This window comes from Cupriavidus sp. YAF13, assembly GCF_052113425.1.
GTDB lineage: Bacteria > Pseudomonadota > Gammaproteobacteria > Burkholderiales > Burkholderiaceae > Cupriavidus.
This window is the reverse complement of the sequence record NZ_JBFRDD010000003.1, coordinates 1-230,686: the sequence shown is the minus strand read 5'-3', so window position 1 is coordinate 230,686 and position 230,686 is coordinate 1. Positions and strand designations below refer to the sequence as shown.

General features: G+C 64.0%; 194 protein-coding genes, 1 tRNA gene, 12 pseudogenes and 1 riboswitch (1 of these 208 cut by a window edge). Of the genes and pseudogenes, 106 read left to right on the top strand and 101 right to left on the bottom strand.

Annotated elements, in window-relative coordinates; translation table 11 throughout:
• From AB4061_RS04485 to AB4061_RS04470, 4 genes are all read right to left on the bottom strand, one after another.
• Positions 1–258: the start of a sensor domain-containing diguanylate cyclase gene (locus AB4061_RS04485; protein WP_441631265.1), read on the bottom strand. It extends 774 nt beyond the left edge of the window; only the first 258 of its 1,032 coding nucleotides appear in the window; the start codon lies at positions 256–258; its stop codon lies off the left edge, out of view.
• Positions 259–330: 72 nt separating this feature from the next.
• A complete protein-coding gene (locus tag AB4061_RS04480) occupies positions 331–708 on the bottom strand; it encodes a hypothetical protein (RefSeq protein WP_441631263.1) in 378 nt (125 codons plus the stop codon).
• Between the two features lie 66 nt (positions 709–774).
• On the bottom strand, positions 775–1,155 hold the full coding sequence (locus tag AB4061_RS04475; protein ID WP_441631261.1) for a hypothetical protein: 381 nt from the start codon (positions 1,153–1,155) through the stop codon (positions 775–777).
• Positions 1,155–2,150 (bottom strand): LysR family transcriptional regulator, encoded by a 996-nt coding sequence (locus AB4061_RS04470; RefSeq protein WP_441631259.1) that lies wholly within the window; start codon positions 2,148–2,150, stop codon positions 1,155–1,157. The genes AB4061_RS04475 and AB4061_RS04470 overlap by 1 nt, the downstream gene beginning before the upstream one ends.
• Positions 2,151–2,275: 125 nt before the next feature.
• On the opposite strand from AB4061_RS04470, the gene AB4061_RS04465 reads away from it, so the two are divergent.
• Together AB4061_RS04465 and AB4061_RS04460 are read left to right on the top strand one after the other, a co-directional pair.
• The gene (locus AB4061_RS04465) at positions 2,276–2,908 is read left to right on the top strand and encodes a hypothetical protein (protein ID WP_441631257.1); all 633 of its coding nucleotides are present in this window, start codon (positions 2,276–2,278) and stop codon (positions 2,906–2,908) included.
• Positions 2,905–4,212 carry an NAD(P)/FAD-dependent oxidoreductase gene (locus tag AB4061_RS04460; protein WP_441631255.1) on the top strand — a complete coding sequence of 436 codons (1,308 nt, stop codon included), beginning with the start codon at positions 2,905–2,907 and terminating at the stop codon, positions 4,210–4,212. The genes AB4061_RS04465 and AB4061_RS04460 overlap by 4 nt, the downstream gene beginning before the upstream one ends.
• A gap of 54 nt (positions 4,213–4,266) precedes the next feature.
• On the opposite strand, the pseudogene AB4061_RS04455 reads toward AB4061_RS04460, so the two are convergent.
• Positions 4,267–4,626: pseudogene (locus AB4061_RS04455) on the bottom strand (RraA family protein); the annotation flags it as partial.
• Between the two features lie 346 nt (positions 4,627–4,972).
• On the opposite strand from AB4061_RS04455, the gene AB4061_RS04450 reads away from it, so the two are divergent.
• The 3 genes from AB4061_RS04450 to AB4061_RS04440 all read left to right on the top strand — a co-directional run bounded on the left by AB4061_RS04450 (position 4,973) and on the right by AB4061_RS04440 (position 7,720).
• Entirely contained in the window at positions 4,973–5,686 is a 714-nt protein-coding gene (locus AB4061_RS04450) for a GntR family transcriptional regulator (RefSeq protein WP_441631253.1), read from the top strand.
• 139 nt (positions 5,687–5,825) lie between these two features.
• A complete protein-coding gene (locus AB4061_RS04445; protein ID WP_441631251.1) occupies positions 5,826–6,686 on the top strand; it encodes an NAD(P)-binding domain-containing protein in 861 nt (286 codons plus the stop codon).
• Between the two features lie 53 nt (positions 6,687–6,739).
• Positions 6,740–7,720: a Bug family tripartite tricarboxylate transporter substrate binding protein gene (locus tag AB4061_RS04440; protein ID WP_441631250.1), complete on the top strand. Its 981-nt coding sequence runs from the start codon at positions 6,740–6,742 to the stop codon at positions 7,718–7,720.
• A gap of 21 nt (positions 7,721–7,741) precedes the next feature.
• Here the strand turns inward: AB4061_RS04440 and AB4061_RS04435 are convergent, their stop codons facing one another.
• Complete coding sequence (locus tag AB4061_RS04435) at positions 7,742–8,656, bottom strand: LysR family transcriptional regulator (protein ID WP_441631248.1); 915 nt, start codon at positions 8,654–8,656, stop codon at positions 7,742–7,744.
• Positions 8,657–8,857: 201 nt separating this feature from the next.
• Between AB4061_RS04435 and AB4061_RS04430 the strand changes: the two genes are divergently transcribed.
• Positions 8,858–9,820, top strand: a complete 963-nt coding sequence (locus tag AB4061_RS04430; protein WP_441631246.1) for a hydroxymethylglutaryl-CoA lyase — start codon at positions 8,858–8,860, stop codon at positions 9,818–9,820.
• 234 nt (positions 9,821–10,054) lie between these two features.
• A complete protein-coding gene (locus AB4061_RS04425) occupies positions 10,055–10,684 on the top strand; it encodes a cysteine hydrolase family protein (protein ID WP_441631244.1) in 630 nt (209 codons plus the stop codon).
• On the opposite strand, the gene pdxR (AB4061_RS04420) is transcribed toward AB4061_RS04425, so the two are convergent.
• Entirely contained in the window at positions 10,603–12,105 is a 1,503-nt protein-coding gene (gene pdxR / locus AB4061_RS04420) for a MocR-like pyridoxine biosynthesis transcription factor PdxR (RefSeq protein ID WP_441631242.1), read from the bottom strand. The genes AB4061_RS04425 and pdxR (AB4061_RS04420) overlap by 82 nt on opposite strands.
• 282 nt (positions 12,106–12,387) lie before the next feature.
• On the opposite strand from pdxR (AB4061_RS04420), the gene AB4061_RS04415 reads away from it, so the two are divergent.
• Positions 12,388–13,260 (top strand): MurR/RpiR family transcriptional regulator, encoded by an 873-nt coding sequence (locus AB4061_RS04415; RefSeq protein WP_441631241.1) that lies wholly within the window; start codon positions 12,388–12,390, stop codon positions 13,258–13,260.
• 29 nt (positions 13,261–13,289) lie between these two features.
• On the top strand, positions 13,290–15,155 hold the full coding sequence (ggt, locus tag AB4061_RS04410; protein WP_441631239.1) for a gamma-glutamyltransferase: 1,866 nt from the start codon (positions 13,290–13,292) through the stop codon (positions 15,153–15,155).
• Positions 15,156–15,263: 108 nt separating this feature from the next.
• Here ggt and AB4061_RS04405 read toward each other — a convergent pair whose 3' ends face one another.
• Together AB4061_RS04405 and pdxR (AB4061_RS04400) are read right to left on the bottom strand one after the other, a co-directional pair.
• Positions 15,264–16,307, bottom strand: a complete 1,044-nt coding sequence (locus AB4061_RS04405; protein WP_441631237.1) for a rod shape-determining protein — start codon at positions 16,305–16,307, stop codon at positions 15,264–15,266.
• A 487-nt stretch (positions 16,308–16,794) separates the two neighbouring features.
• Positions 16,795–18,297, bottom strand: coding sequence for a MocR-like pyridoxine biosynthesis transcription factor PdxR (pdxR, locus tag AB4061_RS04400; protein WP_441631235.1), 1,503 nt, complete (start codon positions 18,295–18,297; stop codon positions 16,795–16,797).
• A 177-nt stretch (positions 18,298–18,474) separates the two neighbouring features.
• Here pdxR (AB4061_RS04400) and AB4061_RS04395 point away from each other — a divergent pair, with 177 nt between their 5' ends.
• The 3 genes from AB4061_RS04395 to AB4061_RS04385 all read left to right on the top strand — a co-directional run bounded on the left by AB4061_RS04395 (position 18,475) and on the right by AB4061_RS04385 (position 21,703).
• Positions 18,475–19,749 (top strand): 4-aminobutyrate--2-oxoglutarate transaminase, encoded by a 1,275-nt coding sequence (locus tag AB4061_RS04395; RefSeq protein WP_441631234.1) that lies wholly within the window; start codon positions 18,475–18,477, stop codon positions 19,747–19,749.
• A gap of 11 nt (positions 19,750–19,760) precedes the next feature.
• Positions 19,761–21,224 carry an NAD-dependent succinate-semialdehyde dehydrogenase gene (locus tag AB4061_RS04390; protein WP_441631232.1) on the top strand — a complete coding sequence of 488 codons (1,464 nt, stop codon included), beginning with the start codon at positions 19,761–19,763 and terminating at the stop codon, positions 21,222–21,224.
• Positions 21,225–21,418: 194 nt separating this feature from the next.
• Positions 21,419–21,703, top strand: a complete 285-nt coding sequence (locus AB4061_RS04385; RefSeq protein WP_441631230.1) for a DUF883 family protein — start codon at positions 21,419–21,421, stop codon at positions 21,701–21,703.
• A gap of 64 nt (positions 21,704–21,767) precedes the next feature.
• On the opposite strand, the gene AB4061_RS04380 is transcribed toward AB4061_RS04385, so the two are convergent.
• Entirely contained in the window at positions 21,768–22,733 is a 966-nt protein-coding gene (locus tag AB4061_RS04380; RefSeq protein ID WP_441631228.1) for a LysR substrate-binding domain-containing protein, read from the bottom strand.
• A 216-nt stretch (positions 22,734–22,949) separates the two neighbouring features.
• Positions 22,950–24,071 carry an asparaginase gene (locus AB4061_RS04375; RefSeq protein WP_441631226.1) on the bottom strand — a complete coding sequence of 374 codons (1,122 nt, stop codon included), beginning with the start codon at positions 24,069–24,071 and terminating at the stop codon, positions 22,950–22,952.
• A 339-nt stretch (positions 24,072–24,410) separates the two neighbouring features.
• On the opposite strand from AB4061_RS04375, the gene aspA reads away from it, so the two are divergent.
• From aspA to AB4061_RS04290, 17 genes are all read left to right on the top strand, one after another.
• Entirely contained in the window at positions 24,411–25,838 is a 1,428-nt protein-coding gene (gene aspA, locus AB4061_RS04370; protein ID WP_441631225.1) for an aspartate ammonia-lyase, read from the top strand.
• 111 nt (positions 25,839–25,949) lie between these two features.
• The gene (locus AB4061_RS04365) at positions 25,950–27,290 is read left to right on the top strand and encodes a dicarboxylate/amino acid:cation symporter (RefSeq protein WP_441631223.1); all 1,341 of its coding nucleotides are present in this window, start codon (positions 25,950–25,952) and stop codon (positions 27,288–27,290) included.
• Between the two features lie 188 nt (positions 27,291–27,478).
• Complete coding sequence (gene aceE, locus AB4061_RS04360; RefSeq protein WP_441631221.1) at positions 27,479–30,172, top strand: pyruvate dehydrogenase (acetyl-transferring), homodimeric type; 2,694 nt, start codon at positions 27,479–27,481, stop codon at positions 30,170–30,172.
• A 20-nt stretch (positions 30,173–30,192) separates the two neighbouring features.
• Positions 30,193–31,788, top strand: coding sequence for a dihydrolipoyllysine-residue acetyltransferase (locus tag AB4061_RS04355; RefSeq protein WP_441631219.1), 1,596 nt, complete (start codon positions 30,193–30,195; stop codon positions 31,786–31,788).
• Between the two features lie 13 nt (positions 31,789–31,801).
• Positions 31,802–33,571: a dihydrolipoyl dehydrogenase gene (lpdA, locus tag AB4061_RS04350; protein ID WP_441631217.1), complete on the top strand. Its 1,770-nt coding sequence runs from the start codon at positions 31,802–31,804 to the stop codon at positions 33,569–33,571.
• A gap of 130 nt (positions 33,572–33,701) precedes the next feature.
• Complete coding sequence (locus tag AB4061_RS04345) at positions 33,702–35,996, top strand: NADP-dependent malic enzyme (protein ID WP_441631215.1); 2,295 nt, start codon at positions 33,702–33,704, stop codon at positions 35,994–35,996.
• 51 nt (positions 35,997–36,047) lie between these two features.
• Positions 36,048–37,400, top strand: coding sequence for a dicarboxylate/amino acid:cation symporter (locus tag AB4061_RS04340; RefSeq protein WP_441631213.1), 1,353 nt, complete (start codon positions 36,048–36,050; stop codon positions 37,398–37,400).
• Between the two features lie 13 nt (positions 37,401–37,413).
• Positions 37,414–38,772: an NAD(P)/FAD-dependent oxidoreductase gene (locus AB4061_RS04335; protein ID WP_441631211.1), complete on the top strand. Its 1,359-nt coding sequence runs from the start codon at positions 37,414–37,416 to the stop codon at positions 38,770–38,772.
• 47 nt (positions 38,773–38,819) lie between these two features.
• Positions 38,820–40,511 (top strand): class I poly(R)-hydroxyalkanoic acid synthase, encoded by a 1,692-nt coding sequence (phaC, locus tag AB4061_RS04330; RefSeq protein ID WP_441631209.1) that lies wholly within the window; start codon positions 38,820–38,822, stop codon positions 40,509–40,511.
• 70 nt (positions 40,512–40,581) lie between these two features.
• The gene (locus AB4061_RS04325; RefSeq protein WP_441631207.1) at positions 40,582–41,757 is read left to right on the top strand and encodes an acetyl-CoA C-acetyltransferase; all 1,176 of its coding nucleotides are present in this window, start codon (positions 40,582–40,584) and stop codon (positions 41,755–41,757) included.
• A gap of 43 nt (positions 41,758–41,800) precedes the next feature.
• Positions 41,801–42,547 carry an acetoacetyl-CoA reductase gene (phbB, locus tag AB4061_RS04320; protein WP_174425371.1) on the top strand — a complete coding sequence of 249 codons (747 nt, stop codon included), beginning with the start codon at positions 41,801–41,803 and terminating at the stop codon, positions 42,545–42,547.
• A 66-nt stretch (positions 42,548–42,613) separates the two neighbouring features.
• On the top strand, positions 42,614–43,273 hold the full coding sequence (locus AB4061_RS04315) for a DUF6781 family protein (RefSeq protein ID WP_441631205.1): 660 nt from the start codon (positions 42,614–42,616) through the stop codon (positions 43,271–43,273).
• Positions 43,274–43,358: 85 nt separating this feature from the next.
• Positions 43,359–44,762: a cytochrome ubiquinol oxidase subunit I gene (locus tag AB4061_RS04310; RefSeq protein ID WP_441631203.1), complete on the top strand. Its 1,404-nt coding sequence runs from the start codon at positions 43,359–43,361 to the stop codon at positions 44,760–44,762.
• Between the two features lie 5 nt (positions 44,763–44,767).
• The gene (locus AB4061_RS04305) at positions 44,768–45,763 is read left to right on the top strand and encodes a cytochrome d ubiquinol oxidase subunit II (RefSeq protein WP_441631473.1); all 996 of its coding nucleotides are present in this window, start codon (positions 44,768–44,770) and stop codon (positions 45,761–45,763) included.
• 196 nt (positions 45,764–45,959) lie between these two features.
• Positions 45,960–47,735, top strand: coding sequence for a sensor histidine kinase (locus tag AB4061_RS04300; protein WP_441631201.1), 1,776 nt, complete (start codon positions 45,960–45,962; stop codon positions 47,733–47,735).
• Positions 47,728–49,086 carry a sigma-54-dependent transcriptional regulator gene (locus tag AB4061_RS04295; RefSeq protein ID WP_441631199.1) on the top strand — a complete coding sequence of 453 codons (1,359 nt, stop codon included), beginning with the start codon at positions 47,728–47,730 and terminating at the stop codon, positions 49,084–49,086. The genes AB4061_RS04300 and AB4061_RS04295 overlap by 8 nt, the downstream gene beginning before the upstream one ends.
• A 135-nt stretch (positions 49,087–49,221) precedes the next feature.
• Positions 49,222–50,463 carry a polyhydroxyalkanoate depolymerase gene (locus AB4061_RS04290; protein ID WP_441631197.1) on the top strand — a complete coding sequence of 414 codons (1,242 nt, stop codon included), beginning with the start codon at positions 49,222–49,224 and terminating at the stop codon, positions 50,461–50,463.
• Positions 50,464–50,562: 99 nt separating this feature from the next.
• Here the strand turns inward: AB4061_RS04290 and AB4061_RS04285 are convergent, their stop codons facing one another.
• The 5 genes from AB4061_RS04285 to AB4061_RS04265 form a co-directional block, all read right to left on the bottom strand.
• Positions 50,563–51,513 carry an amino acid ABC transporter substrate-binding protein gene (locus AB4061_RS04285; RefSeq protein WP_441631195.1) on the bottom strand — a complete coding sequence of 317 codons (951 nt, stop codon included), beginning with the start codon at positions 51,511–51,513 and terminating at the stop codon, positions 50,563–50,565.
• Positions 51,514–51,623: 110 nt separating this feature from the next.
• A complete protein-coding gene (locus tag AB4061_RS04280) occupies positions 51,624–52,937 on the bottom strand; it encodes a dicarboxylate/amino acid:cation symporter (protein ID WP_441631193.1) in 1,314 nt (437 codons plus the stop codon).
• Between the two features lie 196 nt (positions 52,938–53,133).
• Positions 53,134–53,736: a hypothetical protein gene (locus AB4061_RS04275; protein ID WP_441631191.1), complete on the bottom strand. Its 603-nt coding sequence runs from the start codon at positions 53,734–53,736 to the stop codon at positions 53,134–53,136.
• Positions 53,723–54,058 carry a DUF1484 family protein gene (locus AB4061_RS04270; RefSeq protein WP_441631189.1) on the bottom strand — a complete coding sequence of 112 codons (336 nt, stop codon included), beginning with the start codon at positions 54,056–54,058 and terminating at the stop codon, positions 53,723–53,725. The genes AB4061_RS04275 and AB4061_RS04270 overlap by 14 nt, the downstream gene beginning before the upstream one ends.
• 177 nt (positions 54,059–54,235) lie before the next feature.
• Positions 54,236–54,457 (bottom strand): DUF1484 family protein, encoded by a 222-nt coding sequence (locus AB4061_RS04265; protein WP_441631187.1) that lies wholly within the window; start codon positions 54,455–54,457, stop codon positions 54,236–54,238.
• Positions 54,458–54,973: 516 nt separating this feature from the next.
• On the opposite strand from AB4061_RS04265, the gene AB4061_RS04260 reads away from it, so the two are divergent.
• On the top strand, positions 54,974–55,411 hold the full coding sequence (locus tag AB4061_RS04260; RefSeq protein WP_441631185.1) for a hypothetical protein: 438 nt from the start codon (positions 54,974–54,976) through the stop codon (positions 55,409–55,411).
• A 105-nt stretch (positions 55,412–55,516) separates the two neighbouring features.
• On the opposite strand, the gene AB4061_RS04255 is transcribed toward AB4061_RS04260, so the two are convergent.
• The 4 genes from AB4061_RS04255 to AB4061_RS04240 all read right to left on the bottom strand — a co-directional run bounded on the left by AB4061_RS04255 (position 55,517) and on the right by AB4061_RS04240 (position 59,601).
• Positions 55,517–56,320, bottom strand: a complete 804-nt coding sequence (locus tag AB4061_RS04255; protein ID WP_441631183.1) for an ABC transporter permease — start codon at positions 56,318–56,320, stop codon at positions 55,517–55,519.
• 5 nt (positions 56,321–56,325) lie between these two features.
• Positions 56,326–57,162, bottom strand: a complete 837-nt coding sequence (locus AB4061_RS04250) for an ABC transporter permease (protein ID WP_441631471.1) — start codon at positions 57,160–57,162, stop codon at positions 56,326–56,328.
• A gap of 6 nt (positions 57,163–57,168) precedes the next feature.
• Positions 57,169–58,026, bottom strand: coding sequence for an ABC transporter ATP-binding protein (locus tag AB4061_RS04245; RefSeq protein WP_441631181.1), 858 nt, complete (start codon positions 58,024–58,026; stop codon positions 57,169–57,171).
• Between the two features lie 171 nt (positions 58,027–58,197).
• Positions 58,198–59,601 carry an aminotransferase-like domain-containing protein gene (locus AB4061_RS04240; protein ID WP_441631179.1) on the bottom strand — a complete coding sequence of 468 codons (1,404 nt, stop codon included), beginning with the start codon at positions 59,599–59,601 and terminating at the stop codon, positions 58,198–58,200.
• A gap of 192 nt (positions 59,602–59,793) precedes the next feature.
• Here AB4061_RS04240 and cyoA point away from each other — a divergent pair, with 192 nt between their 5' ends.
• The 4 genes from cyoA to cyoD all read left to right on the top strand — a co-directional run bounded on the left by cyoA (position 59,794) and on the right by cyoD (position 63,835).
• Complete coding sequence (gene cyoA, locus AB4061_RS04235) at positions 59,794–60,801, top strand: ubiquinol oxidase subunit II (protein WP_441631177.1); 1,008 nt, start codon at positions 59,794–59,796, stop codon at positions 60,799–60,801.
• Between the two features lie 80 nt (positions 60,802–60,881).
• The gene (gene cyoB, locus AB4061_RS04230) at positions 60,882–62,858 is read left to right on the top strand and encodes a cytochrome o ubiquinol oxidase subunit I (protein ID WP_441631175.1); all 1,977 of its coding nucleotides are present in this window, start codon (positions 60,882–60,884) and stop codon (positions 62,856–62,858) included.
• A 3-nt stretch (positions 62,859–62,861) separates the two neighbouring features.
• Positions 62,862–63,464, top strand: a complete 603-nt coding sequence (gene cyoC / locus AB4061_RS04225) for a cytochrome o ubiquinol oxidase subunit III (RefSeq protein WP_150986766.1) — start codon at positions 62,862–62,864, stop codon at positions 63,462–63,464.
• Complete coding sequence (cyoD, locus tag AB4061_RS04220; protein WP_441631173.1) at positions 63,461–63,835, top strand: cytochrome o ubiquinol oxidase subunit IV; 375 nt, start codon at positions 63,461–63,463, stop codon at positions 63,833–63,835. The genes cyoC and cyoD overlap by 4 nt, the downstream gene beginning before the upstream one ends.
• Before the next feature lie 110 nt (positions 63,836–63,945).
• Here the strand turns inward: cyoD and AB4061_RS04215 are convergent, their stop codons facing one another.
• From AB4061_RS04215 to AB4061_RS04200, 4 genes are all read right to left on the bottom strand, one after another.
• Complete coding sequence (locus AB4061_RS04215; protein WP_441631171.1) at positions 63,946–64,596, bottom strand: hypothetical protein; 651 nt, start codon at positions 64,594–64,596, stop codon at positions 63,946–63,948.
• A 188-nt stretch (positions 64,597–64,784) separates the two neighbouring features.
• Positions 64,785–65,024 carry a DUF2789 domain-containing protein gene (locus AB4061_RS04210; protein WP_441631169.1) on the bottom strand — a complete coding sequence of 80 codons (240 nt, stop codon included), beginning with the start codon at positions 65,022–65,024 and terminating at the stop codon, positions 64,785–64,787.
• Positions 65,025–65,117: 93 nt separating this feature from the next.
• Positions 65,118–66,275: an acyl-CoA dehydrogenase family protein gene (locus AB4061_RS04205; RefSeq protein ID WP_441631167.1), complete on the bottom strand. Its 1,158-nt coding sequence runs from the start codon at positions 66,273–66,275 to the stop codon at positions 65,118–65,120.
• Between the two features lie 124 nt (positions 66,276–66,399).
• Entirely contained in the window at positions 66,400–67,026 is a 627-nt protein-coding gene (locus AB4061_RS04200; RefSeq protein WP_441631469.1) for a response regulator transcription factor, read from the bottom strand.
• 786 nt (positions 67,027–67,812) lie between these two features.
• Between AB4061_RS04200 and AB4061_RS04195 the strand changes: the two genes are divergently transcribed.
• Entirely contained in the window at positions 67,813–68,211 is a 399-nt protein-coding gene (locus AB4061_RS04195; protein WP_441631165.1) for a response regulator transcription factor, read from the top strand.
• Between the two features lie 126 nt (positions 68,212–68,337).
• Here AB4061_RS04195 and AB4061_RS04190 read toward each other — a convergent pair whose 3' ends face one another.
• Both AB4061_RS04190 and AB4061_RS04185 read right to left on the bottom strand, forming a co-directional pair.
• Positions 68,338–69,930 (bottom strand): MFS transporter, encoded by a 1,593-nt coding sequence (locus AB4061_RS04190; RefSeq protein WP_441631163.1) that lies wholly within the window; start codon positions 69,928–69,930, stop codon positions 68,338–68,340.
• A gap of 167 nt (positions 69,931–70,097) precedes the next feature.
• Positions 70,098–71,015, bottom strand: a complete 918-nt coding sequence (locus AB4061_RS04185; protein WP_441631161.1) for a helix-turn-helix domain-containing protein — start codon at positions 71,013–71,015, stop codon at positions 70,098–70,100.
• A 437-nt stretch (positions 71,016–71,452) separates the two neighbouring features.
• Between AB4061_RS04185 and AB4061_RS04180 the strand changes: the two genes are divergently transcribed.
• A complete protein-coding gene (locus AB4061_RS04180) occupies positions 71,453–73,903 on the top strand; it encodes a DUF3772 domain-containing protein (RefSeq protein WP_441631159.1) in 2,451 nt (816 codons plus the stop codon).
• A 25-nt stretch (positions 73,904–73,928) separates the two neighbouring features.
• Here the strand turns inward: AB4061_RS04180 and AB4061_RS04175 are convergent, their stop codons facing one another.
• The 7 genes and pseudogenes from AB4061_RS04175 to AB4061_RS04145 all read right to left on the bottom strand — a co-directional run bounded on the left by AB4061_RS04175 (position 73,929) and on the right by AB4061_RS04145 (position 80,707).
• A complete protein-coding gene (locus tag AB4061_RS04175) occupies positions 73,929–75,197 on the bottom strand; it encodes a D-amino acid dehydrogenase (protein ID WP_441631158.1) in 1,269 nt (422 codons plus the stop codon).
• Between the two features lie 168 nt (positions 75,198–75,365).
• A riboswitch (glycine riboswitch) is annotated at positions 75,366–75,462 on the bottom strand.
• A gap of 106 nt (positions 75,463–75,568) precedes the next feature.
• Positions 75,569–76,012: pseudogene (locus tag AB4061_RS04170) on the bottom strand (isochorismatase family protein); the annotation flags it as partial.
• A gap of 215 nt (positions 76,013–76,227) precedes the next feature.
• Positions 76,228–76,842 (bottom strand): PqiC family protein, encoded by a 615-nt coding sequence (locus AB4061_RS04165; RefSeq protein ID WP_441631156.1) that lies wholly within the window; start codon positions 76,840–76,842, stop codon positions 76,228–76,230.
• On the bottom strand, positions 76,836–78,506 hold the full coding sequence (locus AB4061_RS04160) for a PqiB family protein (RefSeq protein WP_441631154.1): 1,671 nt from the start codon (positions 78,504–78,506) through the stop codon (positions 76,836–76,838). Before AB4061_RS04160 ends, AB4061_RS04165 begins: the two co-directional genes overlap by 7 nt.
• Positions 78,493–79,137, bottom strand: a complete 645-nt coding sequence (locus AB4061_RS04155) for a paraquat-inducible protein A (RefSeq protein ID WP_441631152.1) — start codon at positions 79,135–79,137, stop codon at positions 78,493–78,495. The genes AB4061_RS04160 and AB4061_RS04155 overlap by 14 nt, the downstream gene beginning before the upstream one ends.
• Positions 79,134–79,784 (bottom strand): paraquat-inducible protein A, encoded by a 651-nt coding sequence (locus AB4061_RS04150; protein ID WP_441631467.1) that lies wholly within the window; start codon positions 79,782–79,784, stop codon positions 79,134–79,136. Before AB4061_RS04150 ends, AB4061_RS04155 begins: the two co-directional genes overlap by 4 nt.
• A gap of 257 nt (positions 79,785–80,041) precedes the next feature.
• On the bottom strand, positions 80,042–80,707 hold the full coding sequence (locus AB4061_RS04145) for a DUF3313 domain-containing protein (RefSeq protein WP_441631150.1): 666 nt from the start codon (positions 80,705–80,707) through the stop codon (positions 80,042–80,044).
• A 346-nt stretch (positions 80,708–81,053) separates the two neighbouring features.
• Here AB4061_RS04145 and AB4061_RS04140 point away from each other — a divergent pair, with 346 nt between their 5' ends.
• A complete protein-coding gene (locus tag AB4061_RS04140; RefSeq protein ID WP_441631148.1) occupies positions 81,054–81,344 on the top strand; it encodes a DMT family protein in 291 nt (96 codons plus the stop codon).
• A 24-nt stretch (positions 81,345–81,368) separates the two neighbouring features.
• Positions 81,369–82,602: pseudogene (locus AB4061_RS04135) on the top strand (MFS transporter).
• A gap of 77 nt (positions 82,603–82,679) precedes the next feature.
• Here the strand turns inward: AB4061_RS04135 and AB4061_RS04130 are convergent.
• Positions 82,680–83,222, bottom strand: coding sequence for a LysR substrate-binding domain-containing protein (locus AB4061_RS04130; RefSeq protein WP_441631465.1), 543 nt, complete (start codon positions 83,220–83,222; stop codon positions 82,680–82,682).
• On the opposite strand from AB4061_RS04130, the pseudogene AB4061_RS04125 reads away from it, so the two are divergent.
• Both AB4061_RS04125 and AB4061_RS04120 read left to right on the top strand, forming a co-directional pair.
• Positions 83,111–83,812: pseudogene (locus AB4061_RS04125) on the top strand (GMC family oxidoreductase); the annotation flags it as partial. The gene AB4061_RS04130 and the pseudogene AB4061_RS04125 sit on opposite strands and share 112 nt — an antisense overlap.
• Before the next feature lie 226 nt (positions 83,813–84,038).
• Entirely contained in the window at positions 84,039–85,025 is a 987-nt protein-coding gene (locus AB4061_RS04120) for a Bug family tripartite tricarboxylate transporter substrate binding protein (RefSeq protein WP_441631147.1), read from the top strand.
• A 150-nt stretch (positions 85,026–85,175) separates the two neighbouring features.
• Here the strand turns inward: AB4061_RS04120 and AB4061_RS04115 are convergent, their stop codons facing one another.
• Positions 85,176–86,432: an anion transporter gene (locus AB4061_RS04115; RefSeq protein WP_441631145.1), complete on the bottom strand. Its 1,257-nt coding sequence runs from the start codon at positions 86,430–86,432 to the stop codon at positions 85,176–85,178.
• 72 nt (positions 86,433–86,504) lie between these two features.
• Positions 86,505–87,122 carry a TetR/AcrR family transcriptional regulator gene (locus AB4061_RS04110; RefSeq protein ID WP_441631143.1) on the bottom strand — a complete coding sequence of 206 codons (618 nt, stop codon included), beginning with the start codon at positions 87,120–87,122 and terminating at the stop codon, positions 86,505–86,507.
• A 513-nt stretch (positions 87,123–87,635) separates the two neighbouring features.
• Between AB4061_RS04110 and AB4061_RS04105 the strand changes: the two genes are divergently transcribed.
• Complete coding sequence (locus AB4061_RS04105) at positions 87,636–88,328, top strand: NnrU family protein (RefSeq protein WP_441631141.1); 693 nt, start codon at positions 87,636–87,638, stop codon at positions 88,326–88,328.
• Between the two features lie 23 nt (positions 88,329–88,351).
• Complete coding sequence (locus AB4061_RS04100) at positions 88,352–88,546, top strand: hypothetical protein (protein WP_441631139.1); 195 nt, start codon at positions 88,352–88,354, stop codon at positions 88,544–88,546.
• Between the two features lie 161 nt (positions 88,547–88,707).
• Here AB4061_RS04100 and AB4061_RS04095 read toward each other — a convergent pair.
• The 5 genes and pseudogenes from AB4061_RS04095 to AB4061_RS04075 all read right to left on the bottom strand — a co-directional run.
• Positions 88,708–88,803 (bottom strand): annotated as a pseudogene (locus AB4061_RS04095) (LuxR C-terminal-related transcriptional regulator); the annotation flags it as partial.
• A 172-nt stretch (positions 88,804–88,975) separates the two neighbouring features.
• Positions 88,976–89,977, bottom strand: a complete 1,002-nt coding sequence (locus AB4061_RS04090; RefSeq protein WP_441631137.1) for a Bug family tripartite tricarboxylate transporter substrate binding protein — start codon at positions 89,975–89,977, stop codon at positions 88,976–88,978.
• Between the two features lie 155 nt (positions 89,978–90,132).
• Complete coding sequence (locus AB4061_RS04085; protein WP_441631135.1) at positions 90,133–91,299, bottom strand: acyl-CoA dehydrogenase family protein; 1,167 nt, start codon at positions 91,297–91,299, stop codon at positions 90,133–90,135.
• Positions 91,300–91,330: 31 nt separating this feature from the next.
• Positions 91,331–92,539: a CaiB/BaiF CoA transferase family protein gene (locus AB4061_RS04080; RefSeq protein WP_441631133.1), complete on the bottom strand. Its 1,209-nt coding sequence runs from the start codon at positions 92,537–92,539 to the stop codon at positions 91,331–91,333.
• A 9-nt stretch (positions 92,540–92,548) separates the two neighbouring features.
• The gene (locus tag AB4061_RS04075) at positions 92,549–93,325 is read right to left on the bottom strand and encodes an enoyl-CoA hydratase/isomerase family protein (protein WP_441631131.1); all 777 of its coding nucleotides are present in this window, start codon (positions 93,323–93,325) and stop codon (positions 92,549–92,551) included.
• Positions 93,326–93,457: 132 nt separating this feature from the next.
• On the opposite strand from AB4061_RS04075, the gene AB4061_RS04070 reads away from it, so the two are divergent.
• Positions 93,458–94,342: an IclR family transcriptional regulator gene (locus AB4061_RS04070; RefSeq protein ID WP_441631129.1), complete on the top strand. Its 885-nt coding sequence runs from the start codon at positions 93,458–93,460 to the stop codon at positions 94,340–94,342.
• A gap of 148 nt (positions 94,343–94,490) precedes the next feature.
• Here AB4061_RS04070 and AB4061_RS04065 read toward each other — a convergent pair whose 3' ends face one another.
• Positions 94,491–95,582: a branched-chain amino acid aminotransferase gene (locus tag AB4061_RS04065; protein ID WP_441631128.1), complete on the bottom strand. Its 1,092-nt coding sequence runs from the start codon at positions 95,580–95,582 to the stop codon at positions 94,491–94,493.
• A gap of 591 nt (positions 95,583–96,173) precedes the next feature.
• Between AB4061_RS04065 and AB4061_RS04060 the strand changes: the two are divergent.
• Positions 96,174–97,766: pseudogene (locus AB4061_RS04060) on the top strand (2-isopropylmalate synthase); the annotation flags it as partial.
• A gap of 82 nt (positions 97,767–97,848) precedes the next feature.
• Here AB4061_RS04060 and AB4061_RS04055 read toward each other — a convergent pair.
• On the bottom strand, positions 97,849–98,502 hold the full coding sequence (locus AB4061_RS04055; RefSeq protein ID WP_441631126.1) for an alternative oxidase: 654 nt from the start codon (positions 98,500–98,502) through the stop codon (positions 97,849–97,851).
• Positions 98,503–98,929: 427 nt separating this feature from the next.
• On the opposite strand from AB4061_RS04055, the gene AB4061_RS04050 reads away from it, so the two are divergent.
• Positions 98,930–99,598: a PAS domain S-box protein gene (locus AB4061_RS04050; RefSeq protein WP_441631125.1), complete on the top strand. Its 669-nt coding sequence runs from the start codon at positions 98,930–98,932 to the stop codon at positions 99,596–99,598.
• A gap of 161 nt (positions 99,599–99,759) precedes the next feature.
• Entirely contained in the window at positions 99,760–100,668 is a 909-nt protein-coding gene (locus tag AB4061_RS04045) for a transcriptional regulator (RefSeq protein ID WP_441631123.1), read from the top strand.
• A gap of 301 nt (positions 100,669–100,969) precedes the next feature.
• Here AB4061_RS04045 and AB4061_RS04040 read toward each other — a convergent pair whose 3' ends face one another.
• The 6 genes and pseudogenes from AB4061_RS04040 to AB4061_RS04015 all read right to left on the bottom strand — a co-directional run bounded on the left by AB4061_RS04040 (position 100,970) and on the right by AB4061_RS04015 (position 107,246).
• Entirely contained in the window at positions 100,970–101,764 is a 795-nt protein-coding gene (locus AB4061_RS04040) for a type IV pili methyl-accepting chemotaxis transducer N-terminal domain-containing protein (RefSeq protein ID WP_441631122.1), read from the bottom strand.
• A gap of 13 nt (positions 101,765–101,777) precedes the next feature.
• Entirely contained in the window at positions 101,778–102,464 is a 687-nt protein-coding gene (locus AB4061_RS04035) for a methyl-accepting chemotaxis protein (RefSeq protein ID WP_441631120.1), read from the bottom strand.
• A 347-nt stretch (positions 102,465–102,811) separates the two neighbouring features.
• A pseudogene (locus tag AB4061_RS04030) lies at positions 102,812–102,916 on the bottom strand (IS110 family transposase); the annotation flags it as partial.
• A gap of 377 nt (positions 102,917–103,293) precedes the next feature.
• On the bottom strand, positions 103,294–103,779 hold the full coding sequence (locus AB4061_RS04025; RefSeq protein WP_441631118.1) for a SixA phosphatase family protein: 486 nt from the start codon (positions 103,777–103,779) through the stop codon (positions 103,294–103,296).
• Between the two features lie 313 nt (positions 103,780–104,092).
• Positions 104,093–105,349 carry a group II intron reverse transcriptase/maturase gene (gene ltrA / locus AB4061_RS04020; RefSeq protein ID WP_441631116.1) on the bottom strand — a complete coding sequence of 419 codons (1,257 nt, stop codon included), beginning with the start codon at positions 105,347–105,349 and terminating at the stop codon, positions 104,093–104,095.
• 751 nt (positions 105,350–106,100) lie between these two features.
• Entirely contained in the window at positions 106,101–107,246 is a 1,146-nt protein-coding gene (locus AB4061_RS04015) for a GGDEF domain-containing protein (RefSeq protein ID WP_441631115.1), read from the bottom strand.
• A 274-nt stretch (positions 107,247–107,520) separates the two neighbouring features.
• On the opposite strand from AB4061_RS04015, the gene AB4061_RS04010 reads away from it, so the two are divergent.
• Positions 107,521–108,339 (top strand): hypothetical protein, encoded by an 819-nt coding sequence (locus AB4061_RS04010; protein WP_441631113.1) that lies wholly within the window; start codon positions 107,521–107,523, stop codon positions 108,337–108,339.
• Between the two features lie 202 nt (positions 108,340–108,541).
• On the opposite strand, the gene AB4061_RS04005 is transcribed toward AB4061_RS04010, so the two are convergent.
• Positions 108,542–110,953 (bottom strand): acylase, encoded by a 2,412-nt coding sequence (locus AB4061_RS04005; RefSeq protein WP_441631111.1) that lies wholly within the window; start codon positions 110,951–110,953, stop codon positions 108,542–108,544.
• A gap of 192 nt (positions 110,954–111,145) precedes the next feature.
• Between AB4061_RS04005 and AB4061_RS04000 the strand changes: the two genes are divergently transcribed.
• Positions 111,146–112,165 (top strand): helix-turn-helix domain-containing protein, encoded by a 1,020-nt coding sequence (locus AB4061_RS04000; protein ID WP_441631109.1) that lies wholly within the window; start codon positions 111,146–111,148, stop codon positions 112,163–112,165.
• 46 nt (positions 112,166–112,211) lie between these two features.
• Here the strand turns inward: AB4061_RS04000 and AB4061_RS03995 are convergent, their stop codons facing one another.
• Positions 112,212–113,186, bottom strand: coding sequence for a LysR family transcriptional regulator (locus AB4061_RS03995; RefSeq protein WP_441631107.1), 975 nt, complete (start codon positions 113,184–113,186; stop codon positions 112,212–112,214).
• A gap of 209 nt (positions 113,187–113,395) precedes the next feature.
• Between AB4061_RS03995 and AB4061_RS03990 the strand changes: the two genes are divergently transcribed.
• Together AB4061_RS03990 and AB4061_RS03985 are read left to right on the top strand one after the other, a co-directional pair.
• The gene (locus AB4061_RS03990) at positions 113,396–114,211 is read left to right on the top strand and encodes a (R)-mandelonitrile lyase (protein WP_441631105.1); all 816 of its coding nucleotides are present in this window, start codon (positions 113,396–113,398) and stop codon (positions 114,209–114,211) included.
• A gap of 57 nt (positions 114,212–114,268) precedes the next feature.
• Complete coding sequence (locus AB4061_RS03985) at positions 114,269–115,120, top strand: aldo/keto reductase (RefSeq protein ID WP_441631103.1); 852 nt, start codon at positions 114,269–114,271, stop codon at positions 115,118–115,120.
• A 107-nt stretch (positions 115,121–115,227) separates the two neighbouring features.
• On the opposite strand, the gene AB4061_RS03980 is transcribed toward AB4061_RS03985, so the two are convergent.
• Both AB4061_RS03980 and AB4061_RS03975 read right to left on the bottom strand, forming a co-directional pair.
• Positions 115,228–115,551 (bottom strand): hypothetical protein, encoded by a 324-nt coding sequence (locus tag AB4061_RS03980; protein ID WP_441631101.1) that lies wholly within the window; start codon positions 115,549–115,551, stop codon positions 115,228–115,230.
• Positions 115,552–115,702: 151 nt separating this feature from the next.
• On the bottom strand, positions 115,703–116,575 hold the full coding sequence (locus tag AB4061_RS03975; RefSeq protein WP_441631099.1) for a LysR family transcriptional regulator: 873 nt from the start codon (positions 116,573–116,575) through the stop codon (positions 115,703–115,705).
• 101 nt (positions 116,576–116,676) lie between these two features.
• Between AB4061_RS03975 and AB4061_RS03970 the strand changes: the two genes are divergently transcribed.
• A complete protein-coding gene (locus tag AB4061_RS03970) occupies positions 116,677–117,750 on the top strand; it encodes an alkene reductase (RefSeq protein ID WP_441631097.1) in 1,074 nt (357 codons plus the stop codon).
• Between the two features lie 215 nt (positions 117,751–117,965).
• On the opposite strand, the gene AB4061_RS03965 is transcribed toward AB4061_RS03970, so the two are convergent.
• Entirely contained in the window at positions 117,966–118,484 is a 519-nt protein-coding gene (locus tag AB4061_RS03965; RefSeq protein WP_441631095.1) for a GNAT family N-acetyltransferase, read from the bottom strand.
• Between the two features lie 713 nt (positions 118,485–119,197).
• Between AB4061_RS03965 and AB4061_RS03960 the strand changes: the two genes are divergently transcribed.
• Together AB4061_RS03960 and AB4061_RS03955 are read left to right on the top strand one after the other, a co-directional pair.
• The gene (locus tag AB4061_RS03960; protein WP_441631093.1) at positions 119,198–119,917 is read left to right on the top strand and encodes a tetratricopeptide repeat protein; all 720 of its coding nucleotides are present in this window, start codon (positions 119,198–119,200) and stop codon (positions 119,915–119,917) included.
• A 1,102-nt stretch (positions 119,918–121,019) separates the two neighbouring features.
• Entirely contained in the window at positions 121,020–121,586 is a 567-nt protein-coding gene (locus AB4061_RS03955) for an antibiotic biosynthesis monooxygenase (protein WP_441631091.1), read from the top strand.
• A 139-nt stretch (positions 121,587–121,725) separates the two neighbouring features.
• Here AB4061_RS03955 and AB4061_RS03950 read toward each other — a convergent pair whose 3' ends face one another.
• A complete protein-coding gene (locus AB4061_RS03950) occupies positions 121,726–122,601 on the bottom strand; it encodes a LysR family transcriptional regulator (protein WP_441631089.1) in 876 nt (291 codons plus the stop codon).
• A gap of 97 nt (positions 122,602–122,698) precedes the next feature.
• On the opposite strand from AB4061_RS03950, the gene AB4061_RS03945 reads away from it, so the two are divergent.
• Complete coding sequence (locus tag AB4061_RS03945) at positions 122,699–124,156, top strand: MFS transporter (RefSeq protein ID WP_441631087.1); 1,458 nt, start codon at positions 122,699–122,701, stop codon at positions 124,154–124,156.
• A gap of 34 nt (positions 124,157–124,190) precedes the next feature.
• Here AB4061_RS03945 and AB4061_RS03940 read toward each other — a convergent pair whose 3' ends face one another.
• On the bottom strand, positions 124,191–125,597 hold the full coding sequence (locus tag AB4061_RS03940) for a cation:dicarboxylate symporter family transporter (protein ID WP_441631085.1): 1,407 nt from the start codon (positions 125,595–125,597) through the stop codon (positions 124,191–124,193).
• Between the two features lie 23 nt (positions 125,598–125,620).
• The gene (locus AB4061_RS03935) at positions 125,621–126,991 is read right to left on the bottom strand and encodes a class-II fumarase/aspartase family protein (protein WP_441631083.1); all 1,371 of its coding nucleotides are present in this window, start codon (positions 126,989–126,991) and stop codon (positions 125,621–125,623) included.
• Positions 126,992–127,101: 110 nt separating this feature from the next.
• Here AB4061_RS03935 and AB4061_RS03930 point away from each other — a divergent pair, with 110 nt between their 5' ends.
• Positions 127,102–127,470 carry a UTRA domain-containing protein gene (locus AB4061_RS03930; RefSeq protein ID WP_441631081.1) on the top strand — a complete coding sequence of 123 codons (369 nt, stop codon included), beginning with the start codon at positions 127,102–127,104 and terminating at the stop codon, positions 127,468–127,470.
• Between the two features lie 86 nt (positions 127,471–127,556).
• Here the strand turns inward: AB4061_RS03930 and AB4061_RS03925 are convergent, their stop codons facing one another.
• Positions 127,557–128,441 carry a LysR family transcriptional regulator gene (locus tag AB4061_RS03925; RefSeq protein ID WP_441631079.1) on the bottom strand — a complete coding sequence of 295 codons (885 nt, stop codon included), beginning with the start codon at positions 128,439–128,441 and terminating at the stop codon, positions 127,557–127,559.
• 158 nt (positions 128,442–128,599) lie between these two features.
• Between AB4061_RS03925 and AB4061_RS03920 the strand changes: the two genes are divergently transcribed.
• On the top strand, positions 128,600–129,631 hold the full coding sequence (locus AB4061_RS03920; protein ID WP_441631077.1) for an NAD(P)H-quinone oxidoreductase: 1,032 nt from the start codon (positions 128,600–128,602) through the stop codon (positions 129,629–129,631).
• A gap of 393 nt (positions 129,632–130,024) precedes the next feature.
• Here AB4061_RS03920 and AB4061_RS03915 read toward each other — a convergent pair whose 3' ends face one another.
• Complete coding sequence (locus AB4061_RS03915; protein ID WP_441631075.1) at positions 130,025–130,972, bottom strand: GNAT family N-acetyltransferase; 948 nt, start codon at positions 130,970–130,972, stop codon at positions 130,025–130,027.
• Positions 130,969–131,394: a DUF5990 family protein gene (locus AB4061_RS03910; protein WP_441631073.1), complete on the bottom strand. Its 426-nt coding sequence runs from the start codon at positions 131,392–131,394 to the stop codon at positions 130,969–130,971. Before AB4061_RS03910 ends, AB4061_RS03915 begins: the two co-directional genes overlap by 4 nt.
• A 698-nt stretch (positions 131,395–132,092) precedes the next feature.
• Between AB4061_RS03910 and AB4061_RS03905 the strand changes: the two genes are divergently transcribed.
• A complete protein-coding gene (locus AB4061_RS03905) occupies positions 132,093–132,869 on the top strand; it encodes an enoyl-CoA hydratase (RefSeq protein ID WP_441631071.1) in 777 nt (258 codons plus the stop codon).
• Between the two features lie 44 nt (positions 132,870–132,913).
• Here AB4061_RS03905 and AB4061_RS03900 read toward each other — a convergent pair whose 3' ends face one another.
• The 6 genes from AB4061_RS03900 to AB4061_RS03875 all read right to left on the bottom strand — a co-directional run bounded on the left by AB4061_RS03900 (position 132,914) and on the right by AB4061_RS03875 (position 139,230).
• On the bottom strand, positions 132,914–133,348 hold the full coding sequence (locus tag AB4061_RS03900; RefSeq protein ID WP_441631069.1) for a MarR family winged helix-turn-helix transcriptional regulator: 435 nt from the start codon (positions 133,346–133,348) through the stop codon (positions 132,914–132,916).
• A 262-nt stretch (positions 133,349–133,610) separates the two neighbouring features.
• Entirely contained in the window at positions 133,611–133,967 is a 357-nt protein-coding gene (locus AB4061_RS03895; protein WP_441631068.1) for an STAS/SEC14 domain-containing protein, read from the bottom strand.
• Between the two features lie 658 nt (positions 133,968–134,625).
• Positions 134,626–135,249 (bottom strand): hypothetical protein, encoded by a 624-nt coding sequence (locus AB4061_RS03890; protein ID WP_441631066.1) that lies wholly within the window; start codon positions 135,247–135,249, stop codon positions 134,626–134,628.
• A 445-nt stretch (positions 135,250–135,694) separates the two neighbouring features.
• Positions 135,695–136,405 carry a TetR/AcrR family transcriptional regulator gene (locus AB4061_RS03885; RefSeq protein ID WP_441631064.1) on the bottom strand — a complete coding sequence of 237 codons (711 nt, stop codon included), beginning with the start codon at positions 136,403–136,405 and terminating at the stop codon, positions 135,695–135,697.
• Between the two features lie 145 nt (positions 136,406–136,550).
• On the bottom strand, positions 136,551–137,870 hold the full coding sequence (locus AB4061_RS03880) for an MFS transporter (protein ID WP_441631062.1): 1,320 nt from the start codon (positions 137,868–137,870) through the stop codon (positions 136,551–136,553).
• Between the two features lie 202 nt (positions 137,871–138,072).
• Positions 138,073–139,230 carry a porin gene (locus AB4061_RS03875; RefSeq protein WP_441631060.1) on the bottom strand — a complete coding sequence of 386 codons (1,158 nt, stop codon included), beginning with the start codon at positions 139,228–139,230 and terminating at the stop codon, positions 138,073–138,075.
• Positions 139,231–139,585: 355 nt separating this feature from the next.
• Between AB4061_RS03875 and AB4061_RS03870 the strand changes: the two genes are divergently transcribed.
• The 3 genes from AB4061_RS03870 (at position 139,586) to AB4061_RS03860 (ending at position 144,292) form a co-directional block, all read left to right on the top strand.
• Positions 139,586–141,931 (top strand): arylsulfatase, encoded by a 2,346-nt coding sequence (locus tag AB4061_RS03870; protein WP_441631058.1) that lies wholly within the window; start codon positions 139,586–139,588, stop codon positions 141,929–141,931.
• 11 nt (positions 141,932–141,942) lie between these two features.
• The gene (locus tag AB4061_RS03865; RefSeq protein ID WP_441631056.1) at positions 141,943–143,196 is read left to right on the top strand and encodes an alkyl sulfatase dimerization domain-containing protein; all 1,254 of its coding nucleotides are present in this window, start codon (positions 141,943–141,945) and stop codon (positions 143,194–143,196) included.
• Between the two features lie 112 nt (positions 143,197–143,308).
• Positions 143,309–144,292: a Bug family tripartite tricarboxylate transporter substrate binding protein gene (locus AB4061_RS03860; RefSeq protein WP_441631464.1), complete on the top strand. Its 984-nt coding sequence runs from the start codon at positions 143,309–143,311 to the stop codon at positions 144,290–144,292.
• Positions 144,293–144,482: 190 nt separating this feature from the next.
• On the opposite strand, the gene AB4061_RS03855 is transcribed toward AB4061_RS03860, so the two are convergent.
• The 4 genes from AB4061_RS03855 to AB4061_RS03840 form a co-directional block, all read right to left on the bottom strand.
• Positions 144,483–145,115, bottom strand: coding sequence for an SDR family NAD(P)-dependent oxidoreductase (locus tag AB4061_RS03855; protein ID WP_441631054.1), 633 nt, complete (start codon positions 145,113–145,115; stop codon positions 144,483–144,485).
• A 106-nt stretch (positions 145,116–145,221) separates the two neighbouring features.
• On the bottom strand, positions 145,222–146,217 hold the full coding sequence (locus tag AB4061_RS03850) for a Bug family tripartite tricarboxylate transporter substrate binding protein (RefSeq protein WP_441631052.1): 996 nt from the start codon (positions 146,215–146,217) through the stop codon (positions 145,222–145,224).
• Between the two features lie 168 nt (positions 146,218–146,385).
• Entirely contained in the window at positions 146,386–147,471 is a 1,086-nt protein-coding gene (locus AB4061_RS03845; RefSeq protein ID WP_441631050.1) for an acyl-CoA dehydrogenase family protein, read from the bottom strand.
• Between the two features lie 24 nt (positions 147,472–147,495).
• Positions 147,496–147,987, bottom strand: a complete 492-nt coding sequence (locus tag AB4061_RS03840) for an acyl-CoA dehydrogenase family protein (protein WP_441631462.1) — start codon at positions 147,985–147,987, stop codon at positions 147,496–147,498.
• Between AB4061_RS03840 and AB4061_RS03835 the strand changes: the two genes are divergently transcribed.
• Positions 147,986–148,426, top strand: coding sequence for a CHAD domain-containing protein (locus AB4061_RS03835; protein ID WP_441631460.1), 441 nt, complete (start codon positions 147,986–147,988; stop codon positions 148,424–148,426). The two genes, AB4061_RS03840 and AB4061_RS03835, sit on opposite strands and share 2 nt — an antisense overlap.
• A gap of 120 nt (positions 148,427–148,546) precedes the next feature.
• On the opposite strand, the gene AB4061_RS03830 is transcribed toward AB4061_RS03835, so the two are convergent.
• The 4 genes from AB4061_RS03830 to AB4061_RS03815 are packed head-to-tail and all read right to left on the bottom strand — an operon-like array spanning position 148,547 to position 154,850.
• Positions 148,547–149,281 (bottom strand): MgtC/SapB family protein, encoded by a 735-nt coding sequence (locus AB4061_RS03830; RefSeq protein ID WP_441631048.1) that lies wholly within the window; start codon positions 149,279–149,281, stop codon positions 148,547–148,549.
• A gap of 12 nt (positions 149,282–149,293) precedes the next feature.
• Entirely contained in the window at positions 149,294–150,658 is a 1,365-nt protein-coding gene (locus AB4061_RS03825) for a TolC family outer membrane protein (protein WP_441631046.1), read from the bottom strand.
• A 29-nt stretch (positions 150,659–150,687) separates the two neighbouring features.
• Complete coding sequence (locus tag AB4061_RS03820; RefSeq protein WP_441631044.1) at positions 150,688–153,741, bottom strand: efflux RND transporter permease subunit; 3,054 nt, start codon at positions 153,739–153,741, stop codon at positions 150,688–150,690.
• Entirely contained in the window at positions 153,738–154,850 is a 1,113-nt protein-coding gene (locus tag AB4061_RS03815; RefSeq protein WP_441631043.1) for an efflux RND transporter periplasmic adaptor subunit, read from the bottom strand. The genes AB4061_RS03820 and AB4061_RS03815 overlap by 4 nt, the downstream gene beginning before the upstream one ends.
• Positions 154,851–155,318: 468 nt before the next feature.
• Between AB4061_RS03815 and AB4061_RS03810 the strand changes: the two genes are divergently transcribed.
• Positions 155,319–155,939, top strand: a complete 621-nt coding sequence (locus tag AB4061_RS03810) for a TetR/AcrR family transcriptional regulator (protein WP_441631041.1) — start codon at positions 155,319–155,321, stop codon at positions 155,937–155,939.
• 6 nt (positions 155,940–155,945) lie between these two features.
• Here AB4061_RS03810 and AB4061_RS03805 read toward each other — a convergent pair whose 3' ends face one another.
• Positions 155,946–156,593, bottom strand: coding sequence for a TetR/AcrR family transcriptional regulator (locus tag AB4061_RS03805; protein WP_441631039.1), 648 nt, complete (start codon positions 156,591–156,593; stop codon positions 155,946–155,948).
• Between the two features lie 567 nt (positions 156,594–157,160).
• Here AB4061_RS03805 and AB4061_RS03800 point away from each other — a divergent pair.
• The 15 genes from AB4061_RS03800 to AB4061_RS03730 all read left to right on the top strand — a co-directional run bounded on the left by AB4061_RS03800 (position 157,161) and on the right by AB4061_RS03730 (position 171,567).
• Complete coding sequence (locus tag AB4061_RS03800) at positions 157,161–157,799, top strand: paraquat-inducible protein A (protein ID WP_441631458.1); 639 nt, start codon at positions 157,161–157,163, stop codon at positions 157,797–157,799.
• On the top strand, positions 157,796–158,470 hold the full coding sequence (locus tag AB4061_RS03795) for a paraquat-inducible protein A (RefSeq protein ID WP_441631037.1): 675 nt from the start codon (positions 157,796–157,798) through the stop codon (positions 158,468–158,470). The genes AB4061_RS03800 and AB4061_RS03795 overlap by 4 nt, the downstream gene beginning before the upstream one ends.
• Positions 158,454–160,085 carry a PqiB family protein gene (locus AB4061_RS03790; protein ID WP_441631035.1) on the top strand — a complete coding sequence of 544 codons (1,632 nt, stop codon included), beginning with the start codon at positions 158,454–158,456 and terminating at the stop codon, positions 160,083–160,085. The genes AB4061_RS03795 and AB4061_RS03790 overlap by 17 nt, the downstream gene beginning before the upstream one ends.
• Positions 160,082–160,690: a PqiC family protein gene (locus tag AB4061_RS03785; RefSeq protein ID WP_441631033.1), complete on the top strand. Its 609-nt coding sequence runs from the start codon at positions 160,082–160,084 to the stop codon at positions 160,688–160,690. Before AB4061_RS03790 ends, AB4061_RS03785 begins: the two co-directional genes overlap by 4 nt.
• A gap of 162 nt (positions 160,691–160,852) precedes the next feature.
• Positions 160,853–161,677: a GntR family transcriptional regulator gene (locus AB4061_RS03780; protein ID WP_441631031.1), complete on the top strand. Its 825-nt coding sequence runs from the start codon at positions 160,853–160,855 to the stop codon at positions 161,675–161,677.
• 167 nt (positions 161,678–161,844) lie between these two features.
• Positions 161,845–162,081, top strand: coding sequence for an SDR family oxidoreductase (locus AB4061_RS03775; RefSeq protein WP_441631029.1), 237 nt, complete (start codon positions 161,845–161,847; stop codon positions 162,079–162,081).
• Between the two features lie 92 nt (positions 162,082–162,173).
• Positions 162,174–162,668, top strand: coding sequence for a YbhB/YbcL family Raf kinase inhibitor-like protein (locus tag AB4061_RS03770; RefSeq protein ID WP_441631027.1), 495 nt, complete (start codon positions 162,174–162,176; stop codon positions 162,666–162,668).
• Positions 162,669–163,118: 450 nt separating this feature from the next.
• Positions 163,119–163,667 carry a 2,4'-dihydroxyacetophenone dioxygenase family protein gene (locus tag AB4061_RS03765; protein WP_441631025.1) on the top strand — a complete coding sequence of 183 codons (549 nt, stop codon included), beginning with the start codon at positions 163,119–163,121 and terminating at the stop codon, positions 163,665–163,667.
• A 143-nt stretch (positions 163,668–163,810) separates the two neighbouring features.
• On the top strand, positions 163,811–164,905 hold the full coding sequence (locus AB4061_RS03760; protein ID WP_441631023.1) for an SMP-30/gluconolactonase/LRE family protein: 1,095 nt from the start codon (positions 163,811–163,813) through the stop codon (positions 164,903–164,905).
• 177 nt (positions 164,906–165,082) lie between these two features.
• Entirely contained in the window at positions 165,083–166,336 is a 1,254-nt protein-coding gene (locus tag AB4061_RS03755) for a CaiB/BaiF CoA transferase family protein (RefSeq protein ID WP_441631021.1), read from the top strand.
• A complete protein-coding gene (locus AB4061_RS03750) occupies positions 166,329–167,096 on the top strand; it encodes an enoyl-CoA hydratase/isomerase family protein (RefSeq protein WP_441631019.1) in 768 nt (255 codons plus the stop codon). Before AB4061_RS03755 ends, AB4061_RS03750 begins: the two co-directional genes overlap by 8 nt.
• Before the next feature lie 10 nt (positions 167,097–167,106).
• Entirely contained in the window at positions 167,107–168,897 is a 1,791-nt protein-coding gene (locus AB4061_RS03745) for an acyclic terpene utilization AtuA family protein (protein ID WP_441631017.1), read from the top strand.
• On the top strand, positions 168,894–169,709 hold the full coding sequence (locus AB4061_RS03740; RefSeq protein ID WP_441631015.1) for a GntR family transcriptional regulator: 816 nt from the start codon (positions 168,894–168,896) through the stop codon (positions 169,707–169,709). The genes AB4061_RS03745 and AB4061_RS03740 overlap by 4 nt, the downstream gene beginning before the upstream one ends.
• A gap of 50 nt (positions 169,710–169,759) precedes the next feature.
• On the top strand, positions 169,760–170,521 hold the full coding sequence (locus AB4061_RS03735) for a cupin domain-containing protein (protein ID WP_441631013.1): 762 nt from the start codon (positions 169,760–169,762) through the stop codon (positions 170,519–170,521).
• A gap of 53 nt (positions 170,522–170,574) precedes the next feature.
• Entirely contained in the window at positions 170,575–171,567 is a 993-nt protein-coding gene (locus AB4061_RS03730) for a Bug family tripartite tricarboxylate transporter substrate binding protein (protein ID WP_441631011.1), read from the top strand.
• A 78-nt stretch (positions 171,568–171,645) separates the two neighbouring features.
• Here AB4061_RS03730 and AB4061_RS03725 read toward each other — a convergent pair whose 3' ends face one another.
• A complete protein-coding gene (locus tag AB4061_RS03725; RefSeq protein WP_441631009.1) occupies positions 171,646–175,080 on the bottom strand; it encodes an AAA family ATPase in 3,435 nt (1,144 codons plus the stop codon).
• 797 nt (positions 175,081–175,877) lie between these two features.
• On the opposite strand from AB4061_RS03725, the gene AB4061_RS03720 reads away from it, so the two are divergent.
• The 16 genes from AB4061_RS03720 to AB4061_RS03645 all read left to right on the top strand — a co-directional run bounded on the left by AB4061_RS03720 (position 175,878) and on the right by AB4061_RS03645 (position 193,048).
• Entirely contained in the window at positions 175,878–176,912 is a 1,035-nt protein-coding gene (locus AB4061_RS03720) for a VOC family protein (protein WP_441631007.1), read from the top strand.
• 26 nt (positions 176,913–176,938) lie between these two features.
• Complete coding sequence (locus tag AB4061_RS03715; RefSeq protein ID WP_441631005.1) at positions 176,939–177,895, top strand: fumarylacetoacetate hydrolase family protein; 957 nt, start codon at positions 176,939–176,941, stop codon at positions 177,893–177,895.
• A gap of 122 nt (positions 177,896–178,017) precedes the next feature.
• Positions 178,018–179,880, top strand: a complete 1,863-nt coding sequence (locus tag AB4061_RS03710; RefSeq protein ID WP_441631003.1) for an acyl-CoA synthetase — start codon at positions 178,018–178,020, stop codon at positions 179,878–179,880.
• Positions 179,877–181,526, top strand: coding sequence for a bifunctional 3-(3-hydroxy-phenyl)propionate/3-hydroxycinnamic acid hydroxylase (locus AB4061_RS03705; RefSeq protein ID WP_441631001.1), 1,650 nt, complete (start codon positions 179,877–179,879; stop codon positions 181,524–181,526). The genes AB4061_RS03710 and AB4061_RS03705 overlap by 4 nt, the downstream gene beginning before the upstream one ends.
• A gap of 107 nt (positions 181,527–181,633) precedes the next feature.
• On the top strand, positions 181,634–182,728 hold the full coding sequence (locus AB4061_RS03700) for a transporter (RefSeq protein WP_441630999.1): 1,095 nt from the start codon (positions 181,634–181,636) through the stop codon (positions 182,726–182,728).
• 212 nt (positions 182,729–182,940) lie between these two features.
• Positions 182,941–183,558, top strand: coding sequence for a GbsR/MarR family transcriptional regulator (locus tag AB4061_RS03695; protein WP_441630997.1), 618 nt, complete (start codon positions 182,941–182,943; stop codon positions 183,556–183,558).
• Between the two features lie 4 nt (positions 183,559–183,562).
• Complete coding sequence (locus tag AB4061_RS03690) at positions 183,563–184,942, top strand: cytochrome ubiquinol oxidase subunit I (protein ID WP_441630995.1); 1,380 nt, start codon at positions 183,563–183,565, stop codon at positions 184,940–184,942.
• Positions 184,939–185,961, top strand: coding sequence for a cytochrome d ubiquinol oxidase subunit II (locus tag AB4061_RS03685; protein ID WP_441630993.1), 1,023 nt, complete (start codon positions 184,939–184,941; stop codon positions 185,959–185,961). Before AB4061_RS03690 ends, AB4061_RS03685 begins: the two co-directional genes overlap by 4 nt.
• A 66-nt stretch (positions 185,962–186,027) precedes the next feature.
• Positions 186,028–187,002 carry an oxygenase MpaB family protein gene (locus AB4061_RS03680; protein ID WP_441630991.1) on the top strand — a complete coding sequence of 325 codons (975 nt, stop codon included), beginning with the start codon at positions 186,028–186,030 and terminating at the stop codon, positions 187,000–187,002.
• 53 nt (positions 187,003–187,055) lie between these two features.
• Entirely contained in the window at positions 187,056–187,676 is a 621-nt protein-coding gene (locus AB4061_RS03675) for a 3'-5' exonuclease (RefSeq protein WP_441630989.1), read from the top strand.
• A gap of 37 nt (positions 187,677–187,713) precedes the next feature.
• Positions 187,714–188,328: a hypothetical protein gene (locus AB4061_RS03670; protein ID WP_441630987.1), complete on the top strand. Its 615-nt coding sequence runs from the start codon at positions 187,714–187,716 to the stop codon at positions 188,326–188,328.
• 115 nt (positions 188,329–188,443) lie between these two features.
• Positions 188,444–189,241 (top strand): YdcF family protein, encoded by a 798-nt coding sequence (locus AB4061_RS03665; RefSeq protein ID WP_441630985.1) that lies wholly within the window; start codon positions 188,444–188,446, stop codon positions 189,239–189,241.
• A gap of 185 nt (positions 189,242–189,426) precedes the next feature.
• Entirely contained in the window at positions 189,427–189,672 is a 246-nt protein-coding gene (locus AB4061_RS03660; RefSeq protein ID WP_441630983.1) for a helix-turn-helix domain-containing protein, read from the top strand.
• Between the two features lie 512 nt (positions 189,673–190,184).
• On the top strand, positions 190,185–191,300 hold the full coding sequence (locus tag AB4061_RS03655; protein WP_441630981.1) for an FAD-dependent monooxygenase: 1,116 nt from the start codon (positions 190,185–190,187) through the stop codon (positions 191,298–191,300).
• Positions 191,301–191,348: 48 nt separating this feature from the next.
• Positions 191,349–192,203, top strand: coding sequence for an IclR family transcriptional regulator (locus tag AB4061_RS03650; RefSeq protein ID WP_441630979.1), 855 nt, complete (start codon positions 191,349–191,351; stop codon positions 192,201–192,203).
• Positions 192,204–192,226: 23 nt separating this feature from the next.
• Complete coding sequence (locus AB4061_RS03645) at positions 192,227–193,048, top strand: DODA-type extradiol aromatic ring-opening family dioxygenase (RefSeq protein WP_441630977.1); 822 nt, start codon at positions 192,227–192,229, stop codon at positions 193,046–193,048.
• A 145-nt stretch (positions 193,049–193,193) separates the two neighbouring features.
• On the opposite strand, the gene AB4061_RS03640 is transcribed toward AB4061_RS03645, so the two are convergent.
• Positions 193,194–193,268 (bottom strand) — tRNA-Thr (locus tag AB4061_RS03640).
• 287 nt (positions 193,269–193,555) lie between these two features.
• Between AB4061_RS03640 and AB4061_RS03635 the strand changes: the two genes are divergently transcribed.
• The 4 genes from AB4061_RS03635 to AB4061_RS03620 are packed head-to-tail and all read left to right on the top strand — an operon-like array spanning position 193,556 to position 198,601.
• Entirely contained in the window at positions 193,556–194,299 is a 744-nt protein-coding gene (locus AB4061_RS03635; protein ID WP_441630975.1) for a DUF3348 domain-containing protein, read from the top strand.
• 9 nt (positions 194,300–194,308) lie between these two features.
• Entirely contained in the window at positions 194,309–197,296 is a 2,988-nt protein-coding gene (locus tag AB4061_RS03630) for a DUF802 domain-containing protein (protein ID WP_441630973.1), read from the top strand.
• Positions 197,293–197,940, top strand: a complete 648-nt coding sequence (locus AB4061_RS03625) for an OmpA family protein (RefSeq protein ID WP_043354157.1) — start codon at positions 197,293–197,295, stop codon at positions 197,938–197,940. The genes AB4061_RS03630 and AB4061_RS03625 overlap by 4 nt, the downstream gene beginning before the upstream one ends.
• The gene (locus AB4061_RS03620) at positions 197,936–198,601 is read left to right on the top strand and encodes a DUF2894 domain-containing protein (protein WP_441631456.1); all 666 of its coding nucleotides are present in this window, start codon (positions 197,936–197,938) and stop codon (positions 198,599–198,601) included. The genes AB4061_RS03625 and AB4061_RS03620 overlap by 5 nt, the downstream gene beginning before the upstream one ends.
• A 21-nt stretch (positions 198,602–198,622) precedes the next feature.
• Here AB4061_RS03620 and AB4061_RS03615 read toward each other — a convergent pair whose 3' ends face one another.
• From AB4061_RS03615 to ku, 12 genes and pseudogenes are all read right to left on the bottom strand, one after another.
• Positions 198,623–199,018 carry a hypothetical protein gene (locus AB4061_RS03615; RefSeq protein WP_441630971.1) on the bottom strand — a complete coding sequence of 132 codons (396 nt, stop codon included), beginning with the start codon at positions 199,016–199,018 and terminating at the stop codon, positions 198,623–198,625.
• 28 nt (positions 199,019–199,046) lie between these two features.
• Positions 199,047–200,363: a hypothetical protein gene (locus AB4061_RS03610; protein WP_441630969.1), complete on the bottom strand. Its 1,317-nt coding sequence runs from the start codon at positions 200,361–200,363 to the stop codon at positions 199,047–199,049.
• Positions 200,344–201,069, bottom strand: coding sequence for a hypothetical protein (locus AB4061_RS03605; protein WP_441630967.1), 726 nt, complete (start codon positions 201,067–201,069; stop codon positions 200,344–200,346). The genes AB4061_RS03610 and AB4061_RS03605 overlap by 20 nt, the downstream gene beginning before the upstream one ends.
• A gap of 83 nt (positions 201,070–201,152) precedes the next feature.
• A complete protein-coding gene (locus AB4061_RS03600) occupies positions 201,153–201,464 on the bottom strand; it encodes a hypothetical protein (RefSeq protein WP_441630965.1) in 312 nt (103 codons plus the stop codon).
• A gap of 1 nt (position 201,465) precedes the next feature.
• Positions 201,466–202,362 carry a DUF4261 domain-containing protein gene (locus AB4061_RS03595; protein WP_441630963.1) on the bottom strand — a complete coding sequence of 299 codons (897 nt, stop codon included), beginning with the start codon at positions 202,360–202,362 and terminating at the stop codon, positions 201,466–201,468.
• A gap of 139 nt (positions 202,363–202,501) precedes the next feature.
• Positions 202,502–202,960, bottom strand: a pseudogene (locus AB4061_RS03590) (ATP-dependent Clp protease proteolytic subunit); the annotation flags it as partial.
• Positions 202,961–203,097: 137 nt separating this feature from the next.
• Entirely contained in the window at positions 203,098–203,364 is a 267-nt protein-coding gene (locus AB4061_RS03585; protein WP_441630961.1) for a hypothetical protein, read from the bottom strand.
• Positions 203,365–203,827: 463 nt separating this feature from the next.
• Positions 203,828–204,250 (bottom strand): DUF4279 domain-containing protein, encoded by a 423-nt coding sequence (locus AB4061_RS03580; protein WP_441630959.1) that lies wholly within the window; start codon positions 204,248–204,250, stop codon positions 203,828–203,830.
• A 237-nt stretch (positions 204,251–204,487) separates the two neighbouring features.
• Positions 204,488–205,024 carry a hypothetical protein gene (locus AB4061_RS03575; RefSeq protein WP_441630957.1) on the bottom strand — a complete coding sequence of 179 codons (537 nt, stop codon included), beginning with the start codon at positions 205,022–205,024 and terminating at the stop codon, positions 204,488–204,490.
• 517 nt (positions 205,025–205,541) lie between these two features.
• Positions 205,542–205,646: pseudogene (locus AB4061_RS03570) on the bottom strand (RHS repeat-associated core domain-containing protein); the annotation flags it as partial.
• Positions 205,647–205,737: 91 nt separating this feature from the next.
• Positions 205,738–206,547, bottom strand: coding sequence for a tetratricopeptide repeat protein (locus AB4061_RS03565; RefSeq protein WP_441630955.1), 810 nt, complete (start codon positions 206,545–206,547; stop codon positions 205,738–205,740).
• 7 nt (positions 206,548–206,554) lie between these two features.
• Positions 206,555–207,469 carry a non-homologous end joining protein Ku gene (ku, locus tag AB4061_RS03560; RefSeq protein WP_441630953.1) on the bottom strand — a complete coding sequence of 305 codons (915 nt, stop codon included), beginning with the start codon at positions 207,467–207,469 and terminating at the stop codon, positions 206,555–206,557.
• Positions 207,470–207,722: 253 nt separating this feature from the next.
• On the opposite strand from ku, the gene ligD reads away from it, so the two are divergent.
• On the top strand, positions 207,723–210,284 hold the full coding sequence (ligD, locus tag AB4061_RS03555; protein ID WP_441630951.1) for a DNA ligase D: 2,562 nt from the start codon (positions 207,723–207,725) through the stop codon (positions 210,282–210,284).
• Between the two features lie 327 nt (positions 210,285–210,611).
• On the opposite strand, the gene AB4061_RS03550 is transcribed toward ligD, so the two are convergent.
• From AB4061_RS03550 to AB4061_RS03535, 4 genes are read right to left on the bottom strand one after another with little or no spacing between them, the layout of a single operon-like run.
• Positions 210,612–211,355, bottom strand: a complete 744-nt coding sequence (locus tag AB4061_RS03550) for a VWA domain-containing protein (RefSeq protein ID WP_441630950.1) — start codon at positions 211,353–211,355, stop codon at positions 210,612–210,614.
• Positions 211,343–212,410, bottom strand: a complete 1,068-nt coding sequence (locus AB4061_RS03545) for a hypothetical protein (RefSeq protein WP_441630948.1) — start codon at positions 212,408–212,410, stop codon at positions 211,343–211,345. Before AB4061_RS03545 ends, AB4061_RS03550 begins: the two co-directional genes overlap by 13 nt.
• 24 nt (positions 212,411–212,434) lie before the next feature.
• Positions 212,435–213,073, bottom strand: a complete 639-nt coding sequence (locus AB4061_RS03540) for a hypothetical protein (protein ID WP_441630946.1) — start codon at positions 213,071–213,073, stop codon at positions 212,435–212,437.
• A gap of 17 nt (positions 213,074–213,090) precedes the next feature.
• Positions 213,091–214,263, bottom strand: coding sequence for a hypothetical protein (locus AB4061_RS03535; RefSeq protein WP_441630944.1), 1,173 nt, complete (start codon positions 214,261–214,263; stop codon positions 213,091–213,093).
• 207 nt (positions 214,264–214,470) lie between these two features.
• Between AB4061_RS03535 and AB4061_RS03530 the strand changes: the two genes are divergently transcribed.
• Positions 214,471–215,094, top strand: a complete 624-nt coding sequence (locus tag AB4061_RS03530; protein WP_441630942.1) for a hypothetical protein — start codon at positions 214,471–214,473, stop codon at positions 215,092–215,094.
• Positions 215,095–215,321: 227 nt separating this feature from the next.
• Here AB4061_RS03530 and AB4061_RS03525 read toward each other — a convergent pair whose 3' ends face one another.
• A complete protein-coding gene (locus AB4061_RS03525; protein ID WP_441630940.1) occupies positions 215,322–217,964 on the bottom strand; it encodes a bifunctional diguanylate cyclase/phosphodiesterase in 2,643 nt (880 codons plus the stop codon).
• A 131-nt stretch (positions 217,965–218,095) separates the two neighbouring features.
• Here AB4061_RS03525 and AB4061_RS03520 point away from each other — a divergent pair.
• Together AB4061_RS03520 and dhaL are read left to right on the top strand one after the other, a co-directional pair.
• Positions 218,096–218,218, top strand: a pseudogene (locus AB4061_RS03520) (helix-turn-helix domain-containing protein); the annotation flags it as partial.
• A gap of 188 nt (positions 218,219–218,406) precedes the next feature.
• Entirely contained in the window at positions 218,407–220,119 is a 1,713-nt protein-coding gene (gene dhaL / locus AB4061_RS03515) for a dihydroxyacetone kinase subunit DhaL (RefSeq protein ID WP_441630938.1), read from the top strand.
• 874 nt (positions 220,120–220,993) lie between these two features.
• Here the strand turns inward: dhaL and AB4061_RS03510 are convergent.
• Both AB4061_RS03510 and AB4061_RS03505 read right to left on the bottom strand, forming a co-directional pair.
• The gene (locus AB4061_RS03510) at positions 220,994–221,677 is read right to left on the bottom strand and encodes a DJ-1/PfpI family protein (RefSeq protein ID WP_441630937.1); all 684 of its coding nucleotides are present in this window, start codon (positions 221,675–221,677) and stop codon (positions 220,994–220,996) included.
• A 24-nt stretch (positions 221,678–221,701) separates the two neighbouring features.
• A complete protein-coding gene (locus AB4061_RS03505; protein ID WP_441630935.1) occupies positions 221,702–222,073 on the bottom strand; it encodes a DUF6616 family protein in 372 nt (123 codons plus the stop codon).
• A 150-nt stretch (positions 222,074–222,223) separates the two neighbouring features.
• On the opposite strand from AB4061_RS03505, the gene AB4061_RS03500 reads away from it, so the two are divergent.
• The gene (locus AB4061_RS03500; protein ID WP_441630933.1) at positions 222,224–223,231 is read left to right on the top strand and encodes a GlxA family transcriptional regulator; all 1,008 of its coding nucleotides are present in this window, start codon (positions 222,224–222,226) and stop codon (positions 223,229–223,231) included.
• Positions 223,232–223,279: 48 nt separating this feature from the next.
• Here the strand turns inward: AB4061_RS03500 and AB4061_RS03495 are convergent.
• Positions 223,280–223,480 (bottom strand): annotated as a pseudogene (locus tag AB4061_RS03495) (transposase); the annotation flags it as partial.
• Positions 223,481–223,682: 202 nt separating this feature from the next.
• On the opposite strand from AB4061_RS03495, the gene AB4061_RS03490 reads away from it, so the two are divergent.
• The 4 genes from AB4061_RS03490 (at position 223,683) to AB4061_RS03475 (ending at position 226,327) form a co-directional block, all read left to right on the top strand.
• The gene (locus AB4061_RS03490; RefSeq protein ID WP_441630931.1) at positions 223,683–224,291 is read left to right on the top strand and encodes a glutathione S-transferase family protein; all 609 of its coding nucleotides are present in this window, start codon (positions 223,683–223,685) and stop codon (positions 224,289–224,291) included.
• Between the two features lie 150 nt (positions 224,292–224,441).
• Positions 224,442–225,323 (top strand): NmrA family NAD(P)-binding protein, encoded by an 882-nt coding sequence (locus AB4061_RS03485; RefSeq protein WP_441630929.1) that lies wholly within the window; start codon positions 224,442–224,444, stop codon positions 225,321–225,323.
• Positions 225,324–225,371: 48 nt separating this feature from the next.
• On the top strand, positions 225,372–225,830 hold the full coding sequence (locus AB4061_RS03480; protein ID WP_441630927.1) for a MarR family winged helix-turn-helix transcriptional regulator: 459 nt from the start codon (positions 225,372–225,374) through the stop codon (positions 225,828–225,830).
• Positions 225,831–226,075: 245 nt separating this feature from the next.
• Complete coding sequence (locus tag AB4061_RS03475) at positions 226,076–226,327, top strand: SDR family NAD(P)-dependent oxidoreductase (protein WP_441630925.1); 252 nt, start codon at positions 226,076–226,078, stop codon at positions 226,325–226,327.
• 98 nt (positions 226,328–226,425) lie between these two features.
• Here the strand turns inward: AB4061_RS03475 and AB4061_RS03470 are convergent, their stop codons facing one another.
• The 4 genes and pseudogenes from AB4061_RS03470 to AB4061_RS03455 form a co-directional block, all read right to left on the bottom strand.
• On the bottom strand, positions 226,426–227,634 hold the full coding sequence (locus AB4061_RS03470; protein ID WP_441630923.1) for a benzoate/H(+) symporter BenE family transporter: 1,209 nt from the start codon (positions 227,632–227,634) through the stop codon (positions 226,426–226,428).
• Positions 227,635–227,825: 191 nt separating this feature from the next.
• Positions 227,826–229,319, bottom strand: coding sequence for a MocR-like pyridoxine biosynthesis transcription factor PdxR (gene pdxR / locus AB4061_RS03465; protein WP_441631454.1), 1,494 nt, complete (start codon positions 229,317–229,319; stop codon positions 227,826–227,828).
• A gap of 194 nt (positions 229,320–229,513) precedes the next feature.
• Positions 229,514–229,972 carry a GNAT family N-acetyltransferase gene (locus AB4061_RS03460; RefSeq protein WP_441630921.1) on the bottom strand — a complete coding sequence of 153 codons (459 nt, stop codon included), beginning with the start codon at positions 229,970–229,972 and terminating at the stop codon, positions 229,514–229,516.
• Positions 229,973–230,567: 595 nt separating this feature from the next.
• Positions 230,568–230,686 (bottom strand): annotated as a pseudogene (locus AB4061_RS03455) (IS630-like element ISCARN39 family transposase); the annotation flags it as partial.

Below are 230,686 nucleotides of genomic sequence, written 5' to 3'. Positions count from 1 at the left end.
GCGCGAGATAGGCGAAAGCGGCATGCCCACCGCGGCCCGATAGTGCTGGTGCTCCTCGTCGAGCAGCGTGACCGCCGTCATCGCGGCACCCGTCGCATTTTTCAGGATCGCGGCAGCATGGCGGAAGCATTCGCGGATCACCTGGTCGTCGTGCAGCAGCCAGTCGATGACGGACGGCTCGGCATGCTGCCCGCTGGCGTCGATGTCGGCCGGCTGCAGCCTGCTGGCGGGGCGGTCGTATTCAGTGGCGGGGCGCAAGGTCTACATTCGAAATCAACGGGTGCCCCTCCTAACGGCGGGCCACCCGCAAACTTGAATGCCTTGCGCCAGTCAGTCCGAGCGCCCCGGCAGCATGATGGGGCCATCCTGATCGGAGCTGCCGTCCATCACCACCAGCGCATCGCCAGCCCAGAACACCTCCGCCAACGGCACGCCGGACGCCGATGCCTGGCCGATCTGCTTGCCGTCGGCGGTGTACACCCGCACATAGCCATTCACATAGTAGAGCTTGTCCGAGCCTTGTCCCGGAAAGGCCATGGTCGGCACCCAGCTACGCCAGCTGGCCAGTTTGTATTTCTGATAGTAGAAGGCCCCGTTGGGGCTGTACGCCTTGCCGCCATAGGCCACGCCGTAATAGCAGTAGAGATACGCGGGGTAAGCCAGGATGGCGATTGCCGCGGCGGCAATAAGAAGACGCTTGTTTTTCATTGCTTGTTAAGTGATTGCCCAAACCAGGGGATTGTCCAGACGCCAACGTGCCAACGTGCCAACGCATCAACGTGCGGCCTGCCTCACCGGGACGAAGACCTCCCAGTGCTGGGTCCAACCGCCTGCGGTACGCGGGCAGCGCACCGCTACGCTCTGGCCGGACAGCCCCTGGCTTTTCGGCACCCATTGCACGCGCAAGGCATCGGCGCAGCGGGGCACCAGCACCTTGTTGTTCGGCTCGCCCGCTGCCCAGCGGGTGCCCGCTTGCTGGTTCTGCGCAGCCACGAATGCCGCCGCAGCCTGCTGTATCTGGTCCAGATCCTGAACGGGAGGCGGATTGTACGGCACCTCCGGCCCGCGGGCCTGCGCCGCCGTGCATGCCAGCCCGAGCGCAAGCGCCGCCAAGGCACGGCGCATCGGCATGCCGGCTTTCATCATCATCATCATCACCGCGCCCCTTGCGCAGGCGCCGCCTTGCGCTGGCGCCGGGCGCGCGCGTGCAGGCGGCGCAGTATCACGTCAAAGGACTCCAGCTGCCGGTTGATTTCCGCCTGGCCCTGCTCCACCAGGTAGCCACGGAAGGCCACCGCCACGCGCGGCAGGCGCACGCCCGGCAGGTTCAGTACGTACCAGTCGCGCTCGATGGGATTGCCTTGCAGCGGCAGCAGCCCGATCAGCCCGGCCTGGAATTCCAGTGTGCAGGCGTGCAGGGAGAGAAATGCAAGCCCCAACCCTGCCGACACCATCCGCTTGATCGCCGCGTTGCTGGACAACTCGGACCCCAAGGGCAGCCGCAGGCCGGCCTCCTTGAACAGCCGCTCCACGGTATTGCGCGTGCCCGAGCCGCGCTCGCGCACCAACAGGTTCTCCTCCACCAGGTCCTGCAGCGTGAGATTGCGGCGCGCCATCAAAGGGTGGTCCGGCGCCGCGATGAATGCCATGGGGTGCTTGGCGAACGGCGTCGCCTGCGTGCGGATGTCCGTGGGCGGCCGGCCAATGATGGCAAGGTCGATCTCATGCATGGCCAGCATCCGCACGATCTCCTCGCGGTTGCCCACATGGAGCTTGATCTTGACGTCGGGCTGGTCCGCGGTGAATGCCACCAGCATCGAGGGCAGCAGGTACTCCGCCGTCGTGATGGCGCCGACCCGCAGCGTGCCGGCCAGGTTGCCCTTGAGCGCCGCCACCTCCTCGGTGGCTTCGCGCCACAGCCGCAGGATCTGGCCAGCGTAGCCCGCCATCACCTCACCGGCGGGCGTGAGCTGCGTGCCCCGGCCCGCGCGCTGCAGCAGCGGCGCCCCGATCGCCTCCTCGAGCAGCTTGAGCTGCAGCGACACCGTTGGCTGCGTGATGTGCAATTCCTCCGCCGCGCGGGAAACGCCGCCCAGGCGGGCAATGGCATCGATGGCATTGAGCTGCCGGAAGGTGGTGGTGCGATTCATAGTAGAAAACCTATTGGTCGGTTTTATAAACCAATTTTTCAATATGAAGCGGCTACCTTATAGTGCCCTGACCGGAAACGCAATCGCGTCCGCGTATCGCAACGTAGTGCATAGGGAGACGAGAAATGTCGCTGGAATTGCTGGTGCTTACCCTGGACGATGTACTCATCCGCGCGGACGAACTGCGCAAGTCCGGCTTCGGCGCAGCACCGCGAGAACGCGACGCCCTGCTCCGCTGGCATGAGGACGCTTGCACCGGCGCGCGTGCCGTCAAGCCGGCCGAAATCCGTGCCCAGGCCATGCAGCTCATGCGCAGCGCGGAGCTGGGCGGTGCGCGGCTGGCGCTCGCCGCGCCGGTCGCATCGCGTGCGCTGCGCGTGCTGCTCGACGGCGCCATCGGGCCGGACTGGATGGGCCGCTTTACTGTCGTCGCCACGGCGGACGCGCTGCTGCCCCGCGAAACCGAGATCGAGCTTTACCGGCTGATCCTGCGCACCGCCGACGTGCCCGCGCACCGCGCCTTGCTGGTTGGCGCCACGCCGAGCAGCCTGCGCGCCGCGCAAGCCGTCGGCATGCACACGGCCAGTGTTCAGCCAGCGTATGACGATGCGCCGCGCCAGGCAGGGGGATCCCTCGTGCTGTCAGGATCGCCGGATGCGCCCTGGCCTGACTTCCACGCGCTGGAGTGCATCGTGGATGGCAAGCGGCGGCCGGAGCCGCTCGCAGCAACAAGACCTCAATCACGGAGTTTCCCATGAGCACCATCGTGATCGTCGGCAGCGGCGCCGCCGGACTGCAGGTAGCCACCCGCCTCGCCAGGCGGCTAGGCAAGCCAGGGCTCGCCGAAATCGTGCTGGTCGACCGCAGCCCCACGCACCTGTGGAAGCCGCTGCTGCATGAAGTCGCCGCCGGCAGGCTCGAACCCGTGGTTCACCATACGTCCTTCGCGCTGCAGGCCGAGCGCCATCGCTTCCGCTACGTGCAGGGCGACCTGCAGGCGGTGGATCGCATCAACCGCACCATCTCCGTGGCTATCGCCGGCGCCGGGCATGGCGCGGGCGGACAGACCCAGTCCATCGGCTACGACAAGCTGGTGCTTGCCGTTGGCGGCGTCACGCAGTACTTCGGCGTGCCCGGCGCGCGTGAGCACGCCCTGACGCTGGACAGCGTGAGCAGCGCGGAGCAGGTGCGCGACCGCGTGTTCACCGCCTTGCGCCGCAAGACCGCGCAGGCCGAGGCACAGCCGCAGGCACGCACCGGCACAGTCCGCGTCGCCATCGTCGGCGCGGGCGCCACCGGCGTGCAGCTCGCGGCCCAGTTGCGCCGCACGTCCAGCGTCCTGAACCGTTACGGCATCCACCGGCTCGACCCGGTGAAGGGCGTGGACATCTGCCTGATCGAAGCCTCCCCCGCGGTGCTCCCCGGCCTCGGCGCCCGGATCGCGGATCGCGCCGGCGAGCAGCTCGCGCGGCTGAACATCCGCGTCCAGTGCAACGCCCGCGTGACGTCCGTCAGCGAGAGCGGCCTGACCATGGCCGGCCAGGCACCCATGCAGGCGGATGTCGTGGTGTGGGCGGCCGGCATCGCCGCGCCGGGCATGCTGGCCAGCTTCGGGCTGCCGGTCAATGCCAAAGGGCAGATCCGCGTGTTGCCCACCCTGCAGAGCGTCGAGGACGAACATATCTACGCGATCGGCGACTGCGCCAGTTGCCGGCCGCAGGATCTCGATGCGGAACTCCCGACGCGCGCGCAGGTTGCCTATCAGCAAGCGCTGTATCTTGCGCAAGCGTTGCCACGGCGATTGGCGGGCAAGCACACCGAGGGGTTCCGGTATCGCGACTATGGCTCGCTGGTCTGCCTGGCGGGAAGCAGCGCCATCGCCAACCTCGCCGCGCCGGGCAGGGAGAGCGGCTGGCATATCGAAGGCAGGTTAGCCGCCCTGCTCCACCATGCCGTCTATCGCCGGCACGTGCTCGCCATCCACGGCTGGGGACGCGCGCTGGGCATGACGCTGGCCCAGGGGCTGGAACGTTTGCTGGCGGCGGGCACGCGGCTGCACTGAGGATGGCGCCAGGCGCGGTCGGCCTGGTGGCCGCCATCTGGATCCCTCCCGCCGTTAAACCAGCCCGTAACGCTGCAGCGTATCCCCCAGCCCGAGCAGCTCGACCATCGTCTTGCCCTTCTCCAGCTCTTCGCGGATCTTTGCTTCCTTGAGTTCGCGCTCGGCGCTCCTGGCAATCACGCTGTCTACCTCGCTCGCATCGACCACCACCAGGCCGTCGCGGTCGCCCACGATGATGTCGCCCGGATTCACCACCACGCCGCCAAGGCTCACCGGCACGTTCACGCGGCCTGGCTGATGCTTGTTGGTGCCTTTGATCGACAGCCCCCGGCAGAAGACCGGGAAACCCATCTCGATGATGGCGTTGCCGTCGCGTACCGAACCGTTGACCACCAGCCCCGCCAGGCCCGCCTGCGGCACGCTTGCGATCTCCGGATAATACAAAAAAAGTACAATCAATGGCAAGGAAAGGATTGAACAAGAAAAATACAGCCCAAAAAAAGCAGTGCTCTCTCCGCAGGCAGAAAGGATGGATACAAATTGAATACATAAAACGGCATTAAGTGCACCATACGCCTCACATAGGCGATGGCCATTCCTGCCCGCCTCCGCAAGGGGCGTTTTCCGGCACCGACATGCGGTCTGATACGATTGCCGCCGCGCATGGTGTGCACGCTTGCGCGCAAATTGCATCCCAGTCGCGCCGAGGACATCGCGCGCCGCCCGGCATGGGCACGCCCCGGAAAGAACAAAGCCAGCTATGAAAAAAGGAAGCGAACAGACCTACGAGCAGCTGAAAAAGCGCATCGTGGCAGGCCACTACACGGCGGGCACACAGCTGAAGGAAGAACACATCGCCGAGGAAATGGGCGTCAGCAGGACGCCCGTGCGGGCCGCTCTCAAGCGCCTGATCGACGACGGGCTGGCCGTGGCGCAGACCGGCCGCGGCGTGTTTGTCGCCGGCTGGACGCGCTGGGACATCGAGGAGATGTTCAGCCTGCGCTCGCTGCTGGAGCCCTATGCGGCCAGGCTTGCCGCGGAGCGGGCGGATGCGCAGACCATCGCCGCGCTCAAGGCTTGCAACGCGCGCATGGCCGCCGTGATCGAAGCCGGCGCCAAAGGGGATGACGCCATCGCGGAAATACAGGCGGCAAACAGCGCCTTCCACCGCCTGCTGCTGGAGGCATCCGGCTCCAACCGCCTGAAGTCCATGCTGGAGACGATGATCGACATGCCGGTCATCGTCCGCTCGTTCTTCCTCTATGAACTCGATGACCTCAGGCGCAGCCTGCATCATCACCAGGACATCGTGCTGGCGATGGAACTGCACAACGGCGAGCTGGCCGCGCAGCTGATGTCGGTCCACCTCCATATCTCCAACCAGCGCTTCATGAGCCGCCGCCTGGACTCGGCGCAGGCGGGGCTGCAGCACGATGCCAGCGCCGGCGGCGAAGCAGGCGACAAAACAAACTGAATACAAATTCAGCACAAGCCAGCCGTAAAAATCTAAAATCACGCCCAGAAATTAGAGGTATACCCGTAAGCCAGGCGTTTCCGATTGTTGCTACTGTTTTTTTTATGTACTCTTGGCCGAAATCAGCCAGGAGATCGTCTTGAACATCGCAATCATTGGCCTGGGGGAAGTCGGCCGTTGCTACGCCACCGCCCTGGCAAGCCTGCCGGGCGTGCGGTTCCACCTCTGCGACAGCCACCTCTCCCCCGCGGGCAAGGAACTCGCCACCGCCTGGGGCCTTCCCGTCCATGCGGAAATCGGCCCCTGGCTTGCATCGGCCGACTGGGTCTTGTCCTGCGTATTCGGATCGGCCGCGCTGGCCGTGGCGGGCAACTGCCATGCGCACATGAAAGCGGGCGCAAGCTACGCGGACCTGACGACAGCCAGCCCCGAGGACAAGCGCAAGGCCGCCGCCGCGGCATCCACCGCCGGGCTCGCGTATGTCGATGTGGCCGTGATGGGCGCCATCTCACTGTCGCTGCATCGCACCCCGCTGCTGTGCGCCGGCGCATCCGCCCCTGAATTCTGCAAGCTGGTCAACGCGGCCGGCGGCAAGGCTGAAGCCGTGGAAGGCGGCGTGGCCGGTGATGCAATCTCGCTGAAGATCCTGCGCAGCGTCTTCACCAAGGGCATGGAGGCCCTGTCCGTGGAGCTGCTGATGGCCGCCGAGAAGCAAGGCGTGCGCGACAAGCTCTATGGCGTGCTGCGCGACATCGATGAGGCGCCGCTGGCCGGCTTTATCGACATGCTGGTCCGCACCCACACCATCCACGCCAAGCGCCGCACGCACGAGGTGCTGGAAGCGCAAAAGGAACTCGCGCGCGCCGGGCTTCCCTCACTGGTCCTGCCCGGTGTCGAAGCGCGCTTCAAGGCCACGGCCGCGGCGCTGGATGCCCACCCCATCCAGGACAACCCCACGATCCAGGACGCGCTTGGCTGGCTGCTATCCAACCAGCCATAGCCAGCCTCTCCTCGCTTCGCCCGAATCCGCTTTCAAAATAAAAAGGAGACACCATGCACAAACTCGCCCATGCATTGCTGGCGGCAGCCCTTGTTTTGCCCGCCATCGCGGCCACGCCCGCGCTGGCCTCTGACGCCTATCCCGGCAAGCCGATCCGGATGATCGTGGGCTTCCCGCCCGGGGGCTCGGCCGACATCAACGCGCGCATCGTCGCGCAGGGCCTCGGCAAGCAACTGTCCACGTCCATCGTGCCGGACAACAAGCCCGGCGCCGGCGGCAACATCGCGGCAACCGAGGCCAAGCGCGCCACGCCCGATGGCTACACCATCTTCTACAGCACCTCCGCCGTGGTGCTGGCCCCGGCGCTGTACCAGAACGTGCAATTCGATACGTTCACGGATTTCGTGCCGGTCTCGCTCACCGCCATCGTGCCGCTGGTCCTGGTCACCACGCCAGGCCTGCCGGTGAAGAACGTCCACGAATTGGTGGCCTACGCCAAGGCAAACCCCGGCAAGCTGAACTACGCGTCATCCGGTGCAGGCGCCTTGCTCCATCTCGGTGGCGCGCTCTTTGCCAAGGCAACCGGCATCCAGGTGACCCATGTCGCCTACAAGGGCAGCGCGCCCGCAATCACCGACCTGATCGCCGGCTCCACGCAGTTCATGTTCCTGCCGCTGAGCGACGCCCAGCCCCTGATCAAGGGCGGCAAGCTGAAGGCCCTGGCCATCACCAGCGCCAGGCGCTCGACACTGCTGCCGGAGATCCCGACGATCAAGGAAGCGAGCGGCATGAGCTCGCTGGAAATGGGCGCGTGGCAAGGCATCCTGGTGCCAAAAGGAACGCCGGAGTCCATCGTCAAGCAACTGCGGGAAGCGACTGACAGGACATTGAAAGATGAGGCGGTGCGCGCCAAGCTGATCGCCCAGGGCTCCGACATCCTTGGCGGCACGCCCCAGCAATACACCGCCTACATGAAGAGCGAGGCCACGCGCTGGGGCCAGATCATCAAGGAGTCGGGCGCCAAGGTGGAATAAGCCTGCCGAGTGGGGATCTGGTCAGGGCCCGCCGGCCTGCCGCAGATGCTCCCCGAGAAGCCGCGCGGCGGACGACAAAGGCACGCCCGAGCGCGTTGCCAGCAGCAGCCGCCGGCTGGCCCAATCGTCCGACAAGCCAATCATATGCAGCCCCAGCGCCTTGGCCTGGGCACGGCACACGGCTTGCGGCAGAACGCCTACGCCAAGGTCGGCCGCAATCATCTGGCACATCGCGTCGAAGCTGCGGACCTGGATGCGAAGCCGAAGCGGCCGCCCGGCCTGCTCCGCCGCGCGCGAGGTCAGCTCCAGCAACGCACTGCCGCGATTGAGCCCGACCATGTCGTACTCCAGGCAGCTCGCAAAACCGACGCGCCGCTTGCGCGCGAGGGGATGGCGGCGCGAGCACAGCAGCACCAGCGTGTCGGTCTGGAAGTCGCTGATGTCCAGGCCATCCGTGGGCGTGCCTTCCGAGAACACACCGATATCCGCCAGGCCGTCCACCAGCGCGCGGGCGATATCGCCGCTGAGTTGCTCCTCGAGCTCGACATGCACACCCGGGTGCTGCGACAGGAAGGTGGCGAGCCTGGCGGGCAGGAACTCCGTCAGGGCGGACATATTGGCCCACAGCCGCACATGGCCCAGCAAGCCGCGCGAATGGTCCTGCAGCTCCGCGCTGAAGCGCTCGAAACCCTGGAACAGGCGCATGGCGTGCTGCATGGCCATATGGCCCACGGGCGTGAGCGTCACCCCCTTGGACGTGCGCTCCAGCAACTGCAAGCCCGTGGTTTCCTCGAAATCCGACAAGCGCCGGCTGGCCGCCGACAAGGCCAGGTGGCAGGCGGCCGCGCCTTGCGTGATGCTGCCGGTCTGCACGACCGCGCAAAACAGGCGCAGCGTCACGAAATCTACGCGGGCGGGATTGAGGGGCCAGGTCATTGGCGCATTCTAGCGCGGGTCCTTCGCGTTTTGCGAAGCCGGATTGCGGAGATCGCAATTCCGCCGGCGGCGCCGCGCCCATAGAGTGGCGGGAACGGCCCGGGCCATGACGGCGGCACCATGGCTTGGCGAACACAACCAGGATCACACCGCCGGTGGCTGGCCGGCGCGTGATCCGCAACCCGCAAAAGGAGTGCAAGCATGCATCACGGCCAAGGCATCCGCCTGCAGTTCAATGAAGTGGCGACTCGCGATGGTTTCCAGATGGAGTGCGATTTCATCGAGACGGATGACAAGGTCGCCCTGCTCGACGCGCTGAGCGGCCTGGGCTTCGCCAAGATCGAAGTCACGTCGTTCACGTCGCCCAAAGCCATCCCGGCGCTCAAGGATGCAGAGGCGGTCATGCACCGTATCCGGCGCGCGCCCGGCGTGGTGTACACCGCGCTGGTGCCGAACGTGCGCGGCGCGCAGCGCGCGCTGGAGTCCGCCACCGGCGAGTTCAACCTCGTCATGTCGGTGAGCGCGACCCACAACCTGGCCAACCTGCGCATGACGCAGGAGCAATCGTTGGGCCAGTTGCAGGAGGTGATCGCGCTCGGCACGCAACACGGCGTGCCGCTGAACGTCTCGCTGTCCTGCGTATTCGGCTGCCCGATGGAAGGCGAGATCGCGGCCGAAGCGGTCTTTGGATGGATCGCCCGCTTTGCCGAACTGGGCGTGCACGGCATCACGCTGTGCGACACCACCGGCATGGCGTACCCCAACCAGGTGCAGGCCCTGTGCGAGGCCGTGCAGGCACGCTTTCCCAGGCTCGAATTCACCGCCCATTTCCACAACACGCGCGGCATGGGGCTGGTCAACGCGGTAGCCGCCGTGCAAGCCGGCATCCGCCGCTTCGACACGTCGCTTGGCGGCATCGGCGGCTGCCCCTACGCGCCCGGCGCCACCGGCAACGTCGCCACCGAGGACATGGTGCATCTGTTCGACTGCATGGGCTACGACACCGGCGTGGACCTGCCCGGCTTGCTCGACGCTGCCGCCACCCTGCGCCAGCTCCTCAAGCACGACCTGCCCGCGCAGGTTTCGCAAGCCGGCCCGCGCCTGACGCGGCACGCCCCGCCGGCGGATTTCGAGGACATTCGCCGGCGTGCGCTGGCGCGCTGAAGCCACGCCGGATATTGACGCCCCGCCCGGCCTGCTGCATGATCCGCAAATGCGCTTCCCGGCTCTCAACACCACGACCACTACCACGACCGCCACCACGACCGCTGATGGCGGGTCGTGTGGTCGGACCATGAGCCAGGCATAATCCGCTCAAGTCTTCACCCCAAGGCCCCGCCAGCGATGGACGGGGCCTTTTGGTTTCTCCGCCCGCGCTGGCATCACAGGAGAAACATCATGCCAGGCAGTGCAAGCCCCGGGCGCTCCGCCCTCTTGATCATCGACATGCAGGTCGGCATGTTCAACGGCCCGCACAAGCCCTATGAAGGGCAGCGTGTCCTCGCCACCGTCAACACGCTCATCGCCAAAGCCCGCGAAGCGGGCGCACCCGTCTTTGCCGTGCGCCACACCGGCCCGCTGGGATCTCCGCTGGAGCCCGGCAGCGCGCTGTCGCAACTGCTTCCCGAGCTTGCGGTGGATGCGATGGCGGACACGGTGTTCGATAAAACCCGGCCAAACTGCTTTGCCGGAACCGGGCTGGCAGGCTGGCTGGCGGATGCCGGCGTTGCCGAGCTGGTCATTGTCGGCATGAAGACGGAGTACTGCGTCGACACGACTTGCCGTGCCGCCGCGGAGCTAGGCTTCAGGCCAGTGCTGGTCGCGGACGGACATACCAGCATGGACACGCCGGTGCTGCCGGCGCAGGCCATCATTGCGCATCACAACCGGACGTTGAGCGGGCCGTTCGTGAAACTGGTGAGCGCGGCGGACTGCCTGTTCGCACATCAGGCCCGGCCAACCGACTCGATGGCCACCGCCAGCCGGGCCACCGCCGGGGCGATCTCCTCCTCCCTGACCCCGCCGTAGCCCAGCACCAGGCCGTTCTGCGCGCGCCGGGGATCCGCGTAGTAGGACGACAGCGGGCGCGCCACGATCCCGTGGGCGAGCGCGGCGCGCGATACCAGGTGATCGTCCGCGCGGCGCAGCAGCACGGTCAGATGCAGCCCGGTATCGGTGCCGACGATATCGATCTCGCCGTCAAGCCGGCGCTGCAATGCCTGCGTGAGAAGCGCCTGGCGCTCGCCATAGATCTTGCGCATGCGCCGGATATGGGCGGCATATTGCCCGTCCGCGATAAACAGCGCCAGCGCGGTCTGGATCTGCAACTGCCCACCGCGATACAACTCGGAGTGCGCTACGGCGAAGGCATCCACCAGTGACGGCGGCAGGATCAGGAAGCCGAGCCGCAGGCCGGGGTACAACACCTTGGAAAAGCTGCCCACGTAGATGGTGTTGCGATGGGGATCGAGGCCCTGCAGCGACGGCTGGGGCGCGCCGTGGTAACGGAACTCGCTGTCGTAGTCGTCCTCGATGATCCAGGCGCCGTAGCGATGCGCCAGCTCCGTGAGCAAACGCCGGCGCGCCAGGCTCATTACCACGCCGCTGGGGTATTGGTGCGACGGGGTGACGAAGATGAGCTTGGGCGCGATCTGCGGCGCGATGGGGGGCTGCATGCCCTGCGCGTCAACCGGCACCGCCTCGACCTTCAGGCCGGCGGCGCGAAACACGCTGCGCGCGCCCCAGTAGCCCGGGTCTTCCACCCACACCACGTCGCCCGGATCGGCGAGCAAACGGGCGCACAGATCGATGGCCTGGTGGCTGCCCTGCGTCACCACGATCTGCTCGGGCGAGCAGTCGACGCCGCGCGCGAGCGCGAGGTATTGCGCCAGCGCGTGCTTGAGCGGCGGACAGCCATGCCGCGTGCCATAGCCCAGTTGTTCCTGGCAGGCGGTTTTCCAGACCTGGGTGATCAGGCGCTGCCAGGTTGCGCGCGGAAACTGCCTGACATCCGGAATGCCCAGCACGAACGAGCCCACCTGCCGGTCCGATGCGCCGGCGCCATTGAGCAGCTCGCGGGCTCTGGCGGACAGGCGCGATGCCTCGCGCGGCGGCGCGATCTCGCTCGCCTGGCTCAAGCCGAACACGCGCTCGCGCAGCGCGGGATCGGGCAGTGCCTTGCCGACGTAGGTGCCACTGCCGCCCTGTGTCAGCGTATAGCCTTCTTCGGTGAGGCGCTCATACGCATACAGGACGGTGTTGCGGGCGATGCTCAGGCCTTTGGCGACCTCGCGTGTTGGCGGCAGGCGGGTACCGGCCGACAACTGGCCAGCAAGGATCGCACCGCGGATGTCGTCGAACAACTGCCGGTTCAAGGGGAGGCCCGATCGGTCGGGCTGCGCCCAGTGACTGCGCCCGAGAAGCCAGTCGATCAATGGCGTCTCTTTCAAAGTCTTCGCTCCTCTCTCTCGTTGAGTCCCGACTCTTGGCTACTGACATCATGATGCGTTCGGCACTTTGTAACGTACGCTACAAAAAACTGAGGGCTGAGCCGGGTGCTTCACCGACAAACAATACACGCAGCGTCCGCCAGATGAAACCGAGGGTTTCTACGCGGTTTTTGCCGAGCTACCCAAATGATATTCTCCGCTTTGTTTCACGATCTGTAATGTTTATTACGTCATACTGCCGCACCGCATAGTGGCCCGGCAGTCTCTTTTTCGGAGAGCGGCTTGGCCAGGTTATCAATCAGGGAAATGCTGGCAGACCAGGCCGCCGGCTTCACCACGTCGGAGCTGAAAGTAGTGGAAACGCTGCTCGCCAGCTACCCGAGCGCCGCGCTGACCTCCATCTCGAACCTCGCGGGACAAGCCGGGGTCAGCGATCCCACGGTGTACCGGCTGGTCGTGAAGCTGGGGTTCGACGGCTACCCGTCATTTCAGCGAGCGCTCCTGGCGGAGGTCGACGAGGCAATGAATTCACCGCTCTCGCGGCTCGGCGCGCTGGGCGAACCGGCACTCGGAGAGGATTTTCAAAGGCGTTCGCTGGCAAGCCTGGCGATGTCGGTCGAGCGCGTGGCGCAGCACGCTGCGCCGGAGGACTTCAACACCGCCGTCGAGTTGCTCGGCAATGCGCGGTCCGCCGTGTTCTGCACCGGCGGACGATCGAGCTTGTTCCTGGCCTCGCGGCTCGCGTCGCACCTGACGCATATCCGGCCCAAGGTCCGTCTCGTCGAGCCTGCCCTGGAGCGGGCGAACGAGGTACTGGTCGACATCGGGCCAAACGATGCGCTGGTCGTCTTTGACTACCGCCGCTATCAGAAAAGCGTCATCGACTTTGCCGCCGCGGCGCATCGCCTGGGCGCAAGGATCGTCCTGTTTACCGACGAGTGGAAGTCGCCGATTGCCGGCTTCGCCACGGCCACGTTAAGCAGCTTTGTACAGACCGGCTCGCCGTTCGATACCAAGGTACCCGCGCTGGCGCAATGCGAGACCTTGATCGCCGCGCTTATTGCCCGCTTCCCCGAGGAGGCAAGGCGCCGGCTCGAAGCCATCGAGGCCGTACGCCGCTCTGCCACCCCCGAGGGTGCAAGCATCGATTTCTAGAATGCCTTTCCTTTCAGGAGAATAATGAAATGGCCACTCAGCAGTTTTCATTGATGCGCCGGGCCAGCCCGCTGGCCTTGGCGCTTGCCCTGCTAAGCGCATGCTCGACGCAAACCGGGGTGTCCTCGGCGCCGCCGGCCGCAACCGCGCCCACGGCAACGGCCTTGCCCGCGGCGCCGGAAGTCTCGTCCGGCTACCGGCCGGGCATGACGACCACTTATGCCGACAAGCACATGGCCGCTGCCGCCAATCCTCTGGCCACCGAAGCCGGCCGCAAGATCCTGCGCGCGGGCGGCACGGCCATCGATGCGGCCGTTGCCATGCAGGCTGTGCTGACGCTGGTCGAGCCGCAGGCCACCGGCATCGGCGGCGGTGCCTTCATCATGTACTGGGACGGCAAGCGCGTGCAGGCTTATGACGGCCGCGAGACCGCGCCCGCCGGCGCCGGCGAGAACCTCTTCATGCGCCCCGACGGCAAACCCATGAGCTTCAGCGAAGGGCAGATCGGCGGGCGCTCGGTGGGCACCCCCGGCGTGCTGCGCGCGCTGGAACTGGCGCACCGCCAGCATGGCAAGCTGCCCTGGGCCAAGCTGTTCGAGCCGGCCATCGCGCTGGCGGAGCAGGGCTTCCCGATTTCGCCGCGCCTTTATACGCAGATCGCCGCGGACAAGTTCCTCCCGGCTTCGCCCGAGATGGCAGCCTACTTCCTGACGCCGGACGGCAAGCCCAGGCCGGTCGGCACCATGCTGAAGAATCCGGCGCTGGCCAGGACGCTGCGCGAGATCGCGCACCGCGGGCCGAACGTGCTCTATACCGGCCCGATTGCCAGCGAGATCGTCAAGCAGGTCAACGGCAGCGCCAACCCGGGCTCGCTCTCGCTGGTTGACCTGAAGGATTACCGCGCCAAGGAGCGCGCGCCCATTTGCAGCGACTACAAGCGCTGGAAGATCTGCGGCATGCCGCCACCTTCCTCAGGTGGTATCGCTATCGCGCAGATGCTCGGCTCCTTGCAGGCGCTGGAAGCCAGGAACCCGAAATACGCGCTCGCCGCGCTCAAGCCGAAGCAGGTTGCAACGCCTGCCGGGGTCGAGCCGGGCATCGACGCTGTGCACGCCATTGCCGAGGCCGGGCGCCTGGCCTATGCGGACCGCGGCCTCTACGTGGCGGACTCGGATTTCGTGCCCGTCAACGTGGCGGGGCTACTGAGCCGCGACTACCTGGCAAGCCGCGCGAGCCTGATCGGCGAGGAAAGCATGGACAAGGCGGAGGCCGGCGTGCCACCTGGCGCCACAGTCGCGCTGGCGCCGGACCGCTCGCCGCCGCGCGTGTCCACATCGCAGATCGTCGCGGTGGATGACACCGGCGGCGCGATTTCCATGACCACTACCGTCGAGAGCTATTTCGGCTCGCACCTGATGGTGCGGGGGTTCGTGCTGAACAACCAGCTCACCGACTTCTCCTTCGTGCCGAGCGAGAACGGCAAGCCCGTCGCCAACCGCGTGCAGCCCGGCAAGCGCCCGCGCTCGTCGATGGCGCCCACGCTGGTGTTCGACCGCGACAGCGGCAAGCTGGTCGCAACCGTGGGTTCGCCCGGCGGCTCGCAGATCATCGAGTACGTGTCCAAGACGCTGGTGGGCCTGCTGGACTGGAACATGGACGTGCAGGCGGCCATCAACATGCCCAACTTCGGCAGCCGCAACGGACCGACGGAGCTGGAAGCCGGCCTGGTCAGCCCGGCCCTGGTGCAAGGCCTGAAAGACCGCGGGCATGAGGTCGCGCAGATCGAGATGACCAGCGGCACGCAGGCCATCATGCGCCGCCAGCGCCCCGATGGCACGTGGGCCTGGGCCGGCGGCGCCGACCCGCGCCGCGAGGGAGTGGCATTGGGGGATTAAGCGCGGTTGCGCAATGGCGCTGGCGCTGTCGGTGCTTTCGAAGCGCCGGGACTGCGACGCGCAAGGCCGGCCCGAGGGCCGGCCTTCTTCGTTGCGGCCTGCCAGCCGTTACTCGTAGGAGAAGAAGCTGCCGAGCTTGTCCATGCGTTCGAGCGCCATGCCCGCGCCCCGCACCACGCAGGTCAGCGGGTCATCGGCCACCAGGACCGGCAGGCCGGTTTCCTCGGCCAGCAGGCGATCCAGTTCGCTCAGCAGCGCACCGCCGCCGGTGAGCATCATGCCGCGCTCGGCAATATCGGCGCCGAGTTCCGGCGGAGTCTGCTCCAGCGCGATCTTGACCGCCGACACGATCTGATTGAGCGGTTCGGTCAGCGCTTCCAGGATTTCGTTGGACGATACCGTGAACGCGCGCGGGATGCCTTCGGACAGGTTGCGGCCCTTGACTTCCATTTCGCGGACTTCGGCACCCGGGAACGCCGAGCCGATTGTCTTCTTGATGGCCTCGGCGGTCTGCTCGCCAATCAACATGCCGTAGTTGCGCCGGATGTAGTTGACGATGGCCTCGTCGAACCTGTCCCCGCCCACGCGGATGGAACCCTTGTAGACCATGCCGCCCAGCGAGATCACGCCGACCTCGGTGGTGCCGCCGCCGACGTCCACCACCATCGAGCCGGACGGCTCCGACACCGGCAGCCCCGCGCCGAGCGCGGCCGCCATGGGTTCCTCGATCAGGTAGACCTGGCTGGCGCCGGCGGCCAGCGCGGATTCGCGGATGGCGCGGCGCTCGACCTGGGTCGAGCCGCACGGCACGCAGATGATCATGCGGGGCGACGGCCGCAGCAGCTTGGTGTCGTGCACCATCTTGATGAACTGCTTGAGCATCTGCTCGGTGACCCGGAAGTCGGCGATCACGCCATCTTTCATCGGGCGGATGGCCTCGATGTTTCCAGGTACCTTGCCCAGCATCTGCTTGGCTTCCTTGCCCACCGCCTCGATGGTCTTCCTGGGATTGGGGCCGCCCTGCTGGCGAATCGCGACCACCGAGGGCTCATCGAGGACGATGCCCTTGTCGCGCATGTAGATCAGGGTGTTGGCGGTGCCGAGGTCGATCGCGAGATCGTTGGAGAAGTAGCTACGGAGAAATCCAAACATCGGGGAACTTTCATCTGGTGGTTCGCAAGCATGCGAACCGGCGGGCGCCAGTTCTGGCGACAAGCAGGCTAGGAATAGCGGCGCATGCAGGAAGCCCTCATGCGTCGCGCGTCGAGCGGAGCGGCCTTCGGCGGTGGCCGGCGCTCCGTCACTTTGTATGGGCGGCAAAACCCGGTGGTGGCCACGTCCGTGCCGCTTGGCGGCGAAACCGGCCACCATGCAACCGCTGAACAGGCCATATCGTTGAAACCGCGCCGGGATCACAAAAAAACCCTGGCGAGACTTAACCGAAACATCCTTGGCTCGGGGAGTGGCGTGCGCCGTACTTGCGCCACGCCGGCGCGTGAGCCAGGTGCCAACCAAAGGTTAACCGGGAACGAATGATACCTTGCACAAAGGTCTTCCTGCTCAAAAAATGGCGTCGGCCGGCCAGCGGCGCAAGCCGTGGCGTCAGGGACCGAACCGGGGGCCGCCCTCCCCGTCCTGCTCAGTGCGCCGGCAGCCGCACGTCCCGCAAGCAACCCAGCAGTACCTCGAACGCCGGCCCTATCTGCTCCTCTGGCACGCACGCATACCCGAGCAACAGCCCCCGCTGCACCGCACCTCCCAGAAAATACCGCGACAGTGGCCGTACCAGGATGCCCCGGCGCCCGGCTTGCTCCGCAATGGCCACATCGTCCGCGCTGTCAGGCAGGCAGAGAACAAGGTGCAAGCCGGCGTTGCTGCCGTACCGGTGCAGCGCTTCGGGTCCCAGATAGCGCTCGATCAGCCCTGCCAGGATGGCGCGGCGGCGGCCGTACAGCAGCCGCATGCGGCGGATGTGCGCGGCATAGTCGCCCGCCTGCATGAACTCGGCCACGGTGGCTTGCGTCATCAGGTGGCCGGCGCGGTACAGCTCGGAATGCGCGGTCTGGAAGGCCCCGGCCAGCGCGCGCGGCAGGACCATGTAGCCCATGCGCAGCCCGGGGAACAGCGTCTTGCTGAATGTGCCGATATAGATCACCGGCGCATCCGGTTCCATGCCTTGCAGCGACGGGATTGGCTGGCCGGAGAAACGGAACTCGCTGTCATAGTCGTCCTCGACGATCCAGCTGCCCTGGCGCCGGGCGTATTCGAGCAGCGCGCGCCGCCGCGTCAGGCTCATGACGGCGCCGAGCGGATACTGGTGCGATGGCGTGACAAAGATAAAGCGCGGCGGCTGGCCTGCGTCCTTCCCCGCCGGAATCGTCAGCCCTTCCTCATCGACCGGGACCGGCATCATGTGGATGCCGTTCATCTGCAGCAAGCCGCGAATCCCCCAGTAGCTGGGCTCCTCCACCCAGGCGTGCTCGCCGGACATGCCAAGCATCCGGACCAGCAGGTCGATGCCCTGGTGAATGCCTTCAGTGATCAGCACCTGGGCGGCGTCGCATTGCACCGATCGCGCCACCCGCAAGTGCGCCGCCACGGCTTCGCGCAAGGCGGGCAAGCCACCGCCATGGCAATAGCTGAGCCGCTCGGGTGGTGGATTGCGCCACAGGCGGGCGGAGATCTGCGCATAGCGCTGGTGCGGGAAACGCGTCACATCCGGCACGCCCGGCATGAAGGCGCCCCACTGCGATGGCGACGCCGAGGCATTGGCCAGCAATGCCACGCCGCGCGGCGACAGGCCCGGCATGGCCCGGGCCTGCGCGCCGCTGGGCTGGCTGGCCTTGGCATTGAGATAGGCCTCCGGCGCGGTGGCGGCCACGAAGGTGCCGCTGCCGGTACGGGCGTGCACATAGCCCTCGGCCAGCAACTGCTCGTACGCAAACATCACGGTATTTCTCGACATGCCGAGCTCGGATGCAAGGTCACGCGATGGCGGCAAACGGGTCTGGGGCCCCAGGCTGCCGTCGAGGATGGCGCCGCGGATGCACTCGTAAAGACTGCGGTTCAACGGTTTCGCAAGGGCTGCGGGACCGTCCGGACCCAGGCGCTGAAGCAGCAGGTCGCCGCAGATCGATCTCAATTGGCACCATCAGATATGTGAATGCGGTACTGGATTGTAGTGCCAAAGGAAGTTGAAATGCACTGCATCGCTGCGATCGTGATCGATCGGCAGCCAGCGACAACCTGCGGAAACCCGCGAAAACCGAGCCCGGCCGGCAAGCGCCGCCCAGGCCATATCAAGCACCACGGAGAGCCCATGAAGAACCTCGAACTGAATCAGCGCCGCGCCCTTGCCACCCCCCGCGGCGTCGGCGTGATGTGCGACTTCTATGCAGACCGCGCGGAAAACGCCACGCTCTGGGATGTGGAAGGCCGCCAGTACACCGACTTTGCCTGCGGCATTGCCGTGCTCAATACCGGTCACCGCCATCCGCGCGTGATGCAGGCGGTGAGCGCGCAGCTCGAGCGCTTCACGCACACCGCGTACCAGATCGTGCCCTACGAGAGCTACGTGGCGCTGGCCGAGCGCATCAACGCCCTGGCGCCGATCGATGGCCTGAAGAAAACCGCCCTGTTCACCACCGGCGCGGAGGCCGTGGAAAACGCGGTCAAGATCGCCCGCGCGCATACCGGGCGCCCTGGCGTCATTGCGTTCTCGGGCGGTTTTCACGGCCGCACCCTGCTTGGCATGGCACTGACCGGCAAGGTGGCGCCGTACAAGGTCGGGTTCGGGCCGTTCCCCTCCGACATCTATCACGCGCCGTTCCCGTGCGAGCTGCATGGCGTGAGCACCGAGCAATCCATCCAGGCGCTGGCGTCGCTGTTCAAGACGGATATCGACCCGCAGCGCGTGGCGGCCATCATCATCGAGCCGGTCCAGGGCGAAGGCGGCTTCCACCCGGCGCCGGTGGACTTCATGCAGAAATTGCGCGCGCTGTGCGACAAGCACGGCATCCTGCTGATCGCGGATGAGGTGCAGACCGGTTTCGGCCGCACCGGCAAGCTCTTTGCCATGTCGCACTACCCGGTGGCGCCCGACCTCATCACCATGGCCAAGAGCCTGGCGGGCGGCATGCCGCTGTCGGCCGTCTGCGGCCGCGCCAGCATCATGGACGCGCCGCTGCCTGGCGGCCTGGGTGGCACCTACGCCGGCAACCCGCTGGCGGTGGCCGCCGCCCATGCGGTCATCGAAACCATCGAGGAAGAGCGCCTTTGCGAGCGCGCCACCGCGCTTGGCGAGCAACTCAAGGCCGTACTGCAGGAGGCAAGCCACACCTGCCCGGTTATTGCCGACATTCGCGGAATTGGCTCCATGATCGCTGTGGAGTTCTACGATCCGGCCACCGGGCAGCCCAGCGCTGAACTGGCCAAGCGGGTGCAGCAGCGCGCCATGGAGGCCGGGCTGATCCTGCTGACCTGCGGCACGTACGGCAACACCATCCGCTTCCTCTACCCCCTCACCATCCCGCAAGCCCAGTTCGACGCCGCACTGGCGGTGCTGACGAAGGTGCTGGCCGGCATCGCCGCATAAAGGGAGACACCATGGGAGACACCTTGAAACTGCAACGACCCGAGCTGCTGCGCAGCGCCTGCCTGATCGATGGCGAATGGACCGGCGCCGCCAGCGGCGCCGTATTGGTAGTGCACAACCCGGCCACCCACGATGTGGTCGGCACCGTCCCGGGCTGCGGCGCCGCCGAAGCCCGGCAAGCCGTGGAGGCCGCCGCGCGCGCGCTGCCGGCCTGGCGCGACCTGACCGGCAAGGCCCGCGCCGCGGTGCTGCGCCGCTGGGCCGACCTGATGCTGGCGCACCAGGAAGACCTGGCGCAACTGATGACCGCCGAGCAGGGCAAGCCGCTGGCCGAAGCGCGTGGCGAAGTCGCCTACGCGGCCTCCTTTCTCGAATGGTTCGGCGAAGAAGCCAAGCGGGTGGACGGCGACGTACTGTCCAGCCCGCGCGCCGGCCAGAAGATGCTGGTGCTGCGCCAGCCGGTGGGGGTGTGCGCGGCGATCACGCCGTGGAACTTCCCCGCCGCCATGATCACGCGCAAGGCCGGCCCGGCGCTGGCCGCGGGCTGCACCATGATCGTGAAGCCCGCCGAACAGACCCCGCTGAGCGCGCTGGCGCTGGCCGCGCTGGCCGAAGAAGCCGGCGTGCCCCGTGGCGTGCTGCAGGTCGTCACCGGCGACCCGGTCCAGATCGGCGGCGTTTTGTGCGACAGCCCGGTGGTGCGCAAGCTGAGTTTCACCGGTTCCACCGCCATCGGCAAACTGCTGATGGCCCAATGCGCCGGCACGGTCAAGAAGCTTTCGCTCGAACTCGGCGGCAATGCACCGCTGATCGTGTTCGAGGACSCCGATCTCGACCGCGCGGTGGACGGCATCCTGGCTTCGAAATTCCGCAACAGCGGCCAGACCTGCGTCTGCGCCAACCGCATCTATGTGCACGACGCCGTGTACGACGAGGTGGCCAGCCGGCTGGTGCGCGCGGTAAGCGCCCTGCGCCCCGGGCACGGCATCGACCGCGACGTCACGCAAGGGCCGCTGATCGACGCCGACGCCGTCGCCAAGGTGGAAAGCCACATCGCCGATGCGCTCGCCCATGGCGCGCGCGTGTTGACGGGCGGCAAGCGTCATGCGCTTGGCGGCACCTTCTTCGAGCCCACGGTGGTGGCTGACGCCACCGCTGCCATGCGCGTCGCGCGCGAGGAAACGTTCGGCCCGCTGGCACCGTTGTTCCGCTTCAAGGACGACGAGGAAGTCATCGCCATGGCCAACGACACCGAGTCCGGTCTTGCCGCTTACTTCTTCTCCAAAGATATGGCCCGCGTGTGGCGCGTGGCCGAGGCGCTGGAGTACGGCATGGTCGGCATCAATACGGGGCTGATCTCCAACGAGGTGGCGCCGTTCGGCGGCATCAAGCAATCGGGCCTCGGCCGCGAAGGCTCCAGCTACGGCATCGACGAGTACCTGGAGATGAAATACCTCTGCCTGGAACTCGGCTGATCTGCGGGCGCAAGCAGCGCGCAAGCCTGCGTGGACCGCCGGGAGGCGGTTCCATCAACTAATCCCGATTGGCTCTTATTTACGCGCTGGATGTTCCTTATGCTAGCCAGACACAATGAGCCGGACCTTTTAACGCCATCAGGTCTTTCATTGCGTTAGCCATTGCGTTAGCCATTCAACGAGGAGAAAAAAACATGTCGAATACCGGTAGCGCCCTGCGTGAAGTCGATAGCCTGTTGGTGCCTGCCACCAATGCCACCCATGCCCCCGGCGCGCCGGCCGCGGATGCGCCGGGCAAGGTGCAGGAACGCCTGAAGAAGGCAAAGAAGAAAATCGCCGATGTGCAATACGTCGTCGTGGAAAAGAGCCGCCACACGGCGCGCGTCGCGGACGACTATGTGCATGAAAGCCCGTGGACGGCCATCGGCGTGGCTGCTGCTGTCGGCGTGCTGATCGGCTGGCTGATCGACCGGCGATAAATCCCCGGGCCAATCGCCCACGTATCCGCCCGGGCCGCCAACCACCGCGGCCCGGGACCCCGCCTTACAGCATCCCGCAGTCGCTCGATTCCGCGGTCTTGCCCATCAGCATCAATTGCGGGTCCCGCACGTGGCTGATGAAGGACCACAGCTCATCGACCAGCGGCTTCGGGCTGGCCGCCGAGCGGTACAGGCGGATATCGAGGCTGGTTGCCCACGAGGCCGGCCCCGCCACCACCAGCTTGCCCTCTTTCAGCTCGTCGCTGACGCAGCTCTCCGGCAGCCAGCCCACCCCGTGCCCGGCCACGACCATGGCCTTCAGGGCCTCCGACATATGGGTCTCGAAGCAGCGCTGCAGCCCGTAGGGCTCCGGCGCATTGAGCAGGATCATCTCGACCACGTTGCCAAGGAACGCGCCGGATGAATAGGCCATGAAGGGCAAGGGATTGGCGCTCGTGCCCGGCAGCCGGAAGATCGGCTGCCCTTGCTTGTCCGGCGCCGAGAACGGCAGGATCCGCTCGACGCCCAGCATCAGGAACGGGAAGCCGTTCGGGTCAAGCAGGATCGGCAGCTGCTGATGGTGGTAGCCCAGCAGGATGTCGCAATCGTCATCCACCAGTTGCTGCACGCCCTCTGGCACGTTTACCGCATGCACGCAGGCGCTCAACGAGCCGAAACGCCCGTGCAGGTACTTGAGCCAGGACGGGAAGAAGGTAAAGACCAGGGTGTGCGCCACCGAGAAGCGGATGACCTTGTCGCTCTCGGCAAGGGGCTGGCGGCTGCTCAGCAGCGCGCGTGCGGCATAAGCGTCACGCAGCAGGTCGGCGGCCAGCCGGCGGAACAGCCAGCCTGCCGTGGTCAGGGTTGCCGGATGCACGCTGCGGTCGACCAGGCTGACGCCAAGCCACTCCTCAAGGGCCATGATGCGCCGGCTGAACGCCGACTGGGTGATATGCCGGTCGGCAGCCGCGCGCGAAAAACTGCGCGTTTCAGCCAAGCACAGGAAGTCTTCAAGCCACTTGGTTTCCATATTGGAATGTACTCAACATCAGGGGGAGGGACGCGCTGTCCATGGCAGATCATACGGCAGCGCGGCGCTGCACAAATCGGTGGAAGCCCGATAGCACCATGCAAATTTTGCGCCACATTATTCCGAAATTGCAACATCCCTCCCCGGCCTCGCGCGGACAAGCGCAAGGCGCCGAGTACTCGACTGGTGCTCGCCTAGTACTCGGTTAGTACTCGCTTAGTACTTCCAGAAGATCTTCTGCAGTTCCTTGGTGTCGTTGGTCTTGGTCAGTGCCAGCGCCATCAGGATGCGGGCCTTCTGCGGCAGCTGGTCGTCGGTCACCAGCCAGTCGTACTTGTCGTCCGGCTGCTCGGCGTTGCGGACCACCACGCCGCTGCCGGTGCGCGAGGCACGTACGATCTGCACGCCCTTGGCGCGGGCGGCCTTGAGCGGCTCGACCATGTAGTCGCCCACGCTGCCGTTGCCGGTGGCGGCATAGACGATGGCCTTGGCGCCGTTCTTCACCGCGGCATCGATGCTGGCCGGATTGACGTTGCCGTAGGCGTACACCAGGGCCACTTCAGGCAGCTTGTCGATCTTGTCGATGTCCCATTCGGTCTGCATGGTGTGCGGGCGCGCCGGCAGGCGGTAGTACAGCGTGCGGCCTTCCACCACGTAGCCCAGCGGGCCAAACGGCGAGCGGAAGGTCTCGATCTTGAAGGTGTTGGTCTTGGTGACGTCGCGCCCGGTGTGGATCTCGTCGTTCAGCACCGCCAGCGTGCCCTTGCCTCTGGACTCCGGGCTGGACGCCACCAGCACCGCGTCATACAGGTTAAGCGCGCCGTCCGCGCCCAGCGCCGTGCCCGGACGCATCGATCCCACCACCACGACCGGCTTGTCGCTCTTGAGCGTGAGGTTGAGGAAGTAAGTGGTTTCCTCGATGGTGTCGGTGCCGTGGGTGATCACGATGCCGTCCACGTCCGGCTGCTTGAGCAGTTCCGAGACGCGCTTGCCAAGCTTGAGCAGGCGCTCGTTGTTGAAGCTCTCCGAGCCGATCTGGAAGACCTGCTCGCCCTTGACATTGGCGACCTTGGAGATCTCCGGCACCGAGGCGATGATCTTGTCCACCGGCACCACGGCCGACTGGTAGGCGGCGGTGTTGGTGGCCGCGGCGCCCGCGCCGGCAATGGTGCCGCCGGTGCCGATGATCACGATATTGGCCTTGCGGGCTTCGCTGGCCTGTGTCGGCGCGCCGGCGGCAGGGGCGGAGGGAGCAAGCTGGGCATGGGCAGCGCCGGTGGTCAGGCAGGCGGCAAGCAGCAAGGCGCTGAGGGGTTTAAGACGTGCAAAACGCTTCATGGTGGTCTCCATGCGTTGGATTTCGGGCGCTCGGTAAGTGCCCGCCAGATGGTGATGATAAGTGATGAGCGGGCGATGATACGGCAACCAAAAAGCGCCCGTATCCGTATAAGCCCTGATATGGCGATGCAAAATTCGCGGCGAAGTATGCGGAAAAATCATCACCCGGCGAAGCCCCCGCCTGCCGCGCTCCGGCCGCTCCTGGCGCCTTGCCGATAGCGCGGGTGCCGCATGAGTATTTCGTGCCGCGCCATGACAAATTCGCATCAAGGTCGCTACCTGCCGGCGGATTACCTAGAGTCAACTCCTCCCTGATGTAAATTTGCGAGGAGCAATGCAATGACCGCTGGAACCTTTAGAACCGAACATGACCTCCTGGGCGATCGCGAGGTCCCGGCCGATGTCTACTACGGTGTGCACACCCTGCGCGCGGTAGAGAACTTCCCGATCACCGGCACCCCTATCTCCATCTACCCCGAGCTCATCAAGGCCCTGGCCTACATCAAGCAGGCAGCCGCGCTGGCCAACCACGAACTGGGCCTGCTCGACGAGCCCCGCTGCGACGCCATCGTCGCCGCCTGCGCGGAACTGCTTGGCGGCAAGCTGCACGATCAGTTCGTCGTCGACGTGATCCAGGGCGGCGCCGGCACCTCGACCAACATGAACGCCAACGAGGTCATCGCCAACCGCGCGCTCGAACTGATGGGGCACAACAAGGGCGAGTACCAGTACCTGCACCCGAACGAGCAGGTCAACATTGGCCAGAGCACCAACGACGTCTACCCATCCGCCCTCAAGATCGCCACCTGGTTCGGCATCCAGGGCCTGGTGGATGCCATGGGCGTGCTGCGGGGCGCCTTCGAGCGCAAGGCCGAAGAGTTCAGGCATGTCCTGAAAATGGGCCGCACCCAATTGCAGGACGCCGTGCCCATGACGCTGGGCCAGGAGTTCAGCACCTACGCCGTGATGCTCGGCGAGGACGAGGAGCGGCTGCGCGAGGCCGCCCTGCTGATCTGCGAGATCAACATGGGCGCCACCGCCATCGGCACCGGCATCACCGCGCACCCGGACTACGCGCCGCTGATCCTCAAGCGGCTCAAGGAGATCACCGGCATTCCGCTGATGACCGCGCCGAACCTGATCGAGGCCACGCAGGATTGCGGCGCCTTTGTCCAGCTGTCCGGCGTGCTCAAGCGCGTGGCGGTCAAGCTCTCCAAGACCTGCAACGACCTGCGGCTGCTGTCCAGCGGCCCGCGCGCCGGCCTGGGCGAGATCAACCTGCCGGCCATGCAGGCCGGGTCCAGCATCATGCCCGGCAAGGTGAATCCCGTCATCCCGGAGGTGGTCAACCAGATCGCGTTCGAGGTCATCGGCAACGACATCACGGTCAGCTTCGCGGCCGAAGCCGGCCAGTTGCAGCTCAATGCCTTCGAGCCGATCATCGCGCACAGCCTGTTCAAGAGCGTGAGCCATCTGCGCAACGGCTGCCTGACGCTGGCCGAGCGCTGCGTCAACGGCATCACCGCCAACGAAGAACGCCTGCGGGCCACGGTCGAGAACTCCATCGGTATCGTGACCGCCCTGAACCCGTACATCGGCTATGCCAACGCCACCGCCGTGGCACAGGAGGCCCATGCCACCGGCGGCAGCGTGTACGAGATCGTGCTGCAAAAGGGCTTGCTGACCCGGGAGGAACTGGACCAGATCCTGCGCCCGGAAGTGCTGACGCAGCCAACCCCGCTGAGCCTGGCGCCCCGCGCACGCTGACCCCGGGGGACACGGCGCGTCCGGCGCCAGGCATGGCGCCACCGGCCCCGCCCTGCCCCGATACCGACGGTCAGACCAGGATCTGGCCGCAACCCCTGGAGACAACGCATCATGAAGGCAAACAAGCTCACAACCCGGATCATGATCGCCATGGTCCTGGGCATCGTCACCGGCTATCTCTGCAACCGCCTCGTGCCCGATGYGGCAATGGCCAAGGAGATCGCCGGCTACTTCTCCATCGTCACCGACGTCTTCCTGCGCCTGATCAAGATGATCATCGCGCCGCTGGTGTTCGGCACGCTGGTGGCGGGCATCGCCGGCATGAAAGACGCCAGCGCCGTGGGCCGCATCGGCATCAAGGCGCTCGGCTGGTTCATCACCGCGTCGCTGATATCGCTGCTGCTCGGCATGTTCTTCGTGGACCTGCTGCAGCCCGGGCATGCGCTGAACCTGCCACTGCCCGAAATCGGCACCGCCACCAACCTCAAGACCTCCACGCTGAACCTGAAGGACTTCATCACGCACGTCTTCCCCAAGAGCGTGTTCGAGGCGATGGCGCAGAACGAGATCCTGCAGATCCTGGTGTTCTCGCTGTTCTTCGGCTTTGCCATTGCGTCGTTCAAGGGCAAGGTGGGCCATCACCTGGTGGCGTCGATCGAGGAACTGGTGGCGATCATGCTGCGCGTCACCGATTTTGTGATGCGCTTCGCGCCGCTCGGCGTGTTTGCCGCGGTAGCCGCCGCCATCACGGTGCAGGGCATTGGCGTGCTGTTTACCTACGGCAAGTTCATCGGCGGCTTCTACCTGGGCTTGCTGGTGCTGTGGCTGGTGCTGACCGCGGCGGGCTACCTGTTCCTGGGCGGGCGGGTGTTCACGCTGCTCAAGCTGATCCGCGAGCCGACGATCCTGGCGTTCTCCACCGCCAGCAGCGAGGCGGCCTACCCCAAGACCATGGAGCAGATGGAGAAGTTCGGGGTGCCCAACAAGGTGACCGGCTTCGTGCTGCCGCTGGGCTACTCGTTCAACCTCGACGGCTCGATGATGTACCAGGCATTTGCCGCGCTGTTCATCGCCCAGGCCTACAACATCGAGATGAGCCTGACCCAGCAGATCACCATGCTGCTGGTGCTGATGGTCACCAGCAAAGGCATCGCCGGCGTCCCCCGTGCCTCCATCGTGGTGGTGGCGGCGACCCTGCCGATGTTCAACCTGCCGGAAGCCGGCCTGCTGCTGATCCTGGGCATCGACCAGTTCCTCGACATGGGCCGCACCGCCACCAACGTCATCGGCAACAGCATCGCCACGGCTGTCGTTGCCAAATGGGAAGGCGAGCTTGGCGCCACGCAGGACCCGGATGCCGTGGGGGCCCTGGAGGCCCAGGACATTGCGCAAGCGCCTTCGCAACAACCCCGCGGCGGCCAGGCGCGGGTAATCCCTGACACCCCCGCATGAAATCTCATAACGATCACCCCGCCTGAATATGGATTCCCGACCGGGCAGCCGGCCGGTCACGGCGGGATCCCTTTCCAATCAATCACTTGCGCAACCTGCACAACCGCGCTTGCAGTGGCACACCTCTTGCTGAATAGCTCTGCCACTGCAGCACCCGACACAACCAAAACAGAACACGTGGAGACACTATGAGCGCACGAGAAGCGGGCGATCTCGATCCTATCGAGACCGCGGAATGGCTGGAGTCCTTGCAAGCGGTGACCCAACACCGCGGAGCCGAGCGTGCTAACCAGCTGGTCAATACGCTGGTGGACGAGGCGCGGCGCGATGGCCTCTATGTGCCGCGCTCCCTGACCACGGGCTACCGCAACACCATCGCCCCCAAGGATGAAGCGCAATCGAGCGGCGATCGCGCCATCGAGCATCGCCTGCGCTCGATCATCCGCTGGAACGCCATGGCGATCATCCTGCGCGCCAACAAGGAATCGTCGGAGCTGGGTGGCCACATCGCCAGCTTCCAGTCGGCGGCCACGCTCTACGACATCGGCTTTGGCCACTTCTGGCACGCGCCCACCGACACCCACGGCGGCGACCTGCTCTACATCCAGGGCCACAGCGCGCCGGGCATCTATGCCCGCGCCTTTGTCGAAGGGCGGCTCACCGAGCAGCAGTTGCTGGGCTACCGGCAAGAGACCGGGGGCACCGGGCTGTCCTCCTACCCGCACCCCTGGCTGATGCCGGACTTCTGGCAGTTCCCCACCGTGTCGATGGGCCTGGGGCCGCTGATGTCGATCTACCAGGCGCGCTTCCTCAAGTACCTGCAAGGCCGCGGCCTGGCGGACACGGCAGCGCGCAAGGTGTGGGCCTTCATGGGCGACGGCGAGATGGACGAGCCCGAATCGCTGGGCGCGATCTCGCTGGCCGGCCGCGAGCGGCTGGACAACCTGATCTTCGTCATCAACTGCAACCTGCAGCGGCTGGACGGCCCCGTGCGCGGCAACGGCAAGATCATCCAGGAGCTGGAATCGGTCTTCCGCGGCGCTGGCTGGAACGTGATCAAGGTGGTCTGGGGCGGCGGCTGGGACAAGCTGCTGGCCAAGGACAAGAGCGGCCTGCTGCTAAAGCGCATGGAGGAATGCGTCGACGGCGAGTACCAGGATTTCAAGAGCAAGAGCGGCGCCTACGTGCGCGAGCACTTCTTTGGCAAGTACGAGGCACTCAAGGCGCTGGTCGCCGACATGAACGATGAGGAAATCTGGGGCCTCACGCGCGGCGGCCACGATCCCGAGAAGGTGTTTGCCGCCTACGCGGCGGCCGTGAAGCACACCGGCGAGCCGACGCTGATCCTGGCCAAGACGGTCAAGGGCTATGGCATGGGCGAATCCGGCGAAGGCCAGATGATTGCCCACCAGGCCAAGAAGATGACGCAGGACGCCCTGCGCGGCTTCCGCGACCGCTTCCAGATTCCGGTCAGCGACGAGCAACTGGCCGACGTGCCCTTTATCAAGCCGGCCGAGGACAGCCCGGAGATGCAGTACCTGCGCGCCCGGCGCGCGGCGCTGGGCGGCTACCTGCCGGCACGCCGCAGCAAGTCCACCTCGCTGGAGATTCCGCCGCTGTCCAACTTCCAGCGCCTGCTGGACAGCACCGGCGAGCGCGAGATCTCCACCACCATGGCCTTCGTGCAGATGCTGGGCACGCTGGTCAGGGACAAGGCCATTGGCAAGCACGTGGTGCCCATCGTGCCCGACGAATCGCGCACCTTCGGCATGGAAGGCATGTTCCGCCAGCTGGGCATCTATTCGTCGGTCGGCCAGCTCTACAAGCCGCAGGATGCCGACCAGCTGATGTACTACCGCGAGTCCAAGGACGGCCAGGTGCTGCAGGAAGGGATCAACGAGGGCGGCGCGATGTCCAGCTGGATTGTGGCCGCGACCTCGTACAGCACGAGCAACGTGCCGATGATCCCGTTCTACATCTACTACTCGATGTTCGGGCTGCAGCGGGTGGGCGACCTGGCGTGGCTGGCAGGCGATATCCGCGCGCGCGGCTTCTTGCTGGGCGGCACCGCCGGGCGCACCACGCTCAACGGGGAAGGCTTGCAGCACGAGGACGGCCATAGCCACATCATCGCCGGCACCATCCCGAACTGTGTCTCCTACGACCCCACCTTCGCCTATGAAGTGGTGACCATCGTGCGCGAGGGCATGCGCCGCATGTACGAGCAGCAGGAGGATGTGTATTACTACATCACCCTGATGAACGAGAACTACACGCACCCGGGGCTGGCCGAAGCGAGCGCCGGCGCCAGCACCGAGGAAGGCATTCTCAAGGGCCTGTACCTGCTCAAGGACGGTGGCAAGGCCGGCAAGGGCGGGCTGCGCGTGCAGCTGATGGGCAGCGGCACCATCCTGCGCGAGGTGATCGCGGCGGCCGAGCTGCTGAAGGCGGACTTCAACGTGACCGCCGACATCTGGAGCGCCCCCAGCTACAACGAGCTGCGCCGCGACGGCATGGCCACGGAGCGCTGGAACCTGCTGCATCCCACCGAGCCGCGCCGCAAGAGCTGGGTCGAGGCGAGCCTGGATGGCCATGACGGCCCGGTGATCGCCTCCACCGACTACATGCGCAACTACGCCGACCAGGTGCGCGAATACGTGCACGCCGCCGGGCGCCGCTACGTGGTGCTCGGTACCGATGGCTTTGGCCGCAGCGACTACCGCGCCAAGCTGCGCAGCTTCTTCGAGGTGGACCGCTACCACGTGGCCGTGGCCGCGCTCAAGGCGCTGTGCGATGACGGCGCGATCAAACCCGCGGTGGTAGCCGAGGCCATTGCCAGATATGGGGTGGATAGCGAGCGCGCAGCGCCGTGGACGGTCTGACAGGCGAAGGAATAAAGACAATGAACCAAGCCATTGAAATCAAGGTGCCCGACATCGGGGACTTCAAGGACGTGCCGGTGATCGAGCTGTTCGTCAAGGTGGGAGACCTGGTCAAGGCCGAGGACCCGCTCGTCTCGCTGGAGTCGGACAAGGCCACCATGGACGTGCCCGCGCCGCATGGCGGCGTGGTCAAGCAGATCCACGTCAAGCTGGGCGATGCCGTCAGCGAAGGCAGCGTGCTGATGCAGTTCGAAGGCGCTGGGGCCGGCACTGCCGCCGCCGCGCCGGCGCAAGCCGCCAAGCCCAGCGTGAGCGCGCCGCCCTCCCCGGTCAGCGCGCCCGCCGGGCTGGCCGAAGTGCGCATTCCCGACATCGGCGACTTCAAGGACATCCCGGTGATCGAGATCTTCGTCAAGGTCGGCGATACCGTGAAGGCGGAGGACCCGCTGCTGTCGCTGGAGTCCGACAAGGCCACCATGGACGTGCCGGCCCCGCTGGGCGGCGTGGTGCGGGAGATCCGCGTCAAGGTGGGAGACACCGTCAGCGAAGGCAGCGTCATCATGGCGCTGGCCACCGGCGACGCGCCGGCAGCGACGGCGCCGGGCGCCGTGGCCGCCGCGCTTGCTGCCCCTGCCGCACCCGCCGCCGCCGCTGCCGCTGCCGCATCCGGTGGCGTCGACGAAACCGCTTTTTCCCTTGCCTATGCCAGCCCGGCAGTACGCAAGCTCGCCCGGGAGACCGGCGTGGACCTGGGCAAGGTGCCCGGCAGCGGAGAGCACGGCCGCATCCTGCGCGCCGACGTAGAGGCCTTCGCCCGCCCGGGCGGCGCCGTGGCGCCCGCCACCAGGCCCGCCGCCGCGCCAGCGGCTGGCGGCGCCGGCCTGGACCTGCTGCCGTGGCCCAAGGTCGACTTCGCCAAGTTCGGCCCGGTCGAGCGCAAGGAACTGAGCCGCATCAAGAAGATCTCGGGCGCCAACCTGCACCGCAACTGGGTGGTGATCCCGCACGTCACCACGCACGACGAAGCCGATATCACCGACCTGGAGCCGTTCCGCGTGCAGATGAACAAGGAACTGGAGAAGCGCGGCGTCAAGATCAGCATGCTGCCCTTCATGATGAAGGCGGCCGTGGCCACGCTCAAGGCATTCCCCGAGTTCAACGCGAGCCTGGACGGCGACACCCTGGTGCTCAAGCAGTACTACCACATCGGCTTTGCGGCCGACACGCCCAACGGCCTGATGGTGCCGGTGATCCGCGACGTCGACAAGAAGAGCATCCCCGATATCGCGCGGGAGATGGGCGAGCTGGCCAAGCTGGCGCGCGAGGGCAAGCTCAAGCCCGACCAGATGTCGGGCGGCACCTTCACCATCAGCTCGCTCGGCGGCATTGGCGGCATCAACTTCACCCCCATCATCAACGCGCCCGAGGTCGCGATCATGGGCGTGTGCAAGAGCTTCTGGAAGCAGCACTCCAGCGACGGCAAGAACTGGGCTTCGCGCCTGACGCTGCCGCTGTCGCTGTCATGGGACCACCGTGTCATCGACGGCGCCGCGGCTGCCCGCTTCAATGTCCATTTTGCCAACCTGCTCGCCGATCTGCGGCGTGTGCTGTTCTGAGGGGCGCGCTGCAATGACCCAACGTGTCGAAGTCAAAGTGCCGGATATCGGCGATTTCAAGGATGTCACGGTGATCGAGGTCATGGTCAAGCCCGGCGAGACCATCGCCGTGGATACCAGCCTGATCGCGGTCGAGTCCGACAAGGCCTCGATGGAGATCCCATCCACCCACGCCGGCGTGGTCAAGGAGATCACGGTCAAGGTCAACGACAAGGTGAGCGAGGGATCGGTGATCCTGGTGCTGGAGGCTGCCGAGGCCGCCGCAACCGTTGCCGCGCCCGGCGCGCCGGCGCCGGGGGCCCCATCGGCGCCGCCCAAGCCAGCGCCGGCCCCCGTGCCCGTCCCCAACGCTGCCAGCTACACCGGCAAGGCGGACATGGAATGCGAAATGCTGGTGCTGGGCGCCGGCCCGGGGGGCTATTCCGCCGCGTTCCGCAGCGCCGACCTGGGCATGAAGACCGTCCTGGTGGAGCGCTACGACACGCTTGGCGGAGTCTGCCTCAACGTGGGCTGCATCCCCTCCAAGGCGCTGCTGCACACCGCATCGGTCATGGATGAAGTGGCGACCCTGCCGGACCACGGCATCCGCTACGGCGCGCCCGAGATCGACCTGGACAAGCTGCGCGGCTTCAAGGACAGCGTCATCAAGAAGCTGACCGGCGGCCTGGCCGGCATGGCCAAGGCGCGCAAGGTCGAGGTGGTGACCGGCGTCGGCAGCTTCCTCGATCCGTATCACCTGGAAGTGGTGGCGGCCGACGGCGGCAAGCGCGTGATCAAGTTCGCCAAGGCCATCATCGCGGCGGGCAGCCAGGCGGTAAAGCTGCCCTTCATGCCCGACGACGAGCGCGTGGTCGACTCCACCGGCGCGCTGCTGCTCAAGTCCATCCCCAAGCGCATGCTGGTGGTGGGCGGCGGCATCATCGGGCTGGAAATGGCCACGGTCTACTCCACGCTGGGCACGCGCATCGACGTGGTGGAGATGCTGGATGGCCTGATGCAGGGCGCGGACCGCGACCTGGTCAAGGTCTGGGAAAAGAAGAACGCGCACCGCTTCAACCACGTCATGCTGAAGACCAAGACGGTGGGGGCCAAGGCCACCGCAACCGGCATCGAAGTCAGCTTCGAAGGCAAGGAGGCACCGGCGCCGCAGGTCTATGACCTGGTGCTGGTGGCGGTGGGCCGCAGCCCGAATGGCCGTGCCATCGGCGCGGATAAGGCCGGCGTGGCCGTCACCGAGCGCGGCTTCATCGAGGTCGACAAGCAGATGCGGACCAATGTCGCGCATATCCATGCGATCGGCGACATTGTTGGCCAGCCGATGCTGGCGCACAAAGCGGTACATGAAGCGCATGTGGCCGCCGAGGCCGCGCACGGCGAGCCCGCCTTCTTCGACGCGCGGCAGATCCCGTCGGTTGCCTACACCGATCCCGAGGTGGCCTGGGCCGGCAAGACCGAAGACCAGTGCAAGGCCGAGGGCATCAAGTTCGGCAAGGCCGTGTTCCCGTGGGCCGCTTCGGGCCGGGCCATCGCCAACGGCCGCGACGAAGGCTTCACCAAGCTGCTCGTCGACGAAGCCACCCATCGCGTGATCGGCGGCGGCATCGTCGGCACGCATGCCGGCGACCTGATCAGCGAGATCTGCCTGGCCGTGGAGATGGGCTGCGAGCCCGCGGATATCGGCAAGACCATCCATCCGCACCCGACGCTGGGCGAATCGATCGGGATGGCGGCCGAGGTGTTTGAGGGGCATTGCACCGACCTGCCGCCTGTGAAGAAGAAATAAGAAGAAGCAATAAGCAATAAGCAATACGCGAGAGGCGCACGGCGCGGCWTTTTCGCCGTGCGCCACGCCCAAGAGATCACAAGACTGTCTATCGCCGATCTGGCGCCCCGACCGAGCCACAGAGACAACCATGACCGAAAACCTTCGCGAAGCCGCACTCGACTACCACCGTTACCCCACGCCCGGCAAGATCTCCGTGACGCCGACCAAGGCAATGGCCACGCAGCGCGACCTTGCCCTCGCCTACTCTCCGGGCGTGGCCGACGCCTGCATGGAGATCGTGCGCGATCCGGCCGAGGCAATGAACCTCACGTCGCGCGCCAACCTGGTCGCCGTGATTACCAATGGCACCGCGGTGCTGGGCCTGGGCAATATCGGGCCGCTGGCGGGCAAGCCGGTGATGGAGGGCAAGGGCTGCCTGTTCAAGAAGTTCGCGGGCATCGATGTGTTCGACATCGAACTGGCGGAGGACGACCCGGATGCGCTGATCGACACCATCGCCCGCATGGAACCGACCTTTGGCGGCATCAACCTGGAAGACATCAAGGCGCCCGAGTGCTTCTACATCGAGAAGAAGCTGCGCGAGCGCATGAAGATCCCGGTCTTTCACGACGACCAGCACGGCACCGCCATCGTGGCCGCCGCGGCCATCCTGAATGCGCTCAAGCACGTTGGCAAGGATATCGCCGAAGTCAAGCTGGTGGCATCCGGCGCCGGCGCCGCGGCACTGGCCTGCCTGGACCTGATCGTCAACCTGGGCCTGCCAATCGGCAACGTGTTCGTCTCCGACAGCAACGGCGTGGTCTATCAGGGCCGCAAGGAGGCGATGGACCCGAACAAGGCGCGCTATGCGCAGGACACGTCCGCGCGCACGCTGGCCGACATCATCGGCGGCGCGGACATCTTCCTGGGGCTGTCGGCCGGCGGCGTGCTCAAGCCGGAGATGGTCAAGGTCATGGCGCGCGACCCGATCATCCTGGCCATGGCCAACCCCACCCCGGAGATTGCGCCGGAGGCCGCGCTGGCGGTGCGCCCCGATGCCATCCTGGGCACCGGCCGCTCGGACTATCCGAACCAGGTCAACAACGTCCTGTGCTTTCCGTTCATCTTCCGCGGTGCGCTAGACGTTGGCGCCACCACCATCAACGAGGAGATGAAGCTGGCCGCCGTGCGCGCCATCGCCGAACTGGCGCATGCGGAAATCCCCGAAGTGGTCGCGCAGGCGTACGGCGCGGCGGGCCTGCGCTTCGGCGCCGAATACCTGATTCCCAAGCCGTTCGACCCGCGCCTGATCGAAGCGGTGGCGCCCGCCGTGGCCAAGGCCGCGATGGACAGCGGCGTGGCAACGCGTCCGATCGCCGACATGGAGGCGTATCGCCAGCGCCTTGGCCAGTTCGTCTACCAGTCGCGCAGCGCCATGGGGCCGGTGTTTGCCGCCGCCAAACGCGCGCCCAAGCGGGTGATCTACGCCGAAGGCGAGGACGAGCGCGTGCTGCGCGCCGCCCAGGTGGTGATCGATGAGGGCATCGCGCGCCCGTTGCTTGTCGGCCGCCCCGCTGCCATCGTCCAGCGCATTGCGCAATTCGGCCTGCGCCTGCAGCCCGGCGTGGATTGCGAGTGCGTGGACCCACTGGACCCCGCCGTCTATCGCGACGCGGCCGAGGCGTACTACCAGCTGAGTTGCCGCGACGGCGTCTCGCGGGCGCTGGCACAGACGGAGGTGCGCAGCCGCGGTACGCTGCTGGGCGCCATGCTGGTGCGCCAGGGCCGGGCCGACGCCATGCTGTGCGGCACCGTGGGCCGCTTCCAGGACCACCTTGGCTATGTGCGGGACACCATCGGCCTCAAGCCCGGCAGCGAGACGCTCGCCGTCATGCAGATGCTGATGCTGCCGGGGCGCCAGCTGTTTATCTGCGACACCCACGTCAACCTCGACCCGACGGCGCAGCAGATCGCCGACATTACGCTGCTGGCGGCCGAGGCGGTCCGGCGTTTCGGCATCGCGCCTAGCGTGGCCCTGCTTTCCCACTCCAACTTCGGCGGCTCCACCGCGCCGGCGGCGGTGAAGATGCGCGAAGCGCTGGCGCTGGTGAAGGCGCGCGAGCCGTCGCTGGCCGTCGAAGGCGAGATGCGCGGCGATGCGGCGCTGTCCAAGCCCATCCTGGAACACGAGTTCCCCGAATCCTGCCTGCCCACCGAAGCCAACCTGCTGGTGATGCCCAACGTGGACGCCGCCAACATCTCGTACAACCTGATGCGCATCGCCGCGGGCGGCGGCATCACGGTGGGCGGCATCCTGCTCGGCGCCGCGCGCCCGGTGCACATCCTGACGTCTTCATCGACGGTACGCCGCATCGTCAACATGAGCGCCGTGGCAACGGTCGACGCCGGCGCGCAGCGCGCAACGGCCTGGGCAATCGACTGACCTGCCCCCCGACGACGCCGGCGGCCAAGCAACCCCAACGAGGAGACACCCATGGACAATGACAATCACCCCAAGCCGTTGTACCGATCCCTGTACTTCCAGGTCATCACCGCGATCGTCATCGGTGTGATCCTCGGCCACTTCTATCCGCAGGCCGGCGAGGCGATGAAGCCGTTGGGCGACGGCTTCATCAAGCTGATCAAGATGATCATCGCGCCGATCATCTTCTGCACGGTGGTGGTCGGCATCGCCGGCATGGAGGACATGAAGAAGGTCGGCAAGACCGGCGGGCTGGCGCTGCTGTACTTCGAGGTGGTAAGCGCCATTGCACTGGTGGTGGGTCTCGTGATCATCAACATCGTCAAGCCCGGGGCGGGCATGAACGTCGACGTAAGCACGCTCGATACCAAGAGCATCGCCGCCTATACCGAGCCCGGCAAGATACAGGGCACGGTGGATTTCCTGCTGCATGTGATCCCCAATACCGTGGTGGACGCGTTCGCCAAGGGCGAGATCCTGCAGGTGCTGCTGTTTGCCGTGATGTTTGGCTTCGCGCTGCATAAGTTCGGCGGGCGCGGCACGCTGGTGTTCGACTTCATCGAGAAGTTCTCGCATGTGCTGTTCACCATCGTCGGCTACATCATGAAGGTGGCCCCCATCGGCGCGTTCGGGGCCATGGCGTTTACCATCGGGAAATACGGCGTGGGCTCGCTGCTGCAGCTTGGCCAGCTGATGGCGACGTTCTATGCAACCTGCCTGTTCTTCATCTTTGTCGTGCTTGGCGGCATCGCGCGCGCGCATGGGTTCTCGATCTGGAAGTTCATCAAGTACATCAAGGAGGAACTGCTGATCGTGCTGGGCACGTCGTCGTCCGAATCGGTGCTGCCGCGGATGATGGCCAAGCTGGAGAACCTGGGCGCGCGCAAGTCCGTCGTGGGGCTGGTGATCCCCACCGGCTACTCGTTCAACCTGGATGGCACGTCCATCTACCTGACCATGGCGGCCGTGTTTATCGCCCAGGCCACCAACACCGACATGAGCCTGACGCAGCAGCTCACGCTGCTGGCCGTGCTGCTGCTCACCTCCAAGGGCGCGGCCGGGGTCACCGGCAGCGGCTTCATCGTGCTGGCGGCCACGCTGTCGGCGGTGGGCCATGTGCCGGTGGCGGGCCTGGCCCTGATCCTGGGCATCGACCGCTTCATGTCGGAGGCGCGCGCGCTGACCAACCTGATCGGCAACGGCGTGGCCACGGTGGTGGTGGCGAAATGGACCGGCGACCTGGACGTGGCGCGCATGCACCGCCGGCTGGACAACGAATCGGACGCCGAGGCCGACGAACCGGAGGCCGTGCTCGATCCGATGGTGGCGCGCATGCCGGCCTCCGGCACCACGCTGACCCGGTGACCGGCAGGCCGCGATGAAACCTTCCACCTATCGTCCCGACGCCAGCGTCAAGGCACCGCACCGCATCGTCATCGTCGGCGGCGGCGCCGGCGGCCTTGAGCTGGCCACCCGGCTGGGCAACACCCTTGGCCGGCGCCGGCAAGCCGAAGTCACCCTGATCGAGAAGACCCGCACCCACGTGTGGAAGCCCAAGCTGCACGAGATCGCCGCCGGCAGCATGGACATGAGCGCGCATGAGGTGGGCTATCTCGCGCAATCGCACTGGCACCACTTCCGCTACCGCGTCGGCGAGATGGTGGGCCTGGACCGGGAGCGCCGTGAGGTGCTGGTGGCGCCCTATGTCGACGACGAAGGCACGCAGATCACACCGCCGCGCACCTTTGGCTACGACACGCTGGTCATCGCGGTGGGCAGCCAGAGCAATGACTTCGGCACCCCTGGCGTCTACGAGCACGCCATGCGGCTGGAGTCCGCCGCGGACGCGCTGCGCTTTCACTCGCGCATGGTCAATGCCTGCATCCGCGCGCATGCGCAGACCGCGCCGCTGCTGGCCCAGCAGCTGCACGTTGCTATCATCGGCGCCGGCGCCACCGGGGTGGAACTGGCGGCCGAGCTGCACCGCACCACCCGCGAGGTAGTGGCCTTCGGCCTGGACCGGGTCGACGCCGACAAGGACATCCGCGTTACGCTGATCGAAGCCGCGCCGCGCGTGCTGCCGGCGCTGCCGCCACGCCTCTCAAGCGCCACGGAGAGCCTGCTGCGCAAGCTGGGCGTGGATGTGCTCACCGACGCCAAGGTGGCCGAGGTGCTGCCCGGTGGCGTGCTGCTGGGCGATGGCCGCCTGCTGCCCGCGGAGCTGGTGGTATGGGCGGCGGGCGTGAAAGCGCCTGACTTTCTCAAGGACCTGGCGGGCCTTGAGACCAACCGGATCAACCAGCTGGTCGTGCACCCCACGCTGCAGGCCAGCCGCGACGAGAACATCTTCGCGATCGGCGATTGCGCGGCGTGCGCGTGGCCCGAGGCCAATCAGGGCAAGGGCGGGTTCGTGCCGCCGCGCGCCCAGGCCGCGCACCAGCAGGCCTCCCACATGGTCAGGCAGGTCCGCGCCCGCATGGCGGGCAAGCCGCTGGCCGACTACCGCTACCGCGATTTCGGCTCGCTGGTGTCGCTGGGCGAGTTCAGCACCGTGGGCAACATGATGGGCGGCCTGATCGGCGGCAGCCTGATGGTGGAGGGACTGTTCGCCCGGATGATGTACCTGTCGCTCTACAAGATGCACGAACTGGCCTTGCACGGCTTTGCCAAGGTGGCGCTGGACACGCTGGCGCGCTCCATCGTCCGGCGCACCGAGCCGCATGTGAAGCTGCACTGAGCCCCGTGGCGCCGTCCCGCACACGCAATCGCACTCTTCCGGACCCCATGACCAATCCCACACCCGATCCCTCCCGCTGGATTACCGAGCTCTTGAGCGCGCAACAGACCATGCTGCGCGCGTTCGGCGCCGCTCCCGGCCATGCGCCGCAGGACGACGACGCCACGCCCGCGCCGGTCTCCATGCTGGCGGCGGCGCGCGCGCTTGCCGCCTGGCCGGAACAGGCCCTCAGGCAAATGAGCGCGCTCTGGCCGGCGGGCGAGCCTGCCGGCACCGCGGACCGGCGCTTTGCCGCACAGGCCTGGCGCGACGACCCGCGCTTCGCGCTGGCGGTGCGCCACTACCAGAGCTACGCCACGCTGCTGCAAGGCGCGATCGAGCAGGCGCCGGCCGATGCGCAGACCAAGGGCCAGTGGCAGTTTGCGCTGCGCCAGGTGCTGGATGCGCTCAGCCCTGCCAACTGCCTGGCCACCAACCCCGAGGCGCTGCAGCTGGCCGTGGACTCCGGCGGCGCCAGCCTGGTGGAGGGCATGCGCCTGTTCCTGCAGGATCTGGCCAAGGGGCGCGTCTCCATGACCGATGAGCAGAGCTTCGAGGTTGGCCGCAACGTGGCCACCACGCCGGGCGCCGTGGTGCATGAGAACGCGCTGATGCAGCTCATCCAGTATGCGCCGGGCGAGGGCAAGGTCCATCAGCGCCCCCTGCTGATCGTGCCACCCTGCATCAACAAGTTCTACATCCTCGACCTGCAGCCCGAGAACTCTTTCGTCGCCCATGCGGTGGCGCAAGGGCATACGGTGTTCCTGGTGTCCTGGCGCAACGTGGCGCAGGCGCAGGGGCACCTGACCTGGGACGACTATCTCGAACAGGGCGTGCTGCGCGCCATCGACGTGGCGCAGGACATCACCGGCGCCGATCGCGTCAACACGCTGGGCTTCTGCGTGGGCGGCACGCTGCTGGCATGCGCGCTGGCTGTGGCCGCCGCGCGCGGCGAGGACAAGGTTGCCAGCGTCACGCTGCTCACCACGATGCTGGATTTCCACGACACGGGCGAGATCGGGTTGCTGGTCAATGAAGCCATGGTCGCCATGCGCGAGGCCACGATCGGCCGCGGCGGGCTGCTGCGCGGCCGCGAGCTGGCCCATGTGTTCGCGGCGCTGCGCGCCAACGACCTGATCTGGCCTTATGCCGTCAACAGCTACCTGAAGGGGAGCGCGCCGCCCGCGTTCGACCTGCTGTCCTGGAACTGCGACGACACCAACCTGCCCGGGCCGATGTACTGCTGGTACCTGCGCAACGCCTACCTGGAGAACCGCATGCGGGTGCCCGGCGGCACGGTGCAGTGCGGCGAGCCGGTGGACTTTGCCCGGGTCCAGGTGCCTGCCTTTCTCTATGCCTCGCATGACGACCATATCGTGCCGTGGGGCAGCGCCTATGCCACCACGCGCCTGCTGGGCGGGCCCACGACCTTTGTGCTGGGCGCCAGCGGCCACATCGCCGGCGTGATCAACCCGCCGGCCAAAGGCAAGCGCCACCACTGGACCGGGCCGCTCCAGGGCGATCCGCAATGCTGGCTCGACGGCGCCGAGCGCGCCGAAGGCAGCTGGTGGCCGGCCTGGACCCGCTGGCTGGCGCAACACGCCGGCGCGCGCACCGCTGCGCGCCGGTCGCCCGGCAACGCCGCGTACCCCGTGATCGAGCCCGCACCCGGGCGCTACGTCAAGGCGAAGGCCAGCTAGCTGCCAACCAGCCAGCCGCCCCGTCAATCCGCTATCCACCCTACCCCCAAGATTCACCCAGGAGAGTCACATGGAAGATGTTGTTATCGTCGCCGCGGCCAGAACCGCCGTGGGCAAGTTCGGCGGATCGCTCGCCAAGGTGCCGGCCCCCGAACTGGGCGCCACGGTCATCAAGGCCTTGCTCGAACGCAGCGGCCTGAAACCCGAGATGGTCGACGAAGTGCTGCTGGGCCAGGTGCTGACCGCTGGCAGCGGGCAGAACCCTGCGCGCCAGGCCGCCATCAAGGCCGGCTTGCCCAACACCGTGCCCGCCATGACCATCGGCAAGGTCTGCGGCTCCGGCCTGAAGGCCGTGCACCTGGCGGCCCAGGCCATCAAGTGCGGCGACGCGGATATCGTCATCGCCGGCGGCCAGGAGAACATGAGCGCGTCACCGCACGTGCTGTCAGGCTCGCGCGACGGCCAGCGCATGGGCGACTGGAAGCTGACCGACACCATGATCGTCGACGGCCTGTGGGACGCCTTCAACCAGTACCACATGGGCACCACCGCCGAGAACGTGGCCAAGGCCTACAACATCTCGCGCGAACAGCAGGACGCGTTCGCGGCCGCGTCGCAACAGAAGGCCGAGCTGGCACAGAAGACCGGCCGTTTCAAGGACGAGATCGTGCCGGTCTCGATCGTCTCGAAGAAGGGCACGGTGGTGTTCGATACCGATGAGTTCATCAAGCACGGCACCACGGCCGATGCCCTGGCGGGCCTGCGCCCGGCGTTCGACAAGGCCGGCTCCGTCACCGCCGGCAATGCCTCGGGCCTGAACGACGGCGCGGCGGCGGTGCTGATGATGTCGGCCAGCAAGGCGCGCGAGCTGGGGCTGACGCCGCTGGCCCGCATCGCCTCCTATGCCAGCGCCGGGCTTGACCCCACGATCATGGGCATGGGCCCGGTCCCGGCCTCGCAGCGTTGCCTGCAAAAGGCGGGCTGGAGCATCAACGACCTGGACCTGATGGAAATCAACGAGGCCTTCGCCGCCCAGGCGTGCGCGGTCAACCAGGAAATGGACTGGGACGCCAGCAAGATCAACGTCAATGGCGGCGCCATTGCCATCGGCCATCCCATCGGCGCGTCCGGCTGCCGCATCCTGGTCACCCTGCTCCATGAAATGGCGCGGCGCGATGCCAGGCGCGGCCTGGCGTCGCTGTGCATCGGCGGCGGCATGGGCGTGGCGCTGGCCGTCGAGCGCTAATCGAGTGCCAAGACAACATGCATTCCACAAGGAGAAAACAACGATGAGCAAGCAACGCGTAGTACTGGTCACGGGCGGCATGGGCGGCCTGGGCGAAACCATTTCCACCAAGATGGCCGATGCCGGCTACCGGGTGGCGGTCACCTATTCGCCCGGCAACACCACCCATGGCGAATGGGTTCAGCAGATGAAGGCACGCGGCTACGACATCCTCGCCGTGCCCTGCGATGTGGCGGACATCGATTCGTGCGCGAAGGCGGTGGCGGCCGTGACGGAAGTCGCCGGCCCGGTCGATGTGCTGGTCAACAACGCCGGCATCACGCGCGACATGACGTTCAAGAAGATGGACAAGGTGAACTGGGACATGGTGCTGCGCACCAACCTGGACAGCCTGTTCAACATGACCAAGCAGGTCGCGGACGGCATGGTCGAGCGCGGCTGGGGCCGCGTGGTCAATGTGTCGTCGGTCAACGGCTCCAAGGGCGCGTTCGGCCAGACCAACTACTCGGCCGCCAAGGCCGGCGTGCACGGCTTTACCAAGGCACTGGCCCTGGAGGTCGCCCGGAAAGGCGTGACGGTAAACACCATCTCGCCCGGCTACATCGGCACCAAGATGGTCACCGCCATTCCCGAGGAGATCCTGAATACCAAGATTCTCCCGCAGATCCCGGTAGGCCGCCTGGGCAAGCCGGAGGAAGTGGCGGGCCTGATCATCTACCTGGCCTCGGAGGAAGCCGCCTTCCTGACCGGCGCCAACATCGCCATCAACGGCGGCCAGCACATGCAATGACGCTGGCGCAGCGATGACGGCCATCTGGCAAGACAACAACAAGGCAAGGCAGCAACCGGAGACCATATGAAATCCATGGGCATCGATCACGACGCGCTGATCAAGCAGTTCGCGCAAGCGTCGGAAAAGCAAGGTCAATCCCTGCAACAGGCTGTCCAGCAGGCGACCCTCAAGGCGTTGCAAGGCCGGGAGCTGACCCTGAAGAGCATCAAGGACACGCTGAAGATGGTCACCCAGGCGGCCTCCGCCGGGGCGGCCAGCAGCGGGCTCGCCGGGCCGGGGCTGGAGCCGATGTTGTCCCAGGTCGCGCAGGGAATGGACGCCGCGCTGGTGCAGGCGGTGGAAGCCAATCGCCGGGCGTTGCAGCAGATCGTCGACCAGGGCGCCCAATTGCGCGAGACCCACCTCAAGAAGGCCGTGGCCGACATCGAGAAGATGGAGGACGCGCTGTTGGGCTCGGTCGCCAAATCCATCGGCGAGTTGCCGCAGTCGGTGCAGGGGCCGTGGTCGTCGGTGCTGGACGGCATGAAGCTAAAGGGCACGGCAACCGGCGCCAGTGCCACGGCGGTGGTCGAGCAACTGACCACCCAGGCGCGCGAGCTCGCGCGCGAGGGACGGGCCTTTGCGCAAAGCAGCACCGAAGCCTGGCTCGAGCACTACGCCACGCTGGTCAGCGGCGTGCTGATCGGCATGTCGAATGGCCTGAACGGGGAAGGCAAGCGCTGACCTCGCGGTAGCCGCACCGCCATGCAGCAACCGGGACGCCGCAAGCGCGGCGTCCCATCCACAACCCACGGAGGAGCCCGGACAGATGGATCCCATCCTGCTGGCGCGCATGCAGTTTGCTGCCAACATCACATTCCATATCCTGTTCCCGACCATCAGCATTGGCCTGGGATGGTTGCTGCTGTTCTTCCGCTGGCGCTATCTGAAGGCGGACTCGCCACCGCTGCGCCATGCCTGGCTGAGCGCCTACCGGTTCTGGACCAAGGTGTTCGCGCTGACGTTCGCGCTTGGCGTGGTCAGCGGCATCACCATGAGCTTCCAGTTCGGCACCAACTGGCCAGGCTTCATGGAAACGGTTGGCAATATTGCCGGGCCCCTGCTCGCCTATGAAGTGCTGACCGCCTTCTTTCTCGAAGCCGGCTTTCTTGGCGTGATGCTGTTCGGCCACGGCAAGGTGGGCGAGCGGATACACCTGATGTCGACCTTCTTCGTCGCCTTCGGCACCACGCTCAGCGCCTTCTGGATCCTGGCGCTGAACTCCTGGATGCAGACGCCACAGGGCTACGAGATCATCCATGGCGAGTTCCATGTGCAGAGCTGGCTCGCCGTCATCTTCAACCCGTCCTTCCCCTACCGCTTCTGCCACATGCTGCTGGCCTCGGCGCTGACCTGCGCCTTCCTGCTCGCGGGGCTGAGCGCTTGGCAGTTGCTCAAGGGCACCGGACAGCTATCCGCGCCCAAGGTGCTGCGGGTCGGGCTGACCCTCGCCGCCGTCGCGATCCCGCTGCAGATCGTGGTCGGCGACATGCACGGGCTCAACACGCTTGCGCATCAGCCCCAGAAGATCGCGGCCATGGAGGGCGTGTGGGAAACCGAGCGCGGCGCGCCCTTGCTGCTCTTCGCCATTCCCGATGCCGGCGCGCGCACCAACCGCGCGGCGATCGGCATCCCGCATCTCGCCAGCCTGATCCTGACGCACCGCGCCGACGGCGAGATCCGCGGGCTGAACACGTTCGGCGACGCGCATCCGCCCGTCCTGCCGCTGTTCTTCGCGTTTCGCGTGATGGTGGGCATGGGTGTGCTGATGCTGGCGGCCAGCTGGCTGGGCTGGTGGTGGTACCGCCGCGCCGGCTGGCAGCCGCAGCGGCTGCCGCGCGCGCTGCTGTGGGGATTCGCGGGCATGACCTTCTCCGGCTGGATTGCCACGGTGGCCGGCTGGTACGTCACCGAGATCGGACGCCAGCCCTTTATCGTCTACGGCCTGGTACGCACCGCCGACGTTGCCTCCAACGTGCCGGCGCCCCATATCGCCCTGACGCTGGCGCTGTTTGCGACGGTGTACCTCGCGCTGATCGTCGCCTACGTCAGCGTGCTCAAGTACCTGGCGGAGAAACCGGAAGTGCCGCTCGGGGCCGATCACACCGGACAACCCACACCTGCGCCCGGCGCGATCGCCGCGCACCCCTTGCCTGCCGGGAGCCAACCATGACCTGGATGCGTTTGGACGACGCCCTGCCCGTGATCTTCATGGCGCTGATGGGCGTGGCCATGCTGGTCTACGTGATCAGCGATGGCTATGACCTGGGCGTCGGCATGCTGATGCACCGGGCGGCCCCGGCCGAGAAAGACGTCATGGTGGCGTCGATCGGTCCGTTCTGGGATGCCAACGAAACCTGGCTGGTGCTCGGCATCGGCATCCTCCTCGTGGCTTTCCCTAAGGCGCACGGATTGATATTGACCGAGCTCTACCTGCCTGTCACGCTGATGCTGGTGGGGCTGATCCTGCGCGGCGTGGCGTTCGACTTCCGGGTGAAGGTGAAGAGCGCGCACAAGCCGATGTGGGACAACCTCTTCTTCGCCGGCTCGACGATCGCGTCGGTCTCGCAAGGCTGGATGCTGGGACGTTACATCAGTGGCTTCGGTACCGGTTGGAACTACCCCTTGTTTGCTGCGGCCATCGCCGTGGCGTTGCCGATGGCCTACGTGCTGCTCGGCGCGTGCTGGCTCGTCATGAAGACCGAGGGCGAACTCCAGCAGCGCGCGGTGCACTGGGCCAGGATCGCGTGGGCGCCGATGGTCTGCGGGCTGGCATTGATCTCGATTGCCACGCCGTGGATCAGCCCGGCGGTGCGCGAGCGCTGGTTCGTGCTGCCGCAGATCGTCGCCCTCGTCTCCATCCCGCTGGTGACCGGCGTGGCGCTCGTGGCCGTGCGCATGCTGCTGAACACCCGCGTGGTGCGCGGGCCGGTGAGCTGGCTGCCCTTCGTGCTGCTGATCGGGGTCTTTGTGCTCAGCTTCCTCGGGCTGGCCTACAGCATCTTTCCGTTTGTCGTGATCCACCGCCTGACGATCTGGCAGGCTGCCAGCAGCCCGGAGGCCTTGAAGGTGATCCTGGTGGGCGTGTGCATCTCGGTGCCGGCCATTGCCGGCTACACGGTGTTCTCCTACCGGGTATTCCGTGGCAAGACCGGCGAACTCCGCTATGCCTAGCTGGCCCCGGAACATGCTGCGGCGCGACACAACGCAAGGCCCCGTCGACGGCTTCGCGGGTTTCGCGCAGCCGTGCTCCGGGAGTACACTGCGTTCACCCGACCTGTGCCCGGACGAACACAGGTCTCGCTTCCATCACTGGTATCCGGACGACAAGTCCTCCATCGTTGAGGACCGCGGAGAAAGGGCTCGCGACATGAATCTCGGCCGTATGCGCATGGGCATCTGGTGCGGTATGGCATTGGTAGCGATCGCGCTGGCCACGTGGCTGGCCTATGCCATGGCGTTGCGCGCCGGGCTCGATCAGCTGCGGGTTGCCGCCCAGCATCGCCTCGATGTCGTGTCCGCGCGGCTTGACGGCGAGCTGTCCCGCTTCGATTACCTGCCTTCGTTGCTCGAATCCACCACGGAAGTCTTCGCGTTGCTCAGCCGGCCCGATGACGCGGCGCTCAAGCAGCAGGTCAGCCGTTACCTGCACGGCATCACCGCAACCGCCGGCGCGGACAACCTGTACGTCACCCAGCGCTCCGGCCTGACCCTGGCGGCGGCCGACTGGGACCAGCCGGGTACCCCGGTGGGCGCCGACCTCTCGTTCCGGCCGTATATGCGCGATGCGCTGGAGCACGGCCGGGGCCGCTTCTACGGCGTAGGGTTTACCTCCGGCCGGCCCGGCTATTACCTCGCCTACGCGTTGCAGCAGGGCGGCGCGCAGCGCGGCGTGGCCACGGTCAAGGTCAACCTCGACGCGGTGGAACGCAACTGGGTCCAGATCCCGGGCAAGGTGCTGGTGGTCGACACCCGCGATGTGGTCATCCTGGCGTCGCTTGCGCCGTGGCGGCTGCGCCCGCTGGCGCCGCTGACGCAAGCGATGCTGGCCGAGGCCGGCCTGGCGCGCACCTACGGCAAGTCCGACCTGATGCCGCTGGACTGGCAGGTACGTGCCCGGCTGGACGCGCACAGCATGCGCGTGCGCCTGGATGGCGTGGACTACCTGGCCTCGGAGCGCACGGTCAACCACGGCCTCTGGCGCATCATGCTGCTGGACGACGAACTGCCGGCGCGCAACCTGGCCCGCAACGCCGCCATCGGCGCCCTGCTGGCCTGCATGGTGATCCTGCTGCTGGCGCTGGTGATTGCGCTGCGCCTGCGCGCCGCGCAACAGCAAGCCGCCGCCCAACGCGCGCTGCGCGCCGCGCACGATGGCCTGGAGGCCAAGGTGCTGGAGCGCACGGCCGAGCTGCGCGCGCTGCAAAGCGACCTGGTCCACGCCGGCAAGCTGGCCGCGCTCGGGCAGATGTCCGCCGGCGTGGTGCATGAACTCAACCAGCCGCTGGCGGCCATGCGCACGCTGTCGGACAACGCCGAGGTGCTGCTGGAAAAAGGCCGGCTCAAGGATGTGGCGGGCAACCTCCAGCGCATCGCCAAGCTGATCGATCGCCTTGGCCGGCTGACGCAGCAGCTCAAGGTCTTTGCCTTCAAGTCCCAGGATGCGGTGCAGCCGGTCCTGGTACGCCAGGCGGTGCAGGACGCACTGCTCCTTGTCAGCACCCGGATGCGGGAGCGCGATATCACGGTCAGCGTGGCGATCGACCCCGACGACATCAGCGTCCTGGCTGACGAGATCCGCGTCGAGCAGGTGCTGGTCAACCTGCTGGGCAATGCCGCCGATGCCTTGTCGGGCGCGCCGGTGCGGGAGCTGGAGATCCACGCGGCCCGGCAAGAGCTGTTCTGCATCGTCACCATCCGCGACACCGGCCCCGGCATCCATCCCGACGTGCTGCCGCGCCTGTTCGACCCATTCATTACCACCAAGCCGGCGGGCAAGGGCCTAGGCCTTGGCCTGATGATCTCGGCGCACATCGTGCGCGAATTCGGCGGGCGCCTGTACGCCCGCAACCTTGCGCCTGCCGGTGCCGAGTTCGTGGTCGAGCTGCCGCTGGCGCCGTCGCATGAGAGAAAACCCAATGACTGACACCCATCCCATCCGCGTGGTTTTTGTCGAGGACGAGGAGGATGTGCTGGTTGGCAGCTCGCAGGCCCTCGAGCTGGCGGGCTTCGCTGTGGACGGCTTTGCGTCGGTGGAGCAGGCGCGCAGCAGCATCGGCATCGGCGAGCCGGTGGTGGTGGTCTGCGACGTGAAGCTGCCGGGCATGAACGGCGTGGCCTGGCTCAACGAGATCCGGCACATCGACCCCGACCTGCCCGTGATCCTGATGACCGGCCACGGCGATATCTCCATGGCGGTGCAAGCCATGCGCGAGGGTGCGTACGACTTTATCGAGAAGCCGTGCTCCTCCGAGCGGCTGGTCTCCGTGGTCAGGCGCGCCGCCGACCGGCGCAAGCTCAGCCTGGAAGTGCTGGGCCTGCGCGAGCAGCTGGAAAGCTGGCACGGGATCCAGGCCTGCCTGATCGGACGCTCCGCGCAAATGGAGCGGGTGCGCCGCGCCGTGCGCGCGCTGGCCGATGCGCCGGCGGACGTGGTGATCTATGGCGAGACCGGCACGGGCAAGGACCTGGTGGCGCGCTGCCTGCATGACCATAGCGCGCGCCGCACCGGCAACTTCGTGCCGCTGAACTGCGGCGGCCTGCCCGAAGCCCTGGCCGAGAGCGAGCTGTTCGGCCATGAGGTAGGTTCCTTCACGGGCGCCACGCGGCGGCGCTGCGGCAAGTTCGAGCATGCGCAGGGCGGCACCTTGTTCCTCGACGAGATCGAAAGCATGCCGATGTCGGTGCAGGTCAAGTTCCTGCGCGCGCTGCAGGAGCGCTCCATCGAACGGGTGGGGTCGAACGAGCCCATCGCGGTGGATTGCCGGGTCATTGCTGCCAGCAAGGAAGACCTGAAACTCCTCAGCGAGCAAAAAAAATTCCGTGCCGACCTGTACTACCGCATCGGCGTGGCCTTTATCGASCTGCCGCCACTGCGCGAGCGGCGCGAAGATATCCCGCTGCTGTTCGAGCATCTCATCCTGCAGGCCGCTACCCGCTTCAACCGGCCGGCGCCGGTGCTCGGGAACGCGCAGTTCGAGCTGCTGCTGTCCCATTCATGGCCTGGCAACGTGCGCGAGCTGCGCAATGTGGCCGACCGTTTCGTGCTCGGGCTGCTGTCCGACGATTTCGAGCTGCACGGCAGCCATGCCGAGCACGGCAACAGCCTGCCCGACCAGCTCGAACAGTTTGAACGGGTTGTTGTCATGGAGGAACTCAAGCGGAACAACTGCGATGTGGCGGCAACCGCCAGGGCACTTTCCATCCCCAAGCAAACGCTGTACTCCAAGCTGCGCCGTCTGCAGATCGCTTATGACAAGGTGCAGGCCGAGGAGTAACCCAGGCGTAGTCCACCTGCACAAACAGAGCCACCTGAGCTACCTGAACCAACAGAGCCGACAGAGCCACCATCGCCCCCGGTAGCGCGGGGGACGCCCCCTATTTTCAAGAATCAAGACTGACAGGTATTCCCCATGCTTTACCAATTCCACGAACTCAAGAGYGCCCTGCTGTTGCCGCTCACCGCGCTGGCACAAGCCACGTCGCGCACCTTTACCAATCCGCTCAGCCCGCTGTCCATGATGCCGGGCGCCAACCGGATGGCCGCCGGCTACGAACTGCTCTACCGCCTCGGCAAGGATTACAAGAAGCCGCCCTTCGACATCAAGTCGGTGCAATGCCACGGACGGGACGTTCCCATCGTGGAGCAGACCATCATGGACAAGCCCTTCTGCAGGCTGCTGCGCTTCAAGCGCTATGCCGACGATCCGCAGGTCATCGGGTTGCTGAAGGACGAGCCGGTGGTGCTGGTATGCGCCCCGCTGTCCGGCCACCACGCCACCCTGCTGCGCGATACGGTGCGAACCCTGCTGCAGCATCACAAGGTCTACGTGACCGACTGGATCGATGCCCGCATGGTGCCGGCGCAGGACGGCCCGTTCCACCTGACCGACTACGTGCACTACATTCAGGACTTCATCCGCCACGTCGGCGCGGAAAACCTGCATGTCATCTCCGTGTGCCAGCCGGCCGTGCCTGTGCTTGCCGCCATCTCGCTGCTGGCTTCCGCCGGCGAGGCCACGCCGCGGACCATGACCATGATGGGCGGCCCGATCGATGCGCGCCGCAGCCCCACTGCCGTGAACGCGCTGGCCACCGACAAGTCCTTCGCGTGGTTCGAGAACAACGTGATTCATACCGTGCCGGCCAACTACCCGGGACACGGCCGCAAGGTCTACCCGGGCTTCCTGCAGCACGCCGGCTTTGTGGCGACCAATCCGGATCGCCATCTCTCCTCGCATTACGACTACTACCAGAATCTGGTCGATGGCGACCTGGACGACGCCGAGGCCCACGTGCGCTTCTATGACGAGTACAACGCCGTGCTCGACATGGCCGCTGAGTACTACCTGGATACGATCCGCGATGTGTTCCAGGAATTCCGGCTGGCCAGCGGCACCTGGGAGATCGACGGCAAGCCGGTGCGGCCGCAGGACATCACGGGCGCGGCGCTGCTGACCATCGAGGGCGAACTGGACGACATCACGGGAGCGGGCCAGACCGCGGCGGCGCACGATCTTTGCGCGGGCATTCCCAGCGCGCGCAAGCAGCATGTGACGGCGCAGGGCTGCGGGCACTACGGCATTTTCTCCGGCCGGCGCTGGCGCGAAGAGATCTATCCGCAGCTGCGCGCGTTCATCGCCAGCTATCGCTGAGCCTTGCGGGCGCCTGCGGCCAGGCCGCAGGCGCCGAGGATGAATTCCGCAGACGCCGCCGGCGACGCGCGGCGGCGGCGCAAGCCCGACCGGAGCCCCTTAGTCCGTCGGTCCGTTAATCCGTTCGTCCGACTGGTCGGGGATGGCCCGTATCAGCTCATCGAGCTGCGCGCTCATGGGCAACCCGAGCCGCTCGCCGGTGGGCAGCTTGTTCATGAACCATTGCTTGTACGTGCGATCCAGTTCCCCGGACACGGCCATCTCTCGCACCGCCTTGTCCGCCACAGCGGCGAACTGCGGATCGCCCTTGCGGAACATGATCCCGTAGGGATCGTAGGAGAGGAAATCGCCGACGATCTGGAACCTGCCGCCAGCGCCGCTGCTGCGCAGAAAGCCGTACAGCAGCACATCGTCCCCCGCATAGGCGTCCGCGCCGCCGTGCTGCAAGACCTGGAACGCGTCGGCATGGTCCCGCGCCTTGATGACGTTCAGCTGCAGGCCGAAACGGGCCGAGAGCCGCTCAAGCGCTTCCACATTCGTGGTGCCGCCGGTCGCGACCACGGTCTTCCCCTTCAGGTCCTTGAACGACTTGATCGGCGAGCCCTTCGGCACCATCAGCTTGGTCCCGGCCACGAAGATCACCGGTGAGAACGACACGCGCTTCAGGCGCTCGACGTTCCTGGTGGTCGAGCCACATTCCAGGTCGACCTTGCCGGACGTGACCGCATCGAATCGATTGTCCGAGGTGACCGGTGTCCATTGAATGCTGACCTCGCGCCCCACCTCCTCCGCCGCCGCATCCACAATCGCGCGGCAGATATCGATGGAATAGCCGACCGGCTTGCCGAGCCGGTTCAGGTACGAGAATGGCAAGGACGACTCGCGGTAGCCGATGGTCAAGGTGCCGCTTTCCTTCGCCTTCTTCAGCGTGCCGGCCAGTTCCCCCGCCTGTTGCGCCGACGCCGCGCCGGCGGCCAATGCCGCGCACAGCGCAACGGCCGCCCACGCCACGATTCCCCAGCACCTGCGGCCGCCGCCGCCGCCGCCCACGCGTGCTCCATTTGAACGCATTTGATTTGCTCTCCTGCAGTGATCGTTCGCACAATGCCCGGCACACCACGCGGGAGGCCGCCTGCGAGACGCCCTCCCGCGCTGGCCGCTCAGGCCTGGACCGCGTCCGGCTTGCCGAGCGTGGCGCGCGCGTCAGATGCCGTGCTGTCGCCCTCGCCCTCCAGAGCCGACTCGCCCGCCAACTGGCCCTCCCACTTCGCCACCACGGCAGCGGCAATCGAGTTGCCTACCGCATTGGTCGCCGAACGGCCCATGTCCAGGAACTGGTCGACCCCCATGATCAGCAGCAAGCCGGCTTCCGGAATGCCGAACTGGTTCAGCGTGGCGGCAATCACCACCAGCGATGCGCGCGGCACCCCGGCCATGCCCTTGGACGTCAGCATGAGCAGCAGCAACATGGTGATCTGGGTACCGATCGGCAGGTGAATGTCGTAGGCCTGCGCGATGAACAGCACGGCAAACGTGCAGTACATCATGGTGCCGTCGAGGTTGAAGGAGTAACCCATCGGCAGCACAAAGCTGGAGATCTTGCGGCTGACGCCGAACCGGTCCAGCGCGGTGAGCATCTTCGGATAGGCGGCCTCCGAGCTGGCCGTGGAAAAGGACAGCAGGAAAGGCTCGCGAATCAGCCGGATCAGCGTGAACACCCGCTTGCCCAGGAAGAAGAACCCGGCCGCCACCAGCAGGCCCCACAGCACCAGCAGGCCAAGGTAGAAGCTGCCCATGAACTTCGCGAAGGTGATGAGAATGCCCAGCCCTTGCGTGGTCACGGTGGAAGCGATGGCCGCGAACACCGCCACGGGCGCCATCCACATCACGGCGCCGGTGATCTTGAGCATGGTCTGCGCAAGGTCGTCGATGACGCCGGCCAGCCGCTTGCCCGTCTCCCCCAGGGTCGACAGCGCGGTGCCGAAGAAGATCGAGAACACCACGATCTGCAGGATTTCATTGGTAGCCATGGCCTCCGCCACGGACCTCGGCACCAGGTGCGTAATGAAATCCTTCAGCGTGAAGGCGTTGGTCTTCAGGTTGGTGGCCGCCCCCACGTCCGGCAACGGCAGGCCGATGTTGTGGCCGGGCTGCAGCAGGGTGGCCAGTATCAGGCCCAGCGAGAGCGAGAGAAACGAAGCCACGATAAACCAGCCGAGCGCCTTCACGCCGACGCGGCCAACGGTGCTCGCGTCTCCCATGTGCGCGATGCCAACCACCAGCGTGGAAAACACCAGCGGTGCGATGATCATCTTGATCAGGCGCAGGAAGACATCGGTGAAGATCGATATATAGCCGGCGATCTCCTTGGCGGTACCGGGATCCGGGAAGGCCTTGTTACAGCTATACCCGACGATAACGCCGAGGATCATCGCGATGACGATGTAGGTGGTGATTGGGCGCTTTTTCTTCATGACTGCTCCTTGGATTCTTGTGAGCCTGCTTTTCCGAAGCCGCCACCCCCGGATCTGTTCAGGCGAATTGGGCCCCCGCGATCGCGTTCGGACCGCGTCCTGCTTGCGTTTGCGCGTATTGGATGGTTAGCCTGCGGCCAAAGGCAGCCCGGATTCGCCATGCATGCCCTCCCTCATGACTAAGAGACTAGGAAACTCACTGAAAACTGCCAACATCGTCGAGCATCCACCGGCGCGCCGGTGCCACCGCGTGCGGCAGCGCCGTGCTCTCCACGTCGAACTCGATCATCCGGGCGCCGGGCAGGAAATGACTGCAGGACTGCCTCCAGACGGCATCTGGCCAGACCATTTCGACGTTTTTCGCCAGGATCAGGCGCCCGTTGCCGTCGTAGGCGAAGGTCTCCGCTTGCGGCTCGGCGACCATGCCTTCCTTGTCCCGCAGGCCGGCGCGGCGGCGCGTTAGGCGGCCTGATGCGTCGAAGTCGAACGCCGTCACCAACAGGTTGGCGTCGATGACCTGCACAAGCACCCCGCTGGCCGGCTCGTAGTGGTAGCGGGTTGCCTTGCCGTCGAACCCGGTCTCATGCAGCAGGCGGCCTACCGGCTCGTACTGGAACTCGGTCCGGGCGCCGTTCTCGTTGGTGAGCGCAGCCAGCCGCCCCAGCTTGTCCCACTGATATGAAAATGTTGAATGCAGAATCCGAAAAAACCGATGCCATCCATCGCGGCATCGGCATGCAGATCGAGCAGCGTGAGGACGCCGCCGATGCGCAAGTCCCCGCCGGTTACGGCTCAGCACGCGGCGACGCAGGCGCGGATAGCGGACGAACCCCGCAGGCCCGGGTACAGCGCCGGCACCGGCTCAATGCCTGGTCCAGCTGCTGCTTTAGCGGTATCAGCAAGGCATGGAGGCGGCTATCGCCCGCGTGCAGGTTCAGCAGCGTGATGACGGATTCCAGATGCGCGCTGATGCGCAGCAGTTCGTGGCAGCCTTGGTGGGTCGCCTCGTGGCTCGAATCAGCTGCGTTGTCCGCCAGCAAGGGCTCGGCGATCAGCCTGGCTTCCAAGGCGGCTTCCCGTGCTTCGGCTGCGGTGCGCGGGCGACGTTGGCGGGCGGTCATGGGTACCTCCTGTCTTGTGATCGGATTGCGATCCTGGAAATCAGCGTTTCGATGGGCGGTGTTGACGAGCACCGTCCCGGCGCGAGGCAGAGGTGAGTTCTTGCACGGATAGGCGTGTGCATCCCCACCGCCTGCGGCTTTGCGGGCCGCGGTGCAGGTGTGAGGAACGGATGCGGCTCAGTACAGCGCTTGCACGCGGTTCACTGCCTGGTCCAGTTGCTGCTTTAGCGGCGCCAGCAGGGCATGCAGGCCGTTGTTGGCGGCTTGCTCGTCGGCTTGTAGCGCCAGCAGGAGCAGGAGGGATTCCAGGCCGGCGCTGACGCGCAGGAGGTCATGGCAGGATTGGTGGATGGTTTCGCGTAAGGCTGTGCGGTCAGCCTCGGTTACGTACTCTGACATCAACGACTCCATCAGTGGCGGCGTGTCGGCGGCATGTGAGGCGATGCGCACGAGCACGTCGGCCGATTGTTGGACGGGCGCCTCGCCCGTGAGGACCTGCGTGTCTGATAGACTTTCGCGGCTTGCATCCGGTGCAGAATGCGGCGCGACGATGTAGCCCTATTCGGGCTGGGCATCTGCGCGACTGCGGGTAGCTAGACGACCTGAGAAGGGCCATCTATTGATGTAGAGATGCTGGCATGCCGAACATCGCGTTTTGCGGTTGGGGCTGCGCTGCCGGCACAGCACAAGGTGTCGACCGTCGCAGCGTCCCGGGTGTCTATGGAAATCAATGTTAGCCAGTTTTGGCCATAAAAACAAGCCAAATGTAGCTATACGCATCCACCTCTCTCCATGCATGAGGGAGCGGTCGCTGTACACCTTTGATTTATTTGATTATTTCTAGTGAGCTGAGCCGGCGCTCGACAAGTTCGACCGCCCTCCCCTCATCTTGGAACTCGAGGAAAATGCAAGGACATGTCGCTCGTTGATCGGCTTCGGCAGTGCGCAGAGATAGCTGGAAGTGGCGATGAACTTGCCCGCAGGGCAGCTATCCCGAGGAGGACGCTGGAATACTATCTCGCTGGCGAGTCGGACCCCAAAGCCAAGCGGCTGACAGCGATCGTCGAGGCGACCGGCGTGAACGGGCACTGGCTGCTGACGGGTAGCGGCCCGATGCTGGCAAACGATGCACGGCTGCCATCGAATCGTGCGACGGCGGGGATGGATGCCAGCCGACTTGGTTCGGCGTTAGTCGAGGTGGAGCGGAGTCTTGCGGCCACGCAGCAACATGTGTCGGATGAACGGCGCGCCAAGATCGTGCTCTTGGTGTACGAGCACCTTGAGAGCGGAAAGACGCCCGAGGAGAGCGCCGCGTTTGCGCTGCAACTCATCGAGCTGACTAGTGGGCCGTAACGTTTGCTCTGGCCTATTTCTCGAGTTCCGCGCGTTCGCTACCGGTCAGTTTCATCACGCCTTCCATGGGCATAATGACACTTCCTATTTAGACGTTACGATCCACTAGCTGCCCGTCGAGGCATAGTGGCGCAGCCCGACACGCCACGCGCCGAAGGCCGCCAAGAGAAAAACGAAACCCGCCAGCGGCGATACCAGCCCTGTCCAGGCAGGCGCACCGAGTGGGTCAGGCTTGCCCAATAGGGTCAGCGCAGGGTAGTAGGCGACACAGGCCAGTGGCACGGCAAAGGTCAGCACGTACCGGAACCATTGCGCATACAAAGCCAGCGGATATTGCGTCGCCTGTACGCCGCCGTATGTCAGGACGTTGGCGATTTCGAGGCTCTCGATGGTCCAGAAAGACAACGTGCCCTGCAGTACCAGGATGCCCAGAAACAGCGCCACGCCGCCTGCGACCGCAAACAGGGCGATGGCGATTGACCCCGGTGTCCACGCGATGCCCACCTGCACCGTTGCGAAAGCCAATACCATCAGCCCTTGCAACAAGCGCCCCAGACGGCTGATGCGGACGTCGTGCCCCATCAATTGCAGGGCCAAGGGACGAGGCCGCAATAGCAATCGGTCGAATTCGCCGGTGCGCAGCAACGCCGTGCCCAACACGTCGAAGCCGCGCCCCAGGGCATCGGCGATGGCGAACATGCAGTTCACCAGCCCGTAGAACAGCGCCACCTCGCCAATTCTCCAACCCTGCACGTCGCCGAAGCGGTGGAACAGTGCCCAGACCGCGACCACCTCGACGCCGGTGACGAGGAACTGCCCCACCGTAAGCAGCAGCGCCGAGCCCGGATAGCGCGCCTGGCCGCTCAGCGAAGCCATCACCAGACGGGCGAACAATGCCAGCGATCCCATGCGCCTCAGCCGCCTTGCACGTCGAGCCGGCGCATCGTGCGGCTCATGGCCGCATGGCCAACCGTCACCAGCAGCACGATCCACAGGCATTGCAGGCCCAGCCCGCAGAGCATCTGCGCGCCGCCCAGCTGCCCGAAATAGATGCGCGCCGGAATATCCATCACGCCCGCTAGCGGTTGCACCAGCAACACGGTTTGCCAGGTGTCGGGCAGCAGTGCCAGAGGCAGCAGGTTCCCGGAGAACACGATGACAACCGGTCCCGCCAGCGTATTGATGCCGCGTTCGTTGAGCGCCGCTGCCGCCGCGATGTTGAGCAGCATCACCAGCGATGTGGACAGCAGCAGCGCGAGCAGCACCGAGGCGATGAAGCCCATGCCCGCAGCCAGTCCGGCAGGCGGCCGCCAGGCCCATTCGCCCAGCCCGGCAATTGGCAGCGCGATGCCGGCAAAGGCTAGCATCAGTGCCACACGCGGCAGCGCGCGCGCCGCCGTCCAGCCGGCCGAGCGTGCAAACCACAGCGCATAGGCATTCACCGGCCGCAGCCGGTCGTATGCCACGGCACCGGTGCGCACCGCCTGCGCCACCTCGGGGTCGCCCATCCACGGCAGCAGTGCGAGCAGGCCTTGGGCCAGCCATGTATAGGTGATGGCCTGCGCGAGCGACAGCGGCGCGCTCTGCGCCTGCGCGCCGCGGTAGAACGCCACCAGTACCATGATCTTGATTCCCCCCCACCAGCACTGCGTAACGAAGCCCGCGTATGCCGCCAGCCGGTACTGCAGCATCTGCAGGAACCGGGATCTGAACGCGGCGAGATAGGGACGCACGAGTTCGCGCGGCGCCATCATGGACTAGGCCTCGAGCGCGCCGTGCATCGCGTAGAAATGCGCGATGACGGCCTCGATGGTCATACCCTCGTCTTCCGCGTCCGCTGACAGGCCCTCATCCAGTCGGCGCGCAGCCACCACCTGGGCCCGCAACGCCTCGACCGCGCAGTCGGCCAGCACGCGGCCGTGGCCGATCACGATCACGCGCTTGGCCAGCGCCTCGATGTCATGCATGTCGTGCGTGGTCAGTAGCACGGTGGTGCCGCGCTCGTGGTTGGCGCGCCGCACGAAGTCGCGGACCGCGAGCTTGGTGGGCGCATCGAGCCCGATTGTCGGCTCGTCCAGGAAGAGGATGTCGGGCTCGTGAAGCAACGCCGCCGCGATCTCCGCGCGCATGCGCTGCCCCAGCGACAACTGGCGCACCGGCTGGTCGAGCAGGCGCTCGAGATGCAATAGCGCGACCAGTTCGTCGCGCGTGCGGGCAAAGCGCACCGGGTCGACCCGATAAATGTCGCGCAGCAGCGCGAAGCCGTCGCCCACCGGCAGATCCCACCAAAGTTGCGTGCGCTGCCCGAACACCACGCCGATGCGTGCCACATGCCGCTCGCGGTCCGCGAAAGGGACGCGCCCTTCGATTTCGACGCGGCCGCCGTCGGGCCGCAGGATACCGGCAAGGATCTTGATGGTGGTCGATTTGCCCGCGCCGTTTGGGCCGATGAGCCCCAGCAGTTCGCCGCGCTGCAGTTCGAATGACACCCCCGCCAGCGCATCGACCGTGCGATAGCGCGGCCGAATCAACGCACGCAGCGCCCCGAGCACGCCAGGGTCGCGCTCGTGGATGCGGTAGGTCTTGTGTAGACGGCTAACGATGATCTGAGGCATGGCGGCGCGGCATGGCAGCGCGAAGAGGGCGGAAAAGCTTACATGAAGTGTGATCGGCGGTCCACCCCAACCTTTCCGATCTTGCGGCGACAGTGCTTGCGCCTGGCGTCGTACGACGTATTGAGACCCTCGCTTCGCCACGCGGATCGGCGAGACACAAAAGCACGCCCCCTAAACCACAATCTCCCGAGACATCTGCGGCCTGCGCACCAACAACTCAGCCAGCTTCTTCAACGCGGCAGCAAGATGGGCGCGTGTCTCGACACCCCCCAGCGAGATGCGGATCGCATTGGGCGGCGTGGGGCCGGCATAGAACGCATCGGAAGCGGTGACGCGCAGATCCTCCGCACGCGCGGCCTGCGTCAGCGCCAGCGACGTCCAGTAGCTCGGCAAGTTGTGCCAGACGTGTATGCCGCTGGGTGGTGCCTGGTCCGCGCTGAACAGCAACTGCCGCGCGAGCTCGCGCCGCGCGAAGGCTTCCGTGCGGATCCCGGCCAGCAGCTGCGCGGCGGAGCCTTCGTGTATCCACTGTGTGGCCAGGGCCGTCGACAGCGGCGTGGACATCAGCGCGAAGGAGCGCAGCGCGGCCAGCACGCCCGCCCGGCTGCGCGCTTCGGGTAGCCGGATATAGGCGGTCCGCAGCCCCGGGCTCAGGCATTTCGACAGCGTGGCAACGTAGTAGACCTGGCCCGGCGCAAAGTGGGCCACGGGCGGCGGCGCGTCGCTGCCGAGCAGCCAATAGGGATCATCCTCGATGATCCAGGCGCCGCACTTCTGCGCGGCCAGCGCGACATCGCGGCGCCGGTGCGCGGGCATGGTGCGCGTGGTCGGGTTCTGGATGGTCGGGTTGAGGTAGATCGCGCGTGCGCCATGCTCGCGGCACGCTTGCTCCAGCGCATCGGGCCGCATGCCGTCGTCATCGGTGGCCACCGTCACCACGCGGCGCCCGAGCTGCTCGGCCGCCGCGCGCAGCCCCGGATAGGTCAGCGGCTCCGCGAGGATCGCCTCGCCTGGCTGCGTGAGCGTGAGGATCAGCGCCGCCAGCGCGGCCTGGGCGCCGGGGCAGGCAATCAGCTGCTGCGGGCTGACCGACTCCAGCACGGGCTTTAGCCACATGGCGCCGGCGGCCCGGTCCGCCCTGCTGCCACCACCGAGCTGGTAGGTCATGAGCAGGTGCGCATCGGAGCGCAGCAGCACCTGCGACATACCGCGCTGCAGCAAGTCATGGAAATCCACGCCGGCGGGCGGCGGCGGCACGTTCATGCTCAGGTCGACCATCTGCGCCAGTTCGACCTTTGGCGGGGCGACGAACGTGCCCAGCGCCCCGCGCGCCTCGATCAGGTTGCGCCGCTTGGCCTCGGTGAATGCGCGCGTCACCGTGGTGAGATCCACCCCGAGCTGCCTGGCCAGCGCGCGCTGCGGCGGCAGGCGGTCGCCGGGGTTCAGGCGCCCGTCCCCGACCGCGCGCTCGATGAAGCCAACGATCTGCTGGTAGCGCGCGCCCTCGCCGCGCACAAAGGCGGCGGCCCAGTCGGGACCGGCGTCCTCATCTTGTATGGATTTTCTCTGATGCATTTTGCTTGATGTATGGCCTTTGTCTTACATTATCATGCGCCGCAGCATCACACAAATCCATACATTTAACGCTTTGTATGCGTTTCCCGCCAGTCCGGCGGACTCCCCTCTCTCGCGATGGTTTCCAGCGTGCCGTGGCAGGCAGTCCCGACGCGCGCGCCGGTTATGTGATGCATAACTAAGGTGTGTCTTATGCGTAACTCAATTGCCGGGGCAGGCGCTGCTGTCCGGCGAGCATCCAGCGCTTGGCTGAATGCTTGCAAGGGAGGGCTCCGCCCTGCGGGGCTGTTCCTCGGTGGAGCAGCGATGCTCCTTCTCAGTGGCTGCCAGCTGGAGCTGCTATCCCCGAAGGGCGACATCGGGCATCAGGAAAAGACGCTGATCCTGGTCTCGCTGTTCATCATGCTGCTGGTCGTCGTGCCCGTCATTTTCCTGACGCTGTATTTCGGCTGGCGCTATCGCGCCTCCAACACCAAGGCAACGTATGCGCCCAAGTGGGCGCACTCCACGCGTATCGAGGTGGTCATCTGGACCATCCCGTGCGTGATCGTGGCCGGCCTGGCAGTGCTGATCTGGAACACCACGCACTCGCTGGACCCCTACAAGCCGCTGGAGTCGACCGTCAAGCCCATCCGCGTCGAAGCCGTGGCGCTGAACTGGAAATGGCTGTTCATCTACCCGGACTACGGCATCGCCTCGGTCAACCGGCTGCCGATCCCGGTCGATACGCCAATCAATTTCAGCATCACCGCGGAATCGATGATGAACTCCCTGTTCATCCCGCAGCTCGGCAGCATGGTCTATGCCATGGCCGGCATGCAGACCAAGCTGCACCTGATCGCCGACACGCCCGGCATCTACGCGGGCATGTCCGCGGCCTACAGCGGCCCCGGCTTCTCCGACATGCATTTCGACACCGTGGCCACCTCGCGCGAGGAGTTCGACGCGTGGGTACGGCAGGCCAGGCAGTCGTCGCTGACGCTGGACGATAAAGCCTACAAGACGCTGGAGCTGCCGAGCACCAAGGAGCCGGCGACGGTCTACGCGGGCGTTGCGCCCGGCCTGTTCCAGAACATCGTCAACAAGTACATGCATAGCGATATGCGCGCCAATATGCGTGGCGATGCGCGCGGTGATGCGCGTGGCGGTGCGCTTGGCGACGTATGCACAGCCCAAAGCCCCCCGCTGGCCGCCAACTGATGAAGCCAATGAATCCGAAACACATGCACTGCATGCAACACACGCAACGCCACCGCGCCGCGGCCACGGAGCACTGATCCATGTTCGGCAAATTGAACCTCGAGGCGATTCCGTACCATGAGCCCATCATCATGGGTACGCTGGCCGCCGTCATTCTGGGCGGCATCGCGCTGCTCGGCGCCGTGACCTACTTCGGCAAATGGAAGTACCTGTGGACCGAGTGGATCTGCTCGGTCGACCACAAGCGCATCGGCGTGATGTACATCATCATGGCGCTGGTCATGCTGCTGCGCGGCTTCGCCGACGCCATCATGATGCGCGCGCAGCAGGCGATTGCGGTTGGCGATGCGGCCGGCTACCTGCCTCCACACCACTACGACCAGATCTTCACCGCCCACGGCGTGATCATGATCTTCTTCGTGGCAACGCCGTTCATCCTCGGCTTGATGAACGTCATCGTGCCGCTGCAGATCGGCGCGCGCGACGTAGCCTATCCGTTCGTCAACTCGCTCAGCTTCTGGCTGGCGGCAGCGGGCGCGGTGCTGGTGATGATGTCGATGTTCGTCGGCGACTTTGCCGCCACGGGCTGGGTCGCCTATCCACCGTTGTCCGAGCTGGGATATAGCCCGACGGTGGGGGTGGACTACTACATATGGTCACTACAGATATCGGGCCTGGGAACCACGCTCACCGGGATCAACTTCATCGTCACCATCCTGCGCATGCGTGCCCCGGGCCTGACGCTGATGAAGATGCCGGTGTTCACCTGGACCGCGCTGATCACCAACATCCTGATCGTTGCCGTGTTCCCGGTGCTGACCGCCACGCTTGCGCTGCTCACCGCCGACCGTTACCTGGGCATGCACTTCTTTACCAATGAGCTTGGCGGCAACGCCATGATGTACGTCAACCTGATCTGGGTCTGGGGACACCCCGAGGTCTATATCCTCATCCTGCCGTGCTTCGGGGCCTTCTCGGAGATCATCTCCACGTTCTCCGGCAAGCCGCTGTTCGGCTACAAGTCGATGGTGTACGCCACCTCGTCGATCGGCATCCTGTCGTTCTTCGTCTGGCTGCATCACTTCTTCACGATGGGCTCCGGCGCGAACGTCAATGCCTTCTTCGGGATCATGACGACCATCATCTCGATCCCGACCGGCGTGAAGCTGTTCAACTGGCTGTTCACGATGTATCGCGGCCGCATCCGCTACCACTCGTCCACGCTGTGGACGATCGGCTTCATGGTGACCTTTGCCATCGGCGGCATGACGGGCGTGCTGCTGGCCGTGCCCGGCGCGGACTTCTTGCTGCATAACAGCCTGTTCCTGGTCGCGCACTTCCACAACGTGATCATTGGCGGCGTCATCTTCGGCTGCCTGGCCGCCATGAGCTTCTGGTTCCCCAAGGTGTTCGGCTTCACCCTGAACGAGCGCTGGGGCAAGATCTCGTTCTGGTGCTGGCTGGTGGGCTTCTACCTGGCCTTCATGCCGCTCTACGTGCTCGGCTTCAAGGGCATGACCCGCCGGATGAACCACTACACGCACGCCGACTGGCAGCCCTACCTGATCGTGGCGCTGTGCGGCGCCGTGATCATCGGCGCCGGCATCGTCGCCCTGCTCATCCAGCTGGCCGTGAGCGTGCGCGACCGCAAGCAAAATCCCGACCTCACCGGCGACCCGTGGGATGGCCGCAGCCTGGAGTGGGCCACCGCATCGCCGGCACCCTTCTACAACTTCGCCCATGTGCCGCACATCACGTCGCTGGAACAGCACTGGGATGACAAGGAGGCGGGGCGCGCCTATGTGCGGCCAGGCCACTACGAGGACATCCATATGCCCAGGAACACCAGCGCGGGCGTGATCGTGTCGGCGTTCGGCCTGGTGCTCTGCTTCGCGCTCGTCTGGCACATGTGGGCGATCGCGGGCCTTGGCCTGCTGGGCGTGATCGGCACCTTCATCGCACGGACCTACAACCGCGACGTGGACTACTACGTCCCGGCGGCCGAAGTCGAACGCATCGAAAACGCGCGCTATGCGCAGCTACGCAAGGCGGCTTGACCCATGAGCTACACAGTCATTCACAACACGCACGAGCACGTCGCGCACGACGACGGATCCAAGACCACGCTGGGGTTCTGGATCTACCTGATGAGCGACTGCCTGATCTTCGCCGTGCTGTTCGCCACCTTCGGGGTGCTCGCCGGCAATACGGCAGGCGGCCCGAGCGGCCGGGAGCTGTTCGAGCTGCCGTTCGTGCTCGGTGAAACCATGCTGCTGCTGATCAGCAGCTTCACCTTCGGCGTGGCCATGCTGAACATGCAGCCCGGGCGGGAGCGCCAGGTCATTCAGTGGCTGGGCATCACGTTCGTGCTTGGCGCGGCCTTCATCGCCATGGAGCTGTATGAATTCGCCGAGCTGCTGCATGCCGGCGCGGGGCCGGGCGTCAGCGCGTTCTTGTCTGCCTACTTTTCCCTGGTGGGCACCCACGGCCTGCACGTGAGCTGCGGCCTGCTGTGGATCCTGGTCATGATGCACCAGGTCAAGTCCTTCGGCCTGGATGGCGTGACCCGGCGCCGCCTGGCCTGCCTCAGCCTGTTCTGGCACTTCCTGGACCTGATCTGGATCTGCGTGTTCACCTTTGTCTATCTGCGAGAGTTTGTATGAAGACCGCCCATCTCCACACAGGATCCGCGGCACACGCCGCGCACGGCAGCCTGAAAGGCTATGCAATCGGCTTTGCGCTGTCGCTGGTGCTCACCCTCGCGTCGTTCGGCGCGGTGATGGGCGGGTTCGTGCCGAAGGGCATGGGCCTTGCCGCCATCGTGGTGCTTTGCGTCGCGCAGCTGGTGGTGCAGCTGGTGTTCTTCCTGCATATCGGCACGTCCGCGGACCAGCGCATGAACACGGCGATCTTCGTGTGCACCGGGCTGCTGATCGCCATCATCGTGGCAGGCTCGCTGTGGGTCATGCATAACGCGAACGTCAACATGATGCCGATGGATATGTCGCCGGAACGCGCGCGTCTGCGCGACTAGCACCACGGGCCCGATGGGCACCATGGGCGCCATGGCGTGGCCGCCCCCTCTCCGGGGCCGGCCACGCGCCGCCGTCAGGCGGCGTGCTTGCGAATGCCTGGATAGAATAGCTAGATAAGCAGGCTGCCGGCGACCGCCGTGCGCCTGGCCGCCGGCCAGTGGCGGACATTCTGAAACCGCGAGGTGTGCTCGCCAAGCATGCTGGCGCCCCCTTCCCAATAGACCCAGCTCCGGCCCCTTCTAAGGCGGTCCAGATAGGCGTCCTCAAACCCGGCTGGCAAGCGATTGGCCATGGAGGCCAGCGCGCTTTCGTCAACGCCAAGCGCGCCAGCAAGCCGGAACTTCCCGCCAGACAGGCCATCCGCGATTCTCAAGTCCAGGTACGGCACGAACAGGCCGATGCGGCGCAGCGCCGCCGGCATCGCACTGCCCCATGCCTGAACGGCAGCACGCAACGCACCGAGCGCGAGCAAGAACGCCCGCTCATTCCTGGCCGTCAGCACGCAGCCGCTAAGCACGCCATCCACCAGTTCCTTGCCTGCGGCGGTAAATGCCAGCGGTGCCAGCGGCGCCAGCGAGGCGCATTCGGGATGCCTCTGGCTGAGAAGCGTAAGGCAAGCCGCGAGGCCGCTTGCGCTTTGCTCGCCCATGCTCAAGGCCGGACAACGCGGATCGGATTCGGAAAGCAGAACCAGCACATCGGCAGCATGGCGCGGCGACGCCAGCACGATGCGGTCATAGGCGAGACCGGCGTCTCGCATGCACAGTTCAAGCGCGGTGCAGGCCGGACATCCGGCCAATACAAATAACTGGTACTTCATGGCTGCGGCGGTTTCCCCTGGCGTCGGCAATGACGCGCGTCCAGGGGATGTTGCCGCACCGCAGCAATGCAGAACAGGAGCAGAAGTACGCTATTTGGAGCGGAGCAGAGTCGAATCCCGCCGGGGCACTACCCGGGCACCCGCAGCGCGGCATTCAGCTGGTCAACCACTTCCGCCCAGTCAGCATCTTCCAGGATTTCCTCCCGCAGCAACGCGGCCTRCGCGGGGGTCCAGAAAGCGGCATCCGCAAGCGCGACATCGGGGGCCAGGGGTGAATGCGCGGCCAGGAATTCACGGATCGCCCGATCGTCGGCAGGCAGGCCGAGCTGCGCAAACAACTCGGAAAAATGGTGGAAGGAATTGTCCATGGCGAGCGTACCTCCTACGGTGAAGACGCATCAATGCATCAGTGCATCAGTGCATCAGTGCATTACTGTTCGACCTTGCACGCTGAAAGCGGCTCAGCCCCGCGCTATCCGCTTGGCCATGCTCCAGCGATGCACCTCCGAGGGACCATCGTAGATCCGGAAGGCGCGCATGTCGCGGAAGATGCGCGCGACAATGGTTTCGTCCGTCACCCCGCTGCCGCCAAGCACCTGCACGGAACGATCCACCACCCGCCACAGCGCCTCCGAGCAATACACCTTGGCCAGGCTGGACTCGTCGCGCCCCTTCTCGCCCCGGTCCAGCACCCAGGCGCAGTGCCAGATGGCCAGGCGCGCGGTGTGCATATCCATTTCGTTGTCGGCCAGCATGAATCCCACGCCCTCATGCTCCACCAGGGTCCGGCCAAACGCAAGGCGTTGCCGCGCATAGTCGACCGCAATGTCATGCGCGCGCCGGGCCGCCCCGAGCCAGCGCATGCAGTGCGTCAGCCGCGCCGGGGCCAGGCGCAGCTGCGCGTAGCGAAAACCTTCGCCAAGCTTGCCGAGCACGTCGCTCTCGGGGACGCGCAGGCCATCGAAACGCACCACGGCATGCCCACCCGTGAAGCACGTATCGAGCGCATCCATCTGCCGCTCGATCTCGACGCCGGCCTGGTTCATGTCCGCGAGGAACATGGTGGCGGTGCCGTCTTCCATCCGCGCCATGATGATGGCGAAGGTGGCGCCGGTGGCGCCCGTGATAAACCACTTCCTGCCCGTGATCACGAAATGATTCCCATCGCGCACCGCCGTGGTTTGCAGCATCGACGGATCGGCCCCCGCGCCTGGCGCCGGTTCGGTCATGCAAAAGCACGAGCGCGTGTGCCCAAGGATCAGGGGCTGCAGCCAGCGGGCCTTCTGCTCCGGCGTGGCGACCAGCTCCATCAGGTGGATGTTGCCTTCGTCCGGCGCATGAATGTTCATCGCCACCGGCCCCAGCGGCGAGTAGCCCGCCTCTTCAAAAACAATAGCCTTGTCCCGGTGCGACAGCCCGAGGCCTCCGGCCTCCATGCTGGCGTGGGGTGTCAGCAAGCCCGCCGCCCTTGCCTTTTCCACCAGGTCCGCGCGCAAGTCCTCGGTTGGGCCATGCGGCGTTTGCCGGGGATCGCGCTCCATCGGCATGACGTGGTCCGCGATGAACTGGCGGGTGCGTGCCTGCAGATCCTGTTGAACGGAAGTCAAACTGAAGTCCATTATCTTGCCTCGCCTTGCTTCGTCTTCTGATTGGGCCATTGCGGCCATGCAGAAGAAATTGTAGGCGAGGCAGGTGTCCCGGCGCGAGGCGTGTTGCGATGCAGGCGTGGCTATCCCTGCACGGCTAGCATTCGACTTGGCAGACGCCAAGTTGCTGGGCCATCAGCACGAGATCGGCAAACGTGCGCGCTTTCATCTTGCGCATGGCCTGCCCGCGGTGGATCTTTACCGTCACCTCGCTGATGCCGATGCGGCTGGCAATCTGCTTGTTCATCAGCCCGGATGCGGCCAGAGCCATCACCTCCGACTCCCGCGGCGTCAGCGTCTCGAAACTGCTGCGAAGCCCCTGGGCCCTGCGCATTCCCTCGCGTCGCCGGCGGTCCTTCTCGATCGCTGCCGATACCGCATCGAGCAGGTCCTGATCGCGAAACGGCTTGGCCATGAAATCTTCCGCGCCAGCCTTCATCGCTGCCACGGTCATGGCGATATCGCCGTAGCCCGTCATGAAGATGATCGGGACACAGATGCCCAGTTGCCGCAGGTGCGCCTGCAGGTCCAGTCCGCTCTGGCCGCGCAGCCTGACGTCGAGCACCAGGCAACAAGGTGCTTCCGGCAACCGGTATTCAAGCAATTCCGCGGCCGAGCCGAACAGCGCGGCACGCATGCCGACCGAGCGAAACAGGTTGCCCAGCGCACCGCGCAGCAGCGCATCGTCGTCGACGACCAGCACCAACGCTTCGTCGCAAGTCATTGTCTCGACAGGCTCCAGGCTTTGAGATGTCACGGTCAGTTTCTCCAGTCAGCTTCAAAGACGCCAGCAAGAACGCGGACAACGTCAATCGTTGTGTCGGGCTGTGCGGGGCTGTGTCGCTGTGTGGCTGCCCCGCAGGCACACTATGCTCTTGCCTTGCCGGCGTATTGTCGATTTGTGCCGGCTTTTGTCTACTGTGGCGTATTCATGCGCGCCAATATTCCATATGAATTAATCATCACCCCAGAGGATGGCAGCGCCGGCCCAAGGGGCGTAATAGCCACGGGCATGGCCGGCCGGCGCCGCCCTGGCTACGGTCGCGGCCATGGTTACGGCACCGGCAGGGTAAAGGAGAAGGCCGCGCGACGATACCGGTCAGCGGCTGATTGACCTCGTGCGCAATCGATGCCGCCAGCTCGCCAAGCGTGGCAACCCGGGAGACGTGCGCCAGTTCGGCTTGTACCCGCTGGCATTCCTGGTTCTGGCGCAGCAACTCGGCATACAGCCTGGCGTTTTCCAGCGAGGGTCGTCGCCTCATACTTTGGTGTTACCCCCGGCCACGCCAGACCTGGGCCGCGCGGGTCAGGCCTGGCCTGATAGCACGTCGGGGACGGCGCGGTCTGACCGCTCTCCCCTGCCCGCCTGGGGGGGACCCCTGACCGATGCCGACAATACCACCGTATGATTCCACTGAGCGTGACAGCGCGCTATCCTCAAAGCAAGCGATGGGGGCCTCCGACCGCTTCGTCACCGCTTCACCGCTCATGACAAAAGGGGGAACACCGTGTGATCGCTAACCCGGTGATCGCCATCGTCGACGACGATGCTGCTGTCCGACAAGCCCTGGGAAGCCTGCTCCGCTCCTTCAACATGAGCGTCGAGCTTTATGCGAGCGGGAACGATCTGCTTCAGTCAAACACCATCGAATCCATTTCCTGCCTGATCGCCGACGTGCAGATGCCGGCGATGAACGGCTTCGCACTTTGCGAACACCTCCGCGCGCGCGGGTTGGCCACGCCGGTGATCTTCATGACGGCCTTCCCCGAGGAGCACTGCCGGCAACGCGCCGAGGCGATCGGCGCTGTCTGCTTTCTCAGCAAACCGTTCATGGAAACCGACATCATCCGTTGCATCGGGAATGTGCTGGCGCGAAGCGCCAATTCCGGGCCGCGGCCAGGAGACTGAAGACGATGTCCGAAAGCGTGATGCCCCTGGCGCTCGGCATGCGCCACGAGCGGCTTGCCCTGGGCCCGGGCGGTTTCCTTGCCGCCGCGCCGGGACGCCACCCGCCCAGATCCGGCGCAGGTGCGGTCAGCTGCCGTCGGGTGCGGCCAGGTGGCGCACGACGGGCGGCGCGGCACCGCGGTGAAAGCGATGCACGCGCGTCTGGATCAGTTTGTCGTTCATGGTGTGACGCTCGTGCTGGCGCAGATGCTCCAGCCACGACTCCACCAGGAAGGTCTCGATGAAGCGTCCGGGCGCGGCCAGGTCTTCGTAGGCACCCCAGGACAGCGCACCGCTGCGGCGGCGAATCCGGCGCATCTCCTGCACGGCCTTGGCAAACGCTGCCACATCCTCGCGCGCGACCTCGTATTCCACGCAGATCATCACCGGCCCACGGTCGTGGGCTACGTCCAGCTCGCCCGGGTGCAGAAAACCGGAAGGCGCCAGGTCCAGGTCCGGCGAGATGCCCAGGCGCCACCGCAGCGCAGTGGCGCACGCAAGGGCCAGCCCCGCTGCCGCCAGCATCAGGGCAACAGGGATGCCCAGCAGCGCGGCAGTCTTGCCCCATAGCGCGCTCCCCGCGGTCATGGCGCCGAAGAACACGGTCAGGTAGACCGCCAGCGCGCGTGCCTTGACCCAGCCCGCGGCGCTGCGCTGGGCGGCCACATTGAGCGTGGACAGTACCGCGATCCACGCCAGCCCGGCAAACAGCAGTGCCGCCGCCAGCAGCCAGAAATGCCGCACATAGGCCAGCGCGAGCAAGCTCAGCGCGAACAGCAAGCTAGCCAGCACCACCATGCGATCGGCAGAGACCCGGCCGCGCAGCTTGGGGAGCACAAGGGCGCCACCGACGGCGCCCAGGCCGATGCTGGCCAGCAGCAAGCCATATCCGCCCGGGCCAAGGCCCAGTTCCCGCCGGGCCACCAGCGGGAGCAGCGCCCAGCCGGCACTGCCGAAAAGAAAGAACGCGAGCGCCCTGACCAGCACGACCCGCAGCAGGGGCGCGGCCTCCACGTACCGCAGGCCGGCACGCACCGCCGACACGAAATGCTCGGGCGGCAGGTTCCGCCGGGCGGGCTCGGCCTTCCACCGGTACAGCACCAGCGTCACGCCCAGCACCGACAACGCGTTGAGCAGAAAGACCACCGCGGGCCCGGAGAACGACAGGATCAGGCCGCCCAGCGCAGGGCCGATCGCACGGCTGATATTGATCCCCAGGGAGTTCAGCGCAATGGCCGGCGGCAAGTCCGCCTTGTCGACCAGATCTGGCACGATGGCCTGGAACGGTGGCGAGCTCATCGCCGCGCCGGTGCTCAGCAAAAACGCAGCAATCAGCAGCACATGCGCGTTGACCACGCCGGTGAGCGCAAGCACACCCAGCGTGGCCGCCACGGCCAGCGTCCAAAGCTGCGCGAGGATCAGGTACTTGCGCCGGTCGACGATATCGGCCAGCACCCCGGACGGCAAGGCGAACAGGAACATCGGCAGGCTGCCCGCTGCCTGCACCAGGGCGACCATCAGGGGATCGGGATCGAGCGACGTCATCAGCCAGCTGGCACCCACGTCGTTCATCCAGGTGCCCACGTTGGACGCCACCGTGGCGATCCACAACATCCGGAACGTGCTGTGCCGCAGCGGGCTCCACGGCGAGCCGGCAGCGGCGGCTTGAGAGTCATTCATGGCTTGGTCGCAAGTTGCTCAGGCACTGCCGGCGGCAATGCCAACGGTGGCACAGCCGCATTGTGTGGAGCACAGCGAGCGCCGTCTACCCATACCAAGGGACAGTTGCGTTGTGCCTCGGCACCGGCTAGCATCGGCGCCGACGCAGTGGCCTTGCGCCCAGCGCTTCAGGCGTGAACCCTGCGGCGCCAGTTGCCGGGAGAGACGCCGACCGATTGCGAGAACACGCGGGTGAAATGGCTTTGATCGGAGAAGCCACAAGCCATGGCCACTTCCGCCAGGGAGAGTCCTGATTCGCGCAGGAGGCCGCGCGCGCGTTCCAGGCGCTGGGCCGCCAGCCACTGATAGGGTGTCTGGCCGGTCGTATCCCGGAAGGCACGGGTGAAATGGCTACGCGACAGGTTGCAGGCGTCGGCGACGTCCGCAATGGACAGATCGCCATCGATCTTGGCGATCAGCATTTCCTTGGCCATCGCCACGCTGCGTTGCGACAGCAACCGGTTCGTCTTGGGCGTGGCGACGGATCCATGCCCATAGTGCTCGACGAGATAGGTCCCGATCGTGAAGCCCAGTTGATCGACGAACAGCTTGCTGGCCATCTCGGGGTGGCTCAGTGCCGGCGCCGCCGCCTGGGCGAGATGCGCCAGTACCTGGTCTTGCTCTCCCGCCGCGCTGCGCAGCCCCAGGATGCGCGAGCGGCCTAGTTCCGCGCTGGTGCGCTCGATAAAGGTGCGGGAAATCTCCAGCAGGATGAAATCGAAATAACCATAAAAATCGGCTTTATAGTCTTCAAAGAAATTCCGGATATAGATGGAGTTCTTTTCAAATTCGTGGGTGCTCGCGCGGCGCTCATGAAACACCCGGCGGCGATGTCCCGTGCACAGCGAAACCCCCACCAGAAAGCCACGATTCGACGCCGAAGTGATAACCTGGCTCGCCTTCTCGCCGGGCGAGCTCTTGCGGAAAAACCGGATCTCGCTGCCGGCGAGCTTCTGATCCTTGGAGAGCTTTTCCGCGGCGCACCCGAATGCGTCAAGCGATCCGTGGGATGGGAGCGGGATTGCGGCATTGGCGTTGACGGACATGATTTCACACAAGAATAAACCACCACCATGAAAACCCACGCCGCGGCAGCAGCGGCCAACCAGAATAGCAGAGCTTGGTTGCAGCTCGCGTGGAACTTTGGATGATACAGATCGAGTGACGCAAGCGCCTGTTGCCAGCTGAAAACGAAGGGCGCGCGATGCCTTCTGTATAATTCAGACTCGTTCAAGCCATTCTCCCGTATCAAGCGACGTGCCAATCACGCGGCATCGCCAGTAGTCCGACGGACTATTGAGCACATGCCGGCAAGATCGCCTCCCTGGCGCTCCGATCGACTCCCATCTCGATCGCCGCGCGGTCGTCCAACATCCTGATCGTCGCCCCCCGGTCATCGACCGTCTGACGAGCCATGGCAATCCACGCGAACCTGCGCGATTGCCGGCCCGGCAAGCCGATCAGTAAGGATCTTTCCCTTTCTATGAGCAAACTCCCCAGGTTCGTGCTGAGCCTTGTGCTGGTTGCGCTATTGCACCTGACCCCCAATGCATTCCCGGCCGCAGCCGCCGCTGCAGCCGCAGCAGCCGCCGCCGACACCACCTCGAACGCGGATGCGCCCGCCACCAAGCCCCCATCGCACGCGGATGCCGTTGCCGAGCTGAAACGCCTCCAGACCGAGCAGGACCGCATCAAGCAACTGGCGTCGTCGCCCACCAGCGGCACGCAGCTCGAAGGGCTGGATGACGCCATCCACCAGTTGGCAAGCGACGTCGACAAGCTGAGCGCTGCGCTCACGCCCCAGCGTGCGCAGTTGCAGGCACAGCTCGACGTGCTCGGGCCGCCACCCGCCGCCGGCACCACGCCGGAGGCCGCTGCCGTCGCACAGCAGCGGGCGGACCTGAACGCGCGCAAGGCCCAACTGGACAGCGGACTGAAGCAAGCGGCCGAGGTCAAGGGCAATGTCACCAACCTGACCGAGCAGATCGCCAAGCTGCAGCGCAGCCGCTTGAAGAACCAGCTCGCGCTGCGCTCGCCCAGCATTCTCAGCATGGCATTCTGGGAGCCGTTGTTCGCGCCAAGCCCGGAGGACCAGCAGCGGCTGAACGCGTTCAAAAGACAAGTCACCCCGTTGTGGGACCTGGCCTGGCAGCCCGGGCGGCAAGCCATCACCGCCCTGCTTCTGCTGCTTGCGATCAGCGTCTGGACCATCGGCCGACGGCTGCTCGAGCGGGCGCTGGCATGGTTCTGCCTGACGCGCTTGCCCGAGAGCCGGCTGCGGCGCAGCGCACTCGCGCTTGCAACGGCACTCGCGACGGTCGCGGCGACCGCCATCGCGGTACAGGTTCTGTGTTTTGCTTTCGCCCCGCACTACGAACTGCCTGCTCAGGTGCAAGACCTGATCAGCGAACTCGGCAAGCTGACGCTGACAAGCGCGCTGATCGCGGGCCTGGGACGGGCATTGCTGTGCACGCGCCATCCCTCATGGCGCGTGCCCGCGCTAGCCGACAAGGTCGCGCTGGCGATGCGTCCTTTCCCTAGCGTCCTCGCGGGCCTGCTGCTGATCGCCGGCACACTCGAGCAACTCAACCGGACCGCGGACACAAGCCTGCAGGTGACCTTGCTAGGCCGCGGCCTGGTGTCGCTTGTGGTGGTGCTGACAATCGGCGCAGCGCTGCTGCGCGCCAACCGCGTGCGCACGAAGCTCGCCGCGGCGGGCGAGCGGCCTGAAGCGCGCTCCACCTTTGCCGGCCTGATCCACGCTAGCGTCACGATGACGGTCGTCGCCTCGCTGATGGCGCTGCTGATCGGCTACATCACGTTCGCGCGCTTCCTGACCTACGAGCTTGTCTGGATCGACATCGTCCTGTGCAGCCTGTACTTGCTGACGCAACTGACCCGCGACGTCTGCGAAAGCGTGTTCAGCGCGCACCATCCAAGCGGCAAGGTCATCAAGCAGTTGTTCGGACTCGGGGACAGCCATCTCGCGCAGGCGTCGACGGTGCTGTCGGGGATCGGCACCAGCCTGCTGCTCCTGGTGGCTGTCATCGCGCTGCTGACCGGCGGCTTCGGCACCACGCCGAGCGACCTGCTCAACAGCCTGCTGACGATGCTCGGCGGCGAGCGGCTGCGCAGCCTCAACATCATGCCCGACCGCATCCTGAACGCGGTCATCGCACTCTCGGTCGGCACCTACCTGCTGCGCTCGGTGCGGCGCTGGCTGGACGCGGAACTCTTGCCGAAGCTCTGCATGGAAGCGGGCCTGCGCGCATCGCTCATCACGCTGTTCAGCAACATCGGCTATGTGCTGATCGTATTGCTGACGCTGTCGCTGCTGGGCGTCAGATGGGAAAACCTGGCCTGGATCGTCAGCGCGCTGTCCGTGGGCATTGGCTTCGGCCTGCAGGAGATCGTCAAGAACTTCGTGTCGGGGCTCATCCTGCTGACCGAGCGCCCGGTGAAGGTCGGCGACATGGTAAGCATCGGCGGCGTGGAGGGCGACATCAAGCGCATCAACGTGCGCGCGACGGAGATCCTGCTGGGCGACCGCTCGACCGTGATCGTGCCCAACTCGCAGCTGATCTCGCAGAACCTGCGCAACGTGACGATGAGCAACAGCACGCAAGGCGTCGCGACGCTGCTGCTCACCTTCCCGCTGAACATCGATCCCGAACAGGTGCGCGAACTGCTGCTCGACTCCTATCGGGAAAATGAGGCGATCCTCGACAAGCCCGCGCCATCCGTCACGTTCAGCCAGCTGGCGCCGAACGGAATCACGCTTAGCGTGACGGGCTACGTCGGCAGCCCCCGGATCGCCACCGCGACCAAGAGCGACCTGTTGTTCGAGATACTGAAGCGGCTGCGCGCGGCCGATATCTCGCTGTCGGTCCCGCAGACGTTGCGGGTGGAGAATATGGCCGCGCTTGGCGCGTAACGCGTCCGGCCCCTTACGCGGCCCGTTACGGAGTCACCAGCGCCACCGAGTCCTGCACGCCATGCGCACGCCTGGCGCCCATGGCTTGCTGCACCACATCGCCGATCATGTCCGCAGTGACCGCCGACAGCGTCCATCCCAGGTGGCCGTGGCCGGTGTTGTAGAACACGCAGGGCGCACGGCCCCGGCCCACGCGCGGCAGCATGGTAGGCATCATCGGCCGCAGGCCGGCCCAGGGCACCACGCTGCGCGTGCTGACGCCGGGGAAGCACTGGTTGACCCACTCCACCAGCGGGCGGATGCGATCGGCGCGGATGTCGCGGTTGTAGCCGTTGAACTCCGCCGTGCCCGCCACGCGGAAGCGGTCAACGCCCAGGCGGCTGGTGACCAGCTTGGTCTCGTCGTCGAGCAGGCTCACGACGGGCGCGGCCGCCTGGCTTTGCGCGTCATTCAGGTTGACGGTGATCGAATAGCCCTTGACCGGATAGATGTTGACGCGATCGCCAAGGCTGGCCGCCAGCGCCCGGCTGGCCGTGCCGGCACAGACAACCACGCCGTCGAACACGCGCGATTCGGCCTGCTGGCCATCGCTGCTGACGATGGTGACCTGCCGGCCATCGGTGCTGACCGACTGGACATCCTGGCTGTACAGGCAACGCACGCCCAGGCGGTCGATGGCCGCGGCCATGCCGCTGGTGAACTTGTGGATGTCGCCAGTGGAGTCGCTCTGGGTGAAATAACCACCGTAGTACTGCCCGGCCAGGGTCGGCTCGATGGCGCGCATTTCTTCCGGCGTGACGGCGTGGCGCTCCAGCCCGCCCTCGGCCAGCAGCTTGGACACCCTGCCGGCATGCTCGAAACCCGCCTTGTCGCGATAGATATGGAGGATGCCTTCCTTCTTCAGGTCGAAATCGATGCCTTCGGCCGCCGCCCAGGAGAACAGGTGGTCGCGCGCGGCAATTGCCAGGCGCGTGGTCTCGATGGTGTTCTTGCGGTAATGGGGAATGGCGGCGATGAACTCGGCGAACCAGGACAGCTTGTGCCAGCTCGGGCGCGGGTTGACCAGCAGCGGCGCATCGCTCTTGAGCATCCACTTGATGCCCTTGAGGATGGTGGACCAGTGTGTCCAGACTTCGGCGTTGGAAGCGGAAAGCTGGCCGCCGTTGGCGAACGAGGTTTCCATGGCGGCATAGCGGTGTTTTTCGAGCAGCGTGACCGAGAAACCGCGTTTGGCGAGCGCATAGGCAGTGGTCACGCCGGTGATGCCACCACCGATAACGGCAATTGTTTTCATCTCTATGGTTCCAGGACGTCGGATGGGAGCCTCTTGCGCGGCATGCACAAAAGACGCCCCCTCTGTCCTTGACCTGAGAGATTCACGATACGCCACTTTGGGGGTGGCGAGGATCGCTTGCTCCTTCGGTACCGCCGGCTGACGAGCGCCGGGGTTCTTCAGAGTTCAAACGTGATACCGGTCCTTTTGCCTGAGAGTTTCCGGGGCGGTTGCTCCTTCGGCGCTGCCCGGCGCTTGGCTAGGCAGTCTCTCCCGATATCACTTTGCATGCCGCCGGGTAATACCAGGTGGCATGGCTCGGAACTTTAGCACTAGTCTGACTGCCTGGGGAAGTTCCCTGCGGGTTCAGGCCGCGAATTTCAGCGGGCGGGAGCTTCCTTGCTGGTGCCGCCGGAGGCGTCGGCCACCATGTAGATCTCGTAGTCGCTGTCGTGCATCGCGGACAGCGCGAAGGTGGTGTTGCAAACCTCGGTCCACAGGCCGGCCACGATGATCTTCTTGCGGCCGTTGGCGGCCAGCGCGTCGCGCACCTTCTGGTCGTCCCACGAGTTCATCGAGGTGCGTTCCAGCGTCTGCTGGCCGGGGAATACGTCAAGCAGTTCGGGGTAGGTGTAGCCGGAGAAAGACTCGCTCTCCACCGTGGTGATGGTGGTGGGGATATTGAAGATCCTGGCCGCCTTGGCCAGCCCGACCGCGTTGTTCTTCATCGCCTGGCGGTCCATTGACTGCACGCCGAAGGCCATCTACGGCTGGTGGTCGATGAAGATCAGCTGGCTGTTTTGCGGGGTCAGGACTTCGAGCTTGGCGTTGGTCATGATTTCTCTCTCCTTGGCTACTTGGCTATTTGGCCACTTGGCTACATGGTTGAATTATTTAGAACGTCGTCTTTGGCGCCGATCCGTCCATAGGTTGAACTTTATGGCAGAGCCGGCCGTCGATGTGATGAGTTCGTCGGATAACTTGTTCAATTTTATTGATTGATATTTTGAGGCACCAGGCGATGCGCCACAGAGGCCACGCCGCGCGAGACTCACAGCCGTAGCGAACGCACAGCCGCCGCGATATCGGCAGCAGCGTTGACCACTACCTGCTGATAGCCAGCGACAACGCCGTCCACGCCACCCGGCGCGGCCAACTCCGCCCGTGTGTGGCCCACCGTCACCCTGCCATCGGGCATTCGGCGCACGGTCCAGTTGACGATGGCGCTGACGCGTTCGTCGATCTGGGCATCGATCTGCACCACTTCCGCGCTGACGCGGTAAAGCGGCTCCGCGCCGGACCTGCCATGCTGGTAGGCATCGACCGCGCCCAGGCTCGCCTGCAATCGCTGGGACAGCGCGTCCCGAAACTCATCCGGCAGCGATGCCGACCAGCGATCCTGCGCCAATAGCCTGAGCCTGCCATTGCCGTCGCTCAGGACAAGATTGACCCGGTTGACGCGCTCCGGCACGCGAACGGGTGCCACTTCGATCCACACAGGCGCCGTGGCCTGGCCGGGCGCTGGCGTGGCCGCGGGACGCGCCAGTGCCGGCAGCGACAACGTGTAGTACCGCGCCTGCGGCGAAGCACAGCCGGCCAGCACAGCAGCGGCAAAGGCGATCACCGCACCCGCGGCCAGCCGCAGCGGATTGAAGCGCCTCACCATGGTGCCTCCTGCTCCGTCTTGCCGCGCACCACGGCTTCCGGGTGCCCTTCCAGATAATCGGTCAAGGTGCGCAGCGAGATGGCGGTGCGCGTCAACTCCTGCAGCATGCGGCGCGCGTCTTGCTGCATCGGCGCGTTTGCGTCGAGCGCGCCATTGGCCACCTGCAGTGTCTGGTGCGCATCCCGCAGCACGGTGGCGACTTGCGGCATCACGTCGCCGTTGACCTGGGCCACCAGCTTGTCGGCGTTGCTCAGCATCTTGTCCAGTGACGCCATCGTGGTCCGGAGGTCCTGGCCGATCTGCTCAAACGGCACCTTGTCCAGCTTGGAAACGATGTCCCCCAACTTGGCCTGCAGTTCGTCGAATGCCCCGGGTATGGTGGGGAGCTCGGGCACGGGGGTGTCCAGGCTGAGCTTGACCGGTGGCGCGTTAGCGAAGAAATCAAACGCCACAAAGACCTGGCCCGTCAGCAGGTTGCCGGTGCGCAGCTGCGCCCGGAGGCCGCGCTTGTTCAGCACATCGGCGATGCCCCTGGCGTGGGGCTTATCCGCGAGGTCGCGCGCGGATAAGCCAATGCGGGAAGGATATAGTTCCACGATGACGGGCATGCGGAAGGCCTTCTTGTCGCGCTGGTATTCGATCCCGATGGATCGAACCTGGCCCACCGCGATACCGCGAAAGTCAACCGGAGCGCCGGGAGACAGGCCGCGCACGGACTGGTCGAAGTAGAGCACGGCCAGCGTGGGCGCAAGCTCGTCGGAGGCCTTGAAGGCGTTGGCCTGGTCGCTGGCGAGCATGAACTGGGTGTTTTCTCCTGCCACTGCTGCAGCCTTGGCATCGTCCGGCGCCTGGAAGGCAACGCCACCGAGCAACATCGTGGCAAGCGACTGCGTGTTGAGCTTGAACCCGCCCGAGTCGAGCTTGATATCGACGCCGCTGGCGTGCCAGAAGCGCGTATCCACGGTGACCATCTGGTCATAGGGCTTGTTGATGAACACCCGGACGGACAGGTCACGGCCATCGGGATTGAGCCGATAGGCCACCACCTGCCCGACCTGCACACGCCGGTAGTAGACCGGAGAGCCGATATCGAGCGAGCCAAGGTCCGCGGCGCGCAGCACGAACTGCGTGCCGGAGGCATCGGTGGTGACAACAGGCGGTGCTTCCAGCCCGGTGAAGGCGCGTCTGCGCACCGCCCACCTGCCGGCGTCCACGCCGATATAGGAGCCGGACACCAGCGTCTCCAGGCCCGAGATGCCAGAGACGGCGATCCTCGGGCGCACCACCCAGAAGCGGGTGTCCTGGCTCGAGAAACTCTCGGCGTCGCTAGTCAGCTCGATCGTCGCGACGACATGCGAGCGGTCCGGCGCCAGCCGCAGTGACTTGACGAGGCCGATATCCACGGCCTTATAGCGCACCGGGGTCTTGCCGGGGATGAGTCCGTCGGCCGAGCGGAAGCTCACCGTGACCGTTGGGCCGCGCTCGGCCAAGGTGTGGATCAGCAACCACAGCGAGATCACGGCAGCGGCAATGGGGACCAGCCAGACGAGCGAGGGTATCCAGCGCCCCCGCTGCCGGCGTTCCGGCCCGGGCATCGGCGGCTGTGGTGGCGGCAGCAAGGTGGAAGAAGGCAGAAGCGGCACGGATGCCTCAGGATCGGACATGACTTGCATCCAGCGAATCCCACAGCAGGCGTGGGTCGAAACTTAGTGAAGCCATCATCGTGAGCACTACCACGGAGCCGAAGGCAATCGCCCCGCCGCCCGGAACAATGGTCGCCAGCGTGCCGGCCCGTACCAGCGAAGCCAATAGCGCGACCACGAAGATGTCGAGCATCGACCAGCGTCCAATCAGCTCAACCAGGCCATGGAGGCGGGTCTGCTGGTGGATGCGCCAGCCTGAGCCCAATTGCACGGTGATCAGCAACAGGGTAAGGATCGCCAGCTTCAAGAGCGGCACGACGATGCTCGCAATCAGTACGATGATGGCGAGCAGCCTGGCGCCCGACATCCACAGATAGATGACGCCGGAGAAGATGGTGTCGCGCTGCGTGCCGAAGATGGATTGCGTCACCATCACCGGCAGCAGGTTGGCAGGGATATAGAGCATGTAGGCCGCCAGCAGGAAGGCCCAGGCGCGGGTCAGGCTCTGCGGCTTGCGATGGTGCAAGATGGCGCCGCAGCGCGGGCAGGGTTCGCCCGCCAGATCGCGCGGGCTGAGCGCGGCGCAGGCGTGGCAGGACAGCAGGCCCAGCGAGGCCGCGGTCGTAGCGGTCGTAGCGGTCGTGATTGTCATCGTGGCGTTTGCTCCCCCGGGTACCGCCAGAGGTCGCGCGGGTCGAAACAGAGCATCACGGCGAGCACGATCATCAGCCCAGCGAGCGACCACAGCGCAACGCCCGGCAGCACCTGGGCAATGGTCGAGAGCTTCGCCAGTGTGACCAGCACGCCGATCATGAAGACTTCGAGCATGCCCCACGGCCTGGCCTGCTGGATGGCGCGGACGAGACGACCGAATCCCGGCGGCACCCGGCGCCGGGCCATCGGGGCCAGCAGGTAGAGCAGCATCAGCATCTCGGCCAAAGGAAACAGGATGGTGGTAGCGAACACCAGGATCGCCACCGGCACCATCTGGCCGGTCGAGAGGGCCTGTATCGCGCCCCACAGCGAGGTCTGCGAGCGCACGCCCTTGAGATCCATCTCGACGATGGGACAGGCGCCCGAGAGAATGAAAAGAACCAGTGCGGTCACCACCAGCGGCAGCTGGCGGTGATAGGCGCGCTGACTCTGGCGATACAACAGACCGCCGCAACGTCGGCACAGTGCGCGTTCGCCCTCGGCGAGACCAGCTCGCTGATGGACAGCGTCACAGTATTTGCAGGCGACCAGGTGCGCGAGGCTCGCTGGGCGAGCCGACACGTCTTGCTTTGTAAACGGGGGCATTGCAGTAGCTCGCAGGCGCAAGGCAGACTCGCGCATGGCAAAGAGAAGCGGCATGTGTTGTGCTCAACTACGCGGATCACGGCATTGCCAGCCACTGCGCCATCCGGCCAGCTATCCAGCCGCAGCCAATGCAAAGCGCCACCCATGCGACGACAATGGCGGCACAACTCCTGAGGTCCATGACTCAGCTCCGGCGGATGCCGCTTGCTGCCCGGCTTAAAGCCAGCCGGCAAGCGTGACGCGTGGCGGCGACGTGGTCACCGGAGTTGTTCCACGAGCGCGTCCGCGCCTTTGTCGATGCCGGTCTTGGACGCAGTCAATGCGCCGAAATTGGCGACAACGTTCATGGCATTCGGGTATTGCTTGGTGATGTACGCCTTGAGAAGCCGATTGCTCTGCGCATCGAAGATCTCGACGGCGTAGATGACATAGCCCGTCATCGCGCCCTCTCGCCCCCGGATTGCCTGCACCCCGTTGTAGAGCCCGCCAGCAATGTCGAAGCGCAACAACGGCCCGAGGACTGGGGTAGTGGCGCTCGCACCGGTCAATGTCAGCTTCAGGCGCAACGTGTCCCGGGCCGGGCTGTTCACGATCGCGAAGCGCGTTTTCAGTTTCTCGGAAAATTGCGATTGCATGTAGCTCGCGAGCGCGGCTTTATCGTCAGCAGACATATCGTCGAACTGATGGTCGCGGCCTTTGTAGATTTCAACCGGGTCAACGATGACCGACGTGTATTTCCGCCAGTCCACCGCCGTCGCATAGCTATACGGCATGCGCTCGGCTTCCTCTTTGGCGTTGGTTGTCAGCACGGTTGACGATGAAATGCCGGAATAGGCCACGGGCTTTGTGCTCGCGCAACCCGTCATGACCACGGCAAATAGTGCGATCAGCAGGAGTCGGTTCGTTGTATTGGAGGCGAGCATTTGAAATCCCTTCATTGATTTGCCGACGGACCACGTTCGCTATGGAATGCGAGGTCAGAGGCCATTTAGTGGATGCGCCATGCTTGTGAATCCAAGCGATGGTCGACTCTGGTTCTGTTTCCTGAACTGTGAAGCAGCCCCTCCCCGCTGCAGACAGGCGCACGCATCCACAGCGCCAGAAAGCGCCGGTGTTTAGCGTGATCCACGGAAGTGCAGGACTGTGACGTAGCGAGAGCTGCCTTGCGACGCAGTATAGCGTCTCGCAATCAATTTGCAAACAATACAGTCGGTTTGTTTTTTTGGAGCCAACAGGTGACCGAAGACAAGCCAGGGAGGGAGGTCGGGGATGGCCTGGTATGGCCACCTCAAGTTCGGCGACCGCCCGCTTTACCTGGTGGTGCTGGTGAGTTGGCTAATCGCCCTGGCCGAGTACTGCTTCGCGGTTCCCGCCAACAGGATCGGTCACGCCATCTACAGCGCTGCAGAACTCAAGACGATGCAAGAGGTCATTACGCTGGTTGTCTTTGCCGTCTTTTCCGTGGTCTATCTCGGCGAGCGGCTCACACTCAACCATCTGCTGGGCTTTGGCTTCATCTGCTTGGGTGCCTTCTTCGTTTTCAAAGGCCCATTGCACTAGGAAACGATGATGGCAATGCTTTTCATGCCCTCGACGCACGCCAGCTCGCGGAGGTGGCTTTCTGGCCTGAACCTCTTCCTGGCCGACGTCCGTGACGGACTGGGGCCGTTCCTCGGCGTGCTTCTGGCCGGCCGCGGCTGGCGAGCCGATGACATCGGCTACGTCATGGCTGCGGGCGGCATTGCAGGCGTGCTGGCGACCACGCCAATGGGTGCATGGGTCGATGCGTCACGCCACAAGCGACTGCTTCTGGCGGGCAGCACCATCGTGCTCATTCTCGCCACGATGGTCTTGTGGAAGGTACCTTCGTTCGGCATTGCTGTCGCTTCGCAAATCGTCACGGCCGTTGCTGGTGCATTGATGGGTACCGCCGTCATGGCATGACCCTGGGCATCGTCGGCCAGAAAGACGTGCCCCGGCAGTTGGGCATCAACGAGGCCTGGAACCATGCCGGCAATGTGGCCGCGGCAGCAGTGGCCGGGCTCGCGGGCTACCGCTGGGGGCTCTCCGCCGTGCTCGTTCTGATGATGCTGATGGCGTGCGCGGCACTCGCCTGTCTGTGGAAGATTCGACCGCAGGATATCGACCACGAACTGGCCCGTGGCGGTGAGTCCGGTCCAAACTCTTCTGCGCGAGACAACGTTCCGCCCCCCCTTTGCTACGGGCCCTGCTGGATTCGCGCGACTTGCGCCTGCTTGCAGTCACGATGCTGTTGTTCCACTTGGGCAATGCTGCGATGCTGCCTTTGTTCGCGCAAGCGGCCGTCGCTCGCGGACTGGCCGACCCGAGCGTCTTTACGGCAACGACCATCGTCGTGGCCCAACTGGTCATGATTCCCGTGGCGCTATTGGCTGGGCGGTATGCCAACCGTCACGGATATTGGTCGCTGATCATGGCAGCTATGCTGGCTCTGCCGCTGCGCGGCCTGATTGCCGCAGGTTGGGAATCACCCTGGGCACTGATTCCAGTGCAAGTCCTCGATGGGATCGGGGCGGGCCTGCTGGGCGTCGCGTTGCCAGGACTCGTGGCTCGTATCCTGCAATGCACTGGGCACGTCAATGCAGGCCTTGGCGCCGTGATGGCGATCCAGGGGCTGGGCGCAGCAATGAGTTCCGCGCTCGCTGGTTGGGTCGCGCATCATTTTGGCTATAGCGCCGCTTTTGTCGCTCTGAGCATCATCGCTGCCATTGGACTCGTCGTTTACCGCTTCAGCATGTCATCGCGGCTGTGCCGAAATGGTCTCGGGATCGCGCCCTGATCACGCGTCCGATCGGACGATAGCTTCCGGCTTCGAAACGATCAAGCTGGACGTGGATCAGGTTGAGGTACGGCAAGCTACAACGACCAAGCACGTGCAAGAGCGCTTCGCGAAGCCTCAACGACAGAATCCTCACGGCGACTGTGCAAGCAAATGAATGTGAGTACACAGTCGAGTTTCGCTTGATCGGCAACGACTAGTCCGTGCTCCTGTTGTTCACGCATGGCAATCGAGTCACGCATGAGTGACAACCCGATACCGGACTTGACCAAGTCAATCATGGACGCCTCCTGATCGACCATGGCGACCCGCGCAGGCTCTACGCCGGTCATGGAACCCGGGCCGAAGACCGATGCGAGCAAGCGATGATGGACTGATTGTGGCGGCGTCTTCAGCCACGGAAGGCCAGCTAGTCCGCGCCAGTCCTGGCCATGTATCTTGGCTGCCCAGTTACGCGGTCCTACGACGAGATAGGAAAACTGCAACAAGGGTTGCTGCCAGACATGGCTACAAAATCGAAGGCGCCAAGACGCTGAATCATCTGACTGCCAGTCTTTGGGGCAAAGCGAAGATCGGGCTGGAATATGTGGCGCGGCGTAGTGGCCCCATGAGCATGGCACCTTCACAGCTAGGCGTATTCACCTCGAGCTCGCCAGACCAAATCTGGCCCAACATTCAGTTCCACGTACAGCCGCTCTCTCTGGAAGCATTCGGTGAACCGCTGCATGCGTTCCCTGCGTTCACAGCAAGCGTTTGCAATCTCAATCCGACAAGCCGGGGAACCGTGAAGCTCAAGAGCCCCGACTTCAAGGTGGCACCGGCGATTTCGCCAAACTATCTCACAACAGAGACCGACAGGAAGGTTGCAGCCGACTCTATCAGGGTCGCAAGGAACATCGCCTCTCAGGACGCACTGCGGCGGTACTCCCCTATAGAGTGGAAACCTGGAAGCCAATTCCAGACGGACGACGACCTCGCCCGCCTGGCCGGCGACATAGCAACGACGATCTTCCATCCCGTCGGGACGACCAAGATGGGCGATGACAAGGACCGAATGGCGGTTCTCGATTCACGGATGCGGGTCCGCGGAGTGGAAGGCCTAAGAGTCGTGGATGCTGGCGCAATGCCAACGATCACCAGCGGCAATACGAATAGCCCAACCTTGATGATGGCAGAAAGAGCTGCTGGATGGATTCGTGACGCAGCCTAGCGCCTAAAACGGTTTCCCCGTTGTCGATTTGCATCCAAACCTGACCCAGGCAAGGCTGGTTTTTGCATCGAATGTCGACCCACGTATGGAACACTGTTCTGCCCGGGAACGGGCGGGCGTTCGGAGTGATCGGCGTGGCCATACCAAGAGCGGCGCTTGATCATTTCAAGGCGCTCGCCTGAATTGAACCGTATTTCCGAACCGTAGGCAGGGAGTTGATCCACCGATGACAAAAATTTCTCTGAAGCCCCTTTTTGTAGGCACCGGCCTGACGGTGATGCTGGCCACGGCGCCGGTCGCTGCGCAGGCGCAGTCCTATCCCGACCGTCCGATCAAGCTGGTCGTGCCGTTTGCCGCCGGCGGCGCCACAGACGTGCTGGGCCGACTGCTTGCGGCGGGCCTCTCGCAAAAGCTTGGCCAGGCCGTCGTGGTCGAGAACAAGCCCGGTGCCAGCACGGCGATCGGCGCCACCCAGGTGGCTAAGGCTGCGCCAGACGGCTACACGCTGCTGCTTGGCTCGAGCACCACGCTCACACTGAACCCGACGATTCGTCAAAACCTGAACTACGACCCGGCCAAGAGCTTCACGCCGCTTGGGATGATCGCCGACTTGAGCCTGGTGCTGCTGGTCAACGCCGAGATTCCGGTGACCTCGCTCAAGGACTTGGTGATCCAGACCAAGGCTCAGCCTGACAAGTTCTACTATGGCTCGTTCGGTACCGGCTCCTCAGTGCATTTCGGCGGCGAGATGCTCAAGTCGGCCACCGGCGTTCATATGGTTCACGTACCGTTTAACGGAAGCGCGCAAAGCCTGACCGCGCTGGCCGGCGGTCAGGTTCAGGTTGCGGTCGATAGCGTGGTCGCCAGCCTGCCACTGATCAAGGATCACAAGATCAAGCCGGTAGCGGTGCTGTCAGCGCAGCGGCAGCCCGCGCTGCCCCAGGTACCCACAGTGGCCGAGAGCGGCTATCCGTGCTTCCAGATGGGGTCGTGGTTCGCGCTGCTGGCGCCCGCCGGACTTGCGGCACCGGTGCAGGAGAAGCTAGAGAAGGCCCTGGCGGAAGTTGCGACGGCGCCCGCGATCAAAAGCCGGATGCTTGAACTCGGCCTGACGCCCGCCTACGGCAACGGCGTGGCGGTCAAGGCGCGCGCCGAGAAGGAACTTCCTGAGATGCGGGCGCTGGCGGCACGGGCCAATATTCGCGCCGAGTAAAGGGGGGAGCCGCAACGGGGATTTATCGCGCTGCAGATGGGCGAGCCCGCGCCGACGCCTGCGAAGCTTTCGGCAGGGGCACGTCCGACGATCAAGGCGCATAGGGGACGCATCCGGCCACGCAAATGAACATGGCAGCAGGGTCTACCGCTATCCCCCCGAAGCACCGAAATGCACGCGAAGGGCCAGGTAGCCAGCGGATATCGCCAGGGTCACGAGTGTGACCGGGACACCCACTGTCGCATGGCGACGCCAATCGATTCGGATGTTGCGCCTGGCCGCGGCATCCACGACGATGATGTTCGCGATGCTACCGACAATGAACAGGTTGCCGGACAGCGAACTGACCAAGGCAAGGAGCGGTCCAGACATCTCGTGATGCGCCAGCGGCAGTAGCAGCATCACGGCCGGCACATTCGATACGAGGTTCGACAGAACAAAGGTGGCCCCGAATAGCGGCGCAAGCTGGTCGAGGTGAAGACCGGCAGCGGCGAGGTCGGCGATGACGGCGGCGGTGACGCCGGATTGCTGTAGCGCATGATTGACGACGAAGAGCGCCATGAACAGGATCAGGAGTTCCCAGTCGACGAGGCCGAGTGTGCGCGCGGAATGCATTTTGCGGCTCATCAACAACACGCCCGCGCCGATGAGCGCCACGTGCTCGCGCGGCCAGGGCCCGACAAGGAAGGCCACCAGTAGCACTGCCGCAACTGCGAGGCCCTTGGTGGTCTGCCAGCGGTCCAGCGGCACTTCGTCGGTACGCCGTGCCGCCTCATCGACCGCTCCCGCAACGCTTGCGGGAGCCGACCAGCGACCCTTTACCTGCCAGGTGATCAATACCCATGTTGCCAACAGACCAAAGGTGACTGGCACCATCGCCTCGCCAACATAGGCGAAAAACGGCATGCGCAACGTCTGGCCGATCAGCATGTTCTGTGGGTTCCCGATCAATGTGGCGGCGGAGCCAATATTGGAGGCACAGGCAAGCGCCAGCAGATAGGGCATTGGATCGAGGCGCCGCCGTTGGCAGGCATCGATCAACACTGGGGCGACGGCCAGGCAGACGATGTCGTTGCTGAAGATGGCCGACAGCGCCGCGACGCCAAAGATGAGCGCCCCGAGCAGGCCGGGCGGGCTGAATGACAATGAGACGAACCGGTGCGTAACCCAGTCGTAGAAGCCACCCAGCCGCATCTGCGCTGACACCACCATGAAGGAGAACAGCAGGATCACGGTCGGCAGATGGATGGAGCCCGCTGCCTCTTCCAGACTCACGGCATCGACGCTGATCAAGGCAATCGCACCAAGCAGTGCCACGCCCGTCCGGTCCAGTTGCAGGAATGGGAGCCCACCGAGAATCATCCCCAGGTAGACGACGAGAAAGATGGTGACGATGGTGGCAGTCATTTGGTTGCGCGGGTCAGCCCCGTTGAAGTGGATCCAGTGCTCGATGTTGGCTTAGACGCCGGCGAGCGCGGACTACTTTTTTTGCCGGGGCTTGGCCTTGGCCTCTGGCTTTGGCTTTGGCTTGTCCTTGGGTTGCGTTGACCAGGCCTGGCTGTCGAGCAGCCGGTCGAACAAGCGGTCGCGCTCCTCTGGCGCAAGCGGGCAGAGCCCCAGCATCTTTGCGAGCACCATCCCCTGGGCAGCCTGCCAGCGCAGGAGCGCCAGATCGGGATCCTCCGCCTCCTCCTTGATGCGCACCACCTTCTCGGCCGTCTTCTGCCTGACCGCAGACAGCAGCTCGGGATTCTCGGCAATGGAGCCGAGGATGGCAAAGACCAGCGACTGTGGATGGGAGACGGATTCGCGAAACGCCAGGATCTGCTCCGACAGCTGGGCCTCGGGATTCCCGGCGCCAGCAGTGGCCAGGTAGTCCTTCGCGAACTTGTCGAAGTACTCGATCTGCTGGTCCAGCAGCGCCTCCACCACGGCCGCTTTCGTGCGGAACTGGTGCATCACCCGCCCCTTGCTGATCCCGCCCTCTTGCGCGATGGCATCGATTGTGAGCCGGCCAGGGCCCTCGCGCGCGAGGATGGCGATTGCCGCGTCAAGGATGATCTGGCGGGACCGCTCCGACCGTACCGTGTTCTCCATTGTCTATCTCCACAGCGGGGGCTTGTCCCGCCTAACCAACTCTCCAACATAACCGGAATCCCGGCCAAAAACAATATTTATATATTGTTTGCAGCGGTGCCTCGCGAGGAAGCGGCCGTTCAGCACATGCATGCCAAGGTGGACGGCGTCGGCAAGGAAGGGAAAGCGCACGATGCGGCGGAGAAGGCTGCGAGAAAGCTCGCCACGCGTTCCCCTCCAACTCGGTTAGTCAATCACCGAAAACGAGAGTGGGAAGCAACTGAAATCGGGATGGTCAACTTGGCTTTTGCGACACCCAAGTAGTAATCTTCATTACTGGCCGCTGCATATGTGACATGGGCAAATGCCCGACTGCTCGATGGCGGCTTGCATTGCGATGGCGGAATATCCAAATGAAGCCCCCCCATCGCGAAGCACGCCCCATGCCGGCAGCGTCTAATCAGTCCGGCCACGCATCTTCGCGAATTGGGGGCGATACGGTCAGCCCACGATACGACTTGAGGAGCCGGTCCAATGGGAAGCACCAACGCAGTTGCGGTGGCGGCAGTCGCCTTCGTGGGCAGCCACTTTCTCTTGTCCCATCCGCTGCGCAGGGGGTTGGTCCGCACGCTTGGCGAAGCAGGGTTCCAGGGCGTCTATTCGCTGGTTGCGGTCTTGACGCTCGGCTGGCTGATCCTGGCATACCGAAAGGCGCCCCTGACGGCACCACTATGGCCGGTAGGGAACGGCCTCTGGGCGGTGATGACCGCACTCATGCTGATCGCGTCGGTCCTCCTGATGGGTTCGCTGATCCGCAACCCGGCGCTTCCCACCGGCGGTCGGCTCGGCGCGTTCCCGGAAGCGGCGCGCGGCGTGTTCGCGGTGACGCGCCACCCAATGATGTGGTCGTTCGCCCTTTGGGGGCTGTGCCACATCGCGGTGTTCCCGGTGGCCAAGAACATCATAGTCGCCGCGGCCATGGTCATCCTCGCGCTCGTCGGCGCCGCGCTGCAGGACCGGAAGAAGGAGCAGCTCCAGCCCGATCTCTGGCCCGCATGGGAGTCGAAGACGAGTTATCTGCCGTTCGCGGCGATCGCCGCTGGCCGTGCGCGGCTCGGCGGGTTCGGCTTGCACGCGCTTTTGGGCGGCCTCGTCGTCTGGCTCGCAGCAACTTGGGCTCATCTCCCCCTCGCCGGTTGGGCCGCGGGCATCTGGCGCTGGCTGTAGCAGCGGCGGCAAGCAACCGGGCCATGATCCATCCGTCCGAGTTCACCCCGGCTACAAGCGCACTCCTGATAAAGCTGCTGAGCGAAACGTTTGCACAAAATCAGGTTGCCGTCGTAACGGGTGACGCTGCTGCGGGGCGGGATTTCGCTGCGTTACCGCGGATTTCAGACGCCAGCGCGCTTTCCCCGTATCGACTGACGCATTTAATGATGAAGTAGTGACAGGTTTAATTTGTTCCACGCTTGTCAGGCGCCCAGGTACGCCCGCATCAGCGCCTCGAACCACTCCACGAATACCGCCAGCCCATGTTTCTGGTCGACACAGCAGACTCCGAAGCCAGGAGGACCCCGCCTGGCAAAGTGCAATTAGTGTGGCAGGCTAGCATGGCCGCCCGTACCACGGCTCCGGTCTTATTGGTGGCGTTCAACTTGCGCACTGCGTTCTTGATATGAAAGTTGACCGTATCCACCGATAATTGAGCCATCTACATCCATCGCCCAACCTTTTCTTTCAGGCTAGACAGGCCTTCAAAAGGTACCAGAAATGCGACGCAATCGCGGAGGTCAAGGCACTTGCCGCGGACGTGCCAAGGAGAGGGCCGCGCGGGGAGGACGAGCGACGGGGCATGATCCCCCTGCGCGCTCTATTTACTGCAGCTCGATCTTCGCGATCGCCGCCAGCCGCTTCCAGCGCGCTATTTCGTCCTTCTGGTAATCGCGCAGCTCTGCCGGCGTGGACAGGATCAGCGAGGTGGACTGGCGCTGGTAATACTCCTTGACGTCGTCGGCGGCGCCGGCCTGGGCAAACAGTTCGCCAAGGCGTTGTGCGATGGGCGCGGGTGTCTTGGCGGAGACCGCTGCCGCCACCCAGTTGTAGGCCAGGAAGTCCGGCACGCCGGCTTCGGCCACGCTCGGCACGCCCGGCAGCAGCGGCGAGCGCTGAGGCGCGGTGTAGGCCAGCGCGCGTACCTTGCCGCCCTTGACCAGCTCAATCGCGCCGCTGGCATCCACCACGGCGAAGTCCACGTTGGCGGCCATCACGCCGTTGATCGCGTCGCCCGCGCCCTTGTAAGGCACGGCAGTGGTCTTCATGCGGCTTTGCTCGTTCAGCCATTCGCTGTAAAGCGTGTACGACACCGAGCCGGTGCCGTAGTTGAGCGCGCCGGGCCGCTTGCGCGCGTCCTCCACCAGCGCCTTGAGCGTGTGGTACGGCGAACTGGCGGGCACGATGATCAGGCATGGCCCACGCGACAGCAGCGTGATGGGCGTGAAGTCGGTCAGTGGATCGTAAGGTAGCTTGCGGAAGGTGGCGGCATTGGTGGACAGCGTGGAGTTGCTGCCGATAAACACCGTGTATCCGTCGGCCTGCGCGCTGAGCAGCGTCTGCACGCCGATAAAGCCATTGCCGCCCGGCTTGTTCTCCACCACCACGCCCTGCCCCGTCAGCTCGCCGATCTTCTTGGCGAACATGCGGGCGGTCATGTCGGTACCGCTGCCGGATGGGAACGGCACGATAAAGCGGATCGGCCGGGTGGGAAATGCCTGCGGCTGCGCCAGCGCGGCGAAAGGCGCGCCTGCCAGGCTAGCTGCGAGGGCGGTGCCGGCCAGGATAGCGAAGCGGCGCCGGGAACAGTTCACGGTTGGGGTCATGTTGTCTCCTTGGTCTTCCGCCTGGCAGTGGGGTCCGCCAGTGCGGGTGCGTCAGTGGTTCAGTGGTTCAGTGGTTCAGTGGTTCAGTGGTTCAGTGGTTCAGTGGTTCAGTGGTTCAGTGGTTCAGTGGTTCAGTGGTTCGCTTTTGCGGCGGGCTAACGCCTGAGGCCGAGCAGATCCCGCGCGATAACCCATCGGTGCACTTCGGACGGGCCTTCGTAGATGCGCATCAAGCGCGTCTCGTTGGCCATCTGCTGCAACGGCATTTCCTTGGTCATGCCCATCGCGCCAAAGGCTTGCATCGCGTGGTCGATCACGTCCCAAGCCATCTCGGTGGCGAATACCTTGATCATCGAGACCTGCGTACGCGCCTCGTCGCCGGCGTCAATGCGTGCCGCGGCCTCGTAAGTCATCAGACGGCAAGCGTGGATGCGGGTGGCGGCATCGGCCACCCACCACTGGATTGCCTGCCGGTCCGCCAGCGCGGCGCCGAAGGTGCGGCGCTGCGGCGCGTACTCGCACAGCATGTCAAGCGCACGCTGGGCGCGGCCAATGCACCAGGCCGCCATCTGCACGCGCCGGCTGGACAGCCGTGCCTGCATCGGCGCGAAGCCCTGGCCTTCCACGCCGAGCAGCTGCGTGTGCGCAACGCGGCAGTCTTCCAGCACCACCTCGTAGGTGGAGGCGCCGCCGATCATGGGGATGCGCCGTTCTACCTTGAAGCCGGGCGTGCCCCGGTCGACCAGAAAGGCGGAGATGCCGCCGCGGGCGCCGCGCGTCTTGTCGGTCACGGCCATCACGATGGTCCAGTCGGCGCGGGCGGCGCGGCTGATCCAGATCTTGCGGCCGTTGAGCACCCAGTCGTCGCCGTTGCGCTCGGCACGGGTGGTCATCATGGCCGGGTCGCCGCCGGCGCCAGGCTCGGAAATAGCGATGGCGGAAATGGTCTCGCCGCGCGCGTAGGGTTCCAGGTAGCGCGCACGCTGGGCCGCGTCGGCGGTCTTGAGCAGCATGCGCAGGTTCGGTGAATCGGGCGGCAGGTCGTAGGGTGTGACGGTCTTGCCTAGTTCCTCGTTGACGCCGACCATGGCCACCACCGGCAGGTCGGCGCCGCCCATCTCGGCCGGCGCATCCAGGCCCCACAGGCCTAGCTCGCGCGAGAGCCCGTCCAGCTTGTCCTGCTCCTGCGGCAGCAGCGTGAGCTGGCCGCCCTCTGCCTCGCGGGCCAGCACGCCCGCTTCGAGCGGGATCAACTGCTCGCGCACGAAGCGCGCCACCAGGTCCTTGAGCATCTGGTGTTCTTCATCCAGTACGAAGTTCATGCAATGTCTCCTTTATTGTTTGCGTGCCGCTTCAGCCGGCGTCCCGGCCGCGTGTCAGCTGGGCGATGTCTTCAGGGGCTAGCCCGGCTTCGCGCAACACTTCATCGGTGTGCTCGCCCAGCGTGGGCGCGTGGCGGCGCAGCGACAGCGGCGTGGCGGAGAAGCGCGTCGTGGGCCGCATCTCGCGCAACGGGCCCTCGGTGGGATGCTCGGTCTGCTGGAACAGCCCGACCGCTTCCAGGTGTGGATGCGTCGGCAATTCGTCTGGCGTATAGATTGGCGTGGCGGGGATATCCAGCGTCTCGAACAGCGCCATCCACTCCTTTGTGGTACGGGTCGGGGTGATCTCCGCGAGGTGCTGGTACAGCGCGCGGATATGGACGTTGCGCTGCGCGCGGCTGGCGATGTTGTACTTGTCACCCAGGTCGTCGCGGCCCACGGCGTGGAAAAAGGCTTTCCAGTGACGGTCCGTGTACGGTAGCGCGCAGATCCAGCCGTCCGCGGTCTGCGCTGGCCGCCGTCCGCCCTGCAGCAGGCGCGCATAGCCGGCCGCGCCGGTGGCGGGCTCGAAGGTCAACCCCGCCAGGTGCTCGGCCATCACGAAGCTGGCCATGGTTTCCAGCATTGGTACCTCCACCGCTTGCCCGCTGCCGTGGCGCTCGCGGTACAGCAGTGCTGCCATCACCGCGTTGGCCAGCGCCATCCCGGTGGTCTTGTCGGCGATCAGGCTGGGCACATACTCCGGCCGGCTGCCAGCAACCGCGCCCAGCGACACCAGCCCGCAAGCGGCCTGGATGATGTCGTCGAAGGCCGGCTTGTCGCGGTGCGGGCCGTCCTGGCCAAAGCCGGTGGCCACGCAGTAGACGATGCGCGGGTTCAACGCTGCCACCGCGGCGTAGCCAAAGCCCAGCCGCTCCATGGCGGCCACGCGCATATTGTGGATCAGCACATCGGCGCCAGCGATCAGGCGCCGCAGCGCCGCAGYGCCCGCAGGCGTTTTCAGGTCCAGCACCACCGAACGCTTGTTGCGGTTGAGCGCCAGGTAGATTGAACTCATGCCGGCGTTGCGCGATACGCCGTTGGCGCGCATGAGGTCGCCTTCCGGCCCTTCGATCTTGATGACGTCCGCGCCAAGGTCGGCCAGCGATTGCGTGGCCAGGGGGCCCAGCACTACGGAAGTCAGGTCGAGTACGCGAATTCCCTCGAGCGGGCCGGCGCAGACGGGTTTCTGATGTTGCATGCGGCCCCCTCAGCGGCGCTGGAAGACGGGCGCGCGGCGCTCGGCCATCGCCGCCACGCCTTCGCGGAAATCCGCGGTGGCGAACTGCACGCGCTGGATGGCCAGCTCACGCTGGTTGGCCGCCACGATGCAGTCGGCCAGCCCCAGGCGCAGCGTCTCGCGTGTGCTTTCCACGGCCAGCGGCGCCGAGGCCGCGATATCGTGCGCGAGCGCCAGCGCGCGGGCACGCACCTCGGCCTGCGCCACCAGTTCGTCGGCCAAACCGATGCGCACCGCTTCCTCGCCGTCGATACGCCTGCCCGTGTACAACAGCAGCGCGGCCTGCTGCTCGCCGACCAGGCGCGGTAGCGTCACGCTCATGCCAAAGCCGGGATGGAAACCGAGCCGGTTGAAGCTGGCGCTGAAGCGCGCTTCACGGCATGTGACGCGGAAATCCGCCACCAGCGCCAGGCCCAGCCCCGCGCCGATCGCGGCACCCGCAACAGCCGCCACGATGGGCTTGCGGTTGCGGTACAGCTTCATGGCCTGTGCGTAGAAGGCCGATGGGTCGCGCGAGACGCTGCCCTGATCGGCGCCGCTGAAATCGGCCCCGGCGCAGAAAGCGCCCACGCCGGATGACAGCACAATGGCGCGGCAGTTGTCGTCCTCGTCAAGTTGCAGCAGCGCTTCAGCCAGCCGGCGCATCACATCGGCGTCGACAAAATTGTGGGGCGGGCGGGAGATCTCGATCTGCGCAACATGCTGGTCGCGTGTCAGGACGATTTCGGGGCTGGATGCCGAGGTCATGGCGAAGGGCTCCGGGTAGTGGAAAGGCACCCAGTATTCGCCGATGCGGATTCCCGCGCTACACTACAATTTCGAATACCGAAATTACTTGCAGCACGCCGACGCTGGATTGGCGGGCCTGCGGCCAACGACATGCCTGATCCGCAACCCTATTCCGCCCCCGCTTCCGACCCGGATTCCCCCGTCAAATCGCCCTCGAGCCGCGAACTCACGCACAGCACCGGCCAGTTCACGCGCCAGACCGGAGGCAGTCAGTCGCTCGAGCGTGGCCTGCTGCTGCTGCGCGCGTTCCGCGTCGGCTCTTCCAGCCTGACCAATGCGGACCTGGCTGCGCGCACCGGCCTGCCGCGCCCCACCGTCAGCCGCCTCACGCGCTCGCTGGTGGACAGCGGCTTCCTGTGCTACGACGCCACCGAGCGCGCCTATCGGCTGGCGGCCGTGGTGGTGAGCCTGGCGGACGCCTTCCACCACGCCACCACGGTGCCCGATATCGCCCTGCCGCTGATGCGCGAGATCGCCGAGGCGGAAAAGGTCAATGTCGGCCTGGCCGTGCCCGACCAGACCGCCATGGTCTACCTGGCCGCGGTGCGCCACAGCCGCGACAGCGTATCGCGCACCCGGCGCGTAGCGCCCGGCACGCGCGTTCCCATGGAACTGACCTCGATCGGCATGGCGTGGCTGGCCGCGGTGCCGGCCGGCGTGCGCGACCATTTCCTCGCACGGATCGCGGAGAAGGCTGGCGGCGAATGGCCGGCCTTGCACAAGGAATTGTCGCGTGGCATTGCCCAGTCCCAGGCGCAAGGCTATTGCACCGCCAACTACCAGCCGGGTCACCTGACCGCCGTGGGCGCGGCGTTCCGCGGGCCGGACCACCAGTGGTATGGACTCAATATCAGCTTCCCGCACAAGCCCAGCGAAAAGCCGCGTGATGTGGCGCGCTATGCGCCGCTGCTGCTCGGTCTGATCGAGAAGATCAGCGTGTCATGCGGGATGGAGGACGGCGTGGAGTCAGCATGACGGCCCGCGGCTAGCGCGGGGCCGGCATGGCGCAGCGAGGCGGGAATCCGGGGTGCGCGATGGCTTCCGGTCTGGCCTGCCGTTTGCCAAGCGGCAGATCAGGCAAGCCCGAACGTAAGCCCGAGCGTAAGCGTCCCGCAAGGCACCCTTACAAACCAACGTGATGGACCCAGCCGGCAGGGCCAGCGGCCTGGTTGCGCTGAATCTCCACCAGCCGCTCCCTTAGCACCTTGACGGTGTTGCCGGCGGCGCCGTTGCCGATCGCGAAGCGCGTGCGCGCGGACCGCACTTCGCCAATGGCCACCAGCGTCGCCGCCGTTCCGCAAACAAAGGCCTCGGCCAGGCGTCCGCTTTGGGCGTCCGCCTCCCACTCCGGGTACGAATACCGTCGCTCTTCCACCACCATGCCCATCTCCCTGGCCAGTTCGATCACCGAAGCCCGGGTGATGCCCGGAAGAATCGAGCCGCTAAGGGGCGGCGTGACCAGGGTGCCGTCGTCCATCACGAAGAAGATGTTCATGCCACCGAGTTCCTCCACCCAGCGGTGCTCGGCGGCATCCAGGAAGACCACCTGGTCGCATCCGTTCGCGGTGGCCTCGCTTTGTGCGACCAGGCTGCCGGCATAGTTACCGCCGCACTTCGCCTCGCCGGTGCCGCCGGGCGCGGCGCGCGTGTAGTTCTCGGATACCCAGACGGAGACCGCCTTGTCGCCGCCCTTGAAGTACGGGCCCACCGGACAGGCGATCACGCAGAAAATGAACTCGGAGGCAGGCTTGATGCCGAGGAACACCTCGTTCGCAAACATGAAGGGACGCAGGTAGAGGCTGCCCGAGCCATGCGGCACCCAGGCCTGGTCGACCCGCACCAGTTGCTCGATCGCTTCCAGAAAGAGCGATTCGGGCAACGCCGGCATGGCCATGCGCTTGGCCGACGCCTGGAAGCGGCGCGCATTCTCGAGCGGGCGGAACAGTGTCACGGCGCCATCCGCGCCACGATAGGCCTTCATGCCCTCGAAGATCTCCTGGCCATAGTGGAGTACAGAGCACGCCGGATCGATCAAGAACGGCTTGCGGGCGGTGACCTTGGCGTCCTGCCAGCCCTGTCCTTCACGCCAGGTGATCGTCACCATATGGTCAGTGAAGACGCGGCCGAACGCGGGGTCGCGCATCAGTGCATCCCGCGTGGCCGCGTCGAGCGCGTTCGGGTTGGGTTCGAGGCTGAAAATGGTTTGTTGCGTCATGAGCGCGATTCTTCCTTCGCTGTCGTTGGGGACTGGCAGCAGAGCGAACACCCCTGTCTGCCGCCGGCATGGCACGTGGCTTTGCGTGAAATCCGAGGGTATCGATGATCGCATGCTGGCGCCCAGTTTGTCTCCCATGTCATTGCAGGCCCCATCGCCAGGCACTCTGCACTTTCGCTCGGACTTTCGCTCGAAGCTAGGGATGAAGGCCTCGAAAGATGGCGTTAACAAGGATTGACCTTCGCTACGGACATTGCTTAGCCGCTACAACAAGCCAATTGGCACATGGACGTTATGTTAAATTATTACGCTATATAAGAAGGAGTGCGGCGATCCCATTGGTTTGAGTGGGACCCCGACAGCCGCGAAAGCCTGCAGGCAGCGACCGCCCACGGCTCGATATCCAGCCGCGGTCCTGGGGGTGGCAGCAACGCGCAAGCCGGCGCAGGTTGCTACCCGGGGGCCACGCGATCGCCAGGCTCCTAACACTTCCCTCACGTAATAGGGAAAACGTCACGTCATTCGGCCCCAATCGTCGTTACCGGAACCCAGCGGCCACCTTTTACCTGATAGAGCGTCGACGTCGGATTCTCCCAGGCCCCCATCTGGCTTTCGACCGATCTGCGGGACGGTAATCAGGCTCTGTTCGAGCCGATGAATCGCGAGCGCAAGCTGCGCTTGTTCAACGAACTGGTACGCATCGGTTTCAAGGAAATCGAGGTGGGCTTCCCCGCTGCGTCCAGAACTGACTTCGAAGTCGTGCGTCATCTGATCGACGCAAATCTCATACCGGATGACGTGACCCCGATGGTCATGACGCAATTGCGCGAAGACCTGATCGAGGAAACCGTACGCAGTGTTCAGGGCGCGCGCCGGGTGATTGTGCATTTCTACAATGCCATCGCTCCGGCCTGGCGCGAAATCGTCTTCGGCATGAGCGTGCCGCAGATCATCGAGATGGTTGAGCACCATATCGCGTTGTTCGGAAAGCTGATCGCGCAACATCCGCAAACGGAATGGGTGCTCCAGTATTCTCCCGAGACCTTCTGCATGGCGGAATTGGATGCGTCGCTCGCCGTGTGCAATGCCGCCATCCGGGCATGGGATGCCGGACCGCAACGGCCCATGATCGTCAATCTCCCCACGACGGTCGAAGTTTCCACGCCCAATGTCTTTGCAGATCAGATCGAATGGATGCACCGCAGGTTGGAGCGGCGTGAGCATATCGTGCTGTCGGTGCATCCGCATAACGACCGTGGGACGGGTATCGCATGCGCCGAGCAGGCGATGCTGGCGGGCGCGCAGCGGGTCGAGGGCTGCCTGTTCGGCAATGGCGAGCGCAGCGGTAACCTGGATGTCGTGACGCTGGCACTGAACCTGTACACGCAGGGCATCGCGCCGGGACTGGATTTTTCCGACATTGCCGCGGTCGCGCGCATTGCCGAGGAATGCACCGCCTTGCCTATTCACCCGCGTCATCCCTACGTCGGCGATCTGGTGTTTACCGCATTTTCCGGTTCGCATCAGGATGCCATTGCCAAAGGTTTTGCCGCGCAGGACCCCAACGGGATCTGGCGTGTTCCTTATCTGCCGCTTGATCCGCACGACCTGGGACGCACCTACGACAGCATCGTGCGTGTCAACAGCCAGTCGGGCAAAGGCGGCATTGCGTTTCTCCTGCAACGCGATTACGGCGTGGTGATACCGCGCCGCATGCAGATCGAATTCAGCGCCATCGTTCAGGAACTGGCCGATGCCAGCGAAGCCGAGCTGACCAGCGAGCAGATCTGGGCCGTCTTCGAGAAAACCTATCTCGTCCATGGCGATGACAAAGCAGGTCATGCCTATCGACATCATCGTCTGTTCGATACGCCGGAGGGCCAGGTCATTGAACTGGAACTGGCGTCACCGGACGGGACTGTGCTGACGCGCCAAGGCGTCGGCAATGGCCCCATCGCGGCAACGGTCGCTGCCCTTGGCCTGCCATTGCGGATCGACAGCTACGAGGAGCGCAGCCTTAGCACGGGTGCGGACGCTTTGGCAATGGCGATCGTAGAAACGGCATGGCCTGGTTTACCGGGTTCGCGCTTCGGCGTGGGAAAGCACCCGAACATCGTTACCGCGTCGGTGCTTGCGGTACTGAGTGCTACCGCGAGATTCTCCAAAGCGGTTGTCGCCGGCTAGCCGGCTTGAGGGATGCCCTCAATTGCACCTGGCAAAAGGCCCGCCGTTTAAAGGCGGGCATCTCTTTGTCGTGGGGCTCCGCTTACTCGGCTTGACTGAAAGTTGCCCTGGTTGTGAGGGCGTTGGCGAAGCCATGGTTGACATCACGGTGACCGACCTCGTCGGCGCGCACCGCCACTACCACGTCACGCAGGCGGGCATTAGTGGGCAGGTTCCAGTATTCGATCGCGAACGCTGGGGCGGAAACGTTCTCGACGCGACCAGCATCGATTTCGGCTAGGTAGAGGGTGTAGCTGATCACAGCTTGTTCTTCGAAATACCCAACCAGCCGGTGCGCGGTCCGGGCGGACACCAGATACAGAAGGAAGTAGGTCACGAAGAAGGCGGCCTGCACGAGCAAGATCACGACTCGCTCAAACCAGCTCGGCCGGGCGAGCTGGATGAACGTCATCAGGTGCATCCGTTCGTTCTCTGCTTCCTCGAGCAGAGTGCGAATCCACCCTTCATCGGCCACCATCCAGCGCAGGCAACGCAGATGGACCAGCATGCCACCAACCATGCCAGGCACCGCCGCCACGGTTTCGAGCACGATGGCGCGGTTCCCATAGCGCTTGGCAAAAAATGTATCGGCGAAAAAGCGCAACGTCATCGTGATGGCCAAGGCGACGCGGTCGGAAAGGCCGGCGGCATTGTGATGCGTATCGAGGTCTGCCGACGGGTTGATGGGGGCTTGCATGATGGGCTCCAAGTTTTGAGCGTTGCGATTGCGATCGTTCATGAGAGGTGGGTGGCCGGCCCGCACCCCCTAAACATGTATTTACGATACACCTTTAAAAGAGCGGCAACAAGGCGATTTGCTGCTTCGCAACATGTCACGGGCGATTATCGGACTTTGCGTGGAATGACTCGGATTCATCATGTGCACCACAGCGCACTATTCCGAACCTCGGTCACCCGCTTTTTTCCCTGGGATTGGATACCGCACCGGCATGGAGGCGTGTGACAGAAAAGCCGCCTGCGGCCGAACTGCCTTCTTGCTACCCTTCTTGCTACTATTCGCGCTCGCGACACGCCTGCAACGCTTGGCAGCGCGTAGCGCACTCGTCCTCACACCGCTCTGCAAAACACAAAGAAATATGACGACACTGCCGCCCAAGCACGTCATGGACCTGCTGCTCGACGCGATCTGCGTCGTCGACCGCCAGGGCCGTTTTCTGTCCATCACGGGGGCTTGCGAAAGCATCTTTGGCTACCAGCCGGAGGAGATGTTGGGCACGCCGATGATTGACTTTGTCCATCCTGAGGATCGGGCGAGAACGCTGCAGGCTGTCGAGCGGATCGAGGCTGGCTATCTGCAGCGTCATTTTGAGAATCGTTATGTGCGCAAGGACGGCAGTATCGCGCACATCATGTGGTCGGCACGCTTGTCCGAGTGCAAGAACCAGCGGGTGGCGGTGGCCCGCGATATTTCTGACCGGGCCCTCGCGCTGGCAGAGGAGCGTTTGCTGTCCGATGGCTCGTCGGTGGAAGCACATTGGCGGCTGTCCGCCAAGCCCCCTACGCTGACCCCGCCGGGGTTCCCGCCCATTCCACTGTCTGCGCAGGATTACACGGTCCTGCATGCCCTCGCCAGCGGCGATGAATGCGTGACGCGCAAGGCCATCGTGCGAGCGCTTGGCGAGGATTACCTCCATTACGACCAGCGTCGACTGGATACCCAGATGCGGCGCCTGCGCCGCAAAGTCGAGCAGGTGGGCGGCCTGCGGTTGCCCGTATCGACAGTGCGGGGCGAGGGCTACCGGGTCTACCAGAAGATCGTGATCGACGGCTAGTGCCGGGGTCTGACACCAAGGCCGCATGGTGCGGGCCGCCGGTTTGCTCAGATTTGCTCAGACAGCGAAGGGAACTGCACTCTTATTCTTTTGGCTTTGAACATAGCCAGACTGGCGATCGTCAGCTTGCCTCGCGCGCGATCCATGAGGATTTGAATCGGATGCAGCAACCTCGACTCTCCGCACTTAGTCGTGCGGAGCTGGACCTTGCATTTACGTCGTTTGCGGGGATGGATGGCGGCAACCTGGCCGCCGCCATCTGGGTGTGCGACGTGGCCCCGCTGTCTGACTGCGTACCGATATCGGTAGCGTTGCAGGGGCAGCCGATACCCGGGGCATGGGATAGGGAGTTCCGTTCGCGCCATGCCCACCTATTGCCGCGCTGGCAGTCGCATTACCGCATCGCACGGATGTTGGCTGCAGCGCGGTCAGCCGCCTTGCCTCCGGGGCGCATTCCGATCGATGCACGGGAGTACTTTGACCGATATCTCTATGCGCCGAATGGATGGGAATTCAAGCTGAATCTCTTCCCACTGCCTGAGAGGACAGATTACACATTGCCCTGGAGCAAGGTACTCCGCGAGTTGCAGGTGCTGGGTGTCAAGTCGGAGTATTTACACCTGTGTCGCCTCGGTGGGCGCTTTCGCTTCATATCGTCGCTGCGCCGCCAGTACCGGCCCCGCGTGGTACTGTGCCTCGGTGAACGCCACGCGCGCGACTATTTGCATGCGTTCGGCTTCGAGGACGTGGAGGGAGCCGACGTGCTCCTGCAGCCGGCCGATTTGGTGCGGCGCTTGCAGGTTTTCGAGCATGATCAGACCGCGCTGGTACTGAGTCCGCGCCTTGGCGGCGCGCAAGGGCTGAGTTCCGACGTGCTGCTCGACGCGCTGGGCACCTTCTTGGCGAAGTGGCTTCTCCCGACGGACTTTCCGCCCTGCTTGGGCGTATCCGATGCGCCTTTCGTTGCGCAGCCCGCAGGTAAGGCCTTGCCGACAACTGAGGCGCTCGCATTGAACGAAGCACGGGTGGCCGCCGGAAATGGCTTGGCATCCTGCATCATGCCCCAGTAGAAGAACCGGCCCTTCACTGTAGACAGCCAGATGAAGTCCCAGCACAAACCTGGTTCGGACCACCTGTCCAGCGCGTCGTCGGCTGCCGTGGCTGCGGGCTCCGGCTGCGGAAATGCCCGTGGCCCTGGGCCGTGACTCGAACCAGGCATGAGCCAGAGTCACGATGGAGCGGTGAAGGGAATCGAACCCTCGTCATAACATGGACCTGCCGTCGCTGCGGAAAAGCTGTGCGCTTGGCAGCGCATTGCAAGCGTGGCTGCCTGTAAAGGCGCGTCTGGCATAGCTCGTGCACGCTCCCACGCTACTTGGGCATCCCTTCATACAGGCTGGTGACGCCGTCCATCACCTGGAGAATACGCTCGCTGGTCGTGGCGATGTTTCTCAACTGTTCCGCGCGACTGACCCCGGTCAGATTGAGCGCCTCTTCAAAGAACAGCCACTGCGAGCCGGCAAGCTGCAGTTCGCGACGGATTGCCTCTGTGTTTTGCGGTGCTGCGGTAAGAAGTTCCTGCGCGGCTGCGAATTCCCTGGTAGCCGTGTCCAGATCCTGCGCCATCTGGGGGGAGCTAATGCCCCAGGCGCGGAACATGCTGATCTTGGCGATTCTCTGCGAGAGCATCCGCTGGCGGCCGGCAACGTTGATCAGCTTACCCGTCACGGTGCCGGAATGTTTCTCGAGCAGGAGGGTTCCCTGTTGCGCAAGTTTCAGCACGTCCTCGCTCATTCTTGCGATTGCTTTCGCGCTATCGAGATTCGGATCGCCGCCGGACAGCAACTGCTTATAGGGAATCCAGGTCTGCTCGAGCCTGGCGTAGATGTCCTTGATCTCCGGCGTGGGCGCGAACGCCTTCAGCTCCATGAGCTGCTTGTCAAAGAGCGCCACGGACTGTTCGAGGACCTTCTTCGAACGTTCGACTTCAACACCGAGGCCAGCCTGGCAGTAAGCCTTGGCCATGCGCTGAGACAGCATGCGCTGGCGGCCCGCCTTGTTGATCGCCGCGTTGATGGTTAGCGATTCGGCCGAAGCAGCCCCGGCCAAGGCCAGCGCCAGGACGCTGCAGGCAATCAAGCAGAAGGAACAGACGTAACGTTTCAAGGGCGTCTCCACATTAAACTTTGATTGGGCCTTTGGACGCGTCGCTCGAGCCGACGACGTGTCGGATCAGCTGATCCATCTCCTTGATGATGTCCGCAAGCACCAGCGTGATCACCGCGAATTCCCTGCCGTACTCTCCCGCCCGTGCCGCCGAGATGCGCGCATTCATTGCGACGATGTTCGCTTGCATCGAAATACCGCCGAGCCGCTCGACAAGATCGGTGTGGCGTTTGCGCACCGCGACCTCGCAACGGTGCATCTCCTCCTGGTAGGCCTGCGTGACGGTCTGCAGCAGTTCAAGCACTGGCGTGGCCTGCGCCACCAGCACATCGAGGGATGGCGCTCGCCGGCTGGTGTCGGCCAGCACTAGCGGTGCGTCTATCGCTGTCCTAACCTGGGCGATGAACTCACGGATACGCGCGTCAGCGCGCGGACTACCAAAATACAGTTGCTGCAAAGCGCCGGAGAATGCGCCGGGCAAACGCGCATTGCCCGTTACGAGATCCGAATGCGCCGACTCGAACATTGACAGGCACTTGCGTGCGATATCGAGCGCGGCAGTGTCTCCCCGCGAAGCGAGCAATATCTGGAGGACGATCCGTTGCGACAGCATGCGCTGCCTTCCGGAAAGGTTGATCAGTCCGCCGATGGTTTCGGCGGACACTTCGGCCTCGGGTGACTGAGTAGAGAAAGCGTTCATGCCATGCCTTGCAGGTTGTGTCGACGCAGACGCGCACCGCGCTGACCGGCAAAGAAAAAGCGCCCCGAAGCGAGATGCCCGCAAACCGGTTGTCCGGTTCGTGATCATTTCGCTTCGGGGCGCCGTTGCCCGGGATGCTCCATGTCGGAGCGTGTCATCGCGACTTGCCAAATTGTTTCAAGGCCGCCGTTGGCCTGTGTGTCGCCAACGCAATATCCATGCCATGGTTTGCGGAAGCTGCATCAGGCTGCGGGCGCAGGAAAATGGCACGGCGGGACCGAACCGCGCACCGATCCCGTGCCAGATGCCTCATCACGACGCGCGCGCCGGGGCACGGCCTACTGGTCACGGGTAGCGCCCGGCTTGACGAGAAGTGCTTTGTCTGCCGCATCGCCCCCATGAACGGCAAATACGTCTTTGGCCAGATCGATACCCACGATAACCATCGACATGGGACGTCCGCTCCGGTGGTCGCGATGGCGTTTCAACACGCCGTCCTGACACCTCGATGCCGACTTGCGGCTTGCGCCGCAGCCTCGGGACGGGGAAGTCCCTTCCAGTCGATTACCCAACGTTCTGATCGGTCTGCCCACCGTGGCGGGGGCCATGACCTCTCTCGGTGGCCCGAGCTCAGCGCGCCTTTACCACCGCCCATACCCAAGCCGTTGCGCCCCTCTCACGGTGCGCCGTGGCGCTGGCGGCTCCTGCACCACTGCGACCTGCTCGCGGGTGCGCTCCGGGTCCGTCGAGAATTGGGTACGCAACGCATGCAATCGCCACTCGATCGCCTCGATCTGGTTTGGGCAAGGGGTCCTCGACGAAGTCTGCGCTATGTCTTCGGTGCGTCCATCCTCACCTTCGTCGGGCCGATCTCCGAGACATCCACCCACGCCTTTGCATCGAAGCAGAACTCTGCGATGGCGCATGTGGCCATGTCTACGACCGTGCCAGATAGCCGCTGCGCAAGGCCGGTGAACTCGGGATTGTGGCCGAAGAGCATCACGCGGCTTAGCCCGTCATCGAGTGCGCAAATGACGGCAAGCAAGTTGTCCGGGCTGCTGGCGTAGAGGCGTTCATCGATGACGATGTCCTTGCGCTTGTAGCCAATCTCGTCGGCGATGAGTTGTGCCGTGGTCAGCGCACGCAACGCCGGGCTCGACACGAGCAGATCGGGCTCCACCCCGCGATCAGCCAGGCGTTTGCCCATCTTGGATGCGTCATGACGGCCGCGATCGTCCAAGGGTCGCTGCCGATCGTACAAGGATGGATCGTCGCGACTCGATCTGGCATGCCGCACAAGAAACAGAGTTTTCATGATCGAGCCGAGGGGGTAGCCCCTTAATGATAGCGAGGATTATCAGCTCCATGCCCTCAACCTGAGCCAAACCAAACCAAGTAGCCTGGTCTGTGGGTCGGGGCACCACGACGGCGCACTCGCCAGAACTGGTCATCACAACTTGGTAGAGTAGAGATGTGGCGCGGTGACGGTAGGTCCAGGCATCGATGTTTCCGCCCCTTTCGTTTGGCGGTGCCCTAATAGCCTGACCATGGTTCCGTTTCCACATCCCCCTCATCGAACCGGACGGGCGGATCTCCCGCATCCGGCTCTCGGACAAGACTGCACGCCTTCACCCTCGCCAGGCTGCACCCCCGCGCGCGGTCAGACGTACGAGCCCATAGTGCCCGTAGAGGTGCGAGAGTGGATAGCTTCCGCCCCTGCGTCGTCTGACCTTGTATTTGTTGCGCAGCCACCGGCGCAACCGCGTCGCGGCGTAGCTGTCGAGTGCACGGTATGCGCGACTGACCGTTCCTACCTTGAAGTAGTTGGCCCGGCCGCGCAGCATGCGGTTCAACTTGCCCACCATCGCCGTGGTCTCTTGCCATCCCGTCTTCAGGGCGGTCAGCGCATGGACCTTCTCGACCATCCGCCGGATACTCTTCTTCGACGGCCGCATTCCCATGCGGGGCTGGCCAGTCTTTGCCGAGTAATTCCGCCCAAACGTGTATCCCAGGAAGTCGAACTCGCCTTCCGGAACCCGACAGATTCGTGTCTTCTCCTCGTTGACCGTGAGCTTCAGCTTGCCCATGATCGCTCGCATCGCTGACAGGGCTTCATCAGCCTTGCCGCATTTGCACAAGATCACGAGATCATCAGCGTAAGTCACGATCCGACTGCCAAGGCTGTGCTCCAGCCCGAGCTTCTTCCACGCCAGCACAAATCGACGCATATACAGATTCGACAGTAGTGGTGAGATGGGTGCCCTGGCCTCCGTCGTCCGCTTCTTCCGGCCGCGCGGGTCAGCTTCTTCGACAGCACACTCCAGCCACGTCTTGATCAGATGCAGCACACGCCGATCAACGATCCGCCGCGCAAGCGACTGCATCAGCTCGGTGTGTGGGATGCTGCCGAAGTAGTCCGCTAGGTCGGCGTCAACGACGTCCGTGTGACCGCGGTGCAGCCGCTCTTCCACTTCAACTACCGCTTGCTGGGCATTGCGGCCCGGGCGATAGGCGTACTGCTCTGGTGGAAGGTCGGCCTCGAAGATCGGATCGAGCGCCAGCATCGCTGCTGTCATACACACCCGATCCCGCAAGGTCGAGATGCCCAGTGGCCGCAGTTTGCCATTGGCTTTCGGGATGAACACTCTTCGGATAGGGTCCGGTCGGTAAGTCTCCTCTCTGAGCGCAAGCGCCAGTTCGCCGAGCCACCGCTCAACCCCGTACGCTTCGACATCCGCGAAGTCCTGACCATCCACACCCGGCGCGCCCTTGTTGGAGCGGCACTGGGCGTAGGCGTGAGCCAGAATGTCGTCGCGGCTGATCTTGTCATATAGGGCATAGAAGCGATAACCGGCTTCTGCCTTCGCTTTCGCGTGTAACGCCATCTGCAGCTTCTGAACACTAATCGGAGTTGATAGGTTGCCCAATCTCCTGTCCCTCACTACGTCTTGCGTCTGTCTTGAACTGAGGCCCCTTTCCTCCACCGGCATTACCCGGCTTCCACGGTACTACGAGCCTCTCCGCCACCCCACGGCGCCCGGCCTGTCCCTCGCGGGCGTCCGGTTGATCATCCCTGACCGCGCCATGGGGCTTCCCGTGTTGCGTGCCCTTTCCTTGTGTACATGCTGTCGCCACTACCCCGGCGCAGCGACTGGCGGTACTGCTTCGCTCATCCATCCAGTCGTGTCAGCCTTCCCCGATATGGCTGTCGGGTCGGCCTGCGCATCGTCCTTTTCGAGGCTTGCTCAGCGTTCACTCACGTTACGGCCTGCACACTTGCGCTGTCACCGTATTTCGTGACACGCTTACCCGAAGGCTTCAGCCATTTCGTTACCTCCATAGCTGCTCCGGTTGCTTCCGGCTGGAGCGGATTGCCGGGTGGGGCTTACACCCACTGGAAAAGCGCCGCCTTTGCACGGCGCACGCCAGAACCGGACATTACCGCTTGGCCGCTAGAGGTTATGTTAAAACGTTGTGTTGAGACAGTCAGCCAACACCATCCGCTAGCACCACCGCCCAAGCAGACGGGCATGAGTCCCCTTGCCGTCAATCGGCGAAGCCCCAAAAAATCCCACTCCAGCGTACTGGCCATCGGGGGCAAGTCACCCGCGCCCGCGGCATTGAGGGCGTCGCGGCTTAGCCTGCCTCAACACGATTGCGCCCTTCCCCCTTGGCGCGATACAGCGCCGAATCGGCCCGTGCCAGCAATTCGTCAAGAGTCGCTTCCCCGGCCTCGATGCTGGCCAGCCCCAGGCTTGCCGTGCAGGCGGGCTGCCCCGAGATGGCCGATTGCTGCTCGACTGCGTGCCGCACGCGCTCGGCCATGGCGAGCGCGGTCTCCATGCCCGTATGCGGCAGCAGCACGACAAACTCTTCGCCGCCAAAACGGCCGAGATGGTCCGTGTGGCGCAGTGCCCGCCCTACGATTTGCGCGAAATGCGCCAGCACGCGGTCACCCACCAGGTGTCCGTGCTGGTCGTTGATACGCTTGAAGTGGTCGATATCCATCAGCAGCAACGACAGTGGCTGGCCGCCGCCGCGCCGGTTCTTCAGCTCAATGCTTCCTGCTTGCAGCACGGCGCGGCGGCTCAATACGCCCGTCAGGTCATCGCGTTGCGCCAGGTACTCGAACTGCGCACGTAACCGCTCGCTCACAGTCAGAAGCAGCCCAAGGCAGACGAAGAGCGACGCGAAGCAATACGCTGCAAGGTACGCGGTCTGAATAGCCGAAGGGGCAAACCGCGAAGTATCGGCGGCATCCTGGAACAGCGTCGTCGCTGCCCGCATCAGCAAGGCCAGCCCCTGGAAAGCGAGGACAACCGCCATGAAACGCGGCGCAAAACTCCGGCCGTGCTGCCAGGTCAGCCGCGCATGGGTCAGGCATATTGCCGCCAGCACCGAGGTCAGCAGCAACACGCGGATCCGGTAGTCGGGATGGACCAGCAGGAACCAGGTAATGCCAGCCAGGCAGCCAATGCCCAGGGCGAGCCAGCTTTTCCAGGTGCAGGGCACCCCGTAGAAGCGCTGGCTGCCGAAGTAGAACAGTGCGCAGCCCGAGAGCAGCAGCGCGTTGCCGCCAAGTGCGACGAGCACGGCCGGCCACTGCCCGTCCATCGCATAGAACGCGGTGGAAAGCGCACAAAGCAGCGGTGCCAGCGCCCAGGGTAGCAACCCTTTGATGGAGGCAGGATAGGCGCGGCGAAAGGCCAGCAGGACGATGCCCAGGGCGATATTGATCATCCCCGTCATCGCCGACATGGAGCGCAGGTCCAGGTTTAGCATGGGTCAGCCGTGGAGATACAGATTTGACCGTGGTCGTTGACCGGTCGGGATGCCGTTAGGAAATGCGGTCATGTCAGGGTGCCCGTTCAAGCTGGCGGTTTCTCCACAGACGTTCCAGTTAGCTCTGGTTCAGGTACAACGATTTGTGCACATGGCACTGTGCGCACATTGTACCGGCGGTTAGCCACCGCCCAGCCGCCCAGCCGCCAGGTCGGCCGACGCCTGGTAAGGCAAGCAGTGTGTACACTACTGTCCTACCATTTTCGCTTGACCCATGACGATCACTATCAACGAAGACCTCCGTGCCTATATCGATCCACTTACAGAAGACGAATACGCGGCACTAGAACGCAGCTTACTCACGGAAGGGTGCCGCGACGCACTGGTGTTGTGGGGCGATCTCCTGGTGGACGGACACAACCGCTACAGCATCTGCCAGAAGCACGGAGTCCCTTTCAATACGGTACAAAACCAGACGTTCAAGTCCATGGACGATGTGCACCTGTGGATGATCGACAATCACCTCGGGCGGCGCAGCGTATCGGATTTCCAACGAGGCGTACTCGCATTGCGAAAGAAGGAAATCGTATCCGCGCGTCTGGCGCAAGCGCAAGCCCAGCAGGGCTCCGCAGAGCCTGCCGGGGCTGAAGTCGCCACGCAATCCGGGGCCGGTCCAGTGCTGACTCGCGAGGCTGTTGCGCGCACGGCGCGGGTGAGCAGTGCGACGCTGGGTCAGATTGAAAAAATCCAGAAGACGGCTGCGCCCGAATTGGTCAGCGCGGTAAAGGCGGGGGTGATTTCTATCAATGCCGCGGCTGCCGTGGCCTCCTTGCCTGGCGAGAGGCAGGTGGCGGCCGTTGCCGGGGGCAAGAAGGAACTGCGCCAGGTGGCTAGACAGGTGCGCGAGGCCCGCGTGCCGCCCAAGTCTGACCCGACGCCCCCACCCAGCGACGCCACCCCCGATCAACTTGCCATTCACCGCCTGACGCTATTGGTTGCGCAACTCACAGAAGAGCGCGACCAGTTGAAAAAGAAGGTGCAGCACTTGACGATTGCGCTTGCAGAGGCCCGCGATGGGCTATCGGCTGCGTGAGGCACTCTTGTGAGGCACTCTTATCTGGTGGGCGCGTACAGGTGCCTTAGCTCAAGCACGACTTGCGCTATTCGAGAGCGCGCCGTTGTAGTGCTGCTCGCCTGAACCAAGGCCCATCAATTTTTAGGTACGCATTCTCCGCACGCAGATCGCCTATCGATGGCGGAGCGGGGCCGGCGGCCCCGCTCCCAACGCCGCCGCCTTACTGGCTCAGCCGCGTTACCTTCAACTGCGGGTCCGCCGCAATGGCCTGCTCGCTGAACGGCAGCCGCACCCACCGCTTGGCGGAGTACTCCGCCATCTGGTCAAAGGCGTGCGGCGATTGCCGATCTACGGATTGGCCATACACCAGCAGCGCCTCGGCGACCGGCCCTTGCTCGTCAAAGCCTACGGTCTGCACGTAGCTGGTCCCGAAGTAGACCTGCAGCCCCTTGTCCGACACCGGGGTGCTTTGCAGCTTGTTGAGCACGCCTTCGTATTCCTCACCGCCGTGCAGGGCGATGCGGCCAGTTGGCGCCGTGGCGGCCTGCACCTGGCCCAGCGGCGCATCCAGTGCAAAGCCGGCAGTGCGCATGGCTTGCACGGCGTCCTTCAGTGCCTTGAAGACCTCGGTGCGCACAGACGCATCGCGCATGCGCAGTCCGCGTGGCGTGTTGACCGGATCGGTGGGGTTGAACTCGATGGCGTAGACCTTGGGGATCTTGCTGGCGCGCATCCAGAACTCGCGGAACAGCGGTGCGGCACGGCTGTCGAGGTTGCTGTGGCGGTCCCACTTGCGCAGCGCCGCGCAGCCGTCGCTCAGGTCGGCGTCCTTGGTACCGACGCAGGCATCGAGCAGGTCATCCAGCACGAGTTCACCGGAGAGGTTGCGGTCGCGGAACAGCACGGCCTGCAGGCCGGGCACGTCAAAGCGGTTCCCGGGCAGGCCGTCCTCCCCCGCGAGGCGGCGGCCGATTTCCATCAGGCCAACGCGCGTGCGCAGGCGTTGCGCAACTTCGGTGGAACCCAGCACCGGTGAGAAACCGGTCAGCTTCTGGCTGGGGTTGGACAGCCACGAACTGTCATTGCTGTTGGCGACATAGTCATCGCGTAGCAGCACGGGCATGGCGTTTGGCGCGACCAGCCCCGGTACCGGCGATGCCGCGTCCACCGTCCAGTTGCAGCTAGCCCGCGTGCCGTCCAGCAGGACCATGCCGGTGCCCTGCATCAGCTTGGCGGCCAGCGCGGCGCTGTCGCCGGCCGGCGCGCATTGCTTGAGCATGTCGGCCGATACGTTGGGCGCGACCGATACATCGGCAAACATGGCGCGGCCTTCACGGTCAGTGGCAATGGTGTTGACCCACGGAATGCCCAGGCGGCCAATGGCGGTGCGGATGCCAGCCACGTCGCGCGCGCGGCCGATGTCAAGCCAGGTGTCGACCGAACGCGTGTTGTTGCGGTTGGCGTCGCGCAGCGCGTAGGCCTTTTGCGCGGACCACGGCAGGCCGGCCGCTGGCATGGACAGCACCGGGCCGTATTCGGTCATGTAGAAGGTGTGCGAGCGCTGCTCGGTACGGCCGTCGGGCAGTTTTGCCGCATAACTGACGGTGCGTGGGGTCATCTTGCGCGGCGCGCCGTCCACCAGGTAGGTGGTGGGGTCGCCTTCGGCCAGTTTCAGTTCATACAGCGTGAAGCGGCGGGCGGTGGACACGGTGTGCGTCCAGGCCACGTCCTTGTTGAAGCCGATGCTGATGATGGGGAACGAGGCAATGGACGCACCCATGACGTCCAGCTTGCCCGGTATGGTCAGGTGCGCTTCAAAAAAGCGATTGGTGGTGGTCCACGGAAAATGCGGATTTCCCAGCAGCAGGCCGCGCCCATTGGTGGTGGCTTCCTTGCCAAAGGCCCAGCCGTTGCTGCCGATCGGCGGATCCAGCAGCTGCAGGTCGTTGTTGACGGCTTCGAAGTCGATGCTGGCTACGTCCAGCGCCCCCGCCTGCCGCGCGGTCTTGGCACCGCCCGCAGCCCGGGGCGGCACGGCGGCGACAATGCCCGCTGCCAGCGCACCGGCGCTGGCCTGGATGCTCTTCTCCTCGGCCAGGCGGAACAAGTCGATGGCGGTGACGGGCCGCACCCAGTCAGCGTTGCGGCAGCCAGCCGGGCGTTGGGCCGGCGGGGTATCGCGCAGGTAGCGGTTGTAGCCGGCGATATAGCCGCGCAGCAGTTCGCGCGCCTCTGGCGTGGCCTGCGCGTAGCCGGCGCGCAGGGCGTCGTCATCGATGATGGCGCGGAAGAATGGGTCGGATTCGCTGTTTTTGATGCGCTTGAACGACACCTCGGTACTTTCGTCGGGGCCGAACACGCGCGAGCGGTCGCCGCTGACCGTGACGACCTGGTCGGCCATCAGGCAGACGTTGTCCTGCGCGTATGCGTAGCCCATGCCAAAGGCCAGGCTGGCGTAGTCGTTGGCCTTGATATGGGGAATGCCATAGGCGGTGCGGCGGATCTCGGCGTTGAGTCCGCCCTCGCTCCAGTTGGCGCTGTCGCTGCCTGCGGTGGCGCAGCCGCCCAGGGTGGCGGCCGCCAGCACGGCGCCGCCAAGTGCGGTCGCGCCGCGCACGATGCGTTGCTTCATTGTGTTGTCTCCTCGTTCTTGTGTGTTCTTGTGTCTGTGGGCCCATGGAACGTTGCGCGTCAAAAGGCGACGCGCCATGGTGCCGCTGACATGGTCGGGCATCGGGGCCGTGACAGGTAGAGCGGATTCCGCCACAATTGGTGGCATTCCCGCCATCGGGTCGGCACCTTTCCAACCACAACCCACCGCGCCATGTCGGACGTCTATCTGCTGTGCTACCCCTCGGCCGTTGTCTCCGCTCTATCCACCGCGGTCGACATGCTGGACATTGCCAACACGCTGGCCTCAATGCAAAGGCGGCGGCGCGGCACGGCGGCGCCCTTCCGCTGGCGGCTGGCGGTAGCCGAGCCGCAACGCTGGCAGGCGCTGGCCAGCGTGCTGCGCTGCACGTGCGTGCCGCTGGAAGAGTTGGCCGGCGCAGGCAAGGACGCCATGGTGGTGATCGCGCCACCGCTGTTTGATCACATCGCCGGGCTCGAGCATATGCTGTCACTATTGGACCGCGAACGCGCCGCCATCGCGGCAGCTGCTACGCGCGGCGCGCTGGTGGTGGCTCCGTTTACGGCAGTGGCGCTTCTGGTAGCCATGGATTTGCCGCCGCAGCGCAAGCTGGCGGTGCCGTGGCTGATTGCCAACTGGATGCAGCTGTGCGAACCCGGGCGACGCTTGCAGGCCGACCAGCCAGTGGTCAAGAGCGGCAACCTGCTCAGTTCCCGCGCGCTGGATCGCATGCATGCGCTGTTGCTGCAGGCGGTGGCACATACCGCTGGTAGCGCCCTGGCCCGCACGCTGGGCAACGCCTTGCTGGACCAGCCCGAGCGCGGCGAGGCCGTCAACATCTGGCTGAAGACCGCCGCCGATGCCCCGCGCCTCAGCGTGGCGCTGCGCGCGCGCCGCTACCTGCAGCAGCACCTGGCCGAGCCCTATGACCTGCCCCGGCTGGCAGCAGTGGCGTCCACCAGCGAACGCACACTGCTGCGGCATTTCATGAAGACCGTAGGCATGTCGCCGCTGCAGTTCCTGCACCGATTGCGGGCTGAGCGCGCCTGCCATCTGCTGGAAGTCTCCACGCTCAGCCTGACCGCCATTGCCGAACAATGCGGCTACCAGGATATGTCCGCCTTCCGCAACCTGGTGCGCCGCCATACCGGCCAGACACCGGGCGCGCATCGGCGCGCGCATTCGGTGCGCGCGGAATTGCGGGCGGGGTGAATGCCATGGACAGGCGCCTCAGGCGGCACCAAGCCAGCTTGCGCTTTCATTTCCCCAGCCGTTGCACCTGCCGCCAGCCCTGCAAGGCCGCCCCAAGTTCTTTTGCCGACAGCACGAATTGAGGAGAATCCAGCAAGCGGGAAATCGCGAGATCCAGAAACAGTCGCACGCGCCTGGGCTGTGCGGAGCGGCTTCCGTAGTAGATATGCAGCCCGATGTGCGCGCTGATGTGCGGGAGTAGGACCGGTACCAGCCTGCCGGCGCGGATGTGTGCCGCCGCGGAGAAATTGGCGAGCTGGCCGATCGCTTGGCCAGACAGTACCGCCTGCAATTCGAGTTCGGAGTCGTTGGTCGAGAATGCCGGGGACATCGGCCGACGCTCGAACTTGCCATCGACAGTCAAGTACCACGGCGCCACCGTGCCGGTTGCCGGGTGGCGATAAACACTGCATCGGTGGGTCACCAAATCGTCCGGCGTGGCGGGAACGCCATATGTCGCCAGGTAGGCCGGGGCGGCGCACACGATCATCTGGATCGGGAACAACTGCCGGCCGATCACGCCCTCGCTCGGCGAAGCGCCTATCCTGAAACCGACATCCACACGGTCCAGCACCCAGTTGCCAATGCCATCGTCAAGCTGGACGTCGGGCTGAATGCCGGGGTAAGCCCGGCAGAACTCCTCGAGCAGCGGCATGAGAATTGGCGCGAATGATGATTTCGGGCCCACGATGCGCAGCGGTCCGGCGATGTCATCCTTGGCTTCGCGGGCCATGGCAAGTGCCCTGTCCAGCGCCGCGATTGCCGGCTGGGTGTTCTCGAGCAAGCGCTGCCCTTCTTCGGTGAGCGCCAGGTTGCGTGTCGTGCGGTGCAGGAGCCGAACGCCAAGGTGCTGCTCCAACTGTGCGATTGCCTGGCTGGCCGCCTGCGGCGTGACCCCCTGTGCTTGCGCCGCCCGCCGGATGCTTCCCAATTCGATCGCCTTGGCGAACATGGAGATGGCTCTGAATTCGTTGATCGGCATGATGCTCCCCAGGAAATCGCCCTCCATTATCAAGTTTTCCTTGTCACTGATGCAAGCCGGAACGGCCTAGCGGCTTGAGACAGCACGCTTTAAAGTTGCCGGCATCGGACTTATCGGCGGGAGAACACCATGAACAAGGGCCATGGCAATCGCTATCTCGCAGCGTTGCAAGCACGCGTAGGACGACCAGCGCAGGAGGTCACGAGAACATGATGAAATCCATGGTCATTGCCACCCTCGCGCTGTCGATGCTGCATTCCGCCAATGCGGCAGAACCGGATCTGCAGATTTCACGCGCGGGTTCGCGCCAGCCCCAGACAGCGCCGACGCAGAACTTCACGGGTCCGGTCCAGGTCGAGATGTTGTTCGCGCCCGTCGGGCCGGGCCGCACGTCGGCAGGCGAGGTGACCTTCTCGCCTGGTGCCCGCACCGCGTGGCACACGCATCCGCTTGGCCAGACGCTCATCGTCACCTCCGGCGTTGGCCGCGTCCAGCGCTGGGGTGGGCCAGTCGAAGAGATACGGCCCGGCGACGTCGTGCGCATCCCGCCCAATACGAAACACTGGCACGGCGCGGCGCCGAACAGCGCAATGACGCACATCGCGATCCAGGAAGCGCAGGAAGGGATGACCGTGAACTGGCTGGAACAGGTCAGCGACGAGCAGTACGGCGCGGCCGCCGCCAAGCCGGCGGCACAAGATGCTTCGCAGCCCTCGGTAGCGCAGCGGCGCTTCGGCGACGTGGCGCCCAAGCTGGCGCAACTGACTGACGATGTGCTGTTTGGAGACGTCTGGGCTCGGCCCGGCCTGTCGCCGCGCGACCGCAGCCTGGTCACCGTGAGTGTACTGATCGCGATGAACCGCCCGGAACAGCTGCGCTCGCATATGGCGCTGGCCCGGCGCAACGGCGTCACCGAGGCCGAACTTGTCGAGACGCTGACCCACCTGGCCTTCTATGCTGGCTGGCCCAGCGCCGTGACGGCAGCAGGTATCGCGCGGGAAGTCTTCAACACGAAGCCGCAGTGAAGGGCCATTCGCAGGTGTCCTGTCATACCTGCCCCATTCCCCAGGAAGGAGCCAACCATGCAAGAAGTCACCCTGAACAACGGCATCAAGATGCCGATCCTCGGCTACGGCGTTTTCCAGATCGCCGATGCGGCTGAATGCGAACGCTGTGTCGTCGATGCCGTGCAGGCCGGCTATCGCCTGATCGACACCGCGGCGTCCTATCGCAACGAAGAAGCAGTCGGTCGCGGGCTGAAGCGCTGCGGGGTGCCGCGTGACCAGCTATTTGTGACCAGCAAGCTGTGGGTCGAGGATGCGGGCTACCTGCACACGCGCGCCGCCATCGACAAGTCGCTGGCCCGGCTAGGTTTGGATTATCTGGACCTGTACCTGATCCACCAACCGTACTCGGACGTGCACGGCTCGTGGCGGGCGATGGAAGAGGCGTATCGAGCCGGCAAGCTGCGTGCGATCGGGCTGAGCAACTTCCAGCCGGATCGGCTGATGGACATCCAGGCATTCAATGAGGTTGCGCCGGCTGTCAACCAGATCGAAGTCAACCCTTTCCACCAGCAAACGGAAAGCGTGGATTTCATGCGCGGGCTTGGCGTGCGGCCAGAGGCCTGGGCGCCGTTCGCCGAAGGCCGAAACAATCTCTTCCAGAACGAGCATCTGCTTACCGTCGCGGCGCGCCACGGCAAGACCGTAGGCCAGGTGGTGCTGCGTTGGCTGGTCCAGCGGGACATCGTGGCCCTGGCGAAGTCTGTGCGCAGGGAGCGCATGGAGGAGAATCTCGCCGTCTTTGACTTCGCATTGTCGGAAGACGACATGCAGGCCATCTCACAGCTCGAAACCGGCACGAGCAGCTTCTTCTCGCATCGCGATCCGGCGATCGTCAAGTGGATGAGCGAGCGCCGGCTCGGCCTCTGAGCGCGCTGGCATGCTTCGAAGCGCTGGGCGCGATGGACGAAACCGCATATCCTGGGTTGGGCACCGTCCCTCGGCGCCAAGGCAGTGAAAACGGATCAACCTGCAACCTATGGCACGGCGTGAAACCGCTTCCACGCCTCCGCTTCAAGCTCGCCACAGGAGGAGACAGCGATTCCTCGCTCATCCAGAATCTGGAAAACTTGCTGATCGCGCCCTATGCTAGACGCGCCATCGAGTCCGAGAAGCAGGCTGTACATGGCGTCTCGCAAAACCCCATCGAGCACGTTACGAAGCTGCTCGGTCTGGTCCACCGTCAGCGCCATATTCCGAATCTGCGTAGCGATGACGTTCTCGCCTTGTTCGTCCATAAAGACGGAAAGGAGATCGCTTTTGAGGTCTACCCAGTTTCCCACGAATGTAGCTGCATCCATTTTCTTTGCTCGTTTGCTGTGGCCGGGACACAGTGCGCGGCAGTTTAGTCCGGCGCAAGCTCAATTCGGCAGGGGCCGGGCCGGCGCGTCACGATTGTAGCCTCCCTTGAACGGCCTGATTTGGTTGTGGCCGTCCGATCCAGCGGCCGAGCTACTGCCCTAAACGCTCCCGAAGGAACTCGATGAAGCGCTGCGTTTTAGCCGGCAGCAGACGGGTTTCGGTCATGGCATAAACGGGCATTGGCGTGCCGTGCCATTCCGGCATGATGCGACGTAGCTTTCCGCTGGCCAGTTCATCAGCCACGACTTCCTCCGGCATCAGCACGATGCCCATATCGAGCGTTGCCAGGCGGCGGCTCATGCCAACGCTGTTGAGCATGAACCGCCCGCCCACCGACACCGTGACGCTTCGCCTCCCGTCGCGCAACGTCCACGAACCCGCCTTCAGGATGCTCAAGCACTCGTGCCGATCCAGGTCGGCGGGCTTGTTTGGCTCGCCCGACCGCTCAAGGTAGCCAGGCGAGGCGTAGAGGCAAGGCGTGAGCGAGGCCAACGCGCGTGCGATCAGTTGCGAGTTTTCGGACTCCCCCATGCGGATAGCCACATCGAAAGGCTCGCTGACCAGATCGACCCGTCGCGGAGTCAGGTCGAAATCGAAAGTGATGCCGGGATAGAGGCCGGCAAACTCGGCGATCAAAGGCGCCAGGTAGGTGACTGCGAAATCCACCGGCAACGATGCCCGCAGCACACCGCTGGGCTGGGCAAGCATGTCGCCGAGCTGCTCGTGTGCCAGCCGGGCTTCATCGACGATGCGCTTGCATCGCTCGAAGTAAATCTGGCCGGCTTCGGTCAATTCGATCTTGCGTGTCGTGCGATGCAGCAGGCGCAGCCCGATCGCTTTCTCCAACGCGCTGATTCGCCGCGACAGTGTCGAGTTCGGCACGCCCATCACCTCCGCGGCACTACGAAAGCCCTTGGCTTTGACGACCTCCACGAACAAGGCCATGTCGTTCAACAGCTCCATGCTCGTTGCTCCATCAATGGATCAATGCTCTCCAAATTACCATATTTATCCCGCGTGAGAAGCAGGCGATGATGCCTCCACTACCTTCTGAGGATTCCATCATGAGCAAACTGTTCGACCCCGTCCGTGTCGGCCGCCACACCCTGCAAAACCGCCTGGTCATGGCACCGATGACCCGCAGCCGTGCCCAATTCGACGGCACGCCGGGAGAACTGGCTGCCGAGTATTACGCCCAGCGCGCCAGCGCCGGCCTGATCGTCGCCGAAGGCACCCAACCCTCGGACGATGGACAGGGCTACCTGACCACGCCGGGCATCTACACCAATGCGCACGTCGCCGGCTGGAAGAAGACCACTGACGCCGTGCATGCCAAGGGTGGCCACCTCTTCATCCAGCTCATGCACGCCGGACGCATGTCGCACCCGGACAACACGCCACATCATCGCCAGGGCGTCGCACCGTCGGCCATTGCCCCGGGCACGCAGATGTTCACGGCCAAGGGCATGCAGGACATTCCCGTGCCGCGTGCGCTGACCACCCAGGAAGTGCACCAGACCGTTCAGGATTTCCGCCATGCGGCGCGCCGCGCGGTCGAGGCCGGCGCCGACGGCGTGGAGATCCACGCTGCAAACGCCTACCTGATCCAGCAGTTCCTCGCACCGAGCGCAAACACACGCACCGACGAGTACGGCGGTTCGATCAAGAACCGCGCCCGCTTCGCCCTCGAAGTCGCCGCCGCGATTGCCGAGGAAATCGGTGCGGACAGGACCGCGATTCGCCTGTCGCCCGGCACGACCCTGTGGGGTATCGACGAAGGCGCCGAAGGGCCGGATCTGTACCGCCACCTGGTCGCCGAACTCGACAAGCTGGGCCTGGCCTACGTGCACATCCTGCACCAGGGCAACGAGCCGCTGCTGGCCGACATCCGCAAGCTCTGGAAGGGCACGCTGATCCTGAACCGGCCGAGCCGCCCGCGTGACCAGATCGGGGCCGACGTGGCATCGGGGCTGGCCGACCTGGAAGCCTACGGCCAGATGGTTCTTGCGAACCCGGATTTCGTCGCCCGGCTGAAGACCAATGCGCCGATGAACGAAGCTCGGCACAGTGCCTTCTTCGGCGGCACGGCGCAGGGCTACACCGACTACCCGACCTTGAGCGAAGCCCAAGGAGCCTGAGGCCACCACAACGTGTGCCGGCCGACATCGGCCGCCCACCAACCCGCCCGAGCGTGTATGCCGCCCTCGGCGTCATCCTTCGCCGGCCCGGCCGCGCATTGAATGCCGGCTAGCTGAGCAAGCCTGCGATGGCAATGGCAATGGCAATGGCATTCCAACGTCCCGATGAATGGGTGTAGCGGAAAACGGGAATATCGCAGGCCGCTTCGTTGCGATCATCGAAGCTTCAGAAACATGTGCTGTTCGTCGTAGAACCGCCCATCCACCTTCATTGCGCGGGGTTCGATGCCGAAAGCTGCGAATCCCAATGATTCGTACAATTGCTTGGCCGCCGTGTTTTCCGTATTGACGCACAGATTGCACTGCGCGCTATCCCAGTTCTTGGACGCATGGGCCATCGCAGTATTCAACAGATCCCGCGCGATTCCCTTGCCGCGTTGGTTTGGGGCAACAAATACCCCCCAGATGGTGGCCTTGTGGCTCACTTGCGCGAGCGATTCGCGACGTACGCCAGCGATGCCAACCAGGGTGTCACAAGCAAACGCACCAAAAACAGCCTGCGTAGGCGTTGATTGAATTCGCCCTGCGACTTCACTGACGGAGCGCGCCTCTTCCTCGACGCGGGTCGGCCAGATTGCCGTGGGAGCGTTCTCGATAGCGTGTAGACGGATTGCCTTGAAGATTGCTGCGTCAGCGGCGGTAAGTAGTCGGATTTCAACCGAGGAGGTGGTCATAAAGCCTCAGAAATATGCGTTTGCGTCATTTGAATAATGACGCATTTTTAGAATGCCGCGGTTGCCACGCAACGTCTGGCGTCAATCGCTAGCAACCAGGCATTCATGTCGGCACGCTCCAACTGACGAAATGATATGCCCGGATACCCGGACTCGATGGTTGCATCAATTCTCATTCCAGAACCTCTTAGCGCTGACCATCCCGCATCTTAGCCCGTCGTGCTACCTGTCTGGGGCCTCTGACGCGCAGTACGAACTGGCGCTAGCGCCATCGATCGAGAATTCTGTCGCACGGCATACATGAGCGGCCGCTCATGGCCGCGGGTTCAACCGGTCGATGCAGGATCCTAGCGAAAGCGCTCTAGCGCCGCACTAGCGCGGCCTACAGACACCATGCAGTGCGTCCGTTGGATCTCCGCAACACACCCCACTTCGGAGGCCCCCCACCGTTCTGGTGATGGTAATTTGCAGTCCGCAGAAGAATGACAACGCGAACTATGATCTGGGAGTGCATCCGTGCGAAACGAGACTCCAGCCGTCCCGATCTGGCGGCATGGTCGTTGAAGGTAACGAGGCTATCGATAAGCGGCTGCGCACTTTCGCAGCCGCCATCCCCCGCGACCCAGCGATTCTCTGATTCCGCATGCGATGCGCAGATCAAGGCGCAGATAGTTGATTGAAGGATAGATAGCTCTGGTAAGGGGAGATACTCCATGAATCTGGTACGGGCACTACTGACGACCGTAGCGCTGCTGCTTTCGATCTCGTGCTTGGCGCAGGAGGCAAGCACTCCTTCAGCGCTCGATGCCGAAGCTGCACGACTGCTACTGGAGGGTTCGCGGCTGGTAAAAACGGGCAAGCTAGCAGAGGCGATTGAGGACTTCGACAAGGTAAGCGCCATGTATGAGAGCGCGTTCCGAGGCAGCAAGGCCAGGCTATTTAGCGCTAGATTCCAGCCCGAGGCATTGCTTTACCTCTCGGAAGCAGCCAATGCCAAGACCCCGGCCAGGGTTGTCTCCGGCAATTGGGCCTACGCGTATTACATGAAAGGCTACGTGCTGGTCGAGCTTGGCCGGCTCGCGGACGCCAAGGTTTCGCTGCAACAGGCCATTGATCTAGCCCCGCACAATTCCCAGTTTATTTCGGAACTGGCGAATGTGTATCAACGAGAAAAGGACTGGCCTCTGGCGATGAAGACCTTCCAAGCTGCCGAAACGCAAGCGCGTGAATTTTCTCCACCGGCGCTAAAAAACGCAGAGCTTTCGCGAGCATGGCGCGGCCAGGGATACGTCTACGTAGAACAGCACCAATTCGATGAGGCTGAGGCCCTGTATCACAAATGCCTCGAATTGGATGCCTCCGATACCAAGGCCGCAAATGAACTCCGTTTCATTCAAGCCCAGCGGGTAAAAAAGGACAACCAAGCTCGGTGAGTGCCGGTGCGGCGCGACGGCGACCACGTTCGCCTGGCGAATGCGATTAGTGACCAGATTCTCAAGCGCCCGCATCAGCCGAAGAACCGACAAGTGTCGCCGATGGGAAAGTGCGCGGACAGCTAGGTATTGGCTACCAGCAGTTTCTCAGCATTGCTCGGTGGCCGCAGGCCATCTGTACTGCCCATGAAGTAGCACCCGGCAAGATGATTGCTCTATCCCGGATAGTGGCGCTTCGTAAATGAAAGCCACATTCCATGCAACAGCCAGCTTCCATCTCCAACCAACTCGGAATTCCACGCCTCGCAATGCCGCTCTCACGTACTTCCATCGACGAGTTACGGCGTCGCGGCCTGCGATTGCCCGACGCACCTTCCTTTCCGACCGACCATAGAGCATACCCTTCTGGCTACCTGGTTATGAAGCCTATTAGTGTTCAAGGGAACTCGCTTCCAAGCCTTCGTCGAGACTACGAAAATGGGCACAGTCTTGACGACACGGACACCCCGGTTCCGGTGATCTGGAGTGCTTCAGGTCGTTGGCATGTCTCCGTTTGGGATTGGGCGCCAGGTCCGGGGCCGGGTGACTTCGTGAAGGAATTTGCTAGCGAAGCGGCAGCAATCCATTTCATCGTCCAATATTTTTTCTGCGAGACCCTTGAGTTTCTCGCTCGCCTTGCCGCCGAAAACCAGTCGAGCCCAAGTTAGCACTCCCTGCGCGCTCCAAACGTCTGCTTCCACATGTGCGACTGCAGTAAGTGTCGTCAGCGGAAAGCAGCCGTCTTGAATGGATCTGCTCTGTTAGACCCAGCATCGTTGGGAGAGTCGCCAGTCAGAAGTGCACGCGGGTGCCTCCTCCTGGCCGCAAGCCAACGGTGAGTGATCAGGAGCCGCCTGCAAGGGCCGGATGACCCAAAGCACGCCCGGCACAACACAATTGGCGCCGATTGCGGGAAGTGAATGCACCTCGCATCACTGGTTTGCTGCCGCACAACCGCATTCCGCGTAAGATGTCGAGGTCCATCCACAGTGCCGTCGCCAAGCATGTCAAAGCGAATCGCATACGCATTGCTCGGCGGTCACCGCCATCCACCGGGAGCGCGATGAACCCGACCACCGCCAATCCGCAGGAAATCGTGACGAGCATCATTGTCCACGAGGTCGAGCCCGACGCCGCCGAGCAGTACGAAATGTGGCTCGCGGATATCCGAGCCGCGTGCTCCAGGTTTTCCGGCTACCTGAGCACCGATGTGGTCCGTCCGGTCGGCATGAGCCGCGAGTATGCGACCATCGTCCGCTTCGCCGACTTCAGAAGCCTCAACGCTTGGATGGAATCCGATGTGCGCCGCCAACATATCGAGAGAATGCGTCCATCGCTGCGGCAAGGCGACCGATACGAAATCAGGACTGGCCTCGATTTCTGGTTCACGCCAAAGAACGCACCGGTCAAGATCCCAACCGCGTGGAAGCAGTGGCTCATCACTTGGAGCGCCATCCTGCCGCTCAGTATCGTCGTGCCATGGGGTGTCGTGCCTGTGCTCACGCACCTCGGCTTCGCCCATGACTCGCTCATCGACAAGGCAGCCGTGGCGGCGGCAATCGTCTTCCTGATGGTTTACGTGGTGATGCCGCGCTATACGCGGCTCGTTGCACACTGGCTGTTCAAATGACCAGTGCGTAGATGATGCGCTGCAGCGGCGCTCAGGCCGCTCATCGTGTGTTTGCCGGCTAGTCGCTCCTGCGCGAAGATCGGCGGGGATGCGCCATCCGGTCGAAACGGGCATGCATCGTGGGTAGCCGGCGCAGGGCCTATTGCGGAGCAGATCCAAATGCGCCGTGCCCGGCCACTACCTCGCTGAGAAAATCCATCACCGCGCGCACAGGGGCCGAGCGCCGCAAGTCACTGTGCACCACCAGCCAGATGTCGCGCGAGAATCCAGCGCCCTCGTGCTCCAGCCGTACCAGGCCTGCGTCGGCATCCCCGAGGAAACAAGGCAGGCCTGCCACGCCCGCCCCTGCGCGGGCAGCGGCGAGATGACTGCTGATGTCGCTCAGTTCGCAGCCCACGGGCCGCGGACCCGCCAGTTCCAGCAGCCAGCGCTGCTGCGGCATGTCGGCGAACTGCGCATCGTAGGCAATAAACGTCCAGTCGCGAGGATTGCGCAATGCCGGATAGTCGAGGCTTGCGTACAGGGCGAATGGCATCTGACCCAGCTTGCGCACCACACTGCTCGACTCGCTGGGCCGAACCAGGCGTAGCGCTACGTCCGCCTCACGGCGCGTCAGCGACACCGCGCGGGCCTGCGCCGACACGGAGAGCTGGATCCCCGGATAAGCCGCGCGGAAATCCGCCAGCCGGCCGGCCAGCAGATGTGTGGCCAGCACCGGTGGCGCACTGAGCGACACCTTGCCGCTCACGGGCTCGTGGCTGGCACGCGTCTGCCGCTCGATAGCGAATGCGGCGGCTTCCATCGTCTTGGCTTGCTCGAAGACCGACACCCCAAGCGGCGTCAAGCGGCACGAGCGCGGCAAGCGCTCTACCAGAAGCGCTTGCAGCCCGGCTTCCAGCGCGGCCAGCCGGCGGCTTACCGTGGCGTGATCCACCTGCAAATCGCGCGCTGCGCCAGACAACGTGCCGGTGCGGGCGACTGCCAGGAAGTGGCGAAGATTTTCCCAATCGAGCATCTGTGCGTTTTCTCCAGGTTCGGTGGAGATTTTATGGAATTTACGCAGATATGTCTGCAGCCTAGCATCCGGAGATCCTATCGTTGGAATCCATGCCATGCCTACCGCCCCCACCACATCTACCACCCCTACAACCCCTACAACCCCTACCACCACCAATGCGCAACGGGCCACCCTGCTGGCTGCTGCGCTCGGCTTCGTCGTCGTCCTGCTGGACGTCAGCGTCGTCAACGTCGCCCTGGATACCTTGCGGCAAGGATTCGCCACCGATGTGGCCGGGCTGCAATGGGTGATCAACGCCTACACGCTGGTCTTCGCGGCGTTGCTACTGACCAGCGGAGCGATCGGAGATCGCTTGGGTGCCAGGCGGGTGTTCCTGATGGGGCTCGCGCTGTTCACGCTGACGTCGGTGGCGTGCGGCGCGGCGGGCAGCCTGGCGATACTGGTGGTGGCCCGGCTGGGCCAGGGCATTGGTGCGGCGCTGCTGGTGCCGAACTCCCTGTCGATGCTCCAGAGGGCGTTTCCCGAGCGCGAACAACGCAGCCGCGCAGTCGGCTGGTGGGGTGCGATCGGCGGCATCTCGCTGGCGGCCGGGCCGGTGCTGGGCGGCCTGCTGGTGACCCACTTCGGCTGGCGCAGCATCTTCCTGATCAACCTACCGCTGGGCCTGATTGGCCTGTATCTGACGTTGCGCCATGTTGCCGCCGATGGCGGCGGACATCACCGCGGCCTGGATTGGCCCGGGCAAGGCGCGGCCATACTGGCGCTGGCCGCACTCACCGCATCGGTCACCGAAGCCGGCCGTCTCGGCTGGGGACACGCCTGGGTGCAGGCGGGGCTGTGGCTAGCCTTGGCGTCGGCGGCCGCCTTCATCCGCATCGAATCACGCAGTGCTGCGCCGATGCTGCCGCTGGCGCTATTGCGCATCCCGGCGTTCAGGGTGGCGTCGCTCGCCGGTGTGATCGTGAATTTTGCCTACTATGGCCAGATCTTTGTCTTCAGCCTGTTCTTCCAGCTTCAGCAGGGACTATCGCCACAGCAGACCGGGCTGGCGTTCCTCCCGATGACGGTGGTGCTGATGGCAGTCAACGTGCTCGCCGGCCGCCTGATCACGCGGATGGGCGCTAGGTACTTGATGGTGCTGGGATTGGTCCTGGCCGCCGTGGGCTACCTGATGCTGTTGCCGGTGCGCATCGACGGCCCCTACTGGCTGCTCGCCCCGCCGATGCTGCTGGCCGCCAGCGGCATCGCGCTGATGGTGCCGACCATGACCAATGTCACGCTGTCAGCCGTGGATGGCTCCCGCGCGGGCATCGCCTCCGGCGTCCTCAACTCGGCGCGGCAGGTAGGCGGCATGCTCGGCGTGGCGGGGTTCGGTTATCTGGTGCACGACACGGCCCCGCAAGCCTTCATGCGCGGCATGCATCTATCGCTCTGCCTCGCGGCCGCATTGCTGCTGGTGGGAGCCGCGATGTGCTGGTTTGGCATTCGTGCGGAACGTCCCGCCGCTAGCAAGGACGGGCAGCAAGGCGCCACGGGAACTCATGCTCTTTGATTGGCTCCTTCGCCGCCAAGGCGGGATGGTCCGATCACACTCCGGATTTCGAGAGCGGGATACCGGCGGTGTGTGGATTGCCCTCCTTGGAGTCCTCGGGCAAAAGGTTGCCATCGTCGAGTGCAGCATCGGCGTTAGCCGTTTCAGGAAAGCGCTCGGGATACAGATGCCGCTGCGCGGCCTCGCGGTCAAAGGTGCCGGACCACTTGGCAATGACCACGGTTGCGACGCTGTTGCCGATCGTATTGCAGGTGGCGATCGCCATCGACAGGAAGCGGTAGACGCCGAAGATAACGGCCAGTCCTTCGACCGGCAGCATCCCGGTCGAAGTCACCGTTGCGGCGAAGACCACGAAGGAACCGCCGGAGACGGTCGCCGCGCCCTTGGAAGTCAGGAGCATCAGCAACAGGATGCCAATCTGCTGATCCAGCGACAGCGGCACGCCGTAGGCATGCGCGATGAACATCACGCCCATGGCCATGAAGAGCGAAGTGCCATCCAGATTGAATGCGTAGCCGGTTGGCAGCACCAGGCCCACGGTCTGCTTCGCGCAACCCAACCGCTCCAGCTTGATCAGCAGGCGAGGCAGCGCACTCTCCGACGAGGCGGTGCCGAGCACGATCAGGATCTCGTCTTTGATGTAGCGCAGGAAACGCCAGAGACTGAAGCCTGCCAGCCGAGCCACCATCCCCAGCACCACCACGATAAACACCGCCACCACCGCGTAGAAGCTGAACACCAGTTGGGCCAGCGCGATCAGCACCGCGGTGCCGTTGCTGCCTACCGAGTAGGCGACTGCGCCGAACGTGCCGATCGGCGCCAGCTTCATCACCAGGTTGATGAAGGAGAACAGTACCTCGGAGATCTGGCCGAGCCCCTCGTTGATCTTCTCGCGCCGGCCTTCCGGAATGGCGAGGATGCCGATGCCGACCATCACCGCAAGCACCACCACCTGCAGCAGTTCGCCCTTGGCAAACGCCCCGACAAAGTTGTCTGGCACGATGTGGGCCATGAACTCCAGGAAGCCGTGCGGCCCGGCCTTGGCCACCACCGGCGGGGCGGCGCCGGTGGCTACCGTGGTCATGCCCTTGCCGATCTGCAAGAGGTTACCCGCCAGCATGCCCACGACCAGGGCAATGGTCGAAAGCACCTCGAAGTAGAAGATGGAGCGCCAGCCAACGCGGCCGGCACTCTTCACATCGCCGGCGGAGGCAATGCCGTGGACAATGGTGAGGAACACAAGCGGCGCCACGCCCGCCTTGATCAGCGAGAGGAACATGTCGCCGAGCAGCTTGAGCTGCGAGGCGAACTTCGGGAAGATGAAGCCCACCGCGATGCCCAGCACCAGGGACACCAGCACTTGCATGCCCAGCTTGCGATACCAGGGTAATTTTCTGGGGGGCGAGATCAGCGCATCTGCGCTGGATGAAGGGTTTTCCATATCTGTCTCCTCGATGCCGTTTCTTACACGTCGCTCGACAAAGCAACGGCGCGGTCCACCATCTGCGGAGCCAGGCCGAGATAGTTGGCCGGATCCGTCAAACGGTCGATCGTGGCACGATCGAAGTGTTGCGTGACCTCGGGCAGTGCCATCAGCGCCTCGGCCAGCGTGCCGCCCTTCTCGTTCACGGTGCGGCAAGCGTCATAGACGATGTCGTGCGCCTGCTGGCGGCCGGTGAAGGGGGCCATGCCCATCATCACCGCTTCGGCCACGATCAGGCCACGGGTGATGCCGAGGTTGTGCTTCATGCGCTCGGCATCGACAATCAGGCCGCCCAGTGCGAACCTGGCCTGGTGCAGGGCGCCGGAGGAGAAGATGAAGCTCTCCGGAATGGCGATCCATTCCGCATGCCAGGGGCCGGTGGCGCGCTCGAAGTCTTGCACCATGGCATCGACCATCAGGCCGGCATGCTGGCGCACGGCCTTCGAGGCGGCCAGCATCAGTTCGCTGGAAATCGGGTTGCGCTTTTGCGGCATCGTGCTGGAAGCGCCACGGCCTTTGACAAAAGGCTCGTAGACCTCGGCGAACTCGGTCGACGCCATGATCATGATGTCGAGTGCGATCTTGCCAAGGGAGCCAGTGATCAGTGCGAGCAGGTTCACCGCCTCGGCAAAGCCGTCACGTGCCACATGCCAGGTAGTTGCCGGCACGCCCAGCCCAAGTTCCTCGGCCATCGCCTGCTGTACCTCGAAACCCTTGTCGCCCAGCGAGGCCAGCGTGCCCGCCGCGCCGGCAAACTCCACCACCGCCACCCGTGGGCGCAATTCCGCCAGACGCTGCTGGTGGCGGTCGAACATGGCGAGCCAGATCGCTACCTTGTAGCCAAAGGTGATCGGCAGCGCCTGCTGCAAGTGGGTACGACCGGCCATGGGTGTGTCGCGGTGCTTGACCGCCAGGTCGGCCAGGATGCCGCGCAGTTCGCGGACATCGGCGTCGATGCTGTCAAGCGCGTCGCGCACCTGCAGTGCCACCGCGGTGTCCATGATGTCCTGCGTGGTCGCTCCCCAGTGCACGTAGCGGCCGGCATCTCCGCACATGCCCACAAGCTGATGCACCAGTGGCAGGATCGGGTACCCGACGATGTCCGTCTCCTCACGCATATGGTCAAAGTCGATACGCTCGATGCGCGATTCGCGTGCAATCACTTCCGCCGCCTCGGCCGGGATCACGCCGACGCGCGCTTCGGCCTTCGCCAGCGCGATCTCGGCGTCGATGTAACGCTGGATCAGCGCCCGGTCAGAGAAGATCTCGCGCATCTTGGCGGTGCCAAAGGCATCGCGGAACAGAATCGAATCGACAACGGTGCTAGCCATGGGGACGGAAAAAGTGGACATATCGGCCTCTGAGGTAATTGCTGGTTTCGCGAACACACGCCAATATGTTCGAACATATCCAACTATAATATGTTCAAACATATTCGCAACCATGGGTTTACCCTAGGGCCATGAAACCGCCCGCTCCCCTCAGGGACGGCGATGCCAACACGCCGCCAATCGGCTGGACCGATGTGTATATCGACCCAACCTATGCGGAGATCGGCGAGATCATCCGCGCATCGCCTGGCGCGCTGATCAGCGCCTTGATCGAGGCGCGTTACGGCCGCTGCATTGCCGAGATACGCCAGGATGTGCGTGCCTTCAATGTCGGTGACACCGACATCTCACACGCCCTTGGGCTGACGCCGGGAGAAGCGGCACTCAAGATCGTGCGCCGCTACTTCGATGCAAGCGGTCATGTGTTTGAGGTCTCCGTCACGGTGCATCCCGCTGACCGCTTTTCGCTCTCGATGCGGCTRCAGCGTTCGGCTGGATAAGCTGTCCGGCGAGATGGTGCCGGTGGCACGCTGCCGAACACTATTTGTAACGCGACGTGCAGCAGCCGCAGCTACGTCGCGCGTGACTATTTTGCGTGGGTTGTGTGATCTTCGAACGCGGCGACGATGCCGTCGATCATTGCAGCGATGCGCGCGGTATGCCGAAGATCCTGATGCGTGACGAGCCAGATTTCGTAGACCGCCCCACGTGCGGGTTCCGGCCATATCTGCACGAGGCCGTCGTGTTCAGCCAGATGTATCGGAAGCTCACCGATGCCGAGGCCAGCCTTTACCGCGGTACGCAGCATGAGGCTGGAATTGAAGGTCGATACGATGCGCCCCGCATGTATCGGTTCGCCAGCAAGCGTCGGTGATCGATTCCCGGTCCAGTTTCCCTGATAGACGACAAGATCGTGGCCCGCGAAGGCGGAACCAGCGGCGGGCTTGCCGTGCCGCTCGAGATAAGCACTCGAGGCAAAGAGCGCAATGGGCCAGCGAGCCAGGCGCCGCGCGACAAGATCGGGATTATCCGGCCTGACTGAGCGGACCGCGATATCCGCTTCACGCTTTGCCAGATTTAGCATGCGCGTCGACGTGTCCAGCAGGACGCGCACTTCGGGATGCGCAGCATGCAGGCGTTCGATGGCCGGAAGCAGGAATTCGAGTGCAATCGAGTCGGTGCTGGTGACTCTTACGTCCCCCGCAAGCCGTGTATCCGTACCTTGAGTTCGTCTGACGAGCTCATGTGCGGCGTGTTCCATTTTCTCCGCCGATCTCAACGCGGCCTCGCCTGCGGCGGTCAACGCGTAACCCTCGGAGGTGCGCAGGAAGAGCGTTGCACGCAGGGCGTGCTCTAGCGCCGCAATCCGTCTGCCGACCGTCGCCTGATCGAGATTGAGCGTCCTGGCGGCTCCGCGGAGCGTCTTTTCGCGCTCCACCGCGAGAAACACTCGCGCGTCATCCCAGTTCATCGTGCCGCCCTCCTGATGCAAATTTGCATCCGACAACATGAATATTGCTGCATATATTCATCAACGTCGAGGCCTAGACTGAACGCAAGAGTTCCTCGCTCAAGGATCCACCCGGATCAATCGAGCCTCATCCCTTATCGATACAAGGAGTGGTATCCATGCCTGCGTCAACTTATCGAGTGCCGTCGTCCATGACAGCCATTGAGATCAAGCAGCCCGGCGGTCCTGAGGTCCTGGTGCCGGCTACGCGCGCGGTGCCGATGCCGGCCGCCGATCAGGTTCTGATCCGCATCCACGCGGCTGCCGTGAATGGTCCGGACGTTTTCCAGCGCAAAGGGCTGTATGATCCGCCCCCCGGCGCTTCGGACATTCCAGGGCTGGAAGTGGCAGGTCAAGTGGTTGCCGTTGGCTCCGACGTGTCCCAGTTCCGGATCGGCGAACTGGTGTGCGCATTGATTCCCGGTGGTGGCTACGCAGAATATGCGGTCGCGCACGCCTGCAACACGATGCATATCCCCAAAGGCCTGACGTTGGTGGAAGCGGGCGCCATGCCCGAGACGTTTATGACGGTTTGGCTGAACCTGTTCCAGCGCGGCAAGCTGGTTGCCGGCGAATCGGTGTTGATCCATGGCGGCGCATCAGGTATCGGTACCACGGCGACCATGCTGGCGAAGGCATTCGGCGCTGCGAAAATCATCACGACAGTTGGCTCGCAGGCACATCGGGATGCCAGCCTGGCGCTTGGCGCAGACCTCGCGATAGATTACCGCGAGGAAGATTTCGTCGCCGAAACGAAGCGGGCTACCGATGGAAGAGGCGTCGACGTGATCCTCGACATCATTGCCGGCGACTACGTGGCCAGAAACTATGACGCCGCAGCCATGGACGGACGGATCCTCCAGGTGGGCGTGATCAAGGGGCCGGCGAAGGATCTCAACGTCGTGCCGATGATGACGAAACGGCTAACGCATATGGGCTCAACACTGCGATCGCGCACATCCGCGGACAAGGCGGCCATCATCAATGAACTCGAACGGCAGGTCTGGCCGTACATCGAGAGCGGCAAGATCAAGCCGGTTGTCTACAAGACCTTTGCGCTAGTCGACGCTCGCGGCGCTCACGAGCTGATCGATTCCGGCACACACTTTGGAAAGATTGTCCTTACCACAGGTGCCGAGCTCATTGACTGAAGCCTGGCTTGCCGGTTTCGTTATGGACGTGAAGAAAGCGCGTTGCTTTTGAAGAGGGAGGCACGCCTCCCTCTTCATCAGCCTAGAGTCGCGCCCTGGGTGGCACTGGGCACTTCACTGCCCTGGCGCGGCGATGCACGGCCCCTGTGGAAGCAACTGCATGCCTGGCTGCAACTGGAGCGATCTCGCGTGCCCGACGGCAGCGTCACGGCCAAGGCGTTGGATTACAGCCTCAAAAACTGGGCGACGCTGAGCGCGCGATCCCATACCGATCTCGGTGGCGCTAGTCCCGAGGCCTGCGAGCTGGCCTCGGCGTCAGGCGCCCAAGTAACTAAGTTCCGGGAGCAGTCGATTTGGCGCATGGGGCACGCCGACAGACGGTTGCAGGCCCGACTAGGCAGGCTCGCCAAAGCGCAGCAGATGGCCGTCCGGGTCGCGTATGGTGAACTCGCGTCGGCCCCAGGGCCACAAAGCGAGTTCCTTGACGATCGGCACATTCTTGCGCCGGTACTCCTCATAGAGCGTGTCCAGTCGCGGAGCGACCAAGAGGTACAGCGAACCGGAAGGCGCACCCGAGGCCTGCTCTCGCTGTGTCAGTTGCAGCCGCAGCCCCTGAGTGGACCACTCGCCCCGGAACACCCCGGCATGCGAAACTGGGTCACCAAACACGAACTCCACCGTGAAGCCAAGTTGCTCGCGGTAGAACTCCACGGCGGAGGCAACATCAGCCACCTCCAGTACTGGCTCGACCCCATAGAACAGCGGCACGCTGTCTTGGTGAATTGGCACTCGATCGTTCTCCGACGCATTGCGGTCGAGCCACTGCGAACGCGTGCTACCGTACACCAACGTTTCACGCGATTGCCGCTCTCTCGGATAGATCTGGCGGAAACAGCCTCGTTGCGCGAACCCGAGCGACTCCGCGACCCGTCGGGACGACATGTTGGCCTCATGGATCCACAGTTCGACACGGTCGAGGTCCAACTGCCGAAATCCGAAGTCCAGTGCTGCGCGTGCCGCTTCGATCGCGTATCCCCGGGACCGGTGTACGGCATGGATGGCGTAACCGAAGCCCGGGATCGTGCCGAAGCCGAGAAAACCCACGAAACCGATCGTCTCCTGCGACGCGTCCGTACGCACGGTCCACCAGCATGCGCGCTGCGGGCGCAACATGGCTTCGATAGCCGCCCGCGTGTCCTCCACTGTCTGGTGAGGGAGCGTGTGCCAATACGGCATCGCTTCGGCATCGTGGAACAGCTCGAACAAGGCTGGCGCATCGTCCAGGCATAACGCATGCAACTGCAGTCTGGCAGTTTGCAGAGGTCGCACTAGCGTCTTCATTCGGCGGCGTCCAGTGACCGTCCAGCGAGCTCCCAGACGACCGGCTCAGTCGCGTGCGGTCGACGACCGGTAATGTCTGCCCGGATCGCTGTCGCCATCCCGAGTTCGGCTACATTAAAGGCTAGAGGTACCTTGACCCGCTGCCACCATGGCGCGATGGATGCGACAGTACGTTTCCAACTCAGGTACACAAAACGCGCTACAGGCTTGCCGTGAACGAAGGGACCAGCGAAATCTATATTGCCGGCCCCCTTGTCGCGCGCCTGGATCACGCACTTGAATTCGAAGGAGCCGTCGCGCTTGCGCGTGCCCTCATGGACATTTTGGTCCTTGTCCTGGATACCAACGGTCACCGGTTCCTCGACCGGCGGTAGCATCTTGCACACCAGGGTCACCTGGATGTCACGGGGGAAATCGCTCATGTTAACCAATCCTTCCATGCAGACGTTCGCGGGAGCCGTATTCTGCCACGGGGTGTTGACCCGCCTGCCTACACATCTGAACTGAACAGCCGCATCGACGATGCTTCTTCCGCACCATTGGCGTCCCGCGCGCTGAGCGCGACCGCTTTACTCACAGACATCGGTCCGCTGACAAGGTGGGCCGGCGGGACGCTTACGTTGCAAGTGCACTTCAGCCTCCGCTCCGAACACCAACTCATGGAGCAGACGCAATACAGCCTGCCGTTTCGCCGGTTCATTGATTTAGAGGCTGCACGCAGTGCGATTCACTATGTGGCGCCGGTAGGGAAAAAGAGGCCTACGTGACGCGCGATGCCGAACATCTCGCCGTTCCTCTAATGCCCACTGCGTCTCACATAGCCGCCCGCTACAGGCATTCTCCGTCGAAACCCGCTCCCAGCAAGTTCCAATCCGTCGGCTAGGAGCGGCAGATGACGGGTTCGCTCTACCAACGAACCTTTGCCAAACTCGTTCGATACACCACTTATCCTCAGATCGCACACGCAGACTTCCAAGGATTTATGGGGGGAGCAGCTATGGCTCTCGACGCACTGACTTGGTCCAGTGGTTTACTTCGCATGCGAATTGTCTATATACTTCGCATGCGAACTACAACGGGATGCCTGCACGGCATCACCCAACCCATCTGGAGACCGACCATGACCTCGGAAATTCGTGTTGACCTGACCAGCGGCGTTTTGACCATTACGATTGCTCGGACGGACAAGAAGAATGCCTTGACCAACGAGATGTACGGCGCACTCGCCGACGCTATCGAGCAGGCACAGCAGGACGGCGATATCCGTGTATTGCTGCTGCAGGCGGACGGGGACATTTTTACGGCGGGCAATGATGTGGGCGAATTCGCAGCAATAGCGGCGGGAAATGGCCCCGGCGAACGCCACGTGCACCGCTTTCTGCGCGCCCTTGCCAACTCGACCGTGCCGATTGTCGCCGCGGTCAACGGCAAGGCCGTCGGCGTCGGCACCACCATGCTGCTGCATTGCGATTACGTGGTGCTCGCGCAGGACGCTCAACTGATCACGCCCTTCGTGAACCTTGCCCTGGTTCCCGAGGCGGCTTCAAGTTACCTGCTTCCCCTGCGCATCGGGCACGTCAGGGCCTTCGAGATGTTTGCGCTGGGCGAGCCGCTTGACGCGCAAACCGCCGTGGCATGGGGCATCGCGAACAAAGTCTGTGCCAATGACCAACTGCGGGCGGACGCGCGCCTGATGGCCGAAAAGATTGCCGCCAGGCCCGCCGGCTCGCTTACCGCAATGAAAAAGCTCATGCGAGACGCGGAGAAACTGGTTTCGCAGATGAACAGCGAAAGCGCCAGGTTCGAGGAGCGGCTGGCCAGTGCCGAAGCCAAGGAAGCATTCTCGGCCTTCGCCGAGAAGCGCAAACCGGACTTCACCAAGGTCGCCCCGCGGTAAGCCGAGTGCCTCGCTGTCCGGCCGCTACCCGGCCGCTGCCCGGGTTACACCTCGCCCTCGTCGGCGGCCGGAAACTTCGTCTGCAGGCTGGTCAGCCACCGCGCTACTACGTCAATCTCGGCCGCGGTAAAACCTTCGGTCAGTCTGGCATTCGTTTCCTTCATGCCCGCCTTGGAACGCTGGCGAGCCGAGCGCCCTGCCCCTGTCAGCCATAGGCGCCATGCACGGCGATCGGTCTCGTCCGGCCGGCGCTCGATCAGGCCCGCCCTTTCGGTCCGGTCAGCCAGCCCGCTCATCCCGGGTGCGCCCAGATCCAGCGCTGCGGCAGCCTCGCTCATCAGCGCGCCGTCGTTCCTGCCCAGAAAGAAAAGCAGCCCAGCCTGGGCCGCTGTCGCGCCACCCGTGGCCGTGCGCACTTGTGCCCACCGCTGCAGTCGACGCTGGCCAACATTCAATAGATAAACGAGGCGATGYTCCATGTCTGTGACGGATATAGGAAGCCATTTAGTTCACATGCGAATTTTATCACGTACCCGATGCCAGCCGTCGAGGTAGTGCCTCGACGGCGTCGACTGAGGCTCGTTGCCGTGACCGGCCAAAGTCAGGCTAATGAGATGCACTGGCTCCGAGGGGTGAGCGACGCGAGCGTCGAGTCTGCATCTAGCCATGCCGCCAGTCGACAGCAAGCGAACAAGGTCCGGCGTTAAGCGAATCTCGACAACGAGATTCGCCGGGCGGCGCTCAGGCGTTGATCCAGGCGCGCGCCTGATCCAGCTCGTTGACGTGGAACGCCTTGACTTCGGCCTTCGTAAAGAACCGCGCCAGATGCATCGAGGCGTGGATCCACCCCGCGTCGGCCACCACGGCGGCGCGCGTGATTTTGCGGGCCACGGAAACGCCGAGCGTCAAATCGGTCCACAGTGCCTTTGGCTCGATGCCGGTGAAATGCTCGATGCGTTCGAGCACGCGGGTCTTGCCGTTCAGTTCGAGATCCCCTCGCAGGCGCTCGATGGCTTCGCGCAGATCGCGGTCAGTGATTTTGCCTTCGACGGAAATCTCGACGACAGGGGAATCGGGGTCAGTGTGATACAGGATCATGGCAGGACCACTTGGCTTGGGAGGTGTTACACGCTCAGGCACGGACAAACCTAGCGTTTGATCACTACGTGATGGTACGCCTTTTCGCACGGCCCGGATCACAGGGGTTCCTGGTTCGCCAGAACTGGGCCCGGGAACTGTGAAGGAAAAGCCACTAACCGTGAGACGTGACCGTTCCGTCTCAAATTCATTGGGCAACGGGTGTACAAAGAATCAATGACTTAGCTTGCCGAGTCTCAAACAAACTGGGCAGGATTCTCCTAGTTAGTGGGCGAACGGCACGATTTGTCTCACAGTGAATGGGGACATGGAGGAGACGGTGCTCTGCCAGCCTGTTGTCGCGTCCCTCCTGAACGATTAACTGGCAACCCTTGCAGCGCTTGGGCTTCGGGCCAGTTTGATCCTATAACTCTGAACCGCTGCGCCCCCCCCCCAAGGCTAAACTATCGCAGCCTTGGCTCATTCATCGTTGAGTTATCCACGGACACGCGCTTGCCGGGCGCCCTCCTTGGCCCGTGCCGCAGTCACTGAGCCCGCCTGGGATGAGGGGCTGGTCCTGACCCTTATGAGACAGCCAGGCGTCCTGGTAAGCTGGCCGGAGCCTTCCGGTATTCGGCCATTCCGGCTTCCAGGGACCGACAGCGAGCCACCAAGTTGATTAGGACTTTCGAGCAAGCAGAACGGCGTAATTCGACTCGTCGGCCATTGCAAAGTGGTGAGGAACCGTGGTGATTTGTTGCTTAGGACCTGCAATCCATAGACATAGCGCGTCGTCGGCGATGTGTAGTAACACGTCTTCTGCGGTTTGATCGATGTCACCTTCAAGTTCCCAACCGGCGAGGACAATAGAGGTACCTGCTATGCGCCCGGCAAGCTCCGCTGTCGCCAGAAGGCGCCGCGTGAGAAGCCCGCAATCAAGTTCAACGGAAAGCGGGAACGAGGCGGTAAACGACGTTCGCTGACCGTTCTCGGCAATGTGTAGGCTACTTCTAGCGCCGGAGCCCGCGAAAGACTTGTCACCGTAAATGAACAGCAACTCGTCCCTACACGGCGCAGTTTCGAGCAGAGTCTTGCCTGCAGGCCACAATTTGCAATGCGACGCACCGGTGTTGTAGTCATTCCTGCAGACCTCTTGAAGGTTCCCAAGTTCGCTGGCGTAGAGACTCGATAGCTCGAAAACAATACTCACGCGTTCTGCGGCAGAGACGACTCGCTCTAGAATGATGACGACATTCAGATGCTCGGCCATATGAGTTTTCGAAGATGTTGGAATCTGCTTCACGGGATTCTGCGTTCACGGCTCTTTCTTTCATGTTAGCGACATCGCTTACGACTTCCATCTGAGCCATTTAATTACTTTAGGACGGGTTGCAATATCCATCGCGACGGAGTTCTCTGAGCAGTCAATGAGTGCTACCGCGTCAGTAACAGTCATTGGCCGGGAGCGCGGCAGCATCTCCTAGTGGCCAGGAGCGGCCCTTCGTCCCAAATGGACTCCGTGACCCCGTACGATCGCTGAAGGCATAGATGCGCTTGACGGGTGTGGCTTCGCTCAGTCGTCACCTGACTCGGCCGCGGGCCAGGTCCTGAATGCAGCCAGCAGCCCTGTGGCCCGCGCCCGAGCATCAGCCCACAGTCGTGGGGGCTGACCGCACCCCACGCTACTGCAGTCGAGATTCACCCAACCCTGAACGTTGGTCATTTGACTCTGAACTGCCGGCCTCACGTCAAGCCGGCCGGCTCCTGCTGCGCGACACCGCCCGCAGCTTGCCGATGGGCGCCATCAGCGCGGCGGTGCAGTAATCCACCAGGTCCGCGACGGGAGGCTGGCCGCGCTTTGCAGGGCCTTGGGTCTGGCGGCACCACTGCGCCAGCGAATAGACCACGCTGTTGTTGAACCACATCTGGCGGTTATGCAAGACCTTGCGCGGGATGCCGGGCAAGGCAGCGGCAATCATCTTCCTGGCCCGCAGCACGCCGGACATCGCGTCGAAATCGATCATGTCCGCGTTGAGCAGGCTCGGGCTGAAGGTGGCCTGCGCCAGCACCTGCACATAGAGCGCGCCCCACTGCGTGTCGCAGATGGTATCGGCAAGCGCGCTGATCGATGCTTCCACGATGGCCCGCACATCGCCACCCAGGCCGGCCGCCTCGACTTCGTCCAGGTAGTGGTTGCGCACCTTGTTGATATGGGTCAGGCGGAAATTCAGCAACTGGCTGACCAGCGCCTCGCGCGAGCCAAAGTGATAGTGCAGCGCCGAGCGGTTGCGCTGCCCCGCTTCGACCACGATCTGGCGCAGCGGCACCAGTTCGACACCATGCTCGGCAAACAGGCGCTCGGCGATCTCGAGCATGCGCCGGGCAGTCTCGCTTTCCAGCGGATTGCCGGTGGCCTGCCCGACCTCGGCTGAAGCCTTTCGCGCCGGCGGCTTTTCCATTAGCGCGCTATCGGCAAGGACCGTTGCAAGAGAACGCTGGCGTCCATGGCTCATAAACTGTTGTTCCCATATTTTAATATTTGGAATTATGGGTGCAATGCCATCAAGCGGGCAAGCATGCTGCCCGCGCCTGAGGTAAGTATGACTAGCCGCGCAAGCGCCGCAACGAGCGCTCGGGATTCTGGCCCAGCACGCCGATGATGGCGCCAACCAGCATGACCGCGCCGCACACCGTGAAGCCAAGCTCGAAGCCGTGCGCGCCGGCATGGCCCTGCACCTGCACGAGGCGCCCCATCACCACCGGCGCGATCGCGCCGGCGCTGGTCGCCACCGCCGTGCTCAGCGCGATGATGGCGCTGCGCTGCGCCTCGGGAACGATCTCGGCAAGAATGGCCGGCCCGACCGCGAACGCAACCGGCGGCAGCGTAGCCGCCAGCGCCAGCATCGCCACCTTCCCCCCCGGCGCAAGCGAAAGCAGCGGCAGCGCCAGGAACAGCAAGCCGCCGGCGCCCACGCAAGCGCTGCCGAACACCGCCCGCGCCACGCGCGAGGAAGCGCCCCGCCGCAGCAACTGCTGCGAGCACCAGCTCAGCGTCAGGCTGACCGGCACGCCAACGGCCACGATGACCGCGAACATCCTGCCGGCGGTCACATCGTCATATCCCAGCCCCTGCTCCAGGTAGGACGGCATCCAGGTCAGCACCAGGGCGAGCCCCCAATACGCCGCGAAGCCGGCCACGAAGCCCGACAACACGGTCGCATCCGTGAGCAGCCGGCGGTAAGGCACACGCCGGCCCGCTTCGCCGCGCCGCACCGGCTCGGCCTGCAGCGTGCCTTCGCGGCCGAAGCACAGCCAGCCCAGCGCCCACAGTGCCGACGCGGCGGACAGCAGGAGGAAATTGGCGCGCCAGCCCCAGTGCTGCGTAATGAAGGGCACGGCTAGCCCTGCCAGCAGCAAGCCGAATACCGCGCCCTGGTTGATCAGGGCCACCGGCAGGTTGCGCTTCTCGTGTGGGAACCACTTGTACAGCGCGTGCACCGATACCGGAAAGCCCGGTCCCTCGCCCGCGCCGAGAATCACGCGCGATGCCAGCAGCGCCGCGGCGCCGGAGGCGAACGCCACCGGAAACTGCACCAGCGACCACAGGATCGCCATGGCCAGCAGCAGCCAGCGCGCCGCCACCCGGTTGCCGATAAAGCCCACGATGGCCGCCGACACCGAGAACAGCCAGAAGAAGCTGCCCGCGATCAGGCCGAACTGCGTCGGGCTGAGGTGAAGCTCGCGCATGACCGGCACGGCCACCATGCCCAGCACGACTTTGTCCAGGAAGTTGATGGAGGAGAACACCGTCAGCCAGGTGGCCATTGCCCAAGCCTTGCGGGGCTGGTACGCGTCGGCGCGCACGGCGGCACCCTGGTCGCGCATGGCGCCCTGCGGCGGGGAAGTCGTCAACGAATCCGGCATGGTTCAGTACTCCATGGCGCATGCGGCGGGCACGCCGAGAACCGCCTCGGGTGCCGCACCGATCACCTTGAATTAATCCCCAGGATTATCCCGGGCATCGAGCTTAGTTATAATCGAACGCAGCGCACACTGGGGTTTTCCTCGTACCCGCCGGATCGGCCTGGCGTGCGGCGCATGCAGCGCCGCACGCGGGACAGCGTCCTCAGAAGATCGTGCGGATACCCAGCGAAATGCCGAGTTGCCCGCTGGCGCCGGGCGTCTTGTAATACGTCTGGGCGGTGGACGGCAGGTAGCCGACCGACTGCCCGTTGGGCAGGTAAGCGATGTTGTCCCAGTTCAGCGAAGCATTGCGCGCATACATCGCCGCGGCGAAGAAATCGGTCCGCTTGGAAATGCTGTAATCCGCCAGCGCCAGATATTGCTGCGGATTCTGCGGCTTGACCTTGGTGCCGGCAATGGTGGCCTGCTTGATGTCGTCGTAGTAATAGGCCAATGTCAGGCGCAGCGCCGAGGTCGCTTCCCAGTTCAGGCCCAGCCAGTACATATCGTCGCGATGCGGCAACAGCGTAGGCGTACCGGTGGCGGGCGCCACCGAATTGCCCCAGCGGTAGCCACCCATCAGCTTGACCTTGCCCAGCATATAGCTCGCGCCGATGGCGGCGCGCATGTCGCGGCCATAGTCGTTCGAGCCGGAGGCGCCGGTAGCCTGGGCAGTGTTAAGCGTCTTCACCTCGTCATAGGCCACACCAAGGCCAAAGCCATCGGAAAAGTAGGAGGCGCCGATGCCATAAGCCGACCCCGCGGCCAGGCTGCCGCTGCGCTCGCCAAGGGACCAATGCGTGTTCAGCGAGACCCCGCCGAACTGGCCCTGGTACTGGACCATGTTGCTCTCGCGGAAGCTCGGACCGGCAAAGCCCACTACCGGCTCGAACTCGGGCGCGTAGGCCGCGGGCATGAAGTTGCCCATGGTCAGGAAGGAAGACGTGTACTGGCGCCCGAAGGTCACCCGCCCGTAGCCGCCCTTCAAGCCCACAAAGGCTTGCCGGCCGAACAACAGGCCACCGCCAAGCTGGCCGTTGTCGGTGTTGAACTGACTTTCCAGCACGAACAGGCTCTGCAGCCCGCCGCCGAGATCCTCCGCGCCACGCAGGCCGAAGCGCGACTGGGCGATGCCCGACGAGTTCATCAGGTATTGGGAGCCGCTGCCCGGCGCCAACACGCCGTTGGTCACGTTTTGCGCATGGTTCACGTACTGCATGCTTGCGGTCACGACGCCGTACAGCGTCACCGACGATTGCGCATAAGCCCCCTGCCCCAAGACGCTGGCAGCGGCCACGGCGAACAGCACTTTCTTCTTCATCAGTCTTCCTCCGTTGTGTTCGTTGAAGGGATCGCACATGGACATGCGTGCCGCGCTCGAACGCGCCATGCCTCTTTTTAATCCGATGTCTTAATCTGTAATTCAAGAGATTAAATGCACGAATCCGTTCAGGCATCTGGGGATTTCCCGATCGCGTTGCGTCCTGTCCCCGGCTCATCACCGGTGGCGTGCATCCTGCAGCACAACTGCGGCACAGTTGCGGCCAGGACGCCACATGACTGGCGGTCCGCGCATCAGCGCGCTAGGGATAATGCTAAGTATTAATGCAGGAGATTATTGCTATCCTGACCTGCCCATTACACGTATGCAGCGCCCAAACATGGAGAGAGACGGCATGGAAAAGCCCGAAAAGACCGAGGCCGGGTCCGGTATCGGCACCTACAACACCACCCCCGGTGCGGGCAGCCACCTGCCCTTTCCCGCGCCGCCCAGTGCCAGCGTGGCCGGACGCAAGCTGTCCGAGTCCACCCACAAGCGCCGCAAAGCGGAGCCGCTGCTGCGGGACGCGCCCAACGTGATGATCGTGATGCTGGACGACGCGGGTTTTGCGCACCCGGATACCTTCGGCGGCGAAATCCATACGCCCACGCTCACGCGGCTAGCCGACAGCGGCATCCGCTACAACGCCTTTCATAACTGCGGCGTGTGCTCGCCCACGCGCGCCTCGCTGCTCACCGGGCGTAACGCGCACCGCGTCGGCTACGGGCATATTTCCGAATACGCCACAGACTGGGACGGCTACGTTGGGGTGATTCCCAAAAGTGCCGGCACCCTGGCCGAAGTGCTTCGGGCCTGGGGCTACAACACCGCCGCCTTTGGAAAATGGCACAACACACCGGCCAACCTGACCACGCCGATGGGCCCGTTCGACCGCTGGCCCACAGGTCACGGCTTTGACCACTTCTACGGCTTCCTGGGCGGCGAAAGCTCCCAGTACGAGCCGCGCCTGGTCGAGAACACCACGCTGATCGAGCCACCGCACGACGATAACTACCACCTGACCGAGGACATGGCCGCCAAGGCCGCGCGCTGGCTGCGCCGCCATAGCGCCATCACGCCGGACAAGCCATTCATGATGTACTGGGCGCCTGGCGCGGTGCATGGGCCACATCAGGTCTTCAAGGAATGGACCGACAAGTACAAGGGCAAGTTCGACGACGGATGGGATGCCTACCGGGAACGCGCTTTCGCGCGCCAGAAGGAAATGGGCTGGATCCCGGAATCCGCAGAGCTCACGCCGCGCCCCGACACCCTGCCAGGCTGGGACAGCATCCCCGAAGCCGAACGCCCTTTCCAGAGGCGGCTGATGGAAGTCTATGCGGGCTTCCTGGAACATACCGACGCGCAGCTTGGCAAGATCATCGACGAACTGGAACGCCTGGGCTTGCGCGAGAACACGCTGGTGTTCTTTGTGTTCAGCGACAACGGCGGCAGCGCGGAAGGACAGAACGGCACCGTTGTCGAATTGCTTGCGCAGAACCGCATCCCCAGCACGATCGAGCAGCATCTTGACGTTCTGGATGGCCTGGGCGGGCTCGACGCGCTGGGCGGCCGCAAGACCAACAATATGTACCACGCCGGCTGGGCCTGGGCCGGATCCACGCCATTTCAGAGCACCAAGCTGATTGCCGCCCACTTCGGTGGCACGCGCACGCCCCTGGTGGTCTCGTGGCCGCGCGGCATCAAGCCGGATAGCGTGCCGCGCACGCAGTTCCATCACGTGAACGACATCGCGCCCACCATCTACGACATCCTCGGCATCACCGCGCCGCTTGAACTCAACGGCGTGGCGCAGGATTCGCTGGACGGCATATCGATGGCCTACACCTTTGCCGAGCCGGCCGCGGCCGGCCGCAAGGGCGTGCAGTACTTCGAGGTCGCCGGCAGCCGCATGGTGCATCACGATGGCTGGACGGCAGGTGTGTTCGGGCCGCGCATTCCCTGGATTACCGTGACGCCAGGGCTGGATACCTGGGATCCGGACAACGATGTCTGGGAGCTGTACCACATCTGCGCGGACTACTCGCAGGCACGGGACCTGGCCCAGGAACAGCCCGGGAAGCTGGCGCAGATGAAGGATATGTTCGCCGCACAGGCGGGGATCAACAAGGTCTATCCGCTGGGCGCGGTCTATCGGGTGGTGATCCATCCGACAGACCGCGTTGCCCCCAAGCAGACTGCCTGGCGCTTTAGTGGGGACATCACGCGCATTCCCGAGAACGCCGCGCCGAACATCCGCTCCCGCGACCACATCGCCACCGTGGATGCCGAGTTCGGCGAGCGCGCCAGCGGCGTGCTCTACGCCATGGGCGGATTCAACGGCGGCGTCAGCCTCTTCATGGACGACGGCTACCTCGCCTACGAATACAACATGCTGGGGATGTACCGCTACAAAGTGCGCTCGCCTGATCGCCTCCCTGCAGGCAGGCACGCCCTGGAGATCGAGTTCACGATGTCTGAAGGCCACGCGCCCAGGCGCGCCGCCAGCTATGTGCTACGCGTGAACGGCGAGCGGATTGCCGCGGCGGAGGTAGGCATCACGGTGCCTGGCGCCTTCAGTGCGTGTGAAACCTTCGACGTCGGGTGCGACCTCGGCTCGCCCGTCGCGCACGAGTATTTCGACCGCGCACCGTTCCGCTTCAGCGGCACCGTCCATGAAGTCTGGCTGCGCTACAAATAAGGAGACAGAACATGCAAGACATCGAAGACCGCCCTTCGGCACTCGTGACAGGCACTGGCTGCGAGGCCGTGGCAGAAGGCGTATGGCTGCTGCACGGCCAAGGCCAGTCGTTCGTGGCCGACGTTGGCGGCGGCTTGCTGGTAGTGGATGCTGGCCCCGGCGGCAAGGTCACGCGCGGCATGATTGCCGCCCTGCGCGCCCGTACGGACCTGCCGGTCATCGCCATCTGCTTCAGCCACGGCCACATCGGCTACAACGCCGGCCTGCCCGAATGGCTGGCACATGCGAGCGAGCGCGGGGAGCCGGCGCCGCGCGTGATCGCCCACGCCAATGTGATCGGCCGCCGGGCCCGTTACCAGGCCACCATGGGCCTGCAGGAGCGCATGGCCGAAATCCAGTTCCGGCACCGCGCCGGCAAGCTCGCCGGACGCCTGGTTTGCCCCGCTCCAACCGAGACCTTCACCGATGGGCTGACCCTCGGACAGGGTGCGCGGCGCGCCGAGATCATCTGGGCCCCGTCGGAAACCGACGACGCCATCGCCGTCTGGCTACCGGGCCCGCGGCTGCTGTACGGCGGCCCGGCCGTCATCGATTCGATCCCGAATATCGGCACACCTTTGCGCACCCTGCGTGACACCGTGCGCTGGGCCGAGACGCTGGAGCGGCTTGCCGCGCTCCAGCCAAGCACGGTGGTGCGCGAGTTTGGCGCAACCCTTGAAGGCAGCGAATCGTGCCAACACGTCCTGACGCAGACGGCGCGCGCGCTGCGCTGGCTGCGCGACGAGGTTGTCAGGCTGATGAATGCGGGCTGCGGCGAGCGCGAGGTACTGGCGTCGCTGGAACTGCCGCCCGAGCTGTTCGACCAGCCCTGGATGCGGCCGACCTATGGCGATCCGAGTTACATCGCACGCGACATCTACCGCTCGGAGAATGGGTGGTGGGACCGCAACCCGACCTCCCTGCATCCGGCACCGCCCGAGCGCGCGGCCGCGGAGATCGTCGCGGCCATCGCCGACCATGACGCCGTGATCCGCCATGCAGAGGCGCTGGCAAAACGCGGGGAGACCCAGCTCGCCCTGCATGTGATCGACGTGCTGGCCACCGCGCGCGACGATACGCCCACGCTCGCCAAGGCAAGGTCGCTCAAGGCACGCTGGCTGCGCGAGCGCGCCGGCCAGGTCCGAAGCTATGTGTCGCGCAGCCTCTATACGGCAACCGCGGACATGATCGAGCAAGGCAACGGGCACGCCTTTGGCATTCGCTGACGCTGGCACAGGCCCCTCACGGGCTCCAAGGGAGACAAACATGTCCAACATCGCAAAGCATTGCCCATCGCCCAACCCTGTGCGGAGCGGCGTCATCACACGGCGGCATGCCATGCGCAGCCTCGGCGGGATCGCCATGGCGGCATTGGCAAGCGCCGGCAGCCTGGCGGCGGCTGGCGCGGCCCATGCCGAACCTGCTTGGCCGGCGCGGCCTATCCGCCTGGTTGTACCGTCTTCGGCCGGTAGCGGCACCGACCTCTTTGCCCGCCTGCTAGCCGAGCGCCTGGGCAAGGCGCTCAAGCAAAGCATCGTGATCGACAACAAGACCGGCGCTACCGGCATGATCGGCAATGATGCCGTCGCCAAGGCCAAGCCGGACGGTTACACGCTGCTGTTCACCTATGCGGCGTCCGTGGTAATCAACCAGACCCTGCAGCCGAAGCTGCCCTACGATGCCTTGCGCGACCTGATCCCGGTGGCCCAGGTTGGCTCAGGGGGCAATTTCCTGGTGGTGTCGCCGGATTTCCCCGCGCGCAACCTGAAAGAGTTCGTCGCCTACATCAAGGCCAATCCCGATGCCTACGACTACGCCTCCTGGGGCGTGGGCTCCGGCGGCCACCTGACTATGGAGTCGCTCAAGATGCAGGCCGGCATCAAGCTGCGGCACGTGCCATACAAGACGGTGCCGCAAATCCTGAACGACCTGCAGGGCGGCATCGTCAAGGTGGCCTTCGTCGATTCTTCCTCGCCCTTGCAGTTGATCCGCGCCGGCAAGATACGGGTCCTGGCGCTGAGCGGCACGCGCCGCGGGCCGGCCCTGCCCGACCTTGCCACCATGACCGAGCAGGGCTTTCCCTTTAACACCGATAGCTGGTATGGCATGTTCGCGCCGGCCGGCACACCGGCGCCGATCGTGCAACGCCTTAACGCGGAGGTGAACCGCGTGCTGGCCGACCCGGAGATGCGCGAGCGCTTCATCCAGTTGAACATGTCCGAGATGCCGCCCAAAAGCAGCGAGCAGTTCGCGCAGACCGTGCGCAGCGATATCCGGACGTGGAGCGAAGTCATCCGAGCAAACCACATCAGCGCCGAGTAGACGCTCTCCATCGCGGATTGCCAGTCACCAACCCTGGCAGACGCCGCATGCGTTCCGGCTGGCGCTGCGGGGCCAGCCCCGCTAGCCGGCGCGCCGCATCAGGCTGAAGCTCTGGGCAGTCGGCCCGGCATCGCCCTGTCCTGCCAGGAACAACGCCAGTGGCACCACGTCCTCCGGATTCTTCATCCATTCACCGGCTGGCGCGAATGTCTCGCCGAAGCCGGTCATCTCGGTGCGCACAGGCCCCCGGGATCAGTTCATTGACGCTGATGTTGGCGTCCTGCAATTCCACGGCCAGTGTCTGCGTGAGCATCCACATGCCTATCTTGGCGCTGGCGTAGGATGACATCCCCGGATTTGGCCGGTAGCGCGAGCCGGAACCGGTAAAGATCATCTTGCCGCCGCCACGCCGGCGCAGATGCGCCATGGCGGCGCGCGCCGTATGGAAGGCACCAACCAGATTGACCTCGATGGTCTGCCGCCACTGGGCGGGATCGCAATGCTCGACCTTGCGGCTCTGCAGCGAGACCCCGGCGTTGGCCACCACGATGTCTACGCCGCCGAACCTTTCCGCGCTTGCCGCGAACAAGGCTTCCATGGCAGCGTAGTCGCACACGTCCGCCGTTACCGCGGCGGCCATACCGCCGGCCGCTTCGATCTGGCGCACCGTGTCCTGGATCTCCGCCGTCTTGCGCGCGCTGCATACCACGGCGGCACCAGCCTGGGCGTAGGCCAGCGCAATGGCACGGCCGATGCCGCGCCCGGCACCGGTGATGACGGCGACCTTGCCGCGCAGGTCTGGCTGCGCCGGATTGGTGTTCATAGGGGCTCCTGTTGAGAATGAAGTGTGAGCGGTTCGGGAAACCTCACCTGGCTCACCGGATTGATCCAGTTGTCATTTTTTTCTATTTTGATCCGACGTCGCGCCGCTACTCCGCCTTCAGCCCGGCAATCTTGACGGCTTCGCCCCAGGCGGCAAGGTCATCGCGCACCAGCCGGCCAAGGTCTTCGGGCTTGGACGGCGCGCCGGGCCGCAGGTACATGGCCTCGAAGCGCGCGCGCTCGGTGGGTGACGCGATGATCTCGTTGATCTCCGCGTTGAGCCGCGAGACGATCGACGCCGGCAGGCTCCGGGGCCCGAACACGGCCAGCCAGCTGGCGTAGTCGAACTTCACCCCCTGCTCCGACATGGTTGGCACGTCGGGCAGCGGTAGCAGCCGCTCCGGCCCGGAGACCGCCACGGCGCGAATGCGGCCGGACTTCAGGTGCGGCAACGCGGACACCGAATCCGCGAAGCCTATCTGCACGTGCCCGGCGGCCAGGTCGTTGCTGCATTGGGTCGCCGTCTTGTAGGGCACGTGCCGCAGCTTGATGCCCGTCCTGGCCTTCAGCACCTCCATGGCTAGATGGCCACCGGAGCCCACGCCCCAGGAGCAATAGGCCAGCTCGGTCGGGCTGGCCTTGACGTAGCCGATCAATGCCTGCAGCGACTTGACCGGCACGGTGCTGGTGACCACCAGCACATTGCCGCCCGGCGCGCTGGGGCGCCCGATGGGCGTGAAGTCCTTGACCGGGTCGTACGGCAGGTTCGCCATCAGCCATGGGTTGACGGTCGTGGTCGCGGAGTAGGTAAAGAATGTGTAGCCATCGGGCTCGGCGCGCGCCACGGTCTCGTTGGCGAGCATCCCGTTGGCACCTGGCCGGTTGTCGACGACGACCGGTTGCTTGAGCGCTACCGTGAGCCGGTCGGCCAGTAGCCGCGCGGTCTGGTCGGTCACGGTGCCGGCGCCGGAGGGCACCACCATCCGGATGGGGCGGGCCGGATAGGCGCCTTCGGCATGCGCTGTGGCGCTGGCCGCGCCAAAGGAAAAGGCAATGGCCGTGCACCGTGCGAACGTCAGTGCGCGCGGGATAGTGCTGAACATAAGTTGTCTCCTGACTGGCATCGCTGCCGCAGGCCGGTACATTGCCGGCCTGTTTTGAAACCGGGGCGCGCTGGCGCCCCTCCCCGTTCACCGCATACTTGACAGGCTTACGCGGGCGCTGCGCAGGCGTCGTCGAGCGCGGCCAGCCGCTCCAGATGCCAGTCGACGTCACCAAACACGTCCGATTTCCATCTCGTCGGTCATGCCCACGGCGCCATGCAATTGCACCGCCTCCTCGCCCAGCTTGCGTCCCGCCGCGGACACAAAGGCCTTGGCGTGCGACACCACGCGCATGCGCTCGCGCGGCGCGTCCTGCAACCGCGCCGCCGCGGACTCGGTGATGGCACGTGCTTGCTCGATGGAGACGAACAGGTCCACCAGCCGATGCCGAATAACCTGATTGGCGGTGATGGCGCGCCCGAACTGCTCACGCGTGGCGAGGTAGTCGCGGGTCAGCGCGAACGCCCGCGCCATGGTGCCGACGCTTTCCGCGCAGGCCATGGTCGTGGCGTGGTCGATGGCGGCTTCCACGCGGGGCCAAGCTGTATCTCGTGCGCCGATGAGCGCGGGCGCGGGGACCACCACGCCGCGCAACGTCAGCGCTGCGGTCTGGCGGCCGTCATAGGTCGGCAAGGCATCGACCGACAAGCCGGCTGTGTTCGCGGGCACGGCAAACAGACTCAGGCCATGGCGGTCGCGCCGCTTGCCCGCCGTGCGTGCCAGTACCAGGAACAGGTCGGCTGCGCCACCCGCCAGCACCAGCGTCTTGCGGCCGTCGAGTAGCCATCCCTGCGCCTCGGGCTGTGCCGTGGCGGTAATGTCGAAGGCATCGTAGCGGCCCTGGATTTCCCGCGCGGCCAGCGCGAGCTTGAGGCGGCCCTCCGCCATGGCGGCGACATGGCCGCACTGCACCTCGTCCGCATCCTGCACCAGCAACGGGCCGCATAGTGCCGCATTGGCTAGCCAGGGCTCCGCCACCAGCGCGCGCCCCAGTTCCTCCGCCAACGCGGCCTGGTCCAGCGCGCTACCGAACCCGCCACAGGCCTCGGGCAGGCCCAGCGCCAGCCAGCCGAAGCCGGCAAAATCCGACCAGTGCTGCGCCGCGAGCCCGGCTGGCTCGGCCAGTGCGGCGCTGCGCTGCGCAAAGCCATAACTGCGTTCGACATAGCGACGCACGCTTTCCTGCATCATGCGCCGCTCTTCCGTGAGGTCCGCGACTGCAGTGAGTTCCGTGAGTTCCGTGAGTTCCGTCATCGTGTTTCCTTGCGTCCCGGCGTCTCAGAGCCCAAGCACTTGCTTGGCCAGCAACTCGTGCTGGATTTCGCTGGAGCCGCCCGCGATGGTGTAGCCGCGGGTAACGAAGCGCCTTGCCGACGCCGCCGGCGCATAGGCGGAGCGCCCGACCTCGGGCGCCGCCGGCTCGAAATGCGCTGCGCGGTCATAAGCCAGCGTGTCTGGTCCCAGCGCATCGACGGCCAGGTTCTCGATGTCCTGGATCAGCACGCTGCCGAGCAGCTTCAGCATGCCGGTCTCGGCACCCAACGGCTTGCCCGCCTGCGCTTGCCGCCGAAAGCGCAGCACGGTGGCGGCCAGCACTTCAACGCGCACCTCCAGCTCGCGGTACCGCCGCATGAACCAGGGCCGGCGCATCAGCGGCACACCCGCCTCCTCCAGTTCCAGCCCGAGCGCGCGCACCTTGGACAGGCGGCGCCGGTTCTCCGCCACGCGGGCCAGGTTCAGGCGCTCGTACTCCAGCAGGGATTTGGCGATGGTCCAACCGGGGACGGGCGCGATGGCACTTACCGCCGCCGGCGCGGCCGTGCACCATTCGCGGCGCAGGATCCCCTGCTTCGCGCGCTGGCGGCGTGAAGAGACGCCGGTAACGCTAGGCGGCAGCCAGTCGATGGAGCCACCAGACCAGGGGGCTGCCTGGCGGCACGAGGGAGGCGGGGTTGCAGCAGGACCCAGCCGGGGACGCCACGGATGTCTTGGTGCTGTCCAGCCGGTTCTTGCTCGCCACCGTCGGCACCCGGGCCCAGCGGGAGCGTGCTCTTGGTGGCGCCGAACCGAGCGCGGGGTGATTTGTGGCGACGCCCCGGAAAGCGTGCGTCAGATGCGCGTGGGGCTGCGTCGCCTGTGTTCCGTGCTCGATCTCTTTGCGGGCAGCACGCCGCGCAGGCGGTGGATTCCGAGCGCTACACGCGGCTGATCCTGGAGCTTTGCCGGTGGCTGAAAAGCGCTGACTGGCATCGGGATCTGGACGAAACGCAGCGCGCCTTGCTTGCATGAGCGGCATCGCGCACGCATCGTGGCCAAGAAGCTACCCGGCTCAACTGCGCACCGGCACAATGCTGAACCGGGAGACCCCTTGGGTTGCAGCCATCTCGGCCGCCAGTCCCGCTGGCGATAGCGCGCGCGCCTTGTCCGGCGCGACCAGGCTGACTCGCCACACGGCCTGATTGTCCGCGAACGTGATGGTCAGGCTGTCGTGCAGCACGCGATAGCCGCGGGACTTTGCCCTGTCGATCAGTAGATCGAGATCCGGCGCTTCGCCGGGTTGGAAAGTCAGAGACACATCCAGCGTCGTGCGCCCCGGAAGCCTGGATTCAAGCCGGTGCAACAAAGACATCGAGCTCACGCACAGCACGGCGAGCAGCAGCGCTGCGGCATAGAAACCAACGCCGAGCAACACGCCTATGGCCGAGGCAGCCCAGATGGATGCCGCGGTCGTGAGGCCGCGGATGCGCATACCGTCCTTCATGATGACTCCGGCGCAGAGGAAACCGACGCCGGTGACCACGCCCTGGATGGTATGGGTCGGGTCTGCCTGGATGTGCGCTGTGGCACCGCCGTACCAGAGCGGCGCGTGACCGACGAACACCGTCAGCGCCGTCGACGCCATGCACACGAGGCCGTAGGTGCGCATGCCGGCGGCGCGGCCGTTGTACGAGCGCTCGTAGCCAACCAGCATGCCGAGCAGCAGCGCGCCCACCATGTTCAGCCCGATGAACGCGTTGGCGGCGAGAAAGGCGCCGCTCCAATAGTGCTGCAGATCTCCTAGCATAGGATTTCGCGATCAGGCTGCGAGCCAGGCGTTCAGCGAGCGCAAGGTCTCCTCGCTCAATTCGCCCGCCGCCGCGGCAAGCCTCAGACGGCCAAGGAGGTAGTCCAGGCGTGCCTGGACCAGGTCGAGCTCAGCGGTGAACACGCGCTGCTGCGCGTCGAGCACGTCGGGTTGCGTACGGGTGCCGACGTCCCGGCCAAGCGTCGTTGCCGCGAGCGCACTACGCGCCGAAGTGAGCGACTGCTCGAGTGCAGCGACGCGCGACACGCCGGTTTTCACCGAGAGGAATCCGTCCTGCACCCGCAAACGCACGTCTCGCCGGGCGGCGGCAATCTCCTGCTCCGCCTGACTCTTCCTCGCGGCCGATTCCCGCTCGCGCGAATCCAGTCCGCCGCCGGCGTACAACGGAATGTTGAGCTGCAAGCCGATCGTCGCGGTTCGGGTGTTGCTGCCAGCAATCCAGGGAGCCAGGTTGCCGGTTTGCCCTTGTGCGCCATAACGCGCCACGAGCGCGACGGTCGGGCGACTGCTGACGCGGTACTTATCGATCTCCGCGCCGGCAATGTCGTGCTCCGACTGCCTGGTCTTGACGAGGTAGCTCTGTTCTTCACCCTTTGCCTGCCACGCCGTGAGATTGTCCGGTTCCGGCGGCCGCGGCACGAAGCCAGGCGCCAACCCGCTGAGCTGATCGGGCGGCGTGCCGACGGTTTCCAGGAATCGCGTGCGTCGCTGTTCGAGCGCAGATTGTGCCGTGACCTCGCGGCTCTCCACCCCATCCAGGCGCGCCTGGGCTTCATGAAGATCGGTGATCTTGCCCTGGCCGATGTCAAAGCGTGCCTTCGCGCGGTCGCGTTGCTGTCGCAACGCCCCCTTCTCGGCCTGCACCACGCGGAGCGTCTCCTCGCCCAACACGACGCCGAAGTAAGCCTCGGCCACCCGCAAGGCCAGATCCTGGCGAGACTGGTCGAATTGCGTTTGCGCCAGGTTGGATTGCTCGTGCAACTGCCGTCTCGTGGCCACAGCACTCCTGTCGTACAGCGGCTGCACGAGCATCACCCCGGCCTGGCGAGCAGTGCCCGAACTATCGGCGGAGACCAACGGCGCGAGCTCGGCAGGCGGGTTGGCGGACGATCGATTGTTGATCCGGTCCAGTGCCGCCTGGAGGCTTACGCGGGGACGCAGCAAGGCGTCGCCTTGCACAGCCTTCTCCCGTCCCGCCGTGAGCGCATCATTCGCAGCGAGGCTCGTCGGATCATGCGCCAATGCCTGCTGATAGGCCCCCACGAGATCGATAGCGCTCGACGCTCCAGCGTTCATGAAAAGCATGCAGCCCAAAGCCACCTGCCCGGCCCGCAGGGCCATATTCAATCTATTCATCGCATTTACTCTCAACGTCACATCTGCGATCAAACGGTCGCAGGGCGCTTGGCCCGGTACCAGGTCGCATACAGAGCGGGAAGGAAGACGAGCGTCAGCACGGTGGCAACGGCGAGCCCTCCCATGATTGCCCACGCCATGGGGCCCCAGAACACGGAATGGGTAAGCGGTACCATCGCCAGAATTGCCGCCAAGGCAGTCAGCACGATCGGGCGTAGCCGTCGCACCGCCGCCTCGACGATGGCTGTCCACAGTGCAACGCCCGCGCCCACATCCTGATCAATCTGCACGACAAGGATCACCGAGTTGCGGATGATCATTCCAGCGAGGGCGATAACACCCAACATGGCGACAAAACCGAATGGAATCTGAAACGCGGCCATGATCGCGCTGACACCGATCAGCCCGAGCGGCGCGGTCAGCAGGACCATTGCCATCTTCCTCATGTCCTGCAGTTGGATCATCAGCAGCACAAGTACTACGATGATCGTCACAGGCATCACCGCGAATACAGAACGCTGGGCTTTCGCACTCGACTCGTAAGCGCCGCCAATCTCGATGCCGTACCCCAGCGGGAGCGCCTTTTCCAGGGCGTCGATCTTCGGCTGCATTGCATGCGTGACGTCAGGTGCCTGCGCCCCCGCGATGTCGGCGCGAACGGTCAGCGTTGGCACGCGGTTGCGCCGCCACAGTTCGCTTTCCTCGCTGTCAAGCGCGAGTCGGGCCACTTGCGAGACCGGTACAAACTTGCCGTCGCGCACATAGATCTTTGCGTCCTTCAGGTTGTTCAGGTCCGTGCGTTCCGCGGCGACGAGGCGCGAGACCACGTCGATACCTTGGTCTTCCTCGCGGTACTGCGTGATCGGCGTGCCCGACAGCGAGGCCTCAAGGGCCTCTTTGATCTGGCCTGAGCTGATACCCAGTGCGCGCGCCTTGTCCTGGTCGACGTCGACCTGCACGCGCTTGATGCGTTCGCCCCAGTCCAGGTTAACCTGGCGCACGTGCGACTCTTCACGCATGATGTCCGCCACCTGCTGCCCGATTGCACGAACTTTGGCGTTGTCCTGCCCGTACACACGGAACTGCACCGGGTAACCGACAGGCGGACCGTTCTCCAGGTGATTGACGCGGCCACGCACATTCGGGAATCTTCCGTTGAACAGCGTCTCGAGCTTCTCCTTCACCCGCTCCCGCGCCTCACCGCCCTTCGTCATCACCAGCATCTCGCCGAGGTTCAGATTAGGCGTCTGCGCATCGAGAGGCAGGTAGAACCGTGGCGCACCGTTGCCAACAAAGCTGGTCACCGCCGCAATGTCCGGATCGCCCTTGAGCAGGCCTTCCAGCTTCTGGACCTCGCGCTGGCTCGCCTCGAAGGTCGACGCCCTCGGCATCCACAGGTCAACAATCAGTTCGGCCCGGTCGGATGCCGGAAAGAATTGCTGGGGTACTGCCTTGAACAGCACCAGTGCGCCCACGAAAGCGGCGAGCGTGATGCCGATCACCCACACGCGATGCTCCAGGCAAAAATTGATGAAGCGGCGGAACTTGACGTAGAAGCCGCGTTGGTAGACCGCCTCCTCATCATGCGACGCGTGCGCATGCTCTTTCAACAGCTTGAAGCCAATGTAGGGTGTAAAGAGGACGGCCACGATCCATGACAGCACCAGCGAAATGCCCACCACCTGGAACAGGGAGTACACATATTCGCCGGTGCCCGACTTCGCAAAGCCGACGGGAAGAAAGCCCGCAGCTGTGATCAACGTGCCCGTGAGCATCGGGAAAGCGGTGGCCGTGTACGCATATGTGGCGGCGCGGAACTTGTCCCAGCCCTGCTCGAGCTTCAGCGACATCATTTCGACGGCAATAATGGCATCGTCCACCAACAGTCCGAGCGCAATGATCAGCGCACCGAGCGAGATGCGCTGTAAGTCAATGCCCATCACGTACATCGCCAGGAATGTCATGGCCAGAACGAGCGGGATGCTGAGCGCGACAACCAGTCCGGTACGCAAGCCTAGCGACAGGAAGCTCACGACGAGCACAATGACCACAGCCTCGGCCAGACTCTTCTTGAACTCGAAGACAGAATGCTCGACGATACGTGGCTGGTCGCTGACCGCATGGATCTGCACGCCCACCGGCAGGTTGGACTCGATGCGCTTTACCGATTCGTCAAGCTTTGTGCCAAGTCGAATCACGTCACCGCCCTTGCGCATGCTCACCGCAAGTCCAATCGCCTCGCGGCCGTTGAAGCGCATCCTCGAGGTGGCAGGCTCCACAAAGCCGCGACGGACGTCTGCGATATCGCCCAGGCGGAAGGTACGTTGGCCAGCACGGATGCCGATGGCGCGAATCCCTTCGACCGAGTCAAACTCGCCACTGACAGCCAGCCGCACTTGTTCCGCGGTGGTTTGCACGGTCCCGCCTGATGTCACGGCATTGGTTTGTGCGAGCGTCGACGCGATCAATGCCGGGTCGATCCCCAGCGAGGCGAGCTTGGCGGTGGAGACTTCCACATAGATCTTCTGTTCCTGCTTGCCTACCAGATCGACCTTATTGACGTCGCCGACACGAAGGAACTCATTTCGTGCGGCGTCCGCAATCCGTCTCAGGTCGTCATAGTCGAAGCCATCGCCCGTGATGGCATAGAGGTTACCGAACGTGTCTCCGAACTCATCATTGAAGAATGGGCCCTGCGTGCCCTGTGGCAAGGTATGCCGGATGTCCTCCATCTTCTTCCGGACCTGGTACCACACATCCGGCACGGCGCCAGGTGGTACGTCTTCGCGCAGGTTGACCTTAACCTGAGTTTCTCCCGGCTTCACGTAGGTGGACGTATAGTCGATCTCCGCCACCTCTTGCAGCTTGCGCTCGATCTTGTCGGTCACCTGATCGGCCATCTGCTGCGCGGAACTCCCCGGCCAGTACGCCTGCACGACCATGGTCTTGATCGTGAACTCAGGGTCCTCCTTCTGACCCAGGCTGCTGTAGGCCAGTACGCCGGCCACGGACAACAGCAACAGCAGGAACCCGATCATCTGCTGGTGCTTCAGCGCCCATTCGGACAGGTTGATGCCTTTCACTTCACACCTCCTGCCCTGGCGACAGACACTGTCTCGGCCACTTTCACCTGCTGGCCAGGCTGCAGCATATGCACGCCGGCACTCACTACGGTCTCTCCGCCCGCAAGTCCCCCAACCACGATGACGCTGTCGTTCTGCGCGGCGCCAAGCTTGACTTCACGCGCGATCACCCGTGACGTCTTCGGGTCAACCACCCACACCTGCCGGCCATGTTCATGGTCGACAATGGCGGTCAGCGGCACGCGGACAACGCCGTTGCCGTCCACGTCCGGTGCTATGACAGACGCTGTCATGCCTAGCCGCAGGAGGTCCGGATCCGTGTCCTGAATGGAAATGCGTGCCGAGTACGTCCGCGTGACACTGTCCGCATCCGGCGCAAGCTCCCGGAGCTTGCCCGTCCAGGACTTGTCCGGATGCGCCCAGACTGTAATCTTCAGCATCGACGCCTTACGCAGTTCGTCGACTCGCGACTCCGGAATACTGATCGAGACCTCGCGTTCGCCGTCAGCCGCAACGGTAGCGATCGACTGCCCGGCCGCGACCACCTGCCCGGCTTCCGCGTTGATTGCACTGACTACGCCATCGCGGTCGGCCACGAGCGTGGTAAAACCGCGCAGGTTGGCATTCAGCTGCTGGCGCGCCTGTGCAGAACGCAGTTGTGCTTCCGCCTGGTTGAGCGCCAGCCGCTGCTGGTCCAGCTCGGCTTGCGAGGCAAAGTTCTGCGTGAGCAATTGCTCGGTACGCCGAACATCCACCCGCGCCTGGGCCACCCGGCCCCTTGCCGCATCAGCCTCCGCACCCGCCGCAGCCACCTGCAACGTCTCCTGGGTGGGGTCGAGCTGGAACAACGGCTGGCCGCGCTTGACGTGGCTGCCCACTTCCACCATGCGCGCGACGATCTTGCCGGCTGTGCGGAATCCAAGTTGACTTTCGTAACGCGCGCGAATCTCGCCTGAGTAGGTCGCGCCGACCGACCCGGCGGTACGTCCGGCGACCACTGTCCGCACCGGCCTTACGTCCGCGTGTTCAGACGCGGAGTGCGGTGTACAGGCGGCTAGCAGATGTGCCGCGATGATGATAAGAGCTGCCGCTCGATAGTTCCTGTTCAATTTCTGCCCTCCAGTAAGGTCCGTCGCTCGCCTGCGAGTCATCAGCGATCCACGCCACCGAGCCGCTCCACGGACTCGTGCTGGCGTCAGCGACGGCAGGCCTGTTAGGGCTTTCGCCCTTCCCGATAGCCCGGAATATACATCATACTGACTTACGTGTCATGATGACGTACAATTTATTTTATGCGTGGAACGGGACGACTATGACGTACCGGATTCCACATGAGACGAAGAAGGTGCGTGGCGACCACAAACAAGTGGACGCAGAGACAAGCGCTGGACGCGGAGTGACGTGATGGGCATAGACCGAAAGCGCAGGAAGTGCTCTGCGCGCGGTTATGTCGACTCATTGACCATGAGGAAGAAGACAGATCAATGACCCCGATACAGAGGAGATTGGCAGCTGATACAGAACCGCGGGAGACTCGCGACCACCGTCAGCGAGTTGCGGCGAAGCGGCGACAGCGTATGCGCTCGCTGTTGCTGAACAGTGCGATGCGCTTGATGGTAGAGAACAGCGCCGCGACGCCTTCCATCGACGACATCATCTCGGCCGCACGGGTGTCACGTGGCACGTTCTACAAGTACTTTCCGTCGTCTGAGGCGATCGTGCGGGAGCTTGTCGGGAAGATTGCTCAACAATGGGAGCGGGCCGCCGACCCCATTGTGCGCGGCCATGACGACCCGGCCGAGCACATCGCCAGGGGAATACGGCTGGCGTCGATACTTACGATACGCCAGCCGGGTGTGGCTGCAATCCTGAGCCGGCTGGGCTGGGCTGGCTACCAAGCACCGAATATGCTGGAGTTTGTCCGCAGGGACATAGAGGAAGGTGTTCGACGCAAGCGCTTCAAGCGCATGCCGACCGCCCTGGGGTTCAATATCGTTGCCGGCGCGGCAATGAGCGCAATGCATCGCATGCTTGAAACCGAATGTCGCGAAGATTTCTCGGARCTCGCCGCYGCCGTGGCATTGCGCGCCTTRGGCGTGGAGGAAKCSGTGGCYGATGCGATATCCAAGTCGCCGCTGGATACGAGTGAAGTGCTGTTCGATGGCTTGCTCGCCGAAGCGAGCGGCGAAGTACCGTAGCGTTGGCTACGCTCGCAAGTTGGAGGGCTCGGCCATTTCGGCGAGCTTCTCCTGTGCCTTTTCGAGCAGTGATTCAGGCGGAGCGACCAGCTTTGGCAAAGGCGCGGAGGTCAACTTTGTGGAATTCGATGCAGACACGCCGAGCGACCGCAACACCGCCCGGACAATCCGCTCGGGATAATCCTTGGTCGTTTTTCCCTGGGCCATACGGTGAACGGCGATTACCCCTGCGCCTGCCACCATGTCCAACGCAACATCGGCCGAAGCCTCGTCAAACGTGCCCGTCTTCAGGCCTTCCTTGATATCCGAAGGCAGGTACTCATACACGGCACTCTTCTTGCCGACCAAGGTCAGGCCTGTGCCGGAAAGAAACTGCGCCACCACAGGATAGGATCGCGCAAGGTGCAGATACAAGCGAATACCCGTTGCAACACGCAACGCCGGGTCTTCGATATCGCCGACCACGCTCTCGATCATTTGCACCATGTCGTGACTAAGCGCTTCGCTGACAGCCGCCAGCAGATCGTCGTTGGTACGGAAGTAGTTGTAGAAGGAACCTTGTGAGACGCCAGCTGCCGCGATGACTTCCGGAATCACGCTGACTCCGATACCTCTTTGCGCAAAGACGATCATCGCGCTTTCAATGAGACGCATGCGCATCCGTGCACGCCGTTCGGCTGCAACGCGAGGGCGATGGTCTTTAAGATCAGGGGCGGCAGGCATCTTCAATTTGAGGACCTTATGTGATTGGATGATTATATCAATACGCCGCTACAACGCCGACACCGTGGCGTAGGCCACGCCCCGCCCTCCTTGATACGAACAAGCTCAGTGCCGTCCTCGGCTCGCACCGAGTGCGCAGCGTCGCGCAGTGTCTGCGCCACGACAACCAGCCGTTCGGCCGCGGCAAAGATGTCATGCGGCAGGCCATCGCGGATTCCGCAGACAACTTTCATGGACAGCGTTCTGAGGAACGATAGTGCCTGCATGCAGCTGGAAACGGTGGGACAAGGAGGCGTTCTGCAGCAGAAGTGCCCGTTGCGATCCTTATAAGATACTTATTGTCATGATGACATGTAAGTCATTTTGTAGCAGAATGCGGGAATCTCGAAAAATTCCGGTGCGCTCGACGCACTGCTTGCCTCATGCAACGAGGCCGATAGCCATCCAGGACACGACGTGCATCAGAACCACATCCCGCAGTCAGATCCACCACAAGACATGCACCGGCTGGTTGCGTGCGAGCATTGCGACGCGCTCCATATGCGCGTGGCACTGCGACCGGGCGAACGCGCCACCTGCCTGCGCTGCGGCGGTGCGCTCTATCGCAACAGTGCGCTTGCCTATCGCCGCCTGCTGCCGCTCGTGGTGACCGCTCTAATCCTGTTCATGATCTCGAACGTGTACCCGATTGTCGCTATGGAACTCAAGGGCTCGCGCATGGAGACCACGCTATGGGGCGCCGTGCAAGCACTCTACGCGCATGACATGTCGCCGGTGGCGATGCTCGTGTTCGCCACGACGATCCTGCTTCCGCTGACCGAGTTACTCATGATGTGCTACCTGCTCGTGCCAATGGCGCAGCACCGCATGCCCCCCGGATTCGACCGCCTTGTGCGCAGCATTCTCCTGACGCGGCCGTGGGGCATGATCGAGGTATTCATGATCGGCGTGCTGGTGACGGTGGTAAAGCTGTCGACCATAGCGCAGGTGCTTGCTGGCGTCGCGCTCTGGTCGTTCGGTGCCCTCGTGGTCGTACTTGCCGCCATCCTGTCCTTCGATCCGCGCGACCTGTGGCATCACCTTGATGCGCACGGTGCAGATGGCATACAAACCTGCTCGCCGGACGCCGCATCATGACCGCGACTCAATTGCCCTACGCTACCGCTGCTTCGCGCGGACTGCTGTCATGCCACGCTTGCGACCGGCTCAGCCCGATGACGCTCGAGGCCGGACCGTGTCCGCGCTGCGGCGCCGCACTGCATCATCGCAAGCCAGCCAGCGCGTCGCGCACCTTGGCTTTCCTGTTGGCCGCTTACCTTCTGTATATCCCAGCCAATCTGCTCCCGGTGATGGTGACGCAGTCAATTCTCGGTACACAGCGCGACACCATCATGTCCGGCGTGATCTATCTATGGCTGTCCGGCTCGCACATGCTGGCGCTCGTGGTGCTGATTGCCAGCATTGTTGTCCCGCTGCTGAAGATGATGATCCTGACATTGCTGCTGATATCGGTGCGCCGCAGATCGACATGGCGCATCCGAGAACAGACCCGGCTCTACGCGCTGGTCGAGGTCATCGGCCGATGGTCCATGCTCGACATCTTCGTCGTGGCGCTGCTGGCCTCGCTGGTGCAGGTCGGGGCGCTGGCCACGATTGCGCCCGGAGGCGGCGCCCTGGCCTTTGCCGCCGTTGTCGTACTGACCATGCTCGCGTCACTGAGCTTTGATCCCCGTCTGCTGTGGGATGCGCTCGAGACGTCGCCTCCCCCCATCGAATTTCCGCACTCCGATCATGCCAGAACACACTAATCATTCCCCGCCTCATGGTGTACCGCAGCCCGGGCGCAAGCCTCGCGCGCGTTGGCTACCCTCGCTCGTCTGGCTGATTCCCATCGTTGCGGCGGTAGTCGGGCTTTCGTTGCTGATCAACACGCTAGCATCGCGCGGGCCCGAGATCACCGTCACATTTCGCACCGCCGAAGGCCTGACGCCGGGCAAGACCCCCGTGCGCTACAAGGACGTCGATATCGGATTGGTCAAGACGGCACGGCTGGCAGCGGACCGTTCGCATGTGATCGCGACGATCGCGCTGACCAAGGATGCGGAGACCTTCGCCGTGGCCGACACGCGCTTCTGGGTGGTACGGCCACGCTTTGCCATGAGCGGCGTGTCGGGGCTCGAGACGCTGCTATCGGGTGCATATATCGGCGTGGATGCCGGCAAGTCAGGCGAGGTGACGCGCAGCTTCACCGGGCTCGAAGTCCCGCCGACTGTCACTGCCGACGCCTCAGGCAGGCAGTTCGTGCTGCGTGCACAAGACCTGGGCTCGCTCGACATCGGCTCGCCGGTCTACTATCGTCGCGTGCAGGTCGGCCATGTCGTAGCGTATCAACTCGAGCCGAACGGCCACGACATCACGCTGCGGGTCTTCGTCAACAAGCCCTATGACAAGCTCGTCTCCGCCGATACGCGCTTCTGGCATGCCAGCGGCGTCGACCTCAAGCTCGACGCGAACGGGCTGAAGTTGTCCACGCAGTCGCTGGTCACCGTGATGCTTGGCGGCCTAGCCTTCCAGGCGCCGGAGCACTCGACTGCGCACGCCACGGCCGCCGAGAACACCGAGTTCCTGCTTGCGGCGGACCAATCGGAAGCCATGAAGGAGCCCGAGGAACTCGCCCCCGCGCTGGCGGTCCTCAACTTCGATCAGTCCGTGCGCGGCCTGTCTCCAGGTGCGCCAGTCGATTTCCGTGGGGTGACCGTTGGGCAAGTACGCTCGATCGGCATTGAGTACCAGCGTGACAAGAAGGCCTTCCGCATGCCCGTGGTGGTGGAACTCTATCCGTCTCGCATGGGGCTGCACGAGAAAGACGTGGCTGACGACGCGCGCAAGCTCGCCATCGTGCATAGCCTGGTACAGCGCGGCATGCGTGCGCAGTTGCGCACCGGCAACCTGCTGACCGGCCAGCTATATGTGGCACTCGATTTCTTTCCGAAGGCGCCTCTGCCGGCTGATCTGGACCTGAACGGGTCGCTGCCTGAGTTCCCCACCACGCCGGGCACCTTCGACGAGCTGCAAGCCAAGCTTGGCGAGATTGTGACCAAGATTGGTAAGGTGCCGTTCGACCAGATCGGGCAGGACGCGCGCACGGCGATGTTGTCTATGAACAAAATGCTCGTCAACGCGGACAAGCTCGTGGCACAGGTCAATGGCGATGTGGCACCCGAAGTGCTCGCCGCGCTGAAGGATGTGCGCCGCACGCTCGCCACGGCCGATGGCGCGCTGGCGCCCGACGCATCGCTGCAGCAGGATACGCGTCGAATGATGCAGGAACTCACGCAAACGGCAGTCTCGCTGCGCACGCTGACCGATTATCTCGAGCGGCATCCCGAAGCACTGCTGCAAGGCAAGAGGGAAGAGAAATGATGAAACGTATGACGCTGTTTTTTACGCTGGCCGCCGCGGCCACGACCATGATGTGCGGCTGCGCGTCACCCGAGGCGCGCTACTACACGCTGGCTGCCAGTCGCTCCAACGCCGCGCCGGCCATGACAGGGCGTGCCAGCCGTAGCAGCGAACCGTTATGGATCGAGGTCACGCCGGTGCGCGTGCCCGAGCGGTTGAACCGCATTCAGCTGGTGGTGCGTGACGGCACCAGCGGGGAGGTGAAGCTGCTCGACACATCGCGCTGGACGTCCCCATTGCCCGACGAGCTACGCGATGCACTGTCGCAGCGACTGCAATCGACGCTTGACGCGGTGGATGTCTACCAGCACGGCCTGTCGGCGACGCAGCCGGCATTCCGGGTAACGACCGAGGTGGTAAACCTCGACGCCAATGTGGGCAAGTGGGCAGCGGCGACCATCGCCTGGACCGTGCGGCGACTGCCGGACGGCAAGGTTCTGAGCGGCCGCACCGAAACAGAGGTGCCCGCGCCCGGGCAGATGGAGGGCGTGGTGAATGCGTATCGGGAGATCCTCGCAGCAACCGCGGCCGATATAGCAGTCGGCGTGCGATCGCTTAGTCGCTAAATGCGCACCATTACGCATATAGCGCGATATGGCGCAGCGACCAACCCGGGATGTCGAACCGATGAGGAGTTAGTGACGTAGCCAGTGTGGACGCCTGCTCGCTAAGGGCCTGTCCCGTTCTTCTAGTGCATACTCCTATGATCTGAATGTTAGGCAATTGGAATGACGGACGATCGAACGACGGGGATTGAGAGGGCGGAGCTGTCGGCTGAACGGGGCGTTGCGCAATATCAGCGGCTCGCTTCGTTGTTGAGGTACCGGATCGCAAAGGGCGAATATCCGCTCGGCATGCTGCTGCCGCCGATCACGCAACTCGCGGCCGACCTGGGCGTGGCCGTCGTTACTGTCCGGCAGTCGTATGAGCTGCTTTCTAAAGAAGGGCTGATTCGTAGCCAGCGAGGCATCGGGACCCACGTGGCGGCCCTGCCCGCCACCACGGGCGACCTCGAACTGGCGATCAACGATCCGTTCGCCGCGCCTGAGGCGCTCGCCTTTGATGTACTCGAAGTCCGGCGCCACACCAGGGTGCCGCAGGAACTGCTCGGACCGGGCGAACAATCGAACGGCGAATACGTCTGCGTCCGCAAACTGCACACCTATTCCGGCGAACCGTTCTGCTACGCGGAGATCTATGTGTTGACCCCGGTCTTCGAAGCCTTGCCCCAGGACACCGCCAAGAACAAAAAACTACTCGCCGCGGTGCTCGATGAATTGGGCTCGCGGAGCAAACGTGTGCGACAACGCATGACCGTGATGCCGGCGGATTTTCCACTGTGCGACATGCTGAAGATCCCGTTCGCCTCACCCGTCGCGAAAATGTCACGGTGTCTTCTTGATAGCAAGGGCAGCGTGCTGTACGCAGGCGTCACTTGGTATCGGGGTGACCGCTACGTCTCAGAGATCGACATCCCCGCCTCCGCATTGAAAGCAGTACCCGCCATCACCGAACCCCAACGGCGGGCAGCTAGCGAGCGCAACCAAGGCTGAAGGCCCTCCTCGTTCAGCCTCTAGGGTAAACAAGGGGCAGAAAAACCCCCCGCAGCCTCTAACATTCCAACATTAGAATGTTAGGATATATCCAGTGACATGTAGACCCAGCAGCGCGCTGGTTCTATGCCGTCGTGAGGTCCGAAGGCAAGCGGGCTCACGACTCCATGGGACGACACGCGGAGCCGTTGGCACCCAAGGCTGGCACCGACCACGTCGTGCGCTGTGTGGCCAACGAGTTCGGCCGATTCGGTATTCGCGCCAATTCGATCTCGCCTGGCATCACTCGCACGTCGATGTCGGGTGAGGCCCTGAACATCCCCAAGATATTGCAGGCCTTCGAGGCCTGCTTTCGGCTCGGACGTATTGACACTGTGGACGACGTGGCCGAAGCGACGCTGTAGCTGGCAAGCGACGCCTGTTTTCGTCCGGCGGCCGCAGGCACCTCCAAGCGATACGGCTTTCTGATTATCGAAATCAAGTGAAAGGAAAGGGCATGAGCAACTTCACATTAACATCGCCTGAATTCAAGGATCAGGATCCATTGCAACTGGTGCATGAGTTCGATGGCTACGACGGCACCGGCCAGAACCGTTCGCCCGCGCTGCAATGGCAGGGCGCGCCGGAAGGCACCAGGAGTTTTGCGCTGACGCTGTACGACCCGGACGCGCCCACCGGCAGTGGCTTCTGGCACTGGATCCTGTTCGACATCCATTCGTCCGTCACCCAGCTCGCCGCAAGCCCGGGCCCCAGCGACGGCACTGACCTGGGCGCCAGCGGCACCCAGGCCGCCAACGACTACGGCGCCATCGGCTACGGCGGTCCGTGCCCGCCCAAGGGCTTGCCCGCGCACCGCTACATCTTCACCGTGCACGCCCTGGGCGTGCCCAAGCTGGGGTTGCCTGCCAACCCGACCAACGCTGTGGTGCGCTTCTTCATCTACCAGAACACGCTCGCCACGGCTACCCTGACCGGCCTCTACAAACGCTAGATGTCGCGGCGTGCGGCGTGCGTCGTCGCGGCAAAGGCAACATGCTGTACGCCGGCGCTATCTGGTATCGGGGTGACGGCTACGCCTCAGAGATCGTCATCCCCGCGTCCGCATTGAAAACGGTACCCGCTATCACCGAACCCCGACGGCGGGCAGCTAGAGGGCTGCAAGCAAGGCCAAAGGCCCTGGTTCAGTCCCTAGGGTAAACAAGGGGCAGAAAAAACCTTCCTCAGCGCCTAAACTTCTAACATTAGAACTTTAGGAGTATCCAGTGACATGCAGGCCCGGCAGCGGTTAGCCAGGCTTCACCTTTGCGCTGGACGCTTCTATGCCTCCGGCGCGTTGCCGGCGCCGCTCTGAGTTTGCCGCCGGTCCGGCGGGCCTCTTCTGTCTCACCAAAGGACGGTTTCCGTCCACTGTTTCACCTCCTCTAACAAACGGAGACAACTCATGAATGCAAGAATTCTCGCGCAGCCCACCACGTCTACCGGCGCCCTCCTGCCGCTGCCCGCCCTGCCGCAGGACAAGCTCCTGACCGTCAACATCGAGCAGATCCCGCTGATCAAGGATGTCTTTCCGGGCATCCACATCAAGCCGCTGCGCCTGGACCCGGAGCGCGGAGAGTGGGTCTTCATGGCCATCGTGGAACCCGGTTGTTCCCTGCCGATTCACTACCACACCGGTACGGCGCAGGTGTGGACGATCCAGGGCTGCTGGAAGTATCGCGAGTACCCCGACCAGCCGCAGACGGCGGGCTCCTACCTGTACGAGCCCGGCGGCTCGGTGCACACCTTCTACACCCCCGAGGACAACACCGAGGACACGATCACCATCGCCTGGATCGAAGGCGCGCAAGTGAGCTTCAACGAGGACGGCACGTTCCACTCGCTCAATGACGCGCTCTCGATCCAATACGCGATCCACGCTCTTGCGGCGGCGCGCGGCATCGGACCGGTGCCCTACGTCAGGGGCAACGGTGCCGACGTTACCAAGGAATAAAGAGCGACTTACACCATGGCAGGCCGCTCGTCGGCCTGCGCGGTGCCGTTCCTCTGCTCCTTATAGACCAGCGTGTACGACACCGATCAGAGCAATCAGTGACGATCCATCAATCCGCGAGATTGAGAGAGTGCAACATGAGAATGATCAAAGCCCAGAGGATGCCGATACTGCCGATGCTGATATTGCTCGTGTTGCTGGCGACGCCGCTAGCCGCAAGAGCCTGGGAGCGCGGCAAGGTTGAGACATTCGCCACTTTGCCTCCGGGGGAGGCGCATCCAGAGGGGATCGCCGTGGACCGCGAAGGCAACGTCTACGTCGTCACGGTGGCGGTGGAAAAACCCAGGACGAGCGAGGGCGCGCTTCTTGTGTTCGACCCGCAGGGCAAGCACCTGCGCACTGTCAGCATCAAGGGCTCGAGTCGAATGTTGCTTGACGTCGGCTTCCATCCTCGCACGGGTCAGCTGCTCGTCGTCGACTACCTGGGCGCGAAGGTCCTGAGCGTCGATCCCAGTACAGGTGCCTCGTCCGTGTTCATGACGGTCACCGGCAAGAACCCCGGCCTCGACGGGTTGACGTTCGACCCCGCCGGAAACGTCTACGTGACCGACGCCCACCAGGGCATCATCTGGAAGGTCGGACCCGACGGCGGCGAAGCGTCGGCATGGGTCACCAGCGCGCTGCTGAAGCCCACGCGGATCCCGCCGACCATCGGCGCCAATGGCTTGGCGTTCAACAACAAGAAAACGGCCATGTTCGTCGCCAATACGGCGAACGACATCGTTGTCAAGATACCGCTGACCGGCTCGACGCTTGAGCCCGGCACGCCTGAGGTCTTCGTCAACCGGATCGGCGGCGGACCCGACGGTGTGAAGATCGATGAGCACGACAACCTCTGGATCGCGTGCAACCAGTCCAACGAGATTCTCGTGCTCGAACCAACGCAGGGGCGGGTGATTGCCAAGCTCGGCGACTTCGGCGGCATCGATCGCAAGGGGGCTCCCAAAGGCTTCCTCTGGTCGAACAGCCTCGTCTTCCATGGCGGCGACGTTCTTGTCACCAACCTCTCGCTCGATATCGAGACGTCGCTCTCGCAGCTCAGTGACGAGCTTGGCCTGGCGCATCTCGTGGGCAAGAATCTGCGCACCATCGATGGTCCGTGGGCGCAACGGGTGAAGATTCACACTATCTCGAAAATCAAGAAGCGGATACCAGAACTCGACGGCGGGCCCCAGTAGCCCATCGGCTAGAAGTCTCCCCCGTCAGGCAGCGCGCGGCACTTGACCTACCTTCCGCTTTTTCGATAGGTCGACTTATAGAACGATGTACTCGGCTGCCTGTTCAACACCGGCCAGGCAGGGAACGGTGGCCTCGCGGCCAGCCGTCATACATTGACCCACCGAGATGAAATGGATATGAAGAAAGACGAGACAACGGGGCCGCTGGCCGGCGTGAAAGTGGTTGACATCACGTCAGTGTTCATGGGGCCCTCGGCTACCCAGATGCTGGCTGACCTGGGCGCCGACGTGATCAAGGTCGAGTCTCCAACCGGAGATAGTACGCGCGGGATAGGTCCCTGCGGCGATGAAAAGCTGGGGCCGCTCTTTCTCGGCCTAAACCGCAACAAGCGCAGCATCGTGCTTGACCTGAAGGCGCCCGAGGGACGCGAGGCCCTGCTTTGCCTGGTACGGGATGCTGACGTGCTGGCCTACAACGTGCGCCCACAGGCCATGCAGCGGCTGGGGCTGGACTATGAAACGCTATCGGCCATCAATCCGCGCCTGGTCTACGTCGGCATGTTCGGCTTTTCGCAGCGCGGACGCTACGCGCCCCAGGCAGCCTTCGATGATCTGATCCAGGCCGCAACCGGCCTGCCGCTGGCCGTTTCGCTGGGCAGCGGCGACAGTCCTCGATATCTGCCAATCACCATCGCGGATCGCTCGGTGGGGCTCTATGCTTTCGGCGTGATCTGTGCCGCCCTGTATTCGCGGGGGAGCACCGGCAAGGGCCAGCGCGTTGATGTCCCCATGTTCGAGACCATGGTTCCCTATGTGATGGGAGACCACCTGTATGGCGAGACCTTCGTTCCAGCAAAGGGCGGCTTCGGTTATCCGCGCCTGCTCTCGCCCGAACGGCGCCCATACAAGACGAAGGACGGACATGTCTGCTGCCTGATCTATCACGATCATCATTGGCGGGCCTTCCTCCAGGTCATTGGCAAGCCGGAGTTGTACGACACCGATCCGCGCTTCGCCAACATGAACACCCGCACCGCCAACATCACCGAACTGTATGCGATGGTCAGCGACGAAATGGCCAAGCGCACCACCGAGGAATGGCGCACCCTGCTCAAGGAGGCTGATATTCCGGTCTTTCCGATGCACACGTTCGAGTCACTGCTGGACGATCCCCATTTGCGGGATATCGGCTTCTTCAGCGAATCGGACCACCCAGCCGTCGGACGTATCCGGGAGATGGCGGTGCCCAGCGAATGGCATGGCACCCCACCGACAAGCCGCCGCCATGCGCCCGGCCTGGGTGAACACAGCCGTGAGGTACTGCGTGAGGCCGGCTACGACGAGGCCTCCATCGATACGCTGTTCGCGTCAGGCATCTCCAGGGATGGGTCAAAAGCGAAACGAACCGAAGGAGAAACGCCCCATGAATGATGAACTGCTGTGCGAGGTCCGGGACGCAGCACTCTACCTGACCATCAACCGGCCGGAGCGCCGCAATGCCATCACGCCGGGGGTGCTGCAGGGACTTCGCGACGGCATCCTGCGCGCCGATCGAGATGCCGACATCCGCGCTGTGGTCATTACGGGAACGGGCGAACAGGCATTCTGTGCCGGCGCCGATCTGCAGACCGGCAAATCGTTCACGTTCGATTACGCGGATCCCTACCAAGGGATGGCCGACCTGTTTCGCTGCGCCAGGCAGTCAACAGTGCCGCTGATCGCGCGGGTCAACGGGGCCTGCATGGCGGGTGGCATGGGACTGATGGCGATGTGCGACCTGGCGATAGCTAGCGAAGGCGCCCGCTTCGGCCTGCCGGAGGTCAAGCTGGGCTTGTTCCCGGCGCAGGTCCTGAGCGTGCTGCAGCACTTGGTGCCACGCCGCACGCTCACCGAATTGTGCCTGTGCGGCGAGCCACTGTCCGCGAGGCAAGCGCTGGCCGCAGGACTCGTCAACGATGTCAGCGACGATCTCGACGCCAGGCTGGACTTGCTGCTGGCCCGCCTGCTGAACAATTCGCCCGCCGCCATCCGTCGGGGGCTGTACACGCTCAAGCATATGGAAACCATGTCGTTCGAGCAGTCCATGGCGTTCACGGAAAGCCAGATAGGGCTGTTTGCACTGACCGAGGACGCGCGCGAAGGCCAGCTGGCATTCCGCGAGAAGCGCCAGCCCATGTGGACTGGCAGATAGGGAGATGGGAATGGACGCGAAAAGGGTACGTATTGGCGGCGCTTCTGGCTTCTGGGGCGACAGCAGCGTCGGCGCGCCACAGCTTGTGCGCCACGGTGATATCGATTACCTGGTGTTCGACTATCTGGCCGAACTGACCATGTCGATCCTGGCCGCTGCCCGATTGCGCAAGCCGGAGCTGGGCTACGCCACCGACTTCGTGACGGTGACAATGAAGGCCCTGATCGGGGAGATCGCCGCACGCGGGATCCGTGTGGTCAGCAACGCCGGTGGCATGAACCCGCACGGGTGTGCGCAGGCCATTGCCGCTCTGGCAGCGGAACAGGGACTGACGCTGCGCATTGCCGTGGTGGAAGGCGATGATGTGATGACCCTGCTTCCCCAACTGCGCGAAGCCGGTGTGCAAGACATGCAGCAAGGCCGCCCCTTGCCAGAGCACGTGGTCAGCGCCAATGCCTATCTGGGCGCGTTGCCGATCCGGCAGGCGCTGGACCAGGGGGCCCAGATCGTCATCACCGGACGCTGCGTGGACAGTGCCGTGACACTCGGCGTGCTGATGCATGAGTTCGGCTGGCATGCGGACGACTATGATCGCCTGGCCCAAGGCAGTCTGGCCGGCCACGTCATCGAGTGTGGGTGCCAGGCAACGGGCGGCTTGCATACCGACTGGGAAAGCGTACCGGACTGGCACGACATCGGCTATCCGGTGGTCGAGTGCCGTGCCGATGGCACCTTCGTTGTCGGCAAGCCCCCCGCCACCGGGGGACTGGTCAACACCGCCACGGTCGGGGAGCAGGTGCTGTACGAGATCGGCGACCCGGCCACCTACCTGCTGCCAGACGTCACCTGCGATTTCACGCAGGTAACCCTTCGGCAGGCCGCACCGGATCTGGTGGAAGTCAGCGGCGCACGCGGGCGGGCCCCGAGCAATGCCTACAAAGTCTGTGCCACCTATGTCGATGGCTTTCGCTGCAACGCGCAGCTTTCCATCGTCGGCGTCGACGCGGTCGCCAAGGCAGAACGCACGGCGGAAGCGATCCTCGCCCGCACGCGCAAGCTCTTCGGGGAGAACGGGTGGGGGGACTACAGTCGCACCCGGATCGAGGTGCTGGGAGCAGAGTCCTGCTTTGGGCCACATGCTGCCGTCCGACACACCCGCGAGGCGGTGATGCGGCTGGCGGTCATGCATCCCGAGAAGGCGGCCCTGGAACTGTTCGCGCGGGAAATTGCCGCGGCGGGGACCAGTTGGGCGCCGGGCACGACGGGCTCGGCTGGTGGGCGTTCCAGTCCCTCGCCATCGATCCGCCAGTATGCATTCCTGCTCGACAAGAGCGCCCTGACGCCGGCGGTGGTGATGAACGGCGTACGCAGCGGCGTCACCATTCCTTCGAGTGGCACGGCGGCAACGGTCGCGCCCGCGGCACCTGCAGTCGCCGAACAAACGGGCGCCGGCCCTGCTGAACACGATACCGTCGAAGTTCCGCTGATACGGCTTGCCTATGGCCGTAGCGGCGACAAAGGGGATACCTCGAACATCGGGCTGATTGCGCGCCGGCCGGCGTACCTGCCCGTGCTGCGGGCCGAAGTGACGGTGGCGCGCGTGGCGGACTGGCTCGGGTACCTGGTGAAGGGGCCGGTGACATGCTACGACCTGCCCGGCTTCGACGCCATGAACTTTGTCTGCGAGTCGGCCCTGGATGGCGGCGGCATGGCGTCGCTGCGCAATGATCCGCTCGGCAAGGGCATGGCGCAGATCCTGCTGACCATGCCGGTGCGCGTGCCGCGGGAGCTGTTGTCATGACGAGGAGTGCGCCCACCGCAGCTGCCAACGAGAGCGTCATCCTCGCCGACGACGGCACCGGCGGCGTGACGCGATACCGACAACTGGCCAGCGTCATCCGGCACAGGATCGTTTCGGGCGAGTACCCGGTGGGTATGCAGCTGCCAACCGTGGATAGCCTCGCGCAAACTTATGGGATCGCCAAAGTCACCGTGCGCCAGGCCTTTTCCGCGCTGACGGAAGAGGGGCTGGTCCGCAGCCAGCGCGGTCGTGGCACGCACGTCATCAAGCAGCCATCAGAGCCCGGACAAGGGCTGCGCTCCGCCATCAATGACGAATCGGCCCATGACAGCGAGTTGGAAATCCGCATCCTGGAAATGCGCGAGGGCGTGGCGTTGCGGCCGGGCCTGGTCCGGCGCGGCACGCCGCTGAACAGCTACGTGATGGTGCGAAAACTGCATGTACATGGCGGCACGCCATTCTGCCTGATCGAGATGTATGTGGCCTCGTCGGTCTTTGCCCGCTTTCCCCGCGGTGGCGAGAAGCACCACAAACTCGGTCATCTGCTGCGCCAGGCCGAAGGCGACCGCCTTGGCATGATGCGGCAGACCATGACGGTTGAGCCGGCCGACTATATCCTGGCACGCGATCTCGCCTATGGCTTCGGGGCACCAATCGCCAGGATCGTCCGATCGACCCTGGATGTCGACGGCAACGTGCTGCTGGCAGGGCTGTTCTGGTACCGCGGCGACCGTTTCATCCTGGATCTGGAGATTCCAGCCAAGCTGACCGAGCACTATCCGGCGCTGGCCATCCCCGACAGCCGCCGCTGAGCGACAGACTTCACTGACAGACTTCACTATTTGAACAAGGAGACACCGAAATGACATCATCCTTTGTGCGGAGGGCCGCCGACGTGCCCGCGTACGCACCGGCCAACCACACGGGCACGGCGAACCAGCGCATCATTGGCAAGGAGACTGTCGGCGCGCGCCGGCTCGAGGTCCTGCTGGGCACGATCTCCCCGGGCCAAGGCGCGTTGCCGCACGCACACCCGGACCTCGAGCAGGCGTCGCTCCTGCTCGCCGGCGAGGGTATCGGCGAACTACCCGGAAAACAGCGCATCTTGCGCGCAGGGGACTGGAGCTTCAATGCGGCCGGCGTCTTCCATCGCTTCGAGGTCATCGGCGACGAACCGGTACGGGTGATGGTGGTCTACGCTCCGCCGTACAGCGAAAACCCGAACGCAGCGGTGATCGCGACCGGCCCGGGCGACCCGCGCCTTCAGGCCGGTGCCGCCGATGTCCGCGACGTTCCAATCAGCACCGAAGCGATCGCGCTGCCGCACTACCGGGGCGCGCTCGCCAGGCCGGTCATCACACGCCAGACCGTCGATTCCCGGTTTCTCGACATCTACATGGTCGACCTTGATCCGGATGGCGGCGCCGAGCCACACAGGCTCGGCGAGACCGAGCAGGTGCTCTTCGTTCGCAGTGGCACGATCCACGGGCGCATCGAAGGGGAGCGTTTCGCCGCCGGGACCGGGGAGTGGGTCTACGTTCCCGACGGTGCGGAACTCAGCATCGAATCGGCAGACGGGAAGCGCGAGCTGATTGTCATTCGCGCACACGATCCGCTGACCTGACGCAAGCTCGACCAAGTGAATCAATCAGATCCCAAGATACAGGAGGAGACAAGATGATCCAGCGATTTCCCCGGCGACGCATGCTCGCCCTGCTGTCCGGACTAGTTGCTGCCTCCGCGGCGTCGCAACTGGTGTGGGCAGATGGCCTGAACGAGTATCCGGCCAAACCGGTCCGTGTGGTGGTGCCCTTCCCTGCAGGCAGTGGAACGGACAACGCCGCGCGCTACATCGCGCGGATCATCACTGCCCAGACCGGCCAGTCCGTCGTCGTGGAAAACCGCCCCGGTGCCAACGGGTTCATCGCGGCCACGGCGGTCGCGACAGCGCCCGGAGATGGCTACACGATGCTCATCACGACAAATACCACCCACGCGGCCAATGCGTCCCTCTTCAAGAAGCTGCCCTATGATCCCATCAAAGATTACGCGCCGGTGTCGTTGATCGCCAAGAGCGGATTGGTCTTGGTGGTGCCATCCGACAGCCCGGTGCAGAAGTTGGCAGAGCTGACCACGCTGGCGAAAGACCGGCAAGGCAAGATGTCCTTCGCCAGCGGCAGTTCCTCCACCCGGGTCGCCAGTGAGCTCTACAAGATCAAGAGCGGCGCACCGGCACTGCACGTGCCCTACAAGGGCGTGCCGCAGGCCCTGACCGACTTGATGGGCCACCAGGTCGACTTCATGATTTCCGACATCAATCCAGCCCTGCCATTCATCCAGAACGGGAAGCTGCGCGCAGTCGCCGTGACCACGTCCAGGCGCCATCCCCTGCTCGGCAATGTCCCGACCATGGCGGAAAGCGGCTTGCCAGGGTACGAGATGACGGCTTGGGTTGCCGCCTTCTTCCCTGCCACCACGCCAAAACCGGTCGTCGCGCGTATGAGCCAGCTGATTCGACAGGGGCTGGTGCGCCCGGAGGCCACCGAGTACTTCGGCCGGACCGGAGGCCAACCCTCCCCATCGACGCCAGAAGAGCTGGCAGCGTTCGTGCGCAGCGAGACCGCGAAATGGGCTGAGGTGATCAAGGCCGCCGGTATCCAGCCGGAATAGCCCGCGCCTCGGCGGCGCGAGAATGCTCGGCCGACCACGCGTCGTCGGCAGACGCCTGCGCGAGCCTGGCCTGGCCGCTTACGTCAGCGCTTCCAACAGTACTTTTGCGTCTTGCCAGTCAACGGTATCGAATCCCTCGGCGAACGTGCCATGAATACCGGCCAGGATCGAGCGCGCAGCATCCATCTTGCCGCAGCATTGCCATAGCCGGGCCATGCTCAGCGCGCCTTTCAGCTCGACTGACCTGGCACCCTGGTCACGAGCCATGGCGATTGCCGCCTGAAAACACGCTTCGGCTTCTTTGGCCCTGGTGGACGAGCCGGCTTCGCCGTCAGACAACATTAGAATCAGTTCCCCCTTGAGCCGAAGCAGAATCGGCTCAGCGAACCGCTCGCCCGTGTTCTTCACCAGAGCCAACGCCTCACTCAGCACACGAAGCCCCTCCTCGGCTTGCCCCGCTTTTCCGTAAGCGTTGGCGAGCAGTGCCAGAAGCCTCGGCCGACCCAATGCCGCCCCGGTCGCTTCGTGGGCGCTGAGGCCTTGATGTATTTGCGCGATTCCCTCCTCATGACTACCCTGCTCGGCCAGCGCCCAGCCGCGCAGGATCGTTCCCCAACCCAGATAGAGGGGGAACCCTTGGTCGCTCGAAAGTGCGATGGCGGCGTCTGCACACTCCCGCGCCAGTTGCACTTCGCGCCGGTACTGGTGCAATTCGGCCGCGAAGATCAGGCACAAGGCAAGGCCGAACGGATCAGAGGACTTTCTGGCCAGCGCCAGCGCTTCCTCGCTGCGCGCGCGTGCCTGGTCCGGCAAGCCCAGAAACCAGAGCGTCCAGCTTAATGTGCTCCGGATATGAAGGGCGAGGTTCGGCGCATAGCGTAGAAGTTTGCTGTATGTTTGCCGCTCAGGGCGGTGCAGTGCCAGCGCCTGCTCCATATGGGTGCGGGCCATCCTGATCTCGCCCAGACGGAACAAGGTGGCGCCAAGAATGCGGTGCGCCTCCGCGAGCTGTTCCGGATCCTGTTTATCCTGCGCGAAACCGAGCAGCCGCTGCGCCAAGGCGTGTGCCGTACTGAGTTGCGCACGCAACAGATAAAACGACCAAAGTCCTAGCTGTGCCGAGAAGATCTGCGGTATTTCTCCGCCCTGTTCGCACAAGGCCAATGCACGCGTGTAGGTGGCCTCCACCTCTGGCGCACCATAGCCTCGAGCGGCCATCCAGGCGGGACCGAGGGTCAGGAGCAGGGTGAGTTCCTCGCGTGCGCGTTCGGGGGTGTCCGCCACGGACTTGAGCAGTTCGAGGGCTGCACTGAGATGATGGATCGCTTCGATCTGTGCTGAACGCTGCAAGGCCTGCTGGCCCGCAAGATGGAGGTATTCGATGGCCTTCGGCACATTGCCACTCTTGCTGTAATGGTGAGCCAGTTCGCTGCAATAGTCCTTCAACCGACCCGGAAACAGTGTCTCGATGGCCCGGGCTGTGCGTTCATGCAGCACGCTGCGCTGACCTGTCAGGAGGGAGTTAGCGGCCACCTCCTGGGTAAGCGCGTGTTTGAACGCGTACTCCACTTCCGGGAATGCCGGACGCTCGTAGATGAAATCGCCGGCTTGAAGGTCACTCAGAAGCGGGCGCAGAGCCTCTTCCGGTTGCGCGGTGACATGCTGGATCAGACTCAAGGGAAACTCTTTGCCGATGATCGCAAGGGTCTGCAGCAAGTCCTTCTGGGCGACGGGAAGGCGGTCGATACGCGCGGCGAGCACCCCCTGCACGGTCGTCGGAATATGAAGTGACAAAGGGGAGTTCTCGATCCGGTAGCTGCCGGGCTGGCCAAGCAAGACACTCTCCTCGGCCAGCGTCTTGACGACTTCCTCCATAAAGAACGGATTACCCTCCGTCTTGGCCAGGATGAGCAGTTTCAGGGGCACGAGCGAGGGATGGTCTCCCAACAGCGCCATGAGCAGACCCTGTGCCTCCGCTTGCCCCAGCGGTTCCAGTTGCAATTGGGTGTAGTAATGTTTCCCGCCCCAATCATGCGCGTATTCCGGGCGGTAGTTGACGAGCAGAAGCAATCTGGTGCGCRGCACATGCTCGATGAGGATATTGAGAAAGGCCTCGGTCTCGCTGTCCAGCCATTGCAAGTCTTCGAACAAGAGCATCAGCGGCTGATTCCGGCTCTCACGCACAAGTAGCCGTGCAATGGCTTCGAAGGTGCGCTGGCGCCGGATGGTGGCATCCATCTTGGGCAGCGCCGAGCCCGCTTCGCTGATACCGAGCAGGTAGAGCAGATAGGGCAGATGGTCCTCCAGTGTGCGATCCAGAGTCAGCAACCTGCCGGTGACTTTCTCGCGATACAGCCGTTCGTCATCCTGCGCGGCAATCTGAAAGTAGTTTCTCAACAGATCGATCAAAGGCAGATAGGGAAAGGCCCTGCCATGTGAAACCGAGAAGGTTTCGAGCACCATGCAGCCCCGCTGCGAGCGTGCCTTGAACTCGTGGTACAGACGCGACTTGCCGACGCCCGCGTCGCCCACCACCCCAACGATCTGCCCTTGCCCCGCCCTGGCCGACTCCGACGCCTCCTGCAGGCGCTCCAATTCGGCCTGGCGGCCGACAAAACGCGCCAGACCGCGAAGCGCCGCCACTTGCAGGCGCGTGCGCAAGGGGCCTAGGCCGAGCACCTCATAGACCGCAAGGGGCTCCCGAATGCCCTTCACGCGCGTGGTCCCGAGGCCCTTGAACTCGAAGTACCCCTCGGTCAGCTTATGGGTCGATTCGCTGACGAGGATCGACGACGGTGTTGCGACGCCTTCCATCCGGGCGGCGATATGGATCGTGTGCCCCACCGGGTCGTAGTCCGCGCGCAAGTCGTCCTTGCGGATCGAGCGCACCACCACTTCGCCGGTATGGATGCCGACCCGGATCTGCAGCGGGACACCCTGCTCCAGACGGAACCGGTCACCAAGGCGCCGAATCGCTTCCTGCATGCGCAGCGCCGCGTACAACGCCCGCAAGGGGTGGTCCTCGTGAGCAATCGGCGCGCCGAACAGCGCCAGGATGCCATCGCCCAGGGATTTGGCAACGTATCCCTCGTAGTGATGCACGGCCTCCATCATCAGCCCGATCACGGGGTCAATCAGCCCGCGTGCTTCTTCGGGGTCCAGGTCCTGGATCAAGGCGGTCGAGCCGGCCATGTCCGCGAACAGCGCCGTAATGGTCTTGCGTTCGCCGGCAGCCTGCCCCCTGGCCTCCATCGCGGCCTGCTCGGCGAGGATGCGTTCGGCGAGATAGGGCGGTGTGTAAAGAACCGGTGCGGGGACAGCGGGCGTTGGCACTGCGGCAGCGACTAGCGTTGCGGCCAGCTCCGTCATGGGCGCGCCGCAAGAACCGCAGAACTTTGCTGTGGGGCTGGACTCCTGGCCACATTGCGGGCAGATCTGCGCAAGCCTTTTCCCGCACTCCTCGCAGAATTTTCCTCCCGCGGGGTTCTCGAACCCGCATTTTGTGCAGCGCATATCGCCCTCTGCCAGCCTTAGCCTGCCACGAACTCATTAGAAGCGTAATGACCGCCCGTCGCAAGATATAGGTTACCGAAAATGCCGATCACCATACGGTTTGCCGTATTCCGCTGATCGTCGCTCACATGGACTTTGGGCCGCGATTCGGCTTACCCAGCCCATGTTGGATAGCGCGCATCAGAGTCCAAGCCGGCTTTGCGTTCGATGAAGTGCTGGCTGCCCCACAGAATCCGTCCTCGCAGCGCGGGGCCGGGGGCCACGGGCCCACGCCGACGATCGCGTATCCAAGTCGTCAACCCGGCTCTATCGGTGTATCGCTTACCCGACTCAACTGCGCACCGGTCGGTGCTGAACCGGGAGACCCCCTGGGTCGCAGCCATTTCGGTCGCCAGTGCTCCGGGCGATGCGGCTCGTATGGCTGCCGGCATGCGATCCCTTGGCCGGTAGACGCGAAACGCCCCACACCTTGCGCGCGGCGGGGCGCTGCGACCGCCCCACCTTATCGCCCCCCTAGGTGTTAACGAGCTATCTGTCATTATGACAATAATACTATTATCACGCCTATGAACGACGTCGATTGCCTCCGCATTCCGACGTCGCAAGCGCCGTGGCGCCTCCTTGGCAGCACCTGCATGCATGGCGCTGATCCAAAACAATCTCAAACGGACCGCTCAGCGGTTAGAGACTTCATGCCCAAATCGACTGTCATGCTCCGCCAGCCGGAGTCTCACCCGGAGAGCCGGCTGCCACCTGGCGTGCAACGGCTCACGCGCCCAAAGCCGCTCGGTAGAGCCGTGGAACTGGCGTTCCTTCGCTGGGAAAAGAAAGACCTGCCGGCGACTGAACGCTTCTGGCGCGATTTCGGCATGCATCTGGTCAGCGTCTCGCCTGACCGGATCACGGCCCGTGGCGCCGGGACGGCCCCTTGCATTGCCGTGGCCGAACGTTCGGCGGCGAGCCGCTTCGTTGGGCCTGCCTTTCGCATGTCCGACGATACCGACTTGCATCGGTATGTCGATCGCTTTGGCGCCACGTGGTTGTCCGAACAACAGATTCCCGGAGGCGGCCGCGGTGTCGAGCTATTCGATCCCTCCGGCCGTAGTGTCTGGCTCGTGCAAGGCCAGCAGCGTGTCGAAGCTCTGCCCATGCGCCCACCCATGACGTTGACCAACACGGCGCAACATACGTCGCGAGTCAACCGCACCGTTCGCACCCCGATTGAGCCGGCCAGTATTGTCCGGCTGGGTCATGTTGTACTTCAAACCGTGGACTTTGCCACCATGGCGGCGTGGTACATGACCGTACTTGGTGTCATTCCTACCGATGTGCAGTACCTCGCGGATGGCAGTCCCAACCTGGCCTTCTGCCGGCTCGACCTTGGCCAGGCGCCAGCCGACCACCACACCCTCGTATTGGTGGGTGGCATCGAAGAGAAATACGAGCACAGCGCGTACGAAGTCATCGATCTCGATGCGCTCGGACAAGGTCAACAGGTGCTGCGTGCGCAAGGCCATTCGCACATGTGGGGCATCGGGCGGCACTTGCTGGGAAGCCAGTTGTTCGACTACTGGCGCGACCCGGACGGCTTTGAGCTGGAGCACTACACCGATGGGGACCTTTTCACCGCGGATTTCGAAACCGCTTACTCGCCGCTTGATTTCGGCGGTATCTGGGCCTGGGGTGCCGACGCACCGGCCTCGATGAAGCCACGAAAGACTTTGCGCAATGTGCTGAAGGTGCTGAGGCTGGTACACCGCAAGGCGATTGCGCCGGCGCGGCTCAAGCTGATCGAAACTGCGCTGGGCGCACCCGCCAGACCCTGGCTTTAGAACTAAGCAATTCCCTAGGAAATATCATGTCTCGTACCGTAATTCGCTACATCCATACGGATGGCCCGCAATGGGGCATTCTCTTTGGCGCGCGCATCGCGCCGTTGCAGGCCAACGCCGCGACCACAGGCGAGTTGCTTACCAAACACTGGCAAAGCATCTGGCAAGTGCCGGCGGCGCAGGCAACGATTCCGCGCGAGGCCGTCCAGCTTCTCGCACCCGTCACGCAGAACCAGCAATTCCTCTGCCAAGGCATCAACTACCGCAGCCACGTCATGGAATCCGGTCTGCGTGTCGAGAATTTTCCCTTCAACACCATCTTCACGAAGGCATCCTCATGCATCACGGCCGCGGATGCTCCGGTTGCCTCCCCGGCCCACGTCAAGCTGCTCGACTACGAGATCGAGCTCGGGCTGGTGTTGCGGCGGGATTTGCAACCTGGCGTGAAGGTCAGCCCCGACGCTCTCGGTGATTGGCTTGCCGGCGTGACCATCGTCAATGACCTGTCGGCACGTGACGTGCAATTGCCGCAGGGTCAGTTCTACAAGGGCAAGAGCTATCGCGGCTTCGGGCCCGTTGGCCCTGGGCTCATATTGCTGACACCGGAAGAGTGGCAACGTTGGCCGGAATTGCGGATGCGCCTGGATGTCAACGGACAGCCCCGGCAGGACGCCTACTGCGCCGATATGATCCATGCGCCGGCTTCAACCTTGACTGAACTGGCATCCATGCACGACGTTCACACAGGCGACCTGATCGCCACCGGTACGCCAGCCGGTTGCGCGGCCCGCGCGCCGGGCAAGCTCGCTATGCTCATGGCGAAACATTTTCTCAGCGACGCCGGCAAATGGCGCATGTTTGTGCGCCGCGGCCTGACCAATCCCGCCTACCTTCGGCCCGGCGATAGCATCCGGGCCTCGATTCGCACAGATGACGGCATCATCGACCTGGGTGAGCAGACCACCGTTATCACATCGGCATGACGACCACGCCAGTTGGCGACGAAACATGTGGCATCCCATCGCAGTATTTGGAACGAGAGTGAAGTCTTATGAGTAGCCTTGCAATCAGCGCCATGCCAGAGGTCGTCAGGCGACTGGAGGACGTGGAACAGATCGAACGCACGCCCTGGCAGTACGTGATCCGCGCCACAAACACTTACGAGGTACTACGGACCGCTTGCGAGCGCTGGTCGGAACGCGTGGCCCTGCGGCTCCTACTGGATGGCAGCCCCTGCGCGCCGACGCGCGACGTCCGTTATGCCGAATTGCTGGAAGGCATCCATCGCGCTGCTAATACACTGCACCGCCTGGGTATCACGCCGGGCGTGCCAGTCGCAATCCTGCTACCGAACCTGATCGAGAGCCACCTGGCACTATGGGGTGCCGAGGCTGCCGGCATCGCCAGCCCGATCAACCCGATGCTGGAATCCAGCTACGTTGCCCGGATCTGCGAAGAGACGGAAGCCAAGGTTGTCATCGCCCTGGGGCCCACCACCGAAGGGAGTATCTGGGAAAAAGCCGTGGAAGTCGCCGACAGGCTGCCTCGGATCGAGACGATCCTGCAGGTCGACCCGACGGCGGCGATGGGGCGGCGTACCGGTTCCGGCGGTCACATCCCGCGCGGCAAGATGCCGAGCCGTCCCGGCGTGCAGGTGCTTGACTTCCATGACGCGCTGGCCGAATCCGACAGTACGCGGCTGATCAGCGGGCGGCGATTCACCCCCACCGAGCCGTGCGCCTATTTTCATACGGGTGGCACCACCGGGTATCCCAAGGTGGCCGTGCACAGTCACCTGAATGAAGCCGTGATGGCATGGGTCCTTCAACGGATTGACGACCGGTGCAACGTGATGCTGGCGGGGTTGCCGCTTTTCCACGTGAATGGCGCCATGGTGACCGGACTCGGTGCGCTTCACAGCGGTTCGGAAATCGTCATGCTGACAGCTGGCGGGTATCGGACGCCGGGCCTGCTAGACGCCTTCTGGGAGATTGCCAACCGATTTGGGGCCACCACGTTTTCCGCCGTGCCAACCATACTGGCAGCACTGCTTTCCAGGCCGTTGCCTGCGGACGGGATCCCGACCTTGCGCCACGTTCTCTGTGGTGCCGCGCCGCTACCCAGTCAGATCGCACACGAGTTTGAAGGGGTCACTGGTGTTCGCATCCACGAGGGATATGGCCTGACGGAAGGTAGTTGCGTGTCAACCGTCAACCCGCTACAAGCCGCGCCCAAGGCCGGTACGGTTGGCATCCGCATTCCGTATCAGGAATTGAAGCTGTTCAAGCTACATGCAGATGGCCGGCCCGCCGAACTTGCCGAAGCCGGTATGACCGGCGTGATCGGCATACGCGGCCCCAATGTCTTTCCCGGTTACCTGCGGGAAGCCGACAACCGCGGCATCTGGATCGAGGGCGGATGGTTCAACACGGGCGACCTGGGCCGCCTTGATGCGGATGGATCTCTCACGCTGTGCGGCCGCGCGAAAGACCTGATTATCCGTGGCGGCCATAACATCGATCCGTCGATGATCGAGGATGCAATCGCCGCGCACCCCGCAGTCGCCATGGTCGCTGCGGTTGGGCAGCCAGACACCCATGCGGGCGAATTGCCGGTGGCCTTCGCGGTACTCAGGCCGGGCGCAAAGACTTGCACCGAAGCGTTGATGGAGTACGCCCGCGAGAGGATTCCTGAACGTGCGGCGGTGCCGGTGCGCATCGAAATCATGTCAGCACTACCCCTTACGGCCGTCGGCAAGGTCTCAAAGCCGGACCTGCGACTGCGCGCCGTCGAGCACGTCATCCAGGCCGCGCTTGCCGGACATGGCATGTCTGACACCCGCGTTAAAGCCCGGCTCTGTCCCGAGCGCGGTACCGTGGCCGATATCTCCGGACCGGTTGCGTCACGTCAGGCGGCAATGGCACTGGTAGCCCGCTATCCCGTGATCTCCGCATGGCAGGAGCAATGATGACGAACACCGGGAAGACTCCGCAGGGAAGCATGCTCGATACGGATGTCCTGCTTGTTGGACTGGGGCCGGTGGGGGCAGCGCTGGCCAACCTGCTTGGCCGCTACGGGATTCGCGTCCTGGCCATCGACCGCGCCACGGAAATTTTTGCGAAGCCGCGCGCGATCGCGCTGGACAACGAGGCACTGCGCATTCTGCAGCTCGTGGGCGTAGCGGAGGGAGAATTCGCCACGGTGGCAATTCCGAAGGTGCAATACCGCTCGCCGCTGTTCGGCCGCTTTGCGCGCATCAACAGCGCGAGGATTGTCGATGGCCATCCGATGCTCGTCACGTTCTACCAGCCGGAGCTGGAGGCGGTGCTGCGCAAGAAGCTGTCAGCGTACCGCACCGTGGACGTTCGCCTCGGGGCTGAACTCCAGTCGTTCGTCGATGATGGTCACCATGTGCATGCCGTCGTGAAATCAGCTGGCTCGCCTGCCCTGCAGGTCAGGGCGAAGTACATGGTTGGCATCGATGGCGCAGGTTCACTGGTCCGGCGTGAGTTAGGGCTGGATTTCGAGGGCCGCACATTCCAGCAGGACTGGCTGATCGTCGACGCGCTTGGCGTACCGAATGCCATTGACCATTGCGAATTTCTCTGCGACCCGGCAAGGCCAACGCCACATATGGTCGCGCCAGGGGGGCGCCAGCGCTGGGAATTCATGTTGAAGCCGGGAGAACGTGCCGAGGAAATGGAGCGGCCAGAATCGGTGCGCAAACTGCTAGCGCCGTGGTGCGATGTTGAAAAGATCCAGATCGAACGCACCGCTGTGTATCGATTTCATGCACGCGAAGCCAAGTCGTTCTCGAAGGGTCGATGTTTCCTGGCTGGTGACGCCGCTCACATTACCCCACCTTTTGCCGGGCAAGGACTGGTGGCCGGCCTGCGAGACGTGGCGAACCTTGGGTGGAAGCTGGCGTGGGTGCTACGCGGCCAGGCGAGCGAGCAGATTCTCGACAGCTATGATCAGGAACGCCGGCCTCACGCAAGGAAGATCATCAACCTGGCGCGCTTCCTTGGGGCACTTGTCATGCCACGCAACAGAGCGGCGGCACTCGCCATTCACGGATGCATGAGCGCGATGCGGCTATTGCCACGTGGCCGTGCCTTGTTCGAAGACTTGAAAGTCAAGCCCGCAAACACATTTGACAATGGCCTGTTTGTGCGCGTGCGCGGCACCGAGAAGCTGCGTGCAGGTTCGAGCTTTCCACAGGGCTGGGTCCGACCAGCTGAAAGCGGAATCCCGACACTTAGCGACGATTGCCTGGGGCTTGAATGTGCAGTCATCGGATTCGGTTTCGACCCCGCAACGCGGCTGTCGCCTGAGCTCATGACGCGCTGGTCCCTCGCCGGCGGCAAGGTGTGGCAATGGTGCCAACGTGCCCAGGCGCAGCATCTCGCTCCCAAAGGCCGGCGTCTCGAAGCGCTGGATGAGGTCGTGTTGCCCCGTTTGGCCCCGCTCGACTGGATGGTGGTTGTCCGTCCGGACCGATGCGTGCTCGCCGAAGGCCCGGCCTCTCAGGCCGAGCACATCCTCCAGCGAGCCCTTGATTTGATCGATCCGCCAAAGGTCCGCCTCGACATGCGCCTCCCCAAGGCGGCCTGAAGGCGCCAGCCGCCCCGCAGACAGAAAACTAACCTTCTGGGGCCACTTCATGGCGCCGGCGGGCGGGGCTTCTTTTACGTCGCTTCAATAACAAGGAGGAGACCCTTGTGTTGCAGACTTCTGTTTATCGCCTTTCCATCTCGGCCATCACTTGCCTTGCAAGCATGACCGCGCATGCCGGAGAAGACTTTCAGGTGCGGTACAACATAGCAGGCAGCATCGGAGGGGAAATGTTTGCACCCCCGGATGCCGCCGGGCTTGCAGTTGGCGTTGCAGCGACTTATATCGACATCAGAAAGGTGACCGGCAACGACGGCAGCACACTGACGAAGCCGATCCCCGGTGGTGCCATTCCACTTCCGTCCCCTACCCCCGTGACGGCGTATCCCACGTATGGCGCCAATACCGCCCAGATCCCTGCCTCAGGCACTTTCAAGCTGTTCAACCTCGGCATTGGCTACATTACCAACGCGGACTATGGCGGTGGTCGCTTCGCGTTCGGCGGCGTTCTGCCGTATGGCGTCAAGTCCCAATCGGTCAGGGCTACTGCCGCAACGCCGGCCGTGCAGGCGAACCCCGCAGTCCCCGCGGCCGCACAGCAGGCCATCGCCAGCCAGTTCGGCGCGACATATCAGTCAAACCTTGCCGGCGAAGCAGCCAGTTCCAGTGGCGACGTATCGGGCGTCGGCGACCTGGAGTTGCAAGGCGGCTGGCTCTATACGACCGAACAACTGCGTGTATTGCTGGGCGCATCCTTCGTCATTCCGACAGGACGCTACAACGCATCGCCTGCACCCGACATAGGCACTGGTAATTTCTACACGCTGCGGCCGTCGGTGCAAGTGGCCTACCTGCCAACGCCGGACGTCGCCATCGCGGCAAAGGTGACCTTGGGCCTGAATACGAAGAATCGTGACAATGACCTCCGCAGCGGAAACTGGATCGGATTGGAAGGCGCGGCGGCATACAAGAGCGGAATTGGCGTGCTCGGACTGCACACTGTCTTCGTTCAGCAGTACCAGGATGACTCGAACAACCCCTGGGGCTCGAGCCGATACCGATCGCTCAATGCCGGTGCGTTCTATACCGCGATGGTGCCTGGCATTGACGCCGCGTTGACGCTGCAATACATGGCGACAACCAGTTCGCGCAACGCAAAGGTCGGCAGCATGACCCAGATCCGTTTGATCAAGCTGTTCTGACGACGATGGCGAGACAACTTTCATCGTGTCTCGCCGTTTGCCCTGGCCTGACGACTTGGATGCACTCAGGTCGGGAATTGTGGGACGTGACAACAGAGACACGTGACGTTGACACCAGGCAGCAGCGACCCGTTGTCGCACCCCGCACCGCAGCACAGCCCGCCTTTTCGTACTAAACTTTCACAACTTCCTAAAAATTCAAAACAAACAAGATGCATCTGTCGCCCCTGATCCAGCGCTTCGTGCTTCACTTCGGTGAAATGGGCAGCCGCTGGGGCATCAACCGCACGGTTGGGCAAATCTATGCCTTGCTGTTTACCGCCTCCCGCCCGCTCAACGCCGACGAAATCGCCGAGGCGCTGGGCTTCTCGCGCTCCAACGTCAGCATCGGGCTGAAGGAGCTGGAGTCGTGGAACCTGGTCAAGCTGTCTCACCAGCCGGGTGACCGCCGCGAGTATTTCTCGGCACCCGACGATGTCTGGGCGATCTTCCGCACCCTGGCCGAAGAGCGCCGCCGGCGCGAGATCGACCCCACGTTGTCCATGCTGCGCGAGGTCCAGCTGGAGACCGTGAGCGATCCGAACGATCGCCATGCGCAGGAGCGGATGAAGGAGATGTACGGGCTGATCCTGCTGGTGACGAGCTGGTTCGGCGAGATCCAGAAGCTGGATGTGGCCACGCTGGAGAAGCTGATGAAGCTCGGCTCCAAGGTCAACAAGCTGCTGGACGTGAAGGACAAGCTCAGCCTGGCCATCGGCGGAAAAGCCCGCGCCGGCACACCCCCTGCCAGTACCGTGAAAGCCAAGACGACCCGCACCCGGAAGGAGTAGTTGCATGTTCTCGTCGCTCGACCCGGTGGTGCTTGCGCGCGTGCAGTTTGCCGCCAACATCACGTTCCACATCTTGTTTCCCACCATCAGCATCTCGCTGGGCTGGGTGTTGCTGTTTTTCAAGCTGCGCTTCAATAGGACCGGCGATGACCGCTGGATGGCGGCGTACCGTTTCTGGGTGAAGATCTTTGCGCTGACCTTTGCGCTGGGCGTGGTCAGCGGCATCACCATGAGTTTCCAGTTTGGCACCAACTGGCCGGGCTATATGGAGACGGTGGGCAACGTGGCCGGTCCGCTGCTGGCCTACGAGGTGCTGACGGCGTTCTTCCTGGAGGCGACCTTCCTCGGCATCATGCTGTTCGGCATGCGCCGGGTAAGCAACCGCACGCATACCATCGCCACCTTGCTGGTGGCGGGCGGCACCACGTTGTCGGCGTTCTGGATCCTGGCGCTGAATTCGTGGATGCAAACCCCGGCGGGCTTCGAGATGATCGATGGCCGCGCGCATGTGACGAGCTGGCTGGCGGTGATCTTCAACCCGTCGTTCCCGTACCGCTTCGTGCATATGCTGCTGGCGTCGGGGCTGACTGTTGCGTTCCTGCTGGCAGGCATCTCCGCCTATCGCTGGCTGCGTGGCGACCGGGTGCCGGAGGTGCTGTCGTCGCTGCGCACCGGCGTGACCATTGCCGCGGTGCTGATCCCGCTGCAGATCGTGGCGGGCGACCTGCATGGCCTGAATACGCTGCACCACCAGCCGGCCAAGATCGCCGCGATGGAGGGGATCTGGAAGACGGAGAAGGGCGCGCCCGCCGTGTTGTTCGGCGTGCCCAACGCAAGCACGCAAAGCAATGATTTCGAGATCGCCATTCCCAAGCTGGCCTCGCTCTACCTGACGCATCAAATGGATGGCGAAATCAAGGGCATCGATGCCTTTGGCGACAAGCACCCGCCGGTGGCGCCGCTATTTTTCGCCTTTCGGATCATGGTGGGTGTGGGCCTGCTGATGCTGGCGGCATCGTGGGTGGCGGCGTGGCAGTTGCGCCGTGGTGGCCAGCCCGCGCCGTGGATGGCCCGCGTGCTGATTGCCATGACCTTCTCCGGCTGGGTGGCCCTGGTGGCTGGCTGGTACGTGACCGAGATCGGCCGCCAGCCTTACCTGGTGTACGGCGTGCTGACCACCGCGCAGGCCGCGTCCAAGGTGCCGGCGGCGATGATCGCCTCCACGCTGGCGATGTACCTGGCGCTCTACCTGGCGCTGATCGCGGCCTACGTCTCGGTGGTGTTCTACCTGGCGCGCAAGGCCGGGACCGACCCGAAGGTGGACAACCCGCGGACCGAACCCTCTCAAGCCGTGTTGCCTGGCGAACTGCGGAGCGCAGAATGACCGACCTGACCCAACCCGCCGGCTGGATGCCGCTGGTGTTCCTGGCCCTGATGGGCATCTCCATGCTGGTCTACGTGATCCTGGATGGCTACGACCTGGGCGTGGGCGTGCTGCTGCGCCGCGCGGACGATGCCGACAAGGACACCATGATCGCCTCCATCGGCCCGTTCTGGGATGCCAATGAGACCTGGCTGGTGCTGGGCGTGGGCCTGCTGCTGGTGGCCTTTCCCATTGCGCACGGCGTGATCCTGACCCAGCTCTACCTGCCGGTGGCGCTGATGCTGGCGGGGCTGATCCTGCGCGGCGTGGCGTTCGACTTCCGCGTGAAGGCACGCGCGCACCACAAGCCGTGGTGGAACCGCGCGTTCTACGCCGGCTCGCTGCTGGCCGCTTTCTCGCAGGGCCTGATGCTCGGCCTGTATATCACCGGATTCCAGCACGGCTGGCCCGACCTGGCCTTTGCGGTAGTGGTGGGCCTGTGCCTGGTGGCGGGCTACTGCCTGCTGGGCGCGGGCTGGCTGATCATGAAGACCAGCGGCAGCCTGCAGCGGCGCGCCATGTACTGGGCGCGCCGCAGCCTGTGGCTGACCGGCATTGGCGTGGCGGCGATCTCGCTGGTCACGCCGATGGTAAGCCAGCGCATCTTCGACAAATGGTTCTCGCTGCCCAACATCATCCTGCTGGCGCCGATCCCGTTGGTCACGGTGGCACTGTTCATCCTCATCGACCGCCTGCTGCGGCGCCTGCCGGCCATGCACGACCGCGGCAACGACCGCTGGTGCTGGGTGCCCTTCGCCGGCACGGCGGTGATCTTCCTGATGGCGTTCAACGGCTTGGCCTACAGCATCTTCCCGTACCTGGTGGTGGACAAGATCGATATCTGGCAAGCTGCGAGCGCGCCGGAGTCGCTGGGGGTGATCCTGGTGGGCGCGGCAGTGGTGCTGCCGACCATCCTGGGTTACACGGTGTATGCCTACCGTGTATTCTGGGGGAAGGCGACCGACCTGCATTACTACTGAGCATTTACTGATGCATTTACTGCGCGGCGGTCGATCAACCTCGCATATCACGCACACCAGGCACCTATGAGCGGCTCGCAAGGCCAACAACCCGGCACCCCACCCTCCACGCCCCAGGCCGCCCCCCTCCCCCGGCGGCTGCTCGACCGCCTGCGCGCCCGTGCCGGCGCGCAGGTGCGGGGCCTGACCCGCAGCAACTCCGGCCTCAGCCTCGACTACGACAACCCGCCCGGGGATCCCGGCCTGTTCGGGCCGGACGCGGTCTGCTGGCGCGTGCACGCGGATTTCCCCGCGATGCTGGCTGGCGGCGTCAGCGCCCTGCTGATGCAGACCATGCATCCGCTGGCGCTGGCCGGAGTGTGGGATCATTCCACCTTCCGCACCGATATGCAGGGCCGGCTGGGCCGCACCGCGCAGTTCATCGCCGGCACCACCTACGGCAACCGCGCCGATGCACTGGCGCTGATTGACCGGGTCAGGCGCATCCACGCGGCGATCAAGGGCACGGCGCCAGATGGCCGCCCCTACGCGGCCGACGATCCGGCGCTGCTGACCTGGGTGCATGTGGCCGAGGTGTCGAGCTTTCTCACCGCCTACCTGCGCTATGTCGGCCCACTCTCGGTCACCGAGCAGGACCGCTACTACGCGGAGGTGGCACAGATCGCCGAGCGGCTCGGCGCCACCGGCGTGCCACGCAGCGCCGACGCCATCGCCGGCTACCTGGAGCGCATGCGGCCCCAACTGGTGGTGAGCGACCGCACCCGCGAAGTGGTGCGGCTGGTCATGGCGATGCCAGTGGCCAGCCCGCTGCTGGTGCCGGCGGTGCGCGTCATGGGCGACGCGGGCATTGCGCTATTGCCGCGCTGGGCGCAGCGCGAGCTCGGGCTGCACGGCAGCACCGCGATCCGCCGTCCGGTCTCGCTGGCCGGGATGCGTGTGCTGGCGCCCACGTTGCGCTGGGCATTGGGCAGCGGCCTGGCAGCGCGCGCGCGGCGGCGGGCGTTGCAGCCCGCACCGGCGGCGCAGACGCAGTCGTCCTGACCCGCCACCCCGGGCGGGCGATTCACTAACAATAGGAAACAGGAAAGAACACCATGCAGACAGTTGCGGTTCTGGATTTTGAAACGACAGGACTGTCACCGCGTCAAGGCGACCGGGCCACGGAAATCGCAGTCATGCTGCTGCGCGACGGGGAAGTCGTCGACCAGTATCAAAGCCTGATGAACGCAGGCAGACGCATTCCCTCGGACGTCGTGCACCTCACCGGCATCACCAACGACATGATTGCGTCGGCACCCGCGGCGTCGAAGGTGATGCGGGAGGTGGCCCAGTTCGTCGGCAAGCAACCCGTGGTGGCCCACAACGCGGGGTTCGACCGCAGGTTCTGGCAGGCCGAGCTCTCGCTGCTGGGCGTGCCGGCCGACCAGACCTTCGCCTGCACGATGCTGGTTTCGCGGCGCGTCTACCCGCATGCGCAAAACCACAGGTTGTCGACGCTGGTGGATATGCTGCGCCTGCCGAAGGCCGGGCGCGCCCACCGGGCCATGGCCGACGCGCAGATGACCTGCCACCTCTGGCACCGCCTGCAGCACGATATCGCCGAGACTTACGGCATGCGCCGGGTGGATTACGACCTCATCACCCGCGTGCAGGCCACCAGCAGCGCCAAGGTGCCGGCCCTCCTGCGCTCGCTGGGCGAGAGCCAGGCTCAATGATGCGTGGGCAGAACGCCGGCAATGCACCCATGGCGCAATGACGCAACCTGTGCCCAAGCAGTGGTTATGGCTGGACACCGCGCTGAGCTGGATTGCCCTCCTGGGCATCCTGACGTGTCTCGGCTTGATCGACTTCCATGGAATGCGGCCACTGGACGCGGGCGGCATCCTGTTTGGCGGTAGTTTCAATCTACTGATGTATGCCGGCGCCTGGATCGCGGCAATGGCGGGCTTGCTCGTGGCAACGGCGTTTCGTCTGGCCGGGCACCGCGCAGCCTGGTGCATGGCCGGGATCGTGCAAACAGGCGCGGGGGCCTGGTGGCTGTTGCACTATCCCGTCACGCACGATGGCAACCTGTTGCTCTCGCCAGAGCGGGAAGAGATTGCCGCAGCGATGCTGGTCGGCGTAGCGCTGCTGATTGGCGGGGTATTCCTGCATGTCAGAGCGGCCCGCGCACGGCGTCACCGTCCGATATCGAGCACAAAGGTGGTGGTGCGATCCGTGGTCGCCGGCTCATTGATCCTGATCTTCGTCGCCATCCCCCTCGCCAACGCGCTGCGCGCGCCGCTACCGCATTGCGCCTTCAGCAAAGCAGGCTCGCAACTGACCGTTTGCCTGGATGCCAGTGACACGCCCGTCATTGTCGATTGATCTGAAGGCTGACTGGCCAGCCCGCCAGTGCCTGGCCTTGAATCACGCCAAAACACACATAAGCACGCTTAAATTCGCCAAAACATGCTGACTAACGATATGGGTCTGAACAACAATGCATGACTTGAAGACTGGCGCATTCTGGCGGCGCGCCTGCCTTGCCCTGCTTGGCGCACTGCTGGTGGCCGATGCCATCGCCCTGATGCTGATGGGGCTGTTCAACTTTGGGGTCGTCCTCCCTCTGGCGATCGGCGCGGCCTTTCTCGCGCTGTCATGGCGCTGGGAGAGGGTAGCGCGCTGGCGCGCGGCCAGCCCACGGCGTCGATGGATCTGGGCGCTGGGCCGCACCGCATTTGCCGTGTGGCTGGTGACGCTAGGGATGTTCTTCTATTTCATCAGCGCCAGCAACGCGAACTTCCCGGCAACGGGACCGGCGGCAAACACCATCCTCATACTGGGCTCCGGCACGCCACACTGCGCCGCGTCGCCCACCCTGGCTGCACGGCTGGACAAAGGACTGGCGCTGGCACGGCAATGGCCGGCGGCGCGAGTCGTGGTGAGCGGCGGCCAGGATTTCGGGCTGCGGTGTAGTGAGGCGGACATCATGGCGGACTACCTGATCGCGCACGGCCTGGCACCGGAGCGCCTGATCCGGGAGGACCGGAGCACCAGCACGGAGGAAAACCTGCTCTTCAGCCACCGCTTGCTTGCGCAACAGGGCGTGAGCGCCGCAGACCCGCTGGTGCTGGTGACCAGTGATTTTCATCTGGTGCGCGCAAAGCGGATCGCGCATAAGGCTGGGTTCCAGGCGGTGTCTGGCGCAGGAGCGCCAACGCCGCTGTACTTACGCTACAACGCCTGGCTGCGCGAGTATTTTGCGTTTATCAGTGGCTGGGTATTGCGTGAACTCTGACCGGAAAGCGGCAAGGAAAACGATGGAAGACCAAAGTGACGAATTGCGTGCCAGGATCGGCCGGGAGATGCGCCCAGGTGAGACCGCAACTTACCAGAGATGGCTTGGTGCGCTCGCCATGACAGGGGGCACCGATTGCCTCGCTCCCCAGATACTCAACCGCCAGTTGCCCTCCAAGCCTCTAAATGCCAATAGCTTCCCCAAGGCACGGTGGTGCCGCCCCTCTTGTTCAGTTGGGATCCGCGATCAGGGAGGTCCGCCTTCGGCGTGACCTTTCCCAGGAAGAGCTTGCCCATCTGGCCGGCATCGACCGCTCCTATATGAGTTCTGTGGAACGGGGAGGACAGAATTTGGGGATGATGCATCTTTTGAGAATTGCGACTGCGCTTGAGGTTACGGTCGCGGAGTTGATGGCTGTTGCCAAGCTCTAAGCGTCAGCACTAGTCGACTCGGGAGGCCCAGCGCCCCGAACAAGCCAGGCATCGGCCCGCGCTTGTACTTGGGGCTGCAGCGATCAACGGCAAAACCAGCTCGAAGCTCTACGGCCTTATGACGTCGTGCGCAGCCGCGAGCCTGGCAAGCCATTGCCAACGACGGCGTTCCAGGGGCAGAGTCCACCGCCGGCGTATGGCAGCAGATTTCGGAGCGACCATCGCTCAGCAGTAAGCTGCCGGCTTCGGTTGCCGGCTGGCCAGAAGCACGGGCGGACTACCACCAACGCATCGCCCCCGCTCCTCCCATTTCACTTCCCCTGAGGCCCCATGCGGCCTCCTTTTTCGTTCCCCTTCGCGTAAACCCTCGGATTGACATCCCCATTTCGTCTTTATATTCTTTTATGAACACTACGTTCATATTTGAACATGCAAGCCGGCAAGCGCAGCCGCTGAGCAGCGAGGCGCACACCCGGGCCCACACCAAGGCGACCCCCAGAGGAACAAGCACCATGGCTTCACAAAAGATTGGCATCGGCGGACTCGCCGCGGCGATTGCGCTGCGCAAGCTCGGGAAGGACGTGGTGGTCTTCGAGCAAGCCTCGCGCTTCGCGCGGGTCGGCGCGGACATCAACCTCACACCCAATGCCGTGCGCGCGCTGGATGGCCTGGGCGTGGGCGAGGCATTGCGCGAGACCGCCGCGCGGCCCAGCCACCGCATCAGCCGGGTGTGGAACACCGGCGAGGAAACCTCGCGGCTGGCCATGTCCGACGAGGCGGAGATCCGCTACGGCGCGCCGCAGCTCACCATGCACCGCGGCGACCTGATGACCGCGCTGGAAGCCGCCCTGCCGGCGGCCTGCATCAAGCTGGGCAAGAAGGCGACGCAGATCGAGCGGCATGCGGCCGGCGCGACGCTGCATTTCGCCGATGGCACGCAGGAAGACGTGGATGTGCTGATCGGTGCCGACGGCATCCACTCGGCCGTGCGCACCGCGCTGTTCGGGCCCGAGCATCCGGTCTTCACCGGCGTGGTGGCTTACCGCGCGGTGGTGCCGGCCGAGCGCCTTGCCGGCGTGCCGAACCTGCAGGCTTTCACCAAGTGGTGGGGCCCGGAGGCGACCTCGCAGATCGTCACCTTCCCCCTCAACCGCGGCCGCGAAATCTTTATCTTCGCCACGGTGGCGCAGGAAGCCTGGCGCAACGAATCCTGGACCACGCCGGGCCGCGTGGAAGACGTGCGCGCGGCCTACGCGGGCTTTCATGCCGAAGCGCGCGCGCTGCTTGATGCCTGCGACGACGTGCTGATCTCCGCGCTGTACGTGCGCGATCCGCTGCCCGCCTGGTCAGCCGGCAACGTCGTGCTGATGGGCGACGCCTGCCACCCGATGATGCCCTTCATGGCGCAAGGCGCCGGCATGGCCATCGAGGATGGCGTGGTACTGGCGCGCTGCCTGGCCGAAGCCAATGGCGACGACATCCCCAACGCGCTCGCGCGCTACCGGGCCGCGCGCTTTGAGCGCACCAGCCGCATCCAGATCGGCTCGCGCAGCAACGCGTGGCTCAAGGAAGGCGGCAACGCGGACTGGGTGTACGATTACAACGCCTGGCAGGTAGCCCTCGGCTAAGCACCAAGTCCGCAGGCTTACCTCGCCGCCCACCCGTCCACGGAACCGATGAGCAAGAACCCCAAGCTGAACCAGCCCGCGCCCGACGCAAGCGATGCCGCCGACGGCGGCGACGAAGACAAGACGCAACTGGTCAGCCCGGTGATCCGCGCCATGCGGCTGCTGCGCTTTATCGCAGAAGGCGGCTCCACTACCAACCTGAGCGAAGTCGGCCGGCGCATCGACGTGAACCGCGTCACCGTGATGCGCCTGCTCGCCACGCTGGAGCACGAAGGCATGGTGGAGCGGCTGCCGCAGGGCGGCCACCAGGCAGGCTTCGCTCTGCTCAAGCTGGGCGCAAAGGTGCTGGCAGGCAAGGATCTCACCGTCTTTGCGCGGCGCGTTCTGGCCGCCCTGAGCGAATCGCTGCAGCTCTCCGCCTATCTCGGCGTGCTGGATGGCGGCGACGTGCTCTACCTGCTGCGCGATATGCCGCAGACCTCGCTGGTCAGCAATATCCAGGTTGGCAGCCGTGTGCCGGCGCACCTCACCACGCCCGGCCGCATGCTGATTGCCGGCCTGCCGGAAGACACGCTGCGCGAGCGGCTCGGCGAGGAACCGCTGGCGACCGTCACCGGGCAAAGCCCGGCCACGTATGCCCGCCTGGGCGACATCCTCGCCGCCGACCGCGAGCGCGGCTGCGCCTGGAGCTTCTCCGCGTTCGAGCCCGGCATCGACTCTTGCGCGGCGCCCGTGTGCGACGCCAGCGGCACCACGGTGGCTGCCATCAGCGTGGCCGGCCCGGACATTCGTTTCGAGCGCGCCCCCGATCTTCGCGAACGCGTGGAGCGCGAGGTCAAGCGCGCCGCGCGCGATTTGTCTGGCCTGCTCGGCTACGCCGCCGGGCAGCGCCACCCACACTGACACCACGTCAACAGGAGGCTCGGATGACAACGCCTGCACTCCCTACGTTCTTCATCTCGCACGGCGGCGGGCCCTGGCCCTGGATGGAAGCCCAGATGGGCGGCCGCTACGACAAGCTCAAGGCCGCGCTGCAGCAGATGCCCCAGCTGGTGCAGCGCACGGGCATTGCGCCCAAGGCCGTACTGATGATTTCAGCGCACTGGGAGGAGCCGGAGTTCACGGTCATGGCCAACCCGAAGCCGCCCATGGTCTATGACTACTACGGCTTCCCGGATTTCACCTACCAGATTCAGTACGCGGCACCGGGCGCACCGCAGCTCGCCGCACGCGTGCAGGGCTTGCTCGAGAACGCCGGCCTGGCCGCACGGCTCGATCCGCTGCGCGGCTTCGACCATGGCATGTTTGCGCCGATGGCCGCCATCTATCCCAACGCCGACATGCCAACCGTGCAGCTCTCGCTCAAGCGAGGGCTCGATCCGCAAACGCATCTCGCACTCGGGCGAGCGCTGGCGCCGCTGCGCCACGAAGGCATCCTCATCGTGGGCAGCGGGCTGAGCTACCACAACCTGCGCGCGTTCGGCCCCGCAGGGAAAGCGCCATCGGCCGCGTTCGATGCCTGGCTCCAGCAAGCGCTGACGACGACCACCCCAGCGCAGCGCACCGCCGCGCTAACTGGCTGGGAGAGCGCGCCCGCCGCCCGGCAGGCCCATCCGCGAGAAGAGCACTTGTTGCCATTGATGGTCGCCGTGGGCGCGGCCGAGGACGACATTGCCACGCGCGTCTACCACGAAGACGACTTCGCTGGCGGCATTACCGTGTCGAGCTTTATGTTTGGGGGAAGCTGAAACCTGAAACGAGGAACGAGAAGCTTGAAGGCAGCCGGTGCGGTGATTCCGCATTGGCGAGCGTGGCGTGGGCCGGGAGGAACAGCTTGCCGGCACCAGCTAGCTTTGACAGCCCGCGCGAAGAACGCGAACCTGGGGAAAAGACTGGTGCCCATGGGCAGGATCGAACTGCCGACCTCTCCCTTACCAAGGGAGTGCTCTACCACTGAGCCACATGGGCAACGATGACAACGACTGCAAGTTGCCTTATTACCAAATAAATACTCTAAGCCATTGATTTTTAAGGAGTTTTTTGGCTTCCCGCCGAATCAATGGACTGCATTATGGACTAATCGACCCTGCTCGGCAACCCCTTAATGGCGAAAGTTTCCATCTCTGTTCCGGCCGAAAAATCTCGCGGCATGTGAATCTGATGTGACTCTGCCTGGGTATTCGCAATTCAAAGCGAAATGCGATAGGTCCACCCCTCGCTGGCGTGTAAACTGCAGGGTTTTTGATTCAGCCGGTATGGTGCAAGCTCCACAGCACACAGGTTGCAGCGGCCCGACGCTCATTCGCTTGCTTGCGCGCCTAGCGGACGTCGATGTTCCCGAACCCAGACAATCGCTCTCGGACCGACTGAGCCAGTGGCTCGGCTGGGCCGACGCCATCGAACTGTCCACGGCCCTGAACGGCAACCCGCCGCCGGTAGCCCCCGGCGCGCGCGCCTTCGGCAGCGCCGAGGCGCTTGCGTGCGACCGTGTGCGAGCCGCGCTGGCGAATGCCATCGCAGGCGATGGCGCCGTTGCCTCCGCCAAGCGGCGCGGGCAACCGCAGGCGCCTGCCCAGGGAGACTCCACGGAGGCAGCGGTCGATTACGCGACATATCGTCAGCGTTATCTCTCGATGCAGCAGACGATGGAGACCGAGATCGGCAGCTTGCGCGGCCGCCTGCGGGCAATGCTGGCCGCCAGGACGCCCGCCCTGTCGCAGCTCGCGGCGGTGGATGCTGTCATGGAGGGGGCACTGGGCGCGCGCGAGCGCAGCCTGCTTGGTGGCGTGCCCGCATTGCTGGAAGGCCACTTCGCGCGCTTGCGCCAGGCCGAGCAGGCAACGCTGGCCGACGCCCAGGCCGCGGGCGAGTCCGCGGCGGTCACTTCCGGCGCATGGCTGGACGTGTTCCGCAGGGATATGCGCAGCGTACTGCTTGCCGAACTGGATATTCGTTTACAACCGATCGATGGGCTGCTTGCCGCCCTTCGCTCCAGCTAACAGGACGCCATGTCCAGATATCTTAATTTCGCTGTTTTTCTGGCCGGTCTGGCCGCGGTGTGCTGGATCGGCGTCGGCTATGCCGGCTCGAACACCCTGGCGCTGGCTGTCACCGTGCTGATCGGCGCCTGCTACGTGGCAGGCGCGCTCGAGCTGCGGCGCTATCACGAGGCCACGTCCACCTTGGCGCGGGCCGTAGCAGGCCTGTCCGAGCCGCCGGCCAGCCTGGATGCCTGGCTGGCGCAATTGCCTGCCAGCCTGCGCAATGCGACGCGCCTGCGCATCGAAGGTGAGCGCGTGGGCTTGCCGGGGCCGTCGCTCACGCCGTATCTGGTGGGCTTGCTGGTGTTGCTGGGCATGCTGGGTACGTTCCTGGGCATGGTGGCCACCCTGAAAGGCACCGGCATGGCGCTGGAAAGCGCGACGGACTTGCAGGCCATCCGCGCCTCGCTGGCCGCGCCGGTCAAGGGCCTGGGATTTGCATTCGGCACTTCGGTCGCGGGCGTGGCCACCTCCGCGATGCTGGGACTGCTTTCGACGTTGTGCCGGCGCGAGCGCACGCAAGCGGCGCAGAGGCTCGACACCAGGATCGCGACGACGTTGCGCATCTACTCGCTGTCCCACCAGCGCGAGGAGACCTTCAAGCTCCTGCAACGGCAGGCCGAGGTGATGCCCGCCTTGGTCGATCGGTTGCAGGCCATGATGGCGGCCATGGAACAACAGAGCCTGGCCTTGCACGAGCGCCAGCTCGCCAGCCAGGACGCTTTCCACGGCAAGACCGAAGCCGCGTACACCCGCCTGGCGTCCTCCGTGGAGCAATCCTTGAAGGAGAGCGTCGCCGATAGCGCCCGCGCCGCCGGTGCAGCGCTCCAGCCGGCCGTGGAGGCCACCATGGCGAGCCTCGCGCGCGGAACGGCCGCCCTGCAAGACACCGTCACGCAGGCCGTGCAGCGGCAGCTCGATGGCCTGTCGACCGGATTCGAGGCGACCACCACCACCGTGGCGGGCATCTGGAACGATGCGCTGGCGGGACACCAGCGATCGAGCGAAGCGCTTACCCAGGACCTGCGCACCTCGCTCTCCCAGTTCACCGACACCTTCGAGCAACGCTCCGCAGGCCTGCTGGAGGGCGTCTCCACCCGCCTGGAAGCCACGACCGGCAGCCTGTCGGCAGCCTGGAACAACGCGCTCTCCCAACACGAACGCGTCAGCCAGAAAATGGCGGGCGACAATCAAAACGCTTTGGCGGCGGCCGCGGCGAGCCTGGAACAGCAATCGACAGCACTGGTGCGCACGGTAGGCCAGTCGCATGCGGACCTGCAAGCGGAACTGGCAGCGCGGGACCAGCAGCGGCTGGCGGCCTGGGCCGATACGCTCGGCACGCTGGCCGCGACGCTGCGCAAGGAGTGGGAACTGACGGGCGCGCACACCGCGAGCCGGCAGCAGGAAATCTGCGACACGCTGGCGCAGAACGTGCGCGACATTTCCGCCCAGACGCAAGCACACGCCAGCAACACCCTCGTCGAGATCGACCGGCTCGTGCAAGCCGCTTCGGCGGCCCCCAAGCTGCTGGACAGCGTCTCCGCCCGCCTGGAAACGGCAACGAGCGGCATGTCGGAAGCGTGGAACAATGCACTCTCCCAGCACGAACGCGTCAGCGAAAAACTAGCGGGCGACAACCAAAACGCGCTGGCGGCGGCCGCGGCGACGTTCGAGCAGCACTCGGTGTCGCTGGTGCGCACGGTAGGCCAATCGCATGCGGACCTGCAAGCGGAACTGGCAGCGCGGGACCAGCAGCGGCTGGCGGCCTGGACCGATACGCTCGGCACGATGGCGGCAACGCTGCGCCAGGAATGGGAGCAGGCAGGCACGCACAATGTCAGCCGGCAACAGGAAGTCTGCGACACGCTGGCGCAAACCGCGCGCGACATCTCGGCCCAGACGCAAGCGCACGCCAGCAACACCGTCGCCGAGATCGACCGGCTCGTGCAAGCCGCTTCAGCGGCCCCCAAGCTGCTGGAAAGCGTCTCCGCCCGCCTGGAAACGGCAACGAGCGGCATGTCGGAAGCGTGGAGCAATGCGCTCTCCCAGCACGAACGCGTCAGCGAAAAACTGGCGGGCGACAACCAGCACGCGCTGGCGGCGGCCGCGGCGACATTTGAGCAGCACTCGGCGTCGCTGGTGCGAACCGTGGGCCAGTCGCATGCGGACCTGCAAGCGGAACTGGCAGCGCGGGACCAGCAGCGGCTGGCAGCCTGGAGCGATACGCTCGGCACGATGGCGGCAACGCTGCGCCAAGAGTGGGAGCAGGCAGGCACGCACAATGTCAGCCGGCAGCAGGAAATCTGCGACACGCTGGCGCAAACCGCGCGCGACATCTCGGCCCAGACGCAAGCGCACGCCAGCAACACCATCGCCGAGATTGCCCGGCTCGTGCAAGCCGCTTCGGAAGCCCCCAAGGCAGCGGCCGACGTCATTGGCGAACTGCGCCAGAAGCTCTCCGACAGCATGGCCCGCGACAACGCGATGCTGGAGGAGCGCGGCCGCTTGCTGGAAACGCTGGAAACCCTGCTCGATGCCGTGAACCATGCCTCCACCGAGCAGCGCACGGCCGTCGACGCCCTGGTCGGCACGACGGCGGATCTGCTGGACCGTGTCGGCACCCGGTTCACCGACAAGGTCGAGGCTGAAGCCGGGAAGCTGGAAGCCGTCGCCGCGCAGGTCACCGGCAGCGCTGTCGAGGTGGCAAGCCTGGGCGAAGCCTTCGGCATGGCGGTGCAGCTGTTCGGCGAGTCGAACGACAAGCTGGTGGCCCACCTCCAGCGCATCGAAGCCGCGCTGGACAAGTCCGTCGCGCGTAGCGACGAACAGCTTGCCTATTACGTCGCACAGGCCAGGGAAGTCATCGACCTGAGCATGCTGTCGCAGAAGCAGATCGTCGAAAACCTGCAACATCTCGCAGGACAGCGGGCGCCCGCCAGCGCCGAAGCGGCATGAGCGAGGAGATCGACGCCGGCGTGGAGCCGGCCGTGCCAATCTGGGCCGTCTTCGGCGACCTGATGTCGGTGCTGCTGGGCGCCTTTGTGCTGATCCTGGTGAGCGTCATCGGCGTGCAGCTGGAACTCTCGACCAGGCTGGAGGAGGAAGTCAAGCAACGGCAGGTGGAGAAGCATCGCCGCGAGGCCCTTGAGCAAGCGCTGGCCGGCCCGCTGGCGGCGGGCCGGGTGACGCTGGTSAACGGGCGCATCGGCATCAAGGGCAGCGTGTTGTTTGCCCTCAACTCCGATCAATTGCAGCCCGAAGGCCGGGAGGTGTTGAAGAGCCTGGCCGCGCCGCTGTCCGCTTACCTCCAGGCCCGCGAGGAGATCCTGATGGTGAGCGGATTTACCGACGACCGCCAGATGCGCGAGGCCAACCGCCGCTTTGCCGACAACTGGGAACTGTCGGCCCAGCGCGCGTTGACGGTGACCCGCGCGTTGATCGATGAAGGCGTCCCGCCCTCCTCGGTGTTTGCGGCCGCCTTCGGCGCCGAGCAGCCCGTGACCTCGAATGCCAACGACGAGGGACGAGCCAAGAACCGGCGCGTGGAGATCGCGCCAATCCCGAGGCCGTCCAACGAAACGGGGAAGCCGCGTGATTAGTGGCGAGATTGGTGCCGAAAGCCGCGACGCGCTTGCCACGCTCGACGCATGGCGCGCGCGTGGCGCCGATCGCCTGAATCCTGTCCGCTTTCGATTCATCGAGGCGCTGGCCCGACGGGCGGCCGCCTACAGCGGCGATGCGCGACGCATCCTCGACAGCAGGCTGGCCAATCTGCTCGAGGCCTATGCCGGCGATCTTGAAAGCACCGAATGCAAAGACCGCAATGTCGGCGGCACAGCATCGCCGGGCGCTCCCCCTCGCGGGCCGCTGGCCGGACTGATCAACTACATGGCCATCCGGGCGCCGGCGGATCGCGGCGCCCCCGCAACGATTGCAGCCGTACCCCGGCGCGCGTCCCTACCGGACATGGAGGTGCTCGACTACTTCCGGGAAACCTGGTCCAGGGTCAGCACCGATCGACGGTTGCGGCAGTCGCTGGAGCAAGTGCCCGACAATGCCGGCCCGCTCAATTCGAGCCGCCTCGTGCATCGCTCGCTCTCACTGATGCGAGAACTGTCGCCTGAATATCTCCACCAGTTCTTGTCGTACGTCGACGCCTTGTCGTGGATGGAGCAGATGAACGGCGGCGGCGCCATGGCGGGTAAGGACGCGCCACGCGCAGGGAGCATCAAGCCGAGCGCACGCGGCAGGCCACGCTAGCGCAGTTGGGGGGACGGCGGGTCAATATCGGCTTGATTCGCCCCTGCGAGCCGTACGATGCCACGCCATGGGCGAGAGCAGGAGAACCGTCAGTAGGAACGCTACCTGCGAAAGGTAGAACGGCTCGAACCACTGCCGATTCAATGCGACGTAGAACGTGTTGTGAACGACGTCGACAATGATGATTGCCGCTGTGAGCGCGATGCCCACCCTTGGTTTGATGAAAAGAAGCAGCACCGCCAACGGATCAACAATCGTCAGCGCTCCCCAGAACACCCGGCTGGCCCAGTACGCGCCATTCCCATAGCCGTAGTCCCAGAGAAAGCCATGTTGAAAGACTGCCCGCACATGATTGGCCGTCGCGACCAAAAGACAGCAGGCAAACAGAAAACGGACGGAGAATGAAACGCTCGGCATGGCTTGATCTGCTTACGTGGCCATATAACTAGCGCTTGCCCGTGGCGATTGGCTGCGCTTCGCAAGCCTGCGCCGTGCGTTCCGCTGTATCGGCGCACTGGCGCCACACCGCCTCCGGCATCGCCGCCACCAGTACCAGGTCCTGCCCCGGCGCATAGTTCCAGAACACCCGGCCCGGACGCGCGCGCGCGGCTTCCCAGATCTTGCGTTTCTGCTGCGCGGTAAGTCGGATGTCGCCACCCTGCCCGCTGTTGCCGGAGGCGAGCACCTCGCGCTGCCCGGCGCTGAACGCCATGATGTCGCCCGCGGTCTCGTCGCCAGGCAGCAGCAGGATTCGCCATGGGTAATGCCAGGACTCCACCGACGGAACACGCCAGTCCGGGCCGTTCAGCACCATGGTGTATTGCGCGGGATTGCTCGCGGCATAGCTTGAGTCATGCCCACGCTGGGCACCCAGGCTCTCGGGCAAGCGATAAGGCAGGCCTACGTTCATCGACGCGTAGCCCTCGCTCGGGCCTTCCTTGATATACAGGTGCCGCGGCTTGCCTTGCGCATCGAAGGTGCGCACCTGCACGCGCCGCCCATGGGGATCGCGCTGGATCATGCGCAGCAGGCGGCCATCGGCATCATGCACATAGCGCAGCGCGGCCGTCTCGCCGGAGCCGGACTCGCATGCACCTTCGCCCGATGAGGCAAGCCAGCCCGCCTTGTCGTAGCGTAGGCAATGCTGGCTGGACAGCTTCGGCGGCGCGTCGTCCTCGCTGTCAACCGTGTCGAAGGCAGCCAGGCGTGCCGCGCCGTCGTAGCGCAGTACGAGCGTGCGCTCCAGCTCGTAGTCTTCAGGCCCGGCCGCACGCGCATCGTCGGCACGATTGCCCGGCTGGCCGTGCCGGCGCTCCGATGCATAGCGAAGGCTCTGTGCCGGACTCAGCAGCGCCTCGCGCCTTTGTTCGAACGCCTCGGTAAAGCGGTACTGCTCCACCCGGCACAGGTGGCGCGCGTTGTCGCCCGCGCCATCGAAGTACAGCACGGTTGGGCCCACCCGCTTGTCCGCGGGCAGGCCGTAGACCGACCAGTCGACCTGCTCAGCCCATAGCGAAGCCCGTGCGCGGCCGGCAATGGAGATGCGCAGCGGCGCCTCCAGGTTGTCCGACTTGACACGCGCACCATCCAGGCCCAGCAGCGTGCCAGCGTCTTCCAGCGGAAAGTCCACCACAACCCGCGTCATCGCAGCGGCGGCGCTGGCTGCCGGATCGCACACGGCGTGAGCGACCGGCGAGATGGAAAGCGCGAGCAGCAGTGCCAGCGTTTGTGCCGGGCTCGGCTTATTGAAATTGCGTGGCATGGAGGTAGGACACCAGGTTCCAAAACTCGGCGCTGACGCCGCCCAGGCGCAACGCGCCGCTCTTGTCATCCATCAGCAGGAAGGGATAGGCCCGCCGCTCGAACCTGCCCGCCGGTGGCAGGCGGTACGGCTCGAAGCGCTTGGGGTCGCTGAAGTAGCGCTCCGTGGCGTCGCCACCGCCGCCGTTGATGTGCATATACCAGACGCTAAGGTTGTGCGCGCCGATCGTCGCTTCGTTTTCCGGATAGATGCCGCCCTCACCCGCCGGCACTGAGTCGTGCAGCAGGTTGAAGAAGATACGCCCAGCACCCACCACCGCGAAGCCGCTGCCCGCGCTAATGTCGCTCTGTTCTGCCAACGCCTTCAGTAGCGGCACGGCACGCGATTTCGGCACGACTGACTTTGAGAAAACCTGCTCGATCTGTGCCTCGGTGATCTGCGCGCCCGCATTGCGCCGCTGCTGCAGCGTGGCGAAGTCCGTTTCGAATTGCTGCCGCCATGCGCGGTAACGCTGCGCTTGTGCCGCGCGATCGAACTGCTGAGCGGTTGCAGACGTTGTGAACAGGAGAGCGAGCATCCAGAAAGCCAGCGCCCGGATGCCTGCGCGATTGCCAAGTCGTGTTCTCATGATATCGACGGCGAAGTGGTTCTTCGGTTGGGCGGCGCGGCGCAGGATGGTCAGGCGTCTCTGCAAGGTGGTAGACATTCAGGTGGGATTCGGTGTAAGCGCTTCAAAGGTGATGAGGAAACTGGATCAACGACGGCCCGGCGCATTGGTTCATCCGCGCATCAACCAGTCCTTCGATGAATGGCGCGCCGCGCGAACAGCGTTGCCAGCATGCCAATCAGATAGCCGCTGCCGGCGGCCACGCTGATGAACAAAACCAGAAGGCCTGAGTACGGCCGCCCCCAGATTGTCGCCAGGGCAAATGCTGCGATTGCCACGCTACCTGGCAAAACCACGCGCCATATTACCGAGCGCAGCCGCACGCTCCCAACGGCCGCGGAGATGCCCCCCACAAGCAGGCCGAGGCCAAACACGATGTCTTCGATGTCTACTCTCCGTTGAGTGTGTTGCTGATGCGTTCCCGGCAGCGCCATGCTACAGATCGATCTRATTGATCTGCTCCTCCGTAATCACCTCTGCAACCAGCACCTTACCGGGGCCATCCAGGAAATACTCCACCTCGGCCGGCTCACGCAGTTTCATATAGGTGGATTCGCCGATTTGCATGGTATGCCCGGCCGCCAGCTCCGCACCGCTCTCCATCATATAGCCCATGATGTTGTTGAAGATGTCGGCATACCGCTGGCCCTCTTCGTGCCCACTGGCAAGCACAGCAAAATCGGGGAGTCCGAACAGGTCGCCGCCGTAGGTGCGCATCCACACGCCCTGTACATCCTGCACTTCATACTTGACGAAGCCGCAGTAGAGGGCATTGAGCGGCAGGCTGCGCAGCAATTCCAGGCTCTCGCTGCCAAGGCTGTCTGGCGCAAGGATACCGGCGGGCAGTGAGGTGCGCGCGTGTTCGTTCAACACCGCCAGGGCACCGAAGCCCGCCAGGGCACCGGCTACGGCGGCGAGCGCTACGTACTGCTCCAGCGGATTGTCGTCAAAACCCGCGTAGTACAGGATGATGTGGCTGGTGTGCGCACGTACCTCGTCTTTGACCTCCGCCGGGTAGGCCGCGGGCGCCACGCAGGCTTCGAGCGAGTCCCGGGGATAGGGCGCATCGAAACCAATTAGCCGCACCACGTGCGTGCCCCAGCCGATGAGTCCGAACAACTCCTGCATGTCTGGGGCAATCTCGGCGCGTGCCTTGCTCATGGAGGGATGAAAGGCGCGCAAGGCGGTCGTCAACGCGGCTGCCTGCGTCGTGAGCGGTCCGGCGAACAGCACCTGCAGGCTGAGCGGATTCTCGATAGCGGCGTTGGCGCTCAGGGCGGTGGCGTCGGCGGATTCGTCAGCGCGTCCGAAGTAGCGGGAGAAGATGTTCATGTGTTGTACGGGCAGGAGCAAGGTAAGCGCGATACTCAGGCATCGCGCCGCCAGTTTACAGGCTGCGATCACAGCTGTCGCCGTCCCACATCAAGATCGGAGTTCTCCTGGCCGGCGCCAGGAAGCTCGGTTCGCGCTCTCACCGTAACGGTGCCAGTTCCCGTTGCGTGAGGACGCGGTCGATCAGCCCCCATTCCAGCGCTTGCTCCGATGTCATGTAGCGGTCCCTGTCAAGGGTGCGCTCGACCTCCTCGTAGGTGCGCCCGCAATGCTCGGCATAGAGCCGGGCGACACGATGCTTGGTCCGCTGCGTCTCCTCGGCATGAATGAGGAAATCCGACGCCTGCCCTTGAAAACCGCCCAGCGGCTGATAGACGTGCAGACTCGCATTGGGGAGCGCTGCCCTTTCGCCTGGCTCACCCGCCATCAGCAGAAACGAGCCCATGGAGCGCGCGGTCCCCATGCACAGCGTATGCACCGGCGCTTTGATGTATTGCATGGTGTCGTACATGGCGAGCCCGCTGGTAATGACTCCACCGGGCGAGTTGATGTAGAGATGGATAGGCTTCGCCGGATTCTCGCCTTCCAGGAATAGCGCTGCAAGCCACGCATGCGTACGCAAGTTGTCCCGTCCGTCGTAGGTGTAACGCTCTATTTGCAGCAGTGGGGCCGTCTTGCTGGCGAGTCGATCCTTGGCGTCATAAGCAAAACTCGTTTGCCCGCCCCGCGCGTCGGTCAGGCGGCCGGCGTAAAAACGCCGACAACAAATGTTCCCAAAGATGCAGCGGTAACAAGAATAAAACTAATAACGTGTTCTTTTATCCATCGACCCAGCCCTCTCCAACTTCCATCCCCGGAGAGCCTTAAAATCACCAATAAACACAGGGCGATTACCGCAGTAGTGCCTATGGCATTAATCTTAGATCCAGACAAGAGACGTGCGACCAGGTACAAAATCAAAAAAACGATCCCAACTATCATATCCCTTACATTTACGGACATGGAACTCCCCAAAGTGGAGGCGAAACATACGCATGTTGGCCTTCTATTCCCGACGCGCCATATGCTCCATAGCCTTCGCCAAATTTTCCAAAGCTTCGACCGCCCTGAACCCCACTTGCCCCCCTTGCGCCTGGAAGCCGGGCGCCGGTTACCGGCATCGAAGGTATAGGTGACGGTCGAGTCGGCTGCCGTGAGGCTACAGCCAATTAATGTCTGTCCGTACGCCGCGCACGCCGACATGGGCACGGAGGAACTTGGGTACCTGCTTGTAGGCAAGGAGCGTGCGCCCCGTCATGCGAACGAAGCCGATATGGACGGCAACAGCGAGACCGTACATGTGGCTGCGGCGCGCATTGTGCTGCAGGCTATCCACGGCTGGTAAGCGGGTCGCTCAAGATCACAGGGGGCCCTTCCTTCAAACTCGATTTATGCAGCGGCCACTACCGACATCAATGCAGTCCAATCACTCTCGCACAACGTTCACAGTTATGCGTATCGGCAATCCTAGTTGAGCTAACGATACAAGAACATCTGGCTCGATATCCAACTCGCATTTCGCATCACCGTCCAAACTGCTAGACAGCGCAACAAAGACATCAATATAGGCGTCTTCGACATTCGCAATCGCCGACAACGGCTTTCCAATCGGAAAGGACTGAATGAGTCGCGCCAAATGATCGTCAAGCGATGTCGAGCCCAACTCAAAACTCAATGCCCAGCTCCCCTGTTTTACGAGAAACTCCAGCCCAGAAGAAGTCACACGCCGCTCGCCCTTCTTCTGCGCCCTTGAAGGGCCAACACCAATTTCACGAGTAACTGACTCCGGATCAAGGTGCTCTCCATTCAAATAGAGCGCAACAATTATCTTTGGTTCGTCAAGGCCCATTTTGGCTTCTCACCGTTAAGGTTTCCAACGACATCTCCAGCAGGATCGTAAATGTCGCCGGTATCAGGATCGACCCAAAGAGTAACGCACCCAATAATAGTATAGGCTAGTGTCATCATTCTCGCGCCGCCAGGTTCCTCGCACCACGTTCAGACCGTCATAGGTGGGAGTGTGTCACCATGAGCGTCGGTCGCAATCCAACACGCATCCGCGAAGCCTATGTGACAAAACGGCACTTTATATTCGAGTGGCTCTCGCTCTCACGCCATTAATCTCAATCTCGACGTTAATTTTATGTTTATCTATGTAGTGATTGATGGTTTCGATTAGATCAGGCATGTTCTCCGCTTTGCCCCCGAATATCATCTTCCCGGCTGGCATTGTAGATAGCCCCTTTCGATCTCGTGGATAAATATTAAATCCGCGTCGCGCTCCGCGCTCATATGGCACATAAACGGGGAATGCACGTATTAGCCTCACACTATCCCACTCCATTGTTTGCCACGTGACCCCAAAATAATTTCTCGATATCCCTCGTTCACTCAATACAATATCGGACTTGCTCGCAAGCATGAAAAAACCGGTTACTCCAAACAACGAGATAGCACATAAAAGAAAAATTGCTCCGCCCAACTGCCCGTCGCGCGAGATCCACAAGTAACCAAGAAAAGCGAATAAACCAATCATTGTTCCTATCGAAATAGGAGCCAGGGTACGACCCTTAAATTTATACACCTTCTCTGAACATTGGTGACTCAATCCTTCAGCACTCATTTGGACCTCCCTATGGCCTATGGACAATAGATGCCATTCTGATTTTCGGCCAAAAGCCGTACCTACTATTAGGATACATCGCAGCAGCGATCGCACCGATAGCCCCTGTAAAAGCACCGAAGCCGTTAGCAATCGTCCCGTCAAAGGCCGCCGCGCCGCCAGCACCAATCATGGCAGCCTCACCACTGGCGAGTGGTGCGAAGGCGCCAATTTCTATTCCAAAGCCGATACGTGCCGTAGCATCGTGACATGTTAGGATATTTCCGAGCACAGTGGCGGCTCCGCCGGCCGCTCCACTCTCGGCAACATACGTACCTGCCGCTGCAAACATCCCGCCAATCCCGCCCCCAACTGCTTCGCCAGCAGCCACAGCTACTTCAGGGGCGAACACACCTACAGCCCCTCCATCAACAGCTCCAGCCACCGCACCCTGCCAGTCACCGGCAATGTAGCCTGCTGCTCCGCCCGAGATCGCCCCGATCGCAGCCCCAACAACTCCAAATAGACCATGAGGGTCCTATATCAATGCTGGGTTACCGTAAGCGTAACGGTAGAGATGATCGCCGCCAGCGATTCCGATTGGATCCTCAGTGATGAAACGCCCGTAGCCGGGGTGGTAGAAGCGCGCCCGATACTAGTACAGGCCAGTTCCGTCATTTTCGCGTCCGGTGAACTAGGATGCGTTACCCACAGCCGCCTCCCCGCGCATTAGGTCAAGTCTGCAACCGGCGGTAGGCATTGAAATGTCGAATCGCCTGCATCCCGTTGCCGAGCGTCTCGTATATTCTGGCTGCATTGAAATGCGCATCGGCAAAGTCCGGTGCAAGCGCGATGCATCGCTCATAGCTTGAGAGTGCCTCCCTTGTTCGGCTCATGTCCTCCAGGGCCACGCCAAGATTGAAGTTGAGCAGTGGTTCGTTCGGCAGATGTGAGATTCCGAAACAGTACAGTTCCACCGCGTCGCCAAACCGGCCGGCGTCGCACAACATGCAGCCCAGGTTGAGGTATGGATCAAGAAATGTTGGTTCGGCCTTCAGCGCGTGACGGTATGCAACCTCGGCTTCGAGCGGCTTCTCCGTTTCCAGCTCGGCGCCGACGCGGAACCATTCCTGCGCCTCGGCAGCCGGCGCCCGTGCATCGTGCAGAGACTCCACGACCGCCGCGCCCGGTTCACCGGGCTCAAAGTCCATCAGCATCTGGCCCGACACAGCCTGCCATCCCCTACCCTCGTCCTTTGTCGCCACCTCGTTGCCCATCGCACGAATCCGCACACCGGTCAGCGGCTGGCCAGTGCCGCGAGAGGCCTTCACCCTCGCTAGCGCGCGGACAATCAGCCGCGTTGGGATCTTGGCGTCATGCAGCGAATTTGCTGTCCGGAGAAGCACCATGTCCTGAAACGTGAAGAGGAGTTTCCGGCGCGGCCCGCGGGCGGGCGTGATGATCCCCTCGGTGACCAGCCTGGTGGCCACCGAGCGCGGGATGCCCAGCATCGTCTCGGCGTCCTTCAGCGTGTACGTCGGCATTGGCCCGTCACTTTTTCGCCGATGAAGCTCGCTTGGCGGGAGTTGGCGCCGGCGCGGGCGCCGCTGTGGCACGCCTCCCGGTCTTCTTGCTCTTGCCCTGCTCTGCAGCCGCCGAGGTCGCTGCCTTCGTTCCGCCTTGTTTGCGCTGGGCCATGCTCGCGCGCAGGGCCTCCATCAGGTCGATCACTTCCGCGCCCTGCCGCGGCTCGCTTCGCTCCTCGCTCACGGCTATCTTCTTGCCCGCGATCTTCTTGTCGATTGCCGCCAAGATGCGGTCTTTCTCCTCATCCTTGTAGGCCGTCGGGTCGTACCCTTCCACCGAGTTCTGTTCAATCAGCTGTTTAGCCAAAGCCAGCTCGGCCGGCTGCACCTCAGCCTTCTCCACGTGCAGATCCAGCATCGATCGGACCTCGTCAGCGTAGAGCAATTGCTGGAGCACCAAGCCCTCGTCGATCGCCCGCACCTGCACCATGTACTGCTTGCCTTTCCAGACCCACTGCGCGAGCGCGCAGGTCCCGGTCTTTCGCATGGCTTCTGCCAACAAGTTGTATGGCTTACCACCGCGCTTGTCCGGGCCCAGGTAGTAGGCCTTGTCGAAATAGATAGGGTCGATGGCTCCGGCCGGCATGAACGACACGATATCAATCGTGTGCTTCGCCTCGTCTTCCAACGCCTTCAGCTCGTCCGGCTCAAACACAGCGTAATGGTCAGCTTCAAACTCATAACCCTTGACCATCTCGGACCGCTCGACCACCACGTCTTCGCGGATGCACACATACTGCTGCTTGAGCCTGGACCCGCATCCCTTGTGCAGCAGATTGAAGCCGACCCCCGAGTTGCTTTCCGTGGCACTGAAGATCTTCACCGGGATCGACACGAGGCCGAAGCTGAGAGAGAGCGAAGCAATGGAACGGGCAGCCATGGCGATCACCGTACGGGTAGGGAGTACACCGATCTAGCTTAGATCGTGCCCGCAGGAATGGCGACGCTGCGCAAGCCCCTTGAGGATAGGCAAGCACTTTCCGCAGAGGCATGTGCGGAGTTCAAACCTCGCACGCGTGTCATTTCTGGCTTGCCACTGCATCCTCGCAAGCGAATGTCGGACATCGGCCTATTGTGTCCCTGGGCTCCGGGGAAAATACTTCGATCACACGTATCCAATGGGGACAGGCTCCATGGCCAAGTCCGCACCAACCAACGCGCGCAGCCTGACGCGGTATCGCCAGAAACGTGACTTCGCGACCACTGCGGAGCCGAGGGGCGAGACCGCGCGGTCGATCGCGTCCGGCGCTAGCGGCGCACTGAGCTTTGTCGTGCAGAAGCATGCGGCTCGCCGGCTACACTACGATTTTCGTCTTGAGCTTGAGGGTACCCTCAAGAGTTGGGCAGTCCCCAAAGGGCCCAGCCTGGATCCCGCAGAGAGGCGGATGGCCGTGCATGTCGAGGATCACCCGCTGGAATATGCGAGCTTCGAAGGCGTGATCCCGTCCAAGGAGTATGGGGCCGGCACCGTCATCGTTTGGGATCGAGGGACGTGGATGCCGGTCGGCGATCCGGTGGCCGGCTACCACAGCGGCAAGTTGAAGTTCGACCTGCAAGGTGAAAAGCTACATGGCCATTGGACCTTGGTCAGGATGCGCGGCCGCGATGACGAGCGTCAGGATCCATGGCTCTTGATCAAGGAGCGGGATGCGTTTGCGCGCTCCGCCGCAGAGTACAACATCACCGAAGCCCTGCCGGACAGCGTCCTGACCAAGGTCAACAGCCAATCTGCCGCCGGTGGTAAAGCGAAGACTGCCGTGCCAAAGCCGCGTCGCTCGCGGCCGGGGCGGAGCCGACAGGTACTACCCGCCGCAGCACGCCCGGCCGCCCTTCCGCTTGCGTTTGCCCCGCAACTGGCGACGCTCGCTTCAGCAGTGCCGCGCAACGCCGAACAATGGGCCTATGAGATCAAGTTCGACGGCTATCGGTTGTTGGCACGAGTCGACGGCGACGACATCCGTCTCTTTACAAGACGTGGCCATGACTGGACATCGCGCCTCAAATCGCTTGCGGCGGGGATACGCGATCTTGGCCTCGGCTCAGCCTGGCTGGATGGGGAGATCGTGATACTCGGCGACAAGGGCATCACGGACTTCCAGGCGCTGCAGAGTGCTTTTGAACGATCGCAGGTGGAGGACGTTCAGTACTTCGTCTTTGACCTCCCCTTCTTTGCGGGCCACGATCTACGGCAAGTCCCCTTGGCCGAGCGCAGGGCCCTGCTGAAGGATGTGATGGCCGTACCCGGTGCAACGCAAGCCAGGTACAGCGAGGCCTTTGAGGGCACGCCCGACGACCTTCTTGCCGCAGCGTGCAAGATGGGCCTGGAAGGCCTGATTGGCAAGCGCGTCGACGCGCTGTACGTCTCCGCCCGGGCGCCCAGCTGGATCAAGCTCAAATGCAAAAACCAGCAAGAGTTTGTCATCTGCGGATTCACGACCCCGAAGGGAAGCCGACAAGGCCTCGGCGCGCTCCTGCTTGGCGTGCACGATGAGGCCGGCAAGCTGCACTATGCGGGCAACGTTGGAAGCGGCCTCAATTCGCCGATGCTGACCAAGCTGCTCGCACTGCTGACAGAGCTTGAAATGCCAACCTGCCCCTTCGAGAAGCCGCCACCACGTTTAACCGGCCGATGGGTCAAGCCGAAGCTGGTCGCCGAGATCTCGTTCTCCGACTGGACCAAAGAAGGTCGAATCCGGCATCCCGTCTTCCATGCCTTGCGCGCTGACAAGGCAGCGGGGAACGTGACAAGGGAGCTGCCAGTCGATGTGGAACAGCCCCGGCCTCGGCCAGCGCGCTTGGTCAAGGTATCCAACACGGAACGTGTGATTGACCCGTCGACTGGAATGACGAAAGGTGATCTGGCCGGTTTCTACGAAGCCATTACACCGCACATGCTGCCTCATCTCCGCGAGCGCCCCGTGTCCTTGGTACGCGGGCCAACGGGCATCGACGGCGAGCTGTTCTTTCAGAAACACGCCGAGGCGATCAAGATTCCAGGCATCAACGTCCTTGATGCCAGCCTATGGACGGGGCATCCGCCGCTCCTGGAGATCGCCAGCGAGACGGCCATCGTCGCCGCTGCGCAGCTGAATGTGATCGAGTTCCATACATGGAATGCGACCAAGCTTGCCATCGACAAGCCGGATCGCATCATCTTTGACCTCGACCCGGGGGACGGCGTGCCATGGCGACACGTGCTAGATGCCGCCATGCTGACGAAAACGATGCTGGATGAACTTGGCCTGGTGAGCTTTCTCAAGACCAGTGGTGGCAAAGGCCTGCATGTCGTTGTGCCCTTTTCGCCCAAACTGCCGTGGACCACCGTTAAGAAGTTCTCGCAAGATGTCGTTCTTCATATCGCCCAGACCATTCCGCAGCGCTTTGTTTCTAAGAGCGGGCCGCGCAATCGCGTGGGTAAGATCTTCATTGACTATCTGCGCAATGGCCGTGGCGCGACAACGGTGTCCGCATTCTCTGCCAGGGCGCGGCCAGGCCTCGGGGTTTCGATGCCGGCTTCCTGGGAGGAGCTGGAGGAGCTGTCAGCGGGCGATCATTGGACGATCCAGACCGCCCTGCAGCGCGTGGAAGCCGCCGGCTACGTCGATCCGTGGGCGGGATATGCAGATACCAGGAAGGAGCAACAATTGGGTCCCGCGGCGCGGAGAATGCTAGGTCTAGCGGGAGTTGGCAAATGACCGCGGCTTCGTTCATCGGTTCCATAAGCCGCTTAAGCCAGCATCAGCTTTGAACCAAATGGAATCGGCTGGGTCGCTGCTCTCCTTGAGCAATTCCGGAAACAAAACAATAACCTCAACTTGCGAGGGTTCGAAGCTCTGACGGAAACGCCTCCATTCAGGTCGAGGCTCAAGCTTTGGAGGGTCAAGGTCATGGCCGACAACGCCAGCGGCCTGTCGGGCAAGGCCATCAACGTCCTGATGCAGCTCCACGATGAGGATGCCGCCACCGTGGTCCAGAAGCTGCGGCACTTGCATCGCCGGCGGCCATAGCCGCCGTGCCACGACTTAGGACTTCAGCCAGGTAATCAGCTCTTCGCTGATGAAGCGTATGTTCAACTCGTCGTCTGACAGGGCCACGAACGCACGCAAATTGTCGATGCCAACAAATCCCGTGTTGTCGAACTCATCGCCCAGCTGTTCGAGCAAGGGGAAGCCGCCACCCTGGTTAGACACACCGATGAAGAGGAAGTAAACCTCGTCCCTGCGTTCCTGAGATGCACGCAGCACGTCCAGCGTGCGGCCCCTATCCGAGTTTTCGCCGTCAGTGATGACAATCACCAGGCTGCGGCGCTTCGGACCGGATTGCACTACCTTGTCCTTCTTTCCGAAGAAGCGGCCAATGACACTCGCCCTCTCGACGATTTGCGTCCAGCCGAAATGCGCCAGCATGCGCTCGAGCACGTAGGAGTAGTCCGTGCCGCCGTTCCAGCCGTTGACCTTGCCGATAATCTGCTTCTTCACGAAGCCCTGGTAGTTGTCCGCGTTGATGGGGCACACACCTTCGACATGCGACGCGCCGTTAGAGAAGGTAAAACAGTCGACCTTCTTGTCCGGGTCGAAGGCGAGGCCCCAGGGAATCAGGCGCGTGAGCAGGTCATTGGTCACGCCGTCACGATGTTCATCCTCGAACGATCCCGACACATCGATTGCGAAGCCAACCTCAAGCTCTGGCGGCTTCACCACGCCAGCCTTCTGGAGGTTGAGCACCAGAGCCTGGGTCGCCTTTTCGAGGTTCACTACGAGAGCCATGCTTTCTTCCTTTCAAGAAATTGAGTCAGGTCACTGAGCTTTTCCAGCACCAGGTACCGTTGTGTTTCGTTCGGTTTGTCGGTCAGCCCGGCGAGTTGCCCATACACCGCGGGCAACTTGACCAGCACGCCGTCCTGCACCAGGAGCACCAGTTCCTTGAACCTCGTCTCATCCTGGCGCAACGAGAGAATATTTTCCTGCGCCATGGCTTGCGACGTGGCGAGGGCCATCAGCCGTGACTGCAGCAGCAGTGCCTCATCCGAGCGTAGGCCGTCCAGCAGGTACTCGCCGGCGAGGAAGACCCCTTCCAACTCATCCTGGGCGGCCACGTTGCGTGCGACCAGTTCCGCGAACGAAGACAGTAACGCCATCACCGCCTTCCCGTCGGTCGAGAGCCGAGACTCGAGCTGGCGAATCTCCGCCTCGTTTCGCATCCAGACTGCGTTCGCTGACTTTTTCAGGAAACCGCCTGCCATTGCATCCACAATCTCAGCCAGCAGCCTGTGCAAGCGGGTCATCAGCGCAGCAACCTGTCTCGGAGCAGTCGCCTCGAGCAGCTGAAGGCGGTCCTTGATGACTGCGTTGACGTTCTCCTGCGCGGCCACCCCGAAGGCCAGCCATTCCGCCGACCCCATGCTGTCGGCCGCAACCCCTGCCAATACCGCGCGCGCCTGGGCGATACACCCAGGCTTCGCGCCAGGAAAGCGGCGCACCAGGTCCTCTGGCGTTACCGAGACCAAGCGACGGAGGCTACCGGCCATCGCCGAAGGATGAACCGGTGCAGCGGCCTCCGGAATCCGTTCGACAGTGACGGCTGACACGGCAGCAGGCGCCAGCGCCGATGCGGCCGTGACCGGCGCGCTCTGGCCATTCGAGGGCAGTGCGGTCGGCCGGACGACGGTCGGCGAGGGTACTTTCGCAGGCGCCCCGACGCCGGGCAGCGCGGCGGGCTGGATAACGGTCACATGAGGACGCGCCTGGAGGCCGCCATCCACGGCAGGCGTTGCCGGTGCGCTAACTGCATCACCGCCAATCACCGTGACTTTGTACGTCATGATGGAGCGCCTCCGCTGGACTGCTTAGGAGAAGTGGCCCAGCACGCCGTTGAAGTCAGTATTGAAGCCCACGCCAACGCCGACGAACGAGGCACCGTTGCCGTCCACGACGATGGAGCCCATCTGCACGCCGACGAACGCGCCGAACTGGCTGGACAGGCCTACATCGAGCTGGGGCTGGCCAGCACTGTTTTCGATGATGACGCGCGCGTTCTCGACGTGCTTGAAAGTCTTGCCAGACGCCTGCGGATGAATCATCGCGAGCAGGGGGATCTCGAGATGGCCGGCCGCCGGCATCGTGAGCAGGCGCGGCTTGACGGTGACATACTCGTCGTCGCCTGCCAGGCTGCCGTCGCGCGCATCCGGACTATGGACCAGCGCGCCGCCATGCACCGAGAACGTCTTGTCCGCGGCCAGCGGCAGCGTGCCGGCCTTCACGCCACCTTCGAGCACGCGCTCGACGTTGTAGGTGGACAGGATGTCGCCGAGGCTCGACGCCTTCGCGCCGCTGCCGGTGTTGACGGTCACCAGCGCGTGCAGGTCGAGGTCGGTATTGCCGTCCCACGACAGGCGAACCTTGAACTCCTCGCCCTTGTTCAGGTTCAGGGAAAGCTTCGGTGCGGCTTCGCCCGGCTTCGACAGATTCAGTACCAGATTGCTCATGCTATCTTATCTTTGCGTTAGAAGGTTTGCGGTGCGACCGCCGCCGCGGGATTGAGTTGACTACCGAGGTTCAGCAGGTCCTGCCGTACTTGCGACATTGTGTTGCGGGCCTCCTCGAACTTCGCCTGATTCGTGGCGCGAGCGGCCTGCACGATGGACTGCAGCGCCTGCGTATCGGTGACGACGCGTTTCAGGTTATTGGCCTGATCGAGGCGATTGTTACCCGGGGCCGTAGCGGCCGTAGCCACCACGTTCTGCATCAGCCTGGAGCGCACTTCCTGAAGGTTCTTGTCCAGGTTCGCGCCGGACTGGCCGAGACGCTGGACGTTCTGCACCATTTGCGCGCCGTGAATCGTCAGTAGCGTCATGCGGATGCTCGCGAAGCGGCCCCCCATCGTGACGATGAGTTCTTGCAACGTCGATACGCCTGCGTTCTGCAGCTGGCGTATCACCAGCTGTTCAGCCGGCAGCTTGGTCATCATGGCTTCACGGGCCAGGGCAACCGACTCGAGCGCCTGCAGCTTGTCTTGTATCTCCTGCTGCAGGGCAATGTCCTGCCCTGCACCCGCCAGAAGAGCCGGTGCCTCGGCTTGCGCCTTCTTCAAGGCGTTGTGCAGGAAGGCCGTTTCTTGCGCGAATGCGACGAAACTCTTGCGGTATTCCGCCTTCTGCGCATCCATCACCTGCAGGTCGTCGTTGAGCCTGTTCATTTCGATACGGAGCTTGTTCTCCATACCGTTGACCTCCTCGCTCAGGGTCTTCGACTTGAGCTTGGCGATGCGTGCCAGGTCCTCGTAGACCTTGTCCATCGCGCGCTGCATCGACTTCTTGCTGAACAGGCCGATGATTCGGTCCTTGATGCCCGGCTTGGCGTTCAGGATGGCGTCGGCCAACTCGCCGAGCTTCTCCTTCGCCACCGCGTCGTTGAGCGCGTCCACCAGCTTGAACAGTTGCGGATTATCCGCCTTGTTGATGCGAGCGAGGAAGCCGTCGAGCACCCGGTTAAGGTTCAGCGTGGGCTCGGCCCCGAGCGCGACAATTTGAGCTTGGGGCATGGCGGCGAAGCTGAATGCCGCCACGCGGTTCTCGATGTTGGCCAGCTGAGCGGGCTCGAGCATGACCGGGAAATTCATGGGCAGCGCCACGCCGGGCGCCGGCTCCATGTTGGGGTTCAGCGCGGTGTCGTGCACCGCAGTGATGGCAGTCGGTTGCATTGATTGTTCCTTACGCAGTCGCGGCGGCCTTATACTCGTCCACTAATCTGCTGATTGCCAAGCTGCACCGCATTAGTACGGCGCTTTCAGCCCATTTACCGAATGGACAAACTGTTGCCCTTGGGCGGTAGGCCTTAAGTCCTAGTTCAAACCGGCGTAATTCTTACTACAAACGTGACCTATATGTCCAGCGGCGCAATCGATCTTGGCAAGTCCATGCTCATGGCGGGCTCGCTCTATCTATGGGAGATCGTGCGCTGCTGCGTTGCTGGGCTGGTGCTCAGCATGATTGCATTTGCGTTTGTGGCAAACAGCATCGAAGGCACGGGCTGGGCGTGGGCGCTGGCGGCAGTGGTATTCCTGATTGGTTTTCCCGTGGCGTATTACTTGGTCGGCCACCAGCGGGCGCTCGACCGCGTGCTCGGTGCGCTCGCGAACGCCCATGGCGAGCGCTTCTACGATGCCACGCTAGGCCGTTTCGTCGCCTCGTTGCAAGCGCAGCAGCCCGATGCATTGGCCAGCCTGCTTGCCAAGCCGCAAGCATTGACCGCCCGTTTCCGTGGCTTTCTCGAAGACGGCGAACTCAAGCCGCGGCTGGCACGCCGCGTGGCCCTGCATTTTGCGGACAAGGTCATAGCGGCGGTGCCGTTTGCCGGGCTGGCTGCGCAGGACGCACCTGCAGCCATGCGCATGGCTGCCGTCACCGCGCTGCAAGACCAGTTCTACGCGTCCTGGCAGCCTTTCCTGGTCGTGGCCGCGGGCCAGGCCGCCGCAGCCGTCGCTGCCTGGTGGTGGCTGTCCCGGTAAGCGCATCGGCTGAAGCTCGTCGGGAGGCGGCGGGCGGCGGGCGGCGGGCGGCGGGCGGCGGGCGGCGGGGTGGCATATTCAAGGAGGGCGGGGAGCTTAAACCACAGGCCCCTCATCTACGACAAGGACGCTGACGGTAAACCAATACCGGAAGCGACTCGTCGTCGACGAGTGAATCCGCACTCGCGGATTCACCGTTGGCGCAGAGGGTTGGGACGCCGCTCGCCTCAAGTCACGGCACTCACGAAGGCCTCGAACGCGCTGGCCTCCACCGGCGGACAGAAGAAGTGGCCTTGCCCATAGTCGCAGCCGGCAGCCAGCAGGATGTCGCGCTGTGACTCGGTCTCCACGCCCTCGGCAATCACCCTGATGCGCAGTGCATGCGCCATGCTGATGATGGCGCGGCACAAGGCCACGTCGTCCGGGCCCCGCGTCAGCGAGCGGATGAAGGACTGGTCGATCTTGATGTAGTCGATGTCTAGGCGCCGCAGGTACGACAAGGACGAGTAGCCGGTGCCGAAGTCGTCGAGCGCGATCTCGATGCCGGCCGCCTGGAAGCGGGAGAGCTGGTCCATGACATCGGCGTTCTGCTCCATCAGCGAGCCTTCGGTGATCTCGATGACGAGGCTGCCCACCGGCACGTTCCTGCGCTCGATCATGCTGGACCAGGACTCGGGCCCGCTCGCAGGCGCGCAGAACTCCACTGGTGATTTGTTGACCGAGATCTGGAAGCCCTTGCCCAGCAGCACCTGCCAGCGCGCAAGCTGGTTTAGCGCTTCCGTCAACACCCAGCGGCCGATGTCGATGATGAGGCCGGATTCCTCCGCAACGGCAATGAAATCGGCCGGGTGGATCGGCCCGCGTACCGGATGGTCCCAGCGGATCAGGGCCTCGGCCTTGCAGACCTTGCCCGTACGCAGATTGACAATGGGCTGGTAGTGCAGCGCGAACTGCCCGGACGCCAGCGCCGTGCGCAGGTCCTGGGTGATGCGCAAGCGCTCCCTCTCTGCCTGCAGCAGCGCCTGGGTGAAGACCTTCCAGCGATTGCGGCCCTCCTCCTTGGCGGCAAACATCGCCTGGTCAGCGCACACCAGAAGGGCCTCGGCGTTGTCGGCGTCGTTGGGGTAGGTCGCCACGCCGATGCTGGCCGACACCACCACCAGCTCGCCGGCCAGTCGGTAAGGTGCGGCAATCCGCTCCAGGATCGCCTGGGCAATGCCCCCGGCAACGCCGGCGTCGCCCACCGCGGGCAGGATCACGGTGAACTCGTCGCCGGCCAGCCGCGCCACGGTATCCGACGCGCGCACCGATGCCGCAATGCGCCGCGCCACCTCCAGCAGCAACAGGTCTCCCTGGTCGTGACCGAGGGTATCGTTCACCTCCTTGAAGCGATCCAGGTCGATGAACAGCAGCGCCAGCACATCCTGCGTGCCGCGCGAACGCTCGATCTCCTGTTCCAGCCGGTCGAAGAACAGGCGGCGGTTGGGCAAATCCGTGAGCGCATCGAAATTCGCCTGGTGCCGGATGACTTCCTCCGCCTGGAGCTTCTCGGTCATGTCATGGATCAGCGCAACGCGGCGTCGCTCGCCATACGCGTGGGCCAGGTAGGTATCCACGGTCAGGTAGGCGGGAAACTCGCTGCCGTCCTTGCGGCGAATCGACAATTCGCCGCTCCATCTGCCCCTGGCTGCCACGGTGGCCCGCAGGCGCTCGACCAGCCCTGCCGCATTGGCTGCCCCGCTGATGCTATAGCCCGAACGGCCCTTGACCTCCTCGGCCGTATAGCCGGTGGCGGCGGCAAAGGCCGGATTCGCGTCGATGATGGTGCCATCGAGCGACGTCACCACCATGGCCTCGCTGCTGGACGAATAGACCAGCGAAGCCAGCCGCATCTCCTCCATGTGGCGCCGTCGCTCCCCCATGGCGCGGCGCAGGCTGTAGTACAACAGGCCAAGCAGCAGCGTGGAAGCAATGGCACCGGCCAAGACAACGCGGCGATAGACCTCGTAGGGCGCCAGCACCATGCCGACCGACTCGCCCACCACGAAATTGAGCCCGAACTCCGACGCTCGGTAATAGCCGAAGACCCGCTCCACGCCTTCGGAGCCCGACACCGCCCGATAACTACCAGCCTGGGGCGACTCGCTGGCGAGGTACGGCCTGCTGCTGACCGCCCTGGCCAGCGCGCCCTCCAGGGCCGGCACGCGCGCGAGGACCTGGCCGGAAGTCTTGATGACCGACGCCACTTCGCCATCGCGGTTAGTGAACGTCTGCGCAAAGCTGGCGAACTGCTCCGGACTGACCGAGACCACGACGACCCCGTCGAAGCTGCCCGCGCGCAGGATGGGGCGCGTGAACTGGATCGACCATTTGCGCGAGACCTTGCCCTTCACCGGGTCGCTGATGAACAGCATGTCGCGCCCGCCTGCGTTCTGATGAACCCGGAAATGCTCGCGCCCGCTCAGGTCGACCTTCTCGCCGGGCGCGGGCGGGGCGATGGACGAGTAGATGAGCAGGCCATGCTTGTCGATCACCGACACCTGGAACGACAGGTCCACCACCAGGTTCTCCCGCTCACGCACCATGTCGACGAACCCCGGCTGGCTGACCAGCCAGCTGGCCCGCAGGTCGAGGAGGAACTCGGACAGCCGCAGGATGCTGGATTTCGAGTACGCGCCGAACGCCCGGGCCTGCGCCTGGGTACGCTCCGCGGCATCGTGCAGCAAGCGGTCCCGTTCGCTCACGAGCTGAAACGCCGCGAACGCCCATGTTGCAATCAACCATGCCGCCGCCCCCAGGTTCAACGGGGAAAAGACCTGGCGCAGGCGCTGCAGCGCCTTGCCATATCGGGTGATCGAGCGTTCTGGCATCAAATGGGTATCGCAGCGCAGCGAGGAATCGACATCGATAACAGGCTAGTCGATATCGGCGAACCCGACAAGCAGCACGCACTCTAGTCCCGTGCTCACCGCGTGGAGCCGGGCCGGCGTCCCTCGCGCGCTTGGCGGTCTGGCGTGCCGCAGAGAAGCTGGGATTGTCGCGCCGGCAGGTGGAGCGCTTGGCGCAGCGGTACCGGGCGGATGGTCCGAGCGGCCTCGGTTCACGCAAACGCGGCCGCCCCAGCTAGATGGCCGCTGGCTGCCCGATAGCGGACGCCGGGCCAGCTTGATTCCGGAGGGCTGCTACCGGCCCGGTTGATTCCGCTTACCATAGGAAATAGTCACCGTGGCTGGCTGCGTCGCTGGACGGATGCCTTGGCGGTGCTCCAGCCAGCATTCCTGGCGACAGATTCAGGCGAAAGGGAACATCACGATGAAGAAACTGATCAATGACCCGCTTTTGGTGGTCGACGAAATGCTTGAGGGCGTTGTGTTGGCCGACCACAGGCTGACGCTGCTGGAAGGCGAGAACACTGTCGTTCGCAAAGACTTCCAGGCGCTCGCTGCCGCCAACAAGGTGAGCATCATTTCGGGCGGCGGCGCCGGCCACGAACCTGCCCACGGGGGTTACGTAGGCACCGGCATGCTGACTGCAGCCGTTGCCGGGCCGGTATTTACCTCGCCCAGCGTCGACGCCGTTCTCAACGCCATCATGACTGTCGCCGGCCCGGCCGGCGTGCTTCTGATCGTGAAGAACTACACCGGCGATCGCCTTAACTTCGGGCTGGCCGCGGAGATTGCCAGAACGTTCGGCGTGAAGGTCGAGATGCTGGTCGTGGGCGATGACGTTGCCCTGAACGACAACGGCGGCCTGGTGGGCCGCCGCGGCATTGCCGGCACGGTGTTCATTCATAAGGTCGCAGGCGCTGCAGCCGATGCCGGTCTATCGCTCATGGAGGTCAGGGCCGAGGCTCAACAGGCAGCCGCAGGCTTGTTCAGCATGGGGCTGGGGCTAAGTGCCTGTACGGTACCTGCCGCCGGAAAGCCAGGCTTCAAGATGGAAGACAACGAAGTCGAATACGGGCTCGGCATCCACGGCGAGAGTGGCGTGCGCCGTGGCCCTATCCAGCGGGCGGATGAAATGGTCAACGTTCTCCTGGAACGGATCATCGAACAAGGCCGATTGAAAGCAGGCGATCGTGTAGCACTGATGGTCAATAACCTCGGCGCTACGCCAGCGCAAGAATTGGACATTGTCACGCGCCGGGTCCTGTTGGAATGTACTGCGCACGGTATCAAGGTGGAAGCTGCGATGGTCGGCACCTTTCTTACCGCGTTGGAAATGGCCGGCTGTTCGATCTCCCTCATGCGGGTCGACGATTCGATTCTGGCGCGCCTCAACGCCCCCGCCAGCGCCACCGCCTGGCACGGCATGACCGTTCCCGCGGTTGAAGTCGCCAGGCAGTCTTGTGGCAAAGCGGCAGAACAAATTGCAACCCAGGGCGCTGCGTGGCCTGCGGCCAACGCCGAGGTGTTCAGGCGAGTCCTGCGGTCAGTCACCCAAGCTTTGCAGCGCAACGAGGAGATCCTGACCGAGCTGGACTCTGTTGTCGGGGATGGCGACATCGGCATCAGCCTCGCCCGGGGCGCACGCGCGATCGACGACGCACTCGATACCCTCGCTCTGGATCGGCCGGCCATTGCCCTGCAGCAGATATCGGGCATTCTGCGCCGGGTCCTGGGGGGAACATCCGGCCCGTTGTATGCGGTATTTGCTTTGCGTGCCGGCGTTGCCCTTTCGACCAGCACGAGCCTCGTCTCGATTTCCGCCTGGGCCGAAGCGCTGCAAGCAGGCTGCGACGGCATGGTCGGACTTGGTGGTGCTGGAGCGGGTGACAGAACGATGCTCGATGCCCTGCTGCCTGCGGCCCTGGCATTGCACTCGCAGGATGAAGGCAAGAGCGCATTGCGTGCCGCGAATCAGGTAGCGAATGCAGCCTTGAGGGGCGCGGAAGCGACGCGTGACATGATGCCGCTGAAAGGTCGTTCGTCCTACATCGGAGAACGAGCGCTCGGGCATGTGGACCCTGGCGCCTTTGCCATTGGCGTATGGACGAAAGCCATCGCTTCGGCCCTGGAGAAATAGTGCCGTTGCAGCAGATGGAARTCCGTGGGCATCATATCTGGAGCGGGAGACGAGGCTCGAACTCGCGACCTCAACCTTGCTTTCGCCACCACGGCCATTTCTCGCGCGCGTTCCGCAATCGCTTCCGGATGAGGCCGTCGCGGTGACAGCGCAACGAAGGCGAGCCGGACGCCTGCGTCAGCCTAAAATCCGCAGTTGCCCCGACGCCTGGTCGCAGAGCGAGAGCTGGCGCGGCCTGGCGCCGATGAGACACACTCACCCGAGTGGTGAAGCAAGACCAAGGCGGTGGCAGGACGGGGAGCGGTCGGCCAACCGCAGGAAACGCAGCTGGTGGACACGCTGCGCGGGCGCATTAGCGGGCGCTGGGACGACAGTGCGGCGGCCACGCCGCACGGGTAGTAGGTGTTCTTCGTCGAGTTTCTGGCGACCAGCGGGGTGCTCGACCGTTGAGTGGCCACGTGCCCGCTGGCCTATCGCAGTGGCAACGCGTCGAACAAGCGCGACGTGCTCGGCACGCTGATGCTGGGGCCGCTGGCCGGGACACCGGCGCCATGCGCACGTCGCGACACCGAGGGGCGATGCCGTGGCCTCGCTGGTGCTGGGGATAAACACGATCGTCAGCGAGGTTGCGCCTGCGCAGGGAGTTGGCGGGCATCGACGAAGCCGCGAGCCACGCCTAGAGCAGGCCGGACAGCCAGAGGCTACCAGATCGTCGAGGCGCAATTGCAGTTGCACGGCTGGAGCAGGAAGCTGCCGGTTCGTGATCGTGCCCTGAGTTTCCACCGTTCGACGAGGAAGTGTTGCATGAGAGGTTCCTACGCGCCTTGAGGGGCGTGGCCGCCGTGTAGCGGCCACGCCGATAGTGCCTGCGACGTCAGGCGATGAAGCCGCGGCGCTTGGCGGTCTCGTCGGCCACCGCGTTGGGCATTTCCTTGGCCAGGATCTCGTTGGCCGCCGCCAGCACCTCCGGCGGAGCGAGTTCGGGCAGGCCAGCGTTGTACGGAGGTTTCGGCGCGTACTCCATGCACAGCTGTGTAAGCTGCCCGGAGAAGTCGCCGGCCCAGAGCCCAATCATGCCGAGGGCGAAGTCAATTCCTGCAGTCATGCCGCCGCCGGTGGCGCGATTGCGGTCGACCACGATGCGCTCGTTGACCGGCTCGGCGCCGAACTTGCGCAGGTAGTCGCGCGAGTACCAGTAGCAGCCGGCCTTGTAGCCCTTCAACAGGCCGGCGGCGCCCAGAAGCAGCGAGCCGTTGCACACGCTGGTCACCCAGCCGGACTTGGCCCCCAGGCGCGCCACCTGGTCGATGAAGCAGTCGTCCTGCAGCGCGTCGAACACCCCGTGCGCGCCACCGGGAATCAGCAGCACGTCGGGCTCCTGGAAGCAGTTGTCGAAGTCGTGCGTGGCGTTCACCGTCAGGCCGATGTCGGTGACAACGGGGCCGGCCTTGGCTGCCGCCAGCTGGATCTGGACGTCGGGGATGAACATCCAGGTGTTGGTGGGACCGATCAGGTCAATGGCGGTGAAGCCCGGGAACAGGGCGGCGAGGATTTTCATGGTGGGTCTCCAGTGGGTCGGTGATCAGCTGCCGGAGCCCGAGGCGGCGCCGGGCATGAGGAGCTGGATGTGCTGGTCGAGCATGTCCGGCGGGGCCACCGGTGTGCCGCCGGCGTTGACATGCTCGAAGAAGTCGTACCAGCCGGAACCGGCAACGGCCTTCTGAAACTCCTCGAACAGCGCCCGGTTGGGCATGCGGTAGACACCGAAGGCGTCGTAGTTGGCGCGGTGGTCCACGCTGGGATCGTTGTAGCCCCAGGCGATAATCTCGACGCCCGAGGCGAGGATGGCCTGCAAGGACGGCTGCAGGCTCTCGACGTACTTGGCGCGAACATCGACGCCGGCCTTCTTCCAGTTGTCCTTGAACTTCCAGAGTTCGATGAAGATGTGTTCCATGGCACTCCTGTACGCGTTGAGGGGAAAGGTGTCGGTAGAATAAGTAGCCCACCATTCACGCTGCGGACAAAAGGCCTTCAAAACCTGCCAACGCCGTGGCAGTTCGTTGCGGCCCGTCGTCGGCCCCCAAAACACTCCGCTACCATGACCATGCCTTTTCCAGCTGCCCGTCAGCCGACCGCGGACGCGGAACCACCACGCACGGTGGTCATCCTCGTCTTCGACGAGGTCACCGCCTCGGATGTTTGCGGCGCCGCCGATGTCTTCGCCGTGGCCACGAAGTTCCACCAAGGCCCCCGCAACTGCGTCTATCGGGTGGTGGTCGCCTCGGTGCACGGCCAGTCGATCACGAGCTTCTCCGGCATCACCATTGCCACCACGCCGCTGTCGGCGATCGACCCTGCGTCCATCGAAACGCTGATAGTGCCCGGCGGCGGCCCGCCGGAGCAGCCGCCGGTGCCGCGGGACGTCGTCGCGTGGCTGGCGCGCGAGGGGCGGCAGGCACGGCGCCTGTGCGGCATCTGCACCGGCACCTTCCTGCTGGCCGAGGCCGGGTTGATCGGCCATCGCCGGGTAACCACTCACTGGCAGGCGACCGAGGCGTTGAAGACACGCTACCCGCAACTGCGGGTCGAGCCCGACCGGGTCTATCTGCACGACGGCGGGATCTGGACCTCGGGCGGTTTCACCGCGGGCGTGGATCTCGGCCTGGCATTGCTGGAGGAGGACCAGGGCCACGCCACCGCCATGGCCGTCGCGCGCTCGCTGCTGTTATTCGTCAAGCGCCCGGGGGAGCAGGCGCAGGTATCCGCCGCGCTGTCCAGCCAGGCCGCCTCGGACCGGCAGTTCAGCCGCTTGCACGCATGGATCATGGACCACCTCGACGAGAATTTGCGGGTGGACGTGCTCGCCGAGCAGGCGGGCATGGCCGCCCGCACCTTCGCCCGCCATTACACCAAGCAGACAGGCCGTACGCCGGCCAAGGCCGTCGAGGCCATGCGCATGGAAGCGGCGTTGCGCGCGTTGAACGATGCCGGGACCAGCCTGAAGCAGGTAGCGCGCAGATGTGGATTCGGCGACGAACAGAACCTGCGCCGCACCTTCCTTCGGCTGCGCGGCACCACGCCCGAGCACTACCGCCAGCAGCGCCAGGGCTGACGGCACGCCTGGAGGGCGCCGCCGCGCACGAGCCGACGTGGCCCCAGCCACCGGCTTGATGCCGCGCTCGCGTAGCTTCTGCCGATGCAGTTCGGAATCGTAGCCGCGATCGGCGTAGATGATTTTGGGCTTCTGAAGTGGTCGGCCACGCACGCCGCGAATGGGTGGAATCGCGTCGACGAGCGGCAGCAGTTGGGTGACGTCGTTTTTTGACCGACTTCGCGAGACCGACAACGGTTGGGGGCTCGCCTAGCGCTACATAGGCGGCTCAACGACGAATCGTCGACTGGCGCTGCAAGACACCTCCGCCGCTGCGATACGGCCTTTCCTGGCTGGCGCTTAAAAATGCGGGAGTGTGGCTGCTACGGCACATTTGCCCGGCCCGAGTGAGGGCTTGTCATAGCTCGCAGGGCGCAACGACCTATCCTGGAGGTCAAGGGGAGACTGACTCATGGCAATCCGTCTTTACGGAGCACAAACAGGCAACAGCCGGAGGGCAGCCATTGCCCTGGAAGAGGCTGGCATTTCGTATTCCGCCACCCGCTTGGATCTGAAAGCCGGAGAGCACAAGACTGCTGCGTTTCGGGCGCTTAACCCACGTGGCCTCGTCCCGGTCATGGTCGAAGAATGCGACGCAGGAGCGGACCTCATCCTTACCCAATCGAACGCGATCATGTTCTATGCGGCGAGTCGATCCCGGGAAAGGCTAGCGCCCGATCCGGGCCAACAGGAAGCCTTGTTCTTCGACCGCCTGTTCTATTTCATCACGGAAGTGATTGCACCAAACGGCAGCGCTTTCACGCTGACGCGACAACACGACGAACGGGGCGCTCAATTTCTTGCAGGTCGCTCCATCGAGGCGCTCGTTCTGGCTGAACGCTTCTTGATCGACACCCCCTACATCGCCGGCGACAGATTCACCCTCGCAGACATCGCCGCCTATACAAGCGCCTTTGCCGTGAGGCAGAACCTGGATTGGTCCGACCTGCCTCTGCTTCGCGCCTGGTATGCAAGGATTGGTGCGCGGCCAGGTGTCGTCCGCGGGATGGCAGCTTTTTAGGGAGAGGCCCTGGTCCAGGCTCGTTGAGGGTCGACACGTGCACAAGGCTGCACAGGAGCCGCCCGTAGAAAAAAACTTGTAGATAGGAGCATATGCCCATATACTGACAAATAAGAGCATATGCTCTTTATTTCACAGAGGACTACAGCCATGAACGAATCATCCATTCTCGTCAGCGGCGCAACCGGCCGTACCGGCGGTGCAGCCATCGACGAACTGTTGCAGATGGGCAAGCGCGTCCGCGCTTATGTGCGCTCGGACGACGAGCGGGCGGCGGCTCTGCGCGCACGCGGTGTCGACATCGCCGTCGGGGATTTCACCGACATCGACGCTATCCGTGCAGCGATGGAAGGTGTCAGCTCCGCCTACTTCCTGCACCCGATCGCACCGGGGATTCTCGGGGCCGCAGCCTATTTCGCACAGGCCGCGAAAGAGGCCGGCGTCGGCGCTATCGTCAACATGTCGCAGATTTCGGCGCGACGGGAGTCGACCAGCCATGCGGCGCAGGATCACTGGGTTTCCGAGCGTGTTTTCGACTGGTCTGATGTGCCGACGACGCACTTGCGCCCCACCTTCTTCGCGGATTGGCTCGTCTACCCGCATTTCGCGAAAGAAATCTGGGCCAAGAAGAAGATCGAGTTCCCTTTCGAGAACGGACGCCACGCGCCAATCAGCACGGACGACCAGGGCAGGGTCATTGCTCACCTGCTGGCGAAGCCGGCAGGCCATGGGAGCAAGACGTACACGCTTCATGGCCCGGTGGAATTGAACCATACGGAGATCGCAGCGATGATGAGTGAGGTGCTCGGCGCCAAAATCGAATATGCTCCGACTTCGATCGAGGAGTTCAAACAGAAGATGGAGCAGGTGTACAAGTTCCCTCCGTTCCTTGTGCAGCACCTCGTCGAAGTCGCCCAGCATTATCGAGAGGGCGTATTCCAGGGTACCAACGATGTCGTCGAGCAGATCACGGGTACACCCGCGCTATCGGTGTCGGCCTTCATCGAGAAGTACCGAAGCGCTTTCGCTTGAAATGCGCACGAAGATCCGGGTAATTTTCCAACGTTGAGGAGAAGTGAGATGCGGGCGAAAAGCCAACCCATCGGGGTTGATCAATGCAACTGCTTTACGGTGAGGARGGCCGCCCGCCAGATCTCGCGTCTTTACGACGCGTACCTGCAGCCGTCTGGCCTTCGTATCACGCAATTTCTGATCCTGGCAACGTTGAACGAGCGGAAAGCCGCCTCGGTCAATGCCCTGGCTGAGCGTCTCGACATCGAGCGCACAGCCATGGGAAAGATGATCGGTTTTTTGGAGCGCGACGGTTTCGTCAGGGTGCGGCCGTCTCCTGAGGACGGTCGTATTCGTATCGTCGAACTCACTCCGGATGGCATGGAGCTCTTCGAGCGAGCGGCTCCGCTCTGGCATGAAGCGCAGCATCATTTCAGCGTCATGAATGGAGCGGCAAATGTGGATGTATTGCGTCGCAGCCTTTCGGAGATGAAGGTCAGCATTGAGTCTGCATCTTCCCCGGAATAGTCACCATTCTGGTTGGGACCGCCGTTGACGCGTTTGAACGGCGCATGTCCACCTACCTGACCCGTACTGGAGTTAGGAAACCGAGCCTTTTGGGGCCTCCAACCAATCTGTTGCACCAACCACTGGAGTTCAAAAATGAAGATCAAGGATTCAGTTGTGTTCGTGACAGGAGCGAGTCGCGGACTTGGCCTGGCGTTTTCCCGTGAGGCGCGCTAGCTCGCGGTGCTGCGAAGGTCTATGCAGGCGTGCGCAATCCGGAAGGCTTCAGCGAGCCCGGCATCGTCCCGATCAAGCTCGACGTCACCGATCCAGAGTCCGTCATCGCGGCTGCCAGAATCGCATCCGATGTGACGCTGCTGGTCAACCACGCGGGAATAGCAGAGATAACCGAATCTCCGTTTTCGGAAAACGCGGAGGATCAGGCGAGGCGCATCTTCGAGACGAACTACTATGGCCTAGTGACCATGCAACAGCGCGTGGACCACCTGGCAGGGTGAATCCCTTTGCTGTTTCGCACCAGAACGCGACTCAGCCCACGGCTCCCCGCCCACAGATGCGCGACGGCAGCGCGAAGCCGTGGAGTGAAAACCTGCACTTACTTGGCCACGGCCGCCTCATTCAGGGTCTTGCGACCACCATAGATCAGCAGATGCACCACCAGGCCTGCCACGAGCCCCCAGAATGCACCGCCTACACCCAGCAAGGTCACGTTGGCTGCCGTTGCCAGGAAGGTAATCAGCGCTGTCTCGCGTGTGCGGGTATCGGCCATGGCATTGGCCAGGCTGCCTCCGATGGCGCCGAGCAGGGCCAACCCCGCCAAGGTCGTGATGAAGGAGCGCGGCAGCACCATGAACAAGGTGGCCAGCGTGACGCCGAAAATGCCGACCGTGACGTAAAGAATGCCACACACCAGTCCGGCGAGGTAGCGTTTCGACGGATCCTGGTGAGCGTCCTTGCCGGTGCAGATCGCCGCGGTGATGGCCGCCACATTGAAGGCGTGCGCGCCGAACGGGGCCATGATGAGCGAGCCTAGTCCGGTCACGGCGAGAATCGGGGTGGCGCTTGTCTTGAAGCCGTCGTTGCGCAGCACCAGCATGCCAGGCATGTACTGTCCGGTAAGCGTGATGACGAACAGGGGTAGCGCCACACCCAGCAGGGAGCCCACGGAGAACTGCGGCATTTCAAAAACGGGAGCGGCCAGGCTCAGGTGAACGCGCTGCACGTCGATTCTGTCCTGCGCAATGAGCATGGCCATGCCGATGACCAGGATTCCGACCACGGCGAAGCGCGAGGTGAAACGGCGCAGCGCTGCGTACGACACCACCAGCACGACGACCAGCAGCGGATCGGCGCTTGCGCCGCCGAACGCATTTACGCCGAACTGCAAGAGGATGCCGGCAAGCAATCCGGCGGCAATGCCGCCGGGAATCAACCGCACCAGGCGCTCGAAGGCGCCGGACATGCCGAGCAGAGTGAAGCCGATAGCCGAGATGACGTAAGCCCCGATCACTTCGCCATAGGGTGTGTACGGCATGATCGTTGCCAGGAAGGCTACGCCGGGCGTGGACCAGGCTGTGATAATGGGTTCGCGATAGCGGTAGCTCAGCCAGGCTCCGGTCAAGCCGACGCCGATGCTCACTGACCAGACCCAAGAGGCCGTTTGCGCCGGGCTGAGCCGGGCAAGCTGGGCGGCCTGGAAAACCAGGACGAAGGTACCACCGTAGTTGACGATGACGGAAATCAGTGCGGCGACCGCCGGTGCCACAAAGTCGTCGAGTCGTAGTCTTGCTCTTGATCTGGTCACGCGGGCCGGTCCTTCCTGATGGGGTTGCGGTTTCAGGGAGGAAGGTGCTGCCCTCCCCTCACCTCGAAGAGGGGTAGCTTAGTCTTCATCCGGACCGCTTCATCAGTCCAGTTCTTATGAAAAGACCAGACCGCATTGGCCATGCGGTCCGATGCGTTCCGCCCACCATCGAACAACTACGCAGCGAACAACTACGCAATGGCTCTGGCCAAACGCCGGGTGGCGGTATCGATCTCGTGGGGAGTGAGCGCGGCAAATCCGAGCAACCATCCACCGGCGACGGGGCGGCTGGCATAAAGACGGCTGAGTCCGGGTAGCTGTATGCCGGCCCGTGCCGCTTGCCTGACTGTGTCCTGCTCTGACCGGCCCTCGGTCAGCAGGCAGGGCATCTGCAATCCGCCCGGGGGCAAGTGGGCCGTCACGATGCCGGACAGGTGCCGCTGAACGGCATGGGCCATCGCTTCACGCCGCACCGCATAGATTCTTCGCATGGAGCGGACGTGAGCACCAAAATGGCCGGCGTCCATGAAGCGTGCCAATGTCAACTGGGCGATCTGCGGAGTGTGACCGTCCAGGATGCTTCTGGCATAGGTCATTGGTTTGACCAGTTCATGCGGCAGCACCATGTAGCCCATGCGCAAACCGGGATACAGGGACTTGCTGAATGTGCCCAGGTAGATTGTTCTCTGATACGTATCCAGCCCTTGCACGCAAGCGGTCGGTAAGCCTTCGTAGTGAAACTGGCTGTCGTAGTCGTCCTCGATGATCCAGCCCTGTCGCTCGGCCGCCCAGGCCGTCAACTCGAGGCGACGCTCCAACGCGAGCGTGGCACCCGTCGGGTACTGATGCGAGGGAGTGACGTAAATGGCATTGGCGCCGCTCCTGTCCGCGCGCAGGCGATCCGTGCGCAGCCCTTTCTCGTCCACGGGGACCGGCACGATCTTGAGTTGTGCCATCTCAAACGCCTTGCGCGCACCGAAATAGCCAGGGTCCTCCATAAGGATGGGCTGGTTGGCATCGGCCAGTACCTGGGCGCACAGGAAGAGGGCCTGACGGGTGCTGGTCAGCACCAGCACCTGATCCGCCGTCACCCTGGCCCCGCGCTCCTGATTGAGATAGTCCGCGATAACCTGGCGCAGCGGCTCGACGCCTTGCGGGTCGCCGTGCAGAAGAACGCTGGAGCGGCAGTCCTTGACGGCCTGACGCTGCAACCGCTCCCAGATTTCCACAGGAAACGTGCGGGTTTCAGGCAGCCCCGTGGCGAAGGCCTTGACCACCTGCTGATCCGACACGCCGCCGTTGGCAAGGATATCCGCGCCTCTTCCACTGAGCGCCGCAGGCTGGGTGGCCTTCGGACGCAGCGCTGCGGACGTGCTGCCATGTCTTTTGCGCGTCCCCAGCAAGCCTGGCCCAAGCTTGTCCGAGACGAAACTGCCGGAGCCTTCGCGCCGGCAGATATAGCCGTCCAGCTGCAATTGGGCGTAGGCCATCTCCACGGTATCCCGCGACACGCTCAATGATTGCGAGAGTGTGCGGGTTGCAGGCAGGCGGCAGCCGGGCGCGAGGACGCCATTCAGTATCAGTTGACGCAGCGCGCGTTGCACGCGGACACGCAGCTCCAGCGATGCCAGCTTCGGATCCGCAATGTGAATTTTGAGCGTTTCCAGTTCGATGCTGAGCATGATGCGGTCTGCCAATATTCGGCAAATCTATCTATAGAGCGGTTCATTCTGCCTGAATCGACCGGACTTCACTAGACAGGCCTGCCCTGCACCGTCACCACGCGGAAGCCTCTCGTGCCTTGCCGATGAAGTGTCCGGGCATGATCCCGGACGCGACCTTGACCAACAACGCTGAATTGCCCGCGTGGCTGGAAGTGCTATAAAGTCATGCGATACTCAATGAAACCGGAATCTTGAGCAACCCAGTTGTATAGCTTTTGAGCACGCTTATTGGTTGCGTGCGTATGCCAGTACAATCGCGCGCATTGGTGTTGTTGCGCGAAGTTTTGCACCCATTCGATCAGCAGCTTTCCCGTGCCTGCACCGCGAATCGTCGGCGCGACATATAGATCCTCGAGGTAACAGTAATCGGCCACTGACCATGTCGAGCGATGCAGCACCAAATTGACCAGGCCGATAATCTGCTTGTCCTTGACGGCAACGGAAGAAAATACAGGTTCGTCTGGATCGAGGCACCGATTAAAGGTCGACCTCGTGGTACCTTCCTCCAGATTCACTTCGTAGAAATTCTGATAGGCCAGCCAGAGCTTCTGCCATTGCTCGTAGTCGCTGCCTTGAACTTCTCGTACTATCACCGAACTCTGATTGTTGTCCATTGCGATCTTCCATACCAGGATTGAAGATGGAGAGCTTAGCCCTCATCCGGACTGCTTCATCAGTCCAATTTTCGGGAGAGGACCAGACCGCATTGGCGGTGCAGCCCGCGGGATACCGGATGATTGGCGTCGCTTTGCAGCGTCGAGTTCGAGTGCCGATTTTGGATTTTGACGGGAGCCGAACCGCACCTGCCAACCGCCAGTGCGATGCACGGTGGGATTTCAAGCCGAACGTTACCGGGATAACGCGATGGGAGACGCGATGGAGAATATTGCTTTTGCTCCTGGGAGCGCTCGATCATCCCCCGGGGGGTATTTTGCTTCTGATATCAGAACCGGACCGTTCTGATATCCCAGCATGGGGCGATTTCCGATCAACTTGCTTCCGCGGCCACCGCTCGCAAAGGCAGGGTAAAAGAGCGGCCGCTCTCCGAGCGAAAAACTACGTCCAGAGCATTCCTTTTGCTGCCCGGCACAATCATCCAACAACCTGGTTGGAAGTCCTTTCCCCTAATAACCATGGCAAAAAGATAGTGCTTTCCTCTACGAGCGCACTCGGGATTGCGCTYTATTGATCCTTGTATAAATGATGACATCACCACAACTCGGCCTGCTTCCAGCACGCGGCAATGATGCTAGCGCGTTGCTGTGCGCTGCGCAGCCGATTGCGGGCGGTCGTTTTGAGTTCGGTGAGCGAGTGTGGGCAGAAGTTGG

Excerpts from the sequence above, each read along its gene's own strand:
- AB4061_RS04480 (WP_441631263.1), bottom strand. The coding sequence starts at position 708 with ATGAAAAACAAGCGTCTTCTTATTGCCGCCGCGGCAATCGCCATCCTG.
- AB4061_RS04475 (WP_441631261.1), bottom strand. The coding sequence starts at position 1,155 with ATGATGATGATGATGAAAGCCGGCATGCCGATGCGCCGTGCCTTGGCG.
- AB4061_RS04470 (WP_441631259.1), bottom strand. The coding sequence starts at position 2,150 with ATGAATCGCACCACCACCTTCCGGCAGCTCAATGCCATCGATGCCATT.
- AB4061_RS04465 (WP_441631257.1), top strand. The coding sequence starts at position 2,276 with ATGTCGCTGGAATTGCTGGTGCTTACCCTGGACGATGTACTCATCCGC.
- AB4061_RS04460 (WP_441631255.1), top strand. The coding sequence starts at position 2,905 with ATGAGCACCATCGTGATCGTCGGCAGCGGCGCCGCCGGACTGCAGGTA.
- AB4061_RS04450 (WP_441631253.1), top strand. The coding sequence starts at position 4,973 with ATGAAAAAAGGAAGCGAACAGACCTACGAGCAGCTGAAAAAGCGCATC.
- AB4061_RS04440 (WP_441631250.1), top strand. The coding sequence starts at position 6,740 with ATGCACAAACTCGCCCATGCATTGCTGGCGGCAGCCCTTGTTTTGCCC.
- AB4061_RS04435 (WP_441631248.1), bottom strand. The coding sequence starts at position 8,656 with ATGACCTGGCCCCTCAATCCCGCCCGCGTAGATTTCGTGACGCTGCGC.
- AB4061_RS04430 (WP_441631246.1), top strand. The coding sequence starts at position 8,858 with ATGCATCACGGCCAAGGCATCCGCCTGCAGTTCAATGAAGTGGCGACT.
- AB4061_RS04425 (WP_441631244.1), top strand. The coding sequence starts at position 10,055 with ATGCCAGGCAGTGCAAGCCCCGGGCGCTCCGCCCTCTTGATCATCGAC.
- ggt (WP_441631239.1), top strand. The coding sequence starts at position 13,290 with ATGGCCACTCAGCAGTTTTCATTGATGCGCCGGGCCAGCCCGCTGGCC.
- AB4061_RS04405 (WP_441631237.1), bottom strand. The coding sequence starts at position 16,307 with ATGTTTGGATTTCTCCGTAGCTACTTCTCCAACGATCTCGCGATCGAC.
- AB4061_RS04395 (WP_441631234.1), top strand. The coding sequence starts at position 18,475 with ATGAAGAACCTCGAACTGAATCAGCGCCGCGCCCTTGCCACCCCCCGC.
- AB4061_RS04385 (WP_441631230.1), top strand. The coding sequence starts at position 21,419 with ATGTCGAATACCGGTAGCGCCCTGCGTGAAGTCGATAGCCTGTTGGTG.
- AB4061_RS04380 (WP_441631228.1), bottom strand. The coding sequence starts at position 22,733 with ATGGAAACCAAGTGGCTTGAAGACTTCCTGTGCTTGGCTGAAACGCGC.
- AB4061_RS04375 (WP_441631226.1), bottom strand. The coding sequence starts at position 24,071 with ATGAAGCGTTTTGCACGTCTTAAACCCCTCAGCGCCTTGCTGCTTGCC.
- aspA (WP_441631225.1), top strand. The coding sequence starts at position 24,411 with ATGACCGCTGGAACCTTTAGAACCGAACATGACCTCCTGGGCGATCGC.
- aceE (WP_441631221.1), top strand. The coding sequence starts at position 27,479 with ATGAGCGCACGAGAAGCGGGCGATCTCGATCCTATCGAGACCGCGGAA.
- AB4061_RS04355 (WP_441631219.1), top strand. The coding sequence starts at position 30,193 with ATGAACCAAGCCATTGAAATCAAGGTGCCCGACATCGGGGACTTCAAG.
- lpdA (WP_441631217.1), top strand. The coding sequence starts at position 31,802 with ATGACCCAACGTGTCGAAGTCAAAGTGCCGGATATCGGCGATTTCAAG.
- AB4061_RS04345 (WP_441631215.1), top strand. The coding sequence starts at position 33,702 with ATGACCGAAAACCTTCGCGAAGCCGCACTCGACTACCACCGTTACCCC.
- AB4061_RS04340 (WP_441631213.1), top strand. The coding sequence starts at position 36,048 with ATGGACAATGACAATCACCCCAAGCCGTTGTACCGATCCCTGTACTTC.
- AB4061_RS04335 (WP_441631211.1), top strand. The coding sequence starts at position 37,414 with ATGAAACCTTCCACCTATCGTCCCGACGCCAGCGTCAAGGCACCGCAC.
- phaC (WP_441631209.1), top strand. The coding sequence starts at position 38,820 with ATGACCAATCCCACACCCGATCCCTCCCGCTGGATTACCGAGCTCTTG.
- AB4061_RS04325 (WP_441631207.1), top strand. The coding sequence starts at position 40,582 with ATGGAAGATGTTGTTATCGTCGCCGCGGCCAGAACCGCCGTGGGCAAG.
- phbB (WP_174425371.1), top strand. The coding sequence starts at position 41,801 with ATGAGCAAGCAACGCGTAGTACTGGTCACGGGCGGCATGGGCGGCCTG.
- AB4061_RS04315 (WP_441631205.1), top strand. The coding sequence starts at position 42,614 with ATGAAATCCATGGGCATCGATCACGACGCGCTGATCAAGCAGTTCGCG.
- AB4061_RS04310 (WP_441631203.1), top strand. The coding sequence starts at position 43,359 with ATGGATCCCATCCTGCTGGCGCGCATGCAGTTTGCTGCCAACATCACA.
- AB4061_RS04305 (WP_441631473.1), top strand. The coding sequence starts at position 44,768 with ATGCGTTTGGACGACGCCCTGCCCGTGATCTTCATGGCGCTGATGGGC.
- AB4061_RS04300 (WP_441631201.1), top strand. The coding sequence starts at position 45,960 with ATGAATCTCGGCCGTATGCGCATGGGCATCTGGTGCGGTATGGCATTG.
- AB4061_RS04280 (WP_441631193.1), bottom strand. The coding sequence starts at position 52,937 with ATGAAGAAAAAGCGCCCAATCACCACCTACATCGTCATCGCGATGATC.
- AB4061_RS04270 (WP_441631189.1), bottom strand. The coding sequence starts at position 54,058 with ATGACCGCCCGCCAACGTCGCCCGCGCACCGCAGCCGAAGCACGGGAA.
- AB4061_RS04265 (WP_441631187.1), bottom strand. The coding sequence starts at position 54,457 with ATGTCAGAGTACGTAACCGAGGCTGACCGCACAGCCTTACGCGAAACC.
- AB4061_RS04260 (WP_441631185.1), top strand. The coding sequence starts at position 54,974 with ATGTCGCTCGTTGATCGGCTTCGGCAGTGCGCAGAGATAGCTGGAAGT.
- AB4061_RS04255 (WP_441631183.1), bottom strand. The coding sequence starts at position 56,320 with ATGGGATCGCTGGCATTGTTCGCCCGTCTGGTGATGGCTTCGCTGAGC.
- AB4061_RS04250 (WP_441631471.1), bottom strand. The coding sequence starts at position 57,162 with ATGGCGCCGCGCGAACTCGTGCGTCCCTATCTCGCCGCGTTCAGATCC.
- AB4061_RS04245 (WP_441631181.1), bottom strand. The coding sequence starts at position 58,026 with ATGCCTCAGATCATCGTTAGCCGTCTACACAAGACCTACCGCATCCAC.
- AB4061_RS04240 (WP_441631179.1), bottom strand. The coding sequence starts at position 59,601 with ATGCATCAGAGAAAATCCATACAAGATGAGGACGCCGGTCCCGACTGG.
- cyoA (WP_441631177.1), top strand. The coding sequence starts at position 59,794 with ATGCGTAACTCAATTGCCGGGGCAGGCGCTGCTGTCCGGCGAGCATCC.
- cyoB (WP_441631175.1), top strand. The coding sequence starts at position 60,882 with ATGTTCGGCAAATTGAACCTCGAGGCGATTCCGTACCATGAGCCCATC.
- cyoC (WP_150986766.1), top strand. The coding sequence starts at position 62,862 with ATGAGCTACACAGTCATTCACAACACGCACGAGCACGTCGCGCACGAC.
- cyoD (WP_441631173.1), top strand. The coding sequence starts at position 63,461 with ATGAAGACCGCCCATCTCCACACAGGATCCGCGGCACACGCCGCGCAC.
- AB4061_RS04215 (WP_441631171.1), bottom strand. The coding sequence starts at position 64,596 with ATGCGAGACGCCGGTCTCGCCTATGACCGCATCGTGCTGGCGTCGCCG.
- AB4061_RS04205 (WP_441631167.1), bottom strand. The coding sequence starts at position 66,275 with ATGGACTTCAGTTTGACTTCCGTTCAACAGGATCTGCAGGCACGCACC.
- AB4061_RS04200 (WP_441631469.1), bottom strand. The coding sequence starts at position 67,026 with ATGACTTGCGACGAAGCGTTGGTGCTGGTCGTCGACGACGATGCGCTG.
- AB4061_RS04190 (WP_441631163.1), bottom strand. The coding sequence starts at position 69,930 with ATGAATGACTCTCAAGCCGCCGCTGCCGGCTCGCCGTGGAGCCCGCTG.
- AB4061_RS04185 (WP_441631161.1), bottom strand. The coding sequence starts at position 71,015 with ATGTCCGTCAACGCCAATGCCGCAATCCCGCTCCCATCCCACGGATCG.
- AB4061_RS04180 (WP_441631159.1), top strand. The coding sequence starts at position 71,453 with ATGAGCAAACTCCCCAGGTTCGTGCTGAGCCTTGTGCTGGTTGCGCTA.
- AB4061_RS04175 (WP_441631158.1), bottom strand. The coding sequence starts at position 75,197 with ATGAAAACAATTGCCGTTATCGGTGGTGGCATCACCGGCGTGACCACT.
- AB4061_RS04165 (WP_441631156.1), bottom strand. The coding sequence starts at position 76,842 with ATGGTGAGGCGCTTCAATCCGCTGCGGCTGGCCGCGGGTGCGGTGATC.
- AB4061_RS04160 (WP_441631154.1), bottom strand. The coding sequence starts at position 78,506 with ATGTCCGATCCTGAGGCATCCGTGCCGCTTCTGCCTTCTTCCACCTTG.
- AB4061_RS04155 (WP_441631152.1), bottom strand. The coding sequence starts at position 79,137 with ATGACAATCACGACCGCTACGACCGCTACGACCGCGGCCTCGCTGGGC.
- AB4061_RS04150 (WP_441631467.1), bottom strand. The coding sequence starts at position 79,784 with ATGCCCCCGTTTACAAAGCAAGACGTGTCGGCTCGCCCAGCGAGCCTC.
- AB4061_RS04145 (WP_441631150.1), bottom strand. The coding sequence starts at position 80,707 with ATGCTCGCCTCCAATACAACGAACCGACTCCTGCTGATCGCACTATTT.
- AB4061_RS04140 (WP_441631148.1), top strand. The coding sequence starts at position 81,054 with ATGGCCTGGTATGGCCACCTCAAGTTCGGCGACCGCCCGCTTTACCTG.
- AB4061_RS04120 (WP_441631147.1), top strand. The coding sequence starts at position 84,039 with ATGACAAAAATTTCTCTGAAGCCCCTTTTTGTAGGCACCGGCCTGACG.
- AB4061_RS04115 (WP_441631145.1), bottom strand. The coding sequence starts at position 86,432 with ATGACTGCCACCATCGTCACCATCTTTCTCGTCGTCTACCTGGGGATG.
- AB4061_RS04110 (WP_441631143.1), bottom strand. The coding sequence starts at position 87,122 with ATGGAGAACACGGTACGGTCGGAGCGGTCCCGCCAGATCATCCTTGAC.
- AB4061_RS04105 (WP_441631141.1), top strand. The coding sequence starts at position 87,636 with ATGGGAAGCACCAACGCAGTTGCGGTGGCGGCAGTCGCCTTCGTGGGC.
- AB4061_RS04100 (WP_441631139.1), top strand. The coding sequence starts at position 88,352 with ATGATCCATCCGTCCGAGTTCACCCCGGCTACAAGCGCACTCCTGATA.
- AB4061_RS04090 (WP_441631137.1), bottom strand. The coding sequence starts at position 89,977 with ATGACCCCAACCGTGAACTGTTCCCGGCGCCGCTTCGCTATCCTGGCC.
- AB4061_RS04085 (WP_441631135.1), bottom strand. The coding sequence starts at position 91,299 with ATGAACTTCGTACTGGATGAAGAACACCAGATGCTCAAGGACCTGGTG.
- AB4061_RS04075 (WP_441631131.1), bottom strand. The coding sequence starts at position 93,325 with ATGACCTCGGCATCCAGCCCCGAAATCGTCCTGACACGCGACCAGCAT.
- AB4061_RS04070 (WP_441631129.1), top strand. The coding sequence starts at position 93,458 with ATGCCTGATCCGCAACCCTATTCCGCCCCCGCTTCCGACCCGGATTCC.
- AB4061_RS04065 (WP_441631128.1), bottom strand. The coding sequence starts at position 95,582 with ATGACGCAACAAACCATTTTCAGCCTCGAACCCAACCCGAACGCGCTC.
- AB4061_RS04055 (WP_441631126.1), bottom strand. The coding sequence starts at position 98,502 with ATGCAAGCCCCCATCAACCCGTCGGCAGACCTCGATACGCATCACAAT.
- AB4061_RS04050 (WP_441631125.1), top strand. The coding sequence starts at position 98,930 with ATGGACCTGCTGCTCGACGCGATCTGCGTCGTCGACCGCCAGGGCCGT.
- AB4061_RS04045 (WP_441631123.1), top strand. The coding sequence starts at position 99,760 with ATGCAGCAACCTCGACTCTCCGCACTTAGTCGTGCGGAGCTGGACCTT.
- AB4061_RS04035 (WP_441631120.1), bottom strand. The coding sequence starts at position 102,464 with ATGAACGCTTTCTCTACTCAGTCACCCGAGGCCGAAGTGTCCGCCGAA.
- AB4061_RS04025 (WP_441631118.1), bottom strand. The coding sequence starts at position 103,779 with ATGAAAACTCTGTTTCTTGTGCGGCATGCCAGATCGAGTCGCGACGAT.
- ltrA (WP_441631116.1), bottom strand. The coding sequence starts at position 105,349 with ATGGCGTTACACGCGAAAGCGAAGGCAGAAGCCGGTTATCGCTTCTAT.
- AB4061_RS04015 (WP_441631115.1), bottom strand. The coding sequence starts at position 107,246 with ATGCTAAACCTGGACCTGCGCTCCATGTCGGCGATGACGGGGATGATC.
- AB4061_RS04010 (WP_441631113.1), top strand. The coding sequence starts at position 107,521 with ATGACGATCACTATCAACGAAGACCTCCGTGCCTATATCGATCCACTT.
- AB4061_RS04005 (WP_441631111.1), bottom strand. The coding sequence starts at position 110,953 with ATGAAGCAACGCATCGTGCGCGGCGCGACCGCACTTGGCGGCGCCGTG.
- AB4061_RS04000 (WP_441631109.1), top strand. The coding sequence starts at position 111,146 with ATGTCGGACGTCTATCTGCTGTGCTACCCCTCGGCCGTTGTCTCCGCT.
- AB4061_RS03995 (WP_441631107.1), bottom strand. The coding sequence starts at position 113,186 with ATGCCGATCAACGAATTCAGAGCCATCTCCATGTTCGCCAAGGCGATC.
- AB4061_RS03990 (WP_441631105.1), top strand. The coding sequence starts at position 113,396 with ATGATGAAATCCATGGTCATTGCCACCCTCGCGCTGTCGATGCTGCAT.
- AB4061_RS03985 (WP_441631103.1), top strand. The coding sequence starts at position 114,269 with ATGCAAGAAGTCACCCTGAACAACGGCATCAAGATGCCGATCCTCGGC.
- AB4061_RS03980 (WP_441631101.1), bottom strand. The coding sequence starts at position 115,551 with ATGGATGCAGCTACATTCGTGGGAAACTGGGTAGACCTCAAAAGCGAT.
- AB4061_RS03975 (WP_441631099.1), bottom strand. The coding sequence starts at position 116,575 with ATGGAGCTGTTGAACGACATGGCCTTGTTCGTGGAGGTCGTCAAAGCC.
- AB4061_RS03970 (WP_441631097.1), top strand. The coding sequence starts at position 116,677 with ATGAGCAAACTGTTCGACCCCGTCCGTGTCGGCCGCCACACCCTGCAA.
- AB4061_RS03965 (WP_441631095.1), bottom strand. The coding sequence starts at position 118,484 with ATGACCACCTCCTCGGTTGAAATCCGACTACTTACCGCCGCTGACGCA.
- AB4061_RS03960 (WP_441631093.1), top strand. The coding sequence starts at position 119,198 with ATGAATCTGGTACGGGCACTACTGACGACCGTAGCGCTGCTGCTTTCG.
- AB4061_RS03955 (WP_441631091.1), top strand. The coding sequence starts at position 121,020 with ATGAACCCGACCACCGCCAATCCGCAGGAAATCGTGACGAGCATCATT.
- AB4061_RS03950 (WP_441631089.1), bottom strand. The coding sequence starts at position 122,601 with ATGCTCGATTGGGAAAATCTTCGCCACTTCCTGGCAGTCGCCCGCACC.
- AB4061_RS03945 (WP_441631087.1), top strand. The coding sequence starts at position 122,699 with ATGCCTACCGCCCCCACCACATCTACCACCCCTACAACCCCTACAACC.
- AB4061_RS03940 (WP_441631085.1), bottom strand. The coding sequence starts at position 125,597 with ATGGAAAACCCTTCATCCAGCGCAGATGCGCTGATCTCGCCCCCCAGA.
- AB4061_RS03935 (WP_441631083.1), bottom strand. The coding sequence starts at position 126,991 with ATGTCCACTTTTTCCGTCCCCATGGCTAGCACCGTTGTCGATTCGATT.
- AB4061_RS03925 (WP_441631079.1), bottom strand. The coding sequence starts at position 128,441 with ATGAACTGGGATGACGCGCGAGTGTTTCTCGCGGTGGAGCGCGAAAAG.
- AB4061_RS03920 (WP_441631077.1), top strand. The coding sequence starts at position 128,600 with ATGCCTGCGTCAACTTATCGAGTGCCGTCGTCCATGACAGCCATTGAG.
- AB4061_RS03915 (WP_441631075.1), bottom strand. The coding sequence starts at position 130,972 with ATGAAGACGCTAGTGCGACCTCTGCAAACTGCCAGACTGCAGTTGCAT.
- AB4061_RS03910 (WP_441631073.1), bottom strand. The coding sequence starts at position 131,394 with ATGAGCGATTTCCCCCGTGACATCCAGGTGACCCTGGTGTGCAAGATG.
- AB4061_RS03905 (WP_441631071.1), top strand. The coding sequence starts at position 132,093 with ATGACCTCGGAAATTCGTGTTGACCTGACCAGCGGCGTTTTGACCATT.
- AB4061_RS03895 (WP_441631068.1), bottom strand. The coding sequence starts at position 133,967 with ATGATCCTGTATCACACTGACCCCGATTCCCCTGTCGTCGAGATTTCC.
- AB4061_RS03885 (WP_441631064.1), bottom strand. The coding sequence starts at position 136,405 with ATGGAAAAGCCGCCGGCGCGAAAGGCTTCAGCCGAGGTCGGGCAGGCC.
- AB4061_RS03880 (WP_441631062.1), bottom strand. The coding sequence starts at position 137,870 with ATGCCGGATTCGTTGACGACTTCCCCGCCGCAGGGCGCCATGCGCGAC.
- AB4061_RS03875 (WP_441631060.1), bottom strand. The coding sequence starts at position 139,230 with ATGAAGAAGAAAGTGCTGTTCGCCGTGGCCGCTGCCAGCGTCTTGGGG.
- AB4061_RS03870 (WP_441631058.1), top strand. The coding sequence starts at position 139,586 with ATGGAAAAGCCCGAAAAGACCGAGGCCGGGTCCGGTATCGGCACCTAC.
- AB4061_RS03865 (WP_441631056.1), top strand. The coding sequence starts at position 141,943 with ATGCAAGACATCGAAGACCGCCCTTCGGCACTCGTGACAGGCACTGGC.
- AB4061_RS03860 (WP_441631464.1), top strand. The coding sequence starts at position 143,309 with ATGCGCAGCCTCGGCGGGATCGCCATGGCGGCATTGGCAAGCGCCGGC.
- AB4061_RS03855 (WP_441631054.1), bottom strand. The coding sequence starts at position 145,115 with ATGAACACCAATCCGGCGCAGCCAGACCTGCGCGGCAAGGTCGCCGTC.
- AB4061_RS03850 (WP_441631052.1), bottom strand. The coding sequence starts at position 146,217 with ATGTTCAGCACTATCCCGCGCGCACTGACGTTCGCACGGTGCACGGCC.
- AB4061_RS03845 (WP_441631050.1), bottom strand. The coding sequence starts at position 147,471 with ATGACGGAACTCACGGAACTCACGGAACTCACTGCAGTCGCGGACCTC.
- AB4061_RS03835 (WP_441631460.1), top strand. The coding sequence starts at position 147,986 with ATGGTCCAACCGGGGACGGGCGCGATGGCACTTACCGCCGCCGGCGCG.
- AB4061_RS03830 (WP_441631048.1), bottom strand. The coding sequence starts at position 149,281 with ATGCTAGGAGATCTGCAGCACTATTGGAGCGGCGCCTTTCTCGCCGCC.
- AB4061_RS03825 (WP_441631046.1), bottom strand. The coding sequence starts at position 150,658 with ATGAATAGATTGAATATGGCCCTGCGGGCCGGGCAGGTGGCTTTGGGC.
- AB4061_RS03805 (WP_441631039.1), bottom strand. The coding sequence starts at position 156,593 with ATGCGTCTCATTGAAAGCGCGATGATCGTCTTTGCGCAAAGAGGTATC.
- AB4061_RS03800 (WP_441631458.1), top strand. The coding sequence starts at position 157,161 with ATGCACCGGCTGGTTGCGTGCGAGCATTGCGACGCGCTCCATATGCGC.
- AB4061_RS03795 (WP_441631037.1), top strand. The coding sequence starts at position 157,796 with ATGACCGCGACTCAATTGCCCTACGCTACCGCTGCTTCGCGCGGACTG.
- AB4061_RS03790 (WP_441631035.1), top strand. The coding sequence starts at position 158,454 with ATGCCAGAACACACTAATCATTCCCCGCCTCATGGTGTACCGCAGCCC.
- AB4061_RS03785 (WP_441631033.1), top strand. The coding sequence starts at position 160,082 with ATGATGAAACGTATGACGCTGTTTTTTACGCTGGCCGCCGCGGCCACG.
- AB4061_RS03780 (WP_441631031.1), top strand. The coding sequence starts at position 160,853 with ATGACGGACGATCGAACGACGGGGATTGAGAGGGCGGAGCTGTCGGCT.
- AB4061_RS03775 (WP_441631029.1), top strand. The coding sequence starts at position 161,845 with ATGGGACGACACGCGGAGCCGTTGGCACCCAAGGCTGGCACCGACCAC.
- AB4061_RS03770 (WP_441631027.1), top strand. The coding sequence starts at position 162,174 with ATGAGCAACTTCACATTAACATCGCCTGAATTCAAGGATCAGGATCCA.
- AB4061_RS03765 (WP_441631025.1), top strand. The coding sequence starts at position 163,119 with ATGAATGCAAGAATTCTCGCGCAGCCCACCACGTCTACCGGCGCCCTC.
- AB4061_RS03760 (WP_441631023.1), top strand. The coding sequence starts at position 163,811 with ATGATCAAAGCCCAGAGGATGCCGATACTGCCGATGCTGATATTGCTC.
- AB4061_RS03755 (WP_441631021.1), top strand. The coding sequence starts at position 165,083 with ATGAAGAAAGACGAGACAACGGGGCCGCTGGCCGGCGTGAAAGTGGTT.
- AB4061_RS03750 (WP_441631019.1), top strand. The coding sequence starts at position 166,329 with ATGAATGATGAACTGCTGTGCGAGGTCCGGGACGCAGCACTCTACCTG.
- AB4061_RS03745 (WP_441631017.1), top strand. The coding sequence starts at position 167,107 with ATGGACGCGAAAAGGGTACGTATTGGCGGCGCTTCTGGCTTCTGGGGC.
- AB4061_RS03740 (WP_441631015.1), top strand. The coding sequence starts at position 168,894 with ATGACGAGGAGTGCGCCCACCGCAGCTGCCAACGAGAGCGTCATCCTC.
- AB4061_RS03735 (WP_441631013.1), top strand. The coding sequence starts at position 169,760 with ATGACATCATCCTTTGTGCGGAGGGCCGCCGACGTGCCCGCGTACGCA.
- AB4061_RS03730 (WP_441631011.1), top strand. The coding sequence starts at position 170,575 with ATGATCCAGCGATTTCCCCGGCGACGCATGCTCGCCCTGCTGTCCGGA.
- AB4061_RS03715 (WP_441631005.1), top strand. The coding sequence starts at position 176,939 with ATGTCTCGTACCGTAATTCGCTACATCCATACGGATGGCCCGCAATGG.
- AB4061_RS03705 (WP_441631001.1), top strand. The coding sequence starts at position 179,877 with ATGATGACGAACACCGGGAAGACTCCGCAGGGAAGCATGCTCGATACG.
- AB4061_RS03695 (WP_441630997.1), top strand. The coding sequence starts at position 182,941 with ATGCATCTGTCGCCCCTGATCCAGCGCTTCGTGCTTCACTTCGGTGAA.
- AB4061_RS03690 (WP_441630995.1), top strand. The coding sequence starts at position 183,563 with ATGTTCTCGTCGCTCGACCCGGTGGTGCTTGCGCGCGTGCAGTTTGCC.
- AB4061_RS03685 (WP_441630993.1), top strand. The coding sequence starts at position 184,939 with ATGACCGACCTGACCCAACCCGCCGGCTGGATGCCGCTGGTGTTCCTG.
- AB4061_RS03680 (WP_441630991.1), top strand. The coding sequence starts at position 186,028 with ATGAGCGGCTCGCAAGGCCAACAACCCGGCACCCCACCCTCCACGCCC.
- AB4061_RS03675 (WP_441630989.1), top strand. The coding sequence starts at position 187,056 with ATGCAGACAGTTGCGGTTCTGGATTTTGAAACGACAGGACTGTCACCG.
- AB4061_RS03670 (WP_441630987.1), top strand. The coding sequence starts at position 187,714 with ATGACGCAACCTGTGCCCAAGCAGTGGTTATGGCTGGACACCGCGCTG.
- AB4061_RS03665 (WP_441630985.1), top strand. The coding sequence starts at position 188,444 with ATGCATGACTTGAAGACTGGCGCATTCTGGCGGCGCGCCTGCCTTGCC.
- AB4061_RS03660 (WP_441630983.1), top strand. The coding sequence starts at position 189,427 with ATGCCAATAGCTTCCCCAAGGCACGGTGGTGCCGCCCCTCTTGTTCAG.
- AB4061_RS03655 (WP_441630981.1), top strand. The coding sequence starts at position 190,185 with ATGGCTTCACAAAAGATTGGCATCGGCGGACTCGCCGCGGCGATTGCG.
- AB4061_RS03650 (WP_441630979.1), top strand. The coding sequence starts at position 191,349 with ATGAGCAAGAACCCCAAGCTGAACCAGCCCGCGCCCGACGCAAGCGAT.
- AB4061_RS03645 (WP_441630977.1), top strand. The coding sequence starts at position 192,227 with ATGACAACGCCTGCACTCCCTACGTTCTTCATCTCGCACGGCGGCGGG.
- AB4061_RS03635 (WP_441630975.1), top strand. The coding sequence starts at position 193,556 with ATGGTGCAAGCTCCACAGCACACAGGTTGCAGCGGCCCGACGCTCATT.
- AB4061_RS03630 (WP_441630973.1), top strand. The coding sequence starts at position 194,309 with ATGTCCAGATATCTTAATTTCGCTGTTTTTCTGGCCGGTCTGGCCGCG.
- AB4061_RS03615 (WP_441630971.1), bottom strand. The coding sequence starts at position 199,018 with ATGCCGAGCGTTTCATTCTCCGTCCGTTTTCTGTTTGCCTGCTGTCTT.
- AB4061_RS03610 (WP_441630969.1), bottom strand. The coding sequence starts at position 200,363 with ATGCCACGCAATTTCAATAAGCCGAGCCCGGCACAAACGCTGGCACTG.
- AB4061_RS03605 (WP_441630967.1), bottom strand. The coding sequence starts at position 201,069 with ATGTCTACCACCTTGCAGAGACGCCTGACCATCCTGCGCCGCGCCGCC.
- AB4061_RS03600 (WP_441630965.1), bottom strand. The coding sequence starts at position 201,464 with ATGGCGCTGCCGGGAACGCATCAGCAACACACTCAACGGAGAGTAGAC.
- AB4061_RS03585 (WP_441630961.1), bottom strand. The coding sequence starts at position 203,364 with ATGTCCGTAAATGTAAGGGATATGATAGTTGGGATCGTTTTTTTGATT.
- AB4061_RS03580 (WP_441630959.1), bottom strand. The coding sequence starts at position 204,250 with ATGGGCCTTGACGAACCAAAGATAATTGTTGCGCTCTATTTGAATGGA.
- AB4061_RS03575 (WP_441630957.1), bottom strand. The coding sequence starts at position 205,024 with ATGAGTGCTGAAGGATTGAGTCACCAATGTTCAGAGAAGGTGTATAAA.
- AB4061_RS03565 (WP_441630955.1), bottom strand. The coding sequence starts at position 206,547 with ATGCCGACGTACACGCTGAAGGACGCCGAGACGATGCTGGGCATCCCG.
- ku (WP_441630953.1), bottom strand. The coding sequence starts at position 207,469 with ATGGCTGCCCGTTCCATTGCTTCGCTCTCTCTCAGCTTCGGCCTCGTG.
- ligD (WP_441630951.1), top strand. The coding sequence starts at position 207,723 with ATGGCCAAGTCCGCACCAACCAACGCGCGCAGCCTGACGCGGTATCGC.
- AB4061_RS03550 (WP_441630950.1), bottom strand. The coding sequence starts at position 211,355 with ATGGCTCTCGTAGTGAACCTCGAAAAGGCGACCCAGGCTCTGGTGCTC.
- AB4061_RS03545 (WP_441630948.1), bottom strand. The coding sequence starts at position 212,410 with ATGACGTACAAAGTCACGGTGATTGGCGGTGATGCAGTTAGCGCACCG.
- AB4061_RS03540 (WP_441630946.1), bottom strand. The coding sequence starts at position 213,073 with ATGAGCAATCTGGTACTGAATCTGTCGAAGCCGGGCGAAGCCGCACCG.
- AB4061_RS03530 (WP_441630942.1), top strand. The coding sequence starts at position 214,471 with ATGTCCAGCGGCGCAATCGATCTTGGCAAGTCCATGCTCATGGCGGGC.
- AB4061_RS03525 (WP_441630940.1), bottom strand. The coding sequence starts at position 217,964 with ATGCCAGAACGCTCGATCACCCGATATGGCAAGGCGCTGCAGCGCCTG.
- dhaL (WP_441630938.1), top strand. The coding sequence starts at position 218,407 with ATGAAGAAACTGATCAATGACCCGCTTTTGGTGGTCGACGAAATGCTT.
- AB4061_RS03510 (WP_441630937.1), bottom strand. The coding sequence starts at position 221,677 with ATGAAAATCCTCGCCGCCCTGTTCCCGGGCTTCACCGCCATTGACCTG.
- AB4061_RS03505 (WP_441630935.1), bottom strand. The coding sequence starts at position 222,073 with ATGGAACACATCTTCATCGAACTCTGGAAGTTCAAGGACAACTGGAAG.
- AB4061_RS03500 (WP_441630933.1), top strand. The coding sequence starts at position 222,224 with ATGCCTTTTCCAGCTGCCCGTCAGCCGACCGCGGACGCGGAACCACCA.
- AB4061_RS03490 (WP_441630931.1), top strand. The coding sequence starts at position 223,683 with ATGGCAATCCGTCTTTACGGAGCACAAACAGGCAACAGCCGGAGGGCA.
- AB4061_RS03485 (WP_441630929.1), top strand. The coding sequence starts at position 224,442 with ATGAACGAATCATCCATTCTCGTCAGCGGCGCAACCGGCCGTACCGGC.
- AB4061_RS03460 (WP_441630921.1), bottom strand. The coding sequence starts at position 229,972 with ATGGACAACAATCAGAGTTCGGTGATAGTACGAGAAGTTCAAGGCAGC.